The organism is Cupriavidus metallidurans CH34, assembly GCF_000196015.1.
GTDB classification, from domain to species: domain Bacteria; phylum Pseudomonadota; class Gammaproteobacteria; order Burkholderiales; family Burkholderiaceae; genus Cupriavidus; species Cupriavidus metallidurans.
The window spans coordinates 743,867-973,534 of record NC_007974.2 but is presented as its reverse complement, the minus strand read 5'-3'; the positions used below and the strand labels follow the sequence as shown (position 1 = coordinate 973,534).

At 62.3% G+C, this 229,668-nt stretch carries 208 protein-coding genes and 7 pseudogenes (2 of these 215 only partly in view); 100 read left to right on the top strand and 115 right to left on the bottom strand.

Annotated elements, in window-relative coordinates; translation table 11 throughout:
* Both hmgA and RMET_RS32730 read right to left on the bottom strand, forming a co-directional pair.
* Nucleotides 1-973, bottom strand: partial view of a homogentisate 1,2-dioxygenase gene (gene hmgA, locus RMET_RS22545; RefSeq protein ID WP_011518857.1) — the 5' portion only. The gene continues 356 nt to the left of window position 1, outside the view; only the first 973 of its 1,329 coding nucleotides appear in the window; the start codon lies at nt 971-973; the stop codon falls past the left edge of the window.
* Between the two features lie 455 nt (nt 974-1,428).
* On the bottom strand, nt 1,429-1,800 hold the full coding sequence (locus RMET_RS32730; protein WP_011518855.1) for a helix-turn-helix domain-containing protein: 372 nt from the start codon (nt 1,798-1,800) through the stop codon (nt 1,429-1,431).
* Between the two features lie 282 nt (nt 1,801-2,082).
* On the opposite strand from RMET_RS32730, the gene RMET_RS22530 reads away from it, so the two are divergent.
* Nucleotides 2,083-2,703, top strand: a complete 621-nt coding sequence (locus RMET_RS22530) for a TetR/AcrR family transcriptional regulator (RefSeq protein WP_035822158.1) — start codon at nt 2,083-2,085, stop codon at nt 2,701-2,703.
* 197 nt (nt 2,704-2,900) lie between these two features.
* Nucleotides 2,901-3,932 (top strand): alpha/beta fold hydrolase, encoded by a 1,032-nt coding sequence (locus RMET_RS22525; protein ID WP_011518853.1) that lies wholly within the window; start codon nt 2,901-2,903, stop codon nt 3,930-3,932.
* A 107-nt stretch (nt 3,933-4,039) separates the two neighbouring features.
* Here RMET_RS22525 and RMET_RS22520 read toward each other — a convergent pair whose 3' ends face one another.
* The 5 genes from RMET_RS22520 to oxlT (RMET_RS22500) all read right to left on the bottom strand — a co-directional run bounded on the left by RMET_RS22520 (nt 4,040) and on the right by oxlT (RMET_RS22500) (nt 9,890).
* Entirely contained in the window at nt 4,040-5,056 is a 1,017-nt protein-coding gene (locus tag RMET_RS22520; protein ID WP_011518852.1) for a zinc-binding alcohol dehydrogenase family protein, read from the bottom strand.
* A 155-nt stretch (nt 5,057-5,211) separates the two neighbouring features.
* Nucleotides 5,212-6,537: an oxalate/formate MFS antiporter gene (gene oxlT, locus RMET_RS22515; protein ID WP_011518851.1), complete on the bottom strand. Its 1,326-nt coding sequence runs from the start codon at nt 6,535-6,537 to the stop codon at nt 5,212-5,214.
* Nucleotides 6,538-7,147: 610 nt separating this feature from the next.
* The gene (locus tag RMET_RS22510; RefSeq protein ID WP_011518850.1) at nt 7,148-7,366 is read right to left on the bottom strand and encodes a hypothetical protein; all 219 of its coding nucleotides are present in this window, start codon (nt 7,364-7,366) and stop codon (nt 7,148-7,150) included.
* A 218-nt stretch (nt 7,367-7,584) separates the two neighbouring features.
* Entirely contained in the window at nt 7,585-8,514 is a 930-nt protein-coding gene (locus RMET_RS22505; RefSeq protein WP_011518849.1) for a LysR family transcriptional regulator, read from the bottom strand.
* Between the two features lie 32 nt (nt 8,515-8,546).
* Nucleotides 8,547-9,890, bottom strand: a complete 1,344-nt coding sequence (oxlT, locus tag RMET_RS22500) for an oxalate/formate MFS antiporter (RefSeq protein ID WP_011518848.1) — start codon at nt 9,888-9,890, stop codon at nt 8,547-8,549.
* Nucleotides 9,891-10,106: 216 nt separating this feature from the next.
* Here oxlT (RMET_RS22500) and RMET_RS22495 point away from each other — a divergent pair, with 216 nt between their 5' ends.
* Nucleotides 10,107-11,057 (top strand): LysR family transcriptional regulator, encoded by a 951-nt coding sequence (locus RMET_RS22495; RefSeq protein ID WP_011518847.1) that lies wholly within the window; start codon nt 10,107-10,109, stop codon nt 11,055-11,057.
* A 112-nt stretch (nt 11,058-11,169) separates the two neighbouring features.
* A complete protein-coding gene (locus RMET_RS22490) occupies nt 11,170-11,478 on the top strand; it encodes an HAD family hydrolase (RefSeq protein WP_011518846.1) in 309 nt (102 codons plus the stop codon).
* A 66-nt stretch (nt 11,479-11,544) separates the two neighbouring features.
* Here the strand turns inward: RMET_RS22490 and RMET_RS22485 are convergent, their stop codons facing one another.
* The 4 genes from RMET_RS22485 to RMET_RS22470 all read right to left on the bottom strand — a co-directional run bounded on the left by RMET_RS22485 (nt 11,545) and on the right by RMET_RS22470 (nt 17,806).
* Complete coding sequence (locus RMET_RS22485; RefSeq protein WP_011518845.1) at nt 11,545-12,321, bottom strand: fumarylacetoacetate hydrolase family protein; 777 nt, start codon at nt 12,319-12,321, stop codon at nt 11,545-11,547.
* A 147-nt stretch (nt 12,322-12,468) separates the two neighbouring features.
* On the bottom strand, nt 12,469-14,598 hold the full coding sequence (locus tag RMET_RS22480; protein WP_011518844.1) for an acetate--CoA ligase family protein: 2,130 nt from the start codon (nt 14,596-14,598) through the stop codon (nt 12,469-12,471).
* A 166-nt stretch (nt 14,599-14,764) separates the two neighbouring features.
* The gene (gene frc / locus RMET_RS22475) at nt 14,765-15,997 is read right to left on the bottom strand and encodes a formyl-CoA transferase (RefSeq protein WP_011518843.1); all 1,233 of its coding nucleotides are present in this window, start codon (nt 15,995-15,997) and stop codon (nt 14,765-14,767) included.
* Between the two features lie 54 nt (nt 15,998-16,051).
* Nucleotides 16,052-17,806 (bottom strand): thiamine pyrophosphate-binding protein, encoded by a 1,755-nt coding sequence (locus tag RMET_RS22470; protein WP_017514818.1) that lies wholly within the window; start codon nt 17,804-17,806, stop codon nt 16,052-16,054.
* A 114-nt stretch (nt 17,807-17,920) separates the two neighbouring features.
* On the opposite strand from RMET_RS22470, the gene RMET_RS33695 reads away from it, so the two are divergent.
* The 3 genes from RMET_RS33695 to sucD are packed head-to-tail and all read left to right on the top strand — an operon-like array spanning nt 17,921 to nt 20,287.
* Nucleotides 17,921-18,145 (top strand): hypothetical protein, encoded by a 225-nt coding sequence (locus RMET_RS33695; protein ID WP_152560257.1) that lies wholly within the window; start codon nt 17,921-17,923, stop codon nt 18,143-18,145.
* A gap of 56 nt (nt 18,146-18,201) precedes the next feature.
* On the top strand, nt 18,202-19,413 hold the full coding sequence (sucC, locus tag RMET_RS22465; RefSeq protein WP_008652308.1) for an ADP-forming succinate--CoA ligase subunit beta: 1,212 nt from the start codon (nt 18,202-18,204) through the stop codon (nt 19,411-19,413).
* Between the two features lies 1 nt (nt 19,414).
* A complete protein-coding gene (gene sucD / locus RMET_RS22460; RefSeq protein ID WP_011518841.1) occupies nt 19,415-20,287 on the top strand; it encodes a succinate--CoA ligase subunit alpha in 873 nt (290 codons plus the stop codon).
* Between the two features lie 112 nt (nt 20,288-20,399).
* Here sucD and RMET_RS22455 read toward each other — a convergent pair whose 3' ends face one another.
* Both RMET_RS22455 and RMET_RS22450 read right to left on the bottom strand, forming a co-directional pair.
* Nucleotides 20,400-21,122: a GntR family transcriptional regulator gene (locus RMET_RS22455; protein ID WP_008652314.1), complete on the bottom strand. Its 723-nt coding sequence runs from the start codon at nt 21,120-21,122 to the stop codon at nt 20,400-20,402.
* A gap of 248 nt (nt 21,123-21,370) precedes the next feature.
* Nucleotides 21,371-22,378, bottom strand: a complete 1,008-nt coding sequence (locus tag RMET_RS22450; RefSeq protein ID WP_011518840.1) for a 2-dehydropantoate 2-reductase — start codon at nt 22,376-22,378, stop codon at nt 21,371-21,373.
* Between the two features lie 195 nt (nt 22,379-22,573).
* Here RMET_RS22450 and RMET_RS22445 point away from each other — a divergent pair, with 195 nt between their 5' ends.
* The 4 genes from RMET_RS22445 (at nt 22,574) to RMET_RS22430 (ending at nt 25,956) form a co-directional block, all read left to right on the top strand.
* Complete coding sequence (locus RMET_RS22445; protein WP_011518839.1) at nt 22,574-23,335, top strand: TerC family protein; 762 nt, start codon at nt 22,574-22,576, stop codon at nt 23,333-23,335.
* 385 nt (nt 23,336-23,720) lie between these two features.
* A complete protein-coding gene (locus tag RMET_RS22440) occupies nt 23,721-24,323 on the top strand; it encodes a PAS domain S-box protein (protein ID WP_029309535.1) in 603 nt (200 codons plus the stop codon).
* A 247-nt stretch (nt 24,324-24,570) separates the two neighbouring features.
* Nucleotides 24,571-25,263, top strand: coding sequence for a GntR family transcriptional regulator (locus RMET_RS22435; RefSeq protein ID WP_017513515.1), 693 nt, complete (start codon nt 24,571-24,573; stop codon nt 25,261-25,263).
* A 315-nt stretch (nt 25,264-25,578) separates the two neighbouring features.
* A complete protein-coding gene (locus tag RMET_RS22430; RefSeq protein WP_011518836.1) occupies nt 25,579-25,956 on the top strand; it encodes a DUF427 domain-containing protein in 378 nt (125 codons plus the stop codon).
* Between the two features lie 142 nt (nt 25,957-26,098).
* On the opposite strand, the gene RMET_RS22425 is transcribed toward RMET_RS22430, so the two are convergent.
* Nucleotides 26,099-26,284: a hypothetical protein gene (locus RMET_RS22425; RefSeq protein ID WP_008652329.1), complete on the bottom strand. Its 186-nt coding sequence runs from the start codon at nt 26,282-26,284 to the stop codon at nt 26,099-26,101.
* Nucleotides 26,285-26,406: 122 nt separating this feature from the next.
* Between RMET_RS22425 and RMET_RS22420 the strand changes: the two genes are divergently transcribed.
* Entirely contained in the window at nt 26,407-26,652 is a 246-nt protein-coding gene (locus RMET_RS22420; protein ID WP_029309534.1) for a 3'-5' exonuclease, read from the top strand.
* Between the two features lie 1,339 nt (nt 26,653-27,991).
* On the opposite strand, the gene RMET_RS22410 is transcribed toward RMET_RS22420, so the two are convergent.
* Nucleotides 27,992-28,342 (bottom strand): YggL family protein, encoded by a 351-nt coding sequence (locus RMET_RS22410; protein WP_011518834.1) that lies wholly within the window; start codon nt 28,340-28,342, stop codon nt 27,992-27,994.
* A gap of 631 nt (nt 28,343-28,973) precedes the next feature.
* Here RMET_RS22410 and RMET_RS32725 point away from each other — a divergent pair.
* On the top strand, nt 28,974-29,366 hold the full coding sequence (locus tag RMET_RS32725) for a carboxymuconolactone decarboxylase family protein (RefSeq protein ID WP_152560258.1): 393 nt from the start codon (nt 28,974-28,976) through the stop codon (nt 29,364-29,366).
* Nucleotides 29,367-29,721: 355 nt separating this feature from the next.
* Nucleotides 29,722-30,183: a cache domain-containing protein gene (locus tag RMET_RS22405; protein WP_029309532.1), complete on the top strand. Its 462-nt coding sequence runs from the start codon at nt 29,722-29,724 to the stop codon at nt 30,181-30,183.
* Nucleotides 30,184-31,281: 1,098 nt separating this feature from the next.
* On the opposite strand, the gene RMET_RS22400 is transcribed toward RMET_RS22405, so the two are convergent.
* Nucleotides 31,282-31,653 carry a hypothetical protein gene (locus RMET_RS22400; RefSeq protein ID WP_011518832.1) on the bottom strand — a complete coding sequence of 124 codons (372 nt, stop codon included), beginning with the start codon at nt 31,651-31,653 and terminating at the stop codon, nt 31,282-31,284.
* A 90-nt stretch (nt 31,654-31,743) separates the two neighbouring features.
* Nucleotides 31,744-32,859 (bottom strand): porin, encoded by a 1,116-nt coding sequence (locus RMET_RS22395; protein ID WP_011518831.1) that lies wholly within the window; start codon nt 32,857-32,859, stop codon nt 31,744-31,746.
* A 249-nt stretch (nt 32,860-33,108) separates the two neighbouring features.
* On the opposite strand from RMET_RS22395, the gene RMET_RS22390 reads away from it, so the two are divergent.
* The 3 genes from RMET_RS22390 to RMET_RS22380 all read left to right on the top strand — a co-directional run bounded on the left by RMET_RS22390 (nt 33,109) and on the right by RMET_RS22380 (nt 36,810).
* The gene (locus RMET_RS22390; RefSeq protein WP_011518830.1) at nt 33,109-34,014 is read left to right on the top strand and encodes a LysR substrate-binding domain-containing protein; all 906 of its coding nucleotides are present in this window, start codon (nt 33,109-33,111) and stop codon (nt 34,012-34,014) included.
* A gap of 284 nt (nt 34,015-34,298) precedes the next feature.
* Entirely contained in the window at nt 34,299-35,801 is a 1,503-nt protein-coding gene (gene argH / locus RMET_RS22385) for an argininosuccinate lyase (RefSeq protein ID WP_011518829.1), read from the top strand.
* A gap of 46 nt (nt 35,802-35,847) precedes the next feature.
* On the top strand, nt 35,848-36,810 hold the full coding sequence (locus RMET_RS22380) for a Bug family tripartite tricarboxylate transporter substrate binding protein (protein ID WP_011518828.1): 963 nt from the start codon (nt 35,848-35,850) through the stop codon (nt 36,808-36,810).
* Between the two features lie 431 nt (nt 36,811-37,241).
* Here RMET_RS22380 and mqo read toward each other — a convergent pair whose 3' ends face one another.
* The 4 genes and pseudogenes from mqo to RMET_RS22360 form a co-directional block, all read right to left on the bottom strand.
* Complete coding sequence (gene mqo, locus RMET_RS22375; protein ID WP_011518827.1) at nt 37,242-38,957, bottom strand: malate dehydrogenase (quinone); 1,716 nt, start codon at nt 38,955-38,957, stop codon at nt 37,242-37,244.
* 270 nt (nt 38,958-39,227) lie between these two features.
* A pseudogene (locus RMET_RS22370) lies at nt 39,228-39,530 on the bottom strand (ATP-binding protein); the annotation flags it as partial.
* Between the two features lie 55 nt (nt 39,531-39,585).
* On the bottom strand, nt 39,586-41,235 hold the full coding sequence (locus tag RMET_RS22365) for a rhodanese-like domain-containing protein (RefSeq protein ID WP_011518826.1): 1,650 nt from the start codon (nt 41,233-41,235) through the stop codon (nt 39,586-39,588).
* A 63-nt stretch (nt 41,236-41,298) separates the two neighbouring features.
* Nucleotides 41,299-42,447 (bottom strand): Bug family tripartite tricarboxylate transporter substrate binding protein, encoded by a 1,149-nt coding sequence (locus RMET_RS22360; RefSeq protein ID WP_231108898.1) that lies wholly within the window; start codon nt 42,445-42,447, stop codon nt 41,299-41,301.
* Nucleotides 42,448-42,520: 73 nt separating this feature from the next.
* Here RMET_RS22360 and RMET_RS22355 point away from each other — a divergent pair, with 73 nt between their 5' ends.
* The 3 genes from RMET_RS22355 (at nt 42,521) to RMET_RS22345 (ending at nt 45,654) form a co-directional block, all read left to right on the top strand.
* On the top strand, nt 42,521-43,552 hold the full coding sequence (locus RMET_RS22355; RefSeq protein WP_011518824.1) for a fatty acid desaturase: 1,032 nt from the start codon (nt 42,521-42,523) through the stop codon (nt 43,550-43,552).
* A 120-nt stretch (nt 43,553-43,672) separates the two neighbouring features.
* Nucleotides 43,673-45,322, top strand: a complete 1,650-nt coding sequence (locus tag RMET_RS22350; protein ID WP_011518823.1) for an FAD-dependent oxidoreductase — start codon at nt 43,673-43,675, stop codon at nt 45,320-45,322.
* Nucleotides 45,319-45,654, top strand: coding sequence for a 4Fe-4S dicluster domain-containing protein (locus tag RMET_RS22345; protein WP_008652374.1), 336 nt, complete (start codon nt 45,319-45,321; stop codon nt 45,652-45,654). The genes RMET_RS22350 and RMET_RS22345 overlap by 4 nt, the downstream gene beginning before the upstream one ends.
* An 86-nt stretch (nt 45,655-45,740) precedes the next feature.
* Here the strand turns inward: RMET_RS22345 and RMET_RS22340 are convergent, their stop codons facing one another.
* The 5 genes from RMET_RS22340 to RMET_RS22320 form a co-directional block, all read right to left on the bottom strand.
* Nucleotides 45,741-47,414 (bottom strand): amidohydrolase, encoded by a 1,674-nt coding sequence (locus tag RMET_RS22340; protein ID WP_011518822.1) that lies wholly within the window; start codon nt 47,412-47,414, stop codon nt 45,741-45,743.
* Between the two features lie 3 nt (nt 47,415-47,417).
* Complete coding sequence (locus tag RMET_RS22335) at nt 47,418-48,314, bottom strand: ABC transporter permease (protein WP_011518821.1); 897 nt, start codon at nt 48,312-48,314, stop codon at nt 47,418-47,420.
* A complete protein-coding gene (locus RMET_RS22330) occupies nt 48,311-49,081 on the bottom strand; it encodes an ABC transporter ATP-binding protein (RefSeq protein WP_011518820.1) in 771 nt (256 codons plus the stop codon). Before RMET_RS22330 ends, RMET_RS22335 begins: the two co-directional genes overlap by 4 nt.
* Nucleotides 49,082-49,087: 6 nt before the next feature.
* Nucleotides 49,088-50,134 (bottom strand): ABC transporter substrate-binding protein, encoded by a 1,047-nt coding sequence (locus RMET_RS22325; RefSeq protein ID WP_011518819.1) that lies wholly within the window; start codon nt 50,132-50,134, stop codon nt 49,088-49,090.
* A 248-nt stretch (nt 50,135-50,382) separates the two neighbouring features.
* Nucleotides 50,383-50,826: an RrF2 family transcriptional regulator gene (locus RMET_RS22320; protein ID WP_011518818.1), complete on the bottom strand. Its 444-nt coding sequence runs from the start codon at nt 50,824-50,826 to the stop codon at nt 50,383-50,385.
* Between the two features lie 84 nt (nt 50,827-50,910).
* On the opposite strand from RMET_RS22320, the gene RMET_RS22315 reads away from it, so the two are divergent.
* Both RMET_RS22315 and RMET_RS34395 read left to right on the top strand, forming a co-directional pair.
* The gene (locus RMET_RS22315; protein ID WP_011518817.1) at nt 50,911-51,885 is read left to right on the top strand and encodes an alpha/beta fold hydrolase; all 975 of its coding nucleotides are present in this window, start codon (nt 50,911-50,913) and stop codon (nt 51,883-51,885) included.
* Between the two features lie 43 nt (nt 51,886-51,928).
* Nucleotides 51,929-52,351, top strand: coding sequence for an SDR family oxidoreductase (locus RMET_RS34395; protein WP_011518816.1), 423 nt, complete (start codon nt 51,929-51,931; stop codon nt 52,349-52,351).
* Between the two features lie 6 nt (nt 52,352-52,357).
* Here RMET_RS34395 and RMET_RS22305 read toward each other — a convergent pair whose 3' ends face one another.
* From RMET_RS22305 to RMET_RS22270, 8 genes are all read right to left on the bottom strand, one after another.
* Nucleotides 52,358-52,933, bottom strand: coding sequence for a hypothetical protein (locus RMET_RS22305; protein ID WP_011518815.1), 576 nt, complete (start codon nt 52,931-52,933; stop codon nt 52,358-52,360).
* Nucleotides 52,930-53,580 carry an SCO family protein gene (locus tag RMET_RS22300; RefSeq protein ID WP_029309516.1) on the bottom strand — a complete coding sequence of 217 codons (651 nt, stop codon included), beginning with the start codon at nt 53,578-53,580 and terminating at the stop codon, nt 52,930-52,932. The genes RMET_RS22305 and RMET_RS22300 overlap by 4 nt, the downstream gene beginning before the upstream one ends.
* Nucleotides 53,546-54,154 carry a c-type cytochrome gene (locus tag RMET_RS22295; RefSeq protein WP_011518813.1) on the bottom strand — a complete coding sequence of 203 codons (609 nt, stop codon included), beginning with the start codon at nt 54,152-54,154 and terminating at the stop codon, nt 53,546-53,548. The genes RMET_RS22300 and RMET_RS22295 overlap by 35 nt, the downstream gene beginning before the upstream one ends.
* A gap of 15 nt (nt 54,155-54,169) precedes the next feature.
* Complete coding sequence (locus RMET_RS22290) at nt 54,170-54,769, bottom strand: cbb3-type cytochrome c oxidase subunit II (RefSeq protein WP_011518812.1); 600 nt, start codon at nt 54,767-54,769, stop codon at nt 54,170-54,172.
* On the bottom strand, nt 54,766-56,355 hold the full coding sequence (locus RMET_RS22285) for a cbb3-type cytochrome c oxidase subunit I (protein ID WP_011518811.1): 1,590 nt from the start codon (nt 56,353-56,355) through the stop codon (nt 54,766-54,768). The genes RMET_RS22290 and RMET_RS22285 overlap by 4 nt, the downstream gene beginning before the upstream one ends.
* 156 nt (nt 56,356-56,511) lie before the next feature.
* Nucleotides 56,512-57,483 carry an AraC-like ligand-binding domain-containing protein gene (locus RMET_RS22280; protein WP_011518810.1) on the bottom strand — a complete coding sequence of 324 codons (972 nt, stop codon included), beginning with the start codon at nt 57,481-57,483 and terminating at the stop codon, nt 56,512-56,514.
* Nucleotides 57,484-57,486: 3 nt separating this feature from the next.
* Nucleotides 57,487-58,488, bottom strand: coding sequence for an AraC family transcriptional regulator (locus tag RMET_RS22275; protein ID WP_011518809.1), 1,002 nt, complete (start codon nt 58,486-58,488; stop codon nt 57,487-57,489).
* A gap of 281 nt (nt 58,489-58,769) precedes the next feature.
* Nucleotides 58,770-59,489 carry an SDR family oxidoreductase gene (locus RMET_RS22270; RefSeq protein ID WP_011518808.1) on the bottom strand — a complete coding sequence of 240 codons (720 nt, stop codon included), beginning with the start codon at nt 59,487-59,489 and terminating at the stop codon, nt 58,770-58,772.
* A 203-nt stretch (nt 59,490-59,692) separates the two neighbouring features.
* On the opposite strand from RMET_RS22270, the gene pdxR reads away from it, so the two are divergent.
* The 7 genes from pdxR (at nt 59,693) to RMET_RS22235 (ending at nt 67,522) form a co-directional block, all read left to right on the top strand.
* Entirely contained in the window at nt 59,693-61,126 is a 1,434-nt protein-coding gene (pdxR, locus tag RMET_RS22265) for a MocR-like pyridoxine biosynthesis transcription factor PdxR (protein ID WP_029309514.1), read from the top strand.
* A gap of 131 nt (nt 61,127-61,257) precedes the next feature.
* Complete coding sequence (locus tag RMET_RS22260) at nt 61,258-61,695, top strand: carboxymuconolactone decarboxylase family protein (RefSeq protein ID WP_011518806.1); 438 nt, start codon at nt 61,258-61,260, stop codon at nt 61,693-61,695.
* Between the two features lie 8 nt (nt 61,696-61,703).
* On the top strand, nt 61,704-62,144 hold the full coding sequence (locus RMET_RS22255) for a cupin domain-containing protein (RefSeq protein WP_011518805.1): 441 nt from the start codon (nt 61,704-61,706) through the stop codon (nt 62,142-62,144).
* 317 nt (nt 62,145-62,461) lie between these two features.
* Entirely contained in the window at nt 62,462-63,928 is a 1,467-nt protein-coding gene (locus tag RMET_RS22250) for an efflux transporter outer membrane subunit (protein WP_035822472.1), read from the top strand.
* Between the two features lie 26 nt (nt 63,929-63,954).
* Nucleotides 63,955-65,229, top strand: a complete 1,275-nt coding sequence (locus RMET_RS22245; protein WP_035822478.1) for an HlyD family secretion protein — start codon at nt 63,955-63,957, stop codon at nt 65,227-65,229.
* Nucleotides 65,230-65,261: 32 nt separating this feature from the next.
* The gene (locus RMET_RS22240) at nt 65,262-66,821 is read left to right on the top strand and encodes a DHA2 family efflux MFS transporter permease subunit (protein ID WP_011518802.1); all 1,560 of its coding nucleotides are present in this window, start codon (nt 65,262-65,264) and stop codon (nt 66,819-66,821) included.
* A 125-nt stretch (nt 66,822-66,946) separates the two neighbouring features.
* Nucleotides 66,947-67,522 carry an RrF2 family transcriptional regulator gene (locus tag RMET_RS22235; RefSeq protein ID WP_011518801.1) on the top strand — a complete coding sequence of 192 codons (576 nt, stop codon included), beginning with the start codon at nt 66,947-66,949 and terminating at the stop codon, nt 67,520-67,522.
* A gap of 45 nt (nt 67,523-67,567) precedes the next feature.
* Here RMET_RS22235 and RMET_RS32715 read toward each other — a convergent pair.
* The 3 genes and pseudogenes from RMET_RS32715 to RMET_RS22225 all read right to left on the bottom strand — a co-directional run.
* Nucleotides 67,568-67,768, bottom strand: a pseudogene (locus RMET_RS32715) (SDR family oxidoreductase); the annotation flags it as partial.
* 98 nt (nt 67,769-67,866) lie between these two features.
* Entirely contained in the window at nt 67,867-69,075 is a 1,209-nt protein-coding gene (locus RMET_RS22230) for an NAD(P)/FAD-dependent oxidoreductase (protein ID WP_011518800.1), read from the bottom strand.
* A gap of 327 nt (nt 69,076-69,402) precedes the next feature.
* Nucleotides 69,403-69,636 carry a hypothetical protein gene (locus RMET_RS22225; RefSeq protein WP_029309508.1) on the bottom strand — a complete coding sequence of 78 codons (234 nt, stop codon included), beginning with the start codon at nt 69,634-69,636 and terminating at the stop codon, nt 69,403-69,405.
* 217 nt (nt 69,637-69,853) lie between these two features.
* Here RMET_RS22225 and RMET_RS22220 point away from each other — a divergent pair, with 217 nt between their 5' ends.
* The 4 genes from RMET_RS22220 to RMET_RS33685 all read left to right on the top strand — a co-directional run bounded on the left by RMET_RS22220 (nt 69,854) and on the right by RMET_RS33685 (nt 73,587).
* Complete coding sequence (locus RMET_RS22220; RefSeq protein WP_232310529.1) at nt 69,854-70,861, top strand: helix-turn-helix transcriptional regulator; 1,008 nt, start codon at nt 69,854-69,856, stop codon at nt 70,859-70,861.
* Between the two features lie 150 nt (nt 70,862-71,011).
* Nucleotides 71,012-71,614 carry a TetR/AcrR family transcriptional regulator gene (locus tag RMET_RS22215; RefSeq protein ID WP_011518798.1) on the top strand — a complete coding sequence of 201 codons (603 nt, stop codon included), beginning with the start codon at nt 71,012-71,014 and terminating at the stop codon, nt 71,612-71,614.
* A gap of 78 nt (nt 71,615-71,692) precedes the next feature.
* Entirely contained in the window at nt 71,693-72,934 is a 1,242-nt protein-coding gene (locus RMET_RS22210; protein ID WP_011518797.1) for a YbfB/YjiJ family MFS transporter, read from the top strand.
* Nucleotides 72,935-73,242: 308 nt separating this feature from the next.
* On the top strand, nt 73,243-73,587 hold the full coding sequence (locus tag RMET_RS33685) for a hypothetical protein (RefSeq protein WP_152560272.1): 345 nt from the start codon (nt 73,243-73,245) through the stop codon (nt 73,585-73,587).
* A 652-nt stretch (nt 73,588-74,239) separates the two neighbouring features.
* Here RMET_RS33685 and RMET_RS22200 read toward each other — a convergent pair.
* Nucleotides 74,240-75,745 (bottom strand): DASS family sodium-coupled anion symporter, encoded by a 1,506-nt coding sequence (locus RMET_RS22200; RefSeq protein WP_011515879.1) that lies wholly within the window; start codon nt 75,743-75,745, stop codon nt 74,240-74,242.
* 390 nt (nt 75,746-76,135) lie between these two features.
* Here RMET_RS22200 and RMET_RS22195 point away from each other — a divergent pair, with 390 nt between their 5' ends.
* The 4 genes from RMET_RS22195 to RMET_RS22180 all read left to right on the top strand — a co-directional run bounded on the left by RMET_RS22195 (nt 76,136) and on the right by RMET_RS22180 (nt 81,176).
* A complete protein-coding gene (locus tag RMET_RS22195; RefSeq protein WP_011518795.1) occupies nt 76,136-76,774 on the top strand; it encodes a 4Fe-4S dicluster domain-containing protein in 639 nt (212 codons plus the stop codon).
* A 14-nt stretch (nt 76,775-76,788) separates the two neighbouring features.
* Complete coding sequence (locus RMET_RS22190; RefSeq protein ID WP_011518794.1) at nt 76,789-78,438, top strand: FAD-binding protein; 1,650 nt, start codon at nt 76,789-76,791, stop codon at nt 78,436-78,438.
* 19 nt (nt 78,439-78,457) lie between these two features.
* Complete coding sequence (locus tag RMET_RS22185) at nt 78,458-79,702, top strand: complex I 51 kDa subunit family protein (protein WP_011518793.1); 1,245 nt, start codon at nt 78,458-78,460, stop codon at nt 79,700-79,702.
* A 115-nt stretch (nt 79,703-79,817) separates the two neighbouring features.
* Nucleotides 79,818-81,176, top strand: a complete 1,359-nt coding sequence (locus tag RMET_RS22180; RefSeq protein ID WP_011518792.1) for a dicarboxylate/amino acid:cation symporter — start codon at nt 79,818-79,820, stop codon at nt 81,174-81,176.
* Between the two features lie 159 nt (nt 81,177-81,335).
* Here the strand turns inward: RMET_RS22180 and RMET_RS34235 are convergent.
* Nucleotides 81,336-81,533: pseudogene (locus tag RMET_RS34235) on the bottom strand (tyrosine-protein phosphatase); the annotation flags it as partial.
* Nucleotides 81,534-81,698: 165 nt separating this feature from the next.
* A complete protein-coding gene (locus RMET_RS34230; RefSeq protein WP_231138563.1) occupies nt 81,699-81,818 on the bottom strand; it encodes a tyrosine-protein phosphatase in 120 nt (39 codons plus the stop codon).
* 544 nt (nt 81,819-82,362) lie between these two features.
* Here RMET_RS34230 and RMET_RS22165 point away from each other — a divergent pair.
* Complete coding sequence (locus RMET_RS22165) at nt 82,363-83,538, top strand: hypothetical protein (protein ID WP_011518789.1); 1,176 nt, start codon at nt 82,363-82,365, stop codon at nt 83,536-83,538.
* Between the two features lie 189 nt (nt 83,539-83,727).
* On the opposite strand, the gene RMET_RS22160 is transcribed toward RMET_RS22165, so the two are convergent.
* Nucleotides 83,728-84,642 carry a LysR family transcriptional regulator gene (locus RMET_RS22160; protein ID WP_011518788.1) on the bottom strand — a complete coding sequence of 305 codons (915 nt, stop codon included), beginning with the start codon at nt 84,640-84,642 and terminating at the stop codon, nt 83,728-83,730.
* A 151-nt stretch (nt 84,643-84,793) separates the two neighbouring features.
* Between RMET_RS22160 and RMET_RS22155 the strand changes: the two genes are divergently transcribed.
* Genes RMET_RS22155 through RMET_RS22145 form a run of 3 tightly spaced genes read left to right on the top strand, consistent with a single transcriptional unit; the run spans nt 84,794 to nt 86,597 of the window.
* Nucleotides 84,794-85,216, top strand: coding sequence for a DoxX family protein (locus RMET_RS22155; protein ID WP_011518787.1), 423 nt, complete (start codon nt 84,794-84,796; stop codon nt 85,214-85,216).
* Nucleotides 85,217-85,242: 26 nt separating this feature from the next.
* Nucleotides 85,243-85,674, top strand: a complete 432-nt coding sequence (locus RMET_RS22150; protein WP_011518786.1) for a nuclear transport factor 2 family protein — start codon at nt 85,243-85,245, stop codon at nt 85,672-85,674.
* A complete protein-coding gene (locus RMET_RS22145; protein WP_011518785.1) occupies nt 85,671-86,597 on the top strand; it encodes an NADP-dependent oxidoreductase in 927 nt (308 codons plus the stop codon). Before RMET_RS22150 ends, RMET_RS22145 begins: the two co-directional genes overlap by 4 nt.
* 1,515 nt (nt 86,598-88,112) lie before the next feature.
* On the opposite strand, the gene prpR is transcribed toward RMET_RS22145, so the two are convergent.
* The gene (prpR, locus tag RMET_RS22140; RefSeq protein ID WP_011518783.1) at nt 88,113-90,050 is read right to left on the bottom strand and encodes a propionate catabolism operon regulatory protein PrpR; all 1,938 of its coding nucleotides are present in this window, start codon (nt 90,048-90,050) and stop codon (nt 88,113-88,115) included.
* A 182-nt stretch (nt 90,051-90,232) separates the two neighbouring features.
* Between prpR and RMET_RS22135 the strand changes: the two genes are divergently transcribed.
* The 5 genes from RMET_RS22135 (at nt 90,233) to RMET_RS32695 (ending at nt 95,022) form a co-directional block, all read left to right on the top strand.
* Nucleotides 90,233-91,120, top strand: coding sequence for an isocitrate lyase/PEP mutase family protein (locus RMET_RS22135; RefSeq protein ID WP_011518782.1), 888 nt, complete (start codon nt 90,233-90,235; stop codon nt 91,118-91,120).
* Between the two features lie 337 nt (nt 91,121-91,457).
* Complete coding sequence (locus RMET_RS22130) at nt 91,458-92,468, top strand: AraC family transcriptional regulator (protein WP_011518781.1); 1,011 nt, start codon at nt 91,458-91,460, stop codon at nt 92,466-92,468.
* A gap of 13 nt (nt 92,469-92,481) precedes the next feature.
* Nucleotides 92,482-93,153, top strand: coding sequence for an NAD(P)H-binding protein (locus tag RMET_RS22125; protein WP_011518780.1), 672 nt, complete (start codon nt 92,482-92,484; stop codon nt 93,151-93,153).
* Between the two features lie 172 nt (nt 93,154-93,325).
* Nucleotides 93,326-94,189 carry an oxidoreductase gene (locus tag RMET_RS22120; protein ID WP_011518779.1) on the top strand — a complete coding sequence of 288 codons (864 nt, stop codon included), beginning with the start codon at nt 93,326-93,328 and terminating at the stop codon, nt 94,187-94,189.
* Nucleotides 94,190-94,737: 548 nt separating this feature from the next.
* Nucleotides 94,738-95,022, top strand: a complete 285-nt coding sequence (locus RMET_RS32695; RefSeq protein ID WP_011518778.1) for a septal ring lytic transglycosylase RlpA family protein — start codon at nt 94,738-94,740, stop codon at nt 95,020-95,022.
* A 118-nt stretch (nt 95,023-95,140) separates the two neighbouring features.
* Here RMET_RS32695 and RMET_RS22110 read toward each other — a convergent pair whose 3' ends face one another.
* Entirely contained in the window at nt 95,141-96,130 is a 990-nt protein-coding gene (locus RMET_RS22110; RefSeq protein ID WP_029310133.1) for a Bug family tripartite tricarboxylate transporter substrate binding protein, read from the bottom strand.
* Between the two features lie 199 nt (nt 96,131-96,329).
* Here RMET_RS22110 and RMET_RS22105 point away from each other — a divergent pair, with 199 nt between their 5' ends.
* From RMET_RS22105 to RMET_RS33675, 4 genes are all read left to right on the top strand, one after another.
* Nucleotides 96,330-96,680 (top strand): VOC family protein, encoded by a 351-nt coding sequence (locus tag RMET_RS22105; protein WP_029310132.1) that lies wholly within the window; start codon nt 96,330-96,332, stop codon nt 96,678-96,680.
* 536 nt (nt 96,681-97,216) lie between these two features.
* Complete coding sequence (locus RMET_RS22100) at nt 97,217-97,360, top strand: entericidin A/B family lipoprotein (RefSeq protein ID WP_008652347.1); 144 nt, start codon at nt 97,217-97,219, stop codon at nt 97,358-97,360.
* 44 nt (nt 97,361-97,404) lie between these two features.
* The gene (locus RMET_RS33680) at nt 97,405-97,569 is read left to right on the top strand and encodes a hypothetical protein (RefSeq protein WP_155877865.1); all 165 of its coding nucleotides are present in this window, start codon (nt 97,405-97,407) and stop codon (nt 97,567-97,569) included.
* 143 nt (nt 97,570-97,712) lie between these two features.
* Complete coding sequence (locus RMET_RS33675) at nt 97,713-98,009, top strand: BON domain-containing protein (protein WP_029310131.1); 297 nt, start codon at nt 97,713-97,715, stop codon at nt 98,007-98,009.
* A 684-nt stretch (nt 98,010-98,693) separates the two neighbouring features.
* Here RMET_RS33675 and RMET_RS22090 read toward each other — a convergent pair.
* Nucleotides 98,694-99,560, bottom strand: a complete 867-nt coding sequence (locus RMET_RS22090) for a LysR family transcriptional regulator (protein WP_011518774.1) — start codon at nt 99,558-99,560, stop codon at nt 98,694-98,696.
* Nucleotides 99,561-99,715: 155 nt separating this feature from the next.
* Here RMET_RS22090 and RMET_RS22085 point away from each other — a divergent pair, with 155 nt between their 5' ends.
* The 6 genes from RMET_RS22085 (at nt 99,716) to RMET_RS22060 (ending at nt 106,557) form a co-directional block, all read left to right on the top strand.
* On the top strand, nt 99,716-100,750 hold the full coding sequence (locus tag RMET_RS22085) for an NAD(P)H-quinone oxidoreductase (RefSeq protein WP_011518773.1): 1,035 nt from the start codon (nt 99,716-99,718) through the stop codon (nt 100,748-100,750).
* A gap of 652 nt (nt 100,751-101,402) precedes the next feature.
* A complete protein-coding gene (locus RMET_RS22080; protein WP_011518772.1) occupies nt 101,403-101,789 on the top strand; it encodes a DoxX family protein in 387 nt (128 codons plus the stop codon).
* An 8-nt stretch (nt 101,790-101,797) separates the two neighbouring features.
* Nucleotides 101,798-103,984, top strand: coding sequence for an FUSC family protein (locus RMET_RS22075; protein ID WP_011518771.1), 2,187 nt, complete (start codon nt 101,798-101,800; stop codon nt 103,982-103,984).
* A gap of 7 nt (nt 103,985-103,991) precedes the next feature.
* On the top strand, nt 103,992-105,443 hold the full coding sequence (locus RMET_RS22070) for an efflux transporter outer membrane subunit (protein WP_011518770.1): 1,452 nt from the start codon (nt 103,992-103,994) through the stop codon (nt 105,441-105,443).
* Between the two features lie 20 nt (nt 105,444-105,463).
* A complete protein-coding gene (locus tag RMET_RS22065) occupies nt 105,464-105,664 on the top strand; it encodes a DUF1656 domain-containing protein (RefSeq protein ID WP_029310130.1) in 201 nt (66 codons plus the stop codon).
* Nucleotides 105,665-105,681: 17 nt separating this feature from the next.
* Nucleotides 105,682-106,557, top strand: a complete 876-nt coding sequence (locus tag RMET_RS22060) for an efflux RND transporter periplasmic adaptor subunit (RefSeq protein ID WP_029310129.1) — start codon at nt 105,682-105,684, stop codon at nt 106,555-106,557.
* Nucleotides 106,558-106,608: 51 nt separating this feature from the next.
* On the opposite strand, the gene RMET_RS22055 is transcribed toward RMET_RS22060, so the two are convergent.
* From RMET_RS22055 to RMET_RS22040, 4 genes and pseudogenes are all read right to left on the bottom strand, one after another.
* Nucleotides 106,609-107,634: a Bug family tripartite tricarboxylate transporter substrate binding protein gene (locus RMET_RS22055; protein WP_011518767.1), complete on the bottom strand. Its 1,026-nt coding sequence runs from the start codon at nt 107,632-107,634 to the stop codon at nt 106,609-106,611.
* A 58-nt stretch (nt 107,635-107,692) separates the two neighbouring features.
* Nucleotides 107,693-108,331, bottom strand: a complete 639-nt coding sequence (leuD, locus tag RMET_RS22050) for a 3-isopropylmalate dehydratase small subunit (RefSeq protein WP_011518766.1) — start codon at nt 108,329-108,331, stop codon at nt 107,693-107,695.
* A complete protein-coding gene (leuC, locus tag RMET_RS22045; protein WP_011518765.1) occupies nt 108,328-109,761 on the bottom strand; it encodes a 3-isopropylmalate dehydratase large subunit in 1,434 nt (477 codons plus the stop codon). The genes leuD and leuC overlap by 4 nt, the downstream gene beginning before the upstream one ends.
* A 128-nt stretch (nt 109,762-109,889) precedes the next feature.
* Nucleotides 109,890-110,510: pseudogene (locus RMET_RS22040) on the bottom strand (CaiB/BaiF CoA transferase family protein); the annotation flags it as partial.
* A gap of 118 nt (nt 110,511-110,628) precedes the next feature.
* Between RMET_RS22040 and RMET_RS22035 the strand changes: the two are divergent.
* Nucleotides 110,629-111,483: an IclR family transcriptional regulator domain-containing protein gene (locus RMET_RS22035; protein ID WP_011518763.1), complete on the top strand. Its 855-nt coding sequence runs from the start codon at nt 110,629-110,631 to the stop codon at nt 111,481-111,483.
* On the opposite strand, the gene RMET_RS22030 is transcribed toward RMET_RS22035, so the two are convergent.
* From RMET_RS22030 to RMET_RS22015, 4 genes are all read right to left on the bottom strand, one after another.
* Nucleotides 111,480-112,313, bottom strand: a complete 834-nt coding sequence (locus RMET_RS22030) for a dioxygenase family protein (protein WP_011518762.1) — start codon at nt 112,311-112,313, stop codon at nt 111,480-111,482. The genes RMET_RS22035 and RMET_RS22030 overlap by 4 nt on opposite strands.
* A 57-nt stretch (nt 112,314-112,370) precedes the next feature.
* Nucleotides 112,371-113,990, bottom strand: coding sequence for a class I adenylate-forming enzyme family protein (locus RMET_RS22025; RefSeq protein WP_011518761.1), 1,620 nt, complete (start codon nt 113,988-113,990; stop codon nt 112,371-112,373).
* The gene (locus tag RMET_RS22020) at nt 113,987-114,832 is read right to left on the bottom strand and encodes a citryl-CoA lyase (protein ID WP_080710383.1); all 846 of its coding nucleotides are present in this window, start codon (nt 114,830-114,832) and stop codon (nt 113,987-113,989) included. Before RMET_RS22020 ends, RMET_RS22025 begins: the two co-directional genes overlap by 4 nt.
* Nucleotides 114,833-115,023: 191 nt before the next feature.
* Nucleotides 115,024-115,665, bottom strand: coding sequence for a hydrolase (locus RMET_RS22015; protein ID WP_011518759.1), 642 nt, complete (start codon nt 115,663-115,665; stop codon nt 115,024-115,026).
* Nucleotides 115,666-115,898: 233 nt separating this feature from the next.
* On the opposite strand from RMET_RS22015, the gene RMET_RS22010 reads away from it, so the two are divergent.
* Nucleotides 115,899-116,198 carry a putative quinol monooxygenase gene (locus RMET_RS22010; protein ID WP_011518758.1) on the top strand — a complete coding sequence of 100 codons (300 nt, stop codon included), beginning with the start codon at nt 115,899-115,901 and terminating at the stop codon, nt 116,196-116,198.
* A 5-nt stretch (nt 116,199-116,203) separates the two neighbouring features.
* On the opposite strand, the gene RMET_RS22005 is transcribed toward RMET_RS22010, so the two are convergent.
* Nucleotides 116,204-116,815 (bottom strand): TetR/AcrR family transcriptional regulator, encoded by a 612-nt coding sequence (locus RMET_RS22005; RefSeq protein ID WP_035822292.1) that lies wholly within the window; start codon nt 116,813-116,815, stop codon nt 116,204-116,206.
* Nucleotides 116,816-117,070: 255 nt separating this feature from the next.
* Here RMET_RS22005 and RMET_RS22000 point away from each other — a divergent pair, with 255 nt between their 5' ends.
* Nucleotides 117,071-117,316, top strand: coding sequence for a hypothetical protein (locus RMET_RS22000; protein ID WP_011518756.1), 246 nt, complete (start codon nt 117,071-117,073; stop codon nt 117,314-117,316).
* Between the two features lie 187 nt (nt 117,317-117,503).
* Nucleotides 117,504-120,182, top strand: a complete 2,679-nt coding sequence (aceE, locus tag RMET_RS21995; protein ID WP_011518755.1) for a pyruvate dehydrogenase (acetyl-transferring), homodimeric type — start codon at nt 117,504-117,506, stop codon at nt 120,180-120,182.
* Between the two features lie 8 nt (nt 120,183-120,190).
* Here aceE and RMET_RS21990 read toward each other — a convergent pair whose 3' ends face one another.
* A complete protein-coding gene (locus RMET_RS21990) occupies nt 120,191-121,162 on the bottom strand; it encodes a LysR family transcriptional regulator (protein WP_035820785.1) in 972 nt (323 codons plus the stop codon).
* A 172-nt stretch (nt 121,163-121,334) separates the two neighbouring features.
* Here RMET_RS21990 and RMET_RS21985 point away from each other — a divergent pair, with 172 nt between their 5' ends.
* The 3 genes and pseudogenes from RMET_RS21985 to RMET_RS21975 form a co-directional block, all read left to right on the top strand.
* Nucleotides 121,335-122,240, top strand: a complete 906-nt coding sequence (locus tag RMET_RS21985) for a LysR family transcriptional regulator (RefSeq protein WP_029309475.1) — start codon at nt 121,335-121,337, stop codon at nt 122,238-122,240.
* 184 nt (nt 122,241-122,424) lie between these two features.
* On the top strand, nt 122,425-123,306 hold the full coding sequence (locus RMET_RS21980) for a pirin family protein (protein WP_011518752.1): 882 nt from the start codon (nt 122,425-122,427) through the stop codon (nt 123,304-123,306).
* Nucleotides 123,306-123,617: pseudogene (locus RMET_RS21975) on the top strand (isochorismatase hydrolase); the annotation flags it as partial. The gene RMET_RS21980 and the pseudogene RMET_RS21975, both read left to right, overlap by 1 nt.
* Here the strand turns inward: RMET_RS21975 and RMET_RS32685 are convergent.
* The 15 genes and pseudogenes from RMET_RS32685 to RMET_RS21900 all read right to left on the bottom strand — a co-directional run.
* Nucleotides 123,610-123,796: pseudogene (locus RMET_RS32685) on the bottom strand (ion channel); the annotation flags it as partial. The pseudogenes RMET_RS21975 and RMET_RS32685 overlap by 8 nt on opposite strands.
* Nucleotides 123,797-123,860: 64 nt before the next feature.
* On the bottom strand, nt 123,861-124,649 hold the full coding sequence (locus tag RMET_RS21970; RefSeq protein WP_035820769.1) for an MFS transporter: 789 nt from the start codon (nt 124,647-124,649) through the stop codon (nt 123,861-123,863).
* A gap of 384 nt (nt 124,650-125,033) precedes the next feature.
* On the bottom strand, nt 125,034-129,311 hold the full coding sequence (locus RMET_RS21965) for an ATP-binding protein (RefSeq protein WP_232310530.1): 4,278 nt from the start codon (nt 129,309-129,311) through the stop codon (nt 125,034-125,036).
* Between the two features lie 196 nt (nt 129,312-129,507).
* Nucleotides 129,508-131,553 carry an ATP-binding protein gene (locus RMET_RS21960; protein ID WP_011518746.1) on the bottom strand — a complete coding sequence of 682 codons (2,046 nt, stop codon included), beginning with the start codon at nt 131,551-131,553 and terminating at the stop codon, nt 129,508-129,510.
* Between the two features lie 247 nt (nt 131,554-131,800).
* The gene (locus tag RMET_RS32675; protein ID WP_152560182.1) at nt 131,801-132,835 is read right to left on the bottom strand and encodes a fimbrial protein; all 1,035 of its coding nucleotides are present in this window, start codon (nt 132,833-132,835) and stop codon (nt 131,801-131,803) included.
* 40 nt (nt 132,836-132,875) lie between these two features.
* On the bottom strand, nt 132,876-135,428 hold the full coding sequence (locus tag RMET_RS21950; protein ID WP_011518744.1) for a fimbria/pilus outer membrane usher protein: 2,553 nt from the start codon (nt 135,426-135,428) through the stop codon (nt 132,876-132,878).
* Between the two features lie 113 nt (nt 135,429-135,541).
* Entirely contained in the window at nt 135,542-136,288 is a 747-nt protein-coding gene (locus tag RMET_RS21945) for a fimbria/pilus periplasmic chaperone (protein WP_029309783.1), read from the bottom strand.
* Between the two features lie 77 nt (nt 136,289-136,365).
* Nucleotides 136,366-136,893, bottom strand: a complete 528-nt coding sequence (locus tag RMET_RS21940; RefSeq protein WP_011518742.1) for a fimbrial protein — start codon at nt 136,891-136,893, stop codon at nt 136,366-136,368.
* Between the two features lie 1,136 nt (nt 136,894-138,029).
* Nucleotides 138,030-138,437, bottom strand: a complete 408-nt coding sequence (locus tag RMET_RS21935; RefSeq protein WP_011518739.1) for a hypothetical protein — start codon at nt 138,435-138,437, stop codon at nt 138,030-138,032.
* Between the two features lie 92 nt (nt 138,438-138,529).
* Entirely contained in the window at nt 138,530-139,720 is a 1,191-nt protein-coding gene (locus RMET_RS21930; protein ID WP_029309782.1) for a hypothetical protein, read from the bottom strand.
* Between the two features lie 467 nt (nt 139,721-140,187).
* Nucleotides 140,188-140,622 (bottom strand): lysozyme inhibitor LprI family protein, encoded by a 435-nt coding sequence (locus RMET_RS21920; RefSeq protein ID WP_011518736.1) that lies wholly within the window; start codon nt 140,620-140,622, stop codon nt 140,188-140,190.
* 331 nt (nt 140,623-140,953) lie between these two features.
* Nucleotides 140,954-141,835 (bottom strand): LysR family transcriptional regulator, encoded by an 882-nt coding sequence (locus RMET_RS21915; protein ID WP_231138560.1) that lies wholly within the window; start codon nt 141,833-141,835, stop codon nt 140,954-140,956.
* A gap of 94 nt (nt 141,836-141,929) precedes the next feature.
* Entirely contained in the window at nt 141,930-142,727 is a 798-nt protein-coding gene (locus tag RMET_RS31825) for a Crp/Fnr family transcriptional regulator (protein WP_160171727.1), read from the bottom strand.
* A gap of 86 nt (nt 142,728-142,813) precedes the next feature.
* A complete protein-coding gene (locus RMET_RS21905) occupies nt 142,814-143,806 on the bottom strand; it encodes a Bug family tripartite tricarboxylate transporter substrate binding protein (protein ID WP_011518732.1) in 993 nt (330 codons plus the stop codon).
* Between the two features lie 33 nt (nt 143,807-143,839).
* Complete coding sequence (locus RMET_RS21900) at nt 143,840-144,712, bottom strand: alpha/beta fold hydrolase (protein ID WP_011518731.1); 873 nt, start codon at nt 144,710-144,712, stop codon at nt 143,840-143,842.
* 183 nt (nt 144,713-144,895) lie between these two features.
* Between RMET_RS21900 and acnA the strand changes: the two genes are divergently transcribed.
* The 3 genes from acnA (at nt 144,896) to RMET_RS21885 (ending at nt 151,174) form a co-directional block, all read left to right on the top strand.
* Nucleotides 144,896-147,550 (top strand): aconitate hydratase AcnA, encoded by a 2,655-nt coding sequence (acnA, locus tag RMET_RS21895; protein ID WP_011518730.1) that lies wholly within the window; start codon nt 144,896-144,898, stop codon nt 147,548-147,550.
* A 214-nt stretch (nt 147,551-147,764) separates the two neighbouring features.
* The gene (locus RMET_RS21890; protein ID WP_152560180.1) at nt 147,765-148,835 is read left to right on the top strand and encodes a porin; all 1,071 of its coding nucleotides are present in this window, start codon (nt 147,765-147,767) and stop codon (nt 148,833-148,835) included.
* A 1,277-nt stretch (nt 148,836-150,112) separates the two neighbouring features.
* The gene (locus tag RMET_RS21885; protein ID WP_011518727.1) at nt 150,113-151,174 is read left to right on the top strand and encodes an EAL domain-containing protein; all 1,062 of its coding nucleotides are present in this window, start codon (nt 150,113-150,115) and stop codon (nt 151,172-151,174) included.
* Nucleotides 151,175-151,836: 662 nt separating this feature from the next.
* Here RMET_RS21885 and RMET_RS21880 read toward each other — a convergent pair.
* From RMET_RS21880 to RMET_RS21860, 5 genes are all read right to left on the bottom strand, one after another.
* Complete coding sequence (locus RMET_RS21880) at nt 151,837-152,211, bottom strand: hypothetical protein (protein ID WP_011518726.1); 375 nt, start codon at nt 152,209-152,211, stop codon at nt 151,837-151,839.
* Between the two features lie 326 nt (nt 152,212-152,537).
* Entirely contained in the window at nt 152,538-153,185 is a 648-nt protein-coding gene (locus RMET_RS21875) for a response regulator transcription factor (RefSeq protein WP_011518725.1), read from the bottom strand.
* Between the two features lie 257 nt (nt 153,186-153,442).
* The gene (locus RMET_RS21870) at nt 153,443-154,381 is read right to left on the bottom strand and encodes a hydroxyacid dehydrogenase (RefSeq protein WP_011518724.1); all 939 of its coding nucleotides are present in this window, start codon (nt 154,379-154,381) and stop codon (nt 153,443-153,445) included.
* 2 nt (nt 154,382-154,383) lie between these two features.
* Nucleotides 154,384-155,082, bottom strand: a complete 699-nt coding sequence (locus tag RMET_RS21865) for an RraA family protein (RefSeq protein ID WP_011518723.1) — start codon at nt 155,080-155,082, stop codon at nt 154,384-154,386.
* Nucleotides 155,083-155,236: 154 nt separating this feature from the next.
* Nucleotides 155,237-156,241, bottom strand: a complete 1,005-nt coding sequence (locus RMET_RS21860; protein WP_029310078.1) for a Bug family tripartite tricarboxylate transporter substrate binding protein — start codon at nt 156,239-156,241, stop codon at nt 155,237-155,239.
* A gap of 465 nt (nt 156,242-156,706) precedes the next feature.
* Between RMET_RS21860 and RMET_RS21855 the strand changes: the two genes are divergently transcribed.
* From RMET_RS21855 to RMET_RS33435, 4 genes and pseudogenes are all read left to right on the top strand, one after another.
* On the top strand, nt 156,707-157,846 hold the full coding sequence (locus RMET_RS21855) for a porin (RefSeq protein WP_011518720.1): 1,140 nt from the start codon (nt 156,707-156,709) through the stop codon (nt 157,844-157,846).
* Nucleotides 157,847-158,210: 364 nt separating this feature from the next.
* A complete protein-coding gene (locus tag RMET_RS21850; RefSeq protein WP_011518719.1) occupies nt 158,211-158,858 on the top strand; it encodes a response regulator transcription factor in 648 nt (215 codons plus the stop codon).
* 257 nt (nt 158,859-159,115) lie between these two features.
* Nucleotides 159,116-160,216: an IS5-like element ISRme1 family transposase gene (locus tag RMET_RS21845; protein WP_011515952.1), complete on the top strand. Its 1,101-nt coding sequence runs from the start codon at nt 159,116-159,118 to the stop codon at nt 160,214-160,216.
* A 442-nt stretch (nt 160,217-160,658) separates the two neighbouring features.
* Nucleotides 160,659-160,899: pseudogene (locus tag RMET_RS33435) on the top strand (hypothetical protein); the annotation flags it as partial.
* Between the two features lie 259 nt (nt 160,900-161,158).
* Here RMET_RS33435 and RMET_RS21840 read toward each other — a convergent pair.
* The 4 genes from RMET_RS21840 to RMET_RS21825 all read right to left on the bottom strand — a co-directional run bounded on the left by RMET_RS21840 (nt 161,159) and on the right by RMET_RS21825 (nt 165,027).
* On the bottom strand, nt 161,159-162,058 hold the full coding sequence (locus RMET_RS21840) for a LysR family transcriptional regulator (RefSeq protein WP_029310233.1): 900 nt from the start codon (nt 162,056-162,058) through the stop codon (nt 161,159-161,161).
* A gap of 64 nt (nt 162,059-162,122) precedes the next feature.
* Nucleotides 162,123-162,905, bottom strand: a complete 783-nt coding sequence (locus RMET_RS21835; RefSeq protein ID WP_035822694.1) for an enoyl-CoA hydratase — start codon at nt 162,903-162,905, stop codon at nt 162,123-162,125.
* A gap of 17 nt (nt 162,906-162,922) precedes the next feature.
* Nucleotides 162,923-164,077 (bottom strand): CaiB/BaiF CoA transferase family protein, encoded by a 1,155-nt coding sequence (locus tag RMET_RS21830; protein WP_011518714.1) that lies wholly within the window; start codon nt 164,075-164,077, stop codon nt 162,923-162,925.
* Nucleotides 164,074-165,027 carry a Bug family tripartite tricarboxylate transporter substrate binding protein gene (locus tag RMET_RS21825; protein WP_011518713.1) on the bottom strand — a complete coding sequence of 318 codons (954 nt, stop codon included), beginning with the start codon at nt 165,025-165,027 and terminating at the stop codon, nt 164,074-164,076. The genes RMET_RS21830 and RMET_RS21825 overlap by 4 nt, the downstream gene beginning before the upstream one ends.
* Before the next feature lie 259 nt (nt 165,028-165,286).
* Between RMET_RS21825 and RMET_RS33670 the strand changes: the two genes are divergently transcribed.
* Nucleotides 165,287-165,427, top strand: a complete 141-nt coding sequence (locus RMET_RS33670) for a hypothetical protein (RefSeq protein WP_155714371.1) — start codon at nt 165,287-165,289, stop codon at nt 165,425-165,427.
* Between the two features lie 17 nt (nt 165,428-165,444).
* Here RMET_RS33670 and RMET_RS21820 read toward each other — a convergent pair whose 3' ends face one another.
* The 6 genes from RMET_RS21820 to RMET_RS21800 all read right to left on the bottom strand — a co-directional run bounded on the left by RMET_RS21820 (nt 165,445) and on the right by RMET_RS21800 (nt 170,279).
* Nucleotides 165,445-166,245, bottom strand: coding sequence for an IclR family transcriptional regulator (locus RMET_RS21820; protein WP_011518712.1), 801 nt, complete (start codon nt 166,243-166,245; stop codon nt 165,445-165,447).
* 305 nt (nt 166,246-166,550) lie between these two features.
* Nucleotides 166,551-167,639 (bottom strand): porin, encoded by a 1,089-nt coding sequence (locus tag RMET_RS21815; RefSeq protein WP_011518711.1) that lies wholly within the window; start codon nt 167,637-167,639, stop codon nt 166,551-166,553.
* Nucleotides 167,640-167,846: 207 nt separating this feature from the next.
* Complete coding sequence (locus RMET_RS21810) at nt 167,847-168,062, bottom strand: hypothetical protein (RefSeq protein ID WP_029310232.1); 216 nt, start codon at nt 168,060-168,062, stop codon at nt 167,847-167,849.
* Nucleotides 168,063-168,144: 82 nt separating this feature from the next.
* A complete protein-coding gene (locus RMET_RS33665) occupies nt 168,145-168,357 on the bottom strand; it encodes a hypothetical protein (RefSeq protein WP_152560285.1) in 213 nt (70 codons plus the stop codon).
* Nucleotides 168,354-169,250 carry an alpha/beta fold hydrolase gene (locus tag RMET_RS21805; protein WP_011518710.1) on the bottom strand — a complete coding sequence of 299 codons (897 nt, stop codon included), beginning with the start codon at nt 169,248-169,250 and terminating at the stop codon, nt 168,354-168,356. The genes RMET_RS33665 and RMET_RS21805 overlap by 4 nt, the downstream gene beginning before the upstream one ends.
* 177 nt (nt 169,251-169,427) lie before the next feature.
* Nucleotides 169,428-170,279 (bottom strand): LysR substrate-binding domain-containing protein, encoded by an 852-nt coding sequence (locus RMET_RS21800; protein ID WP_011518709.1) that lies wholly within the window; start codon nt 170,277-170,279, stop codon nt 169,428-169,430.
* A gap of 113 nt (nt 170,280-170,392) precedes the next feature.
* Between RMET_RS21800 and RMET_RS21795 the strand changes: the two genes are divergently transcribed.
* A complete protein-coding gene (locus RMET_RS21795; protein WP_011518708.1) occupies nt 170,393-171,031 on the top strand; it encodes a LysE family translocator in 639 nt (212 codons plus the stop codon).
* 13 nt (nt 171,032-171,044) lie between these two features.
* Here the strand turns inward: RMET_RS21795 and RMET_RS21790 are convergent, their stop codons facing one another.
* Entirely contained in the window at nt 171,045-171,635 is a 591-nt protein-coding gene (locus RMET_RS21790) for a hypothetical protein (RefSeq protein WP_231138557.1), read from the bottom strand.
* A 258-nt stretch (nt 171,636-171,893) separates the two neighbouring features.
* Here RMET_RS21790 and lpdA point away from each other — a divergent pair, with 258 nt between their 5' ends.
* Nucleotides 171,894-173,690 carry a dihydrolipoyl dehydrogenase gene (lpdA, locus tag RMET_RS21785; protein ID WP_011518706.1) on the top strand — a complete coding sequence of 599 codons (1,797 nt, stop codon included), beginning with the start codon at nt 171,894-171,896 and terminating at the stop codon, nt 173,688-173,690.
* A gap of 6 nt (nt 173,691-173,696) precedes the next feature.
* Here the strand turns inward: lpdA and RMET_RS21780 are convergent, their stop codons facing one another.
* From RMET_RS21780 to tcuA, 6 genes are all read right to left on the bottom strand, one after another.
* Nucleotides 173,697-174,149: a response regulator gene (locus RMET_RS21780; protein WP_011518705.1), complete on the bottom strand. Its 453-nt coding sequence runs from the start codon at nt 174,147-174,149 to the stop codon at nt 173,697-173,699.
* 113 nt (nt 174,150-174,262) lie between these two features.
* A complete protein-coding gene (locus RMET_RS21775) occupies nt 174,263-175,288 on the bottom strand; it encodes a D-2-hydroxyacid dehydrogenase (protein WP_011518704.1) in 1,026 nt (341 codons plus the stop codon).
* A 9-nt stretch (nt 175,289-175,297) separates the two neighbouring features.
* The gene (locus RMET_RS21770; RefSeq protein ID WP_011518703.1) at nt 175,298-176,278 is read right to left on the bottom strand and encodes a Bug family tripartite tricarboxylate transporter substrate binding protein; all 981 of its coding nucleotides are present in this window, start codon (nt 176,276-176,278) and stop codon (nt 175,298-175,300) included.
* Between the two features lie 200 nt (nt 176,279-176,478).
* A complete protein-coding gene (locus RMET_RS21765) occupies nt 176,479-177,267 on the bottom strand; it encodes a class II aldolase/adducin family protein (RefSeq protein WP_011518702.1) in 789 nt (262 codons plus the stop codon).
* 42 nt (nt 177,268-177,309) lie between these two features.
* The gene (gene tcuB / locus RMET_RS21760) at nt 177,310-178,482 is read right to left on the bottom strand and encodes a tricarballylate utilization 4Fe-4S protein TcuB (RefSeq protein ID WP_011518701.1); all 1,173 of its coding nucleotides are present in this window, start codon (nt 178,480-178,482) and stop codon (nt 177,310-177,312) included.
* The gene (gene tcuA, locus RMET_RS21755; protein WP_011518700.1) at nt 178,469-179,902 is read right to left on the bottom strand and encodes an FAD-dependent tricarballylate dehydrogenase TcuA; all 1,434 of its coding nucleotides are present in this window, start codon (nt 179,900-179,902) and stop codon (nt 178,469-178,471) included. Before tcuA ends, tcuB begins: the two co-directional genes overlap by 14 nt.
* A gap of 318 nt (nt 179,903-180,220) precedes the next feature.
* Here tcuA and RMET_RS21750 point away from each other — a divergent pair, with 318 nt between their 5' ends.
* Nucleotides 180,221-180,598, top strand: coding sequence for a hypothetical protein (locus RMET_RS21750; RefSeq protein ID WP_011518699.1), 378 nt, complete (start codon nt 180,221-180,223; stop codon nt 180,596-180,598).
* Nucleotides 180,595-180,864: a PIN domain-containing protein gene (locus tag RMET_RS21745; protein WP_011518698.1), complete on the top strand. Its 270-nt coding sequence runs from the start codon at nt 180,595-180,597 to the stop codon at nt 180,862-180,864. Before RMET_RS21750 ends, RMET_RS21745 begins: the two co-directional genes overlap by 4 nt.
* Here RMET_RS21745 and RMET_RS21740 read toward each other — a convergent pair.
* Nucleotides 180,853-181,881, bottom strand: coding sequence for an IS30-like element IS1088 family transposase (locus RMET_RS21740; RefSeq protein WP_011516271.1), 1,029 nt, complete (start codon nt 181,879-181,881; stop codon nt 180,853-180,855). The two genes, RMET_RS21745 and RMET_RS21740, sit on opposite strands and share 12 nt — an antisense overlap.
* A gap of 20 nt (nt 181,882-181,901) precedes the next feature.
* Between RMET_RS21740 and RMET_RS21735 the strand changes: the two genes are divergently transcribed.
* Nucleotides 181,902-182,117: a PIN domain-containing protein gene (locus RMET_RS21735; protein WP_231138556.1), complete on the top strand. Its 216-nt coding sequence runs from the start codon at nt 181,902-181,904 to the stop codon at nt 182,115-182,117.
* Between the two features lie 173 nt (nt 182,118-182,290).
* Here RMET_RS21735 and RMET_RS21730 read toward each other — a convergent pair whose 3' ends face one another.
* The 4 genes from RMET_RS21730 to RMET_RS21715 all read right to left on the bottom strand — a co-directional run bounded on the left by RMET_RS21730 (nt 182,291) and on the right by RMET_RS21715 (nt 185,901).
* Nucleotides 182,291-183,241 (bottom strand): LysR family transcriptional regulator, encoded by a 951-nt coding sequence (locus RMET_RS21730; RefSeq protein ID WP_011518696.1) that lies wholly within the window; start codon nt 183,239-183,241, stop codon nt 182,291-182,293.
* Between the two features lie 111 nt (nt 183,242-183,352).
* Entirely contained in the window at nt 183,353-184,066 is a 714-nt protein-coding gene (locus tag RMET_RS21725; protein WP_011518695.1) for a 4-carboxy-4-hydroxy-2-oxoadipate aldolase/oxaloacetate decarboxylase, read from the bottom strand.
* Complete coding sequence (locus RMET_RS21720) at nt 184,063-184,800, bottom strand: PIG-L deacetylase family protein (protein ID WP_011518694.1); 738 nt, start codon at nt 184,798-184,800, stop codon at nt 184,063-184,065. The genes RMET_RS21725 and RMET_RS21720 overlap by 4 nt, the downstream gene beginning before the upstream one ends.
* A gap of 93 nt (nt 184,801-184,893) precedes the next feature.
* Complete coding sequence (locus RMET_RS21715; protein WP_011518693.1) at nt 184,894-185,901, bottom strand: tripartite tricarboxylate transporter substrate binding protein; 1,008 nt, start codon at nt 185,899-185,901, stop codon at nt 184,894-184,896.
* A 100-nt stretch (nt 185,902-186,001) separates the two neighbouring features.
* On the opposite strand from RMET_RS21715, the gene RMET_RS21710 reads away from it, so the two are divergent.
* The gene (locus RMET_RS21710) at nt 186,002-186,889 is read left to right on the top strand and encodes a LysR substrate-binding domain-containing protein (protein WP_011518692.1); all 888 of its coding nucleotides are present in this window, start codon (nt 186,002-186,004) and stop codon (nt 186,887-186,889) included.
* A 68-nt stretch (nt 186,890-186,957) separates the two neighbouring features.
* Here the strand turns inward: RMET_RS21710 and alaC are convergent, their stop codons facing one another.
* From alaC to RMET_RS34390, 5 genes are all read right to left on the bottom strand, one after another.
* A complete protein-coding gene (gene alaC / locus RMET_RS21705) occupies nt 186,958-188,175 on the bottom strand; it encodes an alanine transaminase (protein WP_011518691.1) in 1,218 nt (405 codons plus the stop codon).
* Between the two features lie 143 nt (nt 188,176-188,318).
* Nucleotides 188,319-188,720 (bottom strand): hypothetical protein, encoded by a 402-nt coding sequence (locus RMET_RS21700; RefSeq protein ID WP_011518690.1) that lies wholly within the window; start codon nt 188,718-188,720, stop codon nt 188,319-188,321.
* 99 nt (nt 188,721-188,819) lie between these two features.
* Nucleotides 188,820-189,632 carry a siderophore-interacting protein gene (locus RMET_RS21695; protein ID WP_011518689.1) on the bottom strand — a complete coding sequence of 271 codons (813 nt, stop codon included), beginning with the start codon at nt 189,630-189,632 and terminating at the stop codon, nt 188,820-188,822.
* A complete protein-coding gene (locus RMET_RS21690; protein WP_035821405.1) occupies nt 189,629-190,243 on the bottom strand; it encodes a PadR family transcriptional regulator in 615 nt (204 codons plus the stop codon). Before RMET_RS21690 ends, RMET_RS21695 begins: the two co-directional genes overlap by 4 nt.
* A complete protein-coding gene (locus tag RMET_RS34390; RefSeq protein ID WP_269750025.1) occupies nt 190,231-190,359 on the bottom strand; it encodes a hypothetical protein in 129 nt (42 codons plus the stop codon). Before RMET_RS34390 ends, RMET_RS21690 begins: the two co-directional genes overlap by 13 nt.
* Nucleotides 190,360-190,564: 205 nt before the next feature.
* Between RMET_RS34390 and RMET_RS21685 the strand changes: the two genes are divergently transcribed.
* Together RMET_RS21685 and RMET_RS21680 are read left to right on the top strand one after the other, a co-directional pair.
* The gene (locus RMET_RS21685) at nt 190,565-191,293 is read left to right on the top strand and encodes an SDR family oxidoreductase (protein WP_029309900.1); all 729 of its coding nucleotides are present in this window, start codon (nt 190,565-190,567) and stop codon (nt 191,291-191,293) included.
* A gap of 69 nt (nt 191,294-191,362) precedes the next feature.
* A complete protein-coding gene (locus RMET_RS21680) occupies nt 191,363-191,956 on the top strand; it encodes a 2-hydroxychromene-2-carboxylate isomerase (protein ID WP_011518686.1) in 594 nt (197 codons plus the stop codon).
* A 49-nt stretch (nt 191,957-192,005) separates the two neighbouring features.
* Here the strand turns inward: RMET_RS21680 and RMET_RS21675 are convergent, their stop codons facing one another.
* Nucleotides 192,006-193,553 carry a methyl-accepting chemotaxis protein gene (locus RMET_RS21675; RefSeq protein ID WP_011518685.1) on the bottom strand — a complete coding sequence of 516 codons (1,548 nt, stop codon included), beginning with the start codon at nt 193,551-193,553 and terminating at the stop codon, nt 192,006-192,008.
* A gap of 217 nt (nt 193,554-193,770) precedes the next feature.
* Between RMET_RS21675 and RMET_RS21670 the strand changes: the two genes are divergently transcribed.
* On the top strand, nt 193,771-194,919 hold the full coding sequence (locus tag RMET_RS21670; protein ID WP_011518684.1) for a DSD1 family PLP-dependent enzyme: 1,149 nt from the start codon (nt 193,771-193,773) through the stop codon (nt 194,917-194,919).
* Between the two features lie 25 nt (nt 194,920-194,944).
* On the opposite strand, the gene RMET_RS21665 is transcribed toward RMET_RS21670, so the two are convergent.
* Nucleotides 194,945-195,430, bottom strand: coding sequence for a hypothetical protein (locus RMET_RS21665; RefSeq protein ID WP_011518683.1), 486 nt, complete (start codon nt 195,428-195,430; stop codon nt 194,945-194,947).
* A gap of 456 nt (nt 195,431-195,886) precedes the next feature.
* Between RMET_RS21665 and RMET_RS21660 the strand changes: the two genes are divergently transcribed.
* From RMET_RS21660 to RMET_RS21640, 5 genes are all read left to right on the top strand, one after another.
* Nucleotides 195,887-196,105, top strand: a complete 219-nt coding sequence (locus RMET_RS21660; RefSeq protein ID WP_011518682.1) for a hypothetical protein — start codon at nt 195,887-195,889, stop codon at nt 196,103-196,105.
* 51 nt (nt 196,106-196,156) lie between these two features.
* Nucleotides 196,157-198,301, top strand: a complete 2,145-nt coding sequence (locus RMET_RS21655) for a phosphocholine-specific phospholipase C (protein ID WP_011518681.1) — start codon at nt 196,157-196,159, stop codon at nt 198,299-198,301.
* Between the two features lie 282 nt (nt 198,302-198,583).
* Nucleotides 198,584-199,498 (top strand): LysR substrate-binding domain-containing protein, encoded by a 915-nt coding sequence (locus tag RMET_RS21650; protein ID WP_011518680.1) that lies wholly within the window; start codon nt 198,584-198,586, stop codon nt 199,496-199,498.
* Nucleotides 199,499-199,543: 45 nt separating this feature from the next.
* Nucleotides 199,544-200,575, top strand: a complete 1,032-nt coding sequence (locus RMET_RS21645; RefSeq protein ID WP_011518679.1) for a M14 family zinc carboxypeptidase — start codon at nt 199,544-199,546, stop codon at nt 200,573-200,575.
* Entirely contained in the window at nt 200,572-201,348 is a 777-nt protein-coding gene (locus RMET_RS21640) for an alpha/beta fold hydrolase (protein WP_011518678.1), read from the top strand. The genes RMET_RS21645 and RMET_RS21640 overlap by 4 nt, the downstream gene beginning before the upstream one ends.
* 46 nt (nt 201,349-201,394) lie before the next feature.
* Here RMET_RS21640 and RMET_RS21635 read toward each other — a convergent pair whose 3' ends face one another.
* Complete coding sequence (locus tag RMET_RS21635) at nt 201,395-201,994, bottom strand: TetR/AcrR family transcriptional regulator (protein ID WP_008645082.1); 600 nt, start codon at nt 201,992-201,994, stop codon at nt 201,395-201,397.
* A gap of 256 nt (nt 201,995-202,250) precedes the next feature.
* Entirely contained in the window at nt 202,251-202,748 is a 498-nt protein-coding gene (locus tag RMET_RS21630) for a hypothetical protein (RefSeq protein ID WP_011518676.1), read from the bottom strand.
* A gap of 456 nt (nt 202,749-203,204) precedes the next feature.
* On the opposite strand from RMET_RS21630, the gene RMET_RS21625 reads away from it, so the two are divergent.
* Nucleotides 203,205-204,074, top strand: coding sequence for an alpha/beta hydrolase (locus RMET_RS21625; protein WP_011518675.1), 870 nt, complete (start codon nt 203,205-203,207; stop codon nt 204,072-204,074).
* 17 nt (nt 204,075-204,091) lie between these two features.
* Here the strand turns inward: RMET_RS21625 and RMET_RS21620 are convergent, their stop codons facing one another.
* The gene (locus RMET_RS21620) at nt 204,092-205,165 is read right to left on the bottom strand and encodes a methyl-accepting chemotaxis protein (RefSeq protein WP_011518674.1); all 1,074 of its coding nucleotides are present in this window, start codon (nt 205,163-205,165) and stop codon (nt 204,092-204,094) included.
* A 572-nt stretch (nt 205,166-205,737) separates the two neighbouring features.
* Here RMET_RS21620 and RMET_RS21610 point away from each other — a divergent pair.
* Together RMET_RS21610 and RMET_RS21605 are read left to right on the top strand one after the other, a co-directional pair.
* On the top strand, nt 205,738-206,034 hold the full coding sequence (locus RMET_RS21610; RefSeq protein WP_011518671.1) for a hypothetical protein: 297 nt from the start codon (nt 205,738-205,740) through the stop codon (nt 206,032-206,034).
* A gap of 126 nt (nt 206,035-206,160) precedes the next feature.
* Nucleotides 206,161-206,832, top strand: a complete 672-nt coding sequence (locus RMET_RS21605) for an alpha/beta hydrolase (RefSeq protein WP_011518670.1) — start codon at nt 206,161-206,163, stop codon at nt 206,830-206,832.
* A 265-nt stretch (nt 206,833-207,097) separates the two neighbouring features.
* Here RMET_RS21605 and RMET_RS21600 read toward each other — a convergent pair whose 3' ends face one another.
* Nucleotides 207,098-207,478: a tautomerase family protein gene (locus RMET_RS21600; RefSeq protein WP_011518669.1), complete on the bottom strand. Its 381-nt coding sequence runs from the start codon at nt 207,476-207,478 to the stop codon at nt 207,098-207,100.
* A 96-nt stretch (nt 207,479-207,574) separates the two neighbouring features.
* Here RMET_RS21600 and RMET_RS21595 point away from each other — a divergent pair, with 96 nt between their 5' ends.
* The 3 genes from RMET_RS21595 to RMET_RS33660 all read left to right on the top strand — a co-directional run bounded on the left by RMET_RS21595 (nt 207,575) and on the right by RMET_RS33660 (nt 209,254).
* A complete protein-coding gene (locus RMET_RS21595; protein WP_011518667.1) occupies nt 207,575-208,441 on the top strand; it encodes a LysR family transcriptional regulator in 867 nt (288 codons plus the stop codon).
* Between the two features lie 276 nt (nt 208,442-208,717).
* On the top strand, nt 208,718-209,092 hold the full coding sequence (locus RMET_RS21590; RefSeq protein ID WP_011518666.1) for a hypothetical protein: 375 nt from the start codon (nt 208,718-208,720) through the stop codon (nt 209,090-209,092).
* A gap of 21 nt (nt 209,093-209,113) precedes the next feature.
* Nucleotides 209,114-209,254, top strand: coding sequence for a hypothetical protein (locus RMET_RS33660; protein WP_231108879.1), 141 nt, complete (start codon nt 209,114-209,116; stop codon nt 209,252-209,254).
* A gap of 38 nt (nt 209,255-209,292) precedes the next feature.
* On the opposite strand, the gene mdtD is transcribed toward RMET_RS33660, so the two are convergent.
* On the bottom strand, nt 209,293-210,696 hold the full coding sequence (gene mdtD, locus RMET_RS21585) for a multidrug transporter subunit MdtD (protein WP_029309899.1): 1,404 nt from the start codon (nt 210,694-210,696) through the stop codon (nt 209,293-209,295).
* Between the two features lie 133 nt (nt 210,697-210,829).
* Here mdtD and RMET_RS21580 point away from each other — a divergent pair, with 133 nt between their 5' ends.
* Nucleotides 210,830-211,687 (top strand): LysR family transcriptional regulator, encoded by an 858-nt coding sequence (locus tag RMET_RS21580; protein ID WP_029309402.1) that lies wholly within the window; start codon nt 210,830-210,832, stop codon nt 211,685-211,687.
* A 7-nt stretch (nt 211,688-211,694) separates the two neighbouring features.
* On the opposite strand, the gene RMET_RS21575 is transcribed toward RMET_RS21580, so the two are convergent.
* Nucleotides 211,695-212,813, bottom strand: a complete 1,119-nt coding sequence (locus RMET_RS21575; RefSeq protein ID WP_035821401.1) for an AGE family epimerase/isomerase — start codon at nt 212,811-212,813, stop codon at nt 211,695-211,697.
* Nucleotides 212,814-213,012: 199 nt separating this feature from the next.
* Here RMET_RS21575 and RMET_RS21570 point away from each other — a divergent pair, with 199 nt between their 5' ends.
* The 4 genes from RMET_RS21570 to RMET_RS21555 all read left to right on the top strand — a co-directional run bounded on the left by RMET_RS21570 (nt 213,013) and on the right by RMET_RS21555 (nt 215,912).
* On the top strand, nt 213,013-213,276 hold the full coding sequence (locus RMET_RS21570) for a hypothetical protein (RefSeq protein WP_008645098.1): 264 nt from the start codon (nt 213,013-213,015) through the stop codon (nt 213,274-213,276).
* Between the two features lie 62 nt (nt 213,277-213,338).
* Nucleotides 213,339-213,614 (top strand): hypothetical protein, encoded by a 276-nt coding sequence (locus RMET_RS21565; RefSeq protein ID WP_011518661.1) that lies wholly within the window; start codon nt 213,339-213,341, stop codon nt 213,612-213,614.
* A 132-nt stretch (nt 213,615-213,746) separates the two neighbouring features.
* A complete protein-coding gene (locus RMET_RS21560; RefSeq protein WP_011518660.1) occupies nt 213,747-214,763 on the top strand; it encodes a hypothetical protein in 1,017 nt (338 codons plus the stop codon).
* Nucleotides 214,764-214,769: 6 nt separating this feature from the next.
* Complete coding sequence (locus tag RMET_RS21555) at nt 214,770-215,912, top strand: glycosyltransferase (protein WP_011518659.1); 1,143 nt, start codon at nt 214,770-214,772, stop codon at nt 215,910-215,912.
* 37 nt (nt 215,913-215,949) lie between these two features.
* Here RMET_RS21555 and hpnA read toward each other — a convergent pair whose 3' ends face one another.
* Nucleotides 215,950-217,026 (bottom strand): hopanoid-associated sugar epimerase, encoded by a 1,077-nt coding sequence (hpnA, locus tag RMET_RS21550; RefSeq protein ID WP_011518658.1) that lies wholly within the window; start codon nt 217,024-217,026, stop codon nt 215,950-215,952.
* Between the two features lie 154 nt (nt 217,027-217,180).
* On the opposite strand from hpnA, the gene ispH reads away from it, so the two are divergent.
* The gene (gene ispH, locus RMET_RS21545) at nt 217,181-218,179 is read left to right on the top strand and encodes a 4-hydroxy-3-methylbut-2-enyl diphosphate reductase (protein WP_011518657.1); all 999 of its coding nucleotides are present in this window, start codon (nt 217,181-217,183) and stop codon (nt 218,177-218,179) included.
* 28 nt (nt 218,180-218,207) lie between these two features.
* On the top strand, nt 218,208-219,374 hold the full coding sequence (gene hpnH / locus RMET_RS21540; protein ID WP_011518656.1) for an adenosyl-hopene transferase HpnH: 1,167 nt from the start codon (nt 218,208-218,210) through the stop codon (nt 219,372-219,374).
* Between the two features lie 103 nt (nt 219,375-219,477).
* Here hpnH and RMET_RS21535 read toward each other — a convergent pair whose 3' ends face one another.
* Nucleotides 219,478-220,107 carry an MlaC/ttg2D family ABC transporter substrate-binding protein gene (locus RMET_RS21535; protein ID WP_008645112.1) on the bottom strand — a complete coding sequence of 210 codons (630 nt, stop codon included), beginning with the start codon at nt 220,105-220,107 and terminating at the stop codon, nt 219,478-219,480.
* Between the two features lie 181 nt (nt 220,108-220,288).
* Between RMET_RS21535 and hpnN the strand changes: the two genes are divergently transcribed.
* Complete coding sequence (gene hpnN / locus RMET_RS21530; RefSeq protein ID WP_011518655.1) at nt 220,289-223,015, top strand: hopanoid transporter HpnN; 2,727 nt, start codon at nt 220,289-220,291, stop codon at nt 223,013-223,015.
* 44 nt (nt 223,016-223,059) lie between these two features.
* Complete coding sequence (locus tag RMET_RS21525; RefSeq protein ID WP_011518654.1) at nt 223,060-223,935, top strand: MlaA family lipoprotein; 876 nt, start codon at nt 223,060-223,062, stop codon at nt 223,933-223,935.
* Between the two features lie 244 nt (nt 223,936-224,179).
* Here the strand turns inward: RMET_RS21525 and RMET_RS21520 are convergent, their stop codons facing one another.
* From RMET_RS21520 to pelG, 4 genes are all read right to left on the bottom strand, one after another.
* Entirely contained in the window at nt 224,180-226,639 is a 2,460-nt protein-coding gene (locus RMET_RS21520) for a CHASE2 domain-containing protein (protein ID WP_011518653.1), read from the bottom strand.
* Nucleotides 226,626-228,296, bottom strand: a complete 1,671-nt coding sequence (locus RMET_RS21515; RefSeq protein ID WP_011518652.1) for a FecR domain-containing protein — start codon at nt 228,294-228,296, stop codon at nt 226,626-226,628. Before RMET_RS21515 ends, RMET_RS21520 begins: the two co-directional genes overlap by 14 nt.
* On the bottom strand, nt 228,289-228,987 hold the full coding sequence (locus tag RMET_RS21510) for a response regulator transcription factor (protein ID WP_011518651.1): 699 nt from the start codon (nt 228,985-228,987) through the stop codon (nt 228,289-228,291). The genes RMET_RS21515 and RMET_RS21510 overlap by 8 nt, the downstream gene beginning before the upstream one ends.
* A gap of 208 nt (nt 228,988-229,195) precedes the next feature.
* Nucleotides 229,196-229,668 carry the 3' portion of an exopolysaccharide Pel transporter PelG gene (gene pelG, locus RMET_RS21505; RefSeq protein WP_011518650.1) on the bottom strand. The gene runs 898 nt beyond the window's last position, so only the last 473 of its 1,371 coding nucleotides appear in the window; its start codon lies beyond the right edge, outside the window — the gene reads right to left on this strand; the stop codon is at nt 229,196-229,198.

The window sequence follows — 229,668 nt, the reverse complement described above, 5'->3', positions numbered from 1 at the left end:
GCGGGCCGAAGATCACGAAGTCGATCGTGTCCACGCCCGGCGTATCCGACGGCGATTGCAGCACCAGGAAAATCGACGGGTCCGGATGGTCGTAGCTGATCGAGCCGATCGTGTTGAAGAGGCGCAGATCGTACTTGTACGGCACATAGTTGCCGTGCCACGCCACCACATCGAGCGGCGAGTGGCCAATGTCGGCACGCCACAGATTGCCCTGGAAACGGGCGACCAGTTCGAAGTCGCCTTCGCGATCCTCGTAGCTGGCGACCGGCGTCAGGAAATCACGCGGGTTGGCCAGCCCGTTGGAGCCGATTACGCCGAGGTCGGGCAGCTTGAACATCGCGCCGTAGTTTTCGCAGATATAGCCACGCGCCGCGCCGTCGGGCAGTTCCACGCGGAAACGCACGCCGCGCGGGATCACCACGATCTCCTGCGGCTCCACCGCCAGGCGCCCCATCTCGGTGACGATCAGCAGACGGCCCTCCTGCGGCACGATCAGCATTTCGCCATCGGCGTTGTAGAAGAAGCGGTCCCGCATCGACGCGTTGGCCAGATACAGATGGATCCCGCACCCGGACAGCGCTTCCGGACCGCCGTTACCAGCCATCGTGACGATGCCATCGACAAAGTCGGTGGGAACGGTCGGCATGGCCGGCGCACTCCAGCGCATCTGATTGGGCGATGGCGCCACTTCGTCGAAGCGGCTCAGCCAACGATCCTGCTCGATCAACGTGAACGGCTTGTGCATGGCTGCCGGGCGAATGCGATACAGCCACGAACGGCGATTGTGGGCGCGCGGCGCGGTGAACGCGGTGCCCGATAGCTGTTCGGCATACAGGCCATACGGCGCGCGCTGCGGCGAGTTGCGTCCTACCGGCAACGCGCCGGGCAACGCCTCCGTGGCGAACTCATTGGCAAAACCGGACATGTACTCCGCCACGGCGGTGTCGGCCACATTGAGTTGGGTCTGGGTCATGAAGTCTTCCTCTCACTTTGCTCGTACCTGCGACGCGGCGAGCATCCTGGGCGGCAAGGAGACTGGCTGCTGGCGAACGCCAGGCCCGTCCTGTGACGATGTCTCCGCTTTATCTTCGATTTACGTATTATGAAATCGATTTACCAAATCGTAATCATCGTCTTGCGCAATGTCAAACCACAATTACGATAGGCGACAGCGCGCGAGCAAACGCGCAGTTGCACGGATGTGCTGCGAAAGCAGGACAGACAGAGAAGAAAGTCTTTCGGAAAGGGGCTGCCAATCACGCCGGAGAATCGGCGAGGCAGAATGCCGGCTGCATGGACGACAGCGGCGATGGCTGCGCCCAGGCCAGCCAGGAGGAAAAGGTCATCGCGCCCAAACGCAGGGGCGACTGGACCTCGGCACGGCGAACAAACGTTCGCCGTGCCGAGAAATCCGGAGCCCTACCGGGCTCAGACGGGCTTGTGACCTTCGGGCGTCGAGCCCGAACCGAACCCGCCAGGGGCCGGCGCGGCAGGCGCGGTGGTTGCCGGGCCCGCCATGGATGCGGCTGTTACGCCGCCATTACGGCTGGCAATGAATGCGTTCACGTCTGCCGCAAGATGCTGCGGAGCAAGTACGACCTCGAGGCCCAGTGCCTCACAGGCCGCGAGGAACGTGGACATACGCGGATCGGCTTGTCCCGATTCCGCCCGTAGATAAGCTTCCCGGGATATCCCGGCCTTACGGGCGACGTCCTCCTGCTTGAGCTTGCGCGCTCGACGCAACGCCCGCAGTTGCCGGAACGGTTCGCTAGCGCCTCTTGGCACGGCTGTACTGTTCATGTCGGTCTCCAGTCACCAGTGAAAAAAAAGTGCGCGGACGTGCATTCGAGTATAGAGCACGTAAAGCGTTCCGTAAGGTCTTCTGGAACACTTTTGCAGATTTCCTATGATGGCTCGCTCCGTTCTTCCAGACTCTCATCCAAAAGACGGATAGAGCACAACTTCCTCCTCCCGCCACACACATAACGGGACCGCCTGTTTTGCGTTGACGTCACATCAGTATCGTCAATGTGTGGCACAAGGCAAGTTGACAAACCGACCGGTCGTGCTATTCTCAAACCCATGCAAAAAGGCCAACTCACTCGCACCGCCATCATCGAACAGGCATTCCGATCCGCGACGCAGGTCGGGTTCGAACAGCTGTCGCTCGCGACCCTGGCGGCGGACACGAATATGTCCAAGAGCGGGTTGTACGCGCACTTCAAGTCAAAGGAGGCGCTGCAGGAAGCCGTGCTCGAACACGCGATGGAGCGATTTGGCGAGATCGTGATCAACCCCGCCATGCGGCAGCGCCGTGGCGCGCCTCGATTGCTGGCGCTGTTCGATGGCTACCTGGCATGGCTGGGGGGCACGGTCGTGGAGGGCCGATGTATTTTCATGGCCCTCTCCCAGGAGTACGCAAATCGCCCCGGAGTCATACGCGACAAGGTTGTGCAGGCATTCAAGGATTGGCACAGCACGATCGTGCGCGTGATTGGCGATGCGGTGGATGAAGGTGTATTGCGCGCCGATACCGACGCGCACCAGTTTGCGTTCGAAATGGAAGGTATCGGCATGTCCTTCCAGTCGTCATTCAAGCTGATGGGCCGTGCGAGCGCCGAAACGATGGCGCGGCGCGCCTTTGCAAGACTGGTCAATGACCTGAAAGAGAATCGCGCCGAACCGCTCGTTGCGACACGCTAAGGCGGAAACAGCAGCGTTCGAGCATCCGCACGATAAGTATCGGTGATGGAAGCGCGGTGTATCCAACGGCATTTTTGCCACTTTTTCTTGCCCAAAAAATAGCACGACTGGTCGGTCGTGACGTACAAAAATCTTCAGGAATCACAGGGTCTTGCTGCCGGCCTGACCGGTTGAAGCATCCGCAGGAGGAGTTTGTCGTGTCGCAAGTGCTGTCATCGTCAACCCAAACCCGCCCCGCCCGTGCATCCGCACCCGGCGAGACGGCCTCCAATCGCCGACGCGCCGGCGCCACACTTTCCCGTTTGGCCGGAGCGATAAGTCATGCCAGCCGACGTCTGAGCTGGCAGGCCGGCAGCCTGATTTTCCCCGTGGCGACATCCCGGGCGCTGGAGCGCCTGTGGTTCAGCCCACCCCGCGCGCGATCCACGCCCGACGGTCTGCGCTTGCTCGACAGCGCCCGCGCAGAATGGGCACTGGTCACCGGCCAGGGCGCCAGCCGGCGCGTGCGCGTCTATCGCTGGGGCAGCAAGGGACCCGTGGTTCTGCTTGCGCACGGCTGGGGCGGCGAAGCCGGCCAGTGGCACGCCGTGGTCAGCGGCTTGCTGGCGGCGGGTATGCGCGTGGTGGCATTTGACGCGCTATCGCATGGAGCCTCGGACGCAGGCGCGCGCGGGCAGGATCAAAGCTCGATTATCGAGATGGCCCGATCGCTGCTGGCCGTTGCCTGGCACGTCGGCCCGGTCCATGCGGTGGTAGCCCACTCAATGGGCGGCGCGGCCACGGCCCATGCAATCCGCGAAGGCTTGCCCGTGCGCGGCGTGGTCATGCTCGGCTCTCCCGCCGACATGCACAGCGCCTGCTCCACCCTCGCCTGGCAACTTGGCGTGGCGCCACACGTGCAGGCCCGCATGGAGCGTCGCAGCGAACAGTGGCTGGGCACGCAGTGGTCCACGTTCAACGTGCCCGACGTGGGACGCACGCGACCGGTACCACCCGCGCTGGTGATTCATGATCGCGAGGACAAGGAAGTCCGTTGGGAGGACGGTGCGGCAATCGCAGGCGCATGGCCAGCCGCGCGGCTGGTAACAACCCAGGGCCTCGGGCATCGCCGGATCCTGCGTGACGCTACCGTGATTGGCCACATTGCCGGCTTCGTGAACGATCTGCAGGCGATACCACCCGTGCATCGCATGACAAGCGCGCGGACGTCGCCGGCGACCACCATCTGATCTCGCCCCGACTGCAAGCAAAGCAAAAGGGGCGGGCCTCGCGAGAGGCCCGCCCCTTCATATTGGTGTCGCGCGCTGCCTGGCAGTTAATTGCAGATATACCGCTATCAGAAGCCGGAGAGCACAAGTTTGCCGATCGTTCGCCCGCCTTCGAGCAGCGCATGGGCGCGACGCAGATTGGCCGCATTGATGGTGCCGAGGTTGTCACCCACCGTAGTCCGCAGCTTGCCGGCATCGATCAACCGCGCCACCTCATTCAGCAGCCGGTGTTGCGCAATTATGTCCGGCGTCTGGAACATCGCCCGCGTGAACATTAATTCCCAGACAAAGCCGGCGCTCTTGTTCTTGAGCGCCGAAATGGCCAGGGGGCCGGTATTCTCCACGATCGTGCAGATCGTTCCCTGCGGGGCGATAGCCTCGGCCATGGCGTTGAAATGGCGATCGGTGTCGTTGAAGCAGAGGACGAAGTCCACATGCGCGAAACCCAGCGCGCGCAGTTGGGCCGGGATGTCGCCGTGATGATCAATCGTATGGTCGGCCCCAAGCCCGCGGCACCAGGCTTCAGATTCCGGCCGGGACGCCGTGGCAATCACCGTCAAGCCAGCCAGAACCTTGGCAAGCTGGATGCCGATCGACCCTACCCCACCCGCGCCACCAATAATCAACACCGATTTTCCGGCGTCCTCGCCTTTCGGCGAGATACGCAGGCGATCGAACATCGCTTCCCAGGCCGTGATGGCTGTCAGCGGCAAGGCTGCCGCTTGCGGGAAATCGAGCGAAGCCGGCTTATGGCCGACGATCCGTTCGTCTACCAGGTGGTACTCGCTATTCGCGCCCGGGCGCGTAATGCTGCCGGCGTAGAACACGGGATCGCCTACCTTGAACAGCGTGACATCCGCGCCGACAGCCACGACGGTGCCAGCGGCATCCCAGCCCAACACGCGCGGCGCATCCTCGACCTTGTCTTTCGGCGCCCGGACCTTGGTGTCCACGGGATTCACCGAGATTGCCTCCACCTTGACCAGCAGGTCATGGCCGCTGGCCTCGGGCTGGGCGATCTCGACATCGACGAGCGACTGCGGATCGCTGATGGGCAGGTAACGGGTCAGACCAATGGCTTTCATGGCGGCATCCTTTGAAGGGAGAGATAAGCGGATGCTAGTCGCAAACGATCCCGACGATTAGCCGGAAGATCCCGCAATCACTTTCCCGCATATCGGGAAAATAGAACGACAAAAAAGCCCGCACGAGGCGGGCCAAGGTTTTACAGCGCACTCACTCAGGTCAGGTCCTCCGGTACAGGACGGTATCCCATCGGCGCGCCCGCGCTATCCTGGACAAATCTCCTCGCATGGGCTTCACGCATCGGCTTGAGTACGAAGATTGCCATCAGGGCCGAAACCGCTGCCATGCCGGACGCCAGCATGAACACTGCATACCAGTCGCCCGTTGCCGCCGTAATGACACTGGAGAACGGCACCAGCAGTGCGGCGGTGCCTTTCGCAGTGTAGAGCAGCCCTGCATTGGTCGCGGCGAACTTCGGTCCGAAGGTATCGCCGCACGTCGCCGGGAACAGACTATAGATTTCGCCCCAGGCGAAGAACACGATGCCGGTCAGGATCACAAACGCCGTTGGGTTCTGCCCATACTTGGCCAGCAGCAGGATGCCGACGGCTTCGACCGCGAACGCCAGGAACATGGTGTTCTCGCGACCAATGTTGTCGGAAATCCAGCCGAAAAACGGGCGTGTCAGACCATTTAGCACACGGTCGATGGTCAGCGCGAAGGTCAACGCTGGCAGGGTCAGACCAAGGATGGAGACCGGCGAGTCGTGCAGACCGAAGTCCTTGGCGATGGGCCCAAGCTGCGCCGTTGCCATCAGTCCGCCCGCCGCCATCATCACGAACATGGCGTACATGACCCAGAAAATCGGCGAGGACAGCACCTGGCGCGGCGTGGCGTTGTAGGTGGCCGCAGCCTTCAGCGTACTCTTTACATCCGAGAGGATCTTGGCCGACGGCGGATAGAGCAACATGCCGAGCATCACCACAACGATCCCCTGCCCGAGCCCAAACCACAGGAACGTGGCCTCGTAGCCGCTGGACTTGATCATGTTGGCAATTGGCACCACGGTGGCGGCGGAACCCGCGCCGAAACCCGCGGCCGTCAGTCCCGCCGCCAGCCCTCGACGATTCGGGAACCACTTGAGCGCATTGCCGACGCAGGTCCCGTAGACCGCCCCGGCCCCGACGCCACCCACCGCTGCCGCGAAGTACAGCATCGGCAACGATGAGGCCACCGAGTTCAACGCCCAGGCCACCGCGCAAAGCAGGCCGCCACCAACAACCACCGGGCGTGGCCCGTACTTGTCGACCAGATACCCTTCGATGGGCACCAGCCAGGTCTCCGTGACCACGAAGATCGTGAATGCCACCTGGATCGCGGTGCGACCCCAGTGGTACTTCTCGTCAATCGGATTGACGAACAACGTCCAGCCGTACTGCATGTTGGCAATCATCGCCATGCAGATCACACCGAACACGAGCTGCGTCCATGGCGATGCAAACCATGACGTCGGCGCGCTTCCGTTCTGCTGAGGTTCCATGGTGTCTCCTTCTGGCAACCTTGGTCGCCGTTGTGGATGGGCATCTGCGGAGATGCCTCTGGTGTATCGCGTCGCTTCACCCTGCTGATCTCGAACAGCTGAGCCGTTCTAGTGCTATACGGTATGTGATATATCAACAGTGTCAAGGCGATTTGGATGCCTGCCTGACCTATCGTGCAGACATTCTTGACGACGGTTTTCGAGGGGCTGGATCAATGGTGCGCAGGGTGCATCAAACGCACTGCCCTACCCCGGCAAGCCTCATTCCGGATCAATGACTTAGGTACAAATCCGGCATCAATGCACGACCGGAAAAAGCCGGCGTGAAATGTTGCGGCGCACGTCGTGAATCGACCGCCCTAGGGAAAGTCCCAAGCGGCGAATCAGACAGGCAACGGATGAGTGGCGGGTGGTTCAGCACACCACCGCATGAACCCGAAAGGGAATCGGGAAGATCGGAGACCGGTTCGACAGGCTTGCGTGGAAGCGTCTGAACGAAACGAAGCGGAAACAAGGGAGGAACGGCCGTGGGGAAACTGCTCGGTACTGCTGGACATCAGGAGTTGCCGGCCGTCACAAGGCTCCTGCTGGTAAAACTCGCCTGGGAGTATCAGGCGTGCGCGAGTTGCGGCTGCACCGATGTGGAGGTGCTCGGCGTTGCGCGGCCCGCACCGTCAATTTCCTGCGTGGACCCGAGTCCGGCGAAACGACCATGGTCTTGCGCCGTGGCCAGCAAGCGCATCGGCAGGCGCGTTGCCAGCAGGTAGGTCACGGCGACACCCGTCGCGATCAAACCGAGGGCGATGGCGGAAAGCAGTACGGCGTTCATGAAAACTCCTAAGTGAGATAGATCAAGGAGTCCTCAGTATATGCTGCACTGCGGCGTCTGTAAATATGTTGTATGTGATATATCAATAGACCTGTCGCTCTAAAAGCAACAACGCACCCCGTAGGGTGCGTTGCGCATCTCAAATTGAACGTCCGTCGCATCAAAAGTTGATCGGAATACGCCTGCGGCAGTGCCGCACGTGAATTCGATTCAATGCCCTACCCCACTTTCTTCAGCAACCCCTGATTGCCGTAATCGCCACGCTCGTACTCCTGGGCACGCAGGTTGTCCCACACCGCCGCCGCATTTGGCTTGAGCGACCGGGCCTTGCGGCGCACGAGCATGACGTTCGAGGTCACCTGCGGACGCAACGGGCGCAGCACTGCCGAGGGCGCAATACCAGCGGCCTGCGCCCGCGATGGCACCACACCGATCCCCAACCCCATCGCCACCATGCCGAATACCGCAGCAAAATGGCCCAGTACCTGCAACGAGCCCGGGCGTACGCGATAGGCGGCCAGCGCGCGCTCCACCGCGGGCTGGATGCCGGAACTCTGATCGAGCGTCAGCACCGACGCATCGCCCAGTTCGCCCCACCCCAGTGACTCCCGCGCCGCCAGAGGATGCCCCGCCGGCAGCACGGCCTGGAAAGGATCCACGCACAGGGGTTCACAGTAAAGATCGTCGCAAGGCGCCGGATTGCTGGCGATGCCGAAATCGACCTCTCCGCTACGCACACGCTGCAGCACGCATTCATGCGAGCAGTCGCGCAGCGTGATGCCGATGCCGGGCCACGCCTTGCGGCAGCCAGCCACCCACATCGGCAGCGTCATCGATGACAACACCGGATCGGTGGCGATCTGCACCGTGCCTTCACACGGTTTGCCGGTGCCGTGGCTATCGCGCAGTGTCTGTTCGACTTCCTCGACCAGATGGCAGATCCGTTGCGACAGCATCTCGCCCGCATCGGTCAACTCCACCTGGCGCGTGGTGCGATCGAACAGCCGCTGGTCGATCTCCTCTTCCAGTTCGCGCACGCTCCGGCTGATGGCCGACTGTGTCAGCCCAAGCTCTGCCGCGGCTCGCGTGAAGCTCTTTTGGCGAGCCACCGCAGCGAAAGCCTTCAACTGGGGAAGCGATACATTCATGCTGCCGCTCCTTTCCGCATTCGCCGGACCGGTTATTCACCCTTGCCGGTCGAGAACCCGGCCATGTATGTCGCGTGATCGCTGACCGGCTGCGCCATCGCGTGGCCGGTGATGAAGCGGCGACGCATCGGCTGCAGCACGAACTTGGCGGAAAGCCCGGCCGCCACGGTCATTACGGCCGCCACCGTGAACACCAGGTTCCAGCCACCGTGGTGGGACAGCACGGACGCCAGCGGCACCAGCAGCGCGGCGGTGCCCTTCGCCGTGTAGAGCGTGCCGGCGTTGGCCGCGGCAAACTTGCTGCCAAACGTATCGGCGCAGAGCGCGGGGAAGATCGAAAAGATCTCGCCCCAGAACAGGAAGGTCAGCGCGGCGAAGAGCATGAACCAGTAGGGGTCATGGCCCAGTTCGAGGAGCCCGATCAGCGACAGTCCTTCACCAATGAAGATCACGAACATCGTGTTCTCGCGGCCGATGCGGTCGGAAATAAAGCCGCACAGCGGACGCGTGAGCCCGTTGCAAAGATTGTCAATCGACAGCGTCATCGTCAGCAGCGGCAGTGTCATGCCAAGCATCGTGACCGGCATCGAGGCAAACCCGAAGTCCTTGGCAATCGGCCCAAGCTGCGCGGTAGCCATGATGCCGCCCGCGGCCACCGCCACGAACGAGGCATAGATCACCCAGAAGACCGGCGTGCGCACCATCTGGCCCGGCGTGAACTCAACCGGGTTGGTCAGGATGGCCTTGTTCGCCACCACGCCCTTGGGCGGCTGCGGCTTCACCAGCAGCAGCGCCATCGCGAAGATCAGCACACCCTGCAGGATGCCGAATGTGAAGAAGGCGTGCTCATAGCCGGACTTCTGGATCATGTTGGCGATGGGAATCACCGTCAGCGCCGAGCCCGCGCCGAAGCCCGCAGCGGTCAGTCCTGCCGCCAGGCCGCGCTTGTCCGGGAACCACTTCAGCGCATTGCCGACGCACGTGCCATAGACACCGCCGGCGCCAATCCCCGCGATCACGGCAGCCGTGTACAGCATCGGCAGGGTCGTGGCGTACGAGTTCATCACCCACGCCAGTCCGGCACAGATCGCGCCGCCGGCCACCACGGGGCGGGGCCCGAACTTGTCGACGAGCCAGCCTTCCAGCGGCACGAGCCAGGTTTCGGTGACGATGAAAATGGAAAATGCGACCTGGATCGCCGATTCGCCCCAGTGGTGCCGGGCATTCATGGGGGTGACGAACAATGTCCAGCCATACTGGAGGTTGGCCACCAGCCCCATGCAGATCACGCCGATGAAGAGCTGGAACCAGCGGTTGCGAAGCAGCCCGCCGTTGAAGTTGCCCACGGCGGGGCCTGCCGCGTTGGTGTGCGCCATGTCGTGTCTCCTTGCATTAGTGTCTTTCGCGCTCTGGTGGCGCGACTGCTGGGCTGGCCTTGTGGACGCCCGACTTTTTCACTACTGAATGAGCGCGCCTGACATTGCGGCACGTTGCATCTGTGGATTGATGCTACTTCAAACTTAGATCAGCACAGCATAAAGTTTTTTATTATGATCATTGACGATCATTTATAGATTGCAGGATATCGTGCGATGAAGAACGCGACGCTTCGCCAGCTGAAAGTGTTCGAAACAGTGGCCCGCCATCTGAGCTTCTCACGCGCGGCGGAGGAGCTTCATCTCACGCAACCTGCTGTTTCCACACAGGTTCGACAGCTCGAACTCCATGTCGGCCTGCCCCTCTTCGAGCAGCTTGGAAAGCGCATCTACCTGACGCCGGCCGGCACCGAGATGCTGCATTACAGCCGATGCATCATCCAGCAGTTCCGCGAGGCCGAAGACGCGATGGCGCAGCTTAAGGGTATATCCGGGGGCCGCCTCAACGTCGCGGTTATCAGTGCCGGTGACTACTTCTTCCCCCGCCTGCTGGCCGAGTTCATGAACCGGCACGAATCGGTCACGCTCAATCTTGCCGTGCACAATCGCGAGGAACTGCTGCATCAGCTAGCCGGCAACCTGACCGATCTGGCGGTGATGGTTCGCCCGCCGGAAGGCATGGATACGATCGCCGAAGCATTCGCCCCCCACCCCTACGTGATTGTCGCCGCGCCGAACCATCCGCTGGTGGACCAGCGCAATATCCCGCTGGCTGACCTGGCCGAGGAAGCATTCGTCTCGCGCGAGAAAGGCTCGGACACCTGGAATTCGATGCAGGAAGGCTTCGCGGGCCGCTTGTCGAACCTGCGCATCGCGATGGAGATCAAGAGCACCGAGACCATCAAGCAGGCGGTAATCGCGAACATGGGCATCGCCTTCCTGTCAGCCCACACGGTGGGCCTGGAACTTCAGGCCGGCAAGCTGGCCGTGCTCGACATCCAGGGCTTCCCGGTGATGCTCAACTGGTACGTGGTGCACCGCAAAAACAAGCGCCTGCCACCCGTGGCCCTGGCATTCAAGCATTTCCTCATGGAAGAAGGCGCCACGCTGATCCAGCAGATCACTGGCGTGGAGGGGCTGATTCGCCCGCGCGCCATCCATAAATGATTGCTTATGATTTTGCGATGAAACTTTAATTATCGTAAATCGATCGTCCCATCTAAGCTGCAGGCATCAAACCGGCATCAAGCCGCCCCACCTGCCTTGCAAGGAGACGATCATGAACCAACTCCAGCCCGCCGCACCGATTACCGCCCCGGCAGTCAGCGAGAAGGGCCAGCCTGATCGCGAAATGCAGCTCGCCGCGTACAACGCCGCGTTCGCCGAACTCGGGCTGCGCTTCCGCTGGGACATGCAGATGTTCGACTGGCTCTGCGGCATCGAATGCGAGAAGACCCGCGTCGCGCGCTATATCGAGGACTTCCACGCTCACCTGTTGAAGGCCTACGAGGCATCGTTCCTGAGCGAACTCATCTTCGATAAGAAGAGCGAGTACATGCGGGCAATGGCAGGCGCCGGCGTCAACTGATCGCCGAGCCTTTCTCTCGGTGAAAAGGCCCCTTGCAGTTGTGGGGGGCCTTTTGCCGCCCTTCAGCTATCCCTTCACGTGGTTGACCAAGGCGCCGATTCCGGCGATCGACACCTCGACCACCGCGCCGTCCTTCATCGATCCGACACCGAGCGAAGTACCGCAGGCAATCACGTCGCCGGGCATCAGCGTCAGATCCTGTGAGATCCGGCTGACCTGTTCTTCGGGCGAGAAGACCATGTCGGCGAGCGGATAGTTCTGCCGCTCCACGCCATCGAGCCGCGTTACAACGCTGGCGGCGCGCCAGTCGAAGCCGGTGACGATGCCCGGCCCCAGACAGCCGAACGTGTCGTAACCCTTGGCCCGCGTCCACTGCGGGAAGTTCGGGTCTTCGGTGATCAACTCGGCCGCGGTGACATCGTTGACCACCGTGTAGCCAAAGATGTGCGAGGCCGCCTCCGACACGCCCACATTGCGGCATTTGCGGCCGATAACGATCCCGAGCTCGCCTTCATAGACGATCTTGCCGCGATAGCTGGCGGGCCGCTCGATGGCATCGCCAGGCCCGGCCAGCGAACTGGCCGGCTTCATCAGGAACAACGGATGCAGCGGCACGGGCTTCTCGAGCTTGCGCGCCAGCGCGTGGAAGTTGTTCCATAGCGCGACGATCTTGCCCGGCTCGCACGGCGCCAGCAGGTGCACTTCGTCGCGGGGCAGCACGGCGCCGGTGGGCTTCGAGCCGGTGTAGCCGGGGCCGTCGTACACGATGACGCGATCGCCATCGACGAGGCCGAAGCCAGTGTCTCCGCGTGGGCTGCGGAAGCGAATCCAGGTTTGCTGCATGGGGGCTCCTTATGAAAAAAGAAGAAGCCCTCGACGTGGGCTGTCATGTCGAGGGCCTTGGCAATGGAAGCGCTGGCCCTCTTTCCCTCTCACGCCAGCGCGAGAGGGAAAGAGGCAGCCGTACGAACGACCGAACAACCGAACGCGTCAGATCTTGCCCGCCCCTCGCGCCCACTTGTACTTTGCGCCGAGCACCGCCACCGGAATCTCCGTCGAGTACGCATAGGCCGGCACGCCGTGCTCGTACAGGTACTCCGCAGCCTCCTCGACCTGCACGTCACCGGCCAGAGACGCGACGATCGGCTTCTCGATGCCCTTCGCGCGCATTTCTTCCTTCACCTCGACCACGAGCTTGGCAAAGACCATCGGCGGCGTGATGATCGTGTGCCAGTAGCCCAGGATGATCGCGTGGATACGCGGATCTTCCAGGCCGAGCTTGATCGTGTTCTTGTACGTGGAGGGCGGCTCGCCGCCGGTGATGTCCACCGGATTGCCGGCCGCGCCGAACGGCGGGATGAACTTGCGGAACGCCGCGTCCAGGTCATCGGGCATCGTCATCAGCGACAGTCCGTTGTCCACGCACGCATCGGACAGCAGCACGCCCGAGCCACCCGCGCCGGTGATGATGACCACGTTCTCGCCCGTCGGCGTCGGCAGCTTTGGAATGCCGCGCGCGAACTCGAGCAAGTCGCGCAGCGAGCGGGCGCGGATCACGCCTGCTTGCTTGAAGACGTCCTCGTAGATCTTGTCATTGCCTGCCAGCGCGCCCGTGTGCGAGCTTGCGGCGCGCGCGCCAAGGCTGGTGCGGCCTGCCTTCAGCACCACCACCGGCTTCTTCTTCGAGACGCGACGTGCCACTTCGGCGAACGACCGGCCATCCTTCAGGTCCTCGCAGTGCTGGGCGATGATCTCGGTGTTGTCGTCCTGCTCGAAGAACGTGAGCAGATCGTCCTCGTCGATATCGGACTTGTTGCCGAGCCCGACAATCGCGGACACCCCCATCTTGGCCGAGCGCGAGAACCCGATGATCGCCATGCCAATACCGCCCGACTGCGACGACAGCGCAGCCTTGCCCTTGACGTCGTATGGCGTGCAGAACGTCGCGCACAAGTTCTTCGGTGTGTAGTAGAAGCCGTAGATGTTCGGCCCCATCAGCCGGATATTGTGTTTGCGGGCGATGGCGACAATCTCCTCCTGGCCCTCCACATTGCCGGTCTCGGCGAATCCGGACGGAATCAACACCGCACCCGGAATACCCTTCTTGCCGACCTCCTCCAATGCCTGCGCGACGAACTTGGCCGGGATAGCGAAGACCGCCACATCGACATCGCCCGGCACGTCGAGCACGCTCTTGTAGGCCGTCATGCCCATGATCTCGTCGGCCTTCGGGTGGATCGGGTAGATCTTGCCCTGATAGCCGCCATTGATCAGGTTCTTCATGACCGAGTTGCCGATCTTGCCGTCCTCGGCCGATGCGCCGATCACCGCCACCGTGTCGGGCCGCATAATCCGGTTCATCTGCCGCACGATCTCTTCCTGGCTCGGCCGGTATTTCTCCGGCTGCGGCGAGTCGTCGATCACGATGCGCACGTCGGCGGCAATCGCGCCGTCCTTGCTGGCGAACACCGGATTCAGGTCAAGCTCGGAGATCTCGGGGAAATCGCTCACGAGTTCGGACACGCGCTGGATCATCCCGGCCAGCGCCTCGCGATTGGCCGGGTCCGCGCCGCGCACGCCCTTGAGCACGTCCGCCGCGGCGATGCCATCGAGCATCGACAGCGCATCGTCATAGGTGGCCGGCGCCATGCGGAACGTCACATCCTTGAGCACCTCCACCAGCACGCCGCCCAGGCCGAATGCCACCAGCTTGCCGAACGACGGGTCGGTCACCGCGCCGATGATCACCTCCTGCCCGCCGCCAATCATCTGCTGGACCTGCACGCCAACGATCTGCGCATTCGCGTTGTACTTCTTCGCGTTCTCGACGATCGTCAGATAGCCGCGCTCCACGTCGGCGGCCGAGTTCACACCCACCAGCACACCACCGGCTTCGGTCTTGTGCAGGATGTCCGGCGACACGATCTTGAGCACCACCGGGTATCCCATCTTGCTGGCCAGTTCCACCGCGCCCGTGGGCGACCTGGCGACGCCCTCCCCTGGCACAGAGATGCCATAGGCATCGCAAACCAGCTTGCCTTCGGGGGCGGTCAGCGCATTGCGGCCTTCCTTCTTGGCGATTGCGAGAATCTTGCGTACAGCATCCTTGTCATGTGCCATGTCAGGTCTCCATCTGTTCAGGCATGAATGAGGGGCAGGCGAAAAACGCGGCCCGGATGGGCTGCGCAGGGCGAAAGCAGGCCCACCCGCCACGCATTGGAGATGCGGGCGGCCTGCGGATTTCGCCGGAATCGGTTGAGAGAGTGTGCGTTGAGGGTGTGGAGGGCTACACCGCGCCGGCGGCCTTGAGCGCGACGATTTGCGACGGCGTGCGGCCGAGCCACTCGAGGATCTCTTCGGTATGCTCGCCAAGCAGCGGCGAGCGCTCGACTTCCACCGGCGATGCCGACAGCGAGATCGGGCAGCCGAGCTGCACGTACCTGCCGCGCTCCGGATGGTCGAGTTCGACCATATAGCCACGTTCGTAGAGCGAGCGATCCTCGATCAGGTCCTTCATCGACAGGATCGGGCCACACGGCACGTCAACGTCATTAAGCGCCGCCATCACCTCGAACTTGCTCTTGGTCCGCGTCCATTTCTCGACGATCGAGAAGCACTCGGCCAGGCACTTGAGGCGAGCCTCCGGCGTGGCGAACTGCGGATGCGTGATCAGATCCTCGCGGCCGCACAGGCGCATCAGCGGCTCCCAGCCCTGCGGCTGGATGATGACGTAGACGAAGTCGTTGGCGCCACCGGGCGAGCAGCGCAGCGCCGCACCCGGTTGTCCGCCACCGGACGCATTGCCAGCGCGCGGCACGTAGTCCTGGAAATCGTCGTTCGGATACTCCTTGAGCGGCCCGGCCGACAACCGTTGCTGATCGCGCAGCTTCACGCGGCACAGGTTCAGCACCGAGTCCTGCATGGCGACTTCCACCCGCTGCCCACGCCCGCTCTGCTCGCGGTGCAGCAGCGCGGCCAGGATGCCGACCACGCAATGCACGCCCGTGCCCGAATCGCCGATCTGCGCGCCGGTCACCGTCGGCACGCCGTCTTCGTTGCCAGTGGTGCTGGCCGAGCCGCCCATGCACTGCGCCACGTTCTCGTACGCCTTGCAATCGGCGTACGGGCCGGGGCCGAAGCCTTTGATCGATGCGTAGATCAGGCGCGGATTCAGCGACTGCAGGCGGTCCCAGTCGAACCCGGCGCGATCCAGCACGCCCGGCCCGAAGTTCTCCACCAGCACGTCGCAGCGCTGCACCAGGTCTTCAAGCAGCGCCTTGCCTTCCGGCGTCTTCATGTTCAACGTCAGACTGCGCTTGTTCGAGTTCAGCATCGTAAAGTAGAGGCTGTCCGCGTTCGGAACATCGCGCAGCTGGCTACGCGTGATGTCGCCGCGACCGGGCAGTTCCACCTTGATGACATCGGCACCCAGCCAGGCCATCAGCTGGGTGGCCGACGGGCCGGCCTGCACATGCGTCATGTCCAGAATGCGGACCCCTTCCAGTGCCTTGTTGTTCATGGCGTTGTCTCCTTGAGGATTCTCTTGAGGCAATGTCGTGCTGGCGACCGGCCTTTACTTGTACATGGTCTGGTTCTTTGTGCCCGGCGCGTACTCGCGCGGGTCCACCCAGATATTGATGACGGCGGACTTGCCGGTCTTCGCGATCGACTCGCGGCCGCGCTGCAGCGCACCGGCGATCTGGCCCGGCTCGCGCACCTCCTCGCCGTATCCGCCCAGCATCTCGGCGAACTTGGAGAACGGCACGTCGGACAGCAGGTTGCCGACATTGCCACGGTCGTCGCCGTACTTGGCAAGCTGGCCGTAGCGGATCTGGTTCATCGCCGAGTTATTGCCGATGACGGCCAGGTACGGCACGCCGAAGCGGTTGGCCGTTTCCATGTCGAACGCGGTCATGCCGAACGATCCGTCGCCGTAGTAGCAGAGCACTTCCTTGCCTGGATTGGCCACACCCGCTGCAATCGCAAAGCCGGTACCGACACCGAGCGATCCGAGCGCGCCCGGGTCCATCCACTGGCCCGGGCGGCGCGGACGCACCGCCTGCGCGGAAATCGTGACCACGTCGCCACCGTCGCCGATATAGATCGTGTTGTCGGCCAGGAACTCGTTGAGTTCGTAGGCCACGCGATACGGGTGAATCGGCTTGTTCTCCGACTTGAACAGCGGCATCAGCTTTTCCGTGGCCACAGCTTCGGCTTCCGTCAACTGACCCATCCACTTCTTGCGCGCCAGGCGCTTATCGTTCTTGATCCGGCCACTGGCCGCCTGCAGCACCGCGCCAAGAATCGCGCCCGGATCGCCCACCAGGCCCAGATCGATCTCGCGATTCTTGCCCACCGTGCGGTAGTCCATGTCGATCTGCACCAGCGTGATTTCCTTGCTGATGCGCTTGCCGTAGCCCATGCGGAAGTCGAACGGCGTGCCGACGATCACCAGCACATCGGCATTGGCGAATGCCTGCGAACGGGTGCGGTCGAAGTGATGCGGATCGCCCGGGGGCAGCAGGCCACGTGCGGCGCCGTTGAAATAGCCGGGGATATCGAGACCGCGCAGCAGGTCGACAGCTTCCTCATGCCCGCGCGCGGTCCAGACCTGCTGGCCATAGAGAATTGCCGGACGTTCGGCGTTGACGAGGATGTCGGCCAGTTTCTCGATGTCGCGCGGATCGCCGATCGACTTCGTCGAGGCACGATAGTGGCCCGGGCGCGGAATCACGGCACGCGATACATCGACTTCACGATCCAGCACATCGCGCGGGATTTCCAGGTAGGCCGGCCCCGGCGCGCCGTTGAAGCACTCACGGGCGGCCATCGCAATCATGTCGGCCACGCGCTCGGTGCTGGGGATGGTGGCCGCGAACTTCGTGATCGGCGCCATCATGTCCACGTGCGGCAGATCCTGCAACGATCCCATCTTGTGCTGGGACAGCGCGCCTTGGCCGCCGATATGGATGATCGGGCTTTCCGAACGGAACGCGGTGGCCACGCCCGTGACGGCGTTCGTGCAGCCAGGGCCTGCCGTGGTCACAACGCAGGCGAGCTTGCCGGTCTGGCGCGCATAACCATCTGCTGCGTGCGCGGCCACCTGCTCGTGGCGCACGTCGATGATGCGAATGCCCTCATCCACGCAACCGTCGTAGATGTCGATGATGTGCCCGCCGCACAGCGTGAAGATCGTATCCACCCCCTCGTTCTTGAGGGCGCGAGCCACCAGATGGCCGCCGGATATGACGCCCGCGTCGCGGGACTTTTGCTTCAGCGTGTCTTCAGCCGTGGTGGTCTCGGGCCGGGTGGATACGACAGCGGACATGTCTTTGTCTCCTCGTTTGGACTGGATCGTCGGATCGCAGATCGTTGCGCTTCGGAAAGCAGCCGATCTTGATGACATACGGTATGTGATATACCACCAAACAACAAGAACAAAATGCTGGCCGCTGCCGACTTTCAACGACGCACCGCAGCAAGCAGCCCATCCCATTTGGCGTTAACCCGCAAAGAATGCCGCTTTCTGATCAATGACAAGGCATTGATGCGATTGTCTTCTGAAGTCTGTCTGCCACCTGGAACAGCCTTCTCCACTTGCCGAGAGCATCAAATCCAGCTTGATTTTCTTTTTGATATATCACATACCATATTTTACGCCGTGTGAAACCGGACAGGCGGACCCCGACCTGCGGCCACGGTGACAGACAAGCGAGGAGACACGTGAACATTCACGAATATCAGGCCAAGGAGCTGCTGCGGCGCTACGACGTCGCCGTGCCAAACGGCTGCGTGGCATTTACCCCCGAAGAGGCTGCGCAGGCCGCACGCAAGCTGGGCGGGCCCATCTGGGTGGTGAAGTCGCAGATCCACGCCGGTGGACGCGGCGCGGGCCGGTTTGCCGGCGATCCATCCGGCAAGGGCGGCGTGCGCGTGGTGAAGTCCATCGACGAGGTGCAGGCAAACGCCTCGCAGATGCTGGGCGCCACGCTGGTGACCAAGCAGACCGGGCCGGCCGGGCGCGAAGTGCGACGGCTATATATCGAGGAAGGCTGCGACATCGCGCGCGAGCTCTATCTTGGGATGCTGATCGACCGCGCCACATCGCGCATCACCGTCATGGCATCCACGGAAGGCGGCATGGAAATCGAGGAGGTTGCCGCGCATACCCCGGAGAAGATCCTGAAAGTGGCGATCGATCCCGCCAGTGGTATCCAGCCGTTCCATGCCCGGCGCCTGGCATTCGGGCTGGGTCTGTCCGGCAAGCAGGTGGCGGCGGCCACGCGCTTCATCCTGTCTGCCTATCGCGCATTTACGGAACTCGATGCCTCGATTGTCGAGATCAATCCGCTCGTGGTGACAGGCAGCGGCGACGTGATCGCGCTCGACGCCAAGTTCAACTTCGACGACAACGCCCTTTTCCGGCATCCCGATATCGAAGCGATGCGCGACGAAAGCGAGGAAGATCCGGCCGAAACCGAAGCCGCCAGGCACGCGCTGAACTACGTGCGGCTCGACGGCAACATCGGCTGCATGGTCAATGGCGCGGGGCTGGCGATGGCCACGATGGACATCATCAAGCTTTACGGCGGCGAGCCGGCCAACTTCCTCGACGTAGGCGGTGGCGCCACCAAGGAACGCGTGACGGCGGCGTTCCGGCTCATCCTGGCCGATCCCAAGGTGGAAGGCATCCTGGTCAACATCTTCGGCGGCATCATGCGCTGCGATGTCATTGCCGAAGGCGTGATCGCCGCCGCGCGCGATGTCGACCTGACAGTGCCGCTGGTGGTGCGCCTGGAAGGCACCAATGTCGAACTAGGCAAGACCATCCTGCGCGATTCGGGACTGCCGATCCTATCGGCCAATCATCTCGCCGACGCGGCGGAGAAAGTCGTGGCCGCGGTCCGGGCCCATCAGAAGAAAGGAGGCAAGTGAAATGGCCGTGCTAATCGACCAACATACGCGCGTGATCTGCCAGGGTTTCACGGGCGCCCAAGGCACCTTCCACTCGGAGCAGGCATTGGCCTATGGCACGAAAATGGTTGGCGGTGTCACGCCCGGCAAGGGCGGAGAGACGCATCTGGGGCTGCCGGTATTCGATACCGTATCGGCCGCCGCCCATGCCACCGGCGCCGATGCGTCGGTCATCTACGTCCCGCCGCCGTTCGCCGCCGATGCGATCCTCGAGGCCGTGGATGCCGGCATCGGACTGATCGTCTGCATCACCGAAGGCATTCCCGTCATTGACATGGTGCGCGTCAAGCGGGCGCTGAGCGGCTCCGCCAGCCGGCTGGTCGGGCCCAACTGCCCGGGCGTCATCACGCCTGGCCAGTGCAAGATCGGCATCATGCCGGGGCACATCCACAAGCCGGGACGGATCGGCGTGGTATCGCGCTCCGGCACGCTGACCTACGAAGCGGTGGCGCAAACGACGGCAACGGGGCTTGGACAATCGACCTGCATCGGCATTGGCGGAGATCCCGTCAACGGCACGAACTTCATCGACAGCCTGGAACTGTTCCTTGCCGATGATCAGACCGAAGGCATCATCATGATCGGCGAGATCGGCGGGTCGGCCGAAGAGGAAGCCGCGCAATTCCTGCGCGACGCGCGCACTCGCAAACCCGTGGTCGGATTCATCGCCGGCTCCACGGCCCCACCGGGCCGCCGCATGGGCCATGCTGGCGCCATCATATCGGGCGGCACGGGCACGGCCGAGGCCAAGATCGAAGCGATGCGCGAGGCGGGTATCCACGTGGCCGCGTCTCCAGCGGAGCTGGGCAATACGATGGCGGCGGCGATGCGGTAGGTTGGTCTGGCAGTTGTCCCCGCTCCCGCAGTGCGGGAGCGGGGACAGGGGAGAGAGGCAGCGGCTCAATCACCGATAAGTCGCGATTTGAACCTCCGCACCCTCTCCCTTTTCAATCCAGAAAATCGCAGTGCTTCTCGACGTAGTCCGCCAGATCCAGCGAGTGCTGGCGCACCAGCCGCTCGGCCAGCTCCGTATCGCGCTTCTCCAGCGCCTCGATGATGCGCAGGTGATCGACGATCGAGCGCGCGGCGCGGTCGCTCTGCGAGATCGTCATCTTCCGGATCGCACGCACATGGACAAAGATGTTCTTGATCGAGTCCATGATGATCTGCGACTTCGACAACTGCACGATCGCCTGATGGAAGGCGATGTTGGCGTCGGAGTATTCCTCGATATGCTCGGCCGGCGTGGCATCGCGGAAGCTGTCGAACATATGCCGCAGCTTGCCGATTTCCTCGTCGCTGGCGTGCAGCGTGGCCAGCCGCGCGGCCATGCTTTCCAGCGCGCCCCAGACCTGGATCATCTCGACGATCTCGCGTTTGGTCTTGCGCGTGATGTAGATGCCGCGGCGCGGCACCGTGCGCAGGAAGCCTTCCTGCTCCAGAAGGGTCATGGCTTCGCGAATCGGCGTGCGACTGACGCCGAGCGCTTCGGACAGCACGCGCTCGTCCAGACGGACTTCGTCACGCGACTGGTAGATGTCGGCATCGGCAATCGCCTGGCGCAGCATCGCGTAGGCCTGGTCACGCAGGCTGGCACCCGCATTGATCGGCTGCAGTGAAAGGGTCAGGCCGGAAGTCGGCTGGACGTCGGTTTGGCTTTGGGCAGACATGAGTGCACTCGTAAATGGCCGGCGCCCCGGCGACCCAAATGGCCGCCGATGGCACTCGCCGATTCAGGACCAGGTTGGCGCGTGACGCATGACGTCAAGTTTGGCATGACGCCATGCGTTTCGCGCATCAATCCCGCCGCATGCGGCGAGTTCTGGCCTGGAAAGGGACGAATCCGACCTTTCGTATATCGTATATCACATTGACCACAATGCCGATTGTCGCCGATTTCCGGCAGACCGTCCGCGTTTCAGGCTGCCTTGGCCATTGGCGCCGCGCCTGAAGGCGCTGCCTGGGCCATCCGGTCACGTTGCTTGATCAGTCCGAGCACCGCGTCGATCATCGGTGTCGGCTGCCCGATCATTCGGCCCATCTCCTGCACCACCGTCAGCAGCGGGTCGATTTCCATCGCCCTGCCCGCCTCCAGATCCTGCAGCATCGACGTCTTGTGGGCGCCAACCGCACCGGCACCGTCGATCCGACGTTCGACGTCTACCCGGAAATGCACACCGAAGCTCTCGGCGATGTGCTTCGCTTCGAGCATCATCTGGCGCGACAGCGCCCGCGTGGCCGGGTCCGACGTAATGATGTCGAGCGTCGCATGCGTCAAGGCGCTGATCGGGTTGAAGCAGAGGTTGCCCCAGAGCTTGAGCCAGATCTCGTCGCGAATGTTGTCGCGCACCGGGGCGTCCATGTCCGCCCGCGCCATCATCTCTGCCAGACGGGTCACGCGCTCGGAGCGGGTGCCGTCCGGCTCCCCGATCGGGAATTTCTTGCCATAGACATGCTTGATCACGCCCGGCGCGATGATTTCGGCGGCTGGATACAGCACACAGCCGATGGCACGCTCCGGGCCCAGCCCATTCCATTGGCGGGCGCCAGGATCGACGCTTTCCAGCGTGCGCCCCGCGAACTCGCCGCCGTGCTGATGGAAGTACCAATACGGGATGCCGTTGACGCCGGTCACCACCGCAGTGTCCGGCCCGAGCAGCGGCTGCATCAGGTCCACCACCCCAGGCACCTGGTGCGCCTTGAGCGTGATGAACACATAGTCCTGAGGGCCGAGTTCGTGCGGGTCGCTGGCGCAACGGACCTTGGCCACCCGTTCCTCGCCTTCGATCAGCAACCGCACGCCGTTTGCCTGCATCGCCGCCAGATGGGGCCCACGGGCGATGAAACTGACGTCCGCCCCGGCCAGCGCCAGTTGCGCGCCCATATAGCCGCCGATGGCGCCCGCGCCGTAGATACAAATTTTCATCGGTTGTCTCCTCGATGGTTGTGATTGCTGAGTGATGGTTAATTTTGATATATCACATACTATATTTCACAATCGCCATTCGACAACCTCAATCTTTGCTATATCGGCTACGCCGGCCTCAAGCCGTGCGCTACCATGTCGACAGTCGTCCGCTTGCGGGCCAGCGGCCCAAGCCCACCCCCTCAAGGAGTTCGCATGGAAACGCTGCTCGCACTGCTGCGCGATCCGGCCGCCTGGGCCGCATTGGCCACCCTGGTGGCCATGGAAATCGTGCTTGGCATCGACAACCTGATCTTCATCTCGATCCTCACCAACAAGCTTCCCGAGCAAATCCGCGAAAAGGCACGGCGTATCGGCATCGGCCTGGCGCTGATCATGCGATTGGCGCTGCTGGCCACGATCGCAGTCATCGTGGCGCTGACCGAGCCGGTGTTCACGGTGCTCGGCAAGGGGATTTCCTGGCGCGACATGATCCTGATCGCCGGGGGCGCTTTCCTGGTCTGGAAAGCCACACGTGAGATTCACCAGCATGTGTCGCCCGAGACCGAGTACGAGAATGCCGAGAGCGCTCGGAGCGCCGCTCCAGGTTTCGCCGCCGCGATCGGCCAGATCCTGGTGCTGGACCTGGTCTTCTCGATCGACAGCATCATCACGGCGGTCGGCATGACCGACCATGTGCCGATCATGTTCGTGGCCGTGATTGCCGCAGTGGTGGTGATGCTGGTGGCCGCCACGCCGCTGGCGAATTTCATTAATCAGAACCCGACCATCGTCATGCTTGCGCTGGCGTTCCTGATCATGATCGGCATGACGCTGATCGCCGATGGCCTCGGCCACCACGTGCCCAAGGGCTATATCTATACGGCGATGGCGTTCTCGAGCGCGGTCGAGGGGCTGAATATGCTGTCGCGGCGACGGCGTGCCCACGCGGCCGGCATCGAACCGCCAGCGCACTAGCCGCCGAAACGCGTCAAACGCGGGCCGGGCGGGGATGCTGCGGAGAATGCGGGCCCCGCCAACTAGATATGCTGTGCCAACACGCTCGCCAGCCATTCACTGAAAATACCTGCGTTCGGTGGGACAGCAATCGTCGATGCGGATAGACCAGTTGCGCCGGCATGGGCGGAACGGGCCAATCCGACAGGACTTCCACGAGTTCGCTTGCCACCAGATGATCCCGGACATCGAAGGCTGGAAATTAGGCCTGAAGGCCGGCTTTTTTTCGTTTCGATCCGCATCCGTTTGCGCTACGATCCGCACATCGACGTTCATCTGGGGCAGTAATCCATGGCGACATGTAACCTGCCCTGCGGTGATTTCTCCGTGTCCGGTTGATCACCCCATGGCAAAGCCCATCCTGTCGGAAGACTCCATTCATGCCTTGGCGGATGCCCAGCCTGATGCCGTCTTCCTCGTCGACAAGACCGGCATCATCCGGTACGTGAACCCCCGATGTCACGATTCGCTGGGCTTTGCGCAGTCCGACCTCATCGGACAAACCATGCTCGAACTCGTGGTCCAGCGCGACCGCGATCGCACCATCAAGGAAGCCAGCGAGGTGCTGGCCGGCCACAAACGCACCGGCTTCGAGAACCGTTACCGGCACCAGGATGGAAGTGACATCCACTTCTCGTGGTCGGCACGCTGGCTGGAATCACATCAATTGCGACTTGGTACCGCGCGCGATGTCACAATCCTTCGGCAGCCAGCGTGCGCATATCTCCTGCCACCAGACCTTCTGGGGCTGCTCGACCCCTACGAGCAGGAGGTGTTTCTGCTGCTGCTGACATCCGCCACCGAGATGCAGATTGCCAGACGCCTTGGCGTGGCGGCCGACGACATGCGCCGCCGGGTCGCCAGCGTCTATCGCAAGTTGGGCGTGCGCGGTCGCCTGGGACTGACCAGTCTCGGCATGAGCGCGCTTCAGACACCGCTGAGTCCCTAGTCAGGCAAAGCAGGATTAACAGCCGCGTGATGGGGCGTATATTGCGCCTGGAGGTCCGAGAGCCGGCATGCGAGGTAGAATCTCCCTCTTCCTGGTGCCGTCTCTGTCCATTCCCGCTCCAGCCGTGCTGGCAGGAACGCGCGACGGCAACCGGATGGCCCTGGGTTGTCTCGCATCATTAACCAGTAGATTGAATAGCGAACTTCGCCGCCTGCGGCGGAGTTACAGATCCCCACTTCACGACTCCATGCTTCCTACGGACCTCGTCGCCAGCTCCGACGGCGATCAAAACGCCTCGCTGCCACGCTCCGAGCGCGCCTATCAACAGTTGCGATCAGCCATCCAGGCAGGTCAACTGCCGCCCGGCACCCGCCTGAGAGAAGTCGAACTCGCGGAATCCCTGGGCCTGTCGCGCACGCCGGTGCGCGAGGCGCTGTCGCGGCTCGAGTCAGAAGGGCTTGTTGTAAACGAGCCCAATCGGGGCATGATCGTGACGCGCCTCGACGCCAGCATGGTCAGCGAACTCTACGTCATGCGAGAGGTGCTCGAGTCCACCGCCGCGGCGCTGGCCGCACGCCACGCCACCGACGTGGAGATCTCGCTGCTGCGCGATATCGTCGAACGCGACCTCTCGTTCGCCGAGGATCCCGACAAGCTGGCGATGAACAACCGCCTGTTCCACGAGACGCTGCACCGCTGCGCCCACAATCGCTATCTGCTGAAGACGCTCCGCTCGCTGCACGAATCCATGGCACTGCTAGGGCGCTCCACGCTGGCCGTCCCAGGCCGCGCGCGCGGATCGTATGAGGAACACATGGCGCTGGTCCAGGCGCTGGAAGCCCGTGACCCCGAGCAGGCCGAGCAGATCGCGCGGCGCCATATCCAGCAAGCCTACAAGGTCCGGCTGTCGCTCTGGATCGAAGAGCAATCTGGCACCTGAAGTCGCATCCGGCGCGCAGAGTAACGGCAAGATCAAGAACAATAGCCCCGTCACGAAACCGTGACGGGGCTATTGTTTTACGCCCTCGAAAAGTGTGTTCCGTGAGAACGCTTTTCTGGAACGATGGCGCTTGCTATCTTTTCCTCCGAGGCCAAGGATCCCTCTCTTCTGGCCTCACGTCACCCTCCGTGGCGGTTTTTTCATCATTGGCGCTGGCGGCATGAGGTTCCTGTTCGTCCGTATGTCGATGTCAGCGCAAGGCGCGGCAACGTTGCCGCGCCCGTTTTTTCGCTGTGCCAGCCAGATGAGGCCCCCATGCCAGACAAACCCGTCAAGATTCCCGGCCCCGACCACCCAATCACCATCACCCGCCAAGGCGACCGTGTGGTTGTCACCGTCGCCGGCAAAGTGATTGCCGATACCCGAAACGCACTGACGCTTCAGGAAGCAGCCTATCCCGCTGTTCAGTACGTGCCGCGCGAGGACGTGGACATGTCTGAACTGTCGCGTACCTCACATGGTAGCTACTGCCCCTACAAGGGGGATGCCACCTACTACAGCATCCCCGCCGGCGGGGCGCGCGCAGAGAATGCCGTCTGGACCTATGAGTGCCCCTACCCGGCCGTGTCGGCCATTGCAGGCTACCTCGCGTTCTACCCCGATCGCGTCGACAGCATCGGCATCACACCGTAATTCGCGCACAAAAAAGCCGACCCGCCACACACGATGCACGTGTGTGGCGGGTCGGCTCTCATTCCCACGCGGCACCAATGCGCCGCGTTTCGGTACCAACTACAGCTATCTACCCGCTACTACGTTCAGACTTCCCGGCCAATCAGCCGTTCGCGTAGGCAACCTTGGCCTTGCGCGCTTCCGCCTGCAGGCGGGTGAAAACGTTCTGGATCGAAGCGATCACGCGCTTCACGTCGTTGCCGAAGCCCATGCTTTGGGCGCCGAGCTCGCGCTCGATGAGGTCACGTTCGAGTTGATCGGTCAGCTTGATATCGGATTGGGTGTTCATGGCGTCCTTCCTTTCAGGGATTACCCTTATGGGGTTTTCCCGAATTGTAGCAGACGGATTGTCGCAATGCAGCATTAGGTAATAGTGCGTATGGCTGCGATGCCACAGGTGCCATCCCGCTGATGACGATTCGCAAGAGTAAAGGCCTTGAGCACCATACCGTCATCTTCGTCGGATTGGACAATGGTGCCCGGCGGAGCTTCACCAAGGATGAGGTTGACGGCACAGCTAGGTTCTTCGTAGCGTTCACGCGCGCAAAACAACGTGTTCTTTTCACCTACTGCGCACAGCGTGCCGCGCGAGCGAAGATCGCGACGCTTTATCAGCTTCTGACAAGCGATAGGGTCAAACACATCAGGATCGCATAGGCGTGCACGGCAATGGCGAAATCGCCGGGACTGCTCGGATGTCCCATACGGGTTAGCTGTGTCTGCCGCCGGTCAGCCCCCTGTCGCTCGCTCTGACTTAGACGGGCGCCCCCCATGGCTTCGACATCTAACCATTGCGATAAGACCGGATATCACGACGCCGCGGCGGCGCAACTGGGGCATTCCCAGCAAGCTAGCATCGGCGCCTAAAAGGAATCGCACGCTAGGGGGGGCAGCTATCGAGATAGTGCTAATTATCAAGATAAGCCAATTTCTAAGGCCAAACTCAAAAGTTACCTTTTGAGCACTCAAAGGTCGGGGCTGCTGGCGTCGCGTGCGACCTTCCGGCCATCGATGGAAAACCAGGAAACACGGGCGAGGATGGTCACGCAGCCAGCCGCCGTGCCCGCATCCGCGCGCGCCACGCACATCGGAGCCGCCGTGACCGTCGGGTCGGCCGTACGGGGAACATGGGCGCCCGGGGTTTCCCGATGTAGGGGCCTTCTGGCAATGACCGTTGGTTTCCCTTCCGCGATACCAGGCGACACCGGAGGTCCAGAATTGCCACACAGATGGGGCTCGGTCGCCGTCACGCGCACCGAGCGTCCGCACCAGCTACGGCAGCACCGTGCTTCGATAAGCCTCCCGGCCCATTCCACCCGTCGCGCAGTCACACATTGCAACGACGCACACGACGGGGATGCCAGTCCCGCCAAGTGCCGATGCGAGGTAGGTCGAGAAACTATGGCAGCGGGCGGAACATGCTTCCGTTAGGGCCGCGTGGCTCCAGTGCACGCGTGGGGACATGCGTGCGTGCTCCGGCTCCCTCAAACTCGACGATGACTGCGGTGGGGCTTGCAATGCGCGTGATGATCACCTGCGCGCCCCTGAACGTCCATGTCGTTTCGATCTGGTAGGGACTCTTCCGGTAGGCTTTGCGGCGTTGTTTGCTATTCATATCGAAGTCCGCTTAGTCTGTCCACGTCTGATTGTTGCGCCTTGACCGAACTGCAATGCGCGCCGAGCTGGTGACCGGCGAATCGGCTGCCCGTCAGGCTCCACACAAAAGAAAACCGGCAGTTTCGCGCAAGGCAAGATTGCCTGAGACGTCCGCCGGACTGGCAAGGTTCCTGCCTGACCTGCCGTTCGGAACTCAAATCGTACAGTGCGGGAAAAGAAGACACCTCATCCACTGGCGATTCCGAGATAGCTTGCGCCAGTTCCCTTCAACGAGCCTCACAGGGAATCTTCCTGCACGCTTTCGATCCGGCCAACCACGGCCTCGCCGAGCGGACGAATGTCTCCTGGCGGCATCCTTCAATGCGTGGCATATGAAGGCTCAGCCAAGTTCCGCGAAATTGCCGTACCACGCGTCGATCAGCGGACCGACGCGCACAGCACCGAACTCAGCCCGACCGTTCAGCCAGTCCAGGACGATTCGGCGGTGTTCCTCCGTGGAGGAACTGCGGTTCCCCTCCGGGGATACAAATCCATCCAGGCGGTCATCTATTGCACCACCATAGGTGAGTTGGTTCGCTTCGATGCAATCGGCAATGAAGGCTTCGCAGGCAGCAATCTTTGCGTCCGCACCCAGTCCAACGGCAAGCTCCGCTGTGACGAGAAATCCGAGTTCCTGAAATTCCGCCACCCGCAGCTTCTTGCGTTGGCGACGGCTACGTCGTTGGCTCATGGGTATAGTTCCTTTGGACTGGTCAGCCAGCCTGAAAGACCGGCATCGTACCTCGATTGTCGCGGCAAGACGACCGCATTTTGACGGCATCCAACTGCGGGACGTGGACCGAAAACCTCGGACATCGGCCGGTTCCGGCCATGAAGAGTCAATCGAAATTACAAGTCCAATGGCCGAAGTTCAGCCTACCCCGGACCGCCGCGCCCACACTTTGCACCGCAATCTCGTCTGCAAAATTCAGTTGGTGAACGGCGCGAGTCCCCCGCCTAGCCCAACGATCACCCCGGTATGTAGCCCGCACGCGGACTGGCGACGCAAGCGACGAGATCGGCGACTTCCCCCACCATGCCAAAGCGCGACGCAGCGAGCAAAGCAGATGCAAGAGTGTTGCGATCTGATCCTCGACGGCGCGCGCTCCGCAATGGCGATGCTCGGCTTCGCCGACGCCCCGGTGGAGGCTGGGAACGTCGTCCGACTCGGTGCAGTGGCGTAAGGTCGGCCCCCCAATTCGAATTTGGACTGGAAGCCACTCGGCGGCAGGCACTGCGGGGCGCAGACCGAGCCGATTGACAGTCCTGGCGCCTCAGTGTCACGATCAGTAGCCCTTCAATATTACTTGGGGAGGTCAGTCATGTCAGTCATGAGAACTCTACTGGCGAGCGCCGGTTTAGCACTGCTGTTGGCCCTGGCAACGGAACCAAGCGTCAGCGCTCAGGAGGCACCTGAATGGATGAAACAGACACTTCCCGAACAGGCACTGAAGCCGCACTGGGACGAATCTCGGGCCGTGATGAATCCCACGGGAGCTTTAGATGCGAAAACCAAGCAACTCATTGCCCTCGGCGTGGCTGCACAAATTCCTTGTGCATATTGCGTTTCCGCTCACACTAAAGCGGCAAAAGCCGCTGGTGCGACCGATGCTCAAATAAAGGAGGCCATTGCAACCGCCGCGCTCGTCCGTTTCAACAGCACAATGTTGAATGGCTCAGACGGCGGCACCGAGTGGTCGCCTCAACGTAAGTGATGATCGCGCCGGCCGCCGATTGACAATCCTCGCGTCGGCCAGGGCAACGCTGCCGCGGATTTCAGCGATAGGCGGTGACTCCACGTCCGCGAAGTGTAACTTCGCCTTTGAATTACCTGCGTGATATTGCAGGCGCGTATCTAGTGCACCATGCCGCGCGCTTCACGCCGTTCGACCACGCTCGGGATCGACACGATGGGCCCAATCCTGAAGTAGCCGCCCCACCTCTTTTTATCAACTCGTCGGCGGGCACGAGTAGACTGGTCAACTGGGGCAATGTTTGGACATGATGACTTGCTGGCTGCACGCGGTGCATGACAATTGCCAATTGCTCGAAGAGAAGGGAGGAATGTCCATGTTTCGTAAACTCGTGATTGGCACGCTAGGCGCCATGGCTGCCTTATTCTCGGCTACGGCATTGGCGCAAGGTACTGCGGCGGACGCTAGGACCATGCTTGAAAAGACGGTTGCGGCCATCAAAGCCGATAAAGCCAGGACGCTCAACCAGATCAACAACGGCGAAAATGGCTTTCTTGTTGGCGATCTCTATCCGTTCTGCTTCAATCTCAGCGACGGACTCCTCGTCGCGGTCGGCAATCCCAACGTTAAGGGGTTGCTCGGCAAGGATGCTAGGAAATTTAGGGACCCTACGGGCGACGTGTATGGACCAAGGCTCTATGACGCGGCAAAAGAGGGCCAGGTCAACGAGGTCAGCTACATGTCTCCCAAGGCCGGCGCTGACAAGACGTGGGTGCCGAAGGCGAGCCTCGTTACTGCGGTTGCCGGCCTGGGTTGCGGCGTCGGTTACTACAAGTAGTGCGACCAAACCAACCGTCAAATCGGTGGCGAACTGCCGAACTCCGTTGCCCGCACAATGCTATTTTCTCACGTGACCGGTCAGTTCTGATGCCCTTCACTACGCATGTGCGGTTTGCCATCGGCGCTGATCAGTTTTGATATCCGCCTTGGCTCATTCGCGTCGAGTTTGTCGTGCCTGCTACCTTGTCAGCTATCCACCGAACCGGTGCATGTGGCAAGCCTGCGCGGAGACCGGATCCCTCTGGAAGCAGCCGTAGAGGTTACCCCGCGTCGAAGGGCAGTTCAGGGTCGGTTAGAGACTGCCGCCAATTCACGACGACATCGGCCTGAGTTGAATTGAGCGATGCGCCAAGTGTCACCGGCGTTTAGGACTTCCAAGTTGGTAGCTACCAGCTATTGCTTTTCAATGACGTCGCCCTCGGCCCTTCCTGCGCTCACCCAGCCGTCGTAGGCCATTGCCACAGCTCAACATAAGGCTAACCATGCATCACCAAAGGCGTGCCCGTGTCGACATTTGAGAATGCCTAGCCCTACGGCCTTTGTATCTAGGGATGACAATAAGTGCCGCCCCAGCGAAAAAGGTTGCTTCGCAAGATGCCCCTCTCCCGTATGCCGTGGCGACGATGACTTGGTGATTCAAGATTCGGTGCAATTTAAAGGAAAGTCAGACGGATGATGCGCCGATGCTGGCCGAGCCGCTTAGCGCAGCGCAGCCGTCGAATCACGCCCAACTAGCATCGCCAATTGCTCCAACACTGAAGCTTCCGCACAGGCAATGTCTGAGTCGCCGATGGTTGCACCTGCTGCCGGACTTACCACGTACAACACCATGCATGTTGGCCAAGCCCTTCGCGTGGATTAGCAGCTTGACCGCAGCGACGGACACCACGCCTGGCTGCCCTCCTTATTCATGGCATTCAAACCCGCTCAGTACTGAAATCGTCCGCAACAAGGAGGCTTGCAAGAGATCGTGCGGCTGCGCACATGCGGAGTGAAACCAGCATCTTGGGAAACCGCCGACTAGCAGCGAGCTACCAACGTCTGGAATAGATGTGGTGGCCACGCAGGAGGGCTATCGATATATCAACTGAACCATTCAATGGCGATCGGATTCCCCTTCGTCCGTCGATTCCTGGAGCAGGTGCCCATATGCGTCGATCTCTTTCTGCGTTCGCGCCTGGCTTTCCGCGATCTTCTCGGGCGTGACATCACCATCGACGAATTCAACTGACACCCGGCTCACGCGTGGATCCTTGTCGACGATCGCTTGCAAGACCTTGTCGAGCAGTTTCTCACCGGCTTTCAGGCCCAACGGCCGTGGCACTAGAACCTTGATCAGAAGGATTTCGTCGTCACCAGTTCCTTCCGCCACTTCAGTGAGCGCGGATCTCAAATATCCCTTCAGCTTGAGAACACTCAGGTCGCCGGGTATCGCGACATGCGATACCCGAATCGATTTCTTTGCCATGCGGACCTACCTCGCCATGCTGTCGAAAGGACAAATATATAGCACGCGTATGTGGCACCGCTTGAAAGGCAGGGCGCCGTACCGGTCGGCTCAGAACTTGTGCCGAACACCGACTACAGCACCGAATTGATTGGCGCCAGGTTGTACGGCCTCGCTCGTCGTCCCCAGCTGGCTGTTGAAGCCATTCACGCCCAGGCTCGATTTGCCCTTGTTAAGCACATACGATGCTGCCGTATATAGGTCGGTGCGCTTCGACAGCGCATAGTCGGCCACCATGACGAACTGCCATGGGTTGCCAGATCGGGAGTTGCGAAGATTCTGGTAATAGGCCGAGCCAGCGAATGAGAGAGCAGGTGTCAGTTGATAGCCAACACCTGCCCAAGCGAGGTTCGACGCAGTGTTAGCCACTGTGGAACCAGGCAGGCTGGCACCGTTGAACGCGTGCGCATAGCGGTAGCCCGCGTAAACCTTGGCGTTGCCGTAGGCGTACGTACCGGCCACCGCTGCCCGTTGCGTCAGGCTATTTGTTTGCAATGCCGTGGCGGCCGATTGGTTGATCTGATCGTAGACTGCCCCAATCGAGAACGAGCCGCCAGAATAGTTCGCGCCGAGAGAGTACTCGCGGCCGTTCGTGAAGTTGCCCGGAACTTCCTGGTTGTTGTAGTTGAAGCTATACAGTCCTGTCACGCTCAGGCCGCCAAAGGTGCCCATGTACTTGACAGAATTGTCTGCACGCGCCGCTCCCATGAACGGATCCTGCGCGCCGATAGCGTAGCGGCTCGAAATCGCCATCGGATCGTACGTCACCGCAAAGTCATAGAACGGCACCGTGTGGCGACCCAACGTCAGCCTGCCCCATTGGTTCTCGAGTCCGACGTAGGCACCGCGTCCGAACAGGCGACCGCTTTGGGTGCTCGTGCCGGTGTCGATGGAGAATCCGCTTTCCAGAACAAAGAGGCTCCTCAGGCCGCCACCCAGGTCCTCGATGCCACGCAGACCCCAGCGTGATCCGGACTGGTTGCCTGATTGCAAGGCCACCAGGCTATGTCCCTTGGCACCCGGTGCAACGGTTCCCGTCGATGCGACAGCATGGTTCAGGTACTCGATACCGGCATCAACAACGCCATACAGGGTAACGCTCGATTGCGCTTGGACACTGCTCGCAGTCAGCATTGCCACCGCAATGGCAAGGTACTTGCATTTCATTCAATGGTCTCCTCGTGAATGGGGACGGCTCCGTCCCAAAGAAGGACGGCATACGCGCCGTGAATTCATTGTTGTTCTGGCTCGATGGGACTTTGGAATCCCATGACAAAATTCTGACGCTGGTCTCTCATGACGAACAACCCCAGCCACGGTTGGACGCGCATAAGAGAAATTTATGGGCGCGGCAGCGTGCTACGTTGTAGGCTCGCCCCCCAAAAGTCATGGCATCAGTCTTCGCCTTAGCTACCTATGCAACTGAATCCCCGCCAACTCGAAGCGTTCCGTAGTGTCATGGTGTCCGGCAGCATGACCGTGGCCGCCGAACGGCTCAAGATCAGCCAGCCAGCGGTGAGTGCGCTTATCAGGGACCTCGAAAAGAGACTGGAAATCCGCCTGTTCCGGCGTGAAGGCAATCGCCTGATTCCGGGTGCCGAAGCCCAGCGATTGTTCCGCGAAGTGGACCGGTTCTACCAGGGCATGGAGCAGATCGAGCGTGTGGCGCTCGATCTGAAGTCCGCTCGCATCGGTACCCTGCGTGTTGCGTCCATGCATACGCTGGGATTGAGCCTGCTCAGCGAAAGCGTCAGGCAGTTCTCACTCTCCCGCCCAGAACTGGCGATCTCGCTGGACGTCAGGAATTCTCTAGGCGTCATGGAGCTCGCCGCAGCGCACCAGATCGATATCGGATTCGTTCAGATGTCCGGCGATGAGTACCCCGGGGTCGATGTTCTCCCGCTACCAAGCGTCGCGGCAGTCTGCGTACTCCCGCGTGGCCATGCTTTGGCCCGCAAGAGGTCATTGAAGATTACCGATCTGCAGGATGAGCCGCTTATCTCGCTGAATCGCAATAGCCCGGTGCGGATGCGATTGGAGATGGAACTCGACGCTGCTGGCGTGACCTGCAAGCGCTCGGTGGTCACATCGCTCGGTCACGTGGCATGCAGCCTGGTGGCAGGCGGACTTGGTTTGACTGTCGTTGATCCCTTCACCGCGCGCAGAGTGCGTGATCCAGGTGTGGTCTGGCGTCCATTGTCGCCGGCCGTACAGTTCCATTTCTCCATGGTCCTGCCGTCCCATCAGCCGCGATCGAAGGTTGTGGAAGACTTTATCAAGCTGGTCAAAGAACAATTCAAGGCGAGCGTCGCCTCGTCCTGATTCGCCGCGAGCCGCGGTGAAACCACGCATAAGTAGAAGATTTCCTTATGCGCGTCCAACCGTGTCTGTAGTTGTGCCTCGCGGACCAAAAATTCATCATCGAGTCATGGAATCGGACTAGCAGAAGTGACCGCGCCGCGGTCTTTCGCCAAGGTTCATTCCGATCGTTCGCCCGGCGCGATCTGCTTGCAGCGCGCGGGGCGAGGCCCCCGTCTGAACCGCATTATTGCTGGGTAGAGAAGCGCCGTCCGCATGGCCAGGCGCCGATTGCCTCGCTTGTTACCATGACATCGACTCCCCACGAAACACTACTTGCCGAGGCTCGCCTGAGTTCGCCTCCTGCCTCCCGGTTGACGAAGCACTACGCACTGCCAGGGCTCGAGCGCGAACGCAGGCAGTTTCACGAGTTCGTCGCCGTTGATCTTGCCCATACGACCATGCTCGTGGAACAGGGCATTCTTTCGGCGGAGACCGGTCGGGCCATCCTGGAGCAATTGCTGATCATTCGGAGAATGCAGCCCTCCGCGTTTCCCGTGGATGTGCGCAAGGGCAGCCTTCTGCTGCAGATCGAGTCGTATCTCTTCGGCGCCATCGGCGAGGACGTGGGCGGCCAGATGCACACCGGCCGCAGCCGCATCGATCAGGGCGCCACGGTACGCCGCCTGTACAAGCGCAACCGCATGCTGGATGTGATGGACCAGTTGAACGTATTCCAGGAGGCGATTGCCGAACAAGCGCGCCACCACGCGCACACGATCATGCCCGGCTACACCCATATGCAGCAGGCCCAGCCATGGGTGTTCGGACACTATCTGCTCAGCTTCAGCTCCCGATTGCATGACAGCTTCGAGCGTCTGGCGCAGGCGTACGGACGCGTCAACCGCAATCCACTGGGAACCGTGGGTCTTGCCGGCACGTCATGGCCGCTTAATCGCGAGCGAACCACGGAACTGCTCGGATTCGACGGCCAAATCGAGAACTCCAAGCTTGGCCGCGAAGCTTTCGATGCAGCGGATGCGATCTGCGCACTGTCGTTCATCATGGCCGATTTGAACGATCTGGCTACCGACCTGCATATCTGGTCCAGTGCCGAGTTCGGATTGGTTGAATCCGATGACAGCTACTGTGGTACGAGCAGCATCTTCCCGCAGAAGAAGAACCCGGTCGCACTGGAGACCATCAGGAAGGCCGCCGGTCCTGCCGTGACGTGGCTGAGCGCGGCGCTGGCCACGTTCCGCGCGGAAGGGACCGGCGACCAGGCCATGCGTAGCGTCTCACATATCGACGAGGCCTTGGCAACGACAGAAAGCATGCTCGATCTGTTCACTGGCGTCATGGAAACGCTGATCGTGCATCAGGACCACATGGCCGAATCGCTCAAGGGAAGCTGGTGCACCGCGAGCAATCTGGCGGACGTCGTCGTGCGTGAACGACGTCTGTCCTTCCGCCAGGTGCACCACATCGTCGCCCGTGCGGTGCGCAACTGCGTGGCGCAAGGACTGCGTCCCGATCAGTTGACCAGCAGCCGTCTCGATGAGGCAGCTCTCGAAACGGTGGGTATCGCGCTGAATCTGGGCGACGCGGCGGTACGTGATGCGCTCGATCCGGTTCGCTTTGTCGAAACCCGGATTACGGAAGGCAGCGTCGGGCCGCAGCAGGTTGCGCGACTGCTCGAACGCGCGGCGCAAGAACGCGCTGCGGATCGCCAATGGGTCAGCGAGGCGCGCGGCCGACTGAGTCGATCGCAACTGGCACTCAATGAAGCCGTGAGCAAGCTGGTTGCCTGAGAACCAGCGTGACGCTTACGAAAAAATACCGAAGGAGACGCTGGTTATGTTGAAGTCGAAGTCCTTTGCCTTGTTTATGTCCCTCGCGGCACTCTCCCTGGGTGTGCGCGCAGAGACCTATCCCTCGAAGCCAATCATGCTGGTGGTGCCCTTTGCGGCAGGTGGTACGGTGAACATGATGGGGCGGCTGGTTGCCGAGCATATGGGGGAGCAGCTAGGTCAGCCAGTTGTCGTCGACAACAAGGCCGGTGCGGGCGGCGCGATTGGCGCCGGATTTGTCGCCAAGGCCACCCCGGATGGATATACGTTGCTGCTGGGCTCGATGGGACAGGCCGTTCAGCCTCTGCTTACCAAGCGGCTACCGTACGATCCCAAGAAGCTGGTTCCGGTTGCGTTGTTCGCAACCGTTTCGAATGTTCTGGCCGTATCCAGCAATGCTCCCGCGAAGAACGTCTCGGACCTGGTTGGCTACTCAAAGGCTAATCCCGGCAAGTTGAACATGGCGTCCGCTGGAATCGGCTCGATCAATCAACTGATAGGTGAACTTTTCATGTCCAGAACCGGAGCCAATTTCGTACATGTGCCGTACAAGGGCGCTGGCCCGGCCGGTGTCGATTTGCTCTCGGGGCAGGTACAGCTCATCTTCGCGAACCTGCCCAACGTGCTGCCTTATGCGAGGGCTGGAAAGGTTCGCCTGCTGGCAGTCGCCAGCGAAAAGCGTGACCCCGCCATTCCCGACGTACCGACGTTTGCGGAAGCCGGTGTAAAGGATGCAGTTGTCGAGTCGTGGTACGGCTTGATGGCGCCTGCCGGTACCAAACCGGAGGTGATCAAGAAGCTGCAAGACACCCTGCTGGTCGTGACCAAAGACAAGCGATTTATTTCCCAACTGGCAGAGCAAGGCGCACGACCGTACCCCGGCTCCAGTGCGGACATGACCCGACTCATGGAAAAGGAAGGGAAACGTTGGGGTGAAGTGATCGAGCACGCCAAGATCTCCCTGGACTGAATCGACACTCTGCCAAGGCGGACGCTGCCAGCGAAACACTGGGCAGTATTGGCCCTCCCTCGTGGAGGGCCTTTTTCTTGGGGGGATTCCGAAGCAACCGCTCGCGAACGAAAGAACAACGACGCGGCGACCAGCCATGACGCCTGGTTTCCTCAACGCTTGGGGCGAGAAAAAATACTGACGAGATTCCCGTCGGGTCGCGCAGCAAAAGCGAGCGATTGCCCCATGGTGCGTCAAGTCGACGCGGCTGCGTCAGGCCCGCCTCTTGACGGTCCGCCAAGGCCTGGGCACAGACGCAGCCAGCCACGCCTTGCGCAACACGAGTCCTGCTCAGTTCAGCCGAGCGTTCAAGTGCCTCTTCGGTTCGACACCAGCGGTGGAGGCAACGCGGACGCGCGCGCCGGGTGCTGCCCCAGCGCGCAGCGCAGGCCTTACAGGGCCATATCGGGCACCTTCTTCACCACACCCGGGTTCATCATTGGGACGGTGGCCGGGACAACGCCGTCCAGGCTTGGCGGAGCAATGGCCAGTTGCAGCGTTTCTGCCGTGGTCGCCCATTCCTTTGCCAGAAGCTGCGGGTTTTCGTTGAGCTTTTTTCCGTAGCTGGGCACGATCTCATGAATCTTTTGCTGCCAGGCCGCCGTTTTCATCTGTTCGGGGAAAACGCGCTCGAGCAACGACAACATGATCGCTGGCGACGTCGAGCCGCCCGGCGAAGCGCCCAACAGCGCAGATACTGAACGGTCGCCAGAGACCACGACCTCCGTGCCAAGCTTCAGTACGCCGCCCTTCTCCGGATCGTTCTTGATGATCTGCACGCGTTGTCCGGCCTCCCACAGACGCCAGTCCTCGTCCTTCGCCTCGGGCATGTAGCGGCGCAGCGCCGCCATCTTTTCTTCGCGGGACAGCGCCAATTGCTGCGCAAGATACTTCACGAGCGCAAATTCGTGAGCGCCGACTTGCAACTGAGGAATGACGTTCGACGGCGTCGTCGCCTTGGCCAGGTCGAAATACGAGCCGTTCTTGAGGAACTTGCTGGACCACGTGGCAAACGGCCCGAAAAGGATCACCTTCTTGCCATCGAGCACGCGGGTATCCAGGTGGGGCACCGACATCGGAGGCGAACCGGTATCCGCAAGACCGTAGACCTTTGCCAGATGGCGCGACGCGATCTCAGGCTTGTCGGTGACCAGGAACTCGCCGCCAACCGGGAAGCCACCATATTGCTTCGCCTCGGGAATGCCGGACAGTTGGAGCAGCGGCAATGCAGCGCCACCTGCGCCAATGAACACGTTTCGCGCATCCACCGTCTGGATCTGGGAGCCATCCTTCGTGTCGAACGCGGACACACGCCAGGTGCCGTCCTCATTCCGTGTAATCGAACGCACTTCATAGCCGGTGGTGACTTTCACTCCCGAATTGCCGGACAGGTGCTTGTAGAACTGACGCGTGATTTCGCCCAGATTCACGTCCGTACCCAGCGGCGAACGCGTGGCGGTGACCACCTCATCGGGCTTGCGACCTTCCATCATGACCGGAATCCACTCGGCGATCTTCGCCGGTTCGGTCGTCATTTCCATGCCCGCGAACAGAGGCGAAGCCTTGAGTGCCTCGACGCGCTTACGAATGAACTCCCGATTCTCCTGCCCGAAGACAAGATTCATGTGCGGCGTCGAGTTGATGAACTCACGCGGATTGCCGAGAACACCCTTGCGCACCTGATGCGCCCAGAACTGGCGGGAAATCTGGAAGTTCTCGTTGATGTTGATGGCCTGGGCGATATGGACGTTCCCCTTATCGTCCATCGGCGTGTAGTTCAGCTCGCAAAGCGCCGAGTGTCCGGTACCGGCGTTGTTCCAGCCGTTCGAGCTTTCTTCCGCGACTTTATCCAGACGCTCGAAAACCTCACACGTCCAGTTCGGCTCCAACTCCTTCAGATAGACGCCGAGCGTCGCACTCATGATGCCGCCGCCAATCAGCAGCACATCGACCTTGCGATCCGCCTTCGCGGCGCGGTACTGGCTGCCGAAAAAGTACGAGTATCCGCCCCATGCGGCTGCGGCACCGACGGCGGCTGCAAGGAATTTACGACGGGTGAAAGGCTTGCCGCCGCGGCCAGCCACGGTCTTGTTGTCCGTTTGAGTCATGGGAGTCACTTCAAATATGCGTGCAGCGTCGACAGACTGACCAAGCCGGACCTTGCCAACGTTGATTCAGACTGGGGGGCGCTGTCTTGTCAGTGCACGGCGGGTCGGAAGCAATTCCACATGCCGGGCGATACGAAAGCGCGGATTGTAACGCACGCCGAGTAAAACGCTAGGTGAAAACCCTAATGCAGAAATGAAGACCGATGACATTTTGAGTGGCTTGAGTCACATAACGGCGAAAACCCAACATGCGCAAACTCTTGTCTAGCGTTACGCGACCGTGGCTTCATCCGGCATGGGCGGCAATGTCATCATGAAGCGTGCTCCACCCCATGAACCGCTGTCGAGGTGCACATCGCCACCATGAATGAGCGCCACGCGGCGCACGATCGCAAGCCCGAGGCCAAAACCGCCCGTATGGCGATCGCGGCTCGAGTCCAGCCGGCGAAACGGTTCGAAGACACGTACACGATCTGCGGCAGGAATGCCAGGACCATCGTCCTCGACCGTCAACACCAGAGAACCACCGGCGCCTGTTGATGCACGCAGCGAGATTGAGCGGTGCGCGTGGCGCGCGTTGATGCTGAATCGATGCGGCCCACCCTTTCTGCCATGGCCCGTTTCCGCTCTAGTCAAAGAACCGGAACCGTACGGCAGGATCTTGCGTCACGCGCGGCGCGAGATTGCGTTCCCAGTGGAGGTATCGCTCCCAGGCGGGAATGCGCTGGCACTCGGGCACGCGCATGATGGAACCCCAGTCATCCAGGAAAGGCGTGAGCAACCGATCATCTTCCACCCCCGTTTCAAGCGTCTGGCCGGCGGCACGCCAGGCATCCGTGCCCCCTTGCAGCCATTGCAGCGCGTTCTCCGCCGTGGCGCTGCCGTAGACATTGCGCGCGGCATCCAGCAAATCTCGCGCTGCGAGCAAGGCCTGCCTGCCGTCGGGCGATGTCAGCACCAACCGCTGCCCGTTGGCTACCGCATCGGCCAATGCCGCGCCAAGCGCACCATGCTCCGAAGCGGTCGCATAGGAAGCGCCGGGAACATGCCCGCGCAGGAAGTCGATGCTCGGCCCCACGTCCACGACACGTGCGCCGGCGTGGGCGATATGGTGCGAGAGCTGTACGGCGCTAACTGGCTGAGGTTGCGCCGAAGACGCCGGCAACTGCATTGGCGGTTCGTGCAACGCTTCGAAGTTCGCCAAGTCGTGGTCGGGCCGCGCATCGAGGATGTAGACCTGCGCCTCGCCCAACTGCAGCAGCCAGAACGCGGTGATTGCCGATCGCAGGCGATGCGGCTCGTCCACCAGCACCATGCTGGCGTTGCGTACCGCCACCAGGTTCTCGAAGTGCATCAGCAACTGGCCACCAGACACCGCCACCACACCGGGTCGTGACTTGGCGCCAGGCCGCAGATCGAAGCACTGCACGTTCCGCGTGGCCTCACCGCGCCACCGCTGTACGGTGGCGGCATCCACCACGGGCAAGGCGTATCGCGCGATCAGCGCATTCGCGCGCGCCACGGCATCCGACTCAATCAGGGGGGGCAGCACGTCGCCCGGCTCTGGCGCCTGCCGCACGTCGTCTTCGCCCTGAACCACCCAAGCCATGACACCATCCCCCACCCATGCCACCGGTACATGCTGGCCATGTACCACGCGCGTTGTCGCCGCGCCAATCACGCCGCGCGTCCGACTGAAGCAGTGCACTGCCCACAAGTGATCCGGTTCGCGCTGCGGCAAATGTCGCAGCGGCCATTCCGTGCCGGGGTAGTTCAGCGCGCCTGGCAACGTGCTGAATTGATGCTCAAGCCGCGTGCGTACGTCCACCACGGTTGTCGGCTGCCCCTGATCCAGGCGCCTGGCCAACGCCTCTGGCGACAGTTCATCCACACCGTAGTGCTTGCGGACTTCTTCGCCGAACGCCTTGACCAATGCGTTGTAGCCATCGATCAGGACGCCGCCACTCGCCACCCACGCGGAAAGGCCACCTTCGAGTTCATGGATCTCCTGGTAGCCCAACCGCCGCAGGACAGCCGCAGCGCGCGCAATCTGTTCGGACGCGGCACCTGCACGCGGGTCCGCGCTGACCAGGACGACAGGTACGTCCTGCCGCGTCAGGATCTGCGGCGCTTCGCGCTCCAACAGCGACAACGGCAGGTGCCGCGATGCGATGATGTGTCCCGCCGCGAAATAGCGCCCTTCGGAGACGTCGAGCAACGCCAGCTCGCTTCCCTCCTCAAGCCACGCCTTCAGACGTGGCGGCGAAATGCTTGCCATCGAAACAACTCCCTTGGATATCGTTGCTTATCTCAATGCGATAGATGTAGCAAGACATCAATCTCAGTTTGGCTCGATGCCCACGCGCTTGACCTCTTCAATCCACTGGACGGCTTCCTGCCGCGCGAATCTACCGAGTTCCTCCGGACGACCGCCTACCGTTGTTGCCCCGATATCGGTGTAGCGTTTCTTGAACCCAGGCGCTTGAACGATATTGTTCAGTTCGCGCGACAGCTGCTGGACGATCTGCGGGGGCGTTCCACTGCGGGCAACGATGGCGTACCAGGACGTCACTTCGAAGTTCTGCAAGCCAAGCTCCTTCAGTGTCGGCACGTTGGGCAACCATGACACACGGTTCTTGTAGGCGACTGCTAGGGGTTTCAATTTGCCGCCCTGGATATAGGGCAGCGCAGTCGCCATCTCCGTGAACATGAACTGGATCTGTCCGCCCATCAGATCGTTGAGAGCAGGCACCGAACCTTGATATGGAATGGAGGTGAAGTTCGCGCCAGTCTCTGTCTTGAGCTTCTCGCCCGCCAGATGCGCATAGGAGCCGATGCTTGCCCCGAAATTGACCTTATTCGGGTACGCACGCGAATATTCGATCAGTTCACGCACCGAGTTCACCGGAAAGCTCGGGTTCACCACCAGCACCTGCGGGGTTAGCACCAGCAGGGAAACCGGGGTGAAGTCGCGATCCAGATCGTAGGACAGATGCTTGAACAACGCGGGCTGTACGGTCAGGTTGGAAGCAGGTGCCAGCAACAGCGTGTAGCCGTCCGCGGGCTGTCGTGCCACCCACTCAAAGCCGATATTGCCTGCCGCGCCCGGGCGATTCTCCACCACGATCGTCTGCGACAGGCGCTTGCCTAGCTCATCGGCCGCATCGCGGGCCACCTTGTCGGCAATGCCGCCTGCGGGATACGGCACGATCACCCGAATCGGCTTGCTGGGATAGGCATCCGTGGGCGCGGCATTCGCCTCTGGCAACCACGTTGCAAGGCACACCAGCATGCCGAATATGACCCCGTTGAACCCGATTTTTCTGCGCTGCTGATGTGAGTGCTTCATTGGAATTTTCGCTAGACGTAATGCAAACAGACATCCATTGGATGCCGAAGCGAATACCCAAGGGAACGAAGAAATTCGTGTATTCACATATCCGAATCTTCGTTGCGACGGCGCGGCCCAGCCTCCTACGATGACAACCATTTCTCCAGACACCGACCGCGCCCCGCCCTCTTCCGTTACATGGTGAGCGGCGGAGTGTTACGAACTTGCCACCATGTCCCTTGTCACGCCCGTGAGCACTGGCCCAGCCACCAAGACCATCGAAAGCGCACCAACGGGAAAGGCCAAAGTGCCGGCAACCGACTACAGCACATCGCCAGCCCACTCGACGCGGCTGCCCACGCCGAAACGCTCGTCGCATGCCTGGGACCGCTATGAACTTCCCACCATTGCACTGGCCGCCGTACTTTATGCCGCGTGGGCCGCGTTGGTCTGGTGGCACGCAAGCATCCCCGGGCCGCTGCTGTTCCTGGCGGGCGGCTATGTCGCGCAGCTCCATTTTTCCCTGCAGCACGAATCCATTCACGCCATGCGGCACCTGCCGATCTGGTTGCGTACTGCCGTAGTCTGGCCACCCATCAACCTGTGGCTACCGTATCCGTTCTATAACAAGGGACACAGCACGCACCACATCAATGTCCATCTCACCCATCCCCAGAAGGACACGGAAACCGCGTACCACAGCCCCACTCAATGGCAGGCAATGAGCGTCACATGGCGCGCGATCTATCGCGCCAATCAGATCCTGCCAGTGCGTTTGATATGCGGCCCCTTCCTGCGTCTGGTACGGCTCGCGCGCAATGAGTATCGGTGCCTGATTGCAGGCGATTTCAGTCGTCTGAAGATCTGGGCGATACATGCGTTGTCCGCGACGCCCTTGCTGTACTTCGCGCTGGCGCTGGCCGGCATGCGCTGGTGGGAGTACCTGCTGTACTTCGTCTATCCCGGCATGATGCTCGGTCAGCTCCGGACGTTCACCGAGCATCGCTGGGGTGAACGTCCAGTGGAACGCACGGCTATCGTGGAATCCAACAGCATTGGTGGCCTGCTTTACCTCTACAACAACCTCCACTACGTGCATCACCTGTTTCCCACACTGCCCTGGTATCACATCCCCCGTTATTTCCGCGCGCATCGCGCCGCAGTACTACACGGCAATGGCGGCTTCTACTACCGTGGCTATGCTGAGATCGCCAGGCGCTTCTGGCGCACCTCAGTCTTCGACCCGGTCCATCCGCGCTGGTAGGCAACGTCGGACAGACGTCGTGCGCCAGTTTGCGCACTAACTAATGCCAAAAGCTTCATTCCCATGTCGGGATGTGTTGCCTAGCATTGCTGGTTGCTGCATGAAACCTTGGAGTGACAAATGAATCAGGTCAAGCGCACGAAATCCTCGTCATCCACAGATACCGAGTTGGAAGCTGATGTCCTGGTGATAGGCGGCGGTCCCGCAGGTACGTGGGCTGCACTGGAGGCCGTACGCAACGGCGCCACAAACGTCGTGCTGGCGGAGAAGGGATACTGCGGCTCTTCCGGAGCGACGGCGGCGGCAGGAACCACGGTGTGGTACATCTCGCCGGACGAAGGTAAACGCGAGACCGCCATGGACAGCCGCTACGACATGGGTGGTCGCCTGGCGGACTATCGTTGGATGGAACGCGTGCTGGACCGCACGTGGCATGGCATGAATGAGTTGGCCGATCACGGGTATCCATTCCCCCTCGATGCGACGGGCCGCTCACAGCGCGTGTCATTGCAGGGGCCCGAGTATATGCGGCTGATGCGCAAACGCGTGGTGCAGGCGGGCGTGAAGATTCTGGACCAAAGCCCCGCGCTGGAACTGCTGCAGGCTGACGATGGCAGCGTGGCTGGCGCGCGCGGTGTTCACCGCCAGAACGGCTCACAATGGCGAGTCAGGTCCAAAGCGGTCGTCATCGCCACCGGTGGCTGCGCGTTCCTGAGTCGTGCGCTCGGCTGCAATGTCCTCACTGGTGACGGATTGCTGATGAGTGCGGAAGTGGGTGCCGAGATGTCTGGCATGGAGTTCTCCAACGCCTATGCCATCGCGCCCGAAAGCGGCTCGGTTACCAAGACCATGTTCTACAACTGGGCCTCTTTCACCGATGAAGCTGGCGAGGTGATTCCCGGCGCCGCATCCAAAGGGGGGCGTAGCGTGATCGCGCGCGAGCTAAATCGGCAGAAGGTCTACGCCCGGTTGGACAAGGCCGATGAGGCGACACGTCTGGCCATGCGCGCCTCGCAGCCCAACTTCTTCCTGCCGTTCGACCGTCAGGGCATCGATCCTTTCACACAACGCTTTTCCGTCACGCTGCGTCTCGAAGGCACGGTACGCGGAACCGGCGGGTTGCGTATCACCAGCGAAGACTGCGCCACCAGCGTGTCCGGCCTGTATGCCGCCGGAGATGCTGCTACGCGCGAGCCCATCTGCGGCGGATTTACCGGAGGCGGCAGCCACAATGCAGCCTGGGCGATTTCCTCCGGCTCATGGGCCGGCCAAGGGGCGGCGAGGTTTGCACTCCAGCGCGACACCAACCAGCGCTCGGCGCGGGGCGCCGGTGTCGCGGCCATTTCTGGTGCCGGCCGCCAGACCATCAATCCTGCCGCGCTCACCCGAGCCGTGCAGGACGAGGTATTCCCATTCGACCGCAACTACTTTCGCCACGCCGACGTACTGGCACCTTCGCTCGGTCGTCTGGATGACGCGTGGCTCGGCGTGCGCGAGTCCGCGCCTGCGGCGGTGGAGCAGATGCTTGCCGCGCGCGAGGCAGCGGCCATGCTTGCCACTGCGCGCTGGATGTACGCCAGCGCCCTCGCCCGCAAGGAATCCCGCGGCATGCACAAGCGTTACGACCACTTGCAGCTGGATCCCACGCAGCACCACCATATCGTCAGCGGAGGATTGGACCAGGTCTGGGCCCGTCCGTTGGCCTATGACACTCAAGGTGGTCCGCGATCGGCGCAAGCCAGGGCCGAGCAGGAAGGTATTGCCGCATGATCGAACTCATTAGCGAAAGCCGCTGCACTGGCTGCAACATCTGCGTCCGCGTCTGCCCGGTCAACGTGTTCGATGCCGTGCCTCAGGCCGCACCGACCATTGCCCGACAGGCCGACTGCCAGACCTGCTTCATGTGCGAGGCCTGGTGCCCGGAGGATGCCATGTTCGTCTCTCCCAACGCCGAGGCTTCGACCGGCGTGAGCGAGCAATCGCTGGTGCGCGAGGAACTGCTGGGGAGCTACCGCAAAAACATTGGCTGGAATCGCGGATTTCCGGAGAAACGGGGCGTAGACGACTCATATCAACTCCTCAGTATGCCGGGTGCCCGCTGAGCGAGGGAGTCGCTCGCAGCCTGCGACTGCTACCGCTATCGGCGGACCAGGGACTGGCAAGGGCCAGTCCGGCTCCCGGGCCTCACTCAAGCCGCTTCGGCTTCATGCACCACCCGGCCTCCCACGATGGTGAGCGTGCTGTGCAATGTCTTCCATTCTTCGGGCTCCTGCGAAAACGGGTCATCCGACAGCACTGCCAGATCGGCCGCGTAGCCGGGATAGAGCGGCCCCTTCCAGTCTTCGTCGAACGTCAGCCGCGCACCTGCCACCGTGAACGCAGCCAGGCCCTGTTGCAGAGACAGTGCCTGCCCGGGCCCGATGGTACGGCCACTGACGCGCTCCTGCCTGCGTGCCGCCACCCAGAGGGTGAAAAACGGCTGATAGGGGATGTTGTCGGTCGCAAGGGCGTACGTCAGCCCCAACTCCTCGAACGTAGCATGTGGCACTACGGCGTTTCCACCGTCCGTCTCGTCGAGATAGGCGCTGCCACCTTTCCAGAGGCAATACGTCGGAATAGTGGTGGCCAGAATGCCAAGCGATTTCAGCGCCAGCAAGTCCTCGCGACGCGCACGGGCAATATGCTGCATCACCCATCGGCGCCCGTTCAGCGGAAATCTTGCGTCCACTTCGCGAAGCACCGGAACGATCTCATGCAGACGATCGCCCACAATGGTGTTGACTCGCAAATCATGCTCGGCCGCGAGGAAACACAGGGCCCGATAGTCTGCCGGCGTCACGGCCTGCTCGACGAAGCCCGACCATCCGGTGTTCGGCAAGTCCTGCCGCGCGCAACAGGCCACGGCGGCGTCACCTCCATAGGCCAGATGGACGCCGCTCACGCGCAACCACGGGTCACCAAGACCTCGCCCACGGGCCACTGCCAGCCAATCCCGCATCGCACGTGCCGCCTCAGTCAGGTTGTCCCACGTTGGGCTCACCACCAGGCTGGTGCGCATGGTCAGCTCCCCCTCCTCCCACAACCGGCGATACACGGAGATTGTCTCCGGCGCCGAGCCATGGCCTTCGTAGATGCTGGTGACGCCCTGCGCATGATAAAGGCGCTGTGAGATACGTAGCCCTTGAATCCGCTCGGCAAAGCCGAATCGGGGCACATCCGGAAGCAAGTCAAACTCAATCGTCGGGCGATTGTTGTGTTCGACGATCTCGCCGTTCAGTTGCCCCTGTGCGTCCAGCCCGATCTCCACGCCGACGCAGCGTGACTGACTGGCAGGCGTGAGTCCGTTCCTCCGCAGCGCCAGACTGTTGAGTGCCGCGCGTCCCGGCGGCTTGCCCCAGTTGCCGAAGTGCGCCGGAATGTAGACCGGGTGATCCGGTGCGGCTGCGTCGAGCTCCTCGCGAGTGGGCATGCGCGCCTCCCGCAACTGTGCGGGCCCGCCGAAGTAGTAAGGCGGCGTACCCACCGGCATGGTGACGATGTACTGCCCTTTCGGCGTCAATCGCGCCCGCTCGCGAACGACGTTCAACACGTCCGCCACGCTGCGGGCCTGTGCAAGCGAAGGGCGAAGCGTCTTCAGCCCTTCTCGCTCCATGTGCGCGTGGGTATCGTTAAAGCCTGGAATGACACACGCACCTTGTAGGTCGCGTACGGCTTCGGCCTGCTGCGCGAGCGCCATGGCAGCGTCATCCAGCGCCACCACGCTACCGTTGCGCAGCGCGATTGCGTGGGCGCGCGGGTGCCGGGCGTCGAATGTATGGATCTGCCCGTTATGCAGGACGAGCAGACCTCGTGTCGCTCCCATGTCTTAGCTGACCGTGTGATACCACGGGAACAGCTTGCGCGTCACCAGAAGGAACAAGCGATCCGCCAGGAAACCGAACACGCCCAGCAGCACGAGTCCGATGAACATGATCTCCACCTGGAAGAGCTGATGTCCCAGCGACATCATGTAGGCAATGCCCTGTGTCGACCCGGAGAGTTCCGCGGCAACCAGCACGACCAGCGACACCGCAAGCGCCTGACGGACGCCGGCCAGAATAAATGGCAATGCCGCCGGCAGTACTACGAGGAACAGCTGCTGCAACCGCCCCGCCCCCAGGGAAGCCGCCGAACGAAGGTACACCACGTTGGTGTCGCGCACGCCAATGAAGGTGGTAATCCAGATCGGGAAGAACGCTCCCCAGGCAATCAGCGCAACCTTGGGTGCCTCGCCTATGCCGAACCACAGCACTGCCAGCGGGACCACGGCCAGCGACGGCACTGAGCGAAAGCCATGCAGCACTGGTTCACTCACATACTGCAGCAAGGGAATGCGTGCGGTCAGCACACCCACGGAAATGCCCAGCACCAGAGCGATGACAAAACCTGATATGGCACGCAACAAGCTCATGCCGATGTGCCCGAAGAGTTCACCTGACCGAATCAAGGGGATAGCGGCCTCCAGCACCTTGGACGGCGGCGGAAACAGCGCCGGATTGATCCACTCGAACACATGCGGAATCGCCTCCCATGCGAGGAGAAACAAGGCCACGCCCAGCAGATTCAGCGCGATGCGTCCGCGACGCCGGCTTCGCTCCTGTCGTTCGGAATCTTGCTGGAATCGCTCGGCCAGCGACACCGTGTCGGCGACTGTGGCTGCCGCGCCACCTTGACGCCTGCCTTCCGCGCCCAGTTCGGGTTGCGCAATACTCGGGAAACTCATCCTGCACGCCTTTCGTAACCTTCCGCCAGCGCCGACTCGATTTCGGCATAGTGCTGCGCGAACTCCAGCGAACCGCGCTGGCGCGGGTACGGCAACTCGATTGCAATATCGGCCCTGACGCTTCCAGGGTGCGCGGCCATGACCACCACTCGCTGCGCGAGGAAGATTGCTTCATCGATGTTGTGGGTAACGAACAGCACCGACACGCCGGTCTCCTGCCAAAGACGCAGCAAATCATTCTGCAGCGACGCCCGCGTCATCGCGTCCACTGCGGCAAATGGCTCGTCCATCAGCAGCACCTGAGGCTCCACGACCAGAGAGCGCGCCACGGCAATACGCTGGCGCATGCCACCAGACAGTTCATTGGGATAGCGATCCGCCGCATGGGACAGATGTACCCGCTCCAACGCCTGCAGTGCACGCCGCTTGCGCTCCCCGGCATCCACCTTCAACGCACGCAAGCCGAACTCCACGTTCTGGCGCGCGGTCATCCAGGGAAACAGCGCGTACTCCTGGAACACGGCGCCGCGCTCAGGGCCCGGCCCCCTCACTAGCTCACTGCGAAAGCGCACCGCACCAGCGGTCGGCTTCACAAAGCCTGCCAGCAGATGCATCAGCGTGGTCTTGCCACAGCCCGACGGGCCGATCAGGCAAACGAACTCTCCGGCGCGAACGTCCAGCGATACTTCGTTCAACGCCTGTGTCGGCGTGGAATCGCGTACCGCAAAGAACTGCGAGACGTGCTGGAACTGAATAAGCTCACCCATACACGATCACCCCAGACTGACACGGCTCGGGTTGATGGATTTCAACGTCTCGTCGTGGATCACGCTGCGAAACAGCTCCCGCAAATCGCCCGTGGGACGAGGGGCAAGCTTGTTGTCGATGGCCCATTGGGCCTGGCTGACCAGATCTTCGACGAAGCTTTTGTTGAACTCCACCTTGAACTCGAACGTAGAGGTGAACTGGCGGATCTCTTCTGGCGTGCTGCGAACGCGGCTCGACACCTGCTCCGGCCAGGCTGCGTTGGTGTGGATATGGTTCTCCGCATCAAGCAAGGCATTGACTGCATCGGACAGCAGGGGCTTTCGACTGCTGAGCGTGGCCTGATTGACCAGCAGCAACTGATGGCTACGGAAGTACTTCTCGTAGCCATTCTGGGTGAGAAACACCACCTTCCCGCCACTCTGACGCTGTGCGGCACTGCCAGCCAGTGCCGTCCAGGAGAATGCGTCGATATCACCGCGTACCAGCGCACCTACCAGGTCCGAAGGCGCGATATTGATCTGCGTGATGTCACCTGGTGCCAGTTTGGCGAACTCCAGATACTTCGCCAGCGCATACTGGCCCGACGTGCCAGCGGGGGTGCCAATCTTCTTTCCCCTGAGACTTGCCGGGTTCCTGGGATCAATCCCACTGCGCTCGCTGGCGACGATTTTCATGTCATACGAGTAGCGGCTGAAGTTCGCGAGTACCGCCGGCTTGAGGCCCTGCAGCACGGCAAATACCAGTGGCGTATCCGTCGTCGTCGAAAAGTTCGCCGAGCCACCCAGCAACGCCTGCATGGCGTCACGGCCCGTCGTGAAGTCCTGGACGCGCAGGTCCACATTGCGCTTCTTCCAGTAGCCGGCGCTCTCGGCCACCGCTGTCAGGGCCCACGTGTAGCCAGCACTGCCTGTGGCTAGCGTCGCCTGTTCGCGCTGTTGCGCCAGCGACAGACCGGGCAGCACGCCTGAAACACCTGCCGCCGCAGCGCCGATTCCCCGCAACAGCGAACGTCGACCTCCGTTGACGTAGGAGGCCTCGAAGACCGAACTCATGTACCACTCCAAGCAATTGCAAACTGGGCAATCTTAGGAATCCACCTGGTGGCACACAAGGAAGCATTTCAACTATCGAACTGCGGAACTGGTTCGTAGATTCAGCACATAAGACCGTTTCATCGCACCGGGAAAGGCGACTCGCCTAACTGCTCTCACCGCAGGCATCCGCACAGATCGAGCGTGGCAAGGACGCAATTCCGGCGCGGTCATGGCAATTGCTCTGGCGGCAGTCAATTCACGCGGTCTTAGACCTGGCCACTGGGTTTCCCTGATATCGACGAGGTAGCATCTCGGGCGATTTCGGCCAGGCGCTTCTCTCCAAAAAACCGAAGCATCGTCATCTCCGCAGAACTCAGTGCCTCATTGATGTGGCGATTCACCGCAGCCTCTACCGGGCATGCCGGGTTGTCGTCAGCAGGGCCGAGTGCGAAAAGCGCGGTGTGTGCAATCGCCACGTAGACATCCTTTACCGTGAAGTCCTCAAGGTCTCTCGCAAGGTCCCATCCGCCCCCTCGTCCACCCGTGGATTGGACGTAACCTGCATCGCGCAGCGCCGCCATCGTTCTTCGAACCACAACTGGGTTGGTGTGCAGCATCAATGCAATGTTCTCAGACGTGGTTGAACCACCGCGTAGATGCATGTGCACCAGAACGTGCAGGAGTCGGGCCAATCGGGTGTCGAATCGCATGAAAGCAGAACTATTGAGTTTCCGTAATGTTTGATGTTACGCTAATGCAATGCGTGCTGTAAACGACCATGATTCCGAGCCACGATGAGCGCCTACCGTCAGAACTTTATTGAAGCCAACGGCATCCGACTGCATGTCGCAGAGCAAGGCGAGGGGCCCTTGGTGCTGCTTTGCCACGGGTTTCCTGAGACATCGCATGCTTGGCGACATCAACTCGCAGCACTGGCGCAAGCTGGTTTTCACGCTGTCGCGCCAGACTTGCGCGGATATGGGTTGAGCGACTGCCCTGAAGGTATTGGGCAATACACGACGCTTGACGTTGTCGGCGATCTCGTTGCGCTCGTTGGCGTACTCGGCGAAAGCGAAGGGGTCATCGTCGGAAACGATTGGGGTGCGACTATTGCGTGGCAGGCGGCAATGCTCCGGCCCGACCGATTTCGGGGTGTCGTGGCGCTCGGCGTTCCGATGATGGGCCGCGCGCCATTTGCGCCAAGTCGCCTGTTTCCGCAGAACGACCAAGCGTGGTTTTACACCCATTACTTCTCCAAACCTGGACTCGCCGAAAGCGAGCTTAAGCGAGACGTTGCTGCGACCCTTCGCAAGATCTACTTTTCGGCCTCGGGCGATGTCGGCGTTCGCGGCGCCAGCACTCCGAACCCGTTCGGACTGGTACCCCGGGGCAAGCAATATCTCGATGCCCTCGGTGATTTCCCGTCATTGCCGGATTGGCTTGGCTCCTCCGATCTCGAAGCGTTCGTACGCGCCTTCAATGTCTCTAGCTTTCGAGGCGGCCTGAACTACTACCGGAACCTCGACAGAAACTGGGAAATGCAAGCAGCGTTTGAGGGGCTTCGCATCGAAGTGCCTGCCCTTTACCTTGTCGGCGAAAGAGACACAGGGCTCGCTATGCCTGGCATGCGTGAAATCATCGATGCCATGCCCAAAATCGTACCAAAGCTGCGCAAGTCTGATGTGGTACCGACGGCAGGACACTGGTTACCCCAAGAAGCACCGGACGTCGTCAACGCAGCGTTAGTCGAGTTTCTCCGGGAGCTTTGACACCATCGATCATCGCTGTCCCTTCCTGGCGCGTCACCGGACATTGCCAGCTCAGCAACAAGGGACTACTACGGGTCGGTCAGGCACTGTCATTGGGAGAAGCTGCGAAGCGTGCTCGTATCGACCGGTCCGTCGAACCATTCTGCGTTCACTGGCTGAAGGCGCCGCGTACAAGGCCAACGCAGGAGCCAGCATCGTGGCGGCGCTCGACGGACTGGCGCGAACGCTGGCCGTGGAGCTGGCACCGATTCGCGTCAACGTCGTCTCCCCGGGCGTGGTCGATTCCCCGACCTGGGACTTTCTGCCGTCCGACGCGCGCGCCAGTGTGCTACACGGCATCGGCGCGGGTCTTCCGGTCGGTCGCGTGGGTACTGCATCGGAACTCGCCCAGGCGGGCCGCTTCCTGATTGCCAACGGCTTCGCAACCGGCACCGTCCTGCAGATCGACGGCGGTGATGTGGAGTGAAGCGAGCTAGATGTCCGATGACAGATCCGCAAGACCCGCCTTGCGAAAAACCCATCCAAGCAACCATAGTCCTGCGCCGGCCGAGTAAGCGACGATGCCAGCTCCGGCCTGATGTTGGTCTCCGAGCAGATAGTTCGCGCAGAGTCGCACCGGCTCTTCAACGAAGATCAATCCAACTGTCACGCCCATCCAGACCAAGTTGCCAATGAAGAAGAGTAAAACGGGCCACGGCGAAATGCGGATTGCAAGCGCCATCGAAAATCCCGCCACGCACACCGAAGCATCGCGCGCAATGCCCGTAGCCATCGACATTCTGGACAGGTCAATGGCAATGGGCACCATCCAGACGCCATATGAAAATGTGCACAGGGTACAGAGAGCGAGTCCGTAGGGCCGCATCGCGTCCATTAGGCTCCGGCGACTTATGACATATAGCTCGGCGAAGGCCCAACCCGCCGCGGCCAGACATGGCAGCAGACACAACATCAGCGAAGACATCGATGCCTCGACGACGTCACGGAGCGGGGGCAGCGCCGGAATCAGGAGAATCAGCAGAACGAAATGCCATGACTTCCTGCTCATCGCGCCGCCTGACGCACGACGCTTCGTGCAAACAAATACGCCTGTTGAAATTGCTCCATTGGATACGTGGCCAAAACCACACCATTCGCGGAAACCACGTCGAGTGCCCCGTTATGCGTGATGCCGCCCATCCCATCCGGGATCGCTATCACATCCGCCTGGCGTAGCAACGCGTTCAGTTCGCGCGAATCGCTTGCGGTGACCACCTCCCACTCTGGCAAGCTCGCCCGATACGTTGCTGCGTACGTTTTCAAGTCGCCAGCCGTATCGCGCGCGTCGAGTGAGATCGAAACAAGACCAAGTTGACCTGACAAGCCATCGGCCTTGACCTGGTGAGACAACTGCGCGAACTCGCCGCCCAGCGCGCTACATACGGTATTGCAGCGTGTGTAGATGAAATCCACGATGTACACCGTCGACGTCGCGTTTCCGGAAAACAGTTGCACACCATGCCCTTGCTGGTTCCGCACTGCAGTCGCTGGCATTCGAAGATCCAGCGACGCGATCCGCAGGTCACGCCGCTCGTCCAGTGTCCAGGCCGACAACCCGTAGGTCAGCGCGTGCAGCCCGCCGATGCCCGCCGCCAGTACGGCGGCAAGCGCCAGCCACGGCCTAGCCGCCGGACCCGCCAAGCGCGGCGTCGCCATCGAAGGATCCTTTCATTCCGGCAGTGTCGGCACGCGATGCCGCAACGGCTTCCGCCGAAATTGCCGAAGCACTATTTCCCCACTGGACGCGTACATGTGTCAGTACGGCCGCGATCTCGGCATCGGTAAGCTGGTCGGCAAATGCCGGCATCGCCCCGTTATAGACCGCGCCCTTGACGGTCAGCTTGCCGGTCACGCCTCGCAATACAATCCGTGCGACACGGGACTCGTTACCGTTGACCCATTCCGATCCGGCCAGGGGCGGAAAGACGCCGGGCAAGCCTTGTCCATTGGATTGGTGGCAAGCCACGCAGCGGCTCTGAAAGATTGCGGCGCCGTCGACCTTCGCTCCAGCGCCCTTCGCATTGCCGCGCAGGTCCGCCAGCGTGCGGCGATCGCCCAGTTCAGGCGCCTGATTGATTGGAGCCGTGGCGATGTACCACGCCCCCCATGCCACCAGAACGGCAACCATTGCCAGCACATAGCGCGGAATGGGCGCCTGATTCTCATGCGGGTCTTCATGCTCGCGCGCACGCGCCGCCTCGGCCTGCCGTGTTTCCCGAACATCGGTCATTGCAGTCTCCTGCCTTCAGCGCGCCGCAGCGCCATTGATCGGTGGCAATACGGGCCCGGTCCGGTTCAGTGACTGCAGGTATGCCACAAGATCCAGCGCCGCCGCAGTGGGAACAATCACCTTGCCAACTGGCGCGTAGCCTGGTGGCAAGGTGATGGCCTTCTCGCCGGCATCGGGAGCGTCCTTGGCATCGAACAGGTATGGATAGCTCGGCATGATGCTGCCGCTGACATAGGCACGGGGCTGGTACAGATGGCCGAGATGCCAGTCTGCGCTGGGCTGGCGCACCCCGATGTTCATCAGATCCGGCCCCGTTCGCATGGTGCCGAGAAGATGGGGGCTGTCGTAGTAGTAGTCGCCGGCAACGGCGGCTCGCCCCCAGCCACGTTTGGCATCGGGCGCGAAACTGCTGTCTCGTGGTTGCTGCGAATGACAGTAGATGCAGCCATTGGCGATATACACGCCGCGCCCACGCAACTCCGCTGTGGTGTACGGCTTCAGGCCTGGCGTTGGCTTCACGTCGTGCAACTGCAGGTACGGGATCACGACCAATGCGCTGGTGGCGATCGCCAGCATCGTCATGCCACCTGCAAGCAGTGCGTTTTCGTTGTTCATGTTTCCACTCCCTGCTCCGGCTTGCCGCCCTGGTGAAACAGCGCAGGACGATCGCGCTTGGGACCAAACCCGAAGATCGCGCATACGAAGTTCGCAACAAGACAAAGGTGGCCGGCCAGCATCATCGTGCCGCCCACCGACCGCGCCTTCAGATAAGGAATGGTCACCTGCACCGAATCCATGAACGGACGAGCGGCATCAAGCATGGCCATGCCCTGCAGCCAACCGCCAATGGTCAGACTGACGAAGTAGACGCAGATCCCGCCGGCAGCCAGCCAGAAGTGGCAATAGATCATCCAACGGTACGGCCACTCGCGACCGGTGATACGCGGCACGATGAAGTAGATCGCGCCAAAGAACGCGAAGCTCACGAAGGCATAGAGGCCAAGATGCGCGTGTGCGACCGTGTAGTGCGTGAAGTGGGTGACGCGATTGACGGCTCGCAACGCCTCGAAGGAACCCTGAATCGAGCTCAGCGTGTACATCATGCCGCCGAAAGTCACGAACCGAAGCGTCGGGGATTCGATCAGCTGGCGAAAATGGCCTCGTAGCGTCTGGTGCTGGTTGATTGAGAACGCGATGACTGGAATCAACATCATCATGCTCTGCACGATTGACAGTGTGATCAGCCACCCCGGTACCGGTCCGCCCACCAGGTGGTGCCCGCCCACTTGTCCGTAGAAGAAAGCCAGCGCCCAGAACCCAAGCAATGACAAGCCATAAGACCTGACAGGCTGCCCAATGATCTTCGGCAGGAAGTAGTAGATCGAGGCAAGCGCAAGCGGCGTGTAGAACAGACCCAGCACGTTATGCCCGAACCACCAGTTCATAGTGGCCTGCTCCACGCCGAAATGGAGACCCGGAATGTTGGCAACGAGAAAGAGCACGGGGAACCAGAACAACGCGCATCCCATGTACCAGACGGAAACATAGAGGTGGTCGACCTTGCGATTCACCAGCGTCAACACAAGGGGAAAGCCGACGAAAGCTCCGCCGATCACGAACAGGATGTCAACCTGCCAGGGAATCTCCAGCCATTCGAGTCCATCGGAAATGCCCGCCGCGATACTGCCGATACCCGCGATCAACCCGGCATTCCAGAGCGCGGCCCCCAGCACGGCCCAGCGCCCGCCCATCAGCTCGGTCTTCAGTAGGCGCGGCAGCAGAAACATCGCGATGCCAAGCCCCGCCATCGGCGCCCAGCCATAGGCCACCGCGTTCAAATGAATCGTGCGTATCCGACCAAAAGACAGCCATGGCACCGAAGCCAGCAGATCGGGCTCGTGCAGCTTGATCGACGCGGTCAGGCCGGCGACCGAAGCAACCAGAAGCCATACCATCGCGCAACAGATGAACAGGAACACGACTGGCGCGGATGACCGGTCGGCTTCTTCGCGCGACCGGTCGACAATTCCATGGCGCGCCGAAGCTGGGTCTTCCGAGTGCCCAGCCTCCTCATCGGCGAAGATCACGCGTGCCGCGGCCGGCGAGGTATCGAACAGGCCCTTCCGCATACTCCAGATGAATGCCCCGAGGGCAAACACTGAAAGCAGAAACGCCGACATCAGGATGGCGACTGTATTCATGAAGACTCGCAGGCAACGCGTATCCGACGTGAATCCGCTGGTGAGTTCGAGGCGAACGATGAAACGTGCTGGTGCCGGAGCTTACGGCCGAAGCCCGGTTACTTCACATAGCCACTTTTGATTCATTTTCAGGTAGCCATTGGAGCGGCGTCGACGCTACGAGGATCGGAGACGCTTCGGCCGATCCCGCGCTGGGCAGGCATCGCTGCCCGATGTGTCACCGGGCTCAAGCAGATTCGTCAAATCGGCGCCGCGAGAGAAGCCGGCGCGAAGCGCGATCTCGGGCACAGTAAAGGCCTCGAATGCGCGAGACGCCAGCATCCGACGCGCATTGGCGAGACGATGCGTGACAAGCAAGCTCGCAAAGGTGTCGCCGAACGACGCGAGCACACTGTGCAATTCGCTCTCTGCAATCGCCAGCGAATTCGCGATGTCGCCCGCGCTCAGCAGGGGCTCCGCGCTCCGGTTGGCAATGCAGGCGAAAACCTTGTTGTAGAGCGCAAGTGCGGCAGACGAGGCCGCGATCGGTCTTCCCGTTGTTCCGCTTGCCATGGCGAGCATGGCGCCGAGATGATCGATCATCATCGATGCCGGCAACGGTCCATCACGCAGCGCGTGTGGCGTCATCCCGGCCACGAACGCAGCCAGCGCATGATCCATTTGGCCGGCCTCGCCGCCGAGCGGCCGGCCAACCATCCGGCTCGGCTCCCGCACCCAGCGGCGCAGCCATGCTTCGGGCATCTTCACGTGGGTGACCTCGTAGGCTGACGGCATTTCGATGAGATTGGCCCTTGCCGAATCGATCAGGAATGCCTGCCCCGCCCGCACACGCGTGGCGCCCGCATGTTCCACGTACCAGGCTGCGCGTCGATTCACGATGAGGTGGTAGGTGTGTGCACCACTCCGCGCAAGCTCCGCGCGACCGCGCAATGACCGATGCGCGGATCCGCATTGCGACAGCACGTCTACGTCATCGATTTCGAGCATCGACATATGCGAGGCGAGCGCACCCGTGTGTGTGGCCTCCACCTGCATTGGGACAAGGGCCGAGGACAACGCCGCGGCGAAGTAGTCAAGTCGCTGCGTTCGGGGAACGGCGTTGGTCGACCAAGTCACGATTGCGCTCACGGCTTACTCCTCCTTCGGATCGTCGCGGGACGAGGGGCCAGCGTGCGCGCGGCGGAGCTGGTTTGGCGTGTGCCCCACGCGAGCACGCATCACCCGGGAAAAATGGGCGGCATCGGCAAACCCTGCCCGCCGCCCAATCTCGGCGACGGTCAGCCTGCTGAAGCTCGATGATTCCAGCATCCGAACCGCATCCGCGCATCGCATGGCCATCAGTACGGCTCCAAACGTCGTGGACGATCTTGCGAAGTGGCGATGGAGACTGCGTACCGAAATGCTTACGGCTGCAGCGACGTCGGCCGCGCACAGGGTCGCCTCGCGCGACTGTCCGGCCATGCAGTCGCGAATGCGATCCAGCACCGCGGCACCCTCGGTTTTGGCTGGCTTCGGTGGAACTGCGCTCCTGCTTTGCGCAAGGAACGCCAGCAGCGATCCGATGTGGTCGCCAATGAATGACCGTGGCAGCGGATAGTCGGCGAGCCGTGCGGGTTCCAGACTCTGTAGGAATGCCGATAGCGCGCGGCCCCAGCTATCGTTCGCGTCTATCCTGGCGCCGACCAGAACGGACGGTGCGGGCAGCCACTGCCGGATCCAGGCTTCCGAGAGCGCGACGTGAACGATGTTGAAATCGTTGCCGATCTCGAGATTGAACGGAATAGACGAGTCGCACATGATGACGTCGCCGGGCCCCAGACGTTCGCGCGTCAAGTGCTCCAGTGTCCATGCGGATCGCGTGCTGGTAAGCAAGTGGAATGTTCGCCCCTCGGCTCTCGCGATATTGCCCCTGTCGGCAAAGCAACGGTGCGGGGTTCCGCGCTGGCGGATGACTGTCATGCCGCCCAGGTCGGCCGCGGACATGTCCACGCCAAAGGCACTCGGCGCGCTCCCGCTCAACTGGATCGGGAAGATCGCTGTTGCCAATGCATGGGCGTAGTAGTCGTACCGCTGGCTTTGCGGAACATCGCTGGTGGACCAGTTCCTGATCAACAGGGGCGATTGGGCACGCATGGCTAGACCTCATGGTCGGAACGGCCGCCAATACCGGTCTGGTATCGGCGGTCATCTCATGGGATTTGATGCCAGTGTGCCCGCGCGCGACCAGCGCAACCGGGATATAAGTGCCAGATGACACGATCGTCTGGCCGCTGCGTGCCAATCGGCCCAAAGGGGCCAAAGAGCACAAAGGGGCCAACGAGGCCACAAGATGTCTCGCCGGCCTTCGGCGGTGCCACCGGCCGTCTCCGCAACATGCCCTTCCATCGCAAGACTACGGGGCACTGTCCCGGGCGCTAGAGCGCTGCCTTGCCAATCGACGCGCCGCCATCCACGAACAGCGTCTGCCCCGTAATAAAGCCGGCAGGCTCGGAAAGCAGGAATTCGATCGCGGCGGCCAGTTCATCCGGCTTGCCCAGACGCCCCATCGGCACCATGGACAGAAATCGCTTCTCCGCATCGCTGCCCTGTGGCGTATTGGCACGGAACATTTCGGTTTCAACAGGCCCCGGCGCGACCGCATTCACCGTGATCCCGGTGGGTGCGAGTTCGAGTGCCCACGTTCGTGTGAAGCTGATCATGGCGCTTTTGGCCGCGGCATAGACGGAGCGGTTCGCAACGCCCAGCACGACAAGGCTCGACAGGTTCACGATACGGCCCCAACCCCGCTCCCGCATGTCCGGCAACAGCGCCTGGACAAGCTGAACGGCTGGCCGCAGGTTCGACCGAAACATGTCGTCCATGGCATCCAGGTCGATATTGCCAAGTGGCGCAAGCTCGATGAACCCCACGTTGTTCACGACACCGTCGATCACGTGCTCGGACCTCAGTGTCGTCAGCGCATGTTCAGTGGCAACCGGGTCCGTGAGATCGATGGGCACCAGAATGCCGGGGAAACCGGGGTCGGCGTTACGCGCGACGCCGATCACTTTGTGCCCGGCAGCCGCCAGGCGATGGGACAACGCCCGGCCGATTCCCTTGCTCGCACCGGTGATCAGGAAAGTCTTGTGTGACATTGCATATCCAGGTTCCGTGCCGGAGCGCCCTCGCTTCGGCCAATTTTGTATCGATTGCTACGAAATTATTATAGATCGATCGATACAAAACACAACGAACACGCCGAGACCCCACATCGCCAGTGTGGTTTCGGGCCGCGTACTCCTCTTCAACGCCGCAACTAGCCCTAGAATCCGGCGGAATCGCCATTCGCGCCTACAAGATGAACGCCCACATCAAGCTCCGCGGCCGCCGTGACCTGGCTGGTCAGATCTATCGACAGATTCGCGCCAGCATCGTCGACGGACGGCTCGCGCCAGGAGAACGCCTACCCTCCACACGCACGCTGGCGTCGGAGCTCGACGTCTCCAGAAAGACGACGCTCGATGTGTTCGAGCGGTTGATCGGCGAAGGCTATCTGCGGTCTCGTACCGGCGACGGAACCTTCGTGTCCGATGAGATGACGCGCCTGGCGCCTACGCCGCCGCGCGAGCGGATCGTGCAGGCCACTGGAGCGGTGTGGGAAACGCTACCCGAGGCATTGCCCGCGAGCCGGAAAGACATGCCGGCACGCTTCGATTTCGTAGGCGGCGTCACCGACAAGCGCCTGTTTCCGTTCGACAAATGGCGCAAATGCGTTAGCCACGCGCTGCGCATCCAGGCGCGCGGAAACGGTTCTTATCACGACCCATCGGGCGATCAGGAACTGCGTCTGGCCATCTCGCGTTATCTGGCTTCGAGCCGCGCGGTGGTCAGCAACTGGCAGGACGTCATCGTTACCAACGGAGCGCAACAGGCCATTGAACTGCTGGCGCGCGCGGTCATCCGGCCAGGCGATGTGATCGCGGTGGAAGATCCCGGCTATCCGCCCGCGCGAAGCGTCTTTACCGCGGCGGGCGCCAGGGTGATCGACGTACCGGTCGACAAGGACGGTCTGCGGGTGGATGCCCTGCCGTCGAAGGCGAGGATGGTCTATGTCACGCCGTCCCACCAGTTTCCGCTAGGCATGCCGATGACGCTTGAGCGTCGCCTTGCCCTGCTCGAATGGGCGCACCGGCGAGGCGCTCTCGTGATCGAGGATGACTATGACGGCGAATACCGCTTCGAGGGCAGACCGATGGAATCATTGAAGAGTCTCGACAACGCCGGAGTCGTTGCATACGTTGGCACGTTTTCGAAGACCATCTTTCCGGAACTGCGGATTGGCTACATGATTCCGCCGTCGTCCCTGGCGGCCACGCTTCGAAAGGCCAAACAGGTCAGTGACTGGCATAGCAGCACCCTGATGCAGACCGCATTGGGCAAGTTCATGCTGGACGGATACTTCGCCAAGCATCTGCGCCACATGCACCGGGAGTACGCCAGGCGACGCGCGACGCTGCTGGAGTACCTGCAGGGTGACCTGGCCGACGTCTTCACGCCGCTACCGTCCGTGGCCGGCATCCATCTGGTCGCGATACTGGCCGACGATACAAACGAAGCAGACATCATTGCCCGGGCCAACCAGGCATCGGTGGGCCTGTACGGCATTTCCAGGATGTTCAATACCCAGCCTTCGCGGCAAGGCATTCTGTTTGGCTACGGCGGCATCGGTGTGGACGATATACGGAGTGGCCTGACCCAACTCGGTGAAACACTTCGCGCCACCCGGCGTTGATGGCGTGCGTCGAAAAATTGGTCACCTCAAAATAGCCATAAATCGGTACTAAAAGGTCACCACTTCATTGCCTAAGCTTGCGTCTGAGGCGTGCCAGCCGGCACGCATATGAACAAGCCAAGGAAAAAGTCATGACCCAACGTCTCGATTTCTACAATGCCAACCCGAACGCCATCAAGGCGCTGCTTGGGCTGGAAAAGCGCATCAGCGAATCCAGCCTCGAGAAGTCCCTGGTGGAACTGATTCGGCTCCGCGCCTCCCTGATCAACGGCTGCGCCTACTGCATCGACCTTCATACCGCGGACGCGCGCAAGGGAGGAGAAGACGATCGCCGCCTTGCCACGCTGTCCGTCTGGCGCGAAACACCCTTCTTCACAGATCGCGAACGCGCGGCGCTGGCCTGGACCGAAGCCGTCACGCTCGTATCTCAGAATCATGTGCCAGATGAAGTCTGGACCGCCGTGCGGCCGCACTTCGACGACGCTGAACTCGTGGACCTGACGCTTCTGATCTCGACCATCAATACGTGGAACCGCTTCGCGATTTCGTTCCGCAAGACACCAGCGTGAGGTCCGCCATGACAGCGCTCGCCATACGTCGCAATGTGCTTCAGGTGCCCCTGATTGCTGCCATGCTGCTCTGCACCATGGCAGCCACCAGGCCGGCACTTGCGCACGAAGCCGGACACGAGACAACAACGCCGGTGATGAAGCAGGACATCCCCGAGGCCAAAGGACGTCATGTGTTCATGATCACGGTGGCCTACGAACCGGGGCAAGCCTCTGAACCACATCGACATCCAGGTTCGATCTTTGCCTATGTGCTCGACGGTGAAGTGGAATCCCAGCTCGATGGCCAACCCGCCCGCGTCTACAAGGCGGGAGAAGCCTGGTATGAACCGCCAGGCGCAAAGCACCTGGTGTCCCGCAATGCCAGTTCCACCAAGCCTGCGAAGTTGCTTGTCTACGGGATTGCGGAGGGCAACATGCCGGTGAAGCTGCCGCTGGACGCTCGCTAGGCACCGGGAGCCCGGACATGCAGTTGGGCCGCCCGGCCTGATGTCGCGACGCTGCCGCCCGTCCTGAAATCCACCCCAGATTGACAGGGCGACGCGTCGCCCTGTCATCGCTTTTGTCGTTCGCGCATCGGCCGCCGAGGCCAATACCGCGCATCGGTTTTCGCAATCGAGCCGATTGAAAGAATCCATCGCTGCGCGCCTTGAATTTATTTGCCTAGGCAACTATTGTCCAGTCAGTTAAATATGCGGACGGCGAAATCAGTTCAGGGATGCACGTCCAGTCACTTTATCCACCACACCAATTGATGAGTCGGAAAATGGTTTGGCAATCACCCCAGGCGAAGCAGCGCGCCACACTGCTCGCGCTCTCAACGATAGTGGCCGCAGTACTTGCCGGATGCGCGAACTATGCGGGCATTCATAGCGACAAGGAGATGGCACTGCCGACGCAGATTGCCACTGCGCAAAGCCTGCCGTCCGAGGGAGGGCATTGGCCCGCCACGGACTGGGCATCACAGTTTGGCGATGCGCAACTCAAGGCCCTGATCGACGAAGCCTTGGCGGGTAGCCCATCCATCGACAAGGCACGTGCCCGTATTGCGGCGGCCGTGGCATTCAGCGAAAGCGCCAATGCGAACACCCTCCCTCAGGTAGGCGCGGGGTATTCCTGGACTCGCCAGCGACTGACTGAAAGCACCTTTATACCGCCAGCCTTTGCCGGCACGTGGCAATCGGAAAACAAGGCGATCATCAGTGCGTCCTACGAGCTCGATCTTTGGGGCAAGAATCGCGAAGCCCTCCGTTCCGCGGTCTCGATGGTCCACATGACGGAGGCCGAAGCGGAGCAGGTAAGACTGAGCCTGAGTCAGGCCATCGCCCGCAGTTACAACGAGCTCGCCCGCTTGTACGCGCTTCTGGATATTGCGCGCGATGAAGTCACGCAACGCGAAGAAGTCCTGCGGGTCACACGCGGTCGGGTCCGGATGGGACTGGATACCGCCGTGGAGCAACAGACTGCCGAAGCGAACCTCGCGGCGGCGCAGGTTTCCGTTTCGGCCCTTGAGGGAAGTATCCAGCGTACCCGCTACCAACTTGGCGCGCTGCTCGGCAAAGGCCCGGACCGCGGGCTCGCCATCGCCAAGCCGGCACTCGGTGGCTCCGAAGAAATTCATCTGCCTGACAACCTTCCGGCAGACCTCCTGGCACGCCGCCCCGACATCGTCGCCGCGCGCTGGAGAGTGGAGGCCACCACTCACGACATCAAGGTGGCGAAAGCCGAGTTCTACCCAGACATCAATCTGAGCGCTGCCATCGGCCTCGATGCTTTCGGGTGGGGACGCTTTCTGCATGCGGCGAGCCGCACGGTCTCCGCCGGCCCTGCCATCCACCTGCCGATCTTCGACGGTGGCGCACTGCGGGCGCAACTAAAAGGACGCTACGCCGACTTCGACTTTGCCGTGGCGAATTACAACGACACCCTGATCCAGGCATTGACCGATGTGGCCACGCAACTGTCGGACATTCGCTCCGTCGACGCCCAGATCATCAACGCGGTCCGAACCGACGAGGCCGCGCAACGCGCCTTGAACCTGGCGATGGCGCAGTACCGCGCCGGCCTGACCACGCAATTGACGGTGCTGAATGCGCAGACCACGGCATTGGCCAGTAGCCAGACCGTGACAACGCTCCGAATGCAACGACGCGACCGCCAGATTGCGCTGGCAGCGGCCCTCGGCGGCGGGTACACGGCCGACGACACACAAAGCGCGGACACAACCCGGTGAGCCGCCACGCCACAGATACAGGTGACATGATGACCACGACCAACCCGAACCCCACTGACAATCCCAAGGCCGCGTCCGGCGCGCCGAGAACCCGCAAGCGTCTGCTGGCCCTGCTTGGGCTGGGCGCTCTGGTGGCAGCGGCAGGCTACGGCGCGTACTACTACAGCGTGGCACGCTTTCACGAAGACACCGATGACGCCTACGTCAACGGCAATCTGGTGCAACTCACCCCTCAGGTGAGCGGGACGGTTGTCGCAGTCAATGCCGACGACACGGAGATCGTCAGGGCGGGCGATGCGATCGTCACGCTTGATCCCGCAGACGCTCGCATCGCTCTGGCCAACGCCGAGGCGGCGCTCGGGCAGACCGTTCGCCAGGTAAGTGCGTTATATGTCAACAACAACACGCTGGCTGCAACTGTTCAACAGCGGCAGGTGGACCTTTCCCGGGCGCGAGATGATCTGCGGCGTCGAACCGAAGCCTCGGAAAGTGGCGCGGTTGCCGCGGAGGACGTCGCGCACGCAAGGGACACCGTGAAGGCTGCCGAAGCCGCGCTGGAAACGGCGAAGCAACAGCTCGCCTCGAACCATGCGTTGACCGACCAGGCTAGCGTGGCCGATCACCCCAGTGTTCAAGCAGCCGCCACACGCGTGCGGGATGCCTATCTCGCCAATGCGCGAAACACGCTGCCCGCTCCCGTGACCGGCTATGTCGCCCGTCGATCCGTGCAAGTCGGTCAACGTGTCGCGCCTGGCAATCCACTCATGGCCATCGTGCCTCTCGATGGAGTCTGGGTAGATGCCAACTTCAAGGAGGTTCAGCTCAAGCACATTCGAATTGGCCAGCCAGTAGAACTCCACGCCGATCTGTACGGCGGCAAGGTGACCTATCACGGCAAGGTCGTCGGCTTCTCCGCGGGCACCGGTAGCGCGTTCTCCGCGCTACCAGCGCAGAACGCGACTGGCAACTGGATAAAGGTCGTCCAGCGACTGCCCGTGCGGATCGCACTGGATCCGGTGGAACTGCGCGCGCACCCACTGCAGGTTGGCCTGTCTATGCAGGTCGATGTGGAGACCAGGGAGCGCGGCGGAGAGCTTTCCCCCGCCAAGGGCACAAGCACACCAATTCGCACCGCCTATCGCACCGATGTGTTCGAACGCTACGGTGCGGAAGCCGACAGCGAGATCGATCGGATCATCGCCCGGAACAGCAATAGCAACAGCGACAACTCCACGCGAAACGAAACGACCAGGAATGCGCGGCCGGTGGCCAGTCCTTCGGCACTCGCCAGGGCCTCGTGAAACCGTAGTCGCCAACGCTAACTGAGGGCATCATGCCAAATCCGATGACAAGCGAATTACCGCCGCCGCTGACCGGTGGCAAGCTGGCAATGGGCAGTCTGGCCGTCGCGCTGGCCACATTCATGAACGTGCTGGATTCATCCATTGCCAATGTCGCCATCCCGACTATCTCTGGCAACCTCGGCGTCTCCGTGGATGAAGGCACTTGGGTGATCACGCTGTTCGCGGCCGCCAATGCGGTAGCCATTCCACTGACGGGGTGGCTGACCCAGCGCGTGGGGCAGATCCGTCTGTTCGTGGGATCGATTCTGCTGTTCGTCCTGTCGTCGTGGCTATGCGGCGTCGCGCCCAATCTCACTTTTCTTCTCGCGGCGCGAATCCTTCAGGGAGCCGTCGCGGGTCCGATGATTCCGCTCTCGCAAGCAATTCTCCTGGGGTCCTATCCCAAGGAGAAAAGCGGTCAGGCACTCGCGTTGTGGGCGATGACCGCTACCGTGGGACCAATAGCCGGCCCGGCTTTGGGGGGATGGATGACTGACAGCTATTCCTGGTCATGGATCTTCTACATCAACATCCCCGTTGGGCTGTTTGCTGCCGCAGTCACCTGGGCGATCTATCGTAGCCGCGAGACAACAACCCGTATTCTCCCGATCGACGCCATAGGACTGGCAGCGCTTGTCACCTGGGTGGCAGCCCTTCAGATCATGCTCGACAAAGGCAAGGATCTCGACTGGTTCGCTTCGCCGGTGATCATCAGCCTGGCCATTGTCGCCCTACTCGGCTTCCTGTTCTTCGTGATCTGGGAACTGACCGAAGCCAATCCGATCGTCGATTTGAGGCTGTTTAAAGGACGCAACTTCCTGGCCGGAACCATCGCAATATCGGTGGCCTACGCGGTCTTCTTCGCGAATCTGGTCGTGCTGCCGCAATGGATGCAGCAGTACCTCGCCTATCCAGCCGTCAATGCCGGCCTTGTCACGGCGCCATTGGGCATCTTCGCGGTGGTGCTTGCGCCGGTCCTTGGCAAACTGATGCCAAAAGCCGAGTTGCGCATTCTCTCCACCCTTTCGTTTCTCGGCTTTGCCGCGGTGTTCTTCATGCGCTCCCACTACACGACGGGAGTCGACACATTCACGTTGGTTCTCCCAACGCTGCTGCAGGGCATTCCAACAGCATTGTTCTTTGTTCCGTTGACGGCCATCATTCTTTCCGGTCTCCCACCAGACAAGATCCCCGCCGCGGCCGGACTGTCGAACTTTGTCCGCGTGTTCTGCGGCGCTGTGGGAACGTCACTTGCGACCACTGTGTGGAACGACCGCGCCATACTGCATCACGCACAACTAGTCGAAAAGGCGAACCCTGGTAATCCGAACTACAGTGCCGCGCTGGAGGCCATCCAGTCCGTAATGCACCTATCCCCTGGCCAGGCGACCGCCTACTTTGAAAGACAGCTCAATACCCAGGCGATCATGCTGGGCCTGAACGACATCTTCTGGATATCAGCCGTCATCTTCGTCGCCATTGTTCCACTGATCTGGCTGACCAAGCCAGCGCGTGGCGCGGCGTCCGGTGCGGCATCCGCTGCCCACTAGCTGTCGTCGGTACGATCCTGGGTACATCAGAACAAATCGCAGGTGCTCGCCAAACATACATTTGCTTGCGGATCAGCGTGTACCTGTATAACCTGACAACTACGATTCGATAACTCTTAGTTGCCATGTCATTCATCAGCACCGGTGTGGAATACGGGTTGCATTGCCTCCTTTACCTGTCGCGCTCACAGGCGTCGGTGGAAACCGCTAGCGTGAGGGATCTCGCGGAACTGCAGGGTATCCCCGCTGACTATCTGGCGAAGTTGTTCACCAAGCTGGCGAAGGCAAATCTCGTAGTCGCTACCGAAGGCATACGAGGCGGCTTCAGCCTGGCGCGGCCTGCAGACAAGATCACAGTGCACGACGTCGTCGTCGCCATCGATGGCGACAAGCCGCTGTTCGACTGTCTGGAGATCCGCGACCGCTGCGCGGTGTTCGACGAAGCACCACCCGCCTGGGCCACGCGCGGTGTGTGCTCGATCCATGCTGTCATGCAATCGGCGGAAAAGGCGATGCGGCATGAACTCAGGCAACACACGCTACTCGACATTGCCAATCGCGCCATCGACAAGGCACCCAACAGTTACGGGACGCAGGTGGTCCAATGGCTGACGGCCCGGTCCGTCAACCGTCGCGGCGAGAAGTCCGAAGAGTCGTTGCCGCCCGCGCGCAAGTCCGTACGGACGCGCAATCGTGCATAAAAAATCGCCTTCCAGATGGAAGGCGATTCTCATTTGACAGGCTGCTCAGAAAGCGGCACGAACCACGCCACCATCCGCACGCAGTGCAGCGCCATTTGTCGCGGAAGACGCTTGCGAGCAGACATAAACAACCAGATTCGCAACCTCTTCAGGGGTAGTGAATCGCTTGAGGAGCGACGTCGGGCGTGCTTGTTCGAAAAAGGTCTTCTCGAATGCTTCGAACGATTGACCTCCCGAGAGCTTGTCGGACCCGGCAAGACCGCGGGAGCGCCCCAAGCTGCGCGGTCTTCGTCACTCCTTCAGGAACAACGAGGCAAGACGATCCGTCTTGCCTCGTTTACTCGTTACGCCACCACGATTCGACGCGGGTCCGCCGAGGCCAGTGCCTCGGCGCGATCCGCGCTTGGCGGATAGATCCACTCGGTGTTGATCTTCGTCTTCAACGCCTTGGCCTCGGCACCAACCAGCTTCACCTCGCGCTCCCAGCCCTCCGTGTACACCGCGCCCCAGGGGCCCAGATCCAGGCAGGTCACGTACTTTGGCTGGCTGTATGGGATTTGTTTGTCACCAACCAGGTCCGCGGCCACGTTGTGTCCGGCGGACCGCCCAAGGTTCATCGCATGCTGGCATGACATCATGGCGTAGTTACCGGCATCGTCAACAGCTGCATATGCGACATCGCCCGTCGCATAGACCGTCTCAAGCCCCCTGACCTTCAGATAGTTATCGACGTGCAGACGGCCAAAGCCGTCGCGCTCGGCAGGGACTTGAGCCGTGAGCTTGCTGGCACGCGCACCGGCGGTCCAGATGACCGTCGAGGCTTCGATACGCTCACCACTCTCCAGCGTCACACCAGCCGCGTCCACGGCCGCAACACCAGACCCGAGCTTCCACTTGACGCCAAGCTCCGTCAGCGCCTGGATGATGACTGGTCGTGGTCCGGCCCCCAGATCCGGACCAATCTCGCCGGCTCGCTCGACGATGATTACATTGACCTGCGCGTCGTCTCCCAGGACCTCGCGCAAACGTGCAGGCATTTCCGCCGCCGTCTCGATGCCTGTAAAGCCTCCGCCTGCAACCACGACCGTGTTCCTGGCGATGCTGGCCGGACGCGTCGCCAGCGACTCGATATGGGCTTCTAGCGTTGCGGCGGAAGCCACCTGATCGACGTTGAATGCATGTTCATCCAGCCCGGAAATCTGCGGCTTGAACAGGCGGCTTCCGGCGGCCAGCACAAGTCGGTCGAAACCAAGCACGACGGGTGATGTCTCCGCTGCGCTGCTGACCTCCACCTGCTGATTCGCCACATCGATCCGCTCAACGTAACCCTGTACAAACCGAATGCCAACGGCCTTGAATATCTCCTGCAGCGGCGCCTTCATTCCGCCTGGATTCTGCTCGTAGAGGCGCGGCCGCACATGCAGTTCCGCCTCGGGCGCCACCAACACGATCTCGATATCCGTGCGTCCCACTTCATCGAGCAGCCGGGCCGAAGCCAGCGCGCTCCACATGCCGGCGAAGCCGGCGCCAATCACAAGAATGCGTTTGGACATTTTCAAACTCCTGCATCAATCCCTGGTTTGAGTGATCCGGCCGCACCTGCATCGCGCGCCCGTTTTCTTCAGCAATGACAAGTGTCAACTGCAATACTACGATTCTACGAGTCGTAGTTATAAAAGCAAGGAAGAATTGAAAAGCCCGGGGTGTGGGTGCGGGAATCAGCGTCGTCCTTGCACAGTCGACCCGGACTCTCTAGCATTACTACCCCTTACAGAGTCGCAGTTTATGGAGGAAGCGAGGCATAAGCCCTCAAAGAGACCACCGGGTAGCCTGCGCCGCGGCACTGCCAAGGCAACGAGATGTCACCGGATGAAGCTTGCCTAGCCAGGCCGCCGGGACAGCAGGGTGAGTCCGACCTCTGCGAACTTGAAGTGCATCAGCCCGTAGGTCGGGAAATCAATCAAGATTCCCTCGCACGCATGTCGCCTCATGAATGACTCATATCCCGGGCTATATTCCGCATTGGTGAAACTGCACACGACCACGCCGGTTTCACGGTCGCCAAGCATCACCACATCACCAACCTTCGCGTCCAAGCCATTCAGATACTGCATTGCCACCTCCGAAGCCATGTTCGATCGGTGCCAGATCCAGACGGTCCGCAGGGGCAAAAGCGAAAGATGATTATGCGGCACATTTCGCGCGAAGTCCCCAATGCAACCGGCTAAGGGCGCCGGCCCGGCTCCAGTCAATCGGCAATTGCAGAGTGCCCTTGATATGCTTTGATGGATTGACTATTCATGACAGCAACACAGAATGCGTGGACGCTACGTGCCAGCCACGCCGACGACGATCCATGAGTGGGGAAAAAGGATGGGGAACGAGCTTGGGCAACTACAACGCTGGAGCACCGATCTGGTCCCAGCGACGCAAAGACGTGAGTACTTCCAGGCCGCCACCGAGTCGGCCATCATTCCGTTCCAGTTCGAAACGCCCTATTCGCCCGATCTGAGCGCGAAGATCGAGGCTCTGGCGCTCGGTCCCATTACCGTGATGCATGTGGCAGGCTCCCCCCATATCGCGCGGAGCACGGCCGCTGAGATTTCACGACAACGCGCACGCTGCCTGAATCTGGTGCTCAGCCGAAACGTTCCCTGGAACCTGGGCTACCAGTCGAGAGTTTCGATGCGCCCCATGGATTCATTCATTACGGATTCCCAGCAGGCGCTAAGCCTCGATATCGCTTTCGACTACGACTTCGTCAATATCGGCTTCGATCCGCAGTGGCTAAGCGAGTGGGTCCCTCAGACAGGCACAGTGGTCGGCAGGCAGTTTGGCGCTGACTCGCGCTGGGCAGTGGCGCTGAACACATTCATCGCGGCATTGCAGCCCACCGCAATCCTCAATGCGCCGCTCCCGCCCCGGCTGATCGTGGACCAGCTCGGTGCGCTGATTCTTCTGGCGTCGAGCGGACCAGATCAGGTCGCCACGCATAAACACGAGACCTCGAAGCCGCTGAACGAGAGAATCCTCGACTGCATTCGTTCGCGATGCACCGAGTCCACGCTGGTCGCGCCGCAGGTGGCAGCAGACCTGGGAATTTCGGTGCGATCCCTGCATCGCGTACTGGCCGCTCAAAACGAGACCTTTGGCTTCCTGCTGATGAAGGCCCGCATCGATATCGCCGTGCGCCAATTGTCATCGCCGGCGTTCAATCGCCTCACCGTGGCTGCCATTGGCCGCAGGTGCGGCTTCACTGACGACTCTCACTTCACGCGCGTTTTCCGGCGGCATGTGGGCGTGACGCCGCTAGCCTTGCGCCGGGCTCGGCTTGCATAGCCGGGATCCAACTGGCACAACATATCGCCTGCAGATCACTGATCGAACCCTCTCCACATTCCTCAGGCTCTACGCGAAAGATCGCCCTTGAATTTTGTATCGATCTATCTAAAATACGTTTCATATCATTCGATACAGAATCTCACTGCCATGGCACGACCTCGCCAATTTGACGCCCAAACAGCACTTTCCGCCGCGCAGGACGCGTTCTGGGCCAAGGGCTACAACGCCACCTCGACCCGCGAACTGACGCAGGCGATGGGACTGACTCAACCTAGCCTCTACAACGCCTTTGGCGACAAACGCACACTGTTCCTGCAGGCGCTTGAGGACTACCTGAATCACACGCTGCGCGAACGGATTGCTCGACTGGAAGGCACCCTTCCACCGGCCCAGGCGTTAGAAGCATTCTTTGCCGAAAGCATCGAGCGTGGCGTCTCCGATCCGCAGCATCGTGGATGCATGCTGATCAATACGGCGCTCGACGCATCGGCTGACGACCCTGAACTGGCGGCGATCGTTGCAGAGGAACTGACTACACTCGGTCACTTCTTCGAACGCACCATTCGCGCGGGCCAGGCCGACGGGACTGTCGACCCGACACTCGCTGCCAGGGACGTTTCGGCCACGCTGCTGTCGGTACAGATCGGCCTGCGCGTGATGTCTCGCGTCATGCCGGATCGCGCACTGCTCGAGGCATCCGTCAGACCCGTACTGGCTCTGCTCGAACGTAAGCCGCGCGGCACGACCTGACTTCTCCCTGAATTACGCTTCGCCTCTACGCGCGGCTGCCACCTGCGTGGGGCGGCGCTCGCCCAGAGGTATCCCCCCATGTCACAGAACACAGTCACCACGCCAGTGCCAGACACCACGGATCGTGCGCTCGATGCGCGTGCGCTCCACGCGGCGCTGGCCGGACTCTGCGCAAGCCTTGTCGCCATAGGTCTTGCCCGCTTTGCCTATACGCCGTTGATTCCCTCGTTGATCCAGGCCCACTGGTTCAGCGCCGCAGACACGGTGGCACTCGGCGCCGCTAACTTCGCCGGATATCTCGCTGGCGCTGTGATCGGCCGCCCGCTGGCGACCCGGCTGTCGAACCGCCATGCTTTACGTCTGCTGATGGTGCTGGCCACCGCGGCATTCTTTGCGTGCGCAGTACCCGTGTCGGTAAGCTGGTTCTTCCTCTGGCGTTTTCTTTCTGGCTTGACGGGCGGCGCCATCATGGTGCTCGTGGCTACTGCGATCCTGCCGCATATTCCGCCGGGCCGGCGTGCATTCGTTAGCGGGATGATCTTCCTGGGGCTTGGACTCGGTATTGCAGCATCGGGCACGCTGGTACCAGAGTTGCTCAAGCTTGGGCTGGGACAGACGTGGCTCGGACTTGGTGCCGTGTCATTGCTTCTGACTGCTATTAGCTGGAAGGGTTGGCCCACCGCCGATGTGCCTACCGGCATGCCGGCACCAACTGCGGCAGGTCACCGCCCCGTCGACCATGCACAGGGTTCCAGCAATCCAGCATTGCGCGTGCTGTACTTCCAGTACGCTGCCAACGCGCTGGGATTGGTGCCAGCCATGATGCTGTTGGTCGACTACGTCGCGCGCGGTCTTGGCCAGGGTGCATCGGCCGGCGCCGGGTACTGGGTACTCTATGGCGTCGCAGCTATCGCAGGACCGCTGCTTGCGGGCGCCATAGGTGGCAAGCTCGGGTTCAGGAACGCCTATCGGCTTGCGATGTTGCTGCAAGGCCTGGCCGTGGGGTTGCTGGCCGTCTCCCACCACACGGTAGCCCTGTGGCTGTCGACCATCGTCCTAGGCACGTTCACCCCGGGCATTGTCCCGCTTGTCTTGGGCCGAGTGCAGGAGATGTTGCCCCACGACGCCACGGCCCAGCGCGCCGCATGGAGCCGCGCCACCATAGCGTTCGCGCTGTGTCAGGCGCTGGGGGGTTACGGCTATGCGTATCTGTTCGCGCAATCGCATGAGAACTACAGCCTGATCTTCCTGTGCGGCGCAGTGGCCATGGCAGTAGCATTTGTCACCGACTTCGCCGTACGGAAACCGAAGACCGACTGACGCCGCGCCCTCCCAAGGCAGACGCCCACTTGCACTCGGTCAGGATAGGCGGCGTACGGTGTGGTTTTCCTCCATGCGCACGACCACCAGCTTTACCGGATTTTCTCCGTGTGATTGAGACTGCTTCACACGACCTCGGCCGACCCATTGCGAGCCCGATAGGGCCATCTGCTCATCTGGAGTTCCAGCACCTAACCGCAGGGCCGGCGGCGGCCCAGTAGCGTCCATGCCAGCTAGCCGCCATCAGTACCCGTTCGCTTGTCGGAAGAACCTGCCCCGCTACTCCTCCCGTCATCGGACTGGCCGGCATGCTGCTCATGAGTTCTGGGTCGGACCGAAGCGGAAATCGTTTCAAGCAAGCCGCACTGACACTCGTCGCGGCCGGCGGGATTCCTCATCGCCGGCACGGCAAATTCGATGGCCATGCAATCGTGAGATTCGGAATCGCAAACATTGGCGTCTACACCCGTCAGTCAAGCTTCTGGACGATTCCGCCATCCACCCCGAGCCGAAGCATGGCACCCGCCGCGATCGGGCTAATCGGCATACCGGGCAGCGCGGGCGGAGCCGTCATGACCATCGTCGTCGAACGCCTCAACGACTCATCTCACATCATTGCCGTCGAACTGGGCATGTCTCGGCGGAGCTTCTGATCTCCAGCACCTTGCATGCTACGCAGTCGAATTTCCCAGAAGGCTCGGTAGCTACCTTCTGCGCCGGGACGCCCTTGCCCTATATAGCCGAAGGGCCGAGACCGGCCAAGAACAGACAACCGGGTTGCCATTGACCAACGACGGCAACCGACTCCACATCAGTCGATCACGGTGGAATCCTACTCAAGCATTCCTGCCCCTCCGCAGCAGCTGCGTCGGAGCCCTGCTCAAGGCTGTAGGATTGCTCGCAGCGCGCCTCAGAAACTCATCGATTGATCTGCTTGTCCTGCGACTGCGGATTCGAAAACATCTCGTTGCCGCTGACTGTACTCCGAGCGGGTATCTCCTCTTGCATGACATCCCAGTGCTCGACAACCTTTTCCGTCCGCAATACGAAATATGTCAACAGCCAGTATCGGCTTTGGCGCCCGGCCAGCATAGCGACCGTGGGCCATTACGTGGTCGCCTTCAGCGACCACCATACCAACCTCGTATCGGAAGTCGGCGGAAAGACCAGCCGCGCCAGCCTTGGATGCCTTCCGGACAGTTCGGGATAAAGAGATTGTGCTGCGTATAGGCGGTGCTAATCAGCCGATCAAACACCGTCGAGTCCCGGTCGACAAAAGCCCCTTTGAGTAGCCGTGGCCCCGGACTACCAGAACCCCAGAATCTTCCACCAGATACCTCCTACTACGGCGAAGATGACAAGTTCAAAGACACACATCACCGCGCCGACCCGCCACCATTGCCCCATCGTCACATACCCGCTGCCAAATATGATCGGCGATGTGCCGGTGGCATAGTGGGTCAGCGTCATCATGATCGCCGAGCCGGCGGTCATCATCAGCATGAAAGGTGCGATATAAGGCTGCGGAATCAACTGCGCGCCCACTGTCAGAAAGGCCAGCATCATCGCGCTGATATGGGCAGTGGTACTTGCGAAGAGGTAATGGGAAAACACGAACGCCAGCACCAATATGGCGGCAATCGAGAGCCAACCCATTCCACTGGCGGCAATGGCATCGCGCATATCGGCCGAGAACCATGCGATTACGCCAAGCTTGTTGAGCTGTTCCGCGAGCATTACCAGAGCGCCGAACCAGATCAGGGTGTCCCAGGCGCTCTTCTCCGATAACACATCGTCCCAGTCGATCGTGCCGGTAATGATCAACGCGAACAGGCCGAGAAAGGCGACCACCGTCGGGTCGAGCGTGAACGTCGGCCCCCAGATCATTGCCGGCACGTTGGCCCACAGAACCAGCATCATGGCGAAGACACCAATCATGACGCGCTCTTTGCCACCCAGGGGGCCCATGCGAGCAAGCTCACCCTTGGCGTATTCGATCGCATTGGGGGTCGCCTTCAGTTCGGGCGGACAGAGCACGCGAATGACAAGCGGCATCAGAAGCAGGCAGACGAGGCCTGGCAGCAGCATGCACAGCGCCCAGGTGGTCCAGCTCAGGTGAAGCGACTGGCCACTGGCCTTGGCCACGTAGTCGACGACCAGGGGGTTCGGCGCGGTGGCGGTCACGAACATGGCCGAAGTGATCGGGTTGGCGTGGTAGTTGACTAGTGCCAGATAGGTACCAACCTTTCCCTGAGTCCCGTTAGCCGGATCGGAATCGAAGGCGCCGGCAATCGACCGCATGATCGGGTGCACAATGCCGCCGCCGCGCGCGGTGTTGCTCGGCGTGAATGGCGCCAGTACCAGCTCGCAGATCGCCAGCCCGTAGCCAATGCCGACCGTCCGCTTGCCCAATAGCGCGATGAACATCAGGCCGATGCGACTGCCCAACCCCGTCTTCTTCAGGCCGCGCGAAATCAGGATGGCCACAACGATCAGCCAGATCAGCGGACTATCAAAACTGCTCAGCGCATCGGCAATGGCGCCCTTGGACGAGTTCGAGGTCACTTGCGCCAGTGACACGATCACGATCGCCATCATCGCCATCACACCGATCGGCATCACCTTGAGAATGATGGCGACGATCGTGGTCAGAAAGATGGCGACCAGATCCCAAGCGTTGTCCTTCAAACCAGCCGGCGTCGGTGTGAGCAGCAGCGTGACAAGCACAACCGTGGTGATGATGGCCGGCGTCAGCCGAAAAGGCACCACGGACATGAAGTAGCGATATGTCGCGACGATCTTGGCGAACATCTCCGAACCTCCTCGAAAAGGACACGGCGAAATGAAGACAGCCAATGTCTCTGCGTCTGCCGACACGAACCGTTCCTCCCGGCGGTGCAGCGCACTTGCCCTGCTTGGGCAAGCCCGCCTGCAGAATCCGTGCGAGCGGAAGTGAAACATTTCGAAAGGAGGAACAAAGCAATGCCACCCTGGAATCTCCCGGCGGAGACGCCGAATGGTCGGGCGGACCGTGCCGGTCGTCCTAGCTGAGAAGCGCCTTGGCTGCAGGCGCGACCGCCCTTCGGAAAGCGCCCATTGCCTCCCCCTTGCAATGACTTTCCATGTGCTATGTTTTATATGATCTTTTCGGCAAATGCGCCAGTGTGGCGCTAACGCCGCCGGCCACCAGAGTGCGAGAAGATGATAAGTCTGAGCATCGAAGGAAAACAGGTCGAAGCGCCGCCAAACTGCTCCATCCTGCAGGCCTTCCTGCATGCAGGGGAAACGTTGGTGGAGGGCGTTGGCTGCATGGGCCAGGGGGTATGCGGATCCTGCCGCGTCCTGGTCCGGCGGGCCGGCAAGCAGGAAGTGATCACCGCACTCGCCTGCGAGACCTTGATCGAGGACGGGATGCAGGTTGCCTTTCTCGACTTCTTCACTTCCCCGGCACGCCATGTCTATCGGCTGGAAGACATCGAGGATAGTTGGCAGGCGTTGCAGGCGATTTCTGACATATTCCCGGAAGCAGCCGACTGCCGTCACTGCAGCGGGTGCGATCGCGCATGCCCGAAGGGACTCGATGTCCAGCGCGGCGTCAACCTCGCCGTGGAGGGCAATCTTTCCGAGGCCGGCCACGTCTTCGACGAATGCGTCATGTGCAACCTCTGCACACTGGCCTGCCCCGAGCTCATCCAGCCTAACCACCTCGGCCTGTTCGTGCGACGGATGATTGCGTCGCTGACGCTGCGGCCGGCGAATCTGATGCGACGGCTGCGGGAGATCGAGCGTGGCGACATGACAATCGATCTCGACGCGCCGGGCGCCCAGCCACCACACTGACCGAGACACCCCTCATGCCTGCCGGCATCCCTTACGACGAGGCGCGCAAGCGCTACCGGCCCGGCACGGCGCCGGCGGTGCGCAGTGACAACACCTCGGCCGAAGCGCTCCTCAAGGGCTACCACCCCGACCACGGGCCGGACGCCCGCGTTGCCCTCGCCGTCGGCGTGAACCGCGGCGATTCCTGCCAGCCGGATCTCGCGCGGCATCTGCAAGCCAATGCGCTGATCGACGACGTCGACATTGCCGGTGCCCAACTCATGGCCACCGATGTGTTGGTCATTGGTGGTGGAGGTGGCGGGTGCGCCGCGGCACTCACCGCGGCAAAGCATGGGGCGCGGGTCATCCTCGCCACCAAGCTTCGCCTCGGCGACAGCAACACTGTGATGGCCGAAGGCGGGATACAGGCCGCCATCGGAGAGGACGACAGCCCTCAATTGCACTTCGAGGACACGCTGCGTGCCGGACACTTCTGCGGCGATCCCGCACTCGTAGCGCAAATGGTGATGGATGGTCCGGATGTCATTCGCTGGCTGATCCAGCTCGGCATGATGTTTGACCAGGAAGAGGATCGGCCAATCGGCGGCAACCTTCTGCGCAAAAAGCCCGGCGGCGCCTCGGCCGCGCGCATTCTTTCCTACCGGGACTACACCGGGCTGGAGATGATGCGGGTGCTGCGGGAAGCGGTGGACCTGGATCCCGGCATCGAGGTATGGAACCGCTGCCCGGCGGTCGAGCTGCTGTCCGACGAGCGGGGAAACTGCGCAGGGGCCGTGATCTACAACCTCGAATCACGCACCTTTGTGCTAGTGCGCGCTGCTGCCGTGATCATTGCTACCGGCGGAGCCGGGCGCCTGCACCTGAATTCGTTTCCAACATCCAATCATTTCGGTGCCACCGCCGACGGCCTCGTGCTCGCCTACCGGATCGGAGCGCGCCTGCGCGAGCTCGACTCGTTCCAGTACCACCCCACCGGCATTGCGTACCCTCCCCACCTTGCAGGCGGACTCATCTCCGAGGCCGCGCGCTCCGCGGGCGCCAAGCTGATCAACGGCGAGGGTGAGCGCTTTGTGGACGAACTCAAGGCACGGGACATCGTGGCCTCGGCGATATTGCGCGAATGTGCGCAGGGGCGCGGCATCATCCGTGAGGGGCAGGTGGGCGTGCTGCTCGACACGCCGACGCTCGAAATGGAGCATCCCGGCATCCTGGACAAGCGCCTTGTGACGTTGAGCCACCTTGCGCACAAGTGCGGTCACGATGCAGCGAAGGAACCCTTCCTTGTCTACCCAACCCTTCACTACCAGAACGGCGGCGTTGCGATCGACGGACATGGGACCACCAGCGTATCCGGACTGTACTGCGTGGGTGAGGTAGCGGGAGGCATCCACGGGCGCAACCGGCTGATGGGGAATGCGCTGCTCGACATCCTAAGCATGGGTCGGCGCGCGGGCGCGTCGGCAGCGGAGGCGAAGCGTTCGGCTGTGGCCAGCCGCGCAGGGATCGGCCACGTGCACGCATGGCAGCGGGAACTGACGCTGGCTGGGCTACCTTTGCACGTCAAGGCACCGATTCTCTTTCCTGGCTACGCGCATTTCGATCTGCGCGTCAATGCAGGCCTGCGCGCTGGCGTCCGCGGCCGGGCCGCTGGCGGTGTCCGGTGAGCCGTAGACGGAGCGCGCGATGGAAAAGCTGAATCAGGTTCTCCTGAGGGACGATGTCCGCGTTGGTGCGGACCTGGAGGCATGGCTCGCAATTGGCGGAGGAGAGGGGCTGGCCAAGGCCTTGTGCGATCCAGGCGCAGTCATAGGCGAGATCGAGCAGGCCGATCTGCGCGGAATGGGCGGCGCCGGATTTGCGACCCATCGCAAATGGGCGCCGGTTGCCGCCGCGGCTGACGGCGACAAAACCATCATCTGCAACGGCAACGAAGATGAGCCGGGGACCTTCAAGGACCGCTTCCTGCTGGAGCACACGCCACATCAGGTGATCGAGGGTGCCCTCATCGCCGCGGCCGCCACGCGTGCCAACCATATTGTCCTTTACGTCAACCCTCACCAGCAGCAGGCCATTGCGGTCATACGACAGGCCGTCGGGCAATGGCAGGCGCACCCCCGGTACGCCGAACTCGAGCGACTGCTGGGCGCCCCCCTGTCGCTTGGCGTTGTACCGAGTTCAGGGCTATACATCGGGGGCGAGGAGACGGCGGTGATCGCAAGCGTCGAGGGCGGATTCCCGTTCCCGCGGCGCAAGCCGCCCTTTCCCAGTCAACAAGGCGTGCATGGCGCGCCAAGCATCGTCAACAACGTCGAAACGCTAGCGCATATACCAGGAATTCTTCGCCACGGTGCTCAGTGGTATCGCGATCTCGGCATCGGTAACGCAACCGGAACCAAACTCTATTCACTCTCTGGCGACGTATTGCGCCCCGGTCTGTATGAACTACCAATGGGAACGAGCCTGGAGTCCCTGGTGTTCGAGCACGGTGGCGGCATGTTGCAAGGCAAGGAGTTCAAGGCCGTCTTTACAGGGGGGCCCTCGAATACTCTGCTGACGAAGCGTGACCTCGATGTCGCCCTGGACTTTGATTCGGTGCGACTAAGACGCTCACGTCTGGGAACGGGGGCGATGATCGTTGTATCGGAAGGCACCAGCATTGTCCGCAAGGTCGCTGAATTTGTGAGCTTCTTCGCGCAAGGATCGTGCGGCCAATGCCCACCGTGCAAAGGTGGCAGCTTCCAGTTGATGCGATTGCTGAACCGCATCGATACGGGCCGCGGTGTGCATGCCGATCTGGCAGCGCTGGAGAATCTGTGCCGCATCCTACCCGGCAGCGGCCGCTGCGGCCTCATCGACGGCGCCGTGACGGTGGTGGAGAGTTCCCTGCACCAGTTCCGTGAGGAGTACGAGGCGCTGCTTATGGCATAGGCGGCGAGGATAGAGGGCAGCGATGAAATGCACGGCACCTTAGTCCCTCACTCCTGCTATGTCAGCGGGGCTGATCCGACCCGACTGGCGGTCTGAACCAGCAATGGAGACGATGATGGAAAAAGTCGACAACCGAAAGCCGCTTTACAGATCCCTCTACTTCCAGGTCATCGTTGCCATCATCAGCGGCGTGGTCCTCGGCCACTATTATCCAACTGCCGGAGAGGCCATGAAGCCGTTGGGTGACGGGTTCATCAAGCTGATCAAGATGATCATCGCGCCAATCATCTTCTGCACAGTAGTGGTGGGCATTGCTGGCATGGAAGACATGAAGAAGGTCGGCAAGACCGGCGGGTTGGCGCTGCTGTACTTCGAGGTCGTGAGCAGTATTGCACTGCTGCTCGGCCTGTTGATCATCAACATCGTCAAGCCCGGGGCCGGAATGAACGTCGATCCATCCACCCTCGACACGAAAGGGATCGCCGCCTACACCGGACCCGGAAAGATGCAGGGCACGGTGGATTTTCTGATGAACGTGATTCCGAACACGGTAGTGGATGCATTCGCAAAAGGTGAAATCCTCCAGGTACTGCTGTTTGCGGTGATGTTCGGCTTCGCGCTGCACAAGTTCGGCGGCCGCGGCACGCTGGTGTTCGACTTCATCGAGAAATTCTCGCATGTGCTCTTTACCATCGTCGGCTACATCATGAAAGTCGCGCCACTTGGCGCTTTCGGCGCCATGGCCTTCACTATCGGCAAGTACGGAGTGAGTTCGCTGCTACAACTCGGCCAGTTGATGGCAACCTTTTACGCCACTTGTCTGGTTTTCATCTTCGTCGTGCTGGGTACCATTGCGCGACTGCATGGATTTTCGATTTGGAAGTTCATCAAGTACATCAAGGAGGAACTGCTGATTGTATTGGGCACATCTTCCTCGGAATCCGTCTTGCCACGGATGATGGCCAAACTGGAGAACTTGGGCGTCCGAAAGTCCGTCGTCGGACTGGTGATTCCAACTGGCTACTCCTTCAACCTGGACGGTACCTCCATATACCTGACCATGGCGGCTGTGTTCATCGCCCAGGCAACGAACACCGACATGAACCTGACGCAGCAACTCACGCTGCTCGCCGTGCTGCTCCTGACATCCAAGGGGGCCGCTGGGGTCACCGGGAGTGGTTTCATCGTGCTCGCGGCTACGCTATCGGCGGTAGGGCATGTTCCGGTAGCGGGACTTGCCTTGATCCTCGGTATTGATCGCTTCATGTCGGAGGCACGCGCCCTGACCAACCTAATTGGCAACGGCGTGGCCACGGTGGTGGTGGCGAAGTGGACCGGTGACCTCGATCTGGAACGAATGCGTCGCAGACTGGATGACGAGACGGATAGCGAAGCCGACGAGCCGGAAATGGTGCTCGACCAGACGGCGACCCATATGCCGGCCGTCGACCCTGCGGTAACCCGACGCGGGTAGCCGCCCAATCACACAAGGCCCCTTCTTGACGACAGGTGACGGCTGCTGAGGCCGTTCAGCCCGCTTCCCTCTCATGGTTATTTCAAGGTTATTTGCTTGCAGACACTTCTCGTCCACCGACAGAGTCTCGCTCAAGAAATTGGCTGTGCTGCCCCATTCCTGTTCAATGGTCTGCAGCAACGCCTGCAGGTAACCTGCCCGCGCTTTCAGCAACGGCATCGCCACGTTAGGCGAAATTGCCAGTAATGCCAGGCGAGCCGACAGGCCGTGGAAGCGTCGCTGGTTCCGGTGATTCGATTCCAGATAGCTGACCAGGATCGTGTCCAGTGCCACAGAAAGCGCCGACAACAACAGCATGGTGGCGAAGCCGGACCGATCCTAGCCCGTGCAACAACGCTCGGCCTGCTTCTGCCTCTTTCATGAACTTGCCAAAGGCAGATTGATGCTTGGTCGGAAAATCGCAATACACCTGCTGCATGAAGTCGTCCATGTCCTGCTGCGTGCCGGATTGCAGTCGCGTCATTAGCTCGCTACGCCCGAGTTGCCACTGCGAAATGATCGGCCCATGTGCACGCGCCTGCCATCGCGGCTGACCAGGCCACCGAGGTCGCGCAGGTTGTGGACGTTCTCAAGTGGCAGCACGGCTGCCGGTGAAGGCTACTGCAAAAATCAGGCTTGTCTCCGAAAACGTTCGAGCTAGAAGTGATGAAATCCGGCTAGTCATTTGACATTCCAGGGCCACCGTTTGACGCATCGGGACACTCGGTGGAAACCCCGGCATCAACGGCACAGCAGAACGAAGGGTACGACAGCTCTTCTGGCTACTACCGCCGTCTGATCTGGTCACGCCGAACCGCAGAGACGGGTTGCGGTAGCTGCCTTCTGCACCAGGAAGCCCTTACCTGGATAGGCGGAGCGCCGAGACCGGCCAGTTTGAGCCGTTGGATTTCCGATACTCGATGACCGAGTTGGCCCGATGAACTACAGTTCGATCTTCGAGGAAATGGCGCCGTTCCGAAGCCTGAACTGGCTTCTGAGCTGGCGCTACAGCACGAGAACGTTGCGGAACCGCCAGTTCGAAGTCGGCCCGCGAGCGTCGCCGAAGACAGGAAAGTATTTCTCCTCCCGATCCATATGCACATATGCTGAAACCACCATCAGGCAAGCAACTTCCAGGAGTTCCACCATGGCCGACGGCCAGTTGCGCGGCAGCCGCGAAGCCAGGAAGCCCACCACGCGCTGGATCAAGAACCCGGCTTGGGATCTCGTTTGGGTACTGAATGCACTGTGGTTAGCCCCCCTGGTCCTTCTGCTGGCTTGGGGTCATGACGACGTGCGCGCCAGCCCGGTGGATGGGCTGTTCTTTGCCTTTGCGGTACCTCTATGGTTCGGCCACCGCGTCTCGTCGGCCTGGTTGGCCTACGCAACCCCGGCCTACCGCCCCCTGCTCACGACGCAGCGGCTACGCTTCGTCGTGGCCCCACTGACCATCGCCGTGGCCTGCTTCACCCTGCTTCTGACGCCCGAGAGCGTGCTGCCGATACCGGTGACTGAGCGCGTGGTGTGGTTGGCCGTCCTGGACTACCTGCTGGTGAGTCACCATTTCGCCGCGCAGCATTTTGGGCTACTTAGCCTGTACCGCTCCCGCGCGGGACGAGCATCCGACGCGGTCACGCGACGGCTTGATCGGTGGTTCGCGCTTGTCGTGGGCGGTGGCTTCGTCGTATTGGCAGACGCCTTGGCTGGATCGATAGCTTTCCAGGATCGCTGGATCAACCCGCTGCCAGGAGGGATCTGGTTGGACGTGTTCGCACGCGCACTGCACGATGGCGGCATTGCCTTCGTCGCAATCCTGACTGGCCTGATGCTATATGTCGAACTGCGCTCGCAGCGTACATCGTTGCCGCGCGTGGCCTACATCCTAAGCGTCTCGTCTATGGTGCTCGTCGCCTTCCTCGCGCGCGACCCCTTCCTGTTCATCGTACTGTGGAGCGTGCAGCATTGGAGCGCGGCAATGGGACTCACCTCGCTCGCGGCTTCCGGTGGGGCTCAGTCGCCTGGCACGCACTGGCTGCAACTGCTGGCGCCCATCAATCGACGCGGCTGGGCAGTGCTGCTCGTGCTCGCCGTTGTCTCAACCTTGCTGCTACCGCTGCTGGAAGTGGAGGCCGTGACCGACGAATACGCCTACGCCGATCGCATCTTCGGTGAGGCGGCGCGCTGGCTGCGCTCCTCGCCTTACGTGCCGGCGCTGCTGGCACTGGGCTTCGCGACTGGCTTCATCCATTACTTGCTGGATCGCGCTGTTTTCCGCTTCTCCTCGCCCGACGTCAGGCAGGCCGCCCGTGGGCTGATCGAATGATGATGCCGCAATCGGTCACTCATGGCTAGTTTGCGCCCGTCGCCAAACCTTGGCCAGTTGACCGGTTGAATCCAAAGCCAGTTTGCGCCATTGCACGCTTGAGCGGAGGCATCCGCTTCGCAAACACATACCGACGACCGGCGAAGTTGCGAGCAAGCAGGGGCCCATCGCTCCATCAACGCATGGCCTTTAACGCGCTGGGAGCGACGCCGCCTCGCCTCCCTTGAGCCTGCGCAGGAACCATTGCCCTGCGGGCCCTGGTGGCGTGTCCTTTCGGTAGACCGCAAACATCGAAATAGGCGGCGTATGCGGTTGGAACTGCTCGATCTGCAACCTGACCAAATAGCCTGTATCCAGATCGTGCTGAACCATCTCGACCGGCATATGCCCCCATCCGAACCCCGCGCGCAGAAAGGCGTGCTTGGCACCAAGATCGGCCAGGTGCCAGGTCTGCGGCGAGAACACATCGAAGGTCATGCCGTCGGTCAGCGATGTCCGGTCGGTCAGCACCAGTTGCACATGCGCCTTCAGGTCGCGCGGCCGTAGAACTCCCGTGCGGGTGGCCAACGGATGTGACGGGCTGGTCACTGTCACCATTGGCACATCGAGTAGCTTTTCCGCATCCATGACCTCCGGGACGGAAGGCATCGAGCCGCTGATTCCAAGCCGGCATTGCTGCGCCAGCACGGGCTGCAGGACTGCGCCAAGTGCCTCGACATAAAGCCGCAGCGGCGTGTGAGGAAACGCCTTCCGGAACGCGCCGACCGCGTCCGTGAGCGAAGCCATCGGGTACATCACGTCCACCACCACCGAAAGTTCAGGCTCCAGCCCTTCTGCGATAGCCCTTGCCGTCGACTTGAAACCGTCCATCCCGCTCACGACCAGGCGAGCCTGCGCCAGCAGTGCCGTGCCCTGCTCCGTCAGCCGCGGATAGCGTCCGCTGCGGTCGAACAGTTGCACACCGATTTGCCCCTCCAGATTGGCAAGCGTGTGGCTGACGACGGACTGCGCCCTCCGTAGTTTGCGACCCGCCGCGGAGAAGCTGCCTTCGTCCACGGCGGCAATGAAGGTGCGGAGTTGGTCCAGCGAGACGGCGTCGAGCATCTATCTACTCTGTAGATGGGAAACATCTAGAAATATAGGCTACCGACATGGATTTCGCCCGCCTAATCTTCTTCAGCAACGGGGCACAACCCCAGCAAGCTTCTGATCCACGCAACCCATCTTTCATCCGCCTTCCTAAAGGATGCTCGTCATGAACAAGAATCTCGCAATTCCGAAAACGGTGATCCCGGCCATCGGCCGAATCCTCATCGCTGCCCTCTTCCTCGTCAGCGGTCTGGGCAAGCTAATGGCTCCGGGCGCAACGATGTCCTACATAGCGTCCCTGGGATTGCCCGCACCGCTGCTGGGCTATCTGGGCGCCCTGATCCTTGAACTGGCAGGTGCAGTGCTGCTGGTTGCTGGTTATCGCACGCGCATCGTCGCCTTGTTGTTGGCGACCTATGCGGTGGTGACGGCGCTGATCTTCCACCACGCGCTGGCCGACCAGAATCAGATGTTCCACTTCCTGAAGAACTTCGCCATGGCTGGAGGACTGCTGCAGGTAGCAGCCTTCGGCAGCGGGGCATTCGGTCTGGACGCGCGCCGCGCGCCGGCCAGCCAGGCCATCGCCTGACCAATGCACAGACAAGGGAAACCATCATGAGCATCGCCTCAGAGCTGTTGCAGCTTCACCTCCGGTGGCTGGTCGACGACAACCAGCAGTGGCAAGAGCTAATTGCCGACGACGTTGTGTGGGAACTGCCCTATGCGCCGAGCCTCGGGCATCCACAGCGGCTCGAGGGGCGCGAAGCGGTGATCGAGCACGCCGCTTGGTTCATCGGCGCGGTCAAGGACTTTCGCTTTTTCGACGCCGTAGTCACTCCCACTGCGGACCCGCACCATGCCGTGGCACGTGTCCGTGCCGAAGGGTTGATTCCGTCAACCGGACACACCTACCGCCAGGAGTATGTCGTCTTCCTGACCGCTCGCGACGGGCGCATAACTCATCTGCGCGAGTATTTCGACCCCGTTCAGGCCGCACTGGCGCTCGACGCCCCCATTGCAGGCATTCCTTCAAGGAGCACCCGATGAAAGCCATACGAGTTGCCGCCTACGGCGGTCTTGACGCAATGACGTTGGCAAAGCTGGACGACCCCGTACCGGGCGACGACGAAGTCCTCATCGATGTCGCCGCCGCAGCGGTCAATCCGATCGACTGGAAGATCGTCAGTGGCGCAATGAAAGCGTTCATTCCCCTTCCCTTGCCATTCACCCCAGGCGTCGACGCCGCCGGCACGGTGCTAGCGGTCGGACGCAACGTGAGCACGCTGGCGCCGGGCGACGAGGTGATGGGCTTCATCGGCATCGTGGGGGCCTACGCAAACCGCATCGTCGTGGACCCGGCGCGTCTGGCTCGCAAGCCGGCACGGCTGAGTTTTACAGACGCGGCGGCGACTCCGGCCGCCACGTTGACCGCCTGGCAAGCGTTGCATGAGCATGGTGAGCTACGCAAAGGCCAAAGCGTTCTGATTCACGCGGCAGCCGGTGGTGTAGGCAGTGCAGCGGTACAACTCGCGAAGCTTGCGGGGGCGCACGTCATCGGCACTGCTTCGCCCGGCAATCGCGAGTACGTGCAGAGCCTCGGCGCCGCAGAAGTTATCGACTACCATGCGACGGACTTCGCGAAGCAGGTCTCTGATGTCGATCTGGTGCTCGACCTCGTTGGCGGCACGACGCAGGCGCGGTCATGGTCCGTGCTGAAGCGCGGCGGCATTCTGGTTTCCACCGTGAGCAAGCCTGACACCGGGCGAGGCAATAAAGCGCAGGTAACTGGCAAACACTTTGCGACCCGCTCAGATGGACCGCAGCTTGCCGCGTTGGGCGCGCTCCATGCATCGGGCGATCTGCGCATCCACATCGATTCGGTCTTCTCCCTTCCAGAGGCAAGCCACGCCCTTGCAAGGAGCATGGGCGGCCATGTACGGGGGAAGGTGGTTCTGGATATGGCTGCGTAGCGAGTGACCAGGTGCCGAAACGAACCGCCGGCGAGAGCACGAACGACTCGCGCATGTCGCGCACTTCCTCGACAGGGCTTCGACCGAAGAAGCGCTTAAACTCGCGGATTGGTTGAGAGAAATGCAAATGCCCCAGCCTACTGATGGGGCATTTCTTCTGAGGCGCCAGACCATAGCGTCTGTCCAAGATGAAGTACTCCCCGGTATCCATATGGCCTCATGGATGAGCGCCATAACTGGCGCTTGACTGGGACGGCGGCTCAGGGCTCGGCTTCGGCGATTCTCCCCCATCACTTTAGGCGCCCCAATGGGGAGACAACGGAAATCCCACGGTGCACAAGGGCCGGCGGATCGTCGGCCCGCGACGGATTTCCGCAGCCGGCCAGGAGCGGACCTAGGGCGGACCGTCTGCATCGTCTGGATCGGCGCCATAAGCAGCCATGCTCATTCGCACGATCCCTTCTGTGGTTGACCGCACACTTCCGTGGAAGCAACGACCGACAATATGCAGGTCTACAACTTTGGCGGTTATGTACAAGCCGTGAGTGTTGTTGCCTCGATTGCGGGCCACGTCTAGATCAAAAAGCACAGGGGAGCCGCACAATGCTTGCTCGACAAAAATCCCACTGGATACTCTTAGGTACGCTCACGGTACTATTTGGCGTCGCGATGGCGGCATTCATGGTGTCCAGCACCGCGAACCGCGTTAGCGTTGCCTTAGTGCCCGGTACCAAAGTCAGCCTCCGGGTGTTTCGGCTTTTGCCGGCCCCGCTCCACCTTGAACTTAGGTTCAATCGACGTGGGTGGCAGGACAAACGACCAGAGCTGGGCAGCTCCCAATACAACTCAGACTTCAGGGAACGTGGGTATCTGGAGTTCAAGCAACCCGGGGAACCAATCACAGTTCGCGTGACATCGACTGCAGGGCTGGATAGCAAATTTGATGCACTCCCCGTAGATGCCTACAACGCAACGGTCATGGATCGCCCTCTAATCCCCAGCGAAAACTACAGCGCCGACCACCGATTAGCATGGGCACCAAAATCTGGAGCATTGCTTGGAGGTGTATTGCCAGGCGGGGCTACAGAATTGACTATTTCGGTTGTCGACGTTGGCCCCTCACTAGCCGGGGAGGACGTCACGTTGATAGTCGAAGCACCCGTAAGATTAAAGCAGGTTGCAGCGGGCTACGGCTGGCTATGGTGGCTCTACCTCTGGCCAGTCTTCGGGACGATTCTAGCCATCTACTTTTGTGCGCTGTGCTGGCGCAGCTATCGGGCGTTGCGCAGGTAGGACGTTCGGTAGCTGCGCCACTCGAGTGTCCGAAATTGGTTATGGTCGCCCTTGACCATCGGGTCGGCCAACGGCCGTGAAGGGTCGTTCTGCGACGGCCGCGCCCCCCAAGACCGTTGAATCTGAAGTCGAGAATGGTGGCGGCTTGCCACGAGCCTCGACCGCTGGTACGCGGAAAACTGCGTTGCCTGGCTCCTGAAGCGGCCATTCGCAGCTTCTTTCTTACTCCTTCATTAACCTCCAAAGCGTCGTTCGTCCGATCCCCAAGGTACGACTCGCAGCGGCGCGATTGCCACCGTTTTTCTGCAGGACTCGCATGATGTCGTCCCGAGTCACGGTCCCAGTCGGCGCATCGGTAACCTTGTGCCTGTCCGCTGCAACAGGCAGCGATTGCATCTCTCCAAACTCGGGAAACATGGCCCGCAGGTCTTCCCGCGCACTGCCTGAACCATCGCTCAGATAGATCGCCGCGCGCGCTACGAGGTTTTCAAGCTCCCGTACGTTTCCGGGCCATGTGTAAAGCTCGAAGAGCGGCGAGAGGAACTCCAGAATGTGCTTCGTGACGGTGGCTGGCAGGTGGTACTTTGCTGCACTCCGTGCGAGCAGATGCTGCGCTAGGCCGGGTATATCACTGCGCCGCTCACGCAAGGGCGGCAGTTCGATCTGTAGCAGATTGAGCCGGAAATACAGGTCGGCGCGAAATGTGCCGCGCTTGACCAACTCGCGCAGATTACGATGCGTCGCGGCGATGACACGGACATCGATTGGCGTTGCGCGCCCAGAGCCGAGCTTCATCACTTCGCGTTCCTGCAATACACGTAGCAGGCGGCTCTGCAACGCGGCCGGCATCTCACCGATCTCATCGAGAAAAATGGTCCCCGTATGCGCGACCTCGAAGAGGCCCGGCTTTCCACCACGCCGTGCGCCGGTGAAGGCGCCCTCTTCGTGGCCAAACAGTTCGCTTTCTATCAAACCTTCCGGCAGTGCCGCACAATTGAACGCGACGAATGGGTTGCCACGCCGACGGCTGGCATTGTGAATACCTTGAGCAACCAGTTCCTTGCCAGTGCCGCTTTCGCCTGTGAGCAGCACGGTAGCGTCGTGCGCGGCGCTGGCTCGCGCTAGCCACCGCACGCGTTCAAGCTCCGGAGAGCCGCCGATCAGATCAGCCAGGTTATGCCGCGCCACCAGATGCTTCGGCCGCTGATTGGTTCGCAACGAGCGGTCAATGCGCTGTGCGATTAGTGTGTCCTGTACAGTGACCACCGCTCCCGAGCGTGAGCCATGCTCAACGATTGGCACGCAGTTGACAATCAGCGAGCGACCGCCGATCTGTTCGATGCGCTCGTTGCTTGGCGAATTGGCATCGAGTGTTTCGCGTAGGTGCGGGCCGACCGCCCCCAGGAGCTGTGACGCCACATCGCGGGAGCGGTCCATGCCGAGCAGATCCAACATCGCAGGATTCACCACCTCAAGCTGCCCACCCTCGTCGAATGCCGCAACGCCGTCGCGCAAATGCGCGACGATGGTGTTGAGTCGCACGCGCTTTGATTCCTTCTGGCGACTCATGCGTGCCAACTCAATGGAGCGCTCGAACGCTTCCTCCACAGCGCCAATGGAATAGAGAAATACGCATTGCAATCCCGCCTGCAGCGCCAGATCGCATGCCATGCCAGGACCAATGATGACGGTGCAGCCTTCTGCCGCAAGCGTATCCACGGCCGCACGCACCTCGTCGATCGAACGGTATGCGCGCTGTTTCAATGCAACATTCAGCCAGCCGCTGAGGTTGGCCAGTTCCCTCGACACCGAATCGTGCAGCACCAAACCGATGGCCTCACCCGGCCACGCTGTGATGGCCTGCGTGATAGCGTTCAGCACGTCGAAGCCATTCACCTTTACCATCACCACGGGCACACTGAGATTGTCACGCAGATACGCGCCGTTCGAGCCGGCCGCCAGCACGACGTCAACCGTGCCTGCATCGACGTACGCCTGGAGGGCGGTCACGGCAGCCCCGTAGCCCGCGCGAATCGAGAAGAAACGCGCCAGCTCGTTGTAGCGAGGCGCGACGGTCTCACACAGCGTACTCATCCGGCTGATGCTGACCAGCGCGATGCCCGGGCGGAGCTGGTTTGGATGTGAAATGAGCGTTGACATCTTGGAGGCTCCTGAGTGGAACGCTTTTGGAACGCCCCGAGAAACATGTGGAACATTGTCGCATGAGCGTGCTTCCGGTATGAAATCTCGTAAGCCATTGTTTTTGAAAGAAACAACGGCAGGTGCGGGAACTTGGCACGATCCGTGCGAAAACACCGTCTCCTACTCTGGAGACACATCAAATGACTACCTTATCCGCCGCCCGCCGTGCGGCATTCCGCGCCAAGGTCAATGAACGCCGAGGGCTGCTGGTGGCTGGCGCCTTCAATGCAATGAGCGCCCGCGTCGTCGAGGAAACCGGGTTCGAGGCGCTATACCTGACGGGAGCCGGCGTTACGAATATGTCGCTTGGCCTACCCGATCTCGGTTTCATCGGCCTGCATGAAATTGCCGAACACACCGCGCGGGTCCGCGATGCGGTCGCGCTACCATTGATCGTCGATGCCGACACCGGTTTCGGCAATGCGCTCAACGTACGGCACACGGTAAGAACGCTCGAACGCAGCGGCGCCGATGCGATCCAGATTGAAGATCAGGTGATGCCCAAGAAATGCGGACATTTCTCGGGCAAGGAGGTCATCGCGACGAGTGAAATGCTTGGCAAGATCCGCGCTGCCGTTGATGCGCGCGAGGACCCCAACCTGCTGATCATGGCGCGCACGGATGCCGCAGCGGTGCATGGCATGGAGGCTGCCATCGAGCGCGGCCATCGCTTCATTGAGGCGGGGGCGGACATTCTCTTCATCGAAGCGACCGAGTCACTTGCCGACGTCGAGCGTTTGCCCAAGCTGATCGCTGCGCCACAACTGATCAATATTGTGATCGGCGGGAAGACGCCAGTACAGTCGCGCGAAACGCTAGCCAGCCATGGCTACGCACTTGTGCTGTATGCGAATGCAACGCTACAAGGTGCAGTGCTTGGTATGCAGAGGGCGCTCAGCACGCTGCGCACGAATGGTCGGCTTGACGAGGATGCGACGCTGGTGGCGCCATTCAGCGAGCGGCAACGCTTGGTCAATAAGCCTCTATACGACCGGCTCGATCGCGAATACGCAGCAAACGATCATTGAACGGGAGGGCCACGCCGGAAGAGTTTCCAAGAGGATCGTGGCTCCCGGACAACTGAACAGGTAGATTTCACCGCAGCGCACAGCACGTTGGGGTCAAGGTAATGGTTGGCGGCTCAGCGCGCCCACGCGCGGGAGGCCGACGACTGAGACCGACCATAAGCAGTCCTCCCTGGCCCCAACTCCGAACGTCGTCTGAGCGCCACCAGACCGTCGCCAGCCTTGGCGCGCATTGAAGGAATGCTGGCGCGCTTCGCATGTCCAACTGGGTCTTGGCGCCCTATACTGGGTCGACCTATTCAATAGCGCGAACTCCACGTGAGTTGTCGATGAGCACCCCATGAGGCGCAGCCAAACTTTTTCCCTGGACATAGGGTGGCAGCCCTTGCTAAAGGACTTCGGCCTACGACCGGATCAAATTCTCCGCAGGGCGGGGCTTCCCGAAGACATGCTTTCCCGCGGCGAGCGAGGCCTGACCACCGACGAGTGGTTCCGTTTCTGGCGTGCCCTGGAGACCGAAGCAGCGGACACCATGTTTCCATTGCGCATCGTCGAAGTAATTGCGGCGGAGTCTTTCGATCCGCCGCTGTTCGCAGCCCTATGCAGCGCCAATCTGATGCAGGCGGTACAGCGCCTTGCCAAATACAAGCAACTTGTCGCTCCCATGAGCCTGGAGGTGGACGTGGGAACGTCGAGCGAGCTAACAGTGTCGCCCCGCTGGCTGTCGATTCAGGCCGATGTACCGTATTCCTTGCAGGTGGCCGAGATCGCGTTCTTCCTGCGATTGACCCGCCTCGGGACCCGCGAGCCCATCAAGGCATTGCGGGTGGTACTTCCCCAACTGCCGCCGAACGCCTACGTCCGGCGTTTCGAGAAGTTCTTCGGCGCACCTGTTACACCGGGGGAAAGTCCAAGCGTCACATTCTCTGCCGAAGATGCCTTGCGTCCGTTTCTCACAGTGAACGAAGGCATGTGGCGGGTGTTCGAGCCTGACCTGCGCCGCCGGCTCAGCGAACTCGACGCAACAGCGGCAACGGCGGAGCGCGTGCGCGCCGTCCTGTTGGAACTGCTGCCGAGCAACGCCGCCACCATCGAGAAGGCTGCCGAGCGTCTGGGCATGAGCAAGCGTACGCTGCAGCGTCGCCTTGAAGACGAGGGCGAGAACTTTCGCGCCTTGGTCAATGCCACGCGAGAACGCCTGGCCCGCCACTATCTGGGGAATACCAAGATGTCCAGCGGCGAGATCGCCTTCCTCCTCGGCTTCGAGGATCCCAACTCCTTTTATCGCGCATTCCAGGAATGGACCGGGCAAACGCCTGACAGCGCCCGTCGTGCCATGCACCTGAACTGAGGAGACGCACACCTTGTCCACGCCTATCGATCAACGCAAGGTGCTGCTGGCCGGCGCCACCGGACTCGTGGGAGGCCTGATGCTTCAGGCTCTGCTGGCGGACCCGACCGTCGCGCAGGTGCATGCCCTGAGCCGTCGCCCATTGCGCATCCGCCATCCCAGGCTTCAGGTCCATATCGTGGATTTCAGCCGGTTGCCCGCGCTCCCGCAGGCCGACGAGGTGTATCTGGCGCTCGGCACCACGATCAAGGTGGCGGGCAGTCAAGCGGCGTTCCGCGCTGTCGACCTGGAGGCCAATCTGGCTGTAGCCAAGGCCGCGTTTGCCGCGGGGGCCAGTCGCGCAGGTCTGGTCAGTGCGGTTGGCGCAAACGCGAAGTCCTCCACGTTCTACAGCCGCGTCAAGGGTGAATTGGAGGACGCCCTCAGGTCGTTGGGGCTGACGACGCTGGTGATCGGGCGACCGTCGCTGCTGCTGGATTCTCGGGATGGACTGCAGCAACCGCCGCGCATCGGTGAACAGATTGCCATCCCGATCGCGAAGCTGCTGGCTCCCCTGCTACCCGGAGCCTATCGGCCAGTGCATGCACGCGCAGTCGCGCTGTCACTGGTCAAGACCGTGCCTGCAACCGAGGGGGTGGTCATTCTGTCTTCCAGCATGCTCGCCAGCATTGGCAGCGAGCCCTGAGCACGACGGGGACCATGCCTTGACGCCACTCGCGAGGCGTTTGGCGCTTTTTGCTTGAATCGTGGCGCCGATCGCTAGAGGCCCAACGCCGCTCGATGCGTACAGTCAATGGCAAGGAAGGCGAACCGAATCCGGGCCGCCTTCCACCTCAACCCCATCAGGAAAAGTCACCATGCATTCCAAAGTTGCTCTCGTGACGGGCGCTTCTTCCGGTATTGGCGAAGCCACCGCACTCAAGCTTCTCGCCCAGGGCTACACGGTCTACGCGGCCGCGCGTCGCGTGGAGCGGATGCGCAGCCAGGCCGACGCCGGTGTCCACGTGCTAGCGATGGACGTGACGGACGACGCCGTGATGCGGGCAGGCATAGAGGAGATCATCGCCAAGTCGGGCCGCCTCGACGTGTTGGTCAATAACGCCGGCTATGGTGCCTATGGTGCGATCGAGGACGTGCCGCTGGACGAAGCGCGCGCCCAGTTCGATGTCAACGTGTTCGGTGCCGTGCGCTTGATCCAGTTGGCGCTGCCACATATGCGCGCGCAGCGATCTGGCACCATCGTCAACATCACCTCGATGGGCGGCAAGATCCACACGCCTATGGGTGCCTGGTACCACGGCACCAAGTTCGCGCTGGAGGCGATCAGTGACTGCCTGCGCATGGAAGTGGAGCCCTTCGGCATTGACGTGGTGGTGATTGAGCCGGGCGGGATCAAGACGGAGTGGGCCGGCATTGCAGCGGAAAACCTGCTGAAGGTATCCGGCACGGGCTCGTATGCGCCCCAGGCCAGCGCGATGGCAAAGTTGATGATCAACGAGGCCAACGGCAATCGTCAGTCGCCACCCCAACTGATTGCAGAGACTATCGCAAAGGCTGTCAATGCCGCTCGTCCAAAGACACGTTACGCCGTCGGCTTCGGTGCCCGGCCCATGATTCTCATGCGACGCCTGCTGTCAGATCGCGCGTTCGATAGTCTCATGCGCATGGCTGCCAGAATGCCCCGCAGTGCGCAGCGGCGCTCGTGCGGCGCAGCCAGTTGAGTGAGGACAGACACGATTACGCCAAGGCGTTGAAACACGCGCAGCAGTTGCCGGCTCGACCGATTCCACGAACCCGCGTATATGGCGCTAGTGCGCCTGCATGGGCAGAATCACGATCTGGGACCCGCTTTGCGCGCCTATCGTAGCTGCGTGGAGACGGCGCGGAGCACGCGGGGAACAGCGATCGGCGTTCGCGTCTATCTGCTGCGATAGCCCGAATCCCGAGCAGCTCCGGGCTAATACGGGCCCTTTGGACCACATTTGACCGACAGCCCAGAAACCAGCCTGTCGTTGGGTCCGACCTTAAGGGGTGTCGGCCTGTCACCTAGAATATTCTCAAGGTATTGCGTAACCCGGCCGCGCCGCCAACGCAAGCTACTGGAGACCGTTAGAGCCACATCTCAATCACTGACGGGTGGTCCATGGTGCTATTACTTCGCTATCTGGGAGTCTTGGGAATCTGCGGCTTGTTCACTGCATGCGGAGAGATTCCGTCCAGGCATGCCACGTGCGGCGCTGATTCCTGTCGCCCTCGGCACGAGCACGAGATGCTGCAATCCGGCGAGGCGTCATGGTACTCGGCAACGTTCCAGGGGCATCTGACCGCAAACGGAGAACGCTACGATAGCAGCGCCCTGACTGCCGCCCATCGAACATTACCGCTCGGCAGCCATGTGCGCGTCAGATCGTTGGCTACCGGAAAATCGGTTGTCGTTCGCATCAACGATCGCGGACCATACGTCAACGGCCGAATTATCGATCTCTCTTATGCTGCGGCGGAAGCGTTGGGATTGCCAGATGCGCGGTCGATGCGGGTGGAGATTGAGCGTTGATTTGCTTTGAGTGCGGATTCAACCAGCGAAGGCAACGCACTAAACGCGCGGCCCTCACATGATTGAGGCAATGCGGTGGTCGGGCGCGCACGAGACCACCGCTTTACCACCTGCCATATCAGTCGATTCGCGCGCCCGATGCCTTGACGGCCTGTCCCCACCGCTTCTGCTCGCTGGCGATCGTCGCCGCAAAGGCGTCCGGCGACTGCCACGCTGGTTCGGCCCCCTGGAATTCAAGCTTGGCCTTCGTATCTGGGTCCGCCAGCACGGTACGCAGCGCGGCCGACAGCTTGTCGACAATGTCCTTCGGGGTGCCGGCCGGTGCCAGCACCCCGTAGAAGCCCACCACCTCGAATCCCTTCAGGCCGGCTTCTTCCATTGTCGGCACATCGGGCAGCGCCGGCGATCGTTTGCCCGACGTTACCGCCAGCGCGCGTACCTTGCCCCCTTTGATGTACTGGGTGAACAACGGAATGGAGTCGGCCATCATCTCCGCCTGGCCACCCATCACGTCCGTCAGTGCCGGCGCGCTACCTTTGTAAGGGATATGAACGATGAACGTGCCCGATGCCTGCTTGAACATCTCCGGCATCAGATGCGAGATACCGCCATTGCCGCCCGATGCAAAATTCAGCTTGCCCGGATTCGCCTTCGCATAGGCGATGAATTCCTTCAGATTCTTTGCGGGCACGTTGTTGTTGACGACCATCACCAGCGGAATCAGCGCGGTACGCGCCACGGGGGCAAAGTCCTTCGGCATGCTGTAGGGCAGCTTGGGATAGATCGCATTATTGATCGTCATCTGGCCCGTATTGGCAATCAGCAACGTGTAGCCATCCGGCGCGGACTTGGCGACGTTGTCCGATCCGATATTGCCGGCGGCGCCGGCCTTGTAGTCGAGCACGACCGACTGCCCGAGAATGGGCTGCAATTTTTCGGCGAGAATGCGCGCGTGCGTATCGACCGGCCCGCCCGGCGGAAAGCCCACCACCATCCGGATTGGCTTCTCTGGCCACGCCCCATGCGCGGCGCCCGCGGCAAACGCCAGTGGGGTCAGGGCCAGAGTGGCAAGGGCGTGCAGGACACGGCGGGCAACAGGCATCGTCATTTTTCTCTCTCCAGATACGGCCACGCTCTGCGAGGCGTGGATCGGTCCGGTATTGTGACGTTTATATGACATATTTGTGAAGCCCCTGAGCCGCATCCCAACTGGCATGCCAACCACACGAGAACAGTTCCGCGTCTTGACTTGCGCGCCCGCTTCTGGTCATTGGCAGCCAGGCCTAATAAACCAGAAGGAGTGCAATTTGAAAGTCAAACGTGTAGTGGCCAATATTGAAGTCGCTGATGTAACGCGTGCTCGCGCCTTCTATCACGATGTTCTTGGCCTTGAGCTCCTGATGGACCACGGGTGGATTCGAACCTACGGCTCGCAATCTGAAATGACTATTCAAGTCAGTTTTGCAACAGAGGGCGGATCCGGCGCGCCTGTGCCGGACCTGTCAATTGAAGTGGACGACGCGGACGAGGCGCACCGGCGTATGCGAGATGCAGGCTTTTCCATTGAACATGGGCCAGTCGACGAGCCTTGGGGCGTGCGCAGGTTCTTCGTCCGAGACCCCTACGGAAAGCTGGTCAACATCCTCGCTCACACGTAGCCGCATGTGCAGATGCCAGCGTGGAGCGGTCATGAACTGTGAGGCGAAGCAGGCCGCGATTTCCGCTTTGTGCAGATGTCTGCCAAACAGAACGCTCCAACTTTCGACGCTCCACCTTTCGATATTCGCAGTTTTGTTCTAGGTGGATTCCATCGATACCGATGTCGGAGTTCCTCCAATCTTGGAGCGCGGCGAGAGCCAGTAGTCGCTTTGAAGCACCATATCGCAGCGCCGCACGGCGCCTGCGCCTGCGCCTGCGCCTCTCGCGGCGCTGCGATAGCCGCAGGTGTTCCTAAGGTTCTCGAAGAGCGTGCGTCCTTATGATCTGCGCGAGCGAAACCGATGCGATCGCTCATATGGAACGTTCCAATGCGGGGTTGCCAATTGAGGAATTGCCCATTGCGCTGCCCGCCGACACCGATGTAGGACGAATGCTGACTGCTCGCACAGTTTCTTGCTTGCTACGCTCAATTAACCAGTCCGGGCTAATCCATCAGCGGGGCGTGCCCGCGTCGAAAGGAAGCAAGGAGATCGTCATGAGGAAACTGTACGCACTTATCACTCTCGCAGGCATGCTGTTGATCGCTGGCTGCAACACCATTTCAGGCGCGGGCAAGGACATCGAACGCGGCGGCGAGAAGGTGCAGGGCGCCGCGGAGAGCACAAAGCAGAAGATGTAGTGTGCTGACAGGTCAGCTGCTTCGTCGCCAAGGAGAAAGACACCATGAGCGAAGAACCATCGCGATCGTCTATGAGCGCCATACGCCGTGATCCGGAGAAGTCGGATATGCAGCGCGCGGGCAGCGCCATCCAGGAGCACGCGCCGCTGACTGACTTTCGGTACGGCAGTCATTGCGGCGTGGAACGTGGCGTAGACGTGGCAGATTAACTACAGACGGGCCTGTCGAGCGAAAGCACCTTGTCTCACCCCTATCACGTACGGTTCGGTGGCAAGCAACCCGAGGGCGTAGAAAGCTACAGCATGTACTGCATGGGCCCAGGCAGCAGAGCGCCGCGCCGGAGTTCGAGGGGATGCCCGCGCCCGTTCCTGCAGTGCTGGGGCTGAACGTTACGGACTCAATCGGCGACACGGTGCTGCCTCAGTCTGACTCGTATCTCGTTGTTGTCCTCGACGAACGCTTCGCGCAGACGGTTGATGCGGGTACGGTACGTGCAGAGGCGCACGACGGCATCGTGACATTGCGAGGCACAGTACGTGACGCCGCAACGTGCACGATCCTGGAAACCGAGGCTCGCAACTGCCCCGGCATCAAGGCCGTTCACAGCGAGTTACTGGCACGAAACAGGTCGCGGACAAACAGGGGATAGCCACCAGCGCGGAGGCGCATGTGCTGTTCGGAGTGGTCGCGGCGATCAGCATGACCCTCGACGCAGGAATTGATGCGAGATTGATGCGCAGACGGTGAGCACCCGGTCGGATCCGGCGAATAATCACCCGACGAAGCCGGTTTTCAATTCGCCGGTAAGGGACCTCCGCCGATTGCGTGCCGATCGGCATCTACTGGCGAACCGCACGGTATTAAATCGGAACGTCCACCATCTGGATTGATCCGTCAATTGAATGTCACTGTGGACTCTTTGGCCAAGGTCCGCAGATGGCCGATAGCTACCTTCGGCGGCCGTGTCATGCGGCCCCTGAGGGAAGCAGCGCCCCTATGTCCGCGTTCGGCCATGAGGCAACATCCGCCCATCTGGTCGGCCGGACGCTCAGACGTCGGCACTGCGCTGCAATCGGTCACTGGGCCCTGAACGCCGAGCCTTACTTACTCGGCAATTCCGGCCAGTCGGTTGCGTTGGCCAGATATCGAGTCCGGCATCCCACGCAGAGGATCGCATTCAAACCTGATCCCCACGTTTTGCCATTGCCTTGACCAGAAAACTGGAGTCGTCGCTGCGGGTTCCGTGGTTGCACGTCGCCGCCCAAAAGCAATTCGTCCCCATGCACAGCCGCATCGGAAAGACATCCGTCGTAACGAGGCCGCGCCTGCGCTGCTATCGACCGAACGCCAGGACGATCTCGTCGATCGTCACGCGGACGCGCGCGGTGTGCCGCAGATCCTGATGCGTTACGAGCCAGACCTCATACGGTGCACCGCTAGTGCGGTCTGGCCAGATCCGCACGAGACCATCGCGTTCGCCCATCGGAACGGGAATCTCGCTGATGCCGAGGCCGGCCTTGAGTGCCGCGCGCAGAGTCAGGTTCGTGTTCAGTCTTGCGGCGATACGGCCATCCGTCAGCGGTTCTCCAATGAACGACGGCGCGCGCGCCTTGGCGAAATGCGGCTGATAGACGACAAGATCGTGCCCCAGGAATCGCTCCCCGGGTACTGGTTCGCCGTGGCGCCGGATATAGGCTGGCGAGGCAAACAGCCCCACGTCCCAGCTCGCAAGACGACGCGCGAGCAGATCCGGGTTTCGCGGCTTGACGGTTCGCACCGCGATATCGGCTTCACGCTTCGCGAGATTGAGGACATGCGTCGTCGTGTCGAGGACCACCGATACGTCGGGGTGCTGTGCATGCAGGCTCTCGATCGCCGGCACCACGTACTCCTGCGCTAGTGCGTCCGTCGTCGAGAGCTTCACCTCGCCGGCGAGGCGCTTGTCCATGCCTTGAGTGTGGCGCACTAGATCGTGCGCGGACTGCTCCATCGCCTCCGCGGCGCGGATCGCGAGCTTGCCGACCTGTGTGAGCTCATAGCCATTCGAGGTGCGCAGGAATAGGGTCGAGCCAAGTGCATGCTCGAGCACCGCAAGCCTGCGGCCTACCGTCGCCTGGTCGATGTCGAGCGCGCGGGCGGCGGCGCGCAACGTCCGTTCCCGATAGAGCGCAACGAAGATGCGCGCGTCGTCCCAGTTCATGTCGCCTCCCGCATGATGCAAATTTGCATCATACGACCAGCAAATCGCTGCGTGTCAAAGGACCGGCAGCCTCCCTACACTTTGCTTCAACGATGCACCGATCAAGCAAGTTGCTCGAATCCGCAGTGCATCCGGCATTTTGAAAGGATGAACTCATGACACACGCAACGCATACCATTCCTGCAGCAATGGTCGCAATCGAGATCACGCAACCAGGGGGGCCCGATGTTCTTGCGCCGGTGCAGCGGCCAGTTCCCGTGCCGGCAGCCGACGAAGTATTGATCCGCATTCATGCCGCCGGCGTGAACGGCCCCGATGTCATGCAGCGCAGGGGCTTGTATGATCCGCCACCGGGTGCCTCGGACATCCCCGGACTCGAAGTCGCAGGCGAGATCGTGTCCGTCGGGCGCGACGTGATCCGGTTCGCAGTAGGCGACCTCGTCTGCGCACTGGTCCCGGGCGGCGGCTACGCGGAGTACGCAGTCGCGCATGAGAGCAATACGCTGACGATTCCGGAGGGTCTCTCAATGGTTGAGGCAGCTGCGCTGCCGGAGACCTTTCTAACGGTATGGCTGAATCTGTTCCAGCGCGGCAAGTTCTCGGCAGGCGAAAGCGTGCTTATCCACGGCGGCGCATCCGGGATCGGCACCACGGCGACGATGCTTGCAAAAGCGTTTGGCGCATCAAAGATCATCACGACAGTCGGCTCCGATACCCAGCGCGACGCGAGCATTGCGCTGGGCGCCGATGTCGCCGTGGATTACCGCAACGAGGATTTCGTCGAGGCGGTAGCACGCGCGACGGACGGGCGTGGCGTCGACGTGGTTGTCGATATCATTGCCGGCGACTACGTCGCGCGCAATTACGCAGCGGCTGCGATGGACGGCCGCATTGTCCAGATCGGCGTGATCAAGGGTCCGGCGCAGTCACTCGACTTATTCCCGATGCTGGCGAAGCGTCTCACGCACATCGGCTCAACGCTGCGCTCGCGCACACACGAGGAAAAGGCGGTGTTGATCGAGGATCTCGAACAATCTGTTTTTCCGCACATTCGGCGCGGCGCGGTGAAGCCAGTTATGTACAAGACCTTCGATCTCGGCGATGCGCGCCGCGCGCATGAGCTGATGGACTCAGGCACGCACATCGGCAAGATTGTGCTGACGACCCAAGCGGCGCACAGCGCTCCATAAGCGTTTTCCAGCCCTCCCCGGTACCACGGTACCGCAAGCAACGTCGAGCATCTGCATCGCGATACCGGTGCGACCTATTGCTGATCGAGTAGGTGCTATGGTCGCGCCGGCCCATCGGTAAAGGGGCGGCCTTCCCCAGAGTTTCGCTGGCGTGTTCTACAGACACCGATCGACCGCTATCGCGCGGCGTCCGGCGCACACTCGGAAACGGCCTTTTGTTCGCCAGTATTGCAACAGGCCACAAAGGGTCGTTCAGGGACGGCCGCGACATGGAGGTGTTGCATCGATCCATTGAATCCACATACCGATTCTGGTCCTTGAGGTACTCCTTTCAACAGCCACGGAAAGAAGCTCGCGCGTGTCTCAAGAATGGGCCGAAGAGCAGATGAATTGGTTGGTTTGACCTCGCCGTGAGACTCCTAACGCGCCGGGGTGGCGGGTACAAGGCTATCGCTCCGCGAGCCGGCCAAGCCTGCCGTCTGCGCCGAATCCCATTCTCGCCTTGCAGAGGACAAGGCGGCCCATGCGTTCTACCACATCGAACAGCGAGTTCTGCCTCCGCCTCTCACACTGAACAGATGGTCTCGCCTATCCTGAACAAGCTTGCCGCGCTCGCGCCGAGCGGAACAGGCAGACTTTTCCGGAGACTCGCGTGTCTGACTACTACCTTTTTGCCGGCCGACTGTTCATTGCGGTTATGTACGTGCTTAGTGGCGCCAACAAGCTCCTTTTCTTCAGTCATGGGCTGGACGAGGTCAAATCGCGCAACCTGCCGTTCCCGCAACTAGCGCTGTCCGCTACGATTGCCGTCCAGCTCATTTGTGGGCTGGCCATCATGGCAGGATTCCAGACCACGACGGCGTCGCTCTTGCTGGCGCTATTCACGCTAGCGACGGCGGTGCTCTTCTATGATTTCTGGAACCAGGAGGGTGCGCAGCGTACGCTCATGTTCACCGGGTTCCTGGAACACATCAGCATCATTGGAGGTTTCGCCCTGCTGATGGGTGCTGGGCCCGGAAAATTTGTGCTGCTTCCCTAGGTTCCGACATGGAAGCAGAGGCGCTTCGGGCAGACGTGGCGACGGACAGACTGACCAGTGCATTGCGTGCATACTGGCAAGCCGATGCCGGCCGCTGGCTCCATGCCGCCAAGACCGCGCTAGCCGTGCTCATGGCCACTTGGCTAAGTATGCGACTGGAGTTATCAGCACCGCGCACCGCCATGGTTTCGGTGGTGATTCTGATGATGCATCAGCACAGCGGCATGGTGTTTGCCAGGGGTTTCTACCGCGCTGCGGGCATGCTCGTGGGCAACTTGGCGGCCTTGATGCTGTTCCATGCCTTTCCACAAGAGCGGGTGTTGTTCTTTGCCGGCCTGTCCGTCTGGATCGGCCTGTGCGTGGCTGGCGCAGCCTACTATCGCAACTACCAGTCTTACGGCTTTGTGCTGTCGGGCTATGCCACCTGCATAGCCGCAGTGCCTTCGATCAACAATCCCTACGCCATCTTTGACAACGTGGTTGTCAGCCTCAGCGAGGTGTCGGTGGGGATCCTCTGCGCGGGCCTGGTGAGCGGTCTGGTCTTTCCACAACGAGTGAAGGCGATGCTGCTCAGCGCGGGGCACCAACATCTGACAAGCTTCATCAGCTTTATCCGACAGGCCGTTGGCGGGGGTGAGTCCGGGGACGCTCTTGGGTTAGCCCACCTTCGCCTGATGGGCGAGCGGGCCCAGCTAGAGAGCCTGCGGAGCGCCACCGTATTCGAGGACCCGGAGATGCGGGCGAACAACGCCCTGATGATCCGCCTGAACCACGATTTCCTGGATGCCATCGCGCGGTTCCACAGCATTCACCAACTGCAGGCGCGCGTCGCGAAGGTGGCGGATCATCGTGCCGGAGAGGCGCTCCACGCATTGTTCGAGCGTCTGCTTGCCATCCTGCCCAACGCTGAGCCAGGGTCCCGTCTGAGCCTGGCACAAGTCCACGATTTTCATGCGGGCCTGCAGGCCCTTCGGGCCGAACTGCCGGCGCACATCATGTCCACAAGAACGTCCTTGTCGGACGCTTCGCCCGCCACGCGCGACCGCTTTTCTGCTGGTGCACTCTTCTTCGAAGACGGCATGGCCGACCTGCTTGCGTTCACCGGCAGCTTTATCGCGATACGCTCACAACATTTCCCCGGCACAGCGCCCGCCAGCGACAGCCGCCCTGACAAGCTGCCGAACTCCGCCAATCGCGCGTTTGCCATCGCATCCGGCGTGCGCGCTGCTGTTGCCATCCTGGCCTGCTCGTGGCTTTGGATCGCCTCGGGCTGGAACAATGGCGGCTCCGCGCTTATCGCGGCGACCATCGCCATCGCCCTCTACTCGGTCATGCCGCAACCCACCACCGTTGCCAGGCACATGCTGATCGGTTGCCTGACGGCCTGGGTGGCTGGCATGGCGTTCAACTTTGTCATCTTGCCGCGGGTCGACGGTTTCCCGCTGCTGGCAGTCTGCCTGGCGCCGATCATCCTTGCAGGCAGCTATCTAGGAACCTTCCCGGCGACTGCAACCATCGGACTTGGATTCGGCATCTACTTTTGCTTTCTGACGAACCTGACAAACCCTGCGCTCTACAACCCAGTGGGCTATCTGGACGCCGGCCTCGCAACACTGATGGGCATCGGAATGGCTTCACTGGCGTTCGCCACCATCGTGCCCACCGGCAGCCGCTGGCTGGCTGATCGGTACTTGCGCCAGTTGCGTGCGCTCGTGGCCTCGAGGGTCTGCTATGGCTCCCTGAGGGGCCTACGCCTCACCTTCGAAAGCAATATCCGCGACTTCGTCCAGTATGCCGGCACGCGGGCTGGCAGCGGCAGGTTCAGTCAGGAGACGCTGTTGAAGTGGTCCTTCGCCACGCTAGAGATCGGCCTGGCTGTGATCGACATACGGGAAGCCGTGGTGCGGCATGTCATGCCGGGACCGTGGCAAGAGCAGCAGGACCTGTTGCTAGCGGCCATCTCCGGCTTGTTTCGGAATCCTTCGACTCAAGCCCTGGAGCAGGCGCTCGGTGCGATCGATCAGGTGATCAATGAAACAGCGGCGTCCGTTGACTGGGCTGGCGGTGCGTCCGGTGTGCTCACAGCCGGCCCGGCCCGAGTGCGTGCCCAGTTGCATGTCATCCGACTTACCCTGCTGGACAGCGCATTTCCGCTTGTCGACTCGCTCGCAGGAGCGGCTACGCACCCTGTTTGAGTTGTCCATGGTATTCGCTGCCCCCCCCGCTCGTCTCGTTTCCTGCTGCTGCGCGGCTGCCCTGGCGTTGGCCGGCTGCGCCGATACGGGCGGGATCGCTCCAGCGTCCACGCTCATCGATGCTGCCAGCGTTGACCCCGGAACGGCATTGCGCGCCACCCAGGGCGATGCAGGCTGGCCACAATTAGCCTGGTGGAAACGCATGGGGGACCCGAACCTGGATGCGTTGGTGACGCAATCTGTTGGCGGCAATCCTGATATGCGCATTGCACTGGCCCGTGGCCAACTGGCCGAAAGCGCAGCCCGCATAGCCGGCGCGGCGACTGAACCTGGCATAAGCACGGGCGGAGCCTTCGGCCGCACGCGCTTTCCGCGCCTGGCCACCCCGCAGCCCATCGGCGGCCATACCACTTGGAACAACCATGTCAGTGTCGATCTCGCCTACGACCTGGACCTGTGGGGCCGCAACCGCGCCATCCTTCAGGCCGCGCTGGACGGTGTCCAGGCGACGGCCGCAGAAGCCCGCACGGTCCAGATCAACCTGGAAACGTCCGTTGTGAGGGCCTATGTGGATCTGGCGCTGCAGTACGCCTTGCTCGACGTAAACCAGGCAAACCTCGTGCGTCAGCGCAATATCTATGACATCGTGCACAAGCGCGCCAGCCGCGGCCTTGCTAGCGAACTGGAGGTAAGCCAGGCGCAGACGCAGATTCCTGCGCTGCTCGCGCAAGTGCAGCAGTCCGAGCGGCAAGTCGCGCTGGCGAAAAACCAGATTGCCATCCTCAGCGGCCAGGGCCCCGGCGCGGGCGAAAGGCTCCTTCGCCCCCGCCTACTGCTGGAGACGCCGGTAGCAGTGCCGTCCTCACTACCGGCCGAACTCGTCGGGCACCGTCCCGATGTGGTGGCGCAGCGTTGGCGCGTGGAAGCCGCGGCGCACGGCATCAAAGCCGCGAAGGCCGACTTTTATCCGAACATTGACCTGGTGGCGAGCATCGGGCTGGCTTCGGCCGCATTCGGCAATTTCTTTACCTTTGTCAGCCGCGACGCAGTGGGCCACAACGTCGGCGCGGCTATCTCGCTGCCTCTGTTCGACGGTGGACGAAGACAGGGAAACTACGGCGTAGCCACTGCCAGCTATGACTTGGCGGTAGAGACCTACAACAAGACTGTCCTTGCCGCCTTCCAGAGCGTGGCAGATGAGGTGATCTCGCTGCGTTCGCTTGGGGACCAACAGCAGGATATCGAGGCATCGCTGAAATCTGCGCAGCGCGCGTATGAGCTGGCCGAGAAAGGTTACCGGGGCGGCTTCACCGATTACCTGAACGTACTCGCCACCGAAAGTGAACTCAGACGGCAGCAGCAAGCCTTGGCACTGGTGCAGGCCGCGCGGCTGGACACCTGGGCGCGCCTGATGCAGGCCCTGGGCGGGGGATTCGACGCCGCAATGGACCAAGATTGACCCAAACCGGAACCACTGCCATGCCACGCGAAATTGCCTTCTTCTCGGTGCTGATGCCATCGCTGCTACCGGTGTTCCTGGCTTGCGGCGTGCTGTACTGGATATTTGACCACCTGCTGGCACGCGCCGGAATATATCGGTTGGTATGGCATCCGGCCCTGTTCCGGGTCGCGCTATTCGCCTGCCTTTTCAGCGGCATTGGACTCCTGCTTTGGGACTGATGCGCCAGAACCGCCACATGAAACTCAATCTCCAATCCCTGCTCCGCATCCTGGCAACCTGTCTGTTGGCTACGGCTGCCATTGCCCTGGGTTATAGCCTTTGGGCCCACTACATGTACTCGCCCTGGACCCGCGACGGACGGGTACGTGCCGAAGTGATCAACATTGCCGCGGATGTCTCCGGGCTGGTGGCCCGTGTGGCCGTGCGCGACAACCAGGAGATACGCAAGGGCGACCTGCTCTTCGTCATCGATCAGGAACGATTCCGCCAGGCACTTGCACAGGCCGAGGCACAGGCCCAGGCGCGAAAGGCGGAACTCGACATGCGACATCAGCAAGCCATGCGCCGGCGCGATCTGGACAGTTCGGTGATCTCCGTCGAAAGCCGCGAAGATGTCAGCGCTCAGGAGAAGCAGGCCCTGGCCAACTACCAGGCCAGCCTGGCGGCGGTGGACACAGCCAGGCTGAACCTGCAACGCAGCGAAGTACGCTCGCCGGCGGACGGCTACGTGACCAACCTCAACCTGTATGCCGGCGACTATGTAAGCGCAGGCACCGCGCGAATGGCGGTGATCGACAAGCATTCCTATTGGGTCTATGGGTACTTTGAAGAAACCAAGCTGGCCAACGTGCAGGTCGGCGCGAAAGTGGAGGTCCGTCTGATGTCCGGTGGAGCCTCGTTGCGAGGACACGTGGAGAGCCTAGCGCGAGGCATCGCCGACCGGGACAACCCCACCGGCGCAAACCTGCTCGCCGATGTGAATCCGGTGTTCACCTGGATCCGGCTGGCGCAGCGCGTGCCGGTGCGAATACACCTCGACGAAGAGCCTGCCGGACTGCCGCTCGCGATGGGAACAACGTGCACGGTCACGGTGCAGCCGGGCAACCCGTAGGACCGGCAACGCGACGCCGCCCGCTGTCCCCGGGGCCGGCAGGCGACTTACTCAGTTCTTTAGACCGGCCAGCGCGGCGATCCGCGTGGTTTTCCGGGTCTGGTCCTCAATATAGCGTGCGAACTGCTCGGGGGTGAGCCGCATGGGCACCATGCCTTGCGCCGCGAATTTTGTCTCGACGAAATCCCGATCATTGAGGATCTCCAGGATCGTCGCGTTCAGTTTGGCCACCACCGGCTTCGGCAGCTTTGCCGGACCCAGAACACCGTAGACCGCGGAGATGTTCATCTCGCCAAAGCCGGCCTCCGTGAACGTCGGCACGTCTGGCAATGCCTGCGTGCGCTTTTCCCCGCTGACGGCCAACACCTTGAGCTTGCCCGCATCCAGGAAGCCTTGGATCGTTGGCAACGCGGGGAACGTGAACAGAATCTGGCCGCCAATGACATCGCTCACGGCCGGAGCCGAACCCTTGTACGGGACATGGGTGAGATCGGTTCCTGCCAGCTTGTTGAACAGCTCGCCCATCAGATGCGGTTGGCTGCCATTGCCGAACGAACCATAGCTGAGCGCGTGGGGCCGGTCTTTTGCGTAGGCCGTCAACGCTTTCATGGAGTTGACCGGCAGGCTAGCCGGGACGGCCATCACCAGAGGCACATAGCCAATCGTCGCGACCGGAATAAAGTCACGTGAGACGTTATACGTCAAGCCAGGCAGGACCACCGGATTGAGCACAAATGTCGCATCGTTGGTCAGCAGCAGCGTGTACCCGTCGGGCTTGGAGCGGGCCACCAGGTCCGCTCCGATGGCGGTATTGGCGCCACTCTTGTTTTCGACGATGACCTGCTGGCCTAGCTTCTCCGACATACGGTGCGCCAGTTGGCGGGCGATGATGTCGGTGGTGCCGCCCGGCGCGTAAGGCACGATCAGACGGATCGTCTGCGTGGGGTATGTCTGAGCCTGGGCAACGCCGCCACCCAACAGCCAAGCCGTGCCGAGCATTGCAAAACGCCCCGTCCAGCGGGACGAGAGAAGGATCGCAGCAGCAGAAAACCTCGCGGTCGTACGATGGGCATGCATATGGTGTCTCCTGATTTCTTGTAAATGTGGGTGTGGGACATGAGTGGCTTGCGCCCGCTCATAGGAACAGCCAGGGCTCGTGCCTGATTCTGTTCAGCTCGTAGCGACGGATCGCCTCCTCGTGCTGCAGCGCCAGCCCGATGTCATCCAAGCCATTCAGCACGCAGTGCTTCTTGAATGGATCCATCGAGAAAGAAATGGCGTCGCCCGAGGGTGTCGTCACCAGTTGTGTTGCCAGATCGACATGCAGGCGGTATCCCGGCGTGGCGTCGACCTCAGCGAAAAGCCTGTCAACGACGTTAGCCTCCAGCACGATCGGCAGCAGGCCATTCTTCATGCAGTTGTTGCAGAAGATGTCCGCAAAGCTGGGGGCGATCAGCGCGCGTAGCCCGAAGTCTTCAAGGGCCCATGGCGCATGCTCGCGCGACGATCCGCAACCGAAATTTTCGCGCACCAACAGCACCGAAGCGCCTTGGTATCGCGGCTGGTTAAGCACGAAATCAGGATTGCGCGGCCGCTGCGAACAGTCCTGCCCTGGCTCGCCAGGGTCGAGATAGCGCCACTCGTCGAACAGATACGGACCGAATCCGCTGCGCTGGATGGATTTCAAGAATTGCTTCGGCAAGATGGCGTCCGTATCCACATTGGCACGGTCAATAGGCGCCACCAGCCCATCGAGTACTGTGAAGGCCTTCACGCTGACTTCTCCTGCAGCACGGTGCTTACGTCGACAAAGTGCCCGGCAACCGCCGCTGCCGCGGCCATTTGCGGGCTGACCAGGTGGGTGCGACCACCGGGCCCCTGCCTGCCTTCGAAGTTGCGATTTGAGGTGGATGCGCAGCGCTCACCAGGAGCAAGACGATCGTCATTCATGCCCAGGCACATTGAGCATCCAGGCTCACGCCACTCGAAGCCAGCGTCGATGAAAACCCTGTCAAGGCCTTCCGCTTCCGCTTGGGACTTCACCAGCCCGGAGCCGGGCACCACTAGCGCCTGACGAATGTTCGACGCCACGTGGCGGCCGCGCAGCACGTCGGCGGCGGCTCGCAAGTCCTCGAGCCGTGCATTGGTGCACGACCCGATGAAAACCTTATCGAGCGCGATAGATGCCACTTTGATGCCGGGCTCCAGCCCCATGTAGGTTAGTGCCCGTTCCATGCCACGGCGCCTGACCGGATCGGCTTCCTGTCGCGGATCGGGAATGCGCTCGTCGATCGCCACCACCATTTCCGGGGACGTGCCCCATGTCACATGCGGCCGGATCGTCGCAACACCAATGTCCACGACCGCGTCGAACACTGCGTCCGGATCGCTGCGCAGCGTGCGCCAGTAGGCGCTGGCACTTTCCCATGCTTCACCTTGCGGCGCCTGCGGGCGATGGGCCAAGTATGCCAACGTGGTTTCGTCCACGGCCACCATGCCAGCGCGAGCCCCCGCCTCGATCGCCATGTTGCAGACGGTCATGCGCCCTTCCATACTGAGGCCACGGATGGTGCTGCCGGCGAACTCGATCACGTACCCGGTCGCTCCCGCCGTACCAATGCGTCCGATCAGCGCCAGCGCGATGTCCTTGGCTGAAACACCTGCCGCCAACTCACCTTCTACCCGGACCAGCATCGAGCGCGGCTTTTTCATCCACAGACACTGCGCGCTGAGCACCTGTTCGACTTCCGAGGTACCGATACCGAAAGCGAAGGCTCCGAAGGCGCCATGTGTGGATGTATGTGAGTCGCCGCAGACAATGGTCATACCGGGCAGCGTCGCGCCACGCTCGGGACCCACCACGTGCAGAATGCCCTGGCGCGGGTCGTTCATGCCGAAGTTCACGATTCCAGTCGCAGCGCAGTTGCGCTCGAGTGCGTCGACCTGCGCGCGGCTGATCGGGTCGGCAATGCCCGCCGCCCGTTCGGTAGTTGGCACGTTGTGGTCGGCCGTGGCCAGCACCGATGCAGGACGCCATACCTCACGGCCATGCAGGCGCAGCCCCTCGAAGGCCTGTGGGCTGGTTACCTCATTGACCAGGTGCCGGTCGATATAGATCAGCGAAGGTCCGTCGGACTGCTCGTGAATCACGTGGCTGGCCCACAGCTTGTCGAGCAGGCTGGCTGGTGGATTGGCTTGCACCATGCTTATGGTCTCCTCTTGGTCAGGTCATGGTCATCAGGTCATCGCCCCGCGCCGACAGGCGGCGCGGGATGGAGTTCGGAGCGCTTGCCGGCCTTGAGCACCTGCCCCGAGACATCGTGCCCCACTATCTCCATCACCGCGAACACCGACTCATATAGCGCCACGTCGATGAACTGCCCGTCGCTACCATTTGCGCGCGGGTGGTGCATTGCCAGCAACGCACCGATCACACCGTAGAGCGAAGCCAGCGTGTCGCCGATGCTCACTCCCGAGCGCACCGGCGAACGATCCGGATAGCCCGGCACGTAGCGCAACCCGCCCATCGACTCCGCAATCGCCGCGAAGCCGGGGCGATCCTTGTAGGGGCCGGTCTGCCCGTAGCCCGACACCCGTACCATGGCGAGCGTCGGGTTGACGGCACGTAGGTCTTCCCAGCCCAGACCCCATTTCTCGAGCGTGCCGGGGCGGAAATTCTCAATCACGATATCGGCCTCTGCCACGAGGCTGCGCAGGATTTCCTGACCCGCCGCCGAACGCCGATCCAGTGTGATGGATTTCTTGTTCCTGCTCTGGCCGTACCACCACAGCGAAGTCCCGTCATGCAGCTTGCGCCATCTGCGCAGCGGGTCGCCGTCCTGCGGCGGCTCGATCTTCAGCACGTCGGCACCGAACTGCGCCAGCAGTCCGGCTGCGTAGGGGCCAGCGATCAGCGATCCGAGCTCGACCACCCGCACACCCTCAAGTGGCATGGCTGCCCAGCCTCGGGCTTGCTGTCGGACATGTTTCCGGCTTGGGTCATTCAGCTACCTCCCACAACTGTCTCGTTCGTAAAAAGGGCATCCGCCCAAGTGCGGATAAAATGCGGTCATGACATCAACCGACCTGCCCCGCCCACCCATCAGTGAGGCACCCTCGCCCCGACCGGACGAGGGTCATCGTGACTACGTAGCGGCTCTGGCGCGTGGACTGGCCGTCATCCAGGCGTTCACCGAGGGCTTGCCCGAGATGACCCTGAGCGAAGTCGCCCAGGCCACAGGCATGACCCCGGCCACGGCACGCCGCGCATTGCTTACGCTGCAATCGCTCGGCTATGTCGGCGCCAACGGGCGCCGCTTCCTGCTGCTGCCGAAAGTGCTGTCGCTCGGCGCGGCCTACCTCAGTTCGATGAACCTGCGCGATGTCGTCCAACCGTTCCTGCAAGAGGTGGCCGACCGCTTTCGCGACGCCGTCTCCCTGGCGATCCTGGATGGCGATAGCGTGGTCTACCTGGCACACGTGCCAAGCAGCCGACGCATCGTGTTCCGGGCATCAGTCGGCTACCGCCTGCCCGTGCATTGCACTTCGCTCGGTCTTACCCTGCTGGCCCACGCTCCGCAGGCACAGCAGGACGCGTTGCTAGCCAAGGCGCCGTTCCAGAAGTACACCCCGATGACGCTCAGTGAAGCGGACCAACTGCGCACGGCCCTGGAACAGGTTCGCGAGCAGGGCTACGCGCTGCAGGAAAGCCAGCTGGAGATTGGCGTGCTGTCGGTCGCGGTGCCGGTGCGGGATGCTTCCCGCCGCGTCATCGCCGCGGTCAACTGCTCCACCGAATCCGGGCGAGCCGACACGCAAAACCTGCTGTCCGAACGGCTGCCGGCGCTACGCGAGGCTGCCGCCATGATCGAATCCGCGCTGCTGCGGGCCCCAGCGCTGGCGCACTCCATCACCGCTGCTGGCTAGACCACGGGCTCCATTGCCACGTCCAGCGTGATGAGCTGATGACCGTCGCGCTCGGGATGTGGGGTGACTTCGACGATATGGTCGGCGATGGTCGAGAAGATGCAGTCGACCGAATTGGCTGGTTCCCCGGCGAAGTAGACCTGCGAGGTCAGTGTCTGGTAGCCCGGATGCAGCACGCGGTAGTGGATGTGGGGCGCACGCTGCCGGTTGCGACCAAGCCGCTTCATCAGCACTCCCACCGCCGTATCCTCGCGGCCGATGATGTAGCCGCCCAGCCGGATAGTGAGCACCCGGAAGCTGCCCTCCGTATCGCAACGCAGCTTGCCGCGCAGGTTGTCGTCGGACTGTGAGTCGTCCTCGTTCTCATAGCGACCGAGTTGGTTGGGCTGCCAGACGATAACCTCCGCGCCAGGCAGCACGCGGCCGCTCACCGCATCCCTCACCCGCCCCCTCAATTCGAGCCGTTGGCCGGGTTCGTCATCGGCGGCAAGCTGGCAGGGGTTCGGGCCTTCGGCAATGCCGTCCTTCGGGAACGGACCGGTCACGTTCTGTGCGGTCGCTTCGCTGCCGGTGCGGGCCAGGTCCAGCGAACGCATGGTCAGGCCCATCATGTCGCACAGCATGATCACCTCATCGTCTCGCGCCACCTGCCCAAGCCAGGCAGCGATGCGGTAGAGCTCCACATCGGTCAGCTGCAGTTCGTCGAGCATTGCATGGAAATGGCGAAGCGCGATTGCGAACTTCTCCTGCAAGGCCGAGTCGGCGCCGGCGGCATCCGTGCACATTGCGGCCAATGCTCGCGATAGCGTGGGGTTGTTGGTCTGGTCCATCGTTGTCTCCATTTTTGTCAGGGTTGCGGCTTGTGGCAGCCGTCATACGGGTTCCGCTCAGCCGGCAACATCCGTCGCGCGCGCCAGCAGGCACGCGTCTGCCTTCAGCCGGTGCTTGGCCGGCTTGTGCGTGGGGGTATGTGGAATTTGATCGACCTTCACGACGAAGCGCGGCAGCTTGTGCGCGGCCAGGCGGTCGCGCGCCCAGTCGACCAACTCGGTCGCGCCGACTTCCCAGCCCGCTCTCAGTTGCACGGCCAGCAGGATCTCTTCTTCCCCAAGCTCGGCCGGTACGCCGATTGCCGCGGCCTCCTCCACCGCAGGATGCTCACCAAACACGCGATCGAGTTCCGCGCCCGAAACGTTTTCTCCCTTGCGACGGATCACGTCCTTCTTGCGTGCGACGAAAACGTAGTAGCCGTCGTCGTCCTGGCGCACCAGGTCGCCGGTGGCGAACCACCCGTCGCGGAACGCCGCGTCGGTCTGAGCGGTGTCGCGGTAGTAGCCCTGCATTAGGGTCGGTGTGCGGATCAGCAGTTCGCCCGAATCACCGGCGGCGACATCCTTCCCGTCTTCGCCAATAATGCGCGCCTGAGGCGGGGAGATATCTGGATCGGGGTGGCGTGAGATCAGGCCCATCGTGCCCAGCTTGTGTGGGCCATGGAACGGGTTGGCAATGACTCCTGGGATCTCCGTCATGCCATAGCATTCAATCAGTCGCGCCACGTGAAACTCATGGCGCATTGCGCTCACCATCTCGCTCGTCTGCGGCGCGATAAACATCTTGGAGATCCGGTGGCCGGGCACGAACTCCTCGCGCGGACGCCGCGCGAGGATGCTACCTGCTGCCGCGACCAAGTTGACCTCCGTCGCGCCGCTTTCCGCCGCTAAGCGCCAGAACGACGACGCCGAGAACCGGCGCACCAGCACCAGGCAGCCACCGCAAGCCAGCGCGCCGCCTACCGAGTACATCAGCGCGTTGATGTGGAACAGCGGCATCACGCACATCACGCGTTCGTTCGGCTGCAGGTGCATGCGGCCGACAAAAGCTTCGGCCGTCAGCACGTAGCCACGCTGGCCGTGCATGGCGCCTTTGGGAAAGCCGGTCGTGCCCGACGTATAGATAATCATCGCCGTAGAGGCGGCCTCGGCCCGCAGTTCGGTATCGGCTTCCGATTCGCCGGTCAGTGCCTGTCCGTGCCCGCCGGCCTCATTGGCACGCAGCCAGACATCGCCGCCAAGCTGCGACACGACGGCCGCGGCCGTGTCGAGCGTGTTCGGCGAACAGATCAGCCCACAGATCTGCGCATGCTCGAAGACGTACAACGCCTCATCCAGCCGGTAGTCGGGATTGGCCGGAACCAGCGTGGCGCCAAGCTGCGCCAGCGCGAACATCAGCACGACGGTGGACGGATGGTTGGCGGACAGCACACCAACACGGTCGCCGGCGCGGATGTGCATATCGTGGCTGAGCCACGCCGCGGTGCGTGCGATGCGCGCAGCCAGTTCGCCATAGCTCCATGTCTCTCCCTCGAACAGCAACGCAGGCTTGTCGGGATGCTGTGCCACGCGTGCTGCCAGGAACGCTGACAGCGTGAAGTCGTGCGCGCGGTATTGCCGTAGCACCTCCAGCGGCGACAACTCCTGAGCTTCGATCAGGTTGTCGGATGGGTTCATGCTGTGCAGACCTCCGGCCCGATATAGGCAACGGCATGTTCAGCCGCATCAGCCAGCGCGAAGCCTATTGGCAGACGCGTCTCCTCCTGCAGGTGCGCGATCAGGCTGGCCACGCGAGCCAGCAGCGGCACGCCCTTGAGAGCCCCAACAGGGTAGCCAGCATCCAACAGGACGGCAGGGATTGCTCCCGATACATTGAGCGGAATAGGGCGGGGAAAATGCCGGGGCACTGCGGCGGCAACCGCCTCCAGTGCCGCCACATGCCTGCCGGCCAAACCCAATTCTCGCGAAACTTCCAGCAAGCGATGGGCGCGTGGGTCCCCTTCCTTGTGCGTCGGGTGACCGAATCCCGGCAAAGGCTTGCGCTCGCGACGCAAGGTCGCGACCACGGTATCGGCACTCTCCTCCAGGGAACGCTCACCCTGCGCCGTCAACACTTCCTGCAGCATCAGCCCAGCGGTTTGCGATGCGCCAAGGATGACCGACCCGCATCCCAACAATCCAGCCGCCACTGCCCCCTGGAGGGCGTCAGGTGCAGCCGCCAGCGTCATGCGGGCTGCTTGTACTGATGGCACCAAGCCATGCTCGGCAATAGCAACCAGGCAAGCGTTGGTTATCGCCACCAGCCCGCTGTCTGGTACGCGGCTGGTCAGCAGAAATAGAAAGTATTCCGTAAAGCCCATGTGACCGATCAGGTCGCGACTCAGGTTGCGACCGTGCACCGACACACCATGCATATCCACAAAGGCGATTGCCGTAGCCGGCGGTTTTGTATCTGGGGACGATGCTTTCACCCTGCCTCCTTTTTTTGCGCTATGCGCAACGCTTTGCGTATAGCGCATATACTAGAACTGCTTTTCTATCGATGCAAGTAAAAATATTCCGTACCGTACGGTACTGCCATGTTAAAAAAAAAGCCTGTCAAAGAAACAGGCGAAGGGCATTGTTCGCGGCAGTCACGCGGACGCATGCCAACGGGTCGAGGCTACATGCAGGAACGGAGCGGCGCTTCAGCCGCGGCTCCTGCTAGTACTTACTCGGTGCGGTCGTATGAGAACTGGATGCCGGCCGTGCCACCGGTCTCGATAAACAGGTTGATGAAGGCGGGTACGGTCTCCGCGCGCGACCAGTCGCGCTGCAGTTCGCAAAACAGCTGGGCCACGCTGATCATTTTTCCGCCGGCCTGCTCGATGCGGCGCAGCGCTGCCTCATGCGCGGCTCCGGATGTACCGCCAACTGCATCAACCACCACATAGACTTCGAAGCCTTCGGCCAGCGCGTCGAGCGCAGGGAACGTCAGGCAGGCTTCAGTCCACAGCGCAGTCATGATGAGCTTCTTGCGGCCGGTTGCCTTTACGGCTGCGCGGAACTCGACATCCTCCCAGGAATTGATGGTCGTGCGATCGTAGGTGGGATAGTCCTTCAGCACTTTTGCGAGCTGTGGAATGGGCGGCTTGTTGAGGCCGGTCTTCACGTTCACAGTCGAATGGATGATGGGCAGCTTGTAAGCAATCGCTGCCTTCGCCGAACCAACGATGTTGTTGATCAGCAGTTGCCGGTCCATCGAGGCAATCGAGTTCACCTGCACTGGCTGATAGTCAATGACAACGAAGGCTGCGTTCTGCGGTGTAAGCAGATGGTCTTTGAGTGGATCGCGGATGGGTTCGCTGGCCATAATAGCCTCCAAGAAGAATTGGTAAACGCTCGCCATACGGCACGGGTGCCACTTGTCCATATGGAGTTGCTGCGAGCCCTTGCAGCATATGTGAGACCGGGCTGTAGCGTGATAGCCAGCCACAGAACCCGCCGTTCGATGCAGCCGAACAGCCTGAAGAAGCGCTTGCGATCAGTACATTCGTTGCCTAGCCTGCCCTGTAGCGATGTCGCATGAAAGGGCGGAGGGCTGGCATGGACGAGGATCTCTTTGTGCTTGTGGTCCTGTACGCGAAAGCGGGCAGAGAATCGGAGCTACGCGACAAGCTCAGGGCCGTAGTGGAGCCCTCGCGCAGAGACACTGGCAACCTGCGGTATGAGTTGTTCGTGCAGCAGGACGATCCAAGGCGCTTTGTCTTTGTCGAGCATTGGGATAGTCCCGGCGCCCAGGAGGTTCACCACACGCAGACCGAGCATATTCGCCGCTTTCAGGAAGAAGGCAGCGACGCTGTGGAGCGGATTGAAGTTTCCTACCGTATGAAGCGCCTGGATTAGTTGCCCTACCCTGCGGCGGACGACTTTGCCACGATCAGGTCAATCGCAGATTTGACCAACATGTCAATTTGCGCCTCACCCGGGTGCTCGCCAGTGGCCAGTGTACGGTGCAGGACGCCGGCAATCACCATGCTGTGGAAGAGTTGCGCGGCCACCTCGGGCGTGGCGTTCAGCTTCGTGCCGGTCGACTGCTGTCGAGCCAGATACCCGGCCACGTATTGGCAGGTGGCGAGCGGCCCTCGTGCGTACCAGACTTGGCCAATCTCCGGGAAGCGCCGCGCTTCCGCGATGATCAGTCGCAGGAACGCCAGGTGGCTTTCCTCCAGTAACGACTCCAGAAAACGACTTGCAAGGTCCCGTAAGCCATTGGCTGTATTGGTGCGCGACGGCTCAAGCTTCTCCACCTTCGCCAGGAAGCGATCGCAGAGCGCTTCGACCACGGCAACAAACAGACCGTCCTTGCCGCCGAAATAACTATAGACGTTGGTCTTTGACCCCCCACACGCCTTCACGATCTCGTCCAGGCTGACGCCATCATAGCCACGTGCCAGGAAAAGCATTGCCGCGGTTTCCAGGATCGCGGCACGCTTGGCTTCTCCCCGGCGCGTAATGCGCATGGCGGGCTTCTCTACCGAAGCGGGCGATTTCAGCGTTGGCGACGAAGTGGCTTTCACAGGAAGAGTCGGGACCATATGGATGAAGGACGGCGCAGTCTACCAAAGGCGGCTGTTTGCGACACATAACGGCACCCATGTCACACCCCACAAACAAAACAGTACCATACGGTACGGTTGTGATATATTGCATCCGTCGACAGTGCAGTTGACCCCGCTCAACGAAGTCCTCTTTCAACCCGATATTGGAGTCCAACCATGAAAGCCATCGTCCTAGCTACCACCGCCCTCCTAGTCGCGACGTCCAGCGCGCACGCAGCACCTCGCAAGCCGGATCCCTTTACCGACGGCGGCCGCGCGAGTGCCACACAAGCGCAAATCGCCGTACGAAACACTTCGCAGCCACTTGTCGAGGAACAGTTCCGCACGCTTGCTGTTCGCAAGGCAGACCCATACACGGATGGCGCGATCAGAACTGTCGACGTCTTCACCGACGGCGCCTGATCGCGCATCATCGAATGCCAGAGCGCCGCCCCTTATGGGGTGGTGTTTCCCTGAGCCGAACAGCATGTTTGCCGCGGTGCACCTTATCCATACTGCTTCGCGGTGCTAGTCTTTTCCCCCTTGCATATTCCCTTCACTGCGGCCGGTTCCGTGCCGCTTGCCCGCACCGGGCCGACAGGAGATCACCATGGCGCCAGTGATGCCCATCTCGTCCGCCAGCGACAACGACATCGATACTCAGGAAACCCGTGAATGGCTGGACGCGCTGGAAGGTGTCATCGCCCACGAAGGCCCCGAGCGAGCGCATTTCCTTATTGAACAGTTGATCCGGCGCGCGCATGACGCCGGCATCTACCTGCCGTTCAGCGCCAATACGGCCTACGTGAATACGATCCCGCTCGACAATCAGGCGCACAGTACCGGCGACCAGGGACTGGAGCACCGTATTCGTTCATTTATCCGATGGAATGCCATCGCGATGGTTTTGCGCGCGGGACGCGATACGAACGTCGGTGGACATATCGCCAGTTTTGCCTCAGCGGCGACGTTATATGAAGTCGGCTTCAACCACTTCTGGCACGCTCCGTCCGCACAGCACGGCGGCGATCTGGTGTTTTTCCAGGGCCACTCAGCACCCGGCTTCTATGCCCGCGCCTTCCTGGAGGGAAGGCTCAGCGAGGCCCAGATGGACAAGTTTCGCCAGGAAGTCGGCGGTCAAGGTATCTCTTCCTATCCGCATCCCTGGCTGATGCCGGACTTCTGGCAGTTCCCGACCGTGTCGATGGGCCTGGGCCCGATCATGGGCATCTATCAGGCCCGCTTCATGAAATACCTGCAGGACCGCGGCTTCGGCGACCATCGCGCACGCAAGGTCTGGGTATTCTGCGGCGACGGCGAAATGGACGAGCCCGAATCCCGCGGCGCGCTGGGCATGGCCGGGCGCGAACAACTCGACAACCTGGTGTTCGTCATCAACTGCAACCTCCAACGCCTGGACGGCCCCGTGCGTGGCAATGGCAAGATCATTCAGGAACTGGAATCCGAGTTCCGCGGCGCCGGCTGGAATGTGATCAAAGTCGTATGGGGCAGTAAGTGGGACGCCCTGCTGGCCCGCGACAAGGACGGCATCCTGGCGCAACGGATGATGGCCTGCGTCGACGGTGACTACCAGACCTTCAAGTCCAAAGACGGCGCCTACGTGCGCGAACATTTCTTCAACTCCCCAGCCCTCAAGGCGCTGGTGGCGGATTGGTCCGACGACGACATCTGGCAACTCAATCGCGGCGGCCATGATCCACACAAGGTCTACGCCGCATACCACGCAGCGGCGCACCACACCGGCCAGCCCACCGTGATCCTGGCCAAGACTATCAAGGGCTATGGCATGGGCGAGGCGGGCGAGGCCCAGAACATCACCCACCAGCAAAAGCATATGCGCGTGGAAACACTGGGGCAGTTCCGCGACCGCTTCGGCCTGCCACTCACCGACGAGCAACTCGCCGATCTCAGCTACCTGAAATTCGAGGAAGGATCGCCCGAACACGCCTATCTGCATCAGCGCAGACAGGCCCTTGGGGGCTACCTCCCATCGCGCCGCCGCACGGGGCCTGAACTGCCGGTGCCGCCATTGTCCGCATTTGATGGGCAACTTAAGGCGAGCGGCGAAGGACGCGAGTTCTCCACCGCCATGAGCTTCGTGCGCATCCTCAATACGTTGCTACGTGACAAGGCGCTCGGCAAGCGCATCGTGCCGATTGTCTCGGACGAGTCGCGCACGTTCGGGATGGAGGGCCTCTTCCGCCAGATCGGTATCTGGTCGCAGCAGGGCCAGACCTATACGCCGCAGGACGCGTCGCAATTGAGTTTCTACAAGGAATCCAAGGACGGCCAGATCCTCCAGGAAGGGATTAACGAAGCCGGCGCCATGGCAGACTGGATTGCCGCGGCCACGTCGTACAGCACGCATGGCGAGCCAATGATCCCCTTCTTCATCTTCTATTCGATCTTCGGTTTCCAGCGCTTTGGCGATCTGGCCTGGGCCGCCGGCGACCAGCGCGCGCGCGGCTTCCTACTGGGCGGCACAGCGGGGCGCACCACGCTCAACGGCGAAGGCCTGCAGCATGAAGACGGCCACAGCCTGGTCTGGGGTGGCACCATCCCCAACTGCGTCTGCTACGACCCCACGTTTGCCTTCGAACTCGCGGTCATCATCCAGGACGGCCTGCGCCGCATGCTGCAGATGCAGGAAGACGTCTACTACTACATCACCGTGATGAACGAGAACTACGAGCATCCGGCGATGCCCGAGGGCGCGGAGCAAGACATTCTCAAGGGCATGTACGCATTCCGCCGCACAAGCAACGGCGAAGCCCCCCGCGTGCAGTTGCTGGGCGCCGGCACGATCTTCCGCGAAGTCATTGCGGCGTCAGCCATGCTGGAGCAGCACTGGGGCGTGCAGGCCGACCTGTGGGGTTGTCCCAGCTTCACCGAACTGGCACGCCAGGGCAACGAAGTCATACGCTGGAACCTGCTGCACCCTGACGAGGCGCCGCGCACATCGCATGTGGAACACTGCCTGGCCGACACGCGTGGCCCGGTTATCGCCGCCACCGACTATGTGCGGGCGTTGGCCGAACAGATCCGTCCGTTCGTGCCGCGTGCGTACACAGTGCTGGGCACTGACGGCTATGGCCGTTCGGATACTCGCGAACAACTTCGTGATTTCTTCGAGGTGGACCGCCGCTGGATCACACTGGCGGCCCTGAAGGCACTGGTGGATGAAGGCACGCTGGAGCGCGGCGTACTGAGCCAGGCCATCGCCAAGTACGGCATCGATCCGGAGAAGCCCTACCCTTTGCGCGCCTGAGCCCAATTTCAACGTTTGGGCGCCTCCGCATACAGGGGTACCACTTCGGCGCTTTCCATCGACGAGCCGGGAACTTCCCACGGCGGCTGCGAAAGCGAAGCCTGCAGGAACTGCACGAGGGCCCTGAGCTTGGCCGAACCGAATGCGTTACGGGGATAGACGGCAAAGATGCCATCCTCCACCGGCGTGGCCCCTGGCTGAACCTCGATCAGCCGACCCGCCCGCAGGTCTTCCCAGACGATGAAGCGTGGCAACACGGCCAAGCCATGGCCGGCAAGCACGGCATCACGCAGCACCTCGCCGTTGTTGGCCGTGTAGATGCCGCGCGGCGTGATGGTCTTCGGCGCTTCTTCATGCGCGTCCGGCTGGAAGGTCCAGATTTGGCCCGGCAAGGAATTGCTGTATGACAGGCAGGCATGGTGGCCGATATCCTCGACGGTTCGGGGAAGTCCGGCGCGCGCCGCATAGTCCGGGCTGCAACACACCACGCGGCGACTGGGCGCAAGCTTGCGCGCGATGAGGTCGCTGTCGCGCAGCCGCGTAATGCGGATGGCCACGTCGTACCCGCCGTAGGCCAGATCGACCAACCTGTCGTCCAGTTCGAGACTCAGTCGCAGCCGTGGGTTGGCGCGGCCGAATTCCGCAATGAGCGGCGACAACCAGCGTGTACCAAAGCTCATGGGCGCCAGGATGCGCAGTTCGCCACAGACTTCCTGCGCCGCCTCCGAGACACTCTGCGCGGCTTGGGTAAGCTGACTCATGGCTGCGCGCGCCTGCTCATAGAAATACCGGCCGCTCTCGGAGGGCTGCATGCGACGCGAAGAGCGCTGGAGCAACGATGCGCCGAGTTCCCGCTCCAGATCGCTGATGCGCTTGCTGACAACGGATTTGGATAACCCCATATGCCGCGCTGCCGCGCTGATTCCCCCTAGCTCGACGACCCGCAGATAGGCCTCGATCTCTTCCGTACGTAATGACATCTGTTGCTCCCCGATCACACCATAGGCATGCCTGCTAGTGGCCTTGTAAGGGTTGCAATCCGCGATGGCCATTTGCTGCATTGATGCCTACAGCTTAGTATTGGGACGACGCCGGCTGTAGATATAAAAAATGATCGGCAGAGTCCCATAAATTGAACAACCAGACATGCCCATGCAAGACCTGAACGATCTCTACTACTTCGCGCAGTCTGTGGAGCATGGTGGATTCGCCCCGGCAGGACGGGCATTGGGCATGCCAAAATCCAAGCTGAGCCGCCGTATCGCCATGTTGGAGGAACGCCTGGGCGTGCGGCTGATACAGCGCTCGACCCGCCAGTTCGCCGTCACCGAAATCGGCCGCGTCTACTATGAGCACTGCAAGGCCATGCTGATGCAGGCAGAAGCCGCGCAGGAGGCTATCGAGGTCATACAGGCCGAACCACGGGGCACCCTGCGCATGACTTGCCCGGTGGCACTCCTCCAGGTCCATGTCGGAACGATTCTCAGCGAGTTCATGGCACGGCATCCCCTGTTGACCGTTCATTTAGAGGCCACCAACCGGCGGGTCGATCCCGTTGCAGAGGCCATCGATTTAGCCATCCGCGTGCGCCCGCCGCCGCTCCAGGACAGCGACTTGGTCATCCGCGTACTGGCCGAGCGCAGCCAGTGCCTTGTTGCCAGCCCCGCGCTTGCCCAAGCCCATGGCATGCCGCCTGCCCCCGCCGAACTTTCGGACTGGCCCAGCCTGGCCATCGGGACTCCCCAGCAGGATCACACGTGGCACCTGTACGGGCCCGACGGCGTACAGGCCACGATCCATCACCGTCCACGTTTGGTAACTGGTGACATGATTGCCTTGCGCAATGCGGCAGTGGCGGGGGTAGGCGTCTGTCAGTTGCCAGTGATGATGGTGCGTGACCAGTTGACAGATGGTTCCCTCGTCCGCTTGCTACCCGACTGGGCGCCTCGGCGCGAAATTCTTCATGCGGTTTTTCCCTCGCGGCGCGGCTTGCTGCCCGGCGTCAGATTGCTGATTGACTACCTCGCCGAACGATTCGAAAAAATGGAAGAGGACTAGACCAGAGATTCAAACGGCCGCACGGTGCATGGAGCCAGCCTGTGGCCATGGCACCGCCAGGCCGCCGCACCCTCATCGTCCGCGCCATAGGACGCTGAGATGCAGATCCGGGATCTACTGATCTGAGTGCGGGACACCTACTCTCCTGCAATTGCGCGGCACCGCCGCGAAACTGGAGATTGCAATGAAGAGAGTCCTCGGTGTCTACAGCGCACCACGTTCTCACTGGGTGGGCGACGGCTTCCCCGTGCGCTCGATGTTTTCCTATCAGAGCCATGGCAAACGGCTCAGCCCTTTCCTCTTGCTCGACTACGCGGGCCCTGCCGATTTCAGTCCGGGCCAGCAGCCGCGAGGCGTCGGTGTCCACCCGCACCGAGGCTTCGAAACCGTGACCATTGTCTACAAGGGTGAAGTCGCGCATCGCGACTCAACCGGCCAGGGCGGCGTGATCGGTGCTGGCGATGTGCAATGGATGACGGCCGGCGGCGGCATTCTGCATGAAGAGTTTCACTCCGAGGCCTTCACTCGCACCGGCGGGCCCCTGGAAATGGTTCAGCTCTGGGTGAACCTTCCCGCCAGGCACAAGATGACGGCGCCCGGCTACCAGGCCATCGTCGATGCCGACATTCCCGTCGTGCCGCTTCGTGATGATGCCGGCACGGTCCGCGTCATCGCTGGCCAGTACGAGGGCAAGGTCGGCCCCGCGCACACCTTCACGCCGATGAACGTATGGGACATGCGCCTGAACCAGGGTGGCATCAGCGAGCTACCGATCCCATCCGGATGGAACGCCGCACTGATCGTGCTGCGCGGTACGGTGCGCGTCAATGTCAGCACAGTGGCTGGCGAAGCCCAGATGGTGCTGCTGGATCGTGTTGGCGAAGATGTGTCGATGGAAGCCAGCACCGATGCTGTCCTGATCCTGCTGGCCGGCGAACCGATCGACGAGCCGATCATCGGCTATGGACCTTTCGTGATGAACAGCCAGGATGAGATCCTCCAGGCGTTTACCGACCTCAACGGCGGCCGATTCGGCACGGTTGCCCAGCAGACCACCAGCGCCTGAGCGTGTGCACGGCCTTCCCGTCCATCAACGCAGGCGCTAACGGCTACAAGGTCGTTGCGGTGGTGGACGCCTCGGGCACATACTCGAAAATGGCCCACAAAATCACGCTGGCTCGCGTGGTGCAGGTGAGCGTCGTACCGATGGATACAGCAGCCATCGCTTCCGAACGGCAGCGCACTTGGCATCGCGACGACGCGCAGCAATGGGCAGAGATCTACACCAGGATTTTCCCGGCCAAGCCGTTGCTTATCGAAACCTGCATGAAGGCGCAGTCCGTGCAGAAGGATGGCGAAGCCCTGGACTCGGCCCGCAATCACCATACCCGACCGTCGACATTGAGACGATTGAGAAGTAGATGGCCATCGAGATGGTCGTGAATCGGGGGCGCGAACGCTGCGCCCAGGTAGAGCACCCCGAACACCGCGTAGACAAGTAACGAACCGATGCTGAAAAACGCGAACAGGCTGCTCGCTGCGAGGCTCGGGCGATCGCAATAAGACAACGCTTTGCACGTCGCTTGACGCCAGAGATGCTGCCGCTTGGATCGCGGTCGCTCAGTTCAGTCGCTTGCCGGCCGTTTCCGCGACCATGGCCAGGCCCACAAGCGATACGATGCCGCAACCGATCACATATTGCGCGGGGGCATTCGCATTGCCGGTCACGGCGATCAACCAGGTGGCCAGGAACTGCGCGAAACCACCAAACACCAGCACGCCAATGCAGTACACGATCGACATGCCAGTCGCACGGATGCGCCGCGGAAACAGTTCCGAGAGCATTACCACTGACGGCACGACGTTCAGCACCAGCATCAGTGACAGCGCGGCAACAACGCCCAGCAGCACGGGCAGGGTCGGCTGAGCATTGAGCAGCAGGAAGCCCGGGTAGATCGCGACCAGCATCGCGATACGCGACCAGAGGATAAGCGGTTTGCGGCCGATCCGGTCCGACAACCTGCCCGCGTACGCAGACAGTGCCACCTGCACCAGTGCGCCCACACAGCCTGCCGCCATGCTGACCCCGGCCGGGATCTTCAGCACCGAGATGGCGTAGCTGGTCATGTAGTGCAGCACGATATAGGTGGCCGAGGTGCCACCGATGGTGATCAGTACTCCGGCCACCACCATGCGCCAATAGCGGGTGAAGATCTCGCGCAGGCCGGCGTGCTCCTGCCTCGGCGCGCCGCCCTCCTGCACGACGCCGGTTTCATCGAGATGCCGGCGGATATAGAGACCAACGGGAATCACCAGGATGCCGATCGCAAAAGGGATGCGCCAACCCCAGCTTTCGAGCGCTTCCGGTGACAGGGTGTTGGTCAGCGTCAGTCCGATCAAGGCACCCATGTCGGGATGCTCAGTTATTGCCCCAAGCCCTTGCTGGTGTGCGACGCCATGCGAGGCTGGGTGCAGCCGGTGCGAATTTCCGAGCAGTTCGAGACCAGCCGTCTGGGCATCATCGGTCGGCGCAACACCATGCGCAGCAACGCCGCACAGTGTTTCGTGGAGTGCTTGCTGGAGGAAGTCCGCCGACGGTCACGGTCTGCGGCCCCGGGGCGACGCCGAATTGTTTGACTTGCTGGACGTACTCTTCTGATGGGAGTGCCGCTGAAGGATCTTCGCGGCTGACGGAAGATGCCGTCAATCGCCTGACATCGCCCGGCTATTCCGATGGCCTTGCATTCGGGGCCGGTCTCGGCTGGCGCTCGCCCGATCTTCCTGGCAGGCCGGTCACGCAACATCCAGCTTCTCCAGCCAATCGATCAGGTAGTCATACATCGCCGACAGCGAAGCGCCCGCCGACTGGATTTGAGCCGGGGAGCCGGTCTCCAGCAGACCATCCAGCCGATCGAGCAACTCGTGCAGGTATGGCTGCTCCATCACCGAAATCGCGCCACCGGCACGATGACACCACTTGCCCAGTCCTGCGGGCGTCGGCGCCGCCAGCTGCGCACGCAAGGCGTCGCGGTCTTGTTCCAGGGATCGCAAGAAGATCTGGCGCACGTCGCGCTCCGCCAACATGGGCTCCAGTTGGGACCGCAGCCCGACGGTATCGATGCATTCCGGACGGAATCCGCCGGATTCGGGCGTCCGACGGGCCGGTGATGCTTCCCGAGATCGAACCTCCGTCTTGGGCGACGGTGCCTCCGGACCTCCTTGCAATGCGGTCTCGATCGTCTGCTGTAGCGATGCCAATGTCGCCGGCTTCACCAGGAACGCGTTCATGCCCACTTCCATGCACAGGACATGCTCTTCCCTGGCGACTGTTGCAGTCAGTCCCACCACGGGCAGCGCTCGGACGGACGGCCGATCACTCGCCCGGATCGACCGAGTCAAGTCAAATCCGTCCATGACCGGCATGTGGCAATCAGTCAGCACCAGATCATACGTATCGGCCCGCAGCGCCGTTACCGCTTCCTGCCCGTTGGTGCACACCGTGCTGCGGTAGCCCAGCAGACGCAATTGCTGCCCGATAACTTCCCGGTTGATGGGATGGTCCTCGACGACAAGGATCCTGGCGCCCTGGGGCACCAGATCGTCTGCTTTCCCCTCTCCCGCCCGCGAGGCCTGTGGTGAGGCTGGTGCAATGCCCTTGAGCAGCGCTTCCAGTGCTCCCACAAAAGCCGTCCATCGCAACGGATTGCTGCCGAGCGACACGCCAGACTCATCCTGGCTGTAACCCAATGGCAGCAATTCATCGGTCAGGTGAATCGCAAACTGGCCCTTTCGCCCGGCTCGCTCCATCCGATCGGTAATTGCGATGCCATCGTCCGGAGTCTCATCCTCCGGGCTGACGCAGCGCATGCCGGCGGCCTCGCCGTAGGCGATCAGGGCCGCACGCCTGCTGTCATCGCTGACAAGAACGGATAGCGCCCTGCCGCGGAGGTTCGGCAAATCATAGCCCTGGCTGACGACTTCGCATGGCACCCGGAGTACCGCCGTCGTACCCACCCCCGCCTCGCTCTTCAGGGTTATCTCGCCGTCCATGAGCTCTGCCAGCGTCCTGACAATGGTTAGCCCCAGCCCGGTTCCACCGAATCGGCGTGCGGTACTGCGCTCGCTTTGCATGAACGGGGCGAACAGGCGAGCGAGATCCGTCCTGGCAATACCGATTCCAGTGTCTTCCACGACCACGACCAGCATTGGCAACCCGGTAGCACCTGGCTCCATGGTTGCGCGCAACATCACGCTGCCGTGATCGGTAAACTTGATGGCATTACCTAGCAGATTGAACAGAATCTGGCGCAGACGGATGCCATCGGCCTGCACGATGGCCGCCACCTCCGCGCTCACCCTTTGCTTCAGACGCAAGCCCTTCTGGAAAGCTTGCGGCAACAGCGAGCCGAGCACGCCGTCGAAGAGTTCCCGAAGATCCACCGGCGCTCGCAGGATGGCAAGCCGCCCGGCCTCGAGTTTGGCGTAGTCCAGAATGTCGTCCAGTATCCGTCCGAGTGCCTGGCCAGACTCGCCGGCCAACGCGACCATGCGCTGCTGCTCGGCCGTCAGCGGCGTTCTTTGCAGCAGTTCGATCAGGCCGAGAATGCCATTCATTGGCGTGCGGATCTCATGGCTCATCATGGCCAGAAAACTGTCCTTGGCTCGCGATGCCGCTTCGGCCGCATCCTTTGCCTGCGCCAGTGCGTTGGCACGCTCGCGCTCTTCCGTGAGGTCCACATAGTAGCCGTGCCACAGGACGCCGCCATCCGGCTCTGTCTTAGGCACGGCATGGATGCGGATCCAGCGTGTTTGTCCACGGATCAGAAGACGCATGTCCGCGCTCAAAGGCCGCCCCGTGGTTTTGGCCTCTTCGGCTGCGGCCAACGCCGCGATGCGGTCCTCCACGTTGGCCATGCCCAGCAGCGGATTAGCCGGACCAATCAACGATTCTGATGAGCGACCGAGCAGTTGCTGCGCATTGCCGCTCACCCACTCATACGAAAAGACACCGTCGCGCTCGCGCATTCGGAAAGCCGTGGCGGGCAAATGGCGAGTCGCGTCCACAAGCATGGCCTCGGCAGCTTGGGCCTTGGCTTCGGCGTTGCGAATCTCCGTCACATCCACCGCGGCCGAGATGACCCCGGCGAACTCCGGCCCGACTCTCTTGATGGGTTGCGCCCAGCACAGGTAATAGCGTTGCTTGCCATCGGCGTCCACGTAGTCCACCGCAAACTGCTGCAGCTGTTGGGTCTCCAGGGCTCGCCGGGAGCCCGCTTCCAACGCTTCGGCTGCGCGGTTGCCCGGCACATTCAGCTCTGTGGGCAAGTGACCAACCATCTGCTGTCTAGTCATCCCCGCCCGCGACTGGAAGGCGGCATTGACTTCAACGTATCGCCCTTGGGCATCCTTGACGGTGATCGGAATCGGGACGGCGTCGATCAACGTGCGCTGGAAATCCAGTTGCGCCTGAAGCTGCTGTTTGGCGAGTCGCCTGGCGGACGCCTCCCGTCGCAATCGATACTGCGAGCGCAGCAGGATCCCGATAATAACGATGACGGCGACCAGGTATGGGGCGATGCGTCGCAGGACCTGCTGCCATGAGGGCTCCAGAGCATAGCTGGCGGCGATGTAACGGCTCTGGATCGCGAGGCGCTCGACTTGCGGCATGTATTCCATGGCACGGTCAATGAGCGGCAGCAGCCGTGCTCCCAGCTCGGGGGACAAGCCAAAGCCCATGTCCAGCGTTTGTCTGCCGGAACCTATGATGCGCAGCGTCCCCGCGAAATAACGTTGCAGCTCCACGTCCACCGTAGCCAGATCGTCCACATATGCATCGGCTTTCCCATTGGCAACCGCCTCCATGCCGGCATGCACGGAACTTACGACGGACAACTGCAGATGCGGGACGGCTGCCCTGAGCAGGCCCTCCACACCACTCGCCTCACAAACGACCACACGCTTGCCAGTCAGGTCGTTGAGGCCTTCGACCGCCACATCCAGCTGGCGCCCCACGATGACCATCGGGAAGGAGGCATAGGGCCGGGTCACCGGCAGGCCAGCCAGCGCTGGATCCTCGGCCACGGCGACGGCCATCAGGTCCAGCTTGCCTTGCCGCAGCGCTTCCACGGTCTGCGCAAAGGGTGCGGCACGCTCACGCTGGAACCGTACGCCGAGCGTGCGACCCAGATATGACAGGTAGTCAGCCGCCATGCCGCCGGGTCGTCCTCTGTCGTCGACGTAACTATAGGGTGCCGACCCCGCGTCGAATGCCACCTTCAGCACGGGCAGCGATTGCAGAAACGCCCGCTCCTCCGGCGTCAGAAAGAACTCTCCTGCAGGCGACGACGCTACGATCGGAGGCGTCACCCAACGACCGATAATGGCGCGCCGCGCGTCTTGTGGCATCGTGGCGAGCCCCTGATTGACGGTGGTCTGTAGGGCGGCGGCGGCCGGACTGAACGCGAAATGCAGGCCGCCACCGGGCTCCCGGTAGCCTGCCTGAACGGCCAGGCCTTTGTACTCGGGCCGTCCCAAGTAATAGTCCGCCACTGGCTGCCGCGTGGGGTAGTAATCCGCCTGGTTGTCGCGTACGGCACGCAACCCGCCTTCAGCGTCCTTCACGGGCACAAACCGCGCATTCGGGAACCGTGCGCGAAGCCGCTCGTCCATGAAAGAGCCCGGCTCCACCGCAATCCGTGCCTGCTCCAATGCGACGGCATCCTGCCCCGCTGCCCCTGCGCGGCCGACGATTGCGGCAGTGGCATCGAAGTAGGCCTCGGAAAAGCGCAGGCAACGCGCGCGCTCGGCAGTCTCGCCAACGTTCAGCACCACGTCCACCTGGTTGGCGCACGCGGCGGCCAGCAGGGCAGGCATACTGGCAAACGTGGTCGTGACAATGCGCACGGGGCGGTCGCCAAGCGCCGCGCGCAGGAAGTCGACACCGATGCCGCTCACCTGTCCGTCTTGCACGATGGCAAACGGCGGCCAGTCGTTCTGCACTACCCCAACCCGTATCGTTTGCGCCGTGGTAGCAATGGGCTGCTGCGCCACTGCGTCATGCCAGATGGACATCAACAGCAAGAAGCCAACGCACCGTAGCAGACCGAGCAGGTCGATCCACCGAATCCGCCTCGTCAACAGGCGCACACCATTCATGCGGTACTCCAAGAAAAAAATGGCGCAGGCAATTCTTTAGCGGGCGGATTTCTTCTTTCGAGGTCCCGCCTCAGATCCTTGGCGATCATGCGCATCAACTTGATGCCGCCACCTATGCCAACCTGAACTCGGCGCGATGCTCTCGTCTCTCAGAGTTCGACAGGGGCGATCCAGCGTCGGGGCAACCCGGCATCGGCACGCGCAGCATCACCTGCGTACCAACACCTAGTGTACTGTCGAGCATCAGCTCACCTCCCATCAGTTGCGCCAGTTGCCGAGAAATTGCCAGGCCCAGTCCGGTTCCGTCGAAACGGCGCGCCGGTCCGCTCTCGCCCTGCACGAATGGGGTAAAGAGCCGTGCAATATCCTCCGGTGCGATCCCGATGCCTGTGTCCGCCACCGAGACCACCAGCACGTCCTCGCCGGCGCTGGTCGGCTCAACACTGGCGAGCAAATCCACGCTGCCGCACTCGGTGAACTTGATCGCGTTGCCCACGAGGTTGAGAAGAATCTGTCGCAGCCGAGCCCCGTCGGCCACGAGTTGAACCGGAACGTCGGGCTGCACCCATTGCTGCAACTGCAACCCTTTGGCCTGCGCGCGCGGCGCCAATAGGCTCAGCACATTGGCGAACAGCCCGCGCAAATCAAGTGGCGCTAACGCAAGACGCAGCCGGCCCGCGTCCATCTTGGCGTAGTCGAGCACATCGTCGAGGATCTGTCGCAGCGCCTGACCTGCCTCCGAGGCCAGACGCACTTGCCTTCGCTGTTCGGCTGACAAAGGCGAATACTCCACCAGTTCCAGCAGGCCGAGGATGCCCTGCAACGGCGTGCGGATCTCGTGGCTCATCATGGCCAGGAAGCTGCTCTTGGTGCGCGCCGAGGCCTCGGCTGCGTCGCGCGCCTGGGCCAGCGCCATCATCTGGGCACGCTCGTGCGTGACTGCCGCCTGCAGCCTCGCGATCAGCGTCGTGCGCTCATGCTCGAGCGCCACCTTCCGCAGCAGGCCCGCCCGCAACTGTTCCAGCGCGACAAAGATGGCCCCAATCTCGTCGGTCTTGGGCCAGACATGTGTCGGCCCGTCGTATCGCCCCTCGGCCAGCTCAACGGTGGCCTCCGTCGCTAGCGTAAGTGGACGCAGCACCCGCTTCGCGAACAGCCAGAACGTGGCTGCGACAAACGACGTGATGATCGCGAGGATCGCCAACAAGCCACCAAGCCTTCTCTTCGCGCGCGTCGTGTCAGCCTGCACTTCCGCCTGAGCCACGTCGAGCACGGCGTCGCGCATGGCGACGATCGGCGCCATCAGTGGCACGTAGGTGCTGGCCAACTCTGCCGTCGTCGGCCGAGGTTCCGCCGGACCGATCGCCTCGACCTTCTGGAGATAGGCGAGGCCGTCACCGAAAAAGCGCTTGTGCAGCGCAGTGTCGGCGTCGCGTAGCCCGGGTTTCGACGCCAACTGGAAGCTGACGCGCTGCTGGATCTGGTCCCCCAACGTCTGCACGCGCCCGAGATCCCCCGCCAGGCGCTCGCGCTCCTCGCTGTGCATCGGACGATTGCTGACCAGTGCGCTGGTGAACTCGGAGCCGGCGCGACCCGCATACTCGCGCAGTTCGGCGGCAAATCGCGCACTGACCGCGTGCTGCGCCGCCACAGGAGCGGAGCGCTGCAGGCGCGACAGCGGGCCGTCCGCGACGCGCAGGATCTCATCGACGATGGTGAACATCCCGCTCACGGCCCGTTGCACATCATGTCGTTCCGACAATGGCCGGGCGATTAGCCGGTCGATCTGGGACCGCGCTGCCGCCAACTGCGCCCGGGCATGCTCGAGGCTGCCTTTGGCCGCGCCGCACTCCGGGCAGTTGGCACCGTGCAACATTGCTATGGCCGCAGTCAGACTGGCGTCACTCTGTTCCCGCGCTCGCAACAGCGCGCCGGCGGCGACGCCAGGCGCTGCGCCCAACGCGGCATTGGATGGCCCCCGCTCGGCCGAGACCTTCTCGGCGGCAACCAGCGTGGCGCGAAAGGCCTGGAGCATCGCCTCGCTGTGTTGCGCCACGGCGTATGCCCGCCACTCCTCGGTCCAGAGATAGCTGCCGAAGCCCACGATCGTCGCCACCATGGCAAGCGTGATCAGGCGGAATGCGTGTTGGATGCGCATGGATGAAGCGTGCTCTCAGGATTGTCGCTTGTGTGTGCCACGCGTGCCTCTTACGAGACGGTCGACGGTGATCGACCCGGTTATGTTGGCTGGCGGCGGGCTGTATCGGCGCGCGATGCAGGCCACCTTTGGCCGACTATCGCTGGATACGTTGGAACACGCGCAGCCGTGAGGGCTGTGGCGACGCGTGCCTGCATCCACATGACAAGACTTCTTGCACACCGCGAGCGACCAGCCCGCCACACAGTCATTGATAGGTCATCGTAAATATCATCGATGTATTGGCAGAACCCGGCCCAACGGGTGTATCGATCTGATAGTACCTGGCCTTCAGTGGAATCGTGTAGTCGCCGCCGGTGCTGCTGCTATATCCGCTAAACGTGATGGGCGAGGACAAGGCCAGCGGGTTGCCATTCCCGTCGAGCAACTGGACGCCAACTCGGTTGGCCGTCGAGCCGCTATTCAGGGCCACCACCGTATTGCCGGTACCCGACACGATCGACGTTACCGGATCGATCTGGTATTGGATCGTGTTCAGCCCGGACGGGCAGCCATTCAGCGCAATGTTGAAACTCGTCGACGAGGTCTTCGAGCCCACGCCAGAGAATTCCGACGACAGGTGATTTCCGAGATTGACAGTCACATCGGGCGTGGTACATGCACGCGCCACAATGTTTGTGGTGCCGTTGATCTGCAGGTTGGTGACGACCGCCGCATCCACGAGCGCGGTGGTGGAAGTCGACAGCCACATACTGGCCACAGGACTCGCAAAACTGAGCGTCCCTGGGGAAACTGGCCCGGTAACGACGAGCTGATACCCAAAGCTGTCCCAATAGCCGCTGAAAGGTCCGGTGGCGCTACCGGACCATTGGTACACCGTAGGGAGTAGTGGTACTGGGTGATTGCTGGCTTTCCCGAGGACCTTGATACCGATGCCAGGGACATTGGTGGCGTACACATCCGCGACAGACGTCGTGGTCCATGAGCCGGCCATGGCATCGACCGCATATGCCGTCACGGGGCAGGTGCCAGAGGCCGTAGGGTTGTTCTGTCCCGGGGGGGCGTAGCTAAGGATCACCGTACCCACCGGTGCGTTGCGAGCCACAGTAAGGGTGCTGGGTAGCGTGTAGATGTAATCCGGATTGGCGGTCGTTACTGTGCACGCGGCAAGGGCTCCATGGTTCACGCCGAGGGCCAGCAAGACCGGCAGCACAAACCACCGGAGTGCAGCTTTGATCGTTCTATACGTCACGTTCATCCTCTCAATCGCAATTGGTTCCAAGCGGGTTTCATGATCTGATCTGTCACGATTGACTTGATCCTCATTCCGCGCACGTCGCCTGCATCAGGGCCACCGAAGCGGGGCGGTCGTTCCGCTCCTGAGGCAACTGGTAGCGCAGTTGGCATGATTTGGCTGCGTCCTCCCCCAGCGCCACGCTGAGGGTGCCGCTGTCGGTCTTGAGCCCGCGCGCGATGATGCGCCCGCCCTGACCCACCGTGCCCACAGGCTGGCCACCCGCGTCCCGCACCTCGGCCCCAAACGGCAACGGCTTGCCATCAGCACGCCTGACCTCGAGGATCGCCATGCGGCCGGCGTTCTCGGTGTCGAACTTCAGCTTCACGATGGCCCCGGCGGTCGGCGCCACCTGCTGCATGGTCGACTTCAACTCCACATTCATCGGCAGTCCCTGTGGATCAATCTCGACCTGATTGCGCGCAAACGGCGTCAGGTTCGATACCACCGCATGGCCCCAAGGATCCACGCGCAGGCCGCTGCCGTTGGTCAGCCGCGCGCCGGCCGCATCCTTGGCCTCCACGACCGCCACCGTATCGCCCAGGCTCGGTGTGAACGCCACGCCCCCCGCGTACGCCACGATGCCGCCGGCCAGCCCTGCGCTCATCTGCGTGTAATTGCTGCTCCTGCTCGCACTCGCGCTGAGCGTCGTCACCGGCGATACATAGGACACATTGCCACCTACGCTGGTGCTGGCCGCCCCATTGCCGCTGTTGCGGCCCACGTTGATACCGTAGGCCACGGCGTTGTCCCTGCCAAGCGTGCCCGTCACCGTTTCGTGCAGACTGGTGCTGCCCGAGGAATCCTGCTGCAGGCTGGTCATCGAATACGGCGCGCGCGGACTCTTGCCCAGCGGGATGCCCACGTTGAGCATCACGCGGTTGTCCCACTTGTTGGTCGTGACGTTGAGCTGGCGTGAGACCGAGACGCCGTAGTTGATACGCTTGTAGCTGTTGTTGTACCCAGCCTGGAGCTGGGTATCGCGGCCATTGCGGTTCCAGTAGTCCTGCACAGAACCCGACAGATAGAAGTTGCCCCAGCCCTGCCTGAGGTTCTGGTTGACAGTGACCTGGAACCTACCGCGCTGGATGCCACTCATGGCAGAGGCCATGCCGCGTTCATCCAGGTCCCGCAGGTTCATCGCGTCGGCCAGACCCAGATAGCCTCCGCTGGAGTAACGGTAAGCGGCCAGCGTAAGGTTGGTGTTGGTCGGCTGCACCAGCTTGCTGTAGGAAAGGCGCACGCTCTGGCCACTGCGGCTGGGCTCATTAACCAGCCACGTGGTGGCATGGGTGATGTCCGCGCCGAAGGCGCCATAGTCGGTGTTCAGCGCTGCCCCCAACAGGCCGGCGATGTAGTGAGGCGATGCCACGAAGCCTCCGTAGCCGGTGAAGAGATTGGTGAAACCGTGCTGTACCGTGCCCTGCAGCAGGAGCGGCGAGATATGAACGCTCGGATTGCGGTACTGGCCCGCCGTGACGCTATAGCGCGTGACACCGGGGCGCAGCGCGTTGACGGCGGCCGCGTAGGGCACACGCGAGACATGCACGCTGCCGTCGGCCTCGGTGACGCTGACTTCCAGGTCACCGCCGTAGCCAGTCGGATAGAGATCGTTGATCTCGAACGGACCGGCAGAAACCGTGGTGTCATAGAGGATGTTGCCATTCTGGCGGATCTGCACCCGCGCGTTGCTCTGGGCAATGCCACGTACGATCGGCGCATAACCGCGCTGCGACTCGGGATACATGCGGTCATCGCTGGCCAGCTGCACGCCACGGAAGCCCACGCTGTCGAACAGCGACCCATCGGTGAAGGCCTCGCCAATCACTAGCTGACTCTTGAGCGGCACGATCGAGCGTTGCAAGTTCGTCTGCACGCTCTGGTAGTGATTACCAGTCTGCTGGTCGTGTGTGAAGTTTCCCCGATGATGAAAACGCCAGGCGCCGATGTTCACGCCGGCGTCCAGACCCAGGTAACCCTGGGTCGAAGCGATGCCCTGGCTGTCGCTGTGATACACATTGGCGTTGTACTGCAAACGCGCGGCGTTGATGCCTTCGTCCCAGTACTTCGGATCCACATAGCCGCGGGCCTGGCGCGACATGTTCGCCTGCGGCACGCTCACGTCCAGGCGCTGCTCGCCATTATCAAAGGTTGCCGTTGCATCTTCGATGATCTCCGGCAACGCGACGCAAGCCCCCTCGCCCTCCAGGCGTGCGCTGGCCTGCGGCTTGAGCTTGGTCAGATCCACCCCCATGCGCTCGAGAAGCGCCCGGTCAAAGCACGGTTGGACATTACTGCCATTCCCGTCGACGGCGCGCAGCGTCACGTCGGCGCGGCCGATCCAGGTCTGGTTGACATACAGGTCGGCGCGGTAAGTGCCGGCCAGTGCCGCGTTTCCCCGGTTGAAGCGGCTCAGATCGATCTGCTCGCCGGGTGACTGGCGCAGAAACATGCTGCTGAACTTCGCCTCAGCCACCAGGCTCCCGCCGTCGGCGGCCATGGCGGCCGCGCTGGCTACCAGCAGACACGCAGCCAGACTGATCTGACGGCGCACTGGGAGAGTTGGAGATGACTGACGCATTCGGGAATCAGATAGAAACAGCGGACAGACTGCTGCCCTGATCGGCAGACCGGGGTCTTGCCCACAAAGGAAGGAGTCTGGAAAGGGGCTGCCCTAGGCAGCCGACGAGAGCATCATGGAGTGACGGCGAGCGCGGCCTCTCCGTCAATGGCGCCACCAAAGTCGCTGATGGCGTGGTAGTGAACCTTCAGGCCGGGCGCGGGAGTCGCAGCGGTGTTCAGCGCAAACACCTGTGTGTCTCCGGGGCCGACCATGCCGCCATCATCGAATTTCACCGACTTGCCATTGCCCTCGATCTCGAAAGCAGAGAACGAGATGAAGTACGGCGTTGGATTGCGAACCTGCACCTGCTTGCCGCCCGGCAGCAACCGCCACTCGGTCTTGGCTGGCGCATCCTGCGCCGTGCCGGCCAGCCCGGCCGGCCGGAAGAAGAGCTTGATGCGCGTGCGGAAGGCCAGTTGCAGCTTGTTGGCCTCCCCACTGGCTTCGGGCGGAATCTCCAGCACGTTCAGCCAGAAGACCGATTCCTTGTCCCGCGGCAGCGCCTCACCGGTATAAAAGATCCGCAGCGTCTGCCCCTTACCAGGGTCGATGCGCGATACCGGCGGTGTTACCGTGAACGGCACGGAGATCTCCGAGGGTGCCGCTTTGGGATCGCCCTTGTCCAGCCACACCTGCGTGAGCGCTGGCACCTTGCCCTCGTTGCTCAGCCTGACCGTCGTCTCACGCTCATTGGCGTTAAAAATCACGCGCGTGCCGGCAAGGACCACCGATGCCTCGGCCTGCAACACAACGGCCAGACCGAGTACCAGCAGCAAAGTCGTGGTCCAGACATATCGAATCATCCGCGTGCGTGTCATGATCATTTCAGGAAGACAGGGTCAAATCCAAAGCAGGTGGATGGCAGAACTGTGAGATTCCGCCATCCGTTTCCGGCTTAGTTGTAGGCGATGGTGTACATCACGCTGGAGTTGGCCGACCCTGCACCGGCCGCGCCTGTGGCGTAGTACTCGGCGTAGTACGTCAGCGTGGCCGACCCCCCGCTGATGCTCGCCGATAGCGAGTTCTGCGACGCATCGGCAAAGCCGGCCTTGACCAACGTCTGGTCACTGCCGTTGAGCAGCTGGATCTGCACGTTGGAGGCGGTACTGCCGGTGGTCAGCATCAGGCGGCCTGCGGAATCGGTCGTCGGGCCCGCTTCGAAGTAGGTGTGTGCGCTACTGCCCGTGCAGCTGGTCAGCGCGATGTTGAACGACGTACGGCCTGCGGTATTGCCCGATGCGCTCAAGGTACCGGCCGCTACGGTCGGCAGCGTGACGGTGAAGTCAGGAGTGCCGCCATTGATAGTGCAGGTATTGGACGTGACCTGACCGTTGAAGGTGATGGTGCCGTCGGCAGCGGCTGCAAACTGCGAGGCTAGGCCGAGCGAGGACACAACCAGCGTGGAGAGTAGGAGTTTTTTCATGTTGGAGAATGAAGATCAACGAGTTTGAAATGCCCGCGCGAAGAAGGAGCTGTCCAATCGCGGCAACCTATCCAGTACCCCAAGGAACTGCTCTTCGCGGATGCTAAACGCGTGCCAGCGTTCGGCCCGGCCTATGTTCGCGACAGCCCATGCGGCTGTAGCGAGCGTTGCGGAGCTTAACCACTGCACTTCCAAAACTTAATAGGCAGCCACCTAAACATGCGGGCGGCCTGCGCCATATCGTGCGACTGGCTGCGCTGGAGCCGCTACGGCATCGAGATTAGGCCCAGGCCCATTGGCTGATTGCTGTCACTGCGCGGAGAATGCTTGCCGAAGTGAATACGCGCGGCGAACGCTGATCGCAACCATGGCTCCGATCGACCATGGCCATGGCCTACAGTTGGCCAATGACTGCACCGGTTTGAGAGGGGGAAGCGCGTGGAGAACGGTGTTTCAACAGGAATGCTCGACGCCATGGTTGCGGACCTGAGCGGCCGCGAGATCGCCGAAAGGTATGCCGCCAGTCTTTCAACTGAGCAATGCCATTGCCGTCCGGCCCTGCAGGCCTGGCTCGCAAAGGAATGGCCTGCGCTGGGGCTTTGGTCGGCAGGCTGTCGACATCGGCGCCGACATGCTCGCAACAGGCTAGCCAACCGCAGCTTGCAGAGCGGCGCTCTCCAAACTGTATCGGTTTGACTTCCCCTCCGGGCTAAACCCCGGAGGGGAAGTCAAGGTATCAACCAGATCATGGAAGCCAGCCCGGACCTAATGCTGGACGGCGGCGAAGCGGCCAGCGAGAGGGACCACACAGAGTGTGACTGCGAGTTGGCGGCCCGTTCCGACGCAACCGCCGAGGCATAGTCCAATGGCGTGGATACTCTTGCTTGTCGTGGTCCGGAGATTTACCCCACCTGGAAACCACCATGTTCGGCGCCACGCCCACGGCAGCGACGATGGGACATGCGAAGTCGTTCAGATCTGATCCTGATGAGCTCGTTTCTACAATCAAGCAAGTCGCACGGTGCAGACAGAGCAGAGACTGAAGCTCAGGGACATTTGACCCCGGCGCGTCGATTGTTGGCAATTCTGCGGCGTCCAACGGCCACCGCCCGTCGCTCACCTTGTGGGCTCTGTTCTCAGCCTTGTCTGTTCTCGCCATTCGTGCCGAGTTCAAGTTCTTCGGCCAGGTACCGCTTCTCCTCCTGGGCGAACATATCCCGGACATGGCCGCGGCGCGGCGCCTTGGGTAACGCAATGTGCCAGACCTGAAGCAAGGCATCGAAGCTCGCTGCTGAGGGCTTCGGCCTCGGTTCCCGAAGAGTGAAGCCTGTGGCTTCGTAGCGGGTATCTTTCGCCGCACAGCTGGCGCTTACCCGGCTGCGACGGATTGTGCCGGCCGCCCGGAGGATCTCCAGTGCTCCTTCGGCTTCGCGTGGCGTTGCAACCAGCCCCATCTGCATCATGTCAATCCGGCTAAGAATCCTGCCCTGCTGCAGCACCGCCAGGATGCGCTGCGCGGCAATGCGGGTTGGATGCACGGTCATGATTTCCCGTAGACCATAAGCCTGATCATGGCAGCGCGCATGACAACGCCCAGGATGCCGCGGCTACGAGTCTGCATCACGTACGTAGCCGATCAGTAAGAGCGAACACCCGGAGCCGCAAGGCTCTCAATCCTCATTACGCCACGCATCCAGCCACGCGCGACGAATGCCACACCAGCGAAGATCACACCGAATACCAATGAGAAGGCCAGCATCAGGCCTATCCCCGGCCCGGATCGACGGTCAGGAAGTGACGGCCCCGATGTGAAGCGCGTATTCACGAGGTACTTCGTCTGCAGTGTCTCCGCCAGCAGATCGATCCCGTTGACCACTTCGCGCACCCGATCATCGTCAAGGCGTACGTCCTTGAAAGTCTCCGCGCGCAAGTCCTTGAAGTCCTTAAACAACTCCTCTCCTGATTTCACGGAGGGGTTGATCTTCTCCGCCCCCACATAGAACTTAAGCCGCAGATCGTTTTGCGCTGCATCGCGCTCCAGCGACACAAGGGTATTGCGAATATCTGCAATGCTCGATTCCACACCCACAAGCTGCATCACAGGAGACAGATAGCGCGAGCCATCCGTGTTGGACGACAGTAGCTGGCGCGATTCGTACTTCGAGGCCTCGGGATACTTCGCCGCAATCTCCTTAAGCGCGTTGAGCTTGCGAGTCGCCTCTTCAAGCTCAGCGCGTTTGCCGATCAGCTTGTTATCGAGTTTCTGCTTCTCTGCCCTGACTTCCCCGGCGCGCTGGTGAATGACGTCAAGCAGTCCCTGACGAAGCATTGCATCCCTGAGGTAGTCACCCATCAACCTCACACGCGCTGCGGCAGATTCTGGCGATGCCCCGCGAAAGGAAATGGTGAAACCAAGGATACTGGAATCAAGCGGAGCCTTCATATCGGCGAGCAACCTGAGATCCTCCTTCGTATAGGCCATAACAACCTTGACCCACTTGGTCATGAGTTGCGGGCCCGTGACATCCGTCAGATACTGCGCGTCTGGGGTGCCAGTCAGCTTGTTGGCCCGGAGATAGCGCCGAAAGCTGTCCTTGTCCTCGAAGGACGAACGCTGAATATTGAACTCCGTCAGGGGCCTGCTAGCTCGCAGAAAGCCTTCACTCTGGTAGGGGCGAAGGAAGTAGAATATCAAGGCAAACAGTACCAACGATGCCATGGACATCGTTAATAAAAACGGCTTCCTGTTTGCTCCCAACCAGCGCACGACCGATCTCGTCAGCGCCGCCCAATCCAAGCCCTGACCAAGTCCCTCCCTCCGATCCATCGCGGCAAAACTCCTATTCTATTTCTTCGCAGAAACTCAGACCTCTGGGTATGAGCGGATAACGTGGCCATGGCACAGCTAGAAAATTAGCCGTGGGTAAGGAGACCCGAATTGGCATTATTAGCTTTGCAAACAGGAAGTTCCGTAGGACGCGGCCTAAAATGTGCGATGAAATCAGCTGGCGTTGTCACGTTGGCGGAGTTTGGCTGCCATAGGATGCGGGGGGGATGAGACGCCGCCTCATGCCTCAGACGGCTTTTAGGTGAGTTCGGTGAACTCACGCCACGCCGAGATGCGGGCCGCGAGGTCTTTGCAGTAAAGCGAATTGCGCAGCAGATGCCGCATGAGGGCGAAACGCCTATGGATCGGCCAGAAGCTCGAGAAGTCGGGGCTGAAAGGCCTCTCGCGGAATCCGGCGTACGCACAATGGAGTTTGGGATGCCATTCTGCGACAGCGCCACTCACCATTAGCGCCCCCCGGACTCGCCCTGCAGTTGCTTGATCCGCGTGAGATTCATCTCGATCGTCGCTTTGTACGAGGCAAGGCCACCGCCATTTCCGGAACCGTAGGAGGCCACCACGCGATTGCTTTCCGCGGTTCGAAACGCACGGTATGCGCGCTCAGCCTTGTCGAAGGCCATGACGGGTTGCAACGACCGACTGCCTTCGCTTTCGCGCTCTAGATCAACCATTGCAGCGCGCGCCTTTTTCTCGGCCGCGACAAGTTCGACCTCCGATTGCCTTACCGCTGCCGGATAGCATTCGCGTTGCTCAGCATTCGTTTCTTTGGCTGCACACTGCTTGTATAGGGTTTCAGCAGTTGTTCCAGCCAGCGCCGTCTGAGTGCACATGGCAGCGAACACGAACCCTGCCGCAACCTGATGGAGTACATTGGTCTTCAATTATTTCCCCTTCATGGTTGTTGAAGAAATCGGCCTACGTCTTGACGTATGGACACGAAGGTCCCCGAGAGGTTCTCACTGATTCCCGCCTTCCATAGGACCCCACCGTGAGAGACACCACGCTCACACAGCAGCTCGTCGCTGTCATGCAGGCCAAAAATTAACCGAAAATACCAGCGCACCGCGCAGCTGACGACCACAGCGCACGTTCATGGATAACCGCCCTACGGATGATCGAACGAGCCAAGCCTTGGCCCCGCACATCACACATGGACCAAGGTTGGCTGTATCTCGCGGTGGTGCAGGATATGTACTCGCCTAGGGTGGTGGCTCAGCGATTCGCAACCAGCGCGTGTTCGAGCAACATATCCGCCATCGGCGCCGCTGCGGGACTCAGGGATCTGCTGCGCAGGGAAAGAATGCCAAGTTCACGGTGAACCTTGGGCCCTGTCAGCGGCACGAAGACGAGATCCCGGGCATTGGATGGCACGCCGAGCGAAGGCAGTATGGTCACGCCAAGCCCTTCTTCAAGCATCGCAATCAGCGACAGCATGTTCGAGACGAACAGATGGCTGCCTGCCAACAGCTCCATTTCCGGTACGCCCTCGATCTGCTTGTGCGCCACAGTCCCGATCATCGGCAGGCTGGCGATCTCACTCCATCGCACCGTGCGTCGGTTCGCAAGTGGGTGATCAACACGGCAAACCAGTCCGAAGCTGTCCTTGATCAATGACTGGAACCGCAGCCGCGTGTCGTTGCCGACACGGCTGCAGAGGCCAAAGTCCACCTCGCCAGCCAGAACCATCGCCTGGATATTACGAGAATGATCATCGAGCACCCGAATCTCGATCTTCGGGTAGCGCTCGATATAGCGGCGGATAAGCTCCGGAAGCCACTGGGTAGCAATGGTAGGCACCGAGGCAATGGCTAGCGTCCCCTCCTCCCTGTCCGCTAGTCGCTGCATCGCGCCAACCGCGCGATCGAAGTGATCGATCAGGTCTCGCGCGTACGGCAGACAGGCTGCGCCAAGCTGTGTGACATCCGCGCGGCCCGGCTCGAACAGCGCGCCGCCCAGGCGTTGTTCAAGCTCCTTGATGGACCGCGACAGTGCCGGCTGCGACCGGAACGCTTCGCCCGCCGCGGGGCGGAATCCGCCATGTTCCACGACCAGCAGAAAATGGCGCAACTGATTGATGGTCACACTGGACGTCATTGGCATGTCTCGCACGGGCTGATGCCCCCGATGCATCAGTTATGCGACTATTATGCACGCCGCGTCTTCTTCGGCGTGGCATTTCCGAATACCATCAGTACGGACCGCCGCCCTCCCCGGCAACGTCCGTCCTGAGCCGCGCCATGTCCAGGATCAGTATGTGAGAGTACGAAATCTGGATAAGCGATTCCGCTTCCATGCGTTTTAGTTCCTGGTTCACCTTCGGCCGGGACCAGCCCACCAGATCCGAGAATTCCGCTTGGCTCATGCGCAGCGTGAGCGAGACCCCTTCTTGACGCGGTATGCCATAGTCAGCGGCGAGCATCAGCAGGACCTCGGCGCACCGTTGCCGGAGTGTCAGCAGCAGCAGGCCCGCACGGTCCGACAGGCACTGGCGCGAACGTGCACACAAGACCTGGATGAAGGCGCGCTGCAACTCGGCGTCGGTCGACATGGCAGTCTCGACCAGCGACTTGTTCAGCCAGCAAACCGTTAGGTCCGTGTGCGCCACGAAGTCCTTGGACGCCATGCCGCCATCCAGAAATGGCACGAGATTGAACAGTTGGCCTGAAGCCATATAGGCGGAGGTCATGCGCTTGCCGTTGCAAGCATGAACCCCCGCTTGCAGGATGCCTGATAGCACGATGCCCAGGCGCCTGACCGGGTCACCGCGTCGCACCACGATTGCGTGCCGCTTCATATGCCGGACGACGCCACCCCTCGCGAAGGCTTGCACCGTTGATGGCTGGCAGGCTGCAGCCCAGGCCGCCTGGCGCAGCACGGCGCCGATCAGCAGGCTAGTATCCGGGCCAGGAGTGACCGGCACTGCGTCGGCGTGAGGCCGCAGCACCGGTGGTATATGGGCCCGGCACTCAGGTATTTCCGTGCTCATGGCTACGGCCATCTGCTCAATCTTTGGTGAGTTGCCGATGCGGGGGCGGCACGTGTGGTGCCTCCCGCCAGCATCGTCGGCTGAGTCTATTCCGGTTCGATACCGGCGGCTTTGGTCCATTCGGCCCAGCGCGAGCGGTCCGCCACCATGTGAGCACGCAAGGCCTCAGGTGTCATCGTCCTGGGCGCCATACCCTGCCGCTCCAGCGCGGTCCGTATTGCCGGTTCACTGATCGCGTCGGAGACCAGCGTACTCATTCGCTTAACCACGTCTTCCGGCGTGCCTGCCGGTGCAGTCAGGCCGAGCCATCCCTGTACCTCGAATCCTTGCAGGCTCTCCGCGACAGTCGGGACACTAGCCAACTGCGGCATGCGTTGCGAGGACGTGACGGCGATCGGTGCGAGCATCGGGTTTTGCAGCGCAGGGGCGGCAGACAGCGAATCGAGAAAGGCGAACTGGATCTGCCCACCAAGCATGTCGGTGATGATCTGCGTGATGTTCCGGTAAGGCGCACCTGCGTAATCCAGCCCGGCGCGCACGCGCAGCAGCTCTGGCGGGACACGCGACGAGGAACTGTAATAGCCGTAGGTCATGTTGCCTGGATGGGCTTTTGCATAGCGAATCAGTTCAGGCAGCGACTTGAAAGGACTATTCTTCGGCACCACCAGGATGGTGCCGAACGTGCCGAACATGCCGACCGGCGCAAAGTCCTTGATAGGATCGTAGGGCAGGTTCCGGTACAGACTGACGTTGGCCGCATGTGTCGAGTTGGATGCGATCAGGAAGGTATAGCCGTCGGCCGGCGCGCTCTTCGCCGCCTCGGTGCCAATGATGCCGCCAGCGCCCGGACGATTCTCCACCACGACGGCAGCGTTCGCGGGCAGGCGCTTCTGCAGGAAGGCCGAGAAGGTCCGCGCGACAAAATCCGCTGCACCTCCAGCGGCCGAAGGCACGATCAATCGGATCGGGCGATTCGGCCACGCGTTCGCCTGCGCCGTTGCCGTGCCCGACATCATGCCAGTCGCCATGGCCGTCGCGGCCAGGGCCAGCCGCAGCGTCGATCGTCTCGTCTTGTTCATTGTGTTCTCCTCGCTAAGTCTGTTGTATTCGATTCAGCCGGTGATCCCGGTCAGTCGCACCAGCGTGTTCAAGGCCTCGTGGTATGCCTGCGGGTCGTCGACCATGGGGGTATGCCCACCGTCAATCCAAACGAGTGCCGATCGGGGGATGCCGTCCGCAAGCTCTTGCGCAAAGCTCATGGCGCGACGCTGGTCATGTCGCCCGTGCGCGATCACGGCCGGGCAGGCGATTTCGCTAAGCCGTTTCCGCACGTCGATCTGGCGCAGCGTGATCACCGCCTCAAGAAACGCTTCGCGGTTGATGTGCACCATGTACTCACGCATCTTCTGCCACAGCTCCACCGGAGGCGGGCACTGGAAACAACTGAGCAGAAACGCATCGCTGGCCTCTTCGGTCCATGCGTTGCGCACCCGGTCCGGCAGGTTCGCATCGCCATGTCCTGCCGTATGTGCGCCGGTATTCGACAACAGCAGGCCATTCACCTTGTGCCCGGCTTTCAATGTGGTCAGCAGCGCGAACATCCCGCCCAGGGAATGACCGGCGAGCAAGGTGGGGCCTTTGCGCTCCTGCAGCACGCGTGCGAGTCGGGTCGTCAGGCTCTCAAGATCCCAGGGGCCGGGCCAACTGGCCCAATCGACTCCATGGACCTGCAAGGCATCGTGCTTGACGTAATCGAAGATGGCTGGCGAGCATCCACCTCCGGGCAGGCCCAGCAACAACGCGCCCGGATGCCCCAGCACATGTCCCGGAAGCAAGTCCGTCGAAGATTCGGTGAAGTTGGTGTTCTGTTGCATATCGACATCGTATGCGGCTGTCGACGTATCAGGAAACGCATAATTTGCATTCAATGATGCGTTAATCGCATCACCTCGAACTGTGGGCGGAGCAGAGGTGCCAGTGGACATCGGAGCTGCATCCTTCCACGCTTGCGGCAGCGTCCGGCGGATCGTTGCGCATGGGCTGCGCTTTGACGGCAGTCCTACTAGATCGTCAAGACTGTTCCAAATTGCCTTGAGACGCTTGTTGAACCTCCTTATCGTGGCGGCACGCTTACAGTAGTGCCGGCGGACGGCGCAAGGAACGTCAACGTGTCCATCAGAGAGACTGCGCTCAAGGCGCTTGAACCGGTTGAATCCCGTGCCCCAGTGCACTCTGGCACGCATATCTACAGCATTGCCTCCGCAACTGCGGGCGGTGCGGAGGCCATCGCCAGACTGCCGTACTGCCTGCGCGTGCTGGCCGAGAATGTGTTGCGCCACATCGGGACCAACGACGTGGAAGAGGCGGACTTCTGCCGCTTGCTTGCCTGGCACCCGAGTTCTGGCGATGTGATCCCCGTACCGTTCCATCCTGCTCGTGTGCTGATGCAGGACTACACGGGGATTCCAGCGTTAGTTGACCTGGCAGCGTTGCGCGATGCGATAGCTGATCTTGGCCAGCCCGCCACGCGGATCAACCCACGGATTCCTGTCGATCTCGTCATTGATCATTCGCTCATCGTGGACCAGGCAGGTCACCCGGGGGCGCTGACCTACAATCTTGGCCGCGAATTCGAGCGCAACACGGAGCGTTACCGGCTGGCGAAATGGGCCACCGCGGCACTGAGCAATGTGCGCGTCGTACCGCCTGGCAATGGAATACTGCACCAGATCAACCTTGAGCATATCGCCGGGGTCGTCTGTACTCAGCAAGCGGGCTTACATGTTGTCGCCTTTGCCGACACGATGGTCGGCACTGACAGCCATAGCACCATGGTCAACGGCATCGGCGTGCTCGGCTGGGGCGTGGGTGGCATTGAAGCCGAAGCGGCAATGCTCGGGCTACCAATGACTGTGCCGCTGCGCCGCGTTGTGGGTGTTCGCCTCAGCGGCAGTCTGCAGGCCGGCGTGACGGCCACCGACCTCGTCCTCACGCTCACGCAGCGCTTGCGCGCATTCAACGTGGTCGATACCCTGGTCGAGTTCTTCGGGCCGTCGCTCGCGGCGCTTGCCGTGACGGACCGCGCCACGATTGCCAACATGGCACCCGAGTACGGTTCCACCGCAGCTTTCTTCCCGATCGACGCGGAAACCCTGCGTTACCTGGCAGCAAGCGGCCGGGATGCTGCGCAGGTGGCACTTGTCGAAGCCTATGCCAGGGCGCAAGGCCTGTGGCGTTCGGCTGACGCGAGGGAACCCGAGTACAGCAGCGTGCTCGAGTTCGACCTGTCGAGCGTCCGTCCGTGTGCCGCGGGTCCGAAACGCCCTCAGGACCGTGTCGAACTGGACGCCATCGGCGACAGCTTTCGCGCGGCCTTTCCGTCGGCAGCCCCTGCGCGGGAAACGCTTTCCGACGGCGCCGTGGCGATTGCCGCTATCACGAGCTGCACAAACACCTCCAATCCCGCGGTCATGATTGCCGCAGGCCTGCTGGCACGCAAGGCCCGCGCACGCGGACTGCAAGCGCGCCCATGGACCAAGACGTCGTTGACGCCGGGTTCACGCGTGGTCGGCGCGTATCTGGAAGCCAGCGGCTTGCAGGCGGACCTGGACGCGCTGGGCTTTCACGTTGCCGGCTATGGTTGCGCCACCTGTGGCGGGAACTCGGGCCAGCTCGATGAGGCGGTCGAGCAGCAGATTCGAGACGAGAACATCGTCGTCACTGCGGTGTTGTCCGGCAACCGCAACTTCGAGGCGCGCATTCATCCGATGGCCCGCGCCAACTACCTGATGTCACCACCGCTCGTTGTCGCCTATGCGCTCGCCGGCAACATTCAGGTTGATCTGACGCGTGAGTCGCTGGGCAACGGTAACGACGGCCAGCCGGTCTACCTCCACGAGATTTGGCCGACGGACGCAGAGGTGCAGAACGTTCTCAGAACCGTCTTGACCCCTGACCTGTTCGAGACCCAGTACAGCCAGCTGTTCGACGGTAGTCCCGCATGGCGCGCACTTGAAGCGCCATCATCGGCGCTGTTCCCGTGGGACTCCAGCAGTACGTACATCCGCAAGCCACCGTTCCTCGATCACTGCGACGGCAGTGCCACCGCGCCTGTGGAAGATATCGTGGACGCACGAATCCTGCTGATGCTCGGCGACAGCACGACCACCGACCACATTTCGCCCGTCGGCAACATCCCAGCCGACAGCCCGGCTGGCTTGTACCTGCGCGACCACGGCGTCAAGCCCGTCGATTTCAATGCATATGGTTCCCGGCGCGCCAACCACGAGGTCATGGTACGCGGCACCTTTGCCAACATCCGACTCAGTAACGAGCTGGTCCCTGGCGTGCTCGGCGGCCAGACGAAGTGCCTGCCGGGAGGCGAGATCATGCCAATCCATGACGCAGCGACAAGGTATGCGGCGCAGGGCGTGCCTCTGTTGATCATCGCCGGCCGCGAGTACGGTACGGGTTCGTCACGGGACTGGGCCGCCAAAGGTACGAACTTGCTTGGCGTGCGTGCAGTCATTGCCGAGAGCTTCGAGCGCATCCATCGCTCCAACCTGCTCATGATGGGTGTGCTACCGCTCGAGTTTCCATCCGGTGTCACGCGCAAAACCCTGGGCCTCGACGGCACGGAGACGTTCGGCATTGAAGCGATCGACGAGCAAGCGCGCCCGGGTGCAACCGTACGGGCCACCCTACGCCGCGCTGACGGGTCTTCCGTCGTGTTGGAGCTCGATTGCCGGATTGACACGGCAAACGAGTTCAAGGTCTGGCGTGCTGGCGGAATGATGCGCTTCGTGCTGCACCAGCTGTCATAAGCGCCGACGGCAGTCGGCGGGCTCCAGCAGTCTTCCTGCGCAATGCCTTGACCGAGCCATCCCGTTTGGCAAGGCGAGCCCATTGATCTTCTGTTTCGCGGCGAATGCATAAGTTTCGTTGACATCTGTTCGGAAAGCAGCGCTCCGTTCTATGCAACGTCACTTAACAAGTCAATCCATTCGCAATGTTTGTTTGTATAAGCCAATACCCAATATGGAGGAGAAAGTGAAGTTGAAGAGAAAAAGCCTGGTTGTCGCCACAGTCAGTGCTATGTTCGCAGCGAGCGCCCAGGCACAGAGCAGTGTGACGTTGTACGGTGTCGCCGACGCAGGCATCGAGTACGTCAGCCATGCGGGTCTGGACGGCACAGGTTCCGCCTATCGCGTTTCGTCCGATAACACCTCAGGGTCACGCTGGGGTCTGCGGGGCAAGGAGGATCTGGGCGGCGGACTGAGTGCCGTCTTCGTGCTCGAAAGTGGCTTCAGCATTGACACGGGTACCATGGCACAAGGTGGTCGATTGTTTGGCCGCCAGGCTTTCGTTGGTATCTCCAGCCACCTGGGCCAGATCACACTTGGCCGCCAGAACAATACTCTTTTTGATCTGTTTGCCGGGCTCGATCCGCTGCGCTACGCCACCTACTCGCTGCTTTCGCAGGATGCCCAGTTCGCAGGCCGTCCCGACAACAGTGTCAAGTACACCGGAAACTTTGGCGCGCTGACCATCACGGGCCTGTACAGCGCAGGATACGATTCGAACATCGCTAACGGCACCGAGGTTCCCGGTTCCCCACGGGTAGGCCAGGAGATGGGCGCAGGCGCATCCTATACGTCTGGAAACCTTGGCATGGCGATAGCTTATGACCAGCGCCGTGGCACCTCGGTGCTGAATGCGAGCGCTGTCGAGCGTCGCTACGTGGCTAGCTTGATCTACACCACCGGCCCCTTCTCGGCCGTTGCCGGATATCGGTACCTGCAGGGAGGCCTGACGCCGACGACCGGCATTCGGTCAAACTTGTACTGGGTAGGCGGTGGATACGCGATCACGCCTGCTTTGAGGCTGAACCTTGGCGTGTACTACACGGATCGCCGCGATTCCCCAAGCGATTCGGCGAGCTATGTGCTGCAGACCCAGTACGCGTTTTCCAAGCGAACGGATCTGTATGTGAACGCTTCGTACATGAACAACAAGGGCAAGTCGAACCTCGGCGTTGTCACATCGACGACGGTTGCACCTGGTGTCAGCCAGACCGGCATTGTGGCTGGTGTCAGACATATTTTCTGACGCCGGATAGGCGACGGGTTCGATTGATCACTTGTCCGCGATTGTTGAGGGATCGCGGACGTTTTGACGAGCATCGCCAGGGCTTCGGTGGTCGGCGTGAAATCCAATGCCCCGGGCGCCGTTGAGCACCGCGCACCTGTTCCAAGGTGCGGATTCTTGATTCTTCCAAGCTGATGATCATCCACAGATGATCAATGGTCTCCCTGGCTATCCAGCCGCCCGCCGGCAGTCAACCCGATCGGTCCTTGGCAGCTTGAGGCTCATCGTCCGCTGAAAATGCGCCAGAAATCCCCCCATTTCGGCACCTTCATGCCCAGGTGCCATTGAACAGCGCTGATGCACTACAGGAACTGAAACCGTACTGAGATTCGGCGCAGGCCTATAAGCTCACTGCATTCCCAGAGCCCCTGCCAATCGAATCCGGGCAGCGTCCTGCGGCACAGCGCTACCTCGAGCGCATCCGTCAACTCAAGCACAGCACCGCTTGCCCTCGTTGCGGACCACGCCCCTGCGCGTGCGGACCATTGCAACGACCTGGAAACGGCTTCCGTTTCCGGGCTGCGCCGTCCAGATTGATCACAGAAGATGGCATGCGAGCATGTCGATGAAGTCTGAGCAACGGGTGGAGATCGCGGCGTATACGCTGGCTTCGCGCGAAAGCCTGGGCTCCTCCCGGCATCTTCCAAAGTTTAGGCGTTGGCTTATAGATCCGTAGTCGGTGCTAGCGGAAAGTGGCGTAGGACGAGCGCGAGTACAAAGTGACTTTATTCTGGACTCGACATCGCGTAGTGGCTATCCACGTTGGTGCCGTTCTTGCCGCAACAGGTCTTGCAAAGAGCAATCTTGCCGGCGGACTGCTATGTCACGATGGCCGATAGAGTTCTCGCGCAGGTGGCCGCGGCGTCCGCAGCGGTGGCCTGCGAGGGTCCCTGTTCCGATACCAACCGGGATCTGCATTTCGAGCCCACTCGCGGCGCATTGTCCGATGCCCACATTCTCGTTCTCTGGGATACCTGCGGTGATCGGAGATTGCCCATACGCCGAACACTGCCGCTAAGGCCGACATCCATCGCTTTCCCCGACTATTCCATGAATCTGGTATTCCCTTCGGTACAGCTGCTCTCCTTATGTCCTCGTAGATGCGCACCAAAAGGTGTCATCCTCGCGCACAGCGCTTATCCGGGCCAGCTGGTTTCGACCGAGCATCGGGCCATGCCCCGGTCGATCAAGGTGATGTTTGACCTTGCACTTGAGCGCGGCTCCGCGTCTTCGATGTCGTGACCACCCCGCCACCGTACATCGCCCGCAATCGGGTGACTGCATTGCTGCAAGACGGCGGGCTTGAAATGCACTACCAGCCCATCGTCGGGCTCAAATCGGGCAATGTCATCAAGGTCGAGGCATTGGCTCGCCTTCGCGACGGCAACTGTCTGCTGATGCCGGGCGAGTTCTTGCCCGCCCTGTCAGGTGAAACGCTTCTTGAGCTTTATTCGAAGGGCCTGGAGCAGGCATTGCGACAGCGCACCGCATGGGTGCGCCAGGGAGTGACACTCGGGCTCTCTGTCAACCTGCCGCCTGAGGCGCTGGGCGATGACCGCTACTACGAAGCGACGTGCGCAGCGCTGGTCGCGAGCCGGTGTCCGCCTGGCACGTTAACGCTCGAATTGCTTGAGAGCGGCGAGGTGCCGGAGGGGAGCATTGCCATCGCGATGCGGAAGTTCAAGGCGCTGGGAGTTCAACTGGCGGAAGATGACCTCGGTGCCGGCTACAGCAGCCTGACGAGGCTGCGTCAGTTTCCGTTCGACTGGATTAAGCTGGACCGCGGGATCGTCAGACTTGCTGACGGTGACAAGACCGAAGCGCTGCGTTTCATTTTTCTACTGACGCGCCTCGGACACGGGCTTGGCAAGCAGGTCGTGGTGGAGGGTGTGGAGTCCGCCGATTTGCTGGAGGCAGTCCGGTTGCTCGGCGTCGACGCCGCGCAAGGCTATGGTATCGCCCGCCCCATGCCGGCCGGCGATGTTATGCCGTGGTTGCGCAAGCAAACTGAACGACGCGATTCCGGCCATCCGAGTACGTCGCTGGGCAGGCAGGCTTGCCTGCTCATGTTCGAGGAGCAGCTACACCTGATGGCAGGGAGCGTGTCGCGTGGCAACGAACAGCCTCATAGGCGTATGGCATTGCAAGTTGATAACCTGAAAGCAGAACTGGATGCCATCTCCGATCCCAACAGTGACTGCGCGCGAGAGGCGAAGGCACTGCTTCATGCAGCGATATCACAGGGCATCAATAGCCCTGAGTATCGTCAGGCGCGCCGGGATCTGGTGGCAATGATATGAAGGTTGGCTTTCAGATGCCGGATAAAGGCGGCGCGGAATAGGATGGAGACCACGACACGCTCTGTCGTCCTTCAGCGTCTTGATCACGCAGCGCAAGGCTGTACGTTGACCCGCGCTATGGTCAAGCCTGCCCAGGCACCCTGCTTGGCGACGTAGAGCTCATGCGTACGATCGCCAAGGGGCTCTTGCCACCCTCCCCCCCTTATCGCGATAGAACCGCCAAACGTTCCAGTAAGGGAGTTTGATCGATGGAGGGAAAAAAAACCCAAGTCGCGGGGAGCGGCTTGGGGTGCGGGAATTTCGGTTTTAGGGGTCAACCACAACCGAACGGGGTAGCCAACGAGAGATCGTTGACTACGGCATCGAAGATACTCGGTGTAGTCCTGGACTTCTATAGGCCAAGCCCTAAAGAGCGTAGCGTTGCGCTTGGCATCTTCCTGATGCGACGTCTGTCGACGCACCACCGCACGATGACGCGAAATAGGACTAACTGCCTAAAGACGGCGCTTGTCGCGCACCCGGTTATGCGACTCTGGAATCGAAGGGTGCCGGGGTCGGCGCTGGATGGGGTGCAACTAGACACTGCACGGAATCTCTCTCCAGTACCCGGTAGGCACAAAGCACCTTACGAACCCCGGGGCGGCCGATTGCCCCCCAACTAGCTACCTCAGTGCGGGCAGCCAGATACGTGGCTCCTTGTCACTGATGCTCATCAGCCCCAACTGAAGCTGATCGGCAACACGCGAGGCATGGTGTTCGGCCAGTTGCTGAACATCGTCGGGCACCGTCACGCCCGCAACGTCGCTGGCGAAAGCATAGTGACCGTGCAGCGAACATTTTGGATTGCCGGTATTCCTTGACGGCGTGAATACGGCGCTCATCTCTCGAAACCACTGTCGCAGTACCGGACTGCAGCTGCCGGCATCGCTATACCTGGTTGCCACCGACGTTCCGGCTGGCAAGCATTTGCGGCCCAGGAATCGCGCTAGCGACGCCGGGTCAACGGCAGCGTCGAAGGCGACCAGTTCAACAGACATGGCGCACTATCCAAAGTGAATGATCTGAAGGTATTTTGCTGCCCAAAATATCCGCCACGCCATAGGCTAAGGCTGATAGCAAACAAGGAAGACATAACGATGTCGAATGCGCCTCCCAGCGAATGAAAGGAACTCTCCAGTTCAGAGGCTGCGGCAAGAGCCGGCATCAAAATGCCTTGATGAGGTTCCTGCTTTCATCGCGCCAACGGAAGGGCGAAGTCATGGCTGCTTGCCTCTCGCTTACTAAGCCGGAGCCGCGAGCACACCAGCTGACCGAGATGCCAATGTGTAACGTCTTAGGCTGTTCTGCGCGATAAGCAGGCCTGCTACGGCTCGTCTGAGTCCGCCGAGGCAAGATAGCGGCCGAGCTCCATATCATGCGTCAGCCCGAGCTTTGCCATGGCAGCGCACTTCTGCACGCTGATGGTTTTCCTGCTTCGGTTAAAACGCGCCGCGATTTCTCTGAGCGAGAGCCCCTGCGCGAGCAGGCGCAATACCTCTCGCTCACGCGGGCTTAGTCGCTGCAGCGCAGCTTGTGGCGTGCCTCCGTCGTCCTGGTCGAGGAGATGCGCCAGCGAGGCCGGAGCAACGAACTTCCTGCCCGCAAGGACAACGCGGCAAGCCTCGGCAACGTCCCGAGTACCGCAGGTTTTCGAGACGAAGGCGGAGGCACCCGCGGCTATCATGTCGCGGACGGCCGGCGGCGAGGCGTTCATAGAGAACACGATCACGGCTACATCGGGACGCATACGCTTGATGCGTCCGATGAGTTGCAGCCCGTCACCCGCTTCGTTGAGGGAGAAGTCGGTGATGACAATACCCACTTCTGGATCGTTCAGCGCATTGAGGATCTCATTGACACTGGAGGCAGTGACCACCTCCGAGAACTGTCCTATGCGGGCAAGTTCACTGCGGAGGGCAATCACAATGATGGGGTGATCATCGCAGACCAGTACTTTGGGGGCTTGGTTCATTCGTGACCCCGCGTTCGAGGCATTGGGCAGTGTGGTCAAACAAATTTAGGCAAGGAGCCGCTGCATCGCTCCGCGACCCGTGCCAGGCACTTGCCATTTCATGCCAGGTTCAGCGTAACCAACCAGCACGCGCATACCCTGTTAGGGAACGTGATGGATTAGCACCTTGCGGCCGGCAGGTGCCAGCATCGGAGAATGATCCCAGCGCCTCGTGTAGCGTCGGCTACAGTCAGGTCAGCAAACTCCGTACCCCGAAGTCAGCCATCTGCCGTGACGCTGCCCAGCACAGCCAGCACATTCGTTGCCGCGCCTACGCCCATGCTCACGTAGGCCGCATCGCTGACGCCGCCAATGTGCGGCGTCAGGATGGCGTTCGGGATCTGCTGGAGCGGATGCGGGGCGGTCATCGGCTCGACCGCGAAGCTGTCCAGGCCAGCCGCATAGAGCATGCCGTTCGTGAGGGCCTCGGCCAATGCCGGTTCGTCGACCAGGCCACCGCGTGCGGTATTAATCAGGATCGCGCCGTTCTTGAATAGGCCCAGCGTCTCGCGATGCAGCATGCCGCGATTGCTCTCCGTCAGCGGGCAATGCAGCGACACCACATCCGCATTCCGGTAGATATCGTGCAGATCGTTGACTAGCTCGACGCCATCCGGCGCTGCATTCGCATAGGGGTCGAATGCGATCACGCGCATACCCAACACCACACCGGTCACCGCTACGCGGCGACCGATTTCGCCAAGACCGACGATACCCAGCGTGCGGCCGTTCAGTTCGATGCTCTTATGGATCGATTTGTCCCAATAGCCCTCACGCATGCGGTCGTTCAGATGCGGCACGGACTTGGCACAGGCCAGAATCAGCGCCCAAGCGTGCTCAGCAACGGCGGCGGCATTGGCACCAACCGCGGCCTTCACTGCGATGCCGCGTTCGGCTGCGGCCTTCTGGTCGATTACGTCGATACCGCTGCCATGCTTCGAGATCACCTTCAGCGACGGCGCAGCATCCATGATGCTGGCGCCGATCCTGCCATAGCGCACGATGATGGCAACAGGATCGGTCTCCTTTGCCAGTGCCAGCAAGACGTCTTCGGTACACGATTTGCCGGCGAAACGAACCTCGAAGTCCTTGAGCAGTTCGAGTGCCTGGGGTGCCAGATCATTGCCCGTGACCAGCACCACCGGTTGCTTCTTCACGCTCACAGCGATTCGCCTTCGGCCAGCACGCCAGCTGCACGCAGTTCCTTGTCGAGCCAGCCCGGTCGCAGATCGCCAGCCTTGATGGCAGCGATGCGCTTGGCTTCGGCATCGACCTTTTTCTGCGCCAGTTCCAGAATCACGGGTACCTCTTCGCGCGGGATCACGACCACGCCGTCAGCATCGCCAACGATAAGATCGCCCGGATTGACCGCAACGCCAGCCACCGAGGCCGGCCAGTTCACCAGGCCACCGATAGCCTTCGTGGGGCCGCACGGGTTGGTGCCGGCCGAGAACACCGGGAATTGGCCATGGGCCAGTTCGTGCGAGTCGCGCACTGCGGCGTCGATCACGAAGCCCGCCACACCTGAGGCCTGTGCCTGCGTGGCCATGATTTCGCCACACAGCGCTGCCGTCTGATCACCCTTGCCATCCACTACGATGACATCGCCAGGTTTGGCGATAGCCAGGCCCACATGAAACATCAGGTTGTCACCGGGACGCACCTCGATGGTCAGCGCAGGACCGCACACCTTCATGGTGGACGACAGGCCCTGCACGCGCGCGTTCAGCGTGCCGCGACGGCCGACCACGTCGGCCAGGATGGCGGCCTGGAACTTTGATGCCCGCTCAACCAACTCAGGCGAGACGCGAACAAAGTCGCGACGAATCGCGGAGGACAATTTGGCTTGGGTGCTCATGGACGACTCCAGTATGACGGGACAAACAAAGGGATATGACTAAAGCGGAATACTTCGTGGATGCCGCGGGCTGACTCTTGGCAATGCCCTGCCAGTTGTTCCTCCGCCCAACCCTGCGTCGGACAACAACGGGCCGGCACCACACACAGTAGGATCAGTCCAAGCTCGCGCCCGAGTTCTTGACTATCCGGCCCCAGCGCACGATCTCGGTCTTCAGCAATTGGCTGAACTGCTCAGGGCTGCCGCCGAGCACGTCACCGCCTTCTGAACGCAGCCGTTCTGCCACGTCGGGTTGCTTCAGCGCCTCGTTAATTGCCAGGTTGAGTTTCTGCACGATAGGCGCCGGCGTGCCGGCAGGCGCCAGGATGCCGAACCAAGAGATAGCGTCAAGATCCTTGTAGCCCGATTCGGCCAGTGTCGGCGTATCAGGCAACTGATGGGAGCGCTTAGCCGATGTGACCACGATGGCGCGCATATTGCCGTTACGCACATGGCTCAGCAGCGTAGGAATAGATGACATGTACAGATCGACTTGGCCGCCCATCACGTCGGTCATGGCCTGCCCCGCGCCTTTGTACGGCACATGCCGCAGCTTGATGCCCGCCGCGTCTTCGGCCAATTCACCGGCCAGGTGAGCCACGGTGCCATTGCCGGAGAAGCCGAGCGTGATCGCATCAGGCGCTTTCTTGGCGGCCGCCACCACGTCGGCAAAGCTTTTGAATGGCGACGATGCCGGCGCTACCATCACGATTGGTGACGATGACACCAGGGCCACAGGAGCCAAGTCAACCAACGGCTTGTAGGGAAGCTTGGGATACAGCGTAGGGTTGATTGCCAGATTGCTGGTCTGCCCCATGACGATGGTATAGCCATCGGGCGTCGCCCTGGCAGCCGCATCCACACCCAAGTTGCCGCCCGCGCCGGGTCGGTTCTCGACGACTACATTCCAGCGGTTCTGCTCAGCGACCTTCTGTGCCACCGCACGCGCGATCATGTCGGTGCCCCCTCCGGGCGGGAACGGCACGATCAGTCGAATCGGCTTGCTGGGATAGTCGGATTGGGCAAGAGCCGAACTCACCGGAGTCGCCGCAGCTACCACTCCGGCTACGACGATGCCCACGCAGGCAGCCAAGGTACGATAAAGCGTTGAAGAACGCATGGCAGTGTCTCTTTCTCTGTTTTTTTCAAACATCGCCAGATACTGGAACCGGCCGAAGTTCGACTATAAAAAGCGAATTTGCGTAGCAATGGTGAGGCGTGTAGTGAAACTAGCTGGCCATCTCACTCGCCAATGCGGCCGCGCCTCTCCACTGCAAGAGAAAGGGGCTCCCCGAAAGCAGCCCCTTATGAATCCATCACAAATCATGGGAAAGTGTCGACATCTATCCAATACGAAACATTCGATAGATCACAGCAAGACATCCAATGGATTCGTTGAGAATTATTTCCAGAACGAAGATCGCAAAGAATAGGCCATCGCCTAAATATTCATCCTTAACCAATTAACCAACAATAGAAATATTTGTGCTTGGAATACCTTCGATTCGAGGATCAGAATCATCAGCTCGCGTATCGGATCAGTCTGTATGCGGTTATGAATTCTTACTAAAATCGGAGGAAGATAATGAAGTTCAAACTACTGGCCATTGCAGCCACTTCGGCAGCCGCTTCGCTGGCGGCAAGCAGCGCCTATGCGCAATCGAGCGTGACTCTCTATGGTGTTGCCGACGCAGGCGTGGAGTACTTGAACAAGGCCGCCGCATCGAATGGCGGCGTACAGCCCGGCACGAAGGGTCAAAGCCTTTTTGCGCTTCAGTCTGGTAATCAGTCGGGCTCCCGCTGGGGCCTGCGCGGCATTGAAGACCTTGGTGGCGGCCTGAAGGGAATCTTCACGCTGGAAAGCGGATTCAATGTTGACGATGGCAAGATGGGCCAGAGCGGCCGCCTGTTTGGACGCGCCGCGTACGTCGGTCTGCAGAATCAGTGGGGGCGGCTGACTCTGGGTCGTCACACCACCCCTGGCTTTGACTTCGGTTTGGCCTTCGATCCGATGAGCATTTCGAGCCGCTACTCGATCACTTCGCAGGATCCGTGGTTCGCCTCGCGAGCAGACAACTCCGCCAAGTACATGGGCACGTTCGGTGGCCTGACCGTGTCCGCTCTGTACAGCCTCAACAACAACAACCAGGAAGTTCCGGGAAACTTCACCAACGGCCGTGAGTACTCATTCTCCGCGATCTACGCTGCCGGCCCGTTCTCGGTCGGTGCCGTGTACGACCAGACGAACCGCTCACAAGCTACCGCCCTGTCAACTAACAAACTGACCCGTCACGCCGCTATCGCCGGTACGTACGCGTTCGGTCAGGCCAAGGTCTTCGCTGGCTACCGCTATGCGCACGCCTACAACGGCGATGTTCTGGTAGGCACTCCGAGCCACGCCAACGGTTCATCGAACCTGGCTTGGGCTGGTCTGGGTTACCAGGTAACGCCCGCCCTGTCACTGGCAGGTGCCGCCTACTACCAGAACCTGCGTAACGCCAACGCCGGTAACCCGTGGCAATTCGTTGCCTTGGCTGATTACTCACTTTCGAAGCGGACCGATCTGTACGCGTCGATGTCGTACGCCCTGAACAACGGCAAGTCGACCCTTGGCGTGAACGGCTTCAATGACCAGTTGGGTTCGGCAACCTCGTCGAACTCGGAAGGTGTTCAACCGGGCGCAAACCAGTTTGGTGCGGTAGTCGGCGTTCGCCACAAGTTCTAAGCACAAGGGACTAAATCGGATAAGCCCAGGAGATTCCTGGGCTCCGGGGCCTCGGCATGTTGGCGAATCACTCGCGCAAGAAGACGCGATGACGAAGACGACATCGCAACTACAGCATCGCTGGGCCTGAGTATCGGCAAGGGTCCTTTTCCACCATCAGCCGCGGCCTAATCATCAACGCCTGCAGTTTAGGCCGCGGCCTACTGAACCGCGCCCTCACCAGCCGGACAATATCTCCCTAGTAAGCTGCGTCGCACCTGGCATGAAATGGCAAGTGAATGGTACTAGGCGCGGAGCGATGCAGCGGCTCCTTGCCTAAATTTGTTTGACCACACTGCCCAATGCCTCGAACGCGGGGTCACGAATGAACCAAGCCCCCAAAGTACTGGTCTGCGATGATCACCCCATCATTGTGATCGCCCTCCGCAGTGAACTTGCCCGCATAGGACAGTTCTCGGAGGTGGTCACTGCCTCCAGTGTCAATGAGATCCTCAATGCGCTGAACGATCCAGAAGTGGGTATTGTCATCACCGACTTCTCCCTCAACGAAGCGGGTGACGGGCTGCAACTCATCGGACGCATCAAGCGTATGCGTCCCGATGTAGCCGTGATCGTGTTCTCTATGAACGCCTCGCCGCCGGCCGTCCGCGACATGATAGCCGCGGGTGCCTCCGCCTTCGTCTCGAAAACCTGCGGTACTCGGGACGTTGCCGAGGCTTGCCGCGTTGTCCTTGCGGGCAGGAAGTTCGTTGCTCCGGCCTCGCTGGCGCATCTCCTCGACCAGGACGACGGAGGCACGCCACAAGCTGCGCTGCAGCGACTAAGCCCGCGTGAGCGAGAGGTATTGCGCCTGCTCGCGCAGGGGCTCTCGCTCAGAGAAATCGCGGCGCGTTTTAACCGAAGCAGGAAAACCATCAGCGTGCAAAAGTGCGCTGCCATGGCAAAGCTCGGGCTGACGCATGATATGGAGCTCGGACGCTATCTTGCCTCGGCAGACTCAGACGAACTGTAGCGGGCCTGCCTATCGTGCAGAACAGCTTTGCGCGGAAGTCTCTGAGTACACTGACTACATACGTTGCATGCAGGCGAGCGAGCGTTGTCCATAGACATACTTGCCGCGGTACAACATGGCGAAGTTCGAAGAGAAAAAGTGCGCCAGCCCGCGGGGAGCCGACTGACGCCTAACAGGCTGCTGAAATACCGGCAGCGAACGTCAGCGCGACGACTTGCTGAATCGTTAATCTGAGGACTCCATACAATCCCACGTTCATGCGCGGCGCTGACACCTTCACCGAAAGTTTGTTCACCATGCGGCGGCTGGAAGATTTCGTGCCGAAGTCCCACCCCCTGCGCGCGATCCGCACCATGGCGAACCAGGCGCTGGCGAAGATGGATCGGCTGTTCGCGCAAATGTACGAGGCCGATATCAAGGGTGGCCGGCCCAGCATCGCGCCGGAGAAGTTGCTGCGGGCCATGCTGCTGCAGGTGCTCTACAGCGTCCGGTCGGAGCGCCAGCTCATGGAACAGACGCACTACAACTTGCTGTTTCGCTGGTTCATTGGCCTGGCGATGGATGATGTGGTCTGGGTGCCCAGCGTCTTCAGCAAGAACCGGGAACGGCTGATCAAGCACGATGCTGTGATCGACTTCTTCAACGAAGTGCTGGCCATCGCGCAGAAGAAGGACTGGCTGTCGGGCGAGCACTTCAGCGTCGACGGCACGTTGATTAAGGCGTGGGCTGGCCACAAGAGCTTTGTACGCAAGGATGGCGACGACCAAGACGATAACGACGGTGCTGACTTCAAGGGTGAAAAGCGCAGCAACGAGACGCACGAGTCCAAAACCGATCCCGATGCCAAGCTGTACCGCAAGGGCAAAACCGCCAGTGAACTGCGTTACATGGGTCATACCCTGAGCGACAACCGCCACGGCCTGGTGGTGAGCGCCATGGTGACCAATGCGGACGGACACGCCGAGCGCGAGGCCGCGAAGGTCATGCTCAACGATGCCAGGCAGGTGATTGAGGACCTGAATGTGGAAGTCACCGTGGGTGCGGACAAGGGCTACGACGCGCACGAGTTCATTCAAGCCTGCCTGGAGTTGAAGGTGACGCCGCACGTCGCACAAAACACCTCTGGCCGCCGCTCGGCCGTTCCCGACGCCATTGCAGGCACCAAGGGTTATGCCATCTCACAGCAGAAGCGCAAGCTGATTGAACAAGGCTTTGGATGGGCCAAGACCGTTGGGCGCATGCGCCAGGTGATGGTGCGCGGACTAAAGAAGGTCGATCAAATGTTTGTGCTGAGCATGGCCGCCTACAACCTCGTGCGCATGCGTTCGCTGGGACAAATCCGTCCGCAGTTGCAGTAATCGCGGCAATGAGGCCGGAAACGGTCGCCAAATCAACGAAAAAGTCGGTGAAGTGACGATCAGCTTCCGGATTGTGAAAAATAGCGAGCCCATCAGCCTTGCAGAGGGAAGCTTCGCTTTTATGCGGCTAGTACTTCAGCAGCCTGCTAAGGGGAACGAGCGAGAGGTGTCCCATGGACACCGCCTTGCCATGAGAGGAAAGCCCGGAGGCACTCTCACGCAGCATTTTTAAGCAATAACACCACCTGGGATATAGGCCTCGTCCTAATATTCCTTCGAATGGTTTTACAGAAAGATGCCATGGTCATGCGTTTGGCTGCATAGATGCTGAAACAGGCTTTTACTTGGGCGGCTAAGGAGCCTGTGTTTGCCGATGCTCGTCGCGAACGATTAGCGACAGTGAATCGCCCCGAGTTCAGTGGCGGCTCCACTCTTGGAAAGAATGGAGCCCATAAGCGAGCAAACCAGGTTTCCCCCTGAGATCCGACAGCAGCGCATCGAATATCCATCGCCGTGGGCAGCAGTTGAATCTATCGCACCGACAATCGGCTGTACGAGCCAGACACTGTTGGGGTGGATCAAGCAAGTCGATCTGCAAAGTCTTGCAGATTGCTCCGTCGGGCTATCGGCGCCATGCCGCGCGATCTCACGATCCGTCTCGGCGCTCCGCGCGAGCCAATCGCGGTTGGCTCGCGCCAATGCCGCAGGGGTGGATGGGAACGCTCGCGGATGCGCCGCGTGAACTCACGAGACCGTTCGAGATCTGCCTCCAAAGCCGGAGGCGTGGCGCGCAATCGATGCGCAACCGTGCAGGCTATAACCACAGCACCTCGTGTAACGGCCGGAACAACCACAATCGCTACACGACGGGCGCGTGGATCATTCGGTTCTGAGCACCGGCCCTCGGACACGACAGTGCCGGGACGCTGTCTCCTTACGCAGCTAGGCTCGTGCGGCGGCCAGTCGCTTCCTGACGCTGTCAAGCAGGCATTCTGCTGGCGTCGAAAGCCGCGCATTCCAACGTGTAATGAGCGAGATGGGGTGTTCGACTCCCTCGCAGGGCAATGCCCTCGCTACCAGGCCCAGTTCCGAGACGAACTCCCGAACGTAGCCGGGCAAGACCGTAACCCCGAGCCGCGCCTTCGCAAAACTAATTGCCGACAGCACCGTCCCGACTTCAACGGAAGTTGAGTACGCCAGATGTCTCGACGCAAAAACGCGATCGATCGTCCGCCGCGTGCTGAACGTTGAATGCAAGGAGATCTGTGGATAGTCGGCAAGCAACTCCCAGCTAACCTTGCGCTTGCGTGCCAGTTCGTGGTCGCCGGCACAGATCACGAACATGGATTCGTTGTACAGGTGCTCGATCGAGAGCTTGGGATGAGCTTCTTCCATCGAAACCAGTCCGAAGTCGGCCTTTCCATTAACCACGTACTCGATCGTCTCGTCCGTCGACAACTCATGCATGCCGATCCGGATCGCCGGATGGGCTTCGTGGAACGCCGAAACCGCCCCCCGCAACAATCCCACGCACATCATTGGCGACGATGCGACGCTGACTTCGCCAGCTTCTAGGTTCAGAAGGCTCTGCATACTGCGCTCGGCGGCATCCATGGTCCCGAGCACTTCACATACATGGCCATACAACTGGTGCGCCAACTGGGTTGGTGTCACCTTGCGAGTCGACCGTTCGAAGAGCCGCTGCCCGACCTTGGCCTCCATCTCCTGGCACACCTTGCTCACCGCCGACTGCGTCATGTGAATGGTCTGGGAAGCTCCGCTGAAACTGCGGAGTTCGTACACGACGCGGAATACTCGGAACTCCCTGAGTGTGAAGTTCATGGCGCAGGCAATTGGATGGACAGTTCGATGGTACATGACCGCTTCGTCCGATTACTAGCGCCTGTCAGCTTTTCCTCTTGCGCTCAAGGAACCGCGCCATGTAAGCATCCGGTTCTGACCCAGCGTAGACGTCGCCAAACACCGCAATGCTGTGCTTCAGCCCCCGCTCGATCGCAGGATCTTCCCACGCGCGCAGCAGCGACTTCTGCGCACGCACGGCTGCCGGCCCGCACTCCAGTATCTCGGATACCGTATGCGCAACTGCGGCATCCAGAGCGTCGTTGGCGACGACCTCGTGGACAAATCCCCAGGCATGGGCGCGCGCCGCATTGATCGAGGAGCCAGTCAGCAACATCCAGCGTGTGTTCCCCTCACCGATCAGGCGAGAAAGGATGTTTGCATGAATGACCGACGGGATGCCGATCCTGACTTCCGGCATGGCGAAATTGGCATTCTCGTCAGCGATGCGGATATCGCAAGCGGCGGCGAACTCCATGCCGCCTCCCATGCACCAGCCCGACAAACGAGCAATCGTCGGCACCGGGAAATCGCGGACCGCCTCGCACAGATCGTGCAATCGCGTGATGAACGCCACCGCCGTCTCCGGCTCAAGCCTGGCCAGCTCCTTGATGTTCGCGCCACCAACGAATGCCTTCTCCCCCGTCCCGCGCAACACCAGTACCCGGACGTCAGGGCGGCGAGCCAGCCGACGCAGCGTTTGCGTGAATTCGACGATCGTGTCCGAGTCCAGAATATTCAGACTGGTGCCATTGGCGATGCGCAGTGTCGCCACGCCTTGCTCCGACACATCGAGTGACAGATGTTTGATCTCTTCCGTGTTCACCATTTTTGCCGTTTCCTGATTCATTCTTCCAGTTCCCCTGCCGACTGACCAAGCATTGGCGCCGGCGTTGCAAGATTATTTCGCGCGGCTGGCGAGCGAAAGCGAGAAACGATACGCCGTTGTCCACCGTCGCCAAAATCGCGCTGATCAAAGAAGCCAACCGCGCGAAGCTGCGCATCTTCCAGCAGGTCTTCCACGCGATTGACACGCGCGCACGGAATATCCGCGGCTTCCAGCAGCGCCACCCACGCGTCGGTGGTGCGAGTCAGCATGACCTGCGAGAGGTGACCATAGATGACGTCGTAGTTCTCGGCCCGTGCGGGCGCAGTTTGAAACCGGCTGTCGCGCTCGAACGTCGCGAGATCATCAATCGCCTCGAAGAACGACTTCCAGTGCTTGTCGTTGTAGACAACCGCCGCGATGTAGCCATCGCGCGTCCGATATGGCTTCCGGTGCGGTGTCAGCAAGCGGCTGTATCCCATGGCGCCAGCCGATGGTTCGAACGACGCTCCGCCGAGGTGATCCGCAAGGACGAACGCCGCCATCGTCTCGAACATCGATACGCGGACCGTATCACCGTGACCCGTGCTTTTGCGCGCGAACAGTGCTGCAATGGTGGCGTGCGCGGCGGTCAGGCCGGTCACCCTGTCCGCTATCAGCGTCGGCACATACTGAGGCGCGCCACCCGTCTGGCGAGAGAACAGTTCGGCCAGCCCCGTCTGCGCCTGAATAACGTCGTCATACGCCGCACGTCCGTGCAGCGGCCCACCCTCTGCATACCCGGTCAGTTCAACATAGATGATCGACGGATTCAGGCCGTGCACGGCCGCTTCATCGAGCCCCAACCTGCGCATGGCTTGCGGTCGCACGTTGTGCACGAGCACGTCAAAGCCCGGTAGCATCTCTCTGAGCGTTCGGACATCTTCCTCTTGCTTGAGATCCAGCACGACAGACGATTTTCCCTGGTTCGCATGAAGGAACATGCTTCCCATGCCAGGTGCGCGCTTGTTGCCGGCATGGCGCATCACGTCACCATCAGGCGGCTCGATCTTTACGACCGTCGCCCCATAGTCGGCCAGAATCTGCGTGCAGACGGGACCCATGATGACCGACGTCAGATCCAGCACACGGACGCCCGCAAGCGGCCCTGTCGTATCCGGTGCGCGATGCGTCATTGCTGCTCCACACCCGCCTTGGTGGCCCTGGACGTCCAGATGCCGCGCTGAGCGACAGTGAATGCCGCAAAGTCACGCGTGCTGGCCGGAGCCGCAACCATGCCGAGCTTCGCAAGCTTCTCCACGACGGGGGGACGTGCCACGGCGTCGTTCACGGCCTTGTTCCATCTCTCCACGACGGCCGTCGGCGTGCCCGCCGGCGCGGCCAGCCCCACCCATACGACCAGGTCGAAGTTCTTGTATCCGGCCTCCGCCATCGTCGGCACGTTGGGAAGCTCGGGCAAACGCCTGGGACTCGTGATGGCCAGGCCATCGAGCTTGCCACCGTGCAGGAAACTCATGACGACCGATGTATCCGCCACCATGTAGTCGATCTGCCCACCGAGCAGATCGGTCACCGCAGGAGGCTGACTTTTGTAGGGAATGGCGTCGGATGGCACGTTCGCCATCTGCGAGAACGTGGCGGCCGCGATCTGCGCCGAGCCGCTGCCGTAGCCATAACGCAGATGGTTCTTCTGCGCGTACAGGGCCATGTCCATTGCCGTCTTGTATGGCGCATCCGGACGCGTGACCAGCACCATGGGGATCGTGGCGATGCGGGAAATATGAACAAAGTCCTTGATCGGGTCGTAGCCGGGACGCTTGAACAGCGCTTCGATGCCGGAATGCGTGGAACTGCTCGTCAACAACAGCGTGTAGCCATCCGCCGGCGACTTCGCCACATAACTCGAGCCGATGATGCCGTTGGCGCCCGGCCGATTGTCCACGATGATCGTGCCAATCGACGAACGCACCTCCTCGGCAACAATACGCGCCGCCGTGTCGGAGGCACTGCCGGCCGTGAAAGGAACGACCAGCTTGATCGGCTTGTTCGGATAGCCGTCGCCTTGGGCAAAAGCGTGTGGCGCAACGATGGCGGCGGCCAACAAGGCGGCAATACGTGTCTTCATGAGTGTCTCCTCTGTCTGATGACCGCCATGTTGTTCCGATCCATTCATGCAAACAAGCGAATTGTCTTCATAGATTTATCATCAGATGGAATATGTCGGAAGGAGACAGGGAAGCGATGCTGCTTGATCGCCTGATGCCGGCCAGTCAGCCTGCCAAACAGGCGCCGCTCACTTGGCTTGATCAAGCGAGGTGCGGGCGTGTTGATCGCGCCGGCCTATGCGGCGGACATTGCTAAGGAATGGGAATGAGGAATTGGGAATGCGAACGATCCACATCGTCGACACTCCACGCGACGCGGATCGCATCTCGCTGATCCGGCGTCGGCTAGGACCCTCCACGCTCGCGACACGCCAGCTTCTTGGAGAGTTCATTCCGCAACTGGAGCAGATAAGCTCCTGAACCTGCGAACCGCCCCCCTACACGCCGCCAAACTCGGACCACGCAATCTCGATGGCGTCACGCAGTGAGAGCAGCACAGGCGCATATCGCGCCTCCAGCGGACCATCGTCATCGTCCCCTACCGCGTACGAAACACTCAGGGTATAGAGCACACCATCCGGGCCCATCACTGCCGTCGCGATGCCCTCCATGCCGAGCACGACGCGCGAGCGGCAATAGCCGTCCTTCTCGTACTTCGCCCTCGACGTGTCGATGCGCTCCTTGTACTTCGGCCACTTCTCGCCGTAGTGGCTCGCGAGCCTGCCCATCAGCAGTTGCCGCCGCGATTCCGGCAGGCCGGCAAGGTACGCGTGCCCGGTTGAGCTTCTTACCATCCCGAATCGCGTTCCGGTCATTGCGGCACGACTCATCAGCCCACGACCTTTGCGAATTGTGTGGAGATAGACCATCCAGAACCCATCGGCGGCCGATAGCGTGACGTTGATCTGCTCCGCCATCGCTACCTGGGCCATCAATGGCAACACGGCATCCAGCTCCGAGCGTCCGATATGGAACGAGCGCGCCAGGCTGAGGCATACCGGCGCGAGGCGATAGCCCTTCGACACACCGTCGTATTCGAGGTAACCGCCTTCCACCAGCGAATGGGTGAGGCGACTGACCGTGGGCCTCGGCAGGCCGCTGCGTTCGGCGAGCTGAGCGTTGCTCAGCACAGGCGCGCCGCTGACGAATGCGCGCAGTAAGTTGAGTCCGCGCAGCAACGTCTGGCTACCCGGTGTGGTGCGCGAGAAAGGCTCGCTCTCGTGCGTCGGTTCAAGCATGGCTTCCTGCCGGCTTCGGTCGCTCCGGTCGTGTCAACTGTCGAAACGACCATACTGCGGCCCGCTCTCTACGCGGTCAATGCTCGATATCCCGCGACCATTCCATTGAATCCCAATCAGAAGGAAACGTCGTGCCGCACTTACGTTGCCTTGATTCCGATCCGTCCCCGATGCATGTCCGGTTCCAGACAGCGATACCCGGCCTGCCCGATGATTTGCGCGTGGACAAGGACATCTCATTTGGCAATGATGACGGGGCACCAAGTGCCATGTCGTTGAAGGCCCCGTCCACACAATGATCTATGTCAGAAAATGTGCTTTATCCCGAGGGTCGTGCCGAACTGATTGCTGCCCGGCGGCGTGTGACCGAAGCCGGCCGCGCCATTGCCAAGACCCATGTTCGAGTTCTCCTGATTCAGTGCATAGCCCAGCGTCAGGTAGGCCTCGGTACGCTTCGAGAATGCGTACCGGCCCGTGGCGACGAACAGCCACGGGTCACCACCGGTGTTGCGGAAATCCTGGTAATAAGCGGCCGCGCTAAGCGTCACCGCCGGCCCCGCCTGCCACATCACGCCAGTCCACCACAGGTTCGACGCTTGATTCGACACACCTGGCAGCGCACCCACGAGAATCGCTCCATCGTAGGCCTTTGCCCATCGGTAGCCGGCGAACACCTTGAGGGTGGAAAGCGCATAGGTACCGGCCACCGTGGCCCGACGCGACGTGGCGTCGCGGTTCGTGGTCAATGTGCCGGTGTTGACCTCGTCATAGGCCGTGCCAATGCTGAACGGACCACTGTTGTAGCTCAGGCGAAAGCCGAACTCCCGACCTAGCTTGGCATTCCCAGGCACCTCGCTGCCATCCACCGTGGTACTTTCCGCGCCAAAGCTGTACATCGCCGTTGCCGTCAAGCCGCCGAACTTCCCCACGTACTTCATGGTGTTATCCGGCCGGGCGACCAGGGCAAGATCCTGATTGAAGATGGACCACCTCGGCGACAGCGCCATCGGGTCGAACGCGCCGATCATGTCGAACAACGCGCTCTGCTGACGCCCAAACAGGATGCTGCCCCATTGGCTCTCCAACCCCACATATGCCGATCGCCCGAACAGCCGTCCGCCCTGCGCTGATTTGCCAGTGTCGACATCAAAGCCACTTTCGAGCACGAACACCGCTTTCAGCCCTTGGCCAAGGTCCTCGGATCCGCGTACGCCCCAGCGCGAACTGGAAAGGCTGCCCGACGTCTGCCTGACCACGCTGCCTCCGCCCACCTGGTTGTTGGTGAAGCTCACGCCTGCGTCCACGACGCCGTAGAGGGTCACGTTTGCCCGGGATTCCGCCGAAACGCAGCACGGCAATGCTGCGAGTGCGGGAACTGTCAATCTCGCCTTCATTCTTTTCCTCCAAGTTGGAAATGCCTCAATTTCTGGCTGAGGCTGGCCAGGTCATGGCGTGTGGACGCGCTCCCGCTTGAGCGGGAACGCTTCACGCCTTATTGATTTCGTGGCGCATCAAAGCGCTGGACAAAGCTCCGCCCTGCCGGCTGTCATCGGCGAACGGTACGTTGCTCGTGGATGGGTGATCGAGTTCGGAGCGCGCGGCTACGGATTGCCCGTAACCAGAATGCTTGCGGCCTTCCGATAAAGGTCGGCTTGCTTCTCGAACAGCGTGACGGCGTTACCGCCGATGAAAGCAGCGCGCGCGATATCGGGGCTGCCGGCAATAACGGACTGAGCCCCATGCTGCGGCTGCGGTGCGTGAAGTATCCGCCGTCGTGACGATGCGCGACGCGAGGTCGCGAGGTTGCGAGTTGCCATCCTTGTCTCCTTATTTGATCAACTGCATGGATGGCCAATCACGTGAAGCGGCTCGGTGGGCGCTGACGAACCCAGTACTCGGCTAACCATTGCATGCGTGCGCGTTGTCGATCTGCGTCGACGAGAACACGCACCAGTGGCGAGTATCAAACACTTGACCACGCATTGCCAGACCACCGTTTCGGTATCTGAAACGAACCCATGGAGTTGATATGGAAAGAGAAACGATAAGACGAATCGGGCTGATTCGCGCCTTGCCGGCATCGAACATGCCGCCGACAAGGCCGCCGCTCATCGGGCGTGCAATCCGCCGTCGCCACTGGCGAACCACTGCAGCAGCAACTGATTGATTTCGTCCGCTCGTTCGTATTGCACCCAATGCCCGCCGCCGGGAACCAGGTGCCATCGCCGAGTCGACAAGTTTCCCGCGATGCGCGGTGCCACTTCCAACGGGTCAGCCGTCACGTCATGCTCGCCCCAGATCAGCAGCGTCTTTCCGCCATAGCTGTCGAGCGCCTGTCCGAGCACCGGGCCGCCGCGCGAAATGGACTTGCTGCGAAAGCGCGTGGCCATGCAAGCCCGTTCGTGCACCGCCATGGCCAGCGCATCAATGCTGGACGGATCGTGAAGCATCAGTGCCTTGAGGTTGTGCCTCAAGCCTTGCAGCATCTGCTCGCGGTCCTCCGTGCGCCAGTTGACCATATCGAGTCGCTGGCGCCGCATACCGCCATGCCCGGCGGAGCCCAGCAGCGCAAGCTTCTCGACATTCGGCAGCGCGGCCGCCAGGCGGGCCGCGACTACACCACCGAAAGAGAAGCCCGCCAGCGCGAATCCATCCGACGCGCCGAACCGCTGTCTCAGACTGGCTGCCACTGTATCGACCAGCCGATCCAGCCGGTCATCCGCGTGAGGATCGCCGTCGAGCGTGCCAGATTCACCGAAACCGGGCAGGTCAGGCAGCCATAGCGTGTGTTGCTGGCTCAGCGCCTCGATATTGCGCACCCAGTGCATCCAGTTTCCATGACCGCCATGGATCAGTACCAGGGGGGAGCCACGACCGATCTCGCGCCAGACCATCTCTGTGGGACCGGATCGGTCCCGGTGGACGATTGCCCTGGCGCTGAGCCGCTCAAGGATCTCGTCCGGCGTCTCGGGCCGTGGGGTCGTTGTAGATATCGGGCTCGTCATATCGCAAATACGTGGGGACGTGGGAAATGAAGCGCTGTATCTGACCACGCACGGCGTGCCCGAAGCAAGTCATGGACGAGAAAAAATCGCCTCGATTCGCGTATGTGAGTTTCGCCCTTATCCCTGCTCTTCGCTGCCCCATCATCTGATCACGCCGGGCGTCAGCCAGTCGGGACCTCAGACCTTCAAGTCCGCCAGCATCTGCTCCGCCAGAAAGTCGCACGGTAGCCGCGCCGATTTCGCGCTACGCGCCAGCACGACCTCCAGCGGCGCAAGCGGCGGCAGTCCTTCGGACTCCCCCAGCACGGCGAGATGCGCCGGTACGCTGCATCGCGCCAGCGGCGCTACCGCCAGTCCAGCCTCGACCATGCTGATCAATCCAAGCAGACTGGGGCTTTCATACGACATCCGATACTGAATATCGGCCTGCTGCAGCGCTGCGATGGCGCCGGCTCTCGCGGCACTGCCGTGGGCGAAGACGGCGATCGGGAGCGGGCGCTCCCGCCAGATGGGTCGGCCACCGCGGGCCGAGACCCAAACCATCGGCTCATGGCGGATGAAATCCCCGGTGACGCCGCGCGCCTTCGTGATGCAGGCCAGATCCAGCGTGTTGTCCTTCAGCAATGGAATCAGCGCGTGGCTGGGCAGCCCGATGACACGGATCTCCACGCGCGGATGAGCCGCCGCGAATCGGCGCAGGACCGAAGGCAGCAGCGACGACGCGTAATCGTCGGGAACGCCGATCGTGACGCGCCCGCGAATCTCCGGGCGAACCACCACCGACCATGCCTCCTCCCGCAACGCCAGCATTCGCCGTCCGTAATCCAGGAGCGTCCTGCCGTCCTCGGTCAGGGCGACGTTGCGCGTGGTGCGCGTGAAGAGTGGCTTGCCGAGCACGTCCTCGATCGCCTTGATCTGCATGCTCACGGCCGATGGCGAGCGATGCAGGGTCTCCGCCGCGCGCGCGAACGACCCGGCATCGGCCACGGCAACGATCATCTCCATCACATCGAGATCGAGCTTCTTCATTTCATCAGAAAATCTGAACAATCGGATCAGTATAATCCGTTTTACTTAGTTATCCCGTGGTCCGATACTGCCAGCATTCCCGATCAAGGATGGTTCTGGACCAGGTGCAGCGCATGAGAACGATGTACGAATTCATGGCCGTGGGCGGCCTGCTGGCGATCACGCCGGGCCCCAATATGGTCTACGTGATGGCGCGCTCGGTCTCGCAAGGCACCCGGGCTGGGCTGACTTCACTGGCGGGCGTCATGCTCGGTTACATGACCTACATGCTCGGCGCGGCATTTGGCATCAGTGCGCTGTTCCTGGCGATTCCTGGCGCCGCGCGCCTGCTTGCCATCGCCGGTGCTGCCTACCTGCTCTACATGGCCTGGCAGATGCTCAAGCCAGGCGGCCGGTCCCCGCTTCAGATCCAGGCAACCCAGACCGAACGGCCGCGTCGCCTGTTTACGATGGGCGCGATGACCAGCCTGCTCAATCCCAAGCTCGCGCTAGTCTTCCTGTCGATACTGCCGCAATTCATCGACTATCAGGCTGGCGGCGTCCTCAGGCAATCGTTGGTCCTGGGGCTGGCCCTGACCGCCGCTTTCGCATCGGTCAACGCGCTCGTCGCCATATCGTCGGGCCGCGCAGCGGCAATGATGGGAAGCCACCCACGCTGGCTGCTGGCGCAGCGCCTTGTGGCGGGCGGCGTGCTTCTGCTGCTCGGGGCAAGGATGGCGCTGGAAGCCGCGCACTGGCCGGCGCTGTTGTAGCGCCATCACCCATTTACGGCGAGTTCATCCTCAAACTTCCCCGGATCGACGGCGGATGGACGATCCACGGCATCGTGGTATCCACGCCCGTATCGTCCAAGCAGCCCTCGAAGGTGCCGCTGCCGGGATACTGCTGATGGACCGAGAGCGTGACAGCGATCATGGCGGCGCCATTGGTGCAGATGCCGACGCTGCCGCCCGGCTCTGCCGGACGTATCACCTGCCCGCCCATCACATCGCCGCTCTGCAGGGTGCCGTCGGCTTGCCACCAGTGCCATTCGCCCCCAATGACGGTAGCCTCCACCACAGTGCTCGTATCGACCACGGCGCCCGGCTCGGCTGGCGGCGGCGCCGTGCGGTCGAAGCTGGCAACCCAGAATCCGCCGTGGCCGGCAATCGTATCGCTGCACGGTTCGCCGGTGCCGGTGTCCGATCCCGAGAACGTCACGCGGCTGGCGCCCGTGTCATAGGCCACGTCCTCGTACACATCGACGCCCGAGAGGCAGGCCTGGGAATGAACTTCCGGATACGCGCAGGCCGCGCACCACGGGAGCAGCATGGCCGACGCGACGCGCCGGACCTGCACATTGAAATCTGGAGTCATGGCGACCTCCCGGTACATCTTGTTCTTCGAATCCTTCCCATAGCTTAGGAAGCCCAACGCCTTCCTGCCGGGTCATTTTGTCGATAGGAGCGGCGCGGCATCGCGGGGGATAGCGTCCCTCGGATTGATCCAGCCAGTGAGTGCCGCTGGCGCATCATTTGCGCTCGTCGAAGTATCCGCTGCGCCACTCGGCTGGCATCCTTGGCGTGCTCTCCTAGACTGGAGGCTTTCGTCACAAGAGACCCGCAAGGAAAAACCATGGCCGCGATCGAAGTGAAGGTGCCGCAGTTGTCCGAATCTGTCTCGGAAGCCACGCTGATGCAGTGGAAGAAGCAAGCCGGCGAGGCCGTCAAACGCGACGAGATCCTGGTGGAACTGGAAACCGACAAGGTCACGCTGGAGGTGCCGAGTCCGGCCGACGGCGTACTGGCAAAGATCGTCCAGCCCGATGGCGCCACGGTCCATACGGACGACGTGATCGCGGTGGTCGACACCGAGGGGAAAGCGGTCGCAGCAGCCTCACCCGTGGCCGCTGCAGCGCCGGCATCCGCCCCAGCGCCCGCACCGGCCCCTGCCCCGGTAGCCGCCGTGGCATCAGGTGGCGCTGGTGCCCCGGCATCGGCCAAGGCCGACTTCGACGTGATCGTGATCGGCTCCGGCCCGGGTGGATATATCGCCGCCATCCGTGCGGCCCAGCTAGGCAAGACGGTAGCCTGCATCGAGGAATGGAAAGACGACGCTGGCAAGCCACGGCTCGGCGGTACCTGCCTGAACGTCGGCTGCATTCCAAGCAAGGCGCTGCTCGCCTCGTCCGAGTACTTCGAGCAAGCGAAGCATGGGCTGGCCGAACATGGTGTGCAGGTCAAGGGCGTCACACTTGATCTGGCGCAGATGATCCAGCGCAAGGCTGCAATCGTCGACAAGTTCACCGGTGGCGTGGAGTTCCTGTTTCGCAAGAACAAGGTCACCTGGATCAAGGGCCATGGCAAGTTCAAGGGGCGGGCCGCGGATGGCGTGATTACCGTGGAGGCCAGCAACGGCGGCGAGACGACGTCGCATACGGCACGCAACGTCATCATCGCAACGGGTTCGAAGGCCCGCCATCTTTCGGGCGTGCCGGTCGACAACAAAATCGTCTCCGACAACGAGGGCGCGCTGTCCTTCGATTCGGTGCCGAAAAAACTCGCAGTGATCGGCGCCGGGGTGATCGGTCTCGAACTCGGCTCGGTATGGCGACGGCTCGGGTCCGAAGTCACGCTGCTGGAAGCCCTGCCCACATTCCTCGGCGCGCTTGACGAAGCCGTGGCCAGGGAAGCCGCCAAACAGTTCGGCAAGCAGGGGCTCACGATTCACCTTGGTGTCGACATCGGCAATATCGAAGCCACCGCCAAGGGCGTCAGCATCGCCTACAAGGACAAGGACGGCGCCGAACAGAAGCTCGTCGCGGACCGGTTGATCGTGTCGATCGGGCGCGTGCCGAACACCGACAATCTGGGTCTGGATGCCGTGGGCCTGGCCGCCGACGCGCGTGGCTTCATCCCCGTGGACGACCAGTGCCGCACCCCGGTGGCGGGCATCTACGCTATCGGCGATGTCGTGCGCGGCCCGATGCTCGCCCACAAGGCCGAGGACGAAGGCGTCATGGCCGCCGAGGTCATCGACGGCCAGAAGCCACACATCGACTACAACTGCATTCCGTGGGTGATCTACACCGAGCCCGAAATCGCCTGGGTGGGCAAGTCAGAAGCCCAGTTGAAGGCGGAAGGCCGCGAGTTCCGTTCCGGCCAGTTCCCAATGATGGCAAACGGCCGCGCGCTTGGGATCGGACATCCGGATGGCTTCATCAAGATGATCGCGGACGCAAAGACCGACGAAATCCTGGGCGTGCACATCATCTCCGCCAATGCCTCGGATCTGATCGCCGAGGCCGTGGTCGCCATGGAGTTCAAGGCGGCATCGGAGGACATCGGCATGATCTGCCACCCGCACCCATCACTGTCCGAGGTCATGCGCGAGGCTGCGCTGGCGGTGCGAAAGCGGGCGCTCAATATGTAGTTGGCGCTATCGGTCGTATTGCTCGTATTGATCGTACTGGTCGTCTTTCCCAAGGTAGCGACCCAGGACCGACTGGAGCGTCTCGTAGCTGACCGGCTTCGTCAGCACCATGCCGATGCCGGCCTCCAGGCATGCGAGTCGCTCCTCGGGTCCAGCGGTGGCCGTGATGGCGACGATGGGCAGGTCGGGGGCCACCTGCCCCGCCTTGCCCGTGCGGATTCTGCGCGCGAGCGCCAGTCCTTCGATGCCGGGCAGGCTGAGGTCAGTCAGCAACAGCGCGGCCGGGCCGCTTTCCAGCGCCCTGAGCGCGTCGGCACCGTTCTCGCAGAGCACCACCTCGCAGCCACCAATGCCCTTGAGCTGGTCCTCCAGCACGAGCAGGCATACGGGATGATCCTCCGCGACGATGACGCGCGGCAACGGCAGGTTATTGGCAGGCTTGGACACGGTACGTGGCAACAGAAATTCGGCTGTCGATATTGTGCATGTCGACGCCGCGGCGAGGTTGCTGAAAACTCCGCAACTTCCCGCTTCAGTTTGCAGCCTTTTCTGCAGCCCCTTCCCATTTGCCGCTAGGCTGACACGTTTCGCATTGCCTGACCCGCCAGCCGACGGCGGAGATTGTCCAGGAAAATGTCGACCACACGCGCCGCATTGCCGTCCGAGAAACCGGCGCTATGCGGCGTGGCAATGACGTTCGGCAACGACCATAGCGGCGACGTCGCCGGCAATGGTTCATGCGCGAACACATCGAGGTAGGCGCCGGCCACCCTTCCTTCTGTCAGTGCTTCGATCAGCGCTGGCTCGTCCACCACTTCTCCACGCGCCACATTGATCAGCCGCGCACCAGTCGGCAATCGCCGCAGGGCCGCGCCGTCGACCAGCCCACGCGTCCGGTCCGTCAGCGGGCAGGCCAGTATCAACCAGTCCGTACGGGGAAGCACCTCGTGCAGGGTATCGAACGCAAAGGTCTCGAACCCTTCGCCAGCCGGCGTCGGCTGTTGCCGGACCACGGCCACCGACATGCCGAGCAGGCGCAGCATGGCACCGATCTGCTGCCCGATCGGGCCCCACCCCACAATGGTTGCGGTCTGCCCCCGCACGTCACGCGGCAATCCCGTGCCTAGCAACGGGGCCCAGCGTTGCTTGCGCTGCGCGGCGAGCAGTAGCGGGAAATGCCTCGCCAGCGCAAGCAATCCCGCCAGCGCGGTTTGCGCCACCACGCCCGCATTGGCGCCTGAAGACGTGGTGACGGTCACCCCGCGCTGCCGCAACTGGCCGAACACGGCGCGATCGGCGCCAGCCGAATGCACATGCACCCATCGCAACGCGGGCGCCTCGAGCATCGCCGAATAGAAGCGCTGCGTAGCCGGCAGGATCTGATGCTTGGTCGATAGCCCGGTCACGTCGCGCGACACGAAGGCGATATCGGCATCGACACCCTTCGGGTCATCGGTGGCAGGCGCCAATACAGGCAGCCACGGCGCGCCGTCCATGGACAGATCGATCGCGGCGCGATGCTCCCTCAGCGTCGGTTCGGACAACAGGATGCGCAATGGCTGGACGGAAACTTGAGACTTCGGCTGAGTTTGAGACATGTCTGAATTTCAATCGACAGTGGCACCGGAGGCCTTGACCACGACCTTCCATTTCTCGTATTCCTTGCGCGTGAAATCACCGAACTGCTGCGGCGAGCCGCCGGCCGGATCGGCGCCTTCACGAACCATCTGCGCCTGCAGCGACGGCAGGATCTCATTCACGGCCTGATTGACCCGGGTGACGACCTCGGCCGGCGTGCCCTTCGGTGCGAAGAAGCCGAACCACGAGCCAGCCTCGAAACCGGGGAAGCCCTTCTCCGCCACCGTCGGCAGATCCGGCAGCGAGCGGGAACGCTTCGCACTAGTCACCGCCAGCGCACGCAGCTTGCCAGCCTGGATCTGCGAGATCACCGATGGAATCGTGGCGAACATGAACTGGACGCGCCCCGAGAGCAGGTCGTTCAGCGCATCGGCGCCCTTGTAAGGCACATGAGTGGCCTGGGCACCGATGCGTTCACTGAACATGAAGCCCGACAGATGCGACGACGTCCCCACCCCGGTCGAGCTGTAGTTGAGCTTGCCCGAGTTCGCCTTGGCATAGGCCACGAACTCGTCGAAGTTCTTTACCGGCAGCGCGGCCGGCACGACGAGCACGTTCGGCACGTCGGCGATCTGCACCACCGGCACCAGATCGGCCAGCGGGTCGTAGTTCAGGCGCTTGTAGAGCGTCTGGTTGATCGAGATCGGCCCCACCGAGTTGACCAGCAGGGTGTAGCCATCGGCCGGCGATCGGACAACGTACTCGGTGCCGATATTTCCGCCCGCGCCGGGACGGTTGTCCACCACGAAGGATTGCTTGAAACGCTGGGCAAGTTGCTGGCTGACGCTACGCGCCAGCATGTCGGTAGTGCCGCCTGCGGTGAAGGCCACTACCACACGCACGGGCTTGGCCGGATACGGAGTGCCTTGCGCCGACGCCTGCGCGGCGAACGTGAAACCAGTGGCGGCCAATGCAGTAGCCAGCCATCGAACGGGGGCGAATCGATGCATGTCTTGTCTCTCTTGTTTATATAGTTCTTCTGCGCACCGGGACGGTTTTGCGCGCGCCCGGCGCCATGCCACCAGTCGGGACCCGCGATTCGGGGCACGGATCCCGCCGGTTCGCCGCAAGCCATCCACGCCTCTGCGGGCGTTGGATGGCGTTCAGGCTTTCTTCTTCAGATGCAACGGGAATGCGTTGCTTCGGCTTCCTAGTCGCGGAAGCTGGGGTCCAGGCGATCAAGCTTGCGCAGCAGCGCCGGCCACTCCATGACGCCGTACGGACGGCGCGTGCCCGGCTGATAGTTGTTCCACGTGGCTTCCAGCACGTCCGCCGGCACCTGCTGCAGCGGCGTGTTGCACGACATCGCCGCCACTTGCGAGCGGCAGGCCAGTTCAAGCCGATGCATCCAGTTGAACGCCTCGCCCACGGTATTGCCAACGGTCAGGGCGCCATGATTGCGCAGGATCAGCGCCTCGCCCTTGCCCAGGTCTTCGAGTAGCGACGCCTGTTCGGCGGTATCGAGCACCACGCCCTGATAGTCGTGATAGCCGATCTTCAGGAAGCGCATCGCCGTCTGCGTGACCGGCAGCAGGCCGCACGCCAGGGACGACACCGCCATCGACGCCCAGCTATGGGTATGGATCACACACGCCACCTCGGGCCGCGCGTGATGCACCGCGCTGTGAATCACGTAGCCGGCCTTGTTGATGCCGTAGTTCAGCGAACCGAAGTCAGGCTTCGACAAGATGTTGCCCGCGTGGTCCACCTTGATCAGGCACGATGCTGTGATCTCCTCGTACATCATGCCGTACGGGTTGATCAGAAACGCATCCTCTTCATCCGGCACGCGCACCGAGATGTGGTTGGCCATCATGTCGGCCATGCCATAGAGCTCGACCAGCCTGTAGCACGCGGCGAGATCGACGCGCGCCTGCCACTCCGTGTCGCTACACTGGCCGCGCATCGAGGGAATGTTAAGCACACCCGGTTTCGTCATGATCCTGTCTCCCTTTTCGGTTTCTTGATTCGATTCGATGTCTTAGTCGGCGCCCAGCGCGAGATCGCTCGGCCGGCGCTTTTCGATGTTGTACTTCAGTAGCGCCGCGCAGCGGTAGATGCCATGCGCGAACTTGCCGTACGGCAGCGTCAGGAACAGCGCCATGACGATGCCGAGGTGAACTGCCAGCGAGGTGGCCATCGCGCCGGTATCACGCAAGGCCAGCAACACCAGTCCGCTCGCGCTGGTCAGGAACAGCAGCGCGATGAATCCACGGTCCATCGGCTTCTGATCCGGATCGCCAGTGCGCGGGTCGCGCCGCACATTGAGCCAGAACAGACCGGCGGTGCCGATCAGCAGGCCGATGCCGCCGACCGTGCCAAGCAGCACAGGCAGGCTCGTCAGCGCGTAAGGTGCGTGCAGATCCAGCAGGTAGTGATACAGCGTGGCCACCGTCGTCGCGGCAAAGCACAGCATGAAGCCGTAGAACGTGAAATGGTGGAAGCGCCGGCGCAGCAGCGTGAACGCGTCGTCCTCGTTGTTGCAGCCTTCGCCGTGCCCACCGCCGAGATACTTGAGCCGCAGCGCATCGTGCGCGGCGCCGCCCGCGGCCGCACCGCCGTCATCACTGGCTCGCGTGCCGGGCGTTACCTGCCGCCAGAACCGCGTCACCCCGATCCCCAGTGCAACGATGGCGAAGACGAACACCACGCCGAACATCACTGCCAGCAGGTTGTGCGGGAAGATCGCGTAGAAGTTGCCAGCCAGCGGCGCGTGCAGCAGGCTGCCGCGCATCGCCAATACCATCAGCAGGAACAACGCCAGGCCGCCAGCCAGCGCCAGCGCCGTGGTCAGCCCCGCGCGCCGGTACAAACCGCCGAGCGCGGCGGGGAAAGCGTAGTCGCCGTAGGTCTGCACGCGCACCTTGGCCATCGCCTGCGGAATATTGACCGCGAACTCGTGCGGCGGCGCGTACTGGCAGGCGTGATAGCAGGCGCCACAGTTGTGGCACAGATTAGCCAGGTAGTGGATATCGGCCTTGGGAAACTCCAGCCGGCGCGTCATTGCCGGGAACACCGCGCAGAAGCCCTCGCAATAGCGGCAGGCGTTGCAGATCTGCAGGGTGCGGGCCACTTCGCCCTCGTCCGCAGTCAGCGGCAGCGCGCCACGCGCCAATGCCGCGGCCTCGCGCGTCAGCGCTTCAAGATGTTGCATATTCCTTTTCCGTTGATGCCTGTGAGGCACGCCTGGCCATGCCCTTTGCCGCCTTGGCGGCCTGCGTGCCGGCAATCCGGCCGAACGCGGTGCCGATCGCCATGCCGACGCCAGCGGTATAGCCCTTGCCGAGCACGTTGCCAGCCATCATCTCGCCGGCCACGAACAGGTTGTCACTCGGCCTGCCATCGAAATGCACGGCCGACTCTTCGTTGACCTTCAGTCCCAGGTACGTGAACGTGATGCCTGGGCGAAGCGCGTAGCCGAAGAACGGCGCGGTGTCGAGCGGCCGCGCCCAGTGAGTCTTGGACGGCGTCACGCCCTCGGTGTGGCAATCGTCCAGCACCGTGTGGTCGAACTTGCCGACCCGGCACGCGGCGTTGTAGGCGTTGATCGTCCGCATGAACGTGGCTTCGTCGAGCCCGAGCTTGCGCGCGAGTTCCGGCAGCGTATCGGCCTTCACGCCCGGGAACACCGGCGGCATGAAGCGTCCGATCGCCTTTGCGTCGATGATCGAGTAACCGATCTGCTGTGGCTGCTGCGCGACCAGACGGCCCCAGATCGCATAGCGCTTGGGCCAGAAGTCCTCGCCTTCGTCGTAGAACCGCTCGGCATTGGCGTTGAGCACGACCCCGAGCGAGACGCAATCGATTCGCGTGCAGATGCCACCGTCGTAGAGCGGCGCGCGCGCGTCGATCGCCACGCAGTGCGACTGTGACGGGTCACCGATTGCGTCGGCACCCGCGGCAATCATGTGCTTGAGCAGCACGCCCATGTTGAAGCGGGTGCCGCGGATCAGGAAGTTGTCGGCGGGCCATTCGCCCCGCTCGTTCTGGCCCCAAGCCTCCCGCAGCCACTCGCGGTTTGATTCGAATCCGCCGGCCGCCAATACGCAGGCGCGTGCTTCAATCCGCTCTGCGCCGATACGCGCCGCCACGAAACGGCTGCCATCGAGCTCGATGGCGTCGACTGGGGCGTTGTAGCGAATCTGCACGCCAAGCGCCTCGGCACTGCGGTAGTAGGCATTGACGAGCGCCTTGCCGCCGCCCATGAAGAACGCATTGGTGCGAGCCACGTGGAGCGCGCCAGACAACGGTGGCTGGAAATGCACGCCATGGCTGCGCATCCAGTCCCGGCACGACGACGACGCGCGGATTGCAAGCCGCGCCAGCTTCTCGTCGGTCAGGCCGCCGGTCACTTTCAGCAGATCCTGCCAGTACTCTTCTTCGGGGTACGCGTCGACCAGCACGTCCTGCGGAGCGTCATGCATGCAGCGCAGGTTGCGTGTGTGGGAGGAGTTACCGCCGCGCCATTCGCGCGGCGCGGCTTCCAGCAGCATCACGCTGGCGCCCGCTTCACGGGCCATCAGCGCGGCGCAAAGGGCGGCATTGCCGCCGCCGATCACCAGGACGTCGATCATGACCGGGCGTCCTGAGTGCGGGGATTGGGGGTGGGGGTGGAAATTGACACGCCTTTCTGAGCCTTCCTGAAGTCTGTCCGGGACTGTATCCGCCTGCTCCGCGCCTGCTAACCCGTTGACTGGCATGGGGGCATCACGATTTGTGATGGGACAACCAGGCCGGGCTCGAAGCGGAAAACAGATGGCGGAGGATCGCGATGCGGCAGCAGGGGCGGCCTTTCAGATCCGTCTCATATCTATCCCGGCGGCGCTGGCCCAGAGTATCGAACAAGGCGCTCACGGTGCCGCTCTCTCAACGCTCAAGGAGCCGTTCACATCATGGATGACACCATCGAATTCAGTACTTCCAGGCCAGCCAGCCAGACCGGCACGGAAGGCCCCTGCCCCCATCTGCTGGCATTGCGGGGCTGTATGCGGCACGATGGCCCGCCGCTGACACCCGGGCAGATCGACCTGCTGATCGAAGCCTCTGTCATGGAGGAATTCATGTCCAGCATGGGATGGGCCCCCACCACCGTCGTCAATGCGGGAGACTGGCCGGCACTCGAGGACATGCCGTACGCCGGAGGAGCGGCGAACCCGCTGTTCGGCTGCCTGGCCCAGACCTACCGCGAGCAGGGCGTGGAGTTCTATGTGCCGAACACGGATTTCTTCCGGCCACTAGCCGCTGGCCAACCCGGAAGGCGTCAGGGATGATCGGGCTGGATACCTGCGTGCTGGCGCGGCTGATCCTGGACGACGATGCCGTGCAGTCGCCGATCGCCGCCGGTCTGATCGCCAGTCTGACCTGTCAACGCCCCGGCTACGTGTCGACGGCGGTCATCCTGGAACTGGCATGGGTGATGCAGCGGCGCCGCTCGCGGCCCGAGATCATCCGGGCCATATATCGCCTGCTCAGGAGCCGGGCGCTGCGGGTCGAGGGCGGTTTCAAGTCCAAGTGCAACAAAAACTCAATGCACTAAATCCGGCTGCTGGGCCAGCCGCGCCAAATGCTCGGCATAGACCTCGATGGGCTTGCGCCACCCCAGAGTCATCCTGGGCCGTCCATTGAGCTCATCGGCCACAGCGTCCAACTGCTCCTGGCTGTAGCCACTCAGATCAGTCCCCTTGGGGAAGTACTGGCGCAAGAGCCCATTGGTGTTCTCGTTGCTCCCCCTTTGCCAGGGACTGTAGGGGTCGCAGAAGTACACCTTCATGCCTGTGTTCTCGCTGAGCTGGCGGTGCTCGGCCATCTCGCTGCCCCGGTCGTAGGTCAGGGTCTGGCGCATCGGCTGGGCTATTGTCTTGAGCTTGTCGCTGAAGGCTTGCAGTACATGCGCCGCTGTGGCGGGGTTGGGGTGTGGCAGCTTGACCAGCACCACCAGACGGGTGGTGCGCTCGACCAGCGTGCCAATCGCACTGGCGTTAGCCTTGCCTTTGATCAGATCACCCTCCCAGTGGCCGGGCAACTGGCGATCCTCGATCTCGGGTGCTCGCACATGGATGCTCAGCAAGTCTTGCGTCTCCTTGCGGCGATCCTTTCCCCTGGAGCGGGGCCAACGTTTGGCGTGGGCCATGCGCAGGCAGGACACCAGCTCCTTCTTGAGCTCTCCCCGGGGCTGGGCGTAGATGCAGGTGTAGATGCTTTCGTGTGAGGCTTGCAAGCGGCGATCCTGTGGGTGAAGACGCTGGAGTTCGTTGGCGATTTGCTGGGGCGACCACTTGTGGCGCAGGTAGTCGCAAACCAGCGGGAACAAGGGCCCTTGGCGGTGCAGCTTGGGGCTGGGACGGGCTTGGCGTTTGCGATTGTCACTGCGCTGCTGGGCGAACTTGGAGGCGTAGCCCTTGCCGCCTGCATTGCGATTGCACTCGCGGCTGATAGTGCTCTTGTCACGCCCCAGGGCCCTGGCTATGGCGCTGAGGCTTTGCTTTTGCTGCAGCCCCAGGGCTATCGCATGGCGTTCGGTCTCACTCAACTGCTGGTAATTTTTCTTGGTCATCTTGGCCTCAATTCTCGGTGTTGCACTTCGGAATTGAGGCCGCCGAGTCCGCTCCGGTCGTCTATCGCGCGTTGTCGATGTTCGCCTCGGGGAACACCGGTTTCACCAACTGCCTGATCGACCGTGCCGCGCACGCAGAAGGCTGCGAATACGTCGCCACGTTCGATCGCGCCGCCGGCCACATGCCCGGCTTTCGCGATATTGGGCGTCATCCGTACCCGCTATCCCTCCACTAAGAGGCGCTATCAAAATGAAGCGAAGCGATTCTGGCTAGGGTGAAGCAGGGGTTTCGGCTCGTATGCGAGCCGCCTGCGGAACGGCATGTGCCTGCGAGCACATGCGCGCCCTGCAAGGGGGCGGCCGCAGACAGTACAAGTGGACCGGCCAAGGCCGCGCAACGACGCCAGAATCATTTTGATAGTGCCTCTAGCAGCCGTGCCCCGCGCCAACCTCCCGATCGCACCAGACCACGCGCCGTATCGGCCAGCACCACCCGCAGCGCCAGCGCAGCGGGTGACAACTCATCGTCCGACAGACTGCAAAGCAGGTTCTGGCGACCTACCTGCGGATCGTCGATATGCGCCAGGTGAAAACGCGTTTCCGCATCGGGATAGCGCCCCACTGCGGCCCATGGCTGCAGCGTGGTGCCAAAGCCCATGTCGACGGCATCCATCAGCATCGCCAGCGAATCGATCTCCTGCGTGACATGCGGTACAACCTTGGCCCGGGAGAATGCCGCATCGAGCGTGCTGCGCAGACCATGAACACCGGTGGGCATGATCAGCGGCACCTCGGACAGATCGGCCATGGTCAGACGCGTGGGCGGCTCGGCCTTGCCCTGCGGCAAGGCATTGCGGGACTGAATCAGGAAGAGCGTTTCCTCGAGCAGCGGCATGACCGTCCAGCGCCGCGCGGCATGCGTATCGAACAACACGGCCAGATCGAGCTGGCGCGCATTGAGCATCGCGGTCAGGTGTCCCGACAGGCTCTCAACGATATGCAGTCGCACGTCGGGATAGCGCTCGCGCATCGCGCGAATCAGCGGCACACCGATCACCGAGGCCGTGGTCGGCGCCAGCCCGACACTGACCGTACCGGTCAGCCGCGCCTGATGCGCAGCGCGCCGCGCCTGCTCCGCGTGACGCAGAGTAAGCTGGGCTTCGTGAAAGAACGCAAGGCCCGCTTCGGTCGGCGTCACGCCGTGTGGCGTCCGGCGCAGCAGGCGCGTGGCCAGTTCGCTCTCGAGCCGGCTGATCTGCTGGCTGACGGCCGATTGCACCATGTCGAGCTCAAGCGCCGCCCGGCTCATGCTGCCGAGTTCGACCACCCGCACGAAGTATTGAAGCTGGCGCAATTCCATCTGTGTCCCCTGGCATCGCCACCGCCGATTCCGGCGGCAACGATCGTCATCTCGTGGGACGTCTTATACCAGATGCGAAACGCGGCGGACCGAGATGCCGGCTCCGGGGTCTCAGGCTTCGTTGGCGCCGCTGTACCAGTCGACAGTCTGATCGAGGTAAACCAGACCCTTCTCAGCCAGACCCGGACGCATGTTGTACATGTCGACGCCCAGCACGCCGGAGGCCAGCTTCTCGCGCTTGCCAGCTTCCAGCGCCTCCCGCTCGGCCGCCTTAGCGGCGATGTCCGCCGCTTGCGGTCGCGCCACGACGACCACACCGTCATCGTCCGCGACAATCACGTCCCCAGGGCGTACCAGCGCGCCGGCACAGACCACCGGTACGTTGACCGCGCCCACGGTCTCCTTGACCGCGCCCTGCGCGGAAATCGCACGGGACCAGACCGGGAAGCCCATGACGTTCAGCGTCGACACGTCGCGCACACCGCAGTCGATGATCAGCCCGCGCGCGCCGCGCGCCTTCAGCGATGTTGCCAGCAGATCGCCAAACACGCCGTCTGTGCAGTCGCTCACCAGGCCCACCACCAGCACATCGCCGGGCTGAACCATTTCCACGGCCACGTGGATCATCCAGTTGTCGCCGGGATGCATCAGCGCCGTGACAGCACAGCCCGAGATTGCCGAACCGGACTGGATCGGCCGCAGATACGGCTTCATCAGTCCGGTTCGGCGCTGGGCCTCATGCACCGTCGCCACGCCGAACTTGCCAAGCGCTTCGACATCACGCGACTCGGCGCGCAGGATATTGCGATAAGCGACGGTTCTCATGCCAGGACCTCCGAGACTTGCGGGAAAATGCGGGCATAGCCCTCACCATGGGTAATCTTGCGATCGGAATTGCGCGTTGCCTGCGCGCCCCGCTGAAGCGCGACGCGGGTGTAGTACTCCCACAGGTGTTCCTGCGCGGCCATGGTCGTGAACGCGCGCTGCTTCTTCTCCCAGACCGCGGAGATATCGAGCAGCACGTCCGGCTTCCAGTTGCACTGCTCCGGCTGGTGCGGCTCGAACAGGAACACAGGCGGCGCGCCGATCACCGGCACCTCGGGCTTGTAGCCATGCGCCTGGGCGATGATGCGCGCTTCCTGCGCCACGTGAGTGGCCAGTGGATGATCGAAGTTATAGATGTCTTCACGCGAGTGCGTCAGCACCAGTTCCGGGCGAATGTCGCGATAGATGTCGGCCAGCCGCAGCAGCGCCTCGTCGGGCACGCGCAGCGGATAGTCGCCCAGATCGAAGCATTCGAGCGTGCCGCCCAGGATCTCGGCAGCGCGCTCGGCTTCCTCGCGACGCGCGACTTTGACCCGGTCCATCGTCATGCCCGGCTGCCGCCACATCTTCGCGGACTCGCCGCGCTCGCCGAACGACAGGCACACGATGCGCACGTGATAACCGCGCTCGGCGTAAAGCGCGATGGCACCGCCCGCGCGCCAAACAAAATCAGCGGCGTGGGCGCTGACCACCAGGATGGAAGGCTTTGCAGCCGAGGCTTGTTGTACGGACATGGCAATACGAAAGACGTTTTCGAGAAAATGGACGCAGTCGGGCGCCCGGATGTGGCCTCGATCAGCCGCTCAGTTGGGCGCTCAGCCGGCCACTTAGTCGGCGGTAATCCCGGCCTTGCGGATTACCCCGGTCCAGGTCGTGGTTTCCGAGCGGATGAACTGGCCGAACTGCTCGGGCGTGCCCGAGACGATCGTCACACCGAGCTGACCAAGCTGCTTGCGCACGTCGGCATCGTTCAACGCGGCGTTGGCCGCCGTGTTCAGCGCCTTGACGACCGGCGCGGGCGTCTTGGCGGGCGCAACGAGTCCCCACCAGACCGAGGCGGTGAAGGCGGGCAGCCCTTCCTCCTTCGAGGTCGGGACATTGGGCAGCAACGCCGAACGGCTGGCGCTGGCCACCGCCAGCGGCCGCAACGTGCCGGACTTGATATGGCTGATCACTTCAAGCGGATTGATCGGCATGAACGTCAGGCGTTCGCCGATCAGGTCGGTAATGGCGGGCGCGCCGCCTTTGTATGGAACGTGCAGCACGTCGATGCCGGCGGACTCCTTGAGCATTTCGCCTGCAAGGTGGCCCGAACTGCCGTTGCCGGCCGAACCGAAGCTAAGCTTGCCCGGTTCCGCCTTGGCTTGGGCGATCAGCCCCTTCATCGACGTGATGCTCGACTTGGCCGGCACCACCACCACCAGCGAAGCCTCGCCAATCCGCGCCACTGGCGCGAAATCCGTGGCCGGGTTGAAGCTGAGCTTGTTGAACAGCGCCGCGTTCGTCGCCAGGCTGTTCGATGCCATCATGATCGTGTAGCCGTCGGCCGAGGCCTTGGCCACGAAATCCATGCCGATATTGGTGCTGGCGCCGGGGCGGTTATCGACGATGATCGGCTGCTTGAGTTGCTGGCTCATTCGCTGGCCAACCGAGCGAGCCACGATATCGACCGCGCCGCCCGCCGCATACGGCACGACCAGCCGGATTGGGTGGTCGGGATATGCGTCGGCACGGGCCGTCTGGGCGCCGATTGCCAGCGCGGTGGCTAGCATTGCGGCCAGAATCGGGCGGCTCCCGCCCTGCAAAGCATGAATACGAGCGAGCCCGCGCAGCATGATGTCTCCAGATGTTATTGATCTCCTGGCACATTCTCGGCGCGGGCCGTGATACTGTCCAATATGTTTTCAGGTGGCTCGTTATTTCGAATTCGTATCAATGGACTTTCGCCAACTTCGCTATTTCGTGGCCGTGGCCGAGGCGCTGAGTTTCAGCGAGGCCGCCCGCCGGCTGCATGTCAGCCAACCGCCGCTCAGCATCCAGATCAAGGCACTGGAAGATGAACTGGGCAGCCCGCTGCTGGAACGGTCGCGCCATCACGTGGCGCTGACGCCGGCCGGAGAACTGTTCCTGGAAAAGGCACGGGCGGCACTGGCCAATCTCGACGAAGCGCGTGACGTGGTCAGGCAGGTGGCCTCCGGAGAGGCAGGAGAGATACGCGTGGGGTTTACGGCGTCCGTGCCGATGCAGGATGTCTTTCCGCGCGCCGTGCACGCCTTCCGCGAGGCACATCGCCATGCCCGGCTCGAACTGGTGCACATGTCCACCGGCCAGCAGCTCCAGCAACTCGAAAGTGGCGAAATCGACATTGGATTCCTGCGTCCCTCACCGCAGTTCCGGCCACCGGCGCGTATTGAAGTGCGGGAGGTCCTGGCGGACCGTCTGGTGGCGGTGCTACCGCTCGGCCACCTGTTGGCGCGATCGAACGAGCAGACGGAGATCGACATCAGCGAACTGTCCGGCGAGAGGTTCCTGCTGTTTCCCCGCGGACTCGGTTGCGGCCTGTTCGATCACGTGACCACACTGTGCAATCGCGCCGGATTCGCGCCGAATGTCGCGCAGGAAGCGCGCGAGGCCACCACGATCATCGGCCTGGTAGCCAGTGGTGCCGGGGTGTCGGTGCTACCGGCGATATACGCGCGCACGGGCATCCCCGGCGTGGCGTACCGCGCCATCGCCGGGCCCGACGCAGGCAGCCGCATCCTGATGGCGCATCGCGCGGATGCGCTATCGCCGATCATGAAACGGTTCGTGGGATATTTCTGAGGTTGGGAGTTGCCGATTGCTGGCTCCCCTCTTCCGCTCGCGGAAGAGGGGAAAAAACCAACTGCAGATCAGCCGCCTGGCGCCGTCACCAGCCCATCCGCGCGGAACATCGCCTTGATCCCGCGCACCGCCTGACGGATACGCGATTCGTTCTCGATCAGCGCGAATCGCACATACTCATCGCCGTAGTCACCAAACCCGATACCGGGGGAAACCGATACCTTGGCCTTGGCCAACAGTTGCTTGGCAAACTCTAGCGAGCCGAGCGCGCGATAGGGTTCCGGGATACGGGCCCAGATGTACATCGAAGCCTTTGGAATATCGACTGGCCAGCCCGACTCGATCAGCCCGCGTGCCAGCACGTCGCGGCGCGACTGATACTGGGCGGCAATTTCCTTCACGCACTGTTGGTCGCCCTCGAGCGCGGCGATCGCCGCCACCTGCAGCGGTGTGAACGTGCCATAGTCGTGATAGCTCTTGATACGCGTCAGCGCGGCCACAAGGTCGGGATTGCCGACCATGAAGCCGATCCGCCATCCCGCCATGTTGTAGCTCTTGGACAGCGTGAAGAACTCCACCGCGATGTCCTTCGCGCCCGGCACCTGCATGATCGACGGCGCCTTCCAGCCATCGAAAACGATATCGGCATAAGCCAGGTCGTGCACCACGAAGATGTCGTGCTTGCGCGCCAGCGCAATCACGCGTTCGAAGAAATCGAGCTCCACGCAGGCCGCCGTCGGATTGGACGGGAAACCCAGCACGATCATCTTCGGCTTCGGGTAGCTGCCACGAATCGCGCGTTCCAGTTCGGCGAAGAAGTCGATGCCCGGCGTCAGCGGCACTGAGCGGATGTCTGCCCCCGCGATCACCGCGCCATAGATGTGGATCGGGTAGCTGGGGTCGGGCACCAGCACGGTGTCGCCACGGTCCAGCGTGGCCAGCATCAGGTGCGCAAGGCCTTCCTTCGAGCCGATCGTGACAATCGCCTCCTTGTCCGGATCGATATCGACGTCATAGCGTTCGCGGTACCAGTGCGAGATCGCGCGACGCAGGCGCGGGATGCCCTTCGACGCCGAATACCCGTGCGTGTCCGGCCGCTGCGCGGCGTCGACGAGCTTGGCCACGATATGCGGCGGCGTGGCGCCATCGGGGTTGCCCATGCTCATGTCGATGATGTCCTCGCCACGGCGGCGGGCGGCCATCTTGAGCTCGGCGGTGATATTGAAAACGTACGGGGGAAGACGATCGATGCGCGCAAAGCGGCGCTTGCCGGAATCGGCAGTCATGTGGAGTCCTTTACGTAAGCGCCCGGAACCGTCCGAGCGACGTCGCGACCGTTGTCTCGGTCGCTGGGGACTGAATTTAGCAAGACGCGCGCAATCGCACAACCAATAAATGGCACACGTCGATCAACGCGCGTCGCGCTGCGTTACTGGAACATGCCGCCGGGTGGCTGTGTCGGACGATCCGGAGGAAGATGGCGCACGATGCAATCGAGCGCATCGGCATTGGACTTGGTACCCCCCATCGACCCGGCAATCGCGTCGCGATACTGCGGCACATTGATGCGGCTGTAGTAAAGCCTGGAGGTTTGGTCGAGCCAGTAGACGTAGTCGCTGTCGCTATCGGTGGTGCCGCTGCGCAGCCACTCGCCCAGGTTGTGGTTGCCAAGCCGCGTGTCGGCGCACGCATCCTGGATCGTGTTCAGATATTTGTTGAGGCCATGGGCCTCGTAGTTACGCACGGAGTCGGGGGCGCACGCCGCAGTGCCAACAGTGGCGACGATGGCGGCGGCAACAGCGAACAATGGCGACAGGCGAAGGCGCGGCATGGCAGATCCCTGTGTCGATGAGCGTGGCGATTAGTGTATCCGCGCCACGCCCCTGCCGGAGCCCGCGACGAAAAATTTCAGATGTCGCGATTCAACTCTTCAGTCATCGATCGTTTCATGCACCGCCGCATTGCCGCGTTTCCAGTAAGCCGATGCGCGAATACGCGACTTGTCGATGCCGCGCTCGCCCACCAGATACTGGCGCACCTCGCGCATCGCGGCGGCCTCGCCAGCAGCCCAGACGTAGCCTTCGCCCTGCGGCAAACTGAGCCAGCGAAGCGTCGGCGCAAGCTGGCTACCCTCGGGTCGGCCTTCGCGGTGAACCCAATGCACTTGCGCATTTGGCCCGGTCGCGAGCGGAATCTGCGCCGAGGCATCCGACACTTCCGCCACCACGATCACACGGGCGTCCGGGCCCAGCTCCTCGATACGGCGAGCCATGGCCGGCAGCGCAGTGTCGTCGCCGATCAGCAGATGCCAGTCGAACCCGTGCGGGATCACGAACGAACCGCGTGGGCCGCCCACGCCGAGATACTGGCCCGGCTGCGCTTGCGCCGCCCAGGTGGAAGCAGGCCCGTCGCCATGCAGCACGAACTCGATGTCGAGTTCGCCGGCTGCGTTGTCGTATCGGCGGGGCGTGTAGTCGCGTGTCTCTGGCCGGGGCTGCCCTTCCGGAAAACGGATGCCGTCGGCCCCCACTTCTGGCAACGCAGGCTTTTCCGCTCCCGCGGGCGGGAAGAACACCTTGATGTGATCGTCGAACGAGCCGGAGACGAAGTCCGCGAGGTCTTCGCCGCCCAGTGTCACGCGCAGCAACTGCGGCGATACCCGGTGCGTGCGCAACACCTTGAGCAGGCGCATCTTGAGCGGATGGCGGACGCGCTCGACTGTCAGATTGCGGTCGTCATTCATGCGTTCTGGTCTCCCGATTCGATGTCATCCGCCGCGCGGTTCAGGATGGCGGCAATCCGGCGCTGTTCGTCTGGAGACGCACCGCTGCGAAGCGCCAGCGCCTGCTTGAGTCGCATCCGCGACGTCACGAACTCGGGCACCCATCCGCCCTGCTCGGGCTCGCGCTGCGGCTCGCCGCGCATGGCCCGGCGCATCCAGTCCATCTTGCGTGCCACGTGCTGTAGCCGTGCCAGCATCTGCTCCAGCCGCTCACGGTTCTCTTCCAGATAGGCGCGGCCGGCGTCTGCCAACTGGTAGCGCTTCTTGTTGCCCTCGGTATCGACCGTTGCGTAGCCGAGGTCCTCCAGGAAAGTCAGCGCGGGGTAGACCACGCCCGGGCTCGGCTTGTAGAACCCGCCCGTGCGTGCCTCCAGCGCCTTGATCAGCTCATAGCCATGCGACGGCTTTTCCTCTAGCAGCGACAGCAACAACAGTTGCAGATCCTCGGCGCTGAACTTGCGGCCACGGCGCAGGCTTTCGCCATCGAAGCCATCGGAGCCGTCCCAATCTCCACCGCCGCCACGGGACCAGAAGCTGCCACCTCGGCCCATCGCGTGGATCAGCACGCGCAAGCCATCGTGACGCTGCCCGCGCCAATGCCCATGCCCATGCCCATGCCCATGCCCACTGTGTCCACCGTGCCGCCCTTGATGACCTTGGCGACCTTCACCCCTACCATCAGAACCAAAGCAGTCCCTCATGATTGCACTCCACCAAGTCTTACGATGCATCTTACGATATATATCGTACGATATAAAGTCAAGGACGAATTCTCGGGCGCACGATACGGGAACGTTCCTGTCATAATGCAAGCCACTACGCAAACACCCAGGACACCCAAGGCATTCCACGCAGTACCCTTTCCGCAATTCAACCTGGCAGGAGGAGACACCGTGCCTGAGAAGAAAGCCATCCTCGTCGTCGGCGCCGGCGACGCCACCGGGGGCGCCATCGCCCGCCGCTTTGCCCACGAGGGTTATGTCGCCTGCGTCACCCGACGCGATGTCGACAAACTCGCGCCACTGGTCGAGCAGATTCGGGCCGAAGGTGGCGAAGCCCATGCCTTTGGCTGCGACGCGCGCAAGGAAGAAGAGACGGTTGCCATGATCGAGCGCATCGAGCGCGATATCGGGCAACTGGAAGTCGCGGTGTTCAACATCGGCGCGAACGTGAATTTCCCGATTCTGGAGACCACCTCGCGCGTCTACTTCAAGGTCTGGGAGATGGCCTGCTTCGCGGGATTCCTGATGGGCCGCGAAGCCGCGCGCGTCATGGTGCCCCGGCAGCGCGGGTCGATCTTCTTCACCGGCGCCACCGCAAGCACGCGCGGCCGCGAGGGCATGTCGGCATTCTCGGGCGCGAAGCACGCGCTGCGCGCGCTGGCGCAAAGCATGGCACGCGAACTTGGCCCGAAGAACCTCCACGTCGCCCACCTGATCATCGACGCCGCCATCGACACCGCCTTCATCCGCGACAATTTCCCGGACCGCTACGCCACCAGGACACAGGATGGCATCGTCAATCCGGAGCACATCGCGGACACTTACTGGATGCTGCATCAACAGCCACGCGATGCCTGGACCCACGAACTCGATCTGCGTCCCTGGATCGAACACTGGTAATCGCCCTCAAGCCAGCATTGCCAAGAAGCACAAAGCCGGACGCAAAGCCGGACACAAAGGAGACATGCAATGAACAAGCAGGTGGAATTTTTCTTCGATTTCGGCAGCCCCTACTCGTACCTGGCGTACAAGGAACTGCCTCGCGTGGCGGCGCGTACCGGCGCAACGATCATGTGGCGGCCGATGCTGCTGGGCGGGGTGTTCAAGGCCACCGGCAACCATAGCCCGGCCGAGATTCCGGCCAAGAGCAAGTGGTCGTCCGGCGATACCGAACGCTGGGCCCGGCGCTACGATGCACCGTTCCGGCACAACCCGTTCTTTCCGGTGAACACGCTGGCCCTGATGCGTGGCGCGATCGGCTACCAGCGCAAGGGTGACGCCGAGTTCCACCGCTATGTCGACGCGATCTTCAGCGCGATGTGGGAACACGGCAAGAACCTCAACGACCCGAACGAGATCGGCAAGGTGCTGGTGGCGGCGGGATTCGACCCGCGCGAGGCACTGGCGATGCTCGACGACCCCGAGGTCAAGGCCGAACTCAAGCAGGTGACCGAGGAAGCCGTGGCACGCGGCATCTTCGGCGCGCCAAGCTTCATTGTCGATGGCGAATTGTTCTGGGGCAACGACCGGCTGACGTTCGTCGAGGAACAGCTCGCCGGCTAATGCCACCCGCCCGGGTAAATCCCCCTCGGGCGGGCCTTCAGACGAACCATCAAGCCGCCAGCTTGAACGTTGTCACGGCGGCGGCAAGCTGGTTGGCATGGGATTCGAGCGAATCTGCGGCAGCAGCAGCCTGCTCCACCAATGCAGCGTTCTGCTGGTTCACCTGCTCCATCTGCGACACCGCCTCGCTGACCTGCGAGATACCTGAAGACTGTTCGATCGATGCAGCCGAGATCTCGTTGACGGTATCGGCCAGTCGCCGCACGGCCACCACGATGTCCTCGATCGTGCTGCCGGCCTGCTCTACCTGCGCGCTGCCGGCGCCTACCTTGTCGACGGACGAATCGATCAACGACTTGATCTCCTTGGCGGCTCCTGCGCTGCGCTGAGCCAGCGCGCGCACCTCGCCAGCCACCACCGCGAAACCGCGACCCTGCTCGCCAGCACGTGCCGCTTCCACGGCGGCATTGAGCGCAAGGATGTTGGTCTGGAATGCAATGCCGTCGATTACGGCGATGATGTCCACGATCTTCTGCGAGCTGGCGTTGATCTCGCTCATCGTCTGCACCACGCCACGCACCACCTCGCCACCGCGCGATGCCAGATCCGCCGCATCGCGGGCCAGGCCGCTGGCGCGCGTGGCGCTCTCCGCGTTATTGGCCACCGTCGACGTCAACTCCTCCATGCTGGCGGCCGTCTGCTCCAGCGCCGACGATTGCTGCTCGGTACGCGACGACAGGTCGGTATTGCCCGCGGCAATCTCCCGCGCGCCTGTTGTCACCGCATCGGAGCCCGCCCGCACCTTCGCCACGGTGTCCGTCAGCCCATGCTGCATTCGCGACAGCGCGCGCAGCAACTGTCCGATTTCATTGCGGCCGGCTTCGGGCACCTTGATCGTCAGATCGCCGTCCGCCACGCGCATGATCAGGTCGCACGCCTGGTGCAGCGGCGCCACAACCAGCTTGCGCAGCGCCAGATGCACGACCACGATCAGCAGCACCGACGCCACCATGCCGACACACACCAGGATCAGCACCCGGTTGAAACGGGTGCTGATCCTGGCGATCACGGCTTCAGTGTGCTGGGTGGCGAGCGCCTCGAAACGCTCGACATCAGCTGAATACTTCATACCTGTCGCGGTGATGTCCTTGTCGTTGATCGCCACGAAGCCATCGGGATCATCCTTACGCAATGCTTCGAGTCCCCGTTGCACAGCGTCATTGTGTGCCCGTGCGACAGCAACCATGCCGTCGCGTGCCGAGGCATCCAGGCCCTCCAGGACAGGCGCGCTGGCAAAGCGTTCCAACGCATCGGTGGACTTGCGGATCGAGCCCTCCGCATTGCCGATTGCCTCGGCGTTGATGCCGCCGCCAGCTTTGGCCGAGTTGTACGCACGCGTCAGCGCAGCGCGCGCGCGTGTCATGTCCTTGTAGGCGCTGTTAAGCAACTGCACGTGCGCCGATACCTGATGCATGTCCTCCGCGGACTCGCTGGCTGCGTACAACTGGGTCACGCCCAGCGCGGCGCCAAACACGATCATCAGGCCGAAAATCACCAGGGTCGCCAGCAGGCCGTGGCGGATGCTCAGGTTATTCATGGGGCTCAACAGATAAGGGTGCAAGCCCGCCTTAACGACGCCCTCGTCTGAAGCTTGAGCCTACCCATGATCTTCATTTGCGATAGATCAAATGCGAGGCTTGCGAGAGGCTTTTTCAGCACTCCCGGGCGACGGCATGGCGGACCGTGCTACGCTGTCTCGCACATCGTGTGGTACGTATCGCCGGTCCTGTCCCCCAGTCAACCGCCATCTCGCCATGTCCATCGCCTTTGACCTGCCTCCCGCCGCGCGTCCCGGCCAGCCCGTAGACGCCATCGACACACCTTCGCTCGTCGTCGACCTGGATGTCTTCGCCCGCAACATCAGCCGGATGCAGGCCGCGGCCGACGCGGCCGGCGTCAAGCTGCGTCCTCACGCCAAGGCACACAAGTGCCCAGACGTTTCAGTTGCGCAGATCGCCCAGGGCGCAGTGGGCATCTGCTGCCAGAAGGTAAGTGAGGCCGTGCCGTTCGCGCGCGCCGGTATCCACGACATCCACATCAGCAATGAACTCGCCAGCCCGGCCAAGGCGGCGCTGCTGGCCGAACTGGCCCGGCATGCGCGCGTGAGCGTGTGCGTCGACGACGTCGCGCAGATCGACGCACTGGCCAGTGCTGCCTCGGCGGCGGGCAGCGCGGTCGATGTCTTCGTCGAGATCGACGTCGGCCAGGGTCGCTGCGGTGTGCGGGATGCATCCGACGCTCTGCGGCTCGCAGAGCGCATCGCGAATCAGTCGGCACTGACATTTCGCGGCCTGCAGGCATACCACGGCGGCGTCCAGCATCTGCGCGGCTGGGCCGAGCGTCGTGACGCCGCCGCACGGGCTGCCGAGCGCACTGGTAGCGTCATCGCACGCCTCGGCGCAGTCGGCGTGCGCTGTGACGTGGTGACCGGGGGCGGCAGCGGCAGCGTGGAGTTCGACCTGACCAGTGGGGTCTATACCGAAATCCAGCCAGGTTCCTATGTGTTCATGGACGCGGACTACGGCAGCAATGCCTATACCGGCACGCTGCGCTTCGAACATAGCCTCTTTATCGCCACCACGGTCATGAGCGTGGCGGCGGAAGACCGCGTGATTCTGGATGCGGGACTGAAGTCGATGGCGGTCGATTCCGGGCTGCCGTGGATCTGGGCCGAGGGCGCGGCGTCGACGACGCTCGACTATGTGGCGGCCAACGACGAGCACGGCATCGTGAAGCCACGCCGCGCCGACACCCCCGAGGCATTGCCCGCACTGGGCAGCCGCGTCATGCTTGTGCCGGGCCATTGCGACCCGACCCTGAATCTTTATGACGAGATCGTCGGCGTCCGGGCCGGCGTGGTGGAATGTGTCTGGCCGATCAGCGCGCGTGGGCTGAGCCGCTGATTGCCGGAACTTGAGCGCCCGCCCGCTACGCGAGTTGGGCGGCGATTTCGTTCAGATCGGCCCGCGCCCAGATCACGCCGGTCCAGGCCTCGAAACGGAGATCCGACAATGGAATCGGCATCAGCGTGCCAAGCCAGTCAGTCGGCGCCGCGCCGCAGCGCAATCCGTTGGCCACCATCGTCATGGCCTCGGGCACGTCGATTTCCGCCACACGCGTGACGGTCGGCCACGGCACCAGGCGCACGTCCAGTGCCGACAGGCCGAATCGATAAAGACCGAATCGGGTATGCAGCGCCCCGCGCGTCAACGTGTGACGCGCCTGACCCAGCCCGTCGTCCTTGCTCGCCGACGGGTCCCACTGCTGGTTGCGTGAGAACCAGAGAATCTCCTGCTTGCCCAGGTGCGGCTCCCGCATCAATGCCGCGGCCGGCACGAGACGCCCGGCGCGCGCGATCGCGGCCAGTGGCGTGCCCACCGTGTAGTGCCAGACATAGTCGGGTTGGTTGTTCATGATGCAACTCCTCCAAGCGCCCTGCTCACTTACCAGACTGGGGGCGGGAAGCCCTGATCACAAGCAAGGTCACGGCTTGTTGCACCCGCAACAAGAATGGGGTCAGACGCATCCAGCATGGGTGCCACCTCCCTGCAGCCCAGGACTGGCGCGGCTTTCTGGGAAATATCGGTAAATTCAGGGCCGCGCCACTGCGTCAAAATTCGAGGGAAGCGTCTAAAACCATAGCACACGGTTTGGTGCATCGCAGCACAATATTCTGATGATTCAGATAATTTGACCGATTGCCCAACTGGTCCAAGGCACAAAAAAGGCCTATGCCGTCATCGGAATTCTTGGGCCCGATGTCACTGCGAGGACAACCTGGCTGCTTACGCTGCAAAGCGCATCGCGAGTCACGCGACGCGCCGCTGCAAGACAGCAGCGGCCGGCCATACCCCGCACGAGACACCGACCATGATCGACGCAATCCGCACCATCACCCGGGCCCGCACCCGCGGGTGCCTGGCGGCCCTGCTGCTGTGTGCGACCCTTGCCGCCTGTGGCAGCGATGGCGACGGCAGCACCGGAAACTCCGGCACCACGCCACCCACCGGTACCACGCCACCCACCGGTACCACGCCCGGCGGCGATACTCCCGATTCCGCCAAGCCGCTCATGAAATGCGCGCCCTGAGCACCGATGGACGCCACCAACAACGACACGCTTGACCAGGGCAGAACCGCTATGAACTCCAGCAGCCGACGCAATTTCCTGAAGATGGCCGGCAGCAGTGCCGCCGCCACCGCCGCGCTTGCCGCATTCCCGCCGGCCATCCGCCGCGCGCTGGCCATTCCGGCCAACAACGCTACCAAATCGATCCGCGACGTCGAATACGTTGTGATCCTGACGCAGGAGAATCGCTCGTTCGATCACTACTTCGGCACCATGAACGGCGTGCGCGGCTTCAGCGACCGCTTCCCGATTCCACTGCCGGGCGGCCGCAACGCATTCCAGCAGACCTACGCCAGCAACAACATCAACCGCGTGGTTCTGCCGTATCACCTGGACCAGACCGCCGGCAACGCCCAGCGCGTGAGCGGCACGCCTCACAGCCAGCCCGACGCGCAGGCCGCGTGGGACCTCGGCCGCATGAGCGCGTGGCCCACCGCCAAGAAGACCCAGTCGATGGGCTACTACACCGAGCAGGAACTGGGCTTCCAGTACGCGCTGGCCAATGCCTTCACGCTGTGCGACGCCTACCACTGCGGCTTCCACGGTGGCACCAATACGAACCGGCTGTTCCAGTGGACCGGCACCAATGATCCGTTTGGCAAGAACGGCGGCCCGGTGATCGACAACAGCGGCGACTCGCTCGACGCCACCGGCGTCAACTACACCTGGACCACCTATCCGGAACGCCTGCAGGCCGCCGGCGTGACCTGGAAGGTCTACCAGAACATGCCGGACAACTTCACCGACAATCCGCTGGCTGGCTTCAAGCAGTACCGCGCGGCCAACGCGGCGCTGGGCAATGCCGCCAACGGCTCGCCGTACACGCCGTATACGCCGGCCAACGACACGGTGAACCCGCTCTTCAAGGGCATCGGCAACACCATGCCCGATGGCGGCTTCCTGCAGGCACTGCGCGATGACATCGCCGCCGGCACGCTGCCGCAGGTATCGTGGATCGTCGCACCTGCGACATACTCGGAACACCCGGGGCCGTCGAGCCCGGTGCAGGGCGCGTGGTACACGCAGCAGTTGCTCGACGCGCTGACGGCCAACCCCGCGATCTGGAGCCGCACGGTCCTGCTGATCAACTTCGACGAGAACGACGGCTTCTTCGACCACGTGCCGCCGCCGTGCGCCCCCGCGCTCGACGCTACGGGCAACCCCGTCGGCTACACGACGATGGATGCATCGACCGAGTACTACAGCGTCGACAAGACGCCGTTTGGTCCCGGCCCGCGCGTGCCGATGTACGTTGTGTCGCCGTGGAGCCGAGGTGGCTGGGTCAACTCGCAGGCCTTCGATCACACCTCGATCCTGCGTTTCATCGAGCAGCGCTTCGGCGTGGCGGAAACCAACATCAGTGCCTACCGCCGCGCGATCATGGGCGATCTGATGTCGGCGTTCGACTTCATCAACCCGAACAGCAACACGGCCCTGGCCTTCACGCCGTTGCAGAAGACGGACGCCGACACGCTGCGCGCCGCGCAGGATGCCAAGGCGCAGATTCCTGCGCCGACGGTTGCCGCCCAGTCGATGCCCACCCAGAAGAACGGCACACGCCCGTCGCGCGCGCTGCCCTACACGCTGCATACCAGCGGCTTCGAGGACCCGTCCACGAACACGGTCTGGCTGCGTTTCAAGAACGACGGCACCCAGGCCGCGGTATTCCACGTGTACGACCGCCTGCATCTGGGCGATGTGCCGCGCCGCTATGCGATCGAGGCGGGCAAGTCCTACGACGCGAAGCTCGACGTGAGCCGCGACAGTGGCCGCTACGACCTCTGGGTGCTTGGCCCGAATGGCTATCACCGCGCGTTCGTCGGCGATATCAGCGCGCAGAAGGCTGCCGGCGGCGGTGCCGCGCCCGAGATCCGTGTGTGCTACGACGAGGCCAACGCCCAGGTCTGGCTCACGCTGATCAACCGCGGCAGCGCGACGTGCACGTTCACGGTCAAGCCGAACGCCTATCGGAACGACGGCCCCTGGACGTTCGAGGTCCCGGCCGGCAAGGAGGTCGACCAGCACTGGCCCGTGGGGTCGCAAGGCAACTGGTACGACTTCACGGTCACCACACAGCAGGGTGGTTTCATGCGCCGCTTCGCCGGCCGGCTGGAGAACGGCACGCATACGGTCTCCGACCCGGCCATGGGCGCCTGACAACGGCTCACCGCAGCTGGTCCGGCAGCCTCGCAGTTGCCGGGCCGGTGAGCCGCCCGGCCAGATAGTCGCTCATCCGGGGATGCCCACTGCATCCCCGGGCCCGATTCCATGTTGAAGTAACGATGCCCCTCGGCGTCGGCGCTGTCATCACCTCCCTCGCGCCGTGAAGCAGCATGATGGCCAGCCCCCCGGCACCGGATTGGCTACGCACAAGCCTTCGTCACGCTGTCATATTTCCGCCTTATAGTCGGCAGCTCTCCCGTTTCCGTTTGGAACCCCATGCTTGGCGATCTGCTGATGACCTTCTACGAGGTGGCGCGACAAGGCAGCATCACCACCGCCGCTCGCCAGTTGCGAGTCAGCCAGCCCACGGTCACCGGGCGCATCCGCCAGCTCGAGGAGCTCTACGGCGTGGAGTTGTTTCATCGGCGGGCCAGCCGCGTGGACCTGAGCGATACCGGCGTCGCGCTGATGCCGCTGGCCGAACAGATCGTGCAGCAGGAGAGCAATGCCGACTTCCTGCTGCGCAATGCCGGAAATCTCCGTATGGGCAACCTGCGGATCGGCGCAACCGGCCCCTATTACATCCTGCGCAGCGTGGCGGCGTTCCGGCAGCGCTATCCGGCCATCGGCGTCAGCATCCAGATCGGCAACTCCCGGCAAATGCTCGATGCGCTTTTCGAGTACCGCATCGATGCCGCCGTGTCGTCGCATGCGGTCAATGACGATCGCCTGCACCGAGTCAGGCTGGCAGCGGACCCGATGGTGCTGGTAACGCATCCCGCGCACCCGTTCGCACGCCGGCCGCGCGTTGAAGTTTCCGAACTCGCCGCCTGTCACCTGCTCGTGCGCGAACAGGGCTCGATGACGCGAGAGGCCACGGAAAGCGCGCTCCGTGCCGTCGGAGAGGAACTGCCGGCGCACACTGTGATCGGTAGCCGCGAGGCCATCTGCGAGGCCATCCGCCACAACCTCGGCGCAAGCGTGATGCCGATGGGTGAAGTGCCACGCGACCCGGCCTTGACGGTGGTGCCGTTCGCCAGCCGCGCACCGGTGATCCACGAATACCTGTATTGCCTCAACAGCCGGCGCGAGACAAGGCTGCTCAGCGCGCTGCTGGACAGCCTGGTACTGCCTGGCGCCGCCTCCGGCCGCCATTGCGAAGTGCCGCCGCCAGCGCCTATATTGAACTGATCCGCCCGTCTTCCAAGCGCCCTCCGCCCCAAACGCCTCCCATCGATGACCGACACGGGCCGCTCCAGCTTTCCCGAGTACGACCAGCTACTCGCGCTGCTGGAACTCGGCGCGCCATGGTTTCGTTCGAAAATCGCCTGCGATGTGACCGTGCAAGGCCACTCGTTTGCCGTGCACGTGGCCAGCCTGGGCACCGACGCACCAGACGCCCCGGCCATCGGCATCTTCGGCGGCATTCACGGTCTGGAACGCATCGGCACGCAGCTCGTGCTCGATTACATGCGCTCGCTGCTGTGTCGTCTTGCCTGGGACGACCTGCTGCATCGCCAGTTGCAGACGGTGCGGCTGATCTTCATGCCGATCGTCAATCCAGGTGGGATGTATGCGGCAACGCGCGCCAATCCGAATGGTGTCGATCTGATGCGTAACGCGCCGCAGGATGCCGATGCCGCCGTGCCGTTCCTGGCCGGTGGGCAGCGTATCGGCGCCTGGCTCCCGTGGTATCGCGGCCGCGCGGGCGCGCCAATGGAAGCGGAAAGCCGCGCGATGCTTCACGTGGTAGAAACCGAACTACTGCCGCGCCCGCTGAGCTTCGCCGTCGATTGTCATTCGGGCTACGGCTGGCGCGACAGCATCTGGTTCCCGTACGCGCGCACGCACGCACCAATGTCCCACTTCCCCGAGATGTACCTGCTCAAGACCATGTTCGAACAGGCCCATCCGCATCACGGCTACGCATTCGAGCCGCAGAGCCACCAATACCTGCTGCACGGCGATCTGTGGGACTTCGCGTATGACCGCGCGCCGCCGCAGAACCTGTTCCTGCCGATGACGCTCGAACTGGGTTCGTGGCTGTGGATCAAGAAGAATCCGCGTCAGATTTTCTCTCGCGCCGGCATTTTCAATCCCATCAAGGCACACCGCACTGCACGGGTCCTGCGCCGGCATGTCAGCCTGTTCGACTTTCTCGGCCGGGTAGCCGTGGCGCCCGACCGCTGGCTGCCGAATGGAGCGCAGCGGGATCACCTGCTGGAGCAGGCGCGCGCGCACTGGCAATATGGGCCGCCTATGCCATGAGCGCCTGGATCTTCCTGCGCGGCCTGACCCGTGAGTCACGCCATTGGGGCAACCTGCCGGCGCTATGGACATCGCGTGGGCTTGGGCAGCCGCTGCTGATCGACCTGCCCGGCAACGGCACGGCGCACGACGCCACGGTGCCGGCCAGCGTCGACGGCATGATGGAAGCGGTTCGGGCTGCGGCGCGTGCATCGGGCGTGCCAGGACCATGGCGCGTGCTGGCGATGTCGCTCGGAGCGATGGTGGCAACCCGATGGGTTCAGGCGTGGCCCGACGATGTGGCGGGGCTGGTGCTGATCAATACGAGCATGAGGCCCTTCAGCGCGATAACGGAGCGCCTGCAGCCGCTGAACTGGCCGGCGCTGCTCGGCATGGCGAACCATTGGCAGGATCGCGTCCGCTGCGAACGGACCGTGCACCGACTGACCTGCGAGCGGCTCGATACGCGCGACGCCGACATCGCCGGCTGGGTCGAGATCGCACAAAGCGCGCCGGTCTCGCGCAAGGCGGCATGGCTGCAGTTGCTGGCCGCCGCACGATTTCGCGCCATGACCGCCGCGCCGGCATGTCCAACGCTGATCCTCTCATCCGATGCCGACCGGCTGGTCAACCCGGCCTGCTCGGCGCACCTGGCGGCAGCGTGGCGCTCGGATGGCGTCAGCCTTATCCGTCATCCATGGGCAGGACACGACCTGCCGCACGACGATCCACGCTGGCTGTGCGACACAGTGGCCGCCTGGAAGCAGGACAAAAAAATACCGCCGGACGGCTGATGCCCTCCGGCGGATGATGTGTCCTGCAGATAGTTCGGTACGCGACTCAGGCGTGCGCTTCGAGCAGCGCCGCGGCGCGCTTGTTGCACAGCGCGCCAAGCAGCGTTTCGGCCGCCGATTCCAGACGGTCCTGCGTGCCGAACAGGCGCGCCGCAATCAGACCGCTCTGCAGCGCCCCGTAGATCACCTGCGCCAGCATGGCGGGCGGCACCGGGTACGGCGTGTCACGCTCTTTCTGGCCGCGCTCGAGCAGCTTCGCCAGCCAGTTTTCGTTGACGTGATAGAAGTCCTTGAGCACCGAGTGCACCGACTCCGGCAGGCTCAGGATCTCGGTCGACAGCATCCCGGCCAGACAAATCTGGTTCGACCCGCAGGTCTGGCGCAACGGCTCCAGGTACTGACGCGCCTGGTCCAGCACGGGCAGGTCGGCGCTGATGCCAGCAAGCCGCTCGCTAATCCGCCGGCTGTACTCCTTGACCGCTTCCAGGATCAGATCGTCCTTCGACGGGAAGTAGTAATGAATGCTGGAGGTCTTGACGCCCACCAGCTCGGCCAGGTCGCGATAGCTAAAGCCGTTGCATCCGCGTTGGCGGATCAGGATCAGCGTGTGTTCGAGCAGTTGCTCGCGGACAGGTTGCGTTTTCATGGTCGCCACTTTATCTACACGAAGATAGATACACAACCGGGATTTTCCCGGAGCCAACCAGCGGCCATTCAGGCCGGGAACCCGCGACGGAGGTGGCGATTGCGAAGCCACGCCACTTTCCGGCCGCCGGGAATCCGGGCGTTCGGCCCGGACGATTTCATCTTAGCGTGCGTATCGCACCATGAAACCCCGGCGCCCTATCGAGGGCGCCGGGCTTCAGCCGACAACCGCCCGGTCGGGGCGGCCATGGCGCTGGTCAGGCAAGCGCGCCGTCGGTGTAGACGTCCGGGGTCCGGGCACCGTCGAAGTACGGGTTACGTGCTTCATTGCCACGGGCGCCGTCCAGATACGGATCGACCTTGCGAGCCGGGCTGGCGGAAACACCACTGCGATCAAGGCCGGCTACGAAACGCGCGCCATCCAGGTACGGGTCAATGGTGCGTTCTACCAGGCCATCACGGTTGCTGATGCTGGCCGTCAGGCCGTCCCGGTTGCTGATACGGGCGCCATCCGTGAAAGCGTCACGGTTGCCGATATGCGCGCCTTCGGTAAAACCATCGCGATTGCTGATGCGAGCGCCTTCGCTGAAGCTATCGAACTTGCCTTGGCGGGCGCCATCGGTGAAGGCGCTGCGCTGGTCGTTCACACGATACGTATAACCGTAGACCTCGCCATGCGAGGTGGAGGCTTGGGCGGCGCCCGTCACGAATGCGGCGGCAAGGGCGGCGGCGGTCAGGATGGTCTTGGCGTTCATGATGCTCTCCTTCTTCAAGGGGCCGGGCAATCCGGTTCAGGTTGTGGATTGCGGGGCCGAAGTCTGTGCTGCAAATTCGCGGCGCTCTTCTTCGTCTTCTTTGCTGAATGTTATCTACTACTAGATAGACTCAAAGACTTAAAAAAAGAACCGTTTCCGGTACTGCGTCACTGTCTGGTGTTGCTTGGATTGCCCGCTGCGCTGGTTGTTTGCGCTGCAACGTGTTCGTCCATGCCGTGAATACTATCTACCTATAGATAGATAAGCAAGCAGAAACTTGGGACGCCACTCAAAAACTTTTCTATTGCCCCGATCGAAATCATCAATCACGAAGATAAGTAATTGATTTTACGAGATAAAGTTGAGGAAAATCCTCTTCTGAAGCCTGCCGATACTTTCCCGACGGGCCTTGCAGGTGATAGGGTTACTCACCCCTGCCGACAGTCGAGCATCGCAATGCCGCCCCCAAAAGCGTCCCCCGCCCCCAATTCGTACCGGCGTTGGCTGGTTGGCGCCGCAGGGCTGGCTGGTGTGGCGCTGCTGGCCGGCGTCGGACGGCTAATACTGTTCCGCGCAATCGAACGGGAAGCGTTCGTTCCGGCCCCGGGCGGCACGGCAAGGCCAGACGATTTCGGCGTTGCATCGCGCCAGTTTGCATTCGCAAGCGGCAACCGCATGTTGCGTGGCTCATACGTCGCGGCCTCGCCCGACGCGCCCGCACTGTCCGTATTTCATGGTGACGAGGAATGCCTGGCCGACTGGGCACCCGTCCAGGCGCTATTGCACGCCGCAGGCATCAGTTCCTTCGTCTTCGATTACAGCGGCTATGGCGCCAGCACGGGCCGGCCTTCCGTTCGCCACCTGCACCAGGACGCCCTGGCTGCCTATGCCCAGTTCCGCGCAGTTACACCAAAGGCGTCGCGGCACTATGTCATGGCGCACTCGCTCGGTAGCGGCGTATTGCTGGATGTTGTGGGCGATCTGGCGCCGGCACCCGATGGCATGGTCATCGGCGCCGGATTCCGCTCTGCGCGTGCCGCCGCAGTCGTCACTGGCCGGGTGCCGCGCTGGCTCGCCTGGATGTTGCCGGACCCATGGAATAACATCCGGCAAATCCGGAATCTGACCATGCCCATCCTGCTGCTGCACAGCAAGCGGGATGAGACGATCCCGTTCCGGGATGCCGAATGCCTGGCCCGGGCCGCGCACGGGCCCCGGCGGCTGGAAGCCTTCGAGGACCTTCCGCATGACGCGGCGATCGAGCCCTCCTACATGACCCGTTTCTGGGCGCCAGTGATCGCCTACCTGAAGAGCGGGAAGCTCTGACGGCGATAAGCGACAGGCTACAGCTTGAACTCGCCCACCACTTTCTGAAGCTCCTGCGCCTGCTCGGCCAGCGCCGACGAAGCCGCAGCCGCCTGTTCGACCAATGCGGCGTTCTGCTGCGTCACATCGTCCATCTGGGTCACCGCTACGTTCACCTGCTCGATGCCGTCGCTCTGGTGCTCGGAAGCCGTCGCGATCTCGCCAAGGATCTGCGTCACGCGACGCACCGCCTGGACAATTTCCTCCATGGTCTGCCCGGCCTGGCCGACCAGCGCCGAACCGCTTTCCACCTGACGCGCCGAGTCGTTGATCAGCACGTTGATCTCCTTGGCAGCCGCAGCACTGCGCTGGGCCAGCGTACGCACCTCGCCGGCCACCACGGCGAAACCGCGACCCTGCTCGCCCGCGCGCGCCGCTTCCACGGCGGCATTCAGGGCCAGGATATTGGTCTGGAATGCGATGCCCTCGATGACGGCGATGATGTCAGTCACCTTGCGCGAACTGACGCTGATGGCATCCATCGTTTCCACGACATTGCCGACGATCGCGCCACCGCGCTCGGCGATGCCGGACGCCGAAGCCGCAAGCCCGTTGGCGGTGCGCGCGCGTTCGGTGTTCTGCCGGACCATCGCAGTCAGTTCGCCCATGCTCGACGCGGTTTCCTGCAGCGTGGCCGCCTGCTCCTCGGTCCGCTGCGACAGATCGGTGTTGCCCACGGCGATTTGCTGCGATGCCGAAGAAATCGAATCGCTGGCGGACTTGATGCGCGTAACCAGGTCGGTCAGCATGTCTTCCATCTCTCCCAGGCCGCCGAGCAGACGACCGAAATCGCCACCGCGCGCGGTTTCGAAATCCTTGCTCAGATCGCCGGCAGCCACCGTCTCCGCGATGAATTCGGCCTCCTTGAGCGGCGCCTCGATCGCACTGGCCAGACGGGCCCAGCACACTACGCTGAACACCGCCACAGCCGTGCCCAGCCCATAGAGCCAGCCTCGCGTGCCCTCATCGGTGATCTGGCCCAACGCCAGCGTCATCATGACGGCCACCAGCACCACCACCACCCCAAATGCCGCGCCCAGCCGGATGCGCATGCTCAAGTTATCCCACGCCATCTTTATCCGCTCCTCTTTCGTGCCCCGCGTTGTCCGGGGCTATCGATGGACTAACGGAGCCAGCCAAGCAACCTTTACCCCTCCGAAAGAGTGGGACGCGAAAAGACAAAACCGGGACAGAAACAATCGGGCGTGGCATTCGCGCCACCATTTGGTCATCGGCGCGTCATGCCATTGTCATGCGGGAGAAATGCCTGCAGTTGACCGATGTTGCGTGCGGCAGACGGAGTGTCGTTTTTTTGCCGATGGCAGGATTCGACGGCGCGGATCGCGTCAGAGGCCGGCAGTGGCAACTCCGCCACAATCGGCGGGATCGCCCGGCCCAGTGCCCCAGAAACGGCAAGGCCGGGACGCGCAGCACGCGGCATCCCGGCCAATGGGCAAACAATCTACTCCTGCGTGCGGCGTACCGCAATCATTCTTGTGGGCGACCCCACATGAACCATGGTGACCCATCGTGTACCTTGCGCCGGATCGTCTATATTTGACCGCAATGGCGCTCACATCCGATCACGACTCACCGCCGTAGACAGCCCCTGGAGGTAAATGCCATGCGTTCGCTTGCAAACTTGTTCAGTCCACCGACGCCCGAAAAAATCGCCGAGAAGGAACTGCAAGACATGAGGCTGACGCTTTTCCAGGCAGAACGCCGCCTGCTGGAAGCGCAGATGCAAGTCGACTACTACCGGAACATGATCGCTTTCCTGGAAGAAGTGGGAACGAGCGGCGTGGAAGGTGTGGCCGATCGGCGCTATGCGATCACCCATGCCGGCACGGACGCCACCGCAACACCCGCACGTGCCGCACCGGGCCTGACCACGGTGCCGATCGTGCCCTCTGCCGCCTGACGCCGCCTGACGCCGCCTGACGCCGCCTGACGCCGCGCCGGCGTGGCAACACCCGCATGGGCTCGTTCGGGCCTGTGCGATACTGGCCGCCTTCCCTAGCTTCGTGCTGTTGCACTGGAACCGGCCATGAGCGAACCGCTGCCCGCCATCGAAATTGAAACCGCGCCGAACCCGGCGTTCTCCGTGATCTGGATGCACGGGCTGGGCGCCGATGGCAGCGACTTCGTTCCAGTCGTCCCGGAACTCGGATTGCCCGAAACCCTCGCCGTCCGGTTCATCTTCCCGAACGCCCCGGCGATACCCGTGACCTGCAACGGCGGCTACGTCATGCCGGCCTGGTATGACATCTACTCGCTCGATGAAGCGGGCCGCCGTGCCGACGAACGAGGCATCCTGCAATCCCGCGATGCCATCCGCACGCTGATCGCACGCGAAAACGCGCGCGGCGTGCCAACCAATCGCATCGTCCTGGCAGGGTTCTCGCAAGGTGGCGCGATCGCGTACACCACGGCCCTGACCCATCCCGAAACGCTCGCCGGGGTGATTGCGCTGTCGACATACATCCCCTCGACCGACCTGATCGCATCCGAGGCTGCACCGGCCAACGCCGCCACGCCGATCCTTGCCGCCCACGGCACCGAGGACGGTGTCGTGCCGCTGATGCTCGGCACCCGCGCGCGCGACTGGGTGGCCGCCGCTGGCCATCCGGTCACATGGCTGACCTACCGGATGCCGCATTCGGTCTGCATCGAGGAAATTGTCGATATCGGCCAGTGGTTGCAGGAGCGCTTTGTGTGAGTGCCGCGACGATTGCCGCGCTAACATGGCGGCCGTCCGATCCAATCTGCGGTCCGAGGTACGTCCGTCGTTCCTGATAAAGGAACCCCTGCGGTGCTTCGTGCGGGCCTGCGACGTTTGAGGTTCGCAGGCAATCAGAAGGCTGAGGGTCTCAGACCGACCCTCAGCGGTCAACGAACTTCCTCGACAACGGGCATTCACGCATATTTTGCGTCGCGCGTCGCGAAGCAGCCCGAAAACTACGACTGCGTTGAACCGAACCGACTCAGGCGTATTGCGCGAGGCCGTTACCGAGGGACCAGTTCTCCTTTGCGACCTCGACAAGGCTCACAAACACGTCCTCGGGCCGGATGCCAGCGCTCTCACTGAGCAACTCCGCGATCCGGCGGAACAACAGCTTCTTCTGTTTCACCGTGCGGGTATTGTTTGCGGTGATCTGGATGAACACGAGATCGTCGCTTCGAGCGACACCAAGATAAGACGCGCCGTAGCGGAAGTTCGCCGCGTCATGCTCCGTGGCGGTCATGAACTGGTCGTCCTCGGGAACCTCGAACGTTTCGTGCATCGCGCGATAGAGGCTATCGAAGATAGCTTGACGGTAGGCTTCCGGCTTTCCGGCGCGCAGTGAGACGTGAACGAGTGGCATGGTTGAGTCCTTTCCGTTGTGGCCTGACTGAACATTAAGAGCCATCTGCTATATTGAAAAGCCATGATGACCCAATATCAGTAATAACAATTGGAAATGAAAAGGCACCCGCTCGACTTGGATGCCGTCCAGGCTTTCGTGCGCATTGCGGACCTTGGCAGCTTTACGCGCGCGGCTGAAGCCATGCGGACGACGCAGGCCGCTGTCAGCTTGAAGCTGCAACGGCTCGAACAGAGGCTCGATTGTCGGCTGGTCGAGCGGACCCCCAGGTATGTGGCGCTGTCGGCGCAGGGCGTAGCCTTCCTTGAACACGCCCGCGAACTCCTGGAGGTACACGAACGCGCGCTCGCCGGAATGACAGGGAGACGGCAGCGTCTTGTCATCGGTATCAGTGACCACGTTGCGGGACCGGAACTCCCCGCGCTGATCGCGCGCATGAACGCACAAAACCCCCAACTGTTGATCGAGATCCGGATTGGCTCGTCTGGCGACCTGCTGCAAAGCTTCGACCGGCGGGAACTCGATACGGTGATCGTCCGCTTACACGTTGGTCGAAGCGACGGCGAATTTCTGACCGACGAGAAGTTCGGCTGGTTTGCGGCGCCGAGCTGGAAGCATCGCGCCGGCGATCCGCTGCCGCTTGCCACACTGGCCGAACCTTGTGGCGTGCGTGCGATGGCCGGCCAGTTTCTCGATGCGGCCGGAGTGCCCTGGACAGAAGTTTTCGTTGGCGGCGGCGTTGCAGCAGTCGCTGCAGCCGTCGTGGCCGGGCTTGGCGTGGCGGCATTGGCTCCACGCATGCTGCCATGGGGCGCAGTTGACGTAGGCTCCAAGCTCGGGCTTCCTGACTTGCCACGCTTGCCAGTTCTGCTTCACTCGCGAGTCAGCGACAGCCGTTCGCGCGAGGCGCTTGCCGCGCTTGCCGCCGCCTTCAAGAGTGCAGTGCGGGGTAGAAACAACTAGTCGGTCACACACTGGAATGGCTGCCAGCGGTATTGGTTTGCCAATTGGCAACGACCTAGGTGGCTGTCTCGAACATCTCAAACTGGCAGACCTCGGCCGACTGACCAGCGACTCCCCGGAAGCCGGCAGGTGCACGAGACCAGGGTCAGGCGGATGCGGGAGGGTTTCACTTTCGGCCTCCCAAGTAGGTTCAGGTTATCCAGGGTTATCCCATTTATGACATCCTCCTACTTGGATTTACGACATCCCCTCTCCCCCTACCCCCGATATCCACGCATGATCCCCGCCGCTCCCCTGCCCCGCATCGACTTCAACACCCGCAAGGCCCTGATGTTCGCGCTGACCGCCGAACGGCTGTCAGCCTTCTACGAACACGGCCAGTGGATGACCGAGGGCCAGGGCGCCACGCTCGCGGCCAACTGGCTGTCACGCTCGAAACTGCAATTGGCGCTGTCGGAACGGCGTGTGCTGTCCGACCTGAGCGATCAACTCGCCCGGCAACTGGCCGAAACGCTGTCTCGTGAAGCCGGCCTCTACGCCTCGCACGAGATGATGGAAGCCCTCGATCCGAACTACCAGTCCGCATTCGCGCACGACATGCTCGATGAGTGCGAGCGGATGCTGCGGGAGGCCGGCGTCGAGGAAGACTGAGCATCTAATGGCACTTACAAAGTGCTAGCAGTGTTCAACGACGCCCACAATGGACTGTTCCTGGCGGCACCACGGCACACCAGCAAGTCCGTGTTCCTCCAGCACGATCTCCGCCCCGCGCTGTCGGAACGGGGTGTGCTGGTCATCTCCGTCGATGGATGAGCGGCCCAGCCGTGCGCTTACCGCAACCCCGATGCCCTCTACCGCGCCTCCACCGCAGTCCGCTTCGGGTTCAGCAGGTCCGCATCGAGCCGCCGGAACACCATGGCCGACGCCAGCGTGATCATGCCCACACTGAGGAAGGCCAGCCGATAGGCCGGAGCAGCCACGCCAAGCTTGGCCGAGAACAGACTCACGAGTCCACCGCCAATGGTCACGCCGAGGCCGATCGCGAGCATCTGCACCATCGAAAACAGGCTGTTGCCGCTGCCCGCGTCTTCGCGCGACAAACCCTTGAGGGTGACGCCGTTCATAGCGGCAAACTGCATGGAGTTGGCGGCGCCGAAGATCGCCAACTGCACGATCGACAGCCCGAGCGGCCAGCCCGGCGAGATTGCCGCGAACGACGCGATCGAAGCCCCGACGATCACCGTATTGACGAGCAGGAATATGTCGTAGCCGAAGCGATTCACCAGCGGCACGATCCAGCGCTTCGAGATGGTCCCGGAAATCGCTACCGGCAATAGCATCAGGCCCGAATGAAAGGGTGAATAGCCTAGCTGGAGCTGAAACAGCAGCGGCAGCAGGAACGGCACGGCGCCCGAGCCGATGCGGCAGACAAGATTGCCGACCAGCCCCACGCTGAAGTTGGGCTCCCGAAACAGCGCGAGACGGAACAGCGGCGTGCGATGGCGACGCGCATGCGGAATGTAGAGCAGCGCGCTGGCAATGCTTATGGCCATCAGCGCGGCACTCAGGCTACTGACCGAACCACGCTCGAGCGCTAGCGAGAACGTGACCATGCACAGCGACAGCAGGCCACAGCCTATCCAGTCGAACGGCGGCGCGGCATCCACTTCGCCAGCCGGCAGGTAACGATGCACGGCGAACAGGCCGACCAGCCCCACCGGGACATTGATCAGGAAAATCCAGTGCCACGACGCGCTCTGCACCAGCCATCCGCCGAGCACCGGGCCAAAGATCGGCCCGACCTGCCCCGCGATGGAGACAAAGGCCAGTGCGGCAATGTACTGCTCGCCGGGTATGTTGCGCAGCACCGCAAGCCTGCCGATCGGCAACAGCATCGATCCGCCAATGCCTTGCAGCACCCGCGCGATCACCAGTTGGGTCAGCGTGTGCGCCGTGGCGCAGAACACCGAACCAATCACGAAGATCAGGATCGCGCTGAAGTAGACGCGCCGTGTGCCGAACCTGTCGGCCAGCCAGCCAGACGCCGGGGTCAGCATCGCCATGGTCAGCGTGTAGGCCACCACCACAGGCTTGAGATCGAGTGGTTTCTCGCCCAGGCTGCGCGCCATGGCGGGCAGCGCGGTGTTGACGATAGTGGTGTCCAGCGTCTGCATGAAAAAGCCGGCGAAGACGATCCACAGCATGGCCTTCTGGGAGAAGGCCTGATCGGTGGCGGAAGCAGAGGCGGTACGCATAGGCAATTCTTGATGGGGCGGCGTCAGTCCGGGTAATCCCGGAGACGTTCGAGCATGGTACCTAGCGGACACCCCATCGGGAACCCCTCTGGCTTTGTTGACTGCGATCGGATTTACCGATGACAATGCGGCGATGCTCAATCCCGTTTGGATCCAGACTTTCGCAACGGTGGCCACCGCGCGCAGCTTTACCGACGCGGGGCGTCAGCTTGGCCTGTCGCAATCGTCGGTCAGCGACCATATCCGCCGGCTCGAAGGCAGCGTGAGCCGACGGCTGTTTGTGCGCGATACCCACTCGCTGGCGCTGACACCCGATGGCGAAGCCCTGCTCGTTCATGCCCGGCTGATTCTCGAATCCCTGGCCCGTGCCGAATCCCAGTTCAGCGGACCGCGCCTGCAGGGGCGCGTGCGCCTTGGCACCTCCGAAGACTTGGCGCAGGGTCCCCTGCCGAATGTGCTGGCTGCATTCCGCGCCACGCATCCGGACGTGGAGCTCGAGATCACCATCGGCATGACCAGCAAGCTGTACGAGTGGATGGAAGCGGGCACGCTGGACCTCATCGTCGGCAAGCGGCGCGAAGGCGAGCGGCGCGGCGTGCCCCTTTTCCGTGGCCGGCTTGAATGGCTGGCGCGGCCCGGTACGGTTGTGGATGTGCGTCAGCCTCTACCGCTGATCCTCGTGAACGAACCGAGCGTGACGCGCTCCGTGGTGCTGGACACGCTGGCCAAGAACGGCTGGCGCTGGCGCGTCGTGTGCACCAGCAGTAGTCATTCCGGATGCATCGCAGCGGCGCGCGGCGGGCTCGGCATTACCGTACGGGCCGAGAATCTGACCGGCGGCGGTCTGGTGCCACCGGTCAATTTCGATGCCCTGCCAGCACTGCCGGACGTGGAGTTCATCACGCTGGCCGCACGCCGGCTCACCGAGCCGGCCGACACGCTGCTGCAACTGATTCGCAAGAGCGACCTGCGCGCCGCGCGGGTCGATTGATGCCTGCTTAGGCTGGCAACGCGCCCAGCGCCTGATAGGCGGTCAGCAGGTGATAAGGCGTGGTGGAAGGCATCTCCGCTCGCACGACCATACCATCGGGCGCCAGGCATTCGTGCCAGCCACCGGCATGGAGAAAGCGCGTTCGGAAGCGGTCAGTCCAGACCGCGAGCGTATCCAGCGCTTCGCCATCATGATCGACCGATCCCTTGACCGCCAGCGCCCGGGCGAATTCGGTCTGTGCCCAGATGCGCTCGGTGGCATCCAGTACGCCCCCCGCCCCATCCAGCGCCGCGCAGACACCCAGCGTGTCGTCCGCCACGCCGTGGCGGCGCGCGAAATCGAACGCCCGGCGCAATGCCGATGACAGTGCCACATCGGCGAACAATGCCGGGGCCGTCATGACCAGCGAATACCACTCGAATTGATGTCCCGGCTCGATCCGATTGCCGGCGCTGCCTTGTGGCAGTTCGGCCACGCATCCATCGGCGGCATCGACAAAGCGTGCGTGCACCGCATCGGCCAGGTCACGGAGCCGATTGGCGAACCATGTGTCGCCAGTGGCTTCCAGCGCCGCCAGATAGGCTTCGGTCAGGTGCATGACCGGGTTCTGCAGCACGCCGCTGCCATTGGACGTGAAATCCTCGGCCAGGGCCGCGTGATACAGCCCGCTGCCATCGGCAAAGCGGCTCTCGATGACATCGACCGTGCGACGCAGCAGGTCCAGCGCCACCGCGCTGCCGCCAGCGCGGTGGTAATGCGCGCAGGCGAAGACCACGAAGGCGTGGGTGTAGAGATCGCGCGTCGAATCGAGCAGCTGGCCGTCGGCGTCGACGCTGTAGATCCAGCCGCCTGCCCCATCGCCGAAGTGACGTTGCAGCGCTGCAAACAGGGTATCGGCATGCGTCAGGTTGCCGGCCGTCGCAAAGACATAGAGCTGGCGCGCGCACGCCATCGCCCGATAGCGTTTGTCCGGCAACGGCTGGCCGGTGGCGCCGTCCAGTGCCTCATGCGCCAGTTGCATCGCCGGATTCCATCCCGCGCCGGTCCAGGGCGGCAGGACGGCCGTATCGAAATGGGCGAGCAGCGCGGAGATCCGGGCGGTAAGGGTCGGCGGCGAGACTGGCATGTCGGATTGGGTTCGGGTGGGCCGGATAGTCGACCCGCAAGACCGAAGCCAGACAAGATAGCAGGCCCGGAGATACGAGGAAAGGCCGCCGACGCCGCACCGCATCATTTCGGGGTGGCAATGCCCCGCGACGCTGACTATGTTGAAAGTCCGCCGGGTTGTCGTTCCTGTCATGGCCCGTCGGCAAGGGAGAATTGCCATGCCCACCACCCATCCCATGACCCTGACCGACCACCGCCGCACGCTGGTCATGCATGTGCTTGAAGACCCTCCCGGACGCTATACGTGGCGAATCGTGGTGGAAGAGAAGTGCGGCGGCGCTGAGTGCGACAGCATGATCGAAGCAGCGGCCGACTACCCCTCGCACGCCGAAGCGGAAGCGGCCTGCTGGGCTGCCGGCAACAGCATGTTGGACACGCCGCGCGCGGCGGGCGAAGTCACTGACTCGCAAACGCTCCACTAAGCCCGCGCGCCGGCAAACGCTCCCGGCCTGGGCCGGGGTTTCCTTCAAAGGACGAACTAGCGATGGACAAGCCCACCGTAAGCCCCCGCCGCTTCGTCGAGATCCTGAACGAGCGGCTCACCCGGCATCCCCTCTACCGCGAGGGCATGCACGTGTACGCCATCCCGCCCCATTCGGAGCATCCGCACAGCCTCGTCTGCGTAGGCCCGCGGGGGACCGAATGCGTCTGCACGACGATCGAGGCCATCGTGCGTGGCGAGTGCGACGTCTTCCCCGACATCGCACGGGACTGGCGCCCTCGCCCGAACCCGCCCGCGCACGAACACCGCGCGCGTTAGCGGTCGATTGGCGATCACGATCCGGCGGGCTATGGCCCGCCGGATCGATTTCGACTGCCTTGAACGACACAATCCTGCGCTGATCGCTCCGGCTGGATACAATGGCTCCGCAATCCCCTGCCCGGAGCGCCGATGAAGAGAAATTTCGAAGCGGATGGCATGACCGTCGACCCGTTGGTCCCCGAAACCGGATCACAGTCGGCCAGCACCACACCGAGCCCGGCGGCGCGTGCCGCCGAAGTGGCTGCCACCGTTGCCCGAGCGGCCATCGACCAGGCCGATTACGCGATGCGCAACTGGACCGACCCGGTAGAGGGTCCGGTGCGTGCCGGGTCCCCCGAGCATCTGCGCATGTTCTGCAACATGCTTCTGCAGACCCACAACCCCTACAAACCCGCCGTCATCGACTGGCCGAAGCTCTCGCCGGAAGCGCTCGAGCGCGTGACCTCGCTGCCGATCTGGGACATCGCCGTGCAGACTGAAGGCCGCGCGTCGATCCGCGTGCACAGCTTTGCCCGGCTTCAGCGCGACCCGCTGTTGCGCAGCGCGCTGGAAATGGATGGCGACGAGGAGGCGCGGCACAAGGTGGTGCTGGCCAAGCTCGTCGAGGCCTACGGCATCCAGCTGGAACCCGAGCCCGAATATCTGCCGCCGTCCGACATCGAATGGGGCTGGCTGGTTACCGGCTACAGCGAGTGCATCGACAGCTTTGCCGCGTTCGGCCTGTTCGCGGCCGCCAAGGATTCGGGCTACTTCCCGGCCGAACTCGTCGAGACTTTCGAGCCGGTGATTCAGGAAGAAGGCCGCCACATCCTGTTTTTCGTCAACTGGGTGGCCTGGTATCGCGCCAGCCTGCCCTGGTGGCGCCGCCCCGCGTTCGCCTTCAAGGTGTTCCGCGTCTGGCTGTTCCTGATTCGGGAGCGGATCGGCCTGGCTCGCCAGATCGAAGTCGACGAGCATGGCGGCGCCCAGGACGCCAACTTCCCAATGAACGCCGCCGAAACATTGGCCGACTCGCTCACGCCCGGCTCGATGATCGATCTCTGCCTAGTGGAGAACGATCGGCGCATGGCGGGGTATGATGCGCGGCTTCTGCGTCCGACCACGGTGCCCAAGCTGGCGCGCTTCGCACGACGCTTCGTAAAATAATTCGCCATGCTGTTTGGATTGTCCCTGCTGACCCTTGTGGTCTGGTGCGTGCTGGTCTTCGCCCGCGCCGGTTTCTGGCGCGTGCGCAAGCCCGCGCCCTCTCCCGCCCCGGCCGAATGGCCCACCGTGGTCACCGTGATCCCGGCCCGCAATGAAGCGGATGTGATTGGCCGCGCCGTCACCGGTGTGCTGAGCCAGCGCTACGCCGGCCGGCTCCATCTGGTGGTGGTGGACGATCACAGTACCGATGGCACGGCGGACATCGCGCGCGCCGCGGCCCTGTCCATCGGCAAGGGCGACGCGCTGACCGTGATCGGGGCACGCGACCTGCCCGCCGGCTGGAGTGGCAAGGTCTGGGCGCAATCCGAAGGTCTGGCCGCCGCCGACAAGGCCGCGCCAGAGGCCAGGTACGTCTGGCTGACCGATGCCGACATCTGGCACGGTCCGAATGCGCTGGCCGAACTGGTGGCCCGCGCCGAGGACGAGCAGCGTGATCTGGTCTCGCTGATGGTGCGCCTGCGCTGCGATTCCGCGTGGGAACGCATGATCGTGCCGGCATTTGTCTTCTATTTCGCCAAACTCTACCCGTTCGCGAGCATTGCAAACCCGCGCAGCCGCGTGGCCGGCGCGGCGGGCGGCTGCATGCTGGCACGGCGCTCGGCGCTGGCCTGTATCGGCGGGTTCGAAGCCATTCGCGGCGAGTTGATCGACGATTGCAGCCTTGCGGCGAAGATCAAGGCAGGTGGGTCGATCCGGCTCGATCTGGCGGATGACAGCATTTCGCTCCGCCCCTACGACGACTGGCAGAGCCTCTGGAACATGATCGCCCGCAGTGCCTACACGCAGTTGCACTACTCGCCGTGGATGCTGATCGGGGCCACGCTGGGGATGATCCTGACCTATCTGGCCCCGCCGGTCCTGGCGCTGGCTGGCGGCGCGGGAACCTGGCCAGCCTGGCTGGCCTGGCTCCTGATGGCCATCAGCTACCGGCCGATGCTGCGCGAATATCGCCAACCCGTATGGATGGCACCGCTGCTGCCACTGACCGCCCTGTTCTACCTGGGCGCCACGCTGGATTCTGCGCGGCGCTATTACCTGCGTCGTGGCGGCCAATGGAAAGGGCGCTCGCAGGCGCCCGTACGGTCGTAACGTCCGGATGGCGGGGCCACCCCGCCGTGCCGATCGGCTACTTCAGATAGCCGGCTTCCCGGAACCACGTGAGCGCGTCGCGCAGCCCTTCCTGATAGGGGCGCGGCGCGTATCCAAGCTCACGCTGGGCCTTGGCGGAAGTGAAGAACATCCGATATTGCGACATCTTCAGCCCGTCCACGGTCACGAACGGCTCCTTGCCGGTGAAGCGCGCGATGGTCTCGGCCACGCGGGCGACCGGATAGAGCGGCCAGCGCGGCAACTCGATGGTTGGCGCCTTGCGGCCGGCCATGTCCGCGATGTCAGCCAGCATCTGCCGCAGCAGCACATCCTGGCCGCCCAGGATATAGCGCTCACCGATGCGCCCTTTGTCCAGTGCCAGGAAATGACCGTTCGCCACGTCGTCCACGTGGACCAGATTCAGGCCGGTATCGACGAAGGCCGGGATCTTGCCGGTGGCCGCCTCGACAATGATCCGGCCGGTCGGAGTCGGACGCACGTCGCGCGGGCCAATCGGCGTGGAGGGATTCACGATGACCGCCGGCAGGCCTTCCGCCACCAGACGCTCCACCTCGCGCTCGGCCAGCACCTTGCTGCGCTTGTAGGCGCCAATCGCCTCATGGCCGGCCATTGCCGCCGTCTCGTCGACCGGCGCCGTGGCGCCCGCCACACGCAGGGTGGCCACGCTGCTCGTATAGATGACACGCTCCACGCCAGCTGCGCGCGCGGCGTTCATGACCGTGACCGTGCCCTCGACGTTCGAACGCACGATTTCTTCCGGATCAGGCGCCCAGAGCCGGTAATCGGCTGCCACATGGAACAGGTAGCGCACGCCGGCCATGGCGCGGGTCATCGACGCGGCATCGCGCATGTCACCTTCGACAATCTCCACGGGCAAGCCGGCCAGATTGGCGCGCGGGCTGGTCGAGCGCACAAGCACGCGCACCTGGAAGCCACGGTCGAGTGCCTGTCGCATCACAGAGGAGCCCAGGAATCCCGACGCACCTGTAACAAGAATGCAATTGTTAATTTCAAATCCCCTGACAATGCTGCCGGCGCGGCAGGCTCTTCTGCCCCGCAGAAGCCCACCCACAGCCGGATTGCGGTGCAGCATTCTCGCCGGAAACGCCCTGTTGGCAAATTCCCACGCGGCGACACGAAAACTGACACCGGTATATAGTAACCACCGTAGTCCGGAAATGTGATCCCGGGAATACCAAAATATAAATGTCTTCTAATCTTCACAAGAGGGTCGGGGGGCCATTTCGATGCAGGTGATACTTGCTCAACCTCGCGGATTTTGCGCAGGTGTCGTCCGCGCGATCGAAATCGTCGATCGAGCCCTCGTCAAGCATGGCGCCCCCGTCTATGTGCGACACGAAATCGTACACAACAAGCATGTGGTGGAAAGCCTGCGCCAGAAAGGCGCGCGCTTTGTCGAGGAACTCGACGAGGTGCCTGGCAATGCAGTGACGATCTTCAGCGCGCATGGCGTGTCGCGGGACGTGGTCAGCGAGGCCGCCCGCCGCGAACTGCACGCGATCGACGCGACCTGCCCGCTCGTCATCAAGGTTCACAATCAGGGACGCCAGTACGCGGCAGCGGGCCGCCACGTCGTCCTGATCGGCCATGCCGGCCACCCCGAGGTGGAAGGCACGATGGGGCAGATTCCGGGCAAGGTCATCCTGGTCCAGAACGAGGCCGATGTCGCCACCCTGGACCTGCCGAATGACGCACCGGTCGCTTACATCACACAGACCACGTTGTCCGTGGACGACACCCGTAATATCATTGCGGCGCTCGGCGCGCGGTTTACCAATCTGGTTGGCCCGAGTACACGCGATATCTGCTACGCCACTCAGAACCGGCAGAGCGCGGTGCGCGAGTTGTCCACCCGCGTGGACGTCATCCTCGTGATTGGCGCCACCAACAGTTCCAACTCGAATCGCCTGCGCGAAATCGGCACCGAGAGCGGCGTACCGAGTTACCTGATCGCCGATGGCAGCGAGCTGGACCCCACGTGGGTCCGCGACGCCGCCGTCGTCGGCATTACCGCGGGTGCCTCGGCACCCGAAGAAATGGTGGAAGACGTCATTGCGGCCTTGCGCCGCCTTGGTCCGGTCGAAGTTTCGACCATGGAAGGGATCGAGGAACATGCCGAATTCCGCCTGCCGGCCGAGCTGGACAATGTGAAGCAGGCCCCGGCGGCCAGTAGTACCACTGAACCCAGCGACGCACGCCTTGCCGACCAGACGGCGGCAGGCTGAAGCAACGAACCTAACAGGAAGCACCCCCTTGGCCATTCCCTTTCTGCAGGTCGCCCGCGTAGGCGCCTACATCGCACGCAAGCATCTTTCCGGGCAGAAGCGCTACCCGCTCGCCCTGATGCTCGAGCCCCTGTTCCGCTGCAACCTCGCCTGCTCGGGCTGCGGCAAGATCGACTATCCGGACCCCATCCTGAACCAGCGCCTGTCGGTGCAGGAATGCCTGGAGGCCGTGGACGAGTGCGGCGCCCCGGTGGTCTCGATCGCCGGTGGCGAGCCGCTGCTGCACAAGGACATGCCCGAAATCGTGCGCGGCATCATCGCCCGCAAGCGTTTCGTCTACCTGTGCACGAACGCGCTGCTGATGGAAAAGAAGATCGACCAGTACGAGCCGAGCCCGTACTTCGTGTGGTCGATCCACCTGGATGGCGACCGCGAAATGCACGACCATTCGGTGAACCAGGAAGGCGTGTACGACCGCTGTGTGGAAGCGATCCGCATGGCCAAGGAGCGTGGCTTCCGCGTGAACATCAACTGCACGCTGTTCAACGATGCCAAGCCTGACCGCGTGGCCAAGTTCTTCGACTCGGTCAAGGCGATGGGCGTGGACGGCATCACGGTCTCGCCGGGCTACGCCTACGAGCGCGCCCCGGACCAGCAGCACTTCCTGCACCGCGGCAAGACCAAGCAACTGTTCCGCGACATCCTGTCGCGCGGCAACGCCGGCAAGAACTGGGCGTTCAGCCAGTCGACGATGTTCCTGGACTTCCTGGCCGGCAACCAGACCTACAAGTGCACGCCGTGGGGCAACCCGGCGCGTACCGTGTTCGGCTGGCAGCGTCCGTGCTACCTGGTCGGCGAAGGCTATGTGAAGACCTTCAAGGAACTGATGGAAGACACCAACTGGGACGCCTACGGTGTCGGCAACTACGAGAAGTGCGCCAACTGCATGGTCCACAGCGGCTTCGAAGCCACGGCTGTGGCCGATACGTTCGCGCACCCGATCAAGGCGCTGGGCGTGAGCCTGCGCGGCGTGAAGACCGATGGCCCGATGGCCCCGGACATCCCGCTGGACAAGCAGCGTCCCGCCGAATACGTCTTCTCGCGCCACGTGGAAATCAAGCTGGCCGAGATCGGCAACCTGAAGAAGGCGCAGGGTAGCCGCGCCGAGGCCGTGCAGGCCGCTCAGGTGCACTAAGCCTGGTTCTGGTGACGTGAAAGCAATCGGGGTCGGCATTGCCGACCCCGATTGCTTTTCCGGACCACTCAGGCCATTCAGGCCATTCAGGCCCACACAGGCATCAAGTCCGCGCGTTGTGATTCGTCAGGTACTTCACCAATCCATCCACGCCGTCACGAGCAACGATGTCCGCAAATTGCTTGCGGTACACCTCGATCAGCCACGCCCCCATCATGTTGATGTCATAGATGCGCCAGCCTTCCGCGCCGCGCTCCAGCCGATAATCGATCAGCATCTCGTCGCCGTTGTTCATCACCCGCGTGGCCACCACCACGTCATTGGCATTGCTGCCGGTTTTGGCCGGCTTGTACGAGAATTTCGGGCTCTGCTCGCGCAGTTGCGAAAGCGACACCGCGTAGCTGCGCACCAGCAGCGCCGTGAACTGCTCCTGCAGGACCTTCTGCTGCTCCGGCGTCGCCTGTTTCCAGGCGCCGCCCACCGCGAGGCGCGTGGTGCGGCCAAAATCGGTATAGGGCAGGAACTCGCGCTGGACCACCGCCGTGATCTTCCCGAGATCGCCCGCGCGGGTTTCCGGATCGGCCTTGATCTTCGTGATCACGCCCTCGACGGCGGACTGCACGAGCTTGTCCGGCGAAGCGCTGGTATTGACCTGTGCGTGGGCGGTACTGACGACGGCCACGGCGGCGATCGGCGCAATGATGGCGGCGGGAAGGAATCCGTAACGGTTCATGACAATCTGATGCTCAAGGTATCGGCCAGCTGGCCAGTCGGGCCAGTATATAGCGGATCGCCGCGAGGCCGGACTGCATGGCGCGCAAGGCGCTCCGGACCTGCAACGCCACCGTCACCCGCTATACTCCGGGTGCCGCCCACGCGCCCCTCCGCAACCGGGCGATGAAGATTTCAAACACATGATCAGACCGCTGCTCGTTCGCACCGTCAAATTCGCTACCGCCCACGCCTGGCTGGTAATTGGCATTTCCTTGTTGCTGACCGTTGCCGCAGGCATCTACGCGGCCCGCAACTTCGCCATCAACACCGATATCAGCCGACTGCTTGAATCCGACGCCCCCTGGGCGAAGCACGACCAGGCCATCAGCGACGCCTTTCCGCAGCGCGACAAGATGATCCTCGCCGTGGTGCAGGCCCCAGCCAAGGAGCTTGCCGATGCGGCCGCCAATGAACTGGCCGATGCCCTGCGCAAGCAGCCCAAGCGCTTCCGCGCGGTCGGGCAGCCCGGTTCGGGCCCGTTCTTCGAACGCAACGGCCTGTTGTTCGCAGATACCGCGAGCGTCAACGACATGGCCGAGAAACTCACGCAGGCCCGGCCGCTGCTCAACAATCTCGCGCACGATCCCACGTTGCGCGGCCTGTCGGACCTGCTGACCACCACGCTGGCGCTCCCCTTGCAGCTCGGACAGATCAAGCTGGGCGACATGGAAAAGCTGCTCCAGACGAGCGCGAATACCGTCGACGGCGTGCTGGCCGACCATACGGTGGCCCTGTCGTGGGCCGGATTGGTCGACGACAGCCTCAAGGCCAACGCCGACGGCAACGCGTACAGTTTCGTGACGCTGTCGCCGGTGCTCGATTTCAGCGACCTGCAAGCCGGCTCTGGCGCCAGCGACGCGATCCGCACCGCGGCCACCGAACTCAAGCTTGCCGAACGCTACAGCGCCGTGGTGCGACTGACCGGCCCGCAGCCCCTGGCCGACGACGAATTCTCGTCGGTCAGCGAAGGCGCCGCGCTCAATGGCATCCTCACGTTGGTCGTCGTGATCGGCATCCTGTGGATGGCGCTGCGTTCCGCGCGGCTGATCACGGCTGTCCTTGTCAGCCTGATCTCCGGGCTCATCATCACTGCCGCACTGGGCCTGCTGATGGTTGGCGCGCTGAACATGATTTCCGTGGCGTTCGCGGTGCTTTTCGTCGGCCTGGGTGTCGACTTCGGCATCCAGTTCGGCGTGCGTTACCGAGCAGAGCGGCACGAGCATGACGACATCAACAAGGCGCTGGAGCTGGCGGCCCGCGACGTCGCAGGCCCGCTCACGCTGGCCGCGGCTGCCACCGCCGCGGCGTTCTTCTGTTTCCTGCCCACCGACTACCGCGGCGTGGCCGAGCTTGGCAAGATCGCCGGCGTCGGCATGTTCATCGCCTTTGGCACCACCTTCACGCTGCTGCCGGCCATGATCCGCGTGCTGGCCCCGCCGGGCGAGGACGAAGTGCCGGGCTTTGCCTGGCTGGCCCCGGCCGATTCCTTCTTCGAACGCCATCGCAAGGGCACGCTGGTCGGCGTGCTGGCGGTGCTGATCGCGGGCGCGCCGCTGCTGCCGCACCTGCGTTTCGATTTCGACCCGCTGCACCTGAAGGACCCTGACTCCGAATCGATGTCGACGCTGCTCGCGCTCAAGGATGCGCCGCAAGCCGGTACCGACAACGTCAGCGTGCTCGCCCCGTCCGTGGCGGCAGCCCAGCAGATCGCCACGCGGCTCAAGACGCTGCCGGAAGTCGAGCGCGTGGTCACGCTGAAGACGTTCATTCCGGATGACCAGCCTGCCAAGCTGGCCATTGTCGCCGGCATGGCGAAGAGCCTGATGCCCGTGCTGACGCAAACGCGCTCGCAGCCGGCCGAGGACGTGCGCCGCGTGGCATCGCTGCGCAACGCTTCGCGCCAGCTCGCGCTGGCCGCCGAGGATCACCCCGGCCCGGGCGCGGCTGCAGCCGACCATCTGTCGCAAGCGCTCAAGAAGCTGGCCGATGCGCCGGCCGCCACGCGCGACCGTGCGGAACAGGCCATTGCGCTGCCGCTGCAACTGGCACTGGCCTCGCTGCAGAACGCGCTGCAGCCCGAGCCGATCTCGCAGCAGACGCTGCCGCCCGAACTGGTCCGCGACTGGCTCGCGCCCGATGGTCAGGCACTGGTCAGCGTCAGCCCGAAGCTGCCCCCGCCCGGCGCGAAGAACGATGACGCCCGCGAAGCGGCGCTGAACCAGTTTATCGACGTGATGGCGCGCGTGCAGCCGGACGCCACCGGCGGCCCGATCGCGATCCGCGGATCGGCCGACACGATCATGACCGCGTTCCTGCACGCCGGCGTGTTGGCGGTGATCTCGATCACGGTGCTGCTGTGGATCACGCTGCGGAGCGTCGGCGATGTGCTGCGGACGCTGATCCCGCTGCTGGTTTCCGGCCTCGTGACGCTCGAACTCTGCGTGGTGTTCGGCATCGCGCTGAACTTCGCCAATATCATCGCGCTGCCGCTGCTGCTGGGCATTGGCGTGGCCTTCAAGATCTACTACGTGATTGCCTGGCGCCATGGCAAGACCAAGCTTCTGCAGTCGAGCCTGACCCACGCCGTGCTGTTCAGCGCCGCCACCACGGCGACGGCGTTCGGCAGCCTCTGGCTGTCGCACCACCCGGGCACTGCGAGCATGGGCAAACTGCTGGCGCTGGCGCTGGCGTGCACGCTGGCTGGCGCGGTGTTCTTCCAGCCGATCCTGATGGGACGCCCGCGCCGTCAGCCGTCGGGACGCGCCGAACCGCTCGGCCCGTCGCTGCCCCCGCTCTCGGTAGCCGCGTCCATGTCACAATCTTCCGATAACACAGCGGGGCCGGATCAACGCCACCCAGGAAGGTAGGCGGCCGCACCCTTACAAGAAACCAAAGCCAAGACCGTTTCCCGATGCTATCCCGCTTTTCGCCTTCGGGCGCCGTAGCACTGCGCCAGCCCCAGCTTGCCCGCACGCTGGCCGCCGTCTCGCTCTCTGTCCTCGCCACCGGCTGCGCCACGGGTCCTCAAGCCAATCCGCAGGATCCGCTGGAGCCCATGAACCGGGTGATCTTCAAGGTCAACGACACGATCGACACCTATGGCGCGCAACCGCTGGCCAAGGGCTACAAGGCGGTGACGCCAGAGCCGGCCCGTCTGGCCGTGACCAATTTCTTCTCGAACCTGTCTGACGTGGGCAACTTCGTCAACAACGTGCTGCAGGGCAAGGGCGTCGATGCCACCGAAACGATGATGCGCATCGCCATCAATTCGGTGCTCGGCATTGGCGGCCTGATCGACGTGGCGACGGCCGCTGGCCTGAACCGCCATTCGCAGGATTTCGGGCTGACCCTCGGTACCTGGGGCGTGCCCGCTGGCCCATACCTGGTGCTGCCGATCTACGGACCGAGTTCGTTCCGCGACAGCATGGGCGTAGCCGCCAGCATCTACCTGGACCCGGCGCACTATCTGGATCCGGCCTGGCGCAACTCGCTGTTCGGCGTCAACGTGATCAACACGCGCTCGAACCTGCTGGGCGCCACGGACCTGCTCTCGCAGGCCGCGCTCGACAAGTACGCGTTCGTGCGCGATGCCTATTCGCAGCGGCGCCAGTACCTGCTGAACCAGGGTGAAAACGCGCTGCCGTCGTACGACGAGGTGGACGAGTCGGACAAGGCCTCGGAGGCCAAGCCCGCTGCTGGGGAGGCCGCCCCGGCAACTCCGGCAACTCCGGCAACTCCGGCAACTCCGGCAACCCCGGCTGCCCCGCCATCCGACTCAGCAAAGTAGCCAGAATAGCGTCTCGGGGCAATCGAGACGCTTGCCCTCTCCACCACCCCATAGAGGGCATATCAATGGCTGCTGGTTGGCTCTCCGGCTGAGAGCGTCAGGGCGTTTGTCCGACGACTACGCAAAAAATTGCCCGCGTCGGGATACGACGCGGGCCGGAAGGCGCGCGGATGCGGAGTCCGCGGCACCCAGATCGTAGGCAATTTCCGAAAGCGTGACTGCCAACAATTGTGTCGGCCCGCATTCAGGACGCGCGGCTGCGCAGGGGCAACCAGATGGAGAACATCGTGCCCTTGCCAACTTCACTGGCAACCATCACCCGGCCGCCATGGCGCTCCGCCACGGTCTTCACAAATACAAGCCCCAGGCCGCTGCCAGACGGCGCATCGGCGCCATGCGCGTGCACTCGGCTGAACGGCCGGAACAGCCGTGCCTGGGCGTCTTGCGAGATGCCCGGCCCCTGATCGGATACCTCGATCGCCATATAGGGGCCGAGCCTGCGCAGGCGCACCGTCACTTCGGTGCCGCACGGGCTGTACTTGATGGCGTTGTTGACCAGGTTGGTGATGGCGCGCGCCAGCAGGGCTGGCGCCACGCGCAACCTCGGCCCCTGCTCGTCGATGTCGAGCCGCAGTTCGGTCCCACGCGCCTTGGCCAGCGCCCACATTTCATCGGTTGCGTCGAGCACGATCTGCGTCAGGTCGGTCTCGGCAAACGTCAGGCTCTGCGATTCGGCCTGCGCAATCCGGATGAAATCGTCGGCCAGGGCAAGCGTGCGGTGCGCGTGTTCGCCGATTCGTCCGAGCAGTTCGGTCTGCGGCAAGGCACGGTCGGGGCGTGACTGCATGTCGATCAGGGCCAGGATCGACGCCTGCGGCGAACGCATGTCGTGAGACAGGAAATGCAGTGTCTGCTCGCGCTGGCGTTCGGCGCGACGTATCGCGGTAATGTCGATCAGGCTGACGATCACGCCCGCGGGACGCCCCGCCTCGCCATGCAGCGGCCCGCCATGCAACAGATAGCGCCGGCCGTCCTCGGTGGTCAGTTCCACGCCATGCGAATCCGACGAGGACATCACCGGCGCGTCACCTTCGAGCGCGCCGCACAGCGCGTCCCAGTAGGCCAGGCCCGGACCCGCCACCGTGAACATCGCCTCGATCAGGTCGGGCAACGCCGGGCGGCCTAGCTCGCCGTACGTATTGCTGCCGCGCATGTACCGCAGGTCGTTGGCATAGTACGCGCCGTCGATCCCCTGGAGCATCGTTGGCGCCAGCGCCACCGCGCGCCGGTTCGCCACCAGAATGCCGCCATCGAGATTGCAGATCACGGTCGCTTCCGGCAGGCTCTCCAGTCCGTCAGACAGAAAGCGCCGCATGTCGCGCAGGCGCGAGGTCATGCCGTAGACCGCCTGCATCCGGCCGTCGAGCGAGTGGTCGATGCGCGTGGCTGGCGCCGCCAGCAAGCCTGGCTCATGCGCCAGGCGCCCGAGTTCTTCGGACAGGAAGCGGAGCGCGGCTTCCTGACGCCGCCAACTCCAGAGGGGGTAGACCATCATGCAGCCAAGCACCGCACCCGACGGCGCAAACCACAGATGCATACTGCCCGGCAGGCAGAGACTGGTGCCGACGACCGCCGCGACGATCGCCACCGTGGCGAGCAGCGCATTGCGCGGCGAGAACCGCAACGCCGCCAGGGCCGCCAGCAGCACCGGCAGGATCGTCCCGAGCCAGCCCACGGGCTTGGGCACGGTAACGATGCCGGTGCCATCGAGCAGCGCCTGCAGCGTGTTGGCCAGAATTTCGACACCGCTCATGGCGCGCCCATCGCGCGATACCGGCGTCGGGAACACATCGCCGAGTCCGGTGGCGACGGTGCCGATCAGTACGGACTTGTCGCGAAAGTAGCCGCGACTGACCTCGCCGGAAAGCACATCCAGCACAGAGACGCGCGCGAACGACCCCGGGGGGCCGACGAACGGAATCCGCAATCGGTCCTGACTGATCCACCCCGCGCCATCCATGCGTACCGCGCGTTCGTTGCGGAACTGCGCCGCTGTCACCGGCGTGTGCTGCCCCAGCGCCGCCATGGCGGCCGCGAAGTGCCAGACCGGCGGCCCTTCGCCATCGCCCTCGCGCAGATACACCTGTCGGGCCACGCCATCGGTATCCACAATCATGTTGATGTGGCCAGTCTGGGCCAGCAAGCCATCCATCGGGCCGCGCAGCCGCGCGCCGCTCGATCCTGACTCGCCGACCATGGGCAAGACTACGTTGCCGGACCGCGCCACGGAACGCGCCAGTTCGGCGTCGTCGGACGGATAACGGATATCGTGTTCGGACAGGATCACATCGATGCCGATCGCACGCGGATTGTCAGCGCCGATCTGGTCCACCAGCGCGGCAAGCACCGTGCGCCGCCACGGCCAGCGGCCAATCACGCCGATGCTTTCGTCGTCGATGGCGACGATCACGATGTCATTGCGCGCGGGGTGCTCCTGGGCAACGATGGCCAGGTCCAACACGGCCAGGTCCGCGCGTTCGAACCAGGAGAAACTTGACGCGGCCAGGGCGATCACCAGCACGGCGGCGGTGAGCAGCGCCCACTCCAGTCGCGTGCGCCGACGAAAGCCCATGGCGCCCGGGGCGCCCTCCCGCTCGGCCGCGTCGAACTGACCGCTGCGCAGGTCAGTTCTATTGGGCGCCAAGTTGCACGCCTTTCTTCGCGCCGCCCGTCACAATCACCGCACCCTGTCCATCACGCAGCACAGATTGCAGGTCGATTCGCTGTGGCGCGGAAAACGCGCTTGCCAGAGGCACGTCCGTTCCAGTGGCTCGGGCCACGCGAACGAAATATGTGCCGGAGGCCGGGCGGGGAATCGCAAGCGCGCTCTCCGTGGTACGGAACGTGACCACATCGCCGCTGAAAGCGGGATCGGACGCCATCTGGAGCACATAGCCCGTGGCAGCGGCGGCTCCGGCATCGGCAGGCCAGCGCACGCGCAGTTCCTCGCCGTTGTCGACCGGCGCCGGCACTGGCGGGGCCGGTTGCACTGTCACCTTTAGCGCGTCGCCCCATGGGCCCGGCTGATTCCGCGCATCGAACGAGCGCAAGCGCCACCACCACTGCCCCACCGCCAATGTGCGGACGGCCTCCACGCCATTTTCACGGCGCGTCTCGGCGCGTTGAGAAAACTCGGGATCGGCGGCCAGCGCAAGCTCGTAGCCCGATGCGTCCTGCACGGCAGCCCAGCGAAACGCCACCTCGCCGCCATGCTCGACGGCGTCGGGCACAGGCACCAGCGAGAACGGCGCTGGCGGATTGCGCCAGACCTTGAACGATTGCACGCCGCTCCGTCCGGCAAGCCGCTGTGGCGACAGGGCGCTGACGACCAGGAAAAGATCACCGTCCGGCAGATCGTCGAATACGGCCTCCGGCAACGCGGACTCCGTCGTCGCTACCCATTCGGTCAGCGCGGCATCGCGCGCCACGCCCGCATGGTAGCCAGCCGCGCCCGGCACGGCCTGCCAGCGCACCGTGACGGCACGGCTGGAAACCGGCTGCGGCAGCGCGGCAACGACCGGGGCAGGCAACAACGCCATTGGTTTGGACAGTCGGCCCGCGGTCGACACCCCAACACCGTAGCCGGCGGCGACTTGCGTGGCCGAGCCCGGACGCGCACCTGCCCCCACACCGACCTTGCCTTCGATGACTTCACTACGGCTACCGCCGTCATCGGCGCTGACGCGATAGCGCGTGCCACGCACGCCTGTCACCATCAACGGCGTGCTGATCTCATAGCGCCCGACGCCACCGCCCTTCGGCGCGACCACTGAATCGGCGCCGCCCTTGTCGATGCCGATCATCGTATCGGTCAGACCGCTGCGCGCGAATGCGCGCAGTCGGCGCACCTGCAGCGTGGTCGCCGCTGGCAGCGACACACGGGTCCCGTCGCTCAGTTCGAGCGTCGCCGCACTATTCGGACCGATCTCGATCCGCGCCGATTCGGCCAGCGCCATGCCGGTCTGCATCGGGCTGCCATCGACGCTTGCCTGTCCGCGCACGAAAACCACCCGCGCCGTCGACGGCGCTACGGGGATCTGCGACAGGGGAATGCGAATCCGCGTGCCGGGCACCAGCCGGTACGGGTCTTCCACGCGATTGAGCGTCTGCAGCAGGTGCCAGCCGTCCGTGCTCGTCATGAAACGCGTGGCCAGGCCGATCAGCGTGTCGCCCCGCTCGACCTCATAGATGAAATCCTTGCCCTGCGTGCCCGCGGGGCCGGCCAGCGCACTGCCAGACAGAATCAGGGAAATCAGCGCACCTCCCACGGCGGCACGGTGCGACGTGGGACGGCTACTCATGAGCGGCCGTGGCTTCGAACCGATAGCCATGCGAATAGACGGAAGCCAGCCGCACACCGTTTTCGGGGCGCAGGGCCAGCTTGATGCGCAGGCGCGACATATGCGTGTCGAGCGTGCGCGAGGCGGCATCCATCGCACGCCCCCAGACGGCCTGCTCAATCACGTCACGCGCCAGCAGGCGGCCGATGTTGCGGAACAGGAACAATGCCAGGTCGAACTCGCGCGGCGACAGATCGACGTTCTGGCCGTCCAGCGCGATAACGCGCCGGCGCGCGTCCACGATATAGGCGCCCTGCCGGATCAGATCGTCTTCGTGCAGGGTCTTGGGATATGCGCGACGCAGCAACGCTCGCACGCGCGCGACGAACTCGCCCGGCCGGATCGGCTTGGCAAGGTAATCGTCGGCGCCCACGGACAGGCCCGCGACGATATCGGATTCTTCGATGCGACTGGTCAGGAACAGGATCGGTGGCAGGCGTCCCGAATGCTGGCGGACCCAGCTCACGAGCTCGTAACCACTGACGTCCGGCAATTGCCAGTCCATGACGACCAGGTCGAACGCCTGGTCCCGCAATGCTCGCAAGAACGCGGAACCGGTCGCGAAGCTCGAGCATTCAAAGCCCGCTTCATCCAGCAGCTGGCAAATCTGCTCGGCCTGGCTGGTGTCGTCCTCCACGGAGGCAATTCTCATACTTCCCTCTGATAACTACGGCCTGTGTCTGGCACGGCGGTGTTATGTTACCGAACGGTAACACGGCCCGTCGAGGCTACGTTAGAGGGGATTCTGCGCTTCGGGTGTTGCAGACCAACCTCAATCTTTACCTTTTCCTCTCAGTTTCCAATTGCGGGCGTAACGGTTTCGTGCGCGCAAAATGCAGCATCGCCACGCATCGCGCCCTTTATTGGAGCATATAGGTTTCGTACTCGAGACGGTCAAGTTTACGATCGAGAAGATATAACGCAAGTGCTACGACGATCAGCAGCGATACCGCGAAGCCATAGCCATACCAGGCCGGCCCAAGCTCGAGCGTGAGGCGCGTCAGCACGAAATTCAGCACGACGAACGTGCCGGTCAGCATCAGCACCTCGCGGCGGCGATCCAGGTAGAAGTAGATGTTCAGCACGCCCAGCAGCACCACCTGCAGGCTGGCGCCGATCACGTCCACGTAGAGCAGCGGCAGATACAGCTCAGAAATCCCGAGCAGTCGCAGCACCCATCCGCCCACCACGAACAGCACCAGCGACGCGATGGCTTGCACCTTGACGATCTCGTACAGGCCCAGGCGGATGGTTTGGACCATCGTGTTGCGCATGTCCTCGATATGCTCCAGCGAGCTGCCGCCGCGCACCGCGTTGTAGAACGCGTCGTAAT

What these genes read in the sequence shown, in the direction of transcription:
- RMET_RS32730 (WP_011518855.1), bottom strand. Translation starts at nt 1,800, where the DNA reads ATGAACAGTACAGCCGTGCCAAGAGGCGCTAGCGAACCGTTCCGGCAA.
- RMET_RS22530 (WP_035822158.1), top strand. Translation starts at nt 2,083, where the DNA reads ATGCAAAAAGGCCAACTCACTCGCACCGCCATCATCGAACAGGCATTC.
- RMET_RS22520 (WP_011518852.1), bottom strand. Translation starts at nt 5,056, where the DNA reads ATGAAAGCCATTGGTCTGACCCGTTACCTGCCCATCAGCGATCCGCAG.
- oxlT (WP_011518851.1), bottom strand. Translation starts at nt 6,537, where the DNA reads ATGGAACCTCAGCAGAACGGAAGCGCGCCGACGTCATGGTTTGCATCG.
- RMET_RS22510 (WP_011518850.1), bottom strand. Translation starts at nt 7,366, where the DNA reads ATGAACGCCGTACTGCTTTCCGCCATCGCCCTCGGTTTGATCGCGACG.
- RMET_RS22505 (WP_011518849.1), bottom strand. Translation starts at nt 8,514, where the DNA reads ATGAATGTATCGCTTCCCCAGTTGAAGGCTTTCGCTGCGGTGGCTCGC.
- oxlT (WP_011518848.1), bottom strand. Translation starts at nt 9,890, where the DNA reads ATGGCGCACACCAACGCGGCAGGCCCCGCCGTGGGCAACTTCAACGGC.
- RMET_RS22495 (WP_011518847.1), top strand. Translation starts at nt 10,107, where the DNA reads ATGAAGAACGCGACGCTTCGCCAGCTGAAAGTGTTCGAAACAGTGGCC.
- RMET_RS22490 (WP_011518846.1), top strand. Translation starts at nt 11,170, where the DNA reads ATGAACCAACTCCAGCCCGCCGCACCGATTACCGCCCCGGCAGTCAGC.
- RMET_RS22485 (WP_011518845.1), bottom strand. Translation starts at nt 12,321, where the DNA reads ATGCAGCAAACCTGGATTCGCTTCCGCAGCCCACGCGGAGACACTGGC.
- RMET_RS22480 (WP_011518844.1), bottom strand. Translation starts at nt 14,598, where the DNA reads ATGGCACATGACAAGGATGCTGTACGCAAGATTCTCGCAATCGCCAAG.
- frc (WP_011518843.1), bottom strand. Translation starts at nt 15,997, where the DNA reads ATGAACAACAAGGCACTGGAAGGGGTCCGCATTCTGGACATGACGCAT.
- RMET_RS22470 (WP_017514818.1), bottom strand. Translation starts at nt 17,806, where the DNA reads ATGTCCGCTGTCGTATCCACCCGGCCCGAGACCACCACGGCTGAAGAC.
- RMET_RS33695 (WP_152560257.1), top strand. Translation starts at nt 17,921, where the DNA reads ATGCTGGCCGCTGCCGACTTTCAACGACGCACCGCAGCAAGCAGCCCA.
- sucD (WP_011518841.1), top strand. Translation starts at nt 19,415, where the DNA reads ATGGCCGTGCTAATCGACCAACATACGCGCGTGATCTGCCAGGGTTTC.
- RMET_RS22455 (WP_008652314.1), bottom strand. Translation starts at nt 21,122, where the DNA reads ATGTCTGCCCAAAGCCAAACCGACGTCCAGCCGACTTCCGGCCTGACC.
- RMET_RS22450 (WP_011518840.1), bottom strand. Translation starts at nt 22,378, where the DNA reads ATGAAAATTTGTATCTACGGCGCGGGCGCCATCGGCGGCTATATGGGC.
- RMET_RS22445 (WP_011518839.1), top strand. Translation starts at nt 22,574, where the DNA reads ATGGAAACGCTGCTCGCACTGCTGCGCGATCCGGCCGCCTGGGCCGCA.
- RMET_RS22440 (WP_029309535.1), top strand. Translation starts at nt 23,721, where the DNA reads ATGGCAAAGCCCATCCTGTCGGAAGACTCCATTCATGCCTTGGCGGAT.
- RMET_RS22435 (WP_017513515.1), top strand. Translation starts at nt 24,571, where the DNA reads ATGCTTCCTACGGACCTCGTCGCCAGCTCCGACGGCGATCAAAACGCC.
- RMET_RS22430 (WP_011518836.1), top strand. Translation starts at nt 25,579, where the DNA reads ATGCCAGACAAACCCGTCAAGATTCCCGGCCCCGACCACCCAATCACC.
- RMET_RS22425 (WP_008652329.1), bottom strand. Translation starts at nt 26,284, where the DNA reads ATGAACACCCAATCCGATATCAAGCTGACCGATCAACTCGAACGTGAC.
- RMET_RS22420 (WP_029309534.1), top strand. Translation starts at nt 26,407, where the DNA reads ATGACGATTCGCAAGAGTAAAGGCCTTGAGCACCATACCGTCATCTTC.
- RMET_RS22410 (WP_011518834.1), bottom strand. Translation starts at nt 28,342, where the DNA reads ATGAGCCAACGACGTAGCCGTCGCCAACGCAAGAAGCTGCGGGTGGCG.
- RMET_RS32725 (WP_152560258.1), top strand. Translation starts at nt 28,974, where the DNA reads ATGTCAGTCATGAGAACTCTACTGGCGAGCGCCGGTTTAGCACTGCTG.
- RMET_RS22405 (WP_029309532.1), top strand. Translation starts at nt 29,722, where the DNA reads ATGTTTCGTAAACTCGTGATTGGCACGCTAGGCGCCATGGCTGCCTTA.
- RMET_RS22400 (WP_011518832.1), bottom strand. Translation starts at nt 31,653, where the DNA reads ATGGCAAAGAAATCGATTCGGGTATCGCATGTCGCGATACCCGGCGAC.
- RMET_RS22395 (WP_011518831.1), bottom strand. Translation starts at nt 32,859, where the DNA reads ATGAAATGCAAGTACCTTGCCATTGCGGTGGCAATGCTGACTGCGAGC.
- RMET_RS22390 (WP_011518830.1), top strand. Translation starts at nt 33,109, where the DNA reads ATGCAACTGAATCCCCGCCAACTCGAAGCGTTCCGTAGTGTCATGGTG.
- argH (WP_011518829.1), top strand. Translation starts at nt 34,299, where the DNA reads ATGACATCGACTCCCCACGAAACACTACTTGCCGAGGCTCGCCTGAGT.
- RMET_RS22380 (WP_011518828.1), top strand. Translation starts at nt 35,848, where the DNA reads ATGTTGAAGTCGAAGTCCTTTGCCTTGTTTATGTCCCTCGCGGCACTC.
- mqo (WP_011518827.1), bottom strand. Translation starts at nt 38,957, where the DNA reads ATGACTCAAACGGACAACAAGACCGTGGCTGGCCGCGGCGGCAAGCCT.
- RMET_RS22365 (WP_011518826.1), bottom strand. Translation starts at nt 41,235, where the DNA reads ATGGCAAGCATTTCGCCGCCACGTCTGAAGGCGTGGCTTGAGGAGGGA.
- RMET_RS22360 (WP_231108898.1), bottom strand. Translation starts at nt 42,447, where the DNA reads ATGGTTGTCATCGTAGGAGGCTGGGCCGCGCCGTCGCAACGAAGATTC.
- RMET_RS22355 (WP_011518824.1), top strand. Translation starts at nt 42,521, where the DNA reads ATGTCCCTTGTCACGCCCGTGAGCACTGGCCCAGCCACCAAGACCATC.
- RMET_RS22350 (WP_011518823.1), top strand. Translation starts at nt 43,673, where the DNA reads ATGAATCAGGTCAAGCGCACGAAATCCTCGTCATCCACAGATACCGAG.
- RMET_RS22345 (WP_008652374.1), top strand. Translation starts at nt 45,319, where the DNA reads ATGATCGAACTCATTAGCGAAAGCCGCTGCACTGGCTGCAACATCTGC.
- RMET_RS22340 (WP_011518822.1), bottom strand. Translation starts at nt 47,414, where the DNA reads ATGGGAGCGACACGAGGTCTGCTCGTCCTGCATAACGGGCAGATCCAT.
- RMET_RS22335 (WP_011518821.1), bottom strand. Translation starts at nt 48,314, where the DNA reads ATGAGTTTCCCGAGTATTGCGCAACCCGAACTGGGCGCGGAAGGCAGG.
- RMET_RS22330 (WP_011518820.1), bottom strand. Translation starts at nt 49,081, where the DNA reads ATGGGTGAGCTTATTCAGTTCCAGCACGTCTCGCAGTTCTTTGCGGTA.
- RMET_RS22325 (WP_011518819.1), bottom strand. Translation starts at nt 50,134, where the DNA reads ATGAGTTCGGTCTTCGAGGCCTCCTACGTCAACGGAGGTCGACGTTCG.
- RMET_RS22320 (WP_011518818.1), bottom strand. Translation starts at nt 50,826, where the DNA reads ATGCGATTCGACACCCGATTGGCCCGACTCCTGCACGTTCTGGTGCAC.
- RMET_RS22315 (WP_011518817.1), top strand. Translation starts at nt 50,911, where the DNA reads ATGAGCGCCTACCGTCAGAACTTTATTGAAGCCAACGGCATCCGACTG.
- RMET_RS22305 (WP_011518815.1), bottom strand. Translation starts at nt 52,933, where the DNA reads ATGAGCAGGAAGTCATGGCATTTCGTTCTGCTGATTCTCCTGATTCCG.
- RMET_RS22300 (WP_029309516.1), bottom strand. Translation starts at nt 53,580, where the DNA reads ATGGCGACGCCGCGCTTGGCGGGTCCGGCGGCTAGGCCGTGGCTGGCG.
- RMET_RS22295 (WP_011518813.1), bottom strand. Translation starts at nt 54,154, where the DNA reads ATGACCGATGTTCGGGAAACACGGCAGGCCGAGGCGGCGCGTGCGCGC.
- RMET_RS22290 (WP_011518812.1), bottom strand. Translation starts at nt 54,769, where the DNA reads ATGAACAACGAAAACGCACTGCTTGCAGGTGGCATGACGATGCTGGCG.
- RMET_RS22285 (WP_011518811.1), bottom strand. Translation starts at nt 56,355, where the DNA reads ATGAATACAGTCGCCATCCTGATGTCGGCGTTTCTGCTTTCAGTGTTT.
- RMET_RS22275 (WP_011518809.1), bottom strand. Translation starts at nt 58,488, where the DNA reads ATGCGTGCCCAATCGCCCCTGTTGATCAGGAACTGGTCCACCAGCGAT.
- RMET_RS22270 (WP_011518808.1), bottom strand. Translation starts at nt 59,489, where the DNA reads ATGTCACACAAGACTTTCCTGATCACCGGTGCGAGCAAGGGAATCGGC.
- pdxR (WP_029309514.1), top strand. Translation starts at nt 59,693, where the DNA reads ATGAACGCCCACATCAAGCTCCGCGGCCGCCGTGACCTGGCTGGTCAG.
- RMET_RS22260 (WP_011518806.1), top strand. Translation starts at nt 61,258, where the DNA reads ATGACCCAACGTCTCGATTTCTACAATGCCAACCCGAACGCCATCAAG.
- RMET_RS22255 (WP_011518805.1), top strand. Translation starts at nt 61,704, where the DNA reads ATGACAGCGCTCGCCATACGTCGCAATGTGCTTCAGGTGCCCCTGATT.
- RMET_RS22250 (WP_035822472.1), top strand. Translation starts at nt 62,462, where the DNA reads ATGGTTTGGCAATCACCCCAGGCGAAGCAGCGCGCCACACTGCTCGCG.
- RMET_RS22245 (WP_035822478.1), top strand. Translation starts at nt 63,955, where the DNA reads ATGATGACCACGACCAACCCGAACCCCACTGACAATCCCAAGGCCGCG.
- RMET_RS22240 (WP_011518802.1), top strand. Translation starts at nt 65,262, where the DNA reads ATGCCAAATCCGATGACAAGCGAATTACCGCCGCCGCTGACCGGTGGC.
- RMET_RS22235 (WP_011518801.1), top strand. Translation starts at nt 66,947, where the DNA reads ATGTCATTCATCAGCACCGGTGTGGAATACGGGTTGCATTGCCTCCTT.
- RMET_RS22230 (WP_011518800.1), bottom strand. Translation starts at nt 69,075, where the DNA reads ATGTCCAAACGCATTCTTGTGATTGGCGCCGGCTTCGCCGGCATGTGG.
- RMET_RS22225 (WP_029309508.1), bottom strand. Translation starts at nt 69,636, where the DNA reads ATGCAGTATCTGAATGGCTTGGACGCGAAGGTTGGTGATGTGGTGATG.
- RMET_RS22215 (WP_011518798.1), top strand. Translation starts at nt 71,012, where the DNA reads ATGGCACGACCTCGCCAATTTGACGCCCAAACAGCACTTTCCGCCGCG.
- RMET_RS22210 (WP_011518797.1), top strand. Translation starts at nt 71,693, where the DNA reads ATGTCACAGAACACAGTCACCACGCCAGTGCCAGACACCACGGATCGT.
- RMET_RS33685 (WP_152560272.1), top strand. Translation starts at nt 73,243, where the DNA reads ATGCTGCTCATGAGTTCTGGGTCGGACCGAAGCGGAAATCGTTTCAAG.
- RMET_RS22200 (WP_011515879.1), bottom strand. Translation starts at nt 75,745, where the DNA reads ATGTTCGCCAAGATCGTCGCGACATATCGCTACTTCATGTCCGTGGTG.
- RMET_RS22195 (WP_011518795.1), top strand. Translation starts at nt 76,136, where the DNA reads ATGATAAGTCTGAGCATCGAAGGAAAACAGGTCGAAGCGCCGCCAAAC.
- RMET_RS22190 (WP_011518794.1), top strand. Translation starts at nt 76,789, where the DNA reads ATGCCTGCCGGCATCCCTTACGACGAGGCGCGCAAGCGCTACCGGCCC.
- RMET_RS22185 (WP_011518793.1), top strand. Translation starts at nt 78,458, where the DNA reads ATGGAAAAGCTGAATCAGGTTCTCCTGAGGGACGATGTCCGCGTTGGT.
- RMET_RS22180 (WP_011518792.1), top strand. Translation starts at nt 79,818, where the DNA reads ATGGAAAAAGTCGACAACCGAAAGCCGCTTTACAGATCCCTCTACTTC.
- RMET_RS22165 (WP_011518789.1), top strand. Translation starts at nt 82,363, where the DNA reads ATGGCCGACGGCCAGTTGCGCGGCAGCCGCGAAGCCAGGAAGCCCACC.
- RMET_RS22160 (WP_011518788.1), bottom strand. Translation starts at nt 84,642, where the DNA reads ATGCTCGACGCCGTCTCGCTGGACCAACTCCGCACCTTCATTGCCGCC.
- RMET_RS22155 (WP_011518787.1), top strand. Translation starts at nt 84,794, where the DNA reads ATGAACAAGAATCTCGCAATTCCGAAAACGGTGATCCCGGCCATCGGC.
- RMET_RS22150 (WP_011518786.1), top strand. Translation starts at nt 85,243, where the DNA reads ATGAGCATCGCCTCAGAGCTGTTGCAGCTTCACCTCCGGTGGCTGGTC.
- RMET_RS22145 (WP_011518785.1), top strand. Translation starts at nt 85,671, where the DNA reads ATGAAAGCCATACGAGTTGCCGCCTACGGCGGTCTTGACGCAATGACG.
- prpR (WP_011518783.1), bottom strand. Translation starts at nt 90,050, where the DNA reads ATGTCAACGCTCATTTCACATCCAAACCAGCTCCGCCCGGGCATCGCG.
- RMET_RS22135 (WP_011518782.1), top strand. Translation starts at nt 90,233, where the DNA reads ATGACTACCTTATCCGCCGCCCGCCGTGCGGCATTCCGCGCCAAGGTC.
- RMET_RS22130 (WP_011518781.1), top strand. Translation starts at nt 91,458, where the DNA reads ATGAGGCGCAGCCAAACTTTTTCCCTGGACATAGGGTGGCAGCCCTTG.
- RMET_RS22120 (WP_011518779.1), top strand. Translation starts at nt 93,326, where the DNA reads ATGCATTCCAAAGTTGCTCTCGTGACGGGCGCTTCTTCCGGTATTGGC.
- RMET_RS32695 (WP_011518778.1), top strand. Translation starts at nt 94,738, where the DNA reads ATGCTGCAATCCGGCGAGGCGTCATGGTACTCGGCAACGTTCCAGGGG.
- RMET_RS22110 (WP_029310133.1), bottom strand. Translation starts at nt 96,130, where the DNA reads ATGACGATGCCTGTTGCCCGCCGTGTCCTGCACGCCCTTGCCACTCTG.
- RMET_RS22100 (WP_008652347.1), top strand. Translation starts at nt 97,217, where the DNA reads ATGAGGAAACTGTACGCACTTATCACTCTCGCAGGCATGCTGTTGATC.
- RMET_RS33680 (WP_155877865.1), top strand. Translation starts at nt 97,405, where the DNA reads ATGAGCGAAGAACCATCGCGATCGTCTATGAGCGCCATACGCCGTGAT.
- RMET_RS33675 (WP_029310131.1), top strand. Translation starts at nt 97,713, where the DNA reads ATGCCCGCGCCCGTTCCTGCAGTGCTGGGGCTGAACGTTACGGACTCA.
- RMET_RS22090 (WP_011518774.1), bottom strand. Translation starts at nt 99,560, where the DNA reads ATGAACTGGGACGACGCGCGCATCTTCGTTGCGCTCTATCGGGAACGG.
- RMET_RS22085 (WP_011518773.1), top strand. Translation starts at nt 99,716, where the DNA reads ATGACACACGCAACGCATACCATTCCTGCAGCAATGGTCGCAATCGAG.
- RMET_RS22075 (WP_011518771.1), top strand. Translation starts at nt 101,798, where the DNA reads ATGGAAGCAGAGGCGCTTCGGGCAGACGTGGCGACGGACAGACTGACC.
- RMET_RS22070 (WP_011518770.1), top strand. Translation starts at nt 103,992, where the DNA reads ATGGTATTCGCTGCCCCCCCCGCTCGTCTCGTTTCCTGCTGCTGCGCG.
- RMET_RS22065 (WP_029310130.1), top strand. Translation starts at nt 105,464, where the DNA reads ATGCCACGCGAAATTGCCTTCTTCTCGGTGCTGATGCCATCGCTGCTA.
- RMET_RS22060 (WP_029310129.1), top strand. Translation starts at nt 105,682, where the DNA reads ATGAAACTCAATCTCCAATCCCTGCTCCGCATCCTGGCAACCTGTCTG.
- RMET_RS22055 (WP_011518767.1), bottom strand. Translation starts at nt 107,634, where the DNA reads ATGCATGCCCATCGTACGACCGCGAGGTTTTCTGCTGCTGCGATCCTT.
- leuC (WP_011518765.1), bottom strand. Translation starts at nt 109,761, where the DNA reads ATGGTGCAAGCCAATCCACCAGCCAGCCTGCTCGACAAGCTGTGGGCC.
- RMET_RS22035 (WP_011518763.1), top strand. Translation starts at nt 110,629, where the DNA reads ATGACATCAACCGACCTGCCCCGCCCACCCATCAGTGAGGCACCCTCG.
- RMET_RS22030 (WP_011518762.1), bottom strand. Translation starts at nt 112,313, where the DNA reads ATGGACCAGACCAACAACCCCACGCTATCGCGAGCATTGGCCGCAATG.
- RMET_RS22025 (WP_011518761.1), bottom strand. Translation starts at nt 113,990, where the DNA reads ATGAACCCATCCGACAACCTGATCGAAGCTCAGGAGTTGTCGCCGCTG.
- RMET_RS22020 (WP_080710383.1), bottom strand. Translation starts at nt 114,832, where the DNA reads ATGCGCTATACGCAAAGCGTTGCGCATAGCGCAAAAAAAGGAGGCAGG.
- RMET_RS22015 (WP_011518759.1), bottom strand. Translation starts at nt 115,665, where the DNA reads ATGGCCAGCGAACCCATCCGCGATCCACTCAAAGACCATCTGCTTACA.
- RMET_RS22010 (WP_011518758.1), top strand. Translation starts at nt 115,899, where the DNA reads ATGGACGAGGATCTCTTTGTGCTTGTGGTCCTGTACGCGAAAGCGGGC.
- RMET_RS22005 (WP_035822292.1), bottom strand. Translation starts at nt 116,815, where the DNA reads ATGCGCATTACGCGCCGGGGAGAAGCCAAGCGTGCCGCGATCCTGGAA.
- RMET_RS22000 (WP_011518756.1), top strand. Translation starts at nt 117,071, where the DNA reads ATGAAAGCCATCGTCCTAGCTACCACCGCCCTCCTAGTCGCGACGTCC.
- aceE (WP_011518755.1), top strand. Translation starts at nt 117,504, where the DNA reads ATGGCGCCAGTGATGCCCATCTCGTCCGCCAGCGACAACGACATCGAT.
- RMET_RS21990 (WP_035820785.1), bottom strand. Translation starts at nt 121,162, where the DNA reads ATGTCATTACGTACGGAAGAGATCGAGGCCTATCTGCGGGTCGTCGAG.
- RMET_RS21985 (WP_029309475.1), top strand. Translation starts at nt 121,335, where the DNA reads ATGCAAGACCTGAACGATCTCTACTACTTCGCGCAGTCTGTGGAGCAT.
- RMET_RS21980 (WP_011518752.1), top strand. Translation starts at nt 122,425, where the DNA reads ATGAAGAGAGTCCTCGGTGTCTACAGCGCACCACGTTCTCACTGGGTG.
- RMET_RS21970 (WP_035820769.1), bottom strand. Translation starts at nt 124,649, where the DNA reads ATGGGTGCCTTGATCGGACTGACGCTGACCAACACCCTGTCACCGGAA.
- RMET_RS21965 (WP_232310530.1), bottom strand. Translation starts at nt 129,311, where the DNA reads ATGTCCATCTGGCATGACGCAGTGGCGCAGCAGCCCATTGCTACCACG.
- RMET_RS21960 (WP_011518746.1), bottom strand. Translation starts at nt 131,553, where the DNA reads ATGCGCATCCAACACGCATTCCGCCTGATCACGCTTGCCATGGTGGCG.
- RMET_RS21950 (WP_011518744.1), bottom strand. Translation starts at nt 135,428, where the DNA reads ATGCGTCAGTCATCTCCAACTCTCCCAGTGCGCCGTCAGATCAGTCTG.
- RMET_RS21945 (WP_029309783.1), bottom strand. Translation starts at nt 136,288, where the DNA reads ATGACACGCACGCGGATGATTCGATATGTCTGGACCACGACTTTGCTG.
- RMET_RS21940 (WP_011518742.1), bottom strand. Translation starts at nt 136,893, where the DNA reads ATGAAAAAACTCCTACTCTCCACGCTGGTTGTGTCCTCGCTCGGCCTA.
- RMET_RS21935 (WP_011518739.1), bottom strand. Translation starts at nt 138,437, where the DNA reads ATGACCGTGCATCCAACCCGCATTGCCGCGCAGCGCATCCTGGCGGTG.
- RMET_RS21930 (WP_029309782.1), bottom strand. Translation starts at nt 139,720, where the DNA reads ATGGATCGGAGGGAGGGACTTGGTCAGGGCTTGGATTGGGCGGCGCTG.
- RMET_RS21915 (WP_231138560.1), bottom strand. Translation starts at nt 141,835, where the DNA reads ATGACGTCCAGTGTGACCATCAATCAGTTGCGCCATTTTCTGCTGGTC.
- RMET_RS31825 (WP_160171727.1), bottom strand. Translation starts at nt 142,727, where the DNA reads ATGAGCACGGAAATACCTGAGTGCCGGGCCCATATACCACCGGTGCTG.
- RMET_RS21905 (WP_011518732.1), bottom strand. Translation starts at nt 143,806, where the DNA reads ATGAACAAGACGAGACGATCGACGCTGCGGCTGGCCCTGGCCGCGACG.
- RMET_RS21900 (WP_011518731.1), bottom strand. Translation starts at nt 144,712, where the DNA reads ATGTCCACTGGCACCTCTGCTCCGCCCACAGTTCGAGGTGATGCGATT.
- RMET_RS21890 (WP_152560180.1), top strand. Translation starts at nt 147,765, where the DNA reads ATGGAGGAGAAAGTGAAGTTGAAGAGAAAAAGCCTGGTTGTCGCCACA.
- RMET_RS21880 (WP_011518726.1), bottom strand. Translation starts at nt 152,211, where the DNA reads ATGTCTGTTGAACTGGTCGCCTTCGACGCTGCCGTTGACCCGGCGTCG.
- RMET_RS21875 (WP_011518725.1), bottom strand. Translation starts at nt 153,185, where the DNA reads ATGAACCAAGCCCCCAAAGTACTGGTCTGCGATGATCACCCCATCATT.
- RMET_RS21865 (WP_011518723.1), bottom strand. Translation starts at nt 155,082, where the DNA reads ATGAGCACCCAAGCCAAATTGTCCTCCGCGATTCGTCGCGACTTTGTT.
- RMET_RS21860 (WP_029310078.1), bottom strand. Translation starts at nt 156,241, where the DNA reads ATGCGTTCTTCAACGCTTTATCGTACCTTGGCTGCCTGCGTGGGCATC.
- RMET_RS21855 (WP_011518720.1), top strand. Translation starts at nt 156,707, where the DNA reads ATGAAGTTCAAACTACTGGCCATTGCAGCCACTTCGGCAGCCGCTTCG.
- RMET_RS21850 (WP_011518719.1), top strand. Translation starts at nt 158,211, where the DNA reads ATGAACCAAGCCCCCAAAGTACTGGTCTGCGATGATCACCCCATCATT.
- RMET_RS21845 (WP_011515952.1), top strand. Translation starts at nt 159,116, where the DNA reads ATGCGCGGCGCTGACACCTTCACCGAAAGTTTGTTCACCATGCGGCGG.
- RMET_RS21840 (WP_029310233.1), bottom strand. Translation starts at nt 162,058, where the DNA reads ATGAACTTCACACTCAGGGAGTTCCGAGTATTCCGCGTCGTGTACGAA.
- RMET_RS21835 (WP_035822694.1), bottom strand. Translation starts at nt 162,905, where the DNA reads ATGGTGAACACGGAAGAGATCAAACATCTGTCACTCGATGTGTCGGAG.
- RMET_RS21830 (WP_011518714.1), bottom strand. Translation starts at nt 164,077, where the DNA reads ATGACGCATCGCGCACCGGATACGACAGGGCCGCTTGCGGGCGTCCGT.
- RMET_RS21825 (WP_011518713.1), bottom strand. Translation starts at nt 165,027, where the DNA reads ATGAAGACACGTATTGCCGCCTTGTTGGCCGCCGCCATCGTTGCGCCA.
- RMET_RS33670 (WP_155714371.1), top strand. Translation starts at nt 165,287, where the DNA reads ATGCGAACGATCCACATCGTCGACACTCCACGCGACGCGGATCGCATC.
- RMET_RS21820 (WP_011518712.1), bottom strand. Translation starts at nt 166,245, where the DNA reads ATGCTTGAACCGACGCACGAGAGCGAGCCTTTCTCGCGCACCACACCG.
- RMET_RS21815 (WP_011518711.1), bottom strand. Translation starts at nt 167,639, where the DNA reads ATGAAGGCGAGATTGACAGTTCCCGCACTCGCAGCATTGCCGTGCTGC.
- RMET_RS21810 (WP_029310232.1), bottom strand. Translation starts at nt 168,062, where the DNA reads ATGGCAACTCGCAACCTCGCGACCTCGCGTCGCGCATCGTCACGACGG.
- RMET_RS33665 (WP_152560285.1), bottom strand. Translation starts at nt 168,357, where the DNA reads ATGAGCGGCGGCCTTGTCGGCGGCATGTTCGATGCCGGCAAGGCGCGA.
- RMET_RS21805 (WP_011518710.1), bottom strand. Translation starts at nt 169,250, where the DNA reads ATGACGAGCCCGATATCTACAACGACCCCACGGCCCGAGACGCCGGAC.
- RMET_RS21800 (WP_011518709.1), bottom strand. Translation starts at nt 170,279, where the DNA reads ATGAAGAAGCTCGATCTCGATGTGATGGAGATGATCGTTGCCGTGGCC.
- RMET_RS21795 (WP_011518708.1), top strand. Translation starts at nt 170,393, where the DNA reads ATGAGAACGATGTACGAATTCATGGCCGTGGGCGGCCTGCTGGCGATC.
- RMET_RS21790 (WP_231138557.1), bottom strand. Translation starts at nt 171,635, where the DNA reads ATGACTCCAGATTTCAATGTGCAGGTCCGGCGCGTCGCGTCGGCCATG.
- lpdA (WP_011518706.1), top strand. Translation starts at nt 171,894, where the DNA reads ATGGCCGCGATCGAAGTGAAGGTGCCGCAGTTGTCCGAATCTGTCTCG.
- RMET_RS21775 (WP_011518704.1), bottom strand. Translation starts at nt 175,288, where the DNA reads ATGTCTCAAACTCAGCCGAAGTCTCAAGTTTCCGTCCAGCCATTGCGC.
- RMET_RS21770 (WP_011518703.1), bottom strand. Translation starts at nt 176,278, where the DNA reads ATGCATCGATTCGCCCCCGTTCGATGGCTGGCTACTGCATTGGCCGCC.
- RMET_RS21765 (WP_011518702.1), bottom strand. Translation starts at nt 177,267, where the DNA reads ATGACGAAACCGGGTGTGCTTAACATTCCCTCGATGCGCGGCCAGTGT.
- tcuB (WP_011518701.1), bottom strand. Translation starts at nt 178,482, where the DNA reads ATGCAACATCTTGAAGCGCTGACGCGCGAGGCCGCGGCATTGGCGCGT.
- tcuA (WP_011518700.1), bottom strand. Translation starts at nt 179,902, where the DNA reads ATGATCGACGTCCTGGTGATCGGCGGCGGCAATGCCGCCCTTTGCGCC.
- RMET_RS21750 (WP_011518699.1), top strand. Translation starts at nt 180,221, where the DNA reads ATGGATGACACCATCGAATTCAGTACTTCCAGGCCAGCCAGCCAGACC.
- RMET_RS21745 (WP_011518698.1), top strand. Translation starts at nt 180,595, where the DNA reads ATGATCGGGCTGGATACCTGCGTGCTGGCGCGGCTGATCCTGGACGAC.
- RMET_RS21740 (WP_011516271.1), bottom strand. Translation starts at nt 181,881, where the DNA reads ATGACCAAGAAAAATTACCAGCAGTTGAGTGAGACCGAACGCCATGCG.
- RMET_RS21730 (WP_011518696.1), bottom strand. Translation starts at nt 183,241, where the DNA reads ATGGAATTGCGCCAGCTTCAATACTTCGTGCGGGTGGTCGAACTCGGC.
- RMET_RS21725 (WP_011518695.1), bottom strand. Translation starts at nt 184,066, where the DNA reads ATGAGAACCGTCGCTTATCGCAATATCCTGCGCGCCGAGTCGCGTGAT.
- RMET_RS21720 (WP_011518694.1), bottom strand. Translation starts at nt 184,800, where the DNA reads ATGTCCGTACAACAAGCCTCGGCTGCAAAGCCTTCCATCCTGGTGGTC.
- RMET_RS21715 (WP_011518693.1), bottom strand. Translation starts at nt 185,901, where the DNA reads ATGCTGCGCGGGCTCGCTCGTATTCATGCTTTGCAGGGCGGGAGCCGC.
- RMET_RS21710 (WP_011518692.1), top strand. Translation starts at nt 186,002, where the DNA reads ATGGACTTTCGCCAACTTCGCTATTTCGTGGCCGTGGCCGAGGCGCTG.
- alaC (WP_011518691.1), bottom strand. Translation starts at nt 188,175, where the DNA reads ATGACTGCCGATTCCGGCAAGCGCCGCTTTGCGCGCATCGATCGTCTT.
- RMET_RS21700 (WP_011518690.1), bottom strand. Translation starts at nt 188,720, where the DNA reads ATGCCGCGCCTTCGCCTGTCGCCATTGTTCGCTGTTGCCGCCGCCATC.
- RMET_RS21695 (WP_011518689.1), bottom strand. Translation starts at nt 189,632, where the DNA reads ATGAATGACGACCGCAATCTGACAGTCGAGCGCGTCCGCCATCCGCTC.
- RMET_RS21680 (WP_011518686.1), top strand. Translation starts at nt 191,363, where the DNA reads ATGAACAAGCAGGTGGAATTTTTCTTCGATTTCGGCAGCCCCTACTCG.
- RMET_RS21675 (WP_011518685.1), bottom strand. Translation starts at nt 193,553, where the DNA reads ATGAATAACCTGAGCATCCGCCACGGCCTGCTGGCGACCCTGGTGATT.
- RMET_RS21670 (WP_011518684.1), top strand. Translation starts at nt 193,771, where the DNA reads ATGTCCATCGCCTTTGACCTGCCTCCCGCCGCGCGTCCCGGCCAGCCC.
- RMET_RS21665 (WP_011518683.1), bottom strand. Translation starts at nt 195,430, where the DNA reads ATGAACAACCAACCCGACTATGTCTGGCACTACACGGTGGGCACGCCA.
- RMET_RS21660 (WP_011518682.1), top strand. Translation starts at nt 195,887, where the DNA reads ATGATCGACGCAATCCGCACCATCACCCGGGCCCGCACCCGCGGGTGC.
- RMET_RS21655 (WP_011518681.1), top strand. Translation starts at nt 196,157, where the DNA reads ATGAACTCCAGCAGCCGACGCAATTTCCTGAAGATGGCCGGCAGCAGT.
- RMET_RS21650 (WP_011518680.1), top strand. Translation starts at nt 198,584, where the DNA reads ATGCTTGGCGATCTGCTGATGACCTTCTACGAGGTGGCGCGACAAGGC.
- RMET_RS21645 (WP_011518679.1), top strand. Translation starts at nt 199,544, where the DNA reads ATGACCGACACGGGCCGCTCCAGCTTTCCCGAGTACGACCAGCTACTC.
- RMET_RS21640 (WP_011518678.1), top strand. Translation starts at nt 200,572, where the DNA reads ATGAGCGCCTGGATCTTCCTGCGCGGCCTGACCCGTGAGTCACGCCAT.
- RMET_RS21635 (WP_008645082.1), bottom strand. Translation starts at nt 201,994, where the DNA reads ATGAAAACGCAACCTGTCCGCGAGCAACTGCTCGAACACACGCTGATC.
- RMET_RS21630 (WP_011518676.1), bottom strand. Translation starts at nt 202,748, where the DNA reads ATGAACGCCAAGACCATCCTGACCGCCGCCGCCCTTGCCGCCGCATTC.
- RMET_RS21625 (WP_011518675.1), top strand. Translation starts at nt 203,205, where the DNA reads ATGCCGCCCCCAAAAGCGTCCCCCGCCCCCAATTCGTACCGGCGTTGG.
- RMET_RS21620 (WP_011518674.1), bottom strand. Translation starts at nt 205,165, where the DNA reads ATGCGCATCCGGCTGGGCGCGGCATTTGGGGTGGTGGTGGTGCTGGTG.
- RMET_RS21610 (WP_011518671.1), top strand. Translation starts at nt 205,738, where the DNA reads ATGCGTTCGCTTGCAAACTTGTTCAGTCCACCGACGCCCGAAAAAATC.
- RMET_RS21605 (WP_011518670.1), top strand. Translation starts at nt 206,161, where the DNA reads ATGAGCGAACCGCTGCCCGCCATCGAAATTGAAACCGCGCCGAACCCG.
- RMET_RS21600 (WP_011518669.1), bottom strand. Translation starts at nt 207,478, where the DNA reads ATGCCACTCGTTCACGTCTCACTGCGCGCCGGAAAGCCGGAAGCCTAC.
- RMET_RS21595 (WP_011518667.1), top strand. Translation starts at nt 207,575, where the DNA reads ATGAAAAGGCACCCGCTCGACTTGGATGCCGTCCAGGCTTTCGTGCGC.
- RMET_RS21590 (WP_011518666.1), top strand. Translation starts at nt 208,718, where the DNA reads ATGATCCCCGCCGCTCCCCTGCCCCGCATCGACTTCAACACCCGCAAG.
- mdtD (WP_029309899.1), bottom strand. Translation starts at nt 210,696, where the DNA reads ATGCGTACCGCCTCTGCTTCCGCCACCGATCAGGCCTTCTCCCAGAAG.
- RMET_RS21580 (WP_029309402.1), top strand. Translation starts at nt 210,830, where the DNA reads ATGCTCAATCCCGTTTGGATCCAGACTTTCGCAACGGTGGCCACCGCG.
- RMET_RS21575 (WP_035821401.1), bottom strand. Translation starts at nt 212,813, where the DNA reads ATGCCAGTCTCGCCGCCGACCCTTACCGCCCGGATCTCCGCGCTGCTC.
- RMET_RS21570 (WP_008645098.1), top strand. Translation starts at nt 213,013, where the DNA reads ATGCCCACCACCCATCCCATGACCCTGACCGACCACCGCCGCACGCTG.
- RMET_RS21565 (WP_011518661.1), top strand. Translation starts at nt 213,339, where the DNA reads ATGGACAAGCCCACCGTAAGCCCCCGCCGCTTCGTCGAGATCCTGAAC.
- RMET_RS21560 (WP_011518660.1), top strand. Translation starts at nt 213,747, where the DNA reads ATGAAGAGAAATTTCGAAGCGGATGGCATGACCGTCGACCCGTTGGTC.
- RMET_RS21555 (WP_011518659.1), top strand. Translation starts at nt 214,770, where the DNA reads ATGCTGTTTGGATTGTCCCTGCTGACCCTTGTGGTCTGGTGCGTGCTG.
- hpnA (WP_011518658.1), bottom strand. Translation starts at nt 217,026, where the DNA reads ATGCTGCACCGCAATCCGGCTGTGGGTGGGCTTCTGCGGGGCAGAAGA.
- ispH (WP_011518657.1), top strand. Translation starts at nt 217,181, where the DNA reads ATGCAGGTGATACTTGCTCAACCTCGCGGATTTTGCGCAGGTGTCGTC.
- RMET_RS21535 (WP_008645112.1), bottom strand. Translation starts at nt 220,107, where the DNA reads ATGAACCGTTACGGATTCCTTCCCGCCGCCATCATTGCGCCGATCGCC.
- hpnN (WP_011518655.1), top strand. Translation starts at nt 220,289, where the DNA reads ATGATCAGACCGCTGCTCGTTCGCACCGTCAAATTCGCTACCGCCCAC.
- RMET_RS21525 (WP_011518654.1), top strand. Translation starts at nt 223,060, where the DNA reads ATGCTATCCCGCTTTTCGCCTTCGGGCGCCGTAGCACTGCGCCAGCCC.
- RMET_RS21515 (WP_011518652.1), bottom strand. Translation starts at nt 228,296, where the DNA reads ATGAGTAGCCGTCCCACGTCGCACCGTGCCGCCGTGGGAGGTGCGCTG.
- RMET_RS21510 (WP_011518651.1), bottom strand. Translation starts at nt 228,987, where the DNA reads ATGAGAATTGCCTCCGTGGAGGACGACACCAGCCAGGCCGAGCAGATT.